General features: G+C 60.0%; 200 protein-coding genes, 1 tRNA gene, 1 pseudogene and 1 riboswitch (1 of these 203 cut by a window edge). Of the genes and pseudogenes, 86 read left to right on the top strand and 116 right to left on the bottom strand.

The features are described from left to right. Window positions 1–15: 15 nt before the first annotated feature. Window positions 16–1,215, bottom strand: a complete 1,200-nt coding sequence (gene tyrS / locus L4G42_RS05755) for a tyrosine--tRNA ligase (protein ID WP_237259602.1) — start codon at window positions 1,213–1,215, stop codon at window positions 16–18. Between the two features lie 211 nt (window positions 1,216–1,426). On the opposite strand from tyrS, the gene L4G42_RS05760 reads away from it, so the two are divergent. Together L4G42_RS05760 and L4G42_RS05765 are read left to right on the top strand one after the other, a co-directional pair. Further along, complete coding sequence (locus tag L4G42_RS05760; RefSeq protein WP_237251819.1) at window positions 1,427–2,860, top strand: peptidoglycan DD-metalloendopeptidase family protein; 1,434 nt, start codon at window positions 1,427–1,429, stop codon at window positions 2,858–2,860. A gap of 3 nt (window positions 2,861–2,863) precedes the next feature. Further along, window positions 2,864–3,955 carry an anhydro-N-acetylmuramic acid kinase gene (locus tag L4G42_RS05765; RefSeq protein ID WP_237251496.1) on the top strand — a complete coding sequence of 364 codons (1,092 nt, stop codon included), beginning with the start codon at window positions 2,864–2,866 and terminating at the stop codon, window positions 3,953–3,955. Window positions 3,956–4,018: 63 nt separating this feature from the next. Here the strand turns inward: L4G42_RS05765 and erpA are convergent, their stop codons facing one another. Both erpA and argC read right to left on the bottom strand, forming a co-directional pair. After that, window positions 4,019–4,369 (bottom strand): iron-sulfur cluster insertion protein ErpA, encoded by a 351-nt coding sequence (gene erpA, locus L4G42_RS05770; protein ID WP_237251497.1) that lies wholly within the window; start codon window positions 4,367–4,369, stop codon window positions 4,019–4,021. Between the two features lie 206 nt (window positions 4,370–4,575). Then, window positions 4,576–5,610 (bottom strand): N-acetyl-gamma-glutamyl-phosphate reductase, encoded by a 1,035-nt coding sequence (argC, locus tag L4G42_RS05775; protein ID WP_237251498.1) that lies wholly within the window; start codon window positions 5,608–5,610, stop codon window positions 4,576–4,578. 133 nt (window positions 5,611–5,743) lie between these two features. Here argC and hemJ point away from each other — a divergent pair, with 133 nt between their 5' ends. The 5 genes from hemJ to coq7 all read left to right on the top strand — a co-directional run bounded on the left by hemJ (window position 5,744) and on the right by coq7 (window position 9,186). Next, window positions 5,744–6,169 carry a protoporphyrinogen oxidase HemJ gene (gene hemJ, locus L4G42_RS05780; protein ID WP_133775438.1) on the top strand — a complete coding sequence of 142 codons (426 nt, stop codon included), beginning with the start codon at window positions 5,744–5,746 and terminating at the stop codon, window positions 6,167–6,169. 44 nt (window positions 6,170–6,213) lie between these two features. After that, the gene (locus L4G42_RS05785) at window positions 6,214–7,146 is read left to right on the top strand and encodes a DUF805 domain-containing protein (protein WP_237251499.1); all 933 of its coding nucleotides are present in this window, start codon (window positions 6,214–6,216) and stop codon (window positions 7,144–7,146) included. 55 nt (window positions 7,147–7,201) lie between these two features. Next, on the top strand, window positions 7,202–7,987 hold the full coding sequence (locus L4G42_RS05790) for an SDR family NAD(P)-dependent oxidoreductase (protein ID WP_237251500.1): 786 nt from the start codon (window positions 7,202–7,204) through the stop codon (window positions 7,985–7,987). 86 nt (window positions 7,988–8,073) lie between these two features. Next, entirely contained in the window at window positions 8,074–8,412 is a 339-nt protein-coding gene (locus L4G42_RS05795; RefSeq protein ID WP_065991361.1) for a histidine triad nucleotide-binding protein, read from the top strand. 126 nt (window positions 8,413–8,538) lie between these two features. Next, on the top strand, window positions 8,539–9,186 hold the full coding sequence (coq7, locus tag L4G42_RS05800; protein WP_237251501.1) for a 2-polyprenyl-3-methyl-6-methoxy-1,4-benzoquinone monooxygenase: 648 nt from the start codon (window positions 8,539–8,541) through the stop codon (window positions 9,184–9,186). 105 nt (window positions 9,187–9,291) lie between these two features. On the opposite strand, the gene speD is transcribed toward coq7, so the two are convergent. Continuing rightward, window positions 9,292–10,086 carry an adenosylmethionine decarboxylase gene (gene speD / locus L4G42_RS05805; RefSeq protein WP_037019204.1) on the bottom strand — a complete coding sequence of 265 codons (795 nt, stop codon included), beginning with the start codon at window positions 10,084–10,086 and terminating at the stop codon, window positions 9,292–9,294. 235 nt (window positions 10,087–10,321) lie between these two features. Continuing rightward, the gene (locus L4G42_RS05810; RefSeq protein ID WP_237251502.1) at window positions 10,322–10,744 is read right to left on the bottom strand and encodes an OsmC family protein; all 423 of its coding nucleotides are present in this window, start codon (window positions 10,742–10,744) and stop codon (window positions 10,322–10,324) included. A gap of 206 nt (window positions 10,745–10,950) precedes the next feature. On the opposite strand from L4G42_RS05810, the gene crp reads away from it, so the two are divergent. Further along, entirely contained in the window at window positions 10,951–11,595 is a 645-nt protein-coding gene (gene crp, locus L4G42_RS05815; RefSeq protein ID WP_237251503.1) for a cAMP-activated global transcriptional regulator CRP, read from the top strand. A 26-nt stretch (window positions 11,596–11,621) separates the two neighbouring features. Here crp and L4G42_RS05820 read toward each other — a convergent pair whose 3' ends face one another. The 4 genes from L4G42_RS05820 to L4G42_RS05835 are packed head-to-tail and all read right to left on the bottom strand — an operon-like array spanning window position 11,622 to window position 14,867. Beyond that, window positions 11,622–12,317, bottom strand: a complete 696-nt coding sequence (locus L4G42_RS05820) for a lipoate--protein ligase family protein (protein WP_237251504.1) — start codon at window positions 12,315–12,317, stop codon at window positions 11,622–11,624. Between the two features lie 49 nt (window positions 12,318–12,366). Beyond that, the gene (trpC, locus tag L4G42_RS05825; RefSeq protein ID WP_237251505.1) at window positions 12,367–13,203 is read right to left on the bottom strand and encodes an indole-3-glycerol phosphate synthase TrpC; all 837 of its coding nucleotides are present in this window, start codon (window positions 13,201–13,203) and stop codon (window positions 12,367–12,369) included. Next, window positions 13,200–14,249 (bottom strand): anthranilate phosphoribosyltransferase, encoded by a 1,050-nt coding sequence (gene trpD / locus L4G42_RS05830; RefSeq protein ID WP_237251821.1) that lies wholly within the window; start codon window positions 14,247–14,249, stop codon window positions 13,200–13,202. Before trpD ends, trpC begins: the two co-directional genes overlap by 4 nt. Window positions 14,250–14,267: 18 nt before the next feature. Beyond that, entirely contained in the window at window positions 14,268–14,867 is a 600-nt protein-coding gene (locus tag L4G42_RS05835; protein ID WP_122536584.1) for an aminodeoxychorismate/anthranilate synthase component II, read from the bottom strand. Between the two features lie 469 nt (window positions 14,868–15,336). Here L4G42_RS05835 and estP point away from each other — a divergent pair, with 469 nt between their 5' ends. Beyond that, the gene (gene estP / locus L4G42_RS05840) at window positions 15,337–17,277 is read left to right on the top strand and encodes an esterase EstP (protein WP_237251506.1); all 1,941 of its coding nucleotides are present in this window, start codon (window positions 15,337–15,339) and stop codon (window positions 17,275–17,277) included. Between the two features lie 78 nt (window positions 17,278–17,355). On the opposite strand, the gene trpE is transcribed toward estP, so the two are convergent. From trpE to L4G42_RS05890, 10 genes are all read right to left on the bottom strand, one after another. Next, a complete protein-coding gene (gene trpE, locus L4G42_RS05845; RefSeq protein WP_237260632.1) occupies window positions 17,356–18,837 on the bottom strand; it encodes an anthranilate synthase component I in 1,482 nt (493 codons plus the stop codon). A gap of 68 nt (window positions 18,838–18,905) precedes the next feature. Then, window positions 18,906–19,688 (bottom strand): phosphoglycolate phosphatase, encoded by a 783-nt coding sequence (locus L4G42_RS05850; protein WP_237251823.1) that lies wholly within the window; start codon window positions 19,686–19,688, stop codon window positions 18,906–18,908. Window positions 19,689–19,735: 47 nt separating this feature from the next. After that, entirely contained in the window at window positions 19,736–20,407 is a 672-nt protein-coding gene (gene rpe, locus L4G42_RS05855; protein ID WP_237259604.1) for a ribulose-phosphate 3-epimerase, read from the bottom strand. Between the two features lie 196 nt (window positions 20,408–20,603). Then, window positions 20,604–21,752: an iron-containing alcohol dehydrogenase gene (locus L4G42_RS05860; protein ID WP_237260634.1), complete on the bottom strand. Its 1,149-nt coding sequence runs from the start codon at window positions 21,750–21,752 to the stop codon at window positions 20,604–20,606. 318 nt (window positions 21,753–22,070) lie between these two features. Next, on the bottom strand, window positions 22,071–22,895 hold the full coding sequence (locus L4G42_RS05865) for an ABC transporter permease (RefSeq protein WP_065991348.1): 825 nt from the start codon (window positions 22,893–22,895) through the stop codon (window positions 22,071–22,073). A gap of 11 nt (window positions 22,896–22,906) precedes the next feature. Then, a complete protein-coding gene (locus tag L4G42_RS05870; RefSeq protein ID WP_237251510.1) occupies window positions 22,907–24,154 on the bottom strand; it encodes an ABC transporter permease in 1,248 nt (415 codons plus the stop codon). Window positions 24,155–24,265: 111 nt separating this feature from the next. After that, a complete protein-coding gene (locus tag L4G42_RS05875) occupies window positions 24,266–25,297 on the bottom strand; it encodes a polyamine ABC transporter substrate-binding protein (RefSeq protein WP_237251511.1) in 1,032 nt (343 codons plus the stop codon). Between the two features lie 90 nt (window positions 25,298–25,387). Next, on the bottom strand, window positions 25,388–26,512 hold the full coding sequence (locus L4G42_RS05880) for an ABC transporter ATP-binding protein (protein WP_237251512.1): 1,125 nt from the start codon (window positions 26,510–26,512) through the stop codon (window positions 25,388–25,390). A gap of 293 nt (window positions 26,513–26,805) precedes the next feature. Then, entirely contained in the window at window positions 26,806–27,435 is a 630-nt protein-coding gene (locus L4G42_RS05885) for a response regulator (protein WP_237251513.1), read from the bottom strand. After that, window positions 27,432–29,420 (bottom strand): PAS domain-containing sensor histidine kinase, encoded by a 1,989-nt coding sequence (locus L4G42_RS05890; protein WP_237259638.1) that lies wholly within the window; start codon window positions 29,418–29,420, stop codon window positions 27,432–27,434. Before L4G42_RS05890 ends, L4G42_RS05885 begins: the two co-directional genes overlap by 4 nt. A 222-nt stretch (window positions 29,421–29,642) precedes the next feature. Between L4G42_RS05890 and L4G42_RS05895 the strand changes: the two genes are divergently transcribed. Beyond that, complete coding sequence (locus L4G42_RS05895) at window positions 29,643–30,626, top strand: alpha/beta hydrolase family protein (RefSeq protein ID WP_237251514.1); 984 nt, start codon at window positions 29,643–29,645, stop codon at window positions 30,624–30,626. 55 nt (window positions 30,627–30,681) lie between these two features. Here the strand turns inward: L4G42_RS05895 and L4G42_RS05900 are convergent, their stop codons facing one another. The 3 genes from L4G42_RS05900 to L4G42_RS05910 are packed head-to-tail and all read right to left on the bottom strand — an operon-like array spanning window position 30,682 to window position 33,226. After that, window positions 30,682–31,455: a DnaJ domain-containing protein gene (locus tag L4G42_RS05900; protein ID WP_237251515.1), complete on the bottom strand. Its 774-nt coding sequence runs from the start codon at window positions 31,453–31,455 to the stop codon at window positions 30,682–30,684. Then, the gene (gene murU, locus L4G42_RS05905) at window positions 31,456–32,124 is read right to left on the bottom strand and encodes an N-acetylmuramate alpha-1-phosphate uridylyltransferase MurU (RefSeq protein ID WP_237251516.1); all 669 of its coding nucleotides are present in this window, start codon (window positions 32,122–32,124) and stop codon (window positions 31,456–31,458) included. A gap of 58 nt (window positions 32,125–32,182) precedes the next feature. After that, window positions 32,183–33,226, bottom strand: a complete 1,044-nt coding sequence (locus tag L4G42_RS05910; RefSeq protein ID WP_237260636.1) for an aminoglycoside phosphotransferase family protein — start codon at window positions 33,224–33,226, stop codon at window positions 32,183–32,185. A 129-nt stretch (window positions 33,227–33,355) separates the two neighbouring features. Between L4G42_RS05910 and L4G42_RS05915 the strand changes: the two genes are divergently transcribed. From L4G42_RS05915 to L4G42_RS05965, 11 genes are all read left to right on the top strand, one after another. Further along, entirely contained in the window at window positions 33,356–36,139 is a 2,784-nt protein-coding gene (locus L4G42_RS05915) for an LPS-assembly protein LptD (protein ID WP_237251518.1), read from the top strand. Beyond that, window positions 36,120–37,442 (top strand): peptidylprolyl isomerase, encoded by a 1,323-nt coding sequence (locus L4G42_RS05920; protein ID WP_237251519.1) that lies wholly within the window; start codon window positions 36,120–36,122, stop codon window positions 37,440–37,442. The genes L4G42_RS05915 and L4G42_RS05920 overlap by 20 nt, the downstream gene beginning before the upstream one ends. After that, window positions 37,439–38,428, top strand: a complete 990-nt coding sequence (pdxA, locus tag L4G42_RS05925; RefSeq protein WP_237251520.1) for a 4-hydroxythreonine-4-phosphate dehydrogenase PdxA — start codon at window positions 37,439–37,441, stop codon at window positions 38,426–38,428. The genes L4G42_RS05920 and pdxA overlap by 4 nt, the downstream gene beginning before the upstream one ends. Beyond that, entirely contained in the window at window positions 38,425–39,231 is an 807-nt protein-coding gene (gene rsmA / locus L4G42_RS05930; protein ID WP_237251521.1) for a 16S rRNA (adenine(1518)-N(6)/adenine(1519)-N(6))-dimethyltransferase RsmA, read from the top strand. The genes pdxA and rsmA overlap by 4 nt, the downstream gene beginning before the upstream one ends. Before the next feature lie 118 nt (window positions 39,232–39,349). Then, on the top strand, window positions 39,350–39,730 hold the full coding sequence (gene apaG / locus L4G42_RS05935; protein ID WP_237251522.1) for a Co2+/Mg2+ efflux protein ApaG: 381 nt from the start codon (window positions 39,350–39,352) through the stop codon (window positions 39,728–39,730). After that, a complete protein-coding gene (locus tag L4G42_RS05940) occupies window positions 39,730–40,611 on the top strand; it encodes a symmetrical bis(5'-nucleosyl)-tetraphosphatase (RefSeq protein WP_237260638.1) in 882 nt (293 codons plus the stop codon). The genes apaG and L4G42_RS05940 overlap by 1 nt, the downstream gene beginning before the upstream one ends. 54 nt (window positions 40,612–40,665) lie before the next feature. Beyond that, window positions 40,666–40,986, top strand: coding sequence for a thiosulfate sulfurtransferase GlpE (gene glpE, locus L4G42_RS05945; protein ID WP_237251524.1), 321 nt, complete (start codon window positions 40,666–40,668; stop codon window positions 40,984–40,986). A gap of 287 nt (window positions 40,987–41,273) precedes the next feature. Next, the gene (locus L4G42_RS05950) at window positions 41,274–43,196 is read left to right on the top strand and encodes a PrkA family serine protein kinase (RefSeq protein ID WP_192173109.1); all 1,923 of its coding nucleotides are present in this window, start codon (window positions 41,274–41,276) and stop codon (window positions 43,194–43,196) included. Window positions 43,197–43,314: 118 nt separating this feature from the next. Beyond that, window positions 43,315–44,586 (top strand): YeaH/YhbH family protein, encoded by a 1,272-nt coding sequence (locus L4G42_RS05955; protein ID WP_237251525.1) that lies wholly within the window; start codon window positions 43,315–43,317, stop codon window positions 44,584–44,586. After that, window positions 44,583–46,145: a SpoVR family protein gene (locus L4G42_RS05960; protein ID WP_237260640.1), complete on the top strand. Its 1,563-nt coding sequence runs from the start codon at window positions 44,583–44,585 to the stop codon at window positions 46,143–46,145. Before L4G42_RS05955 ends, L4G42_RS05960 begins: the two co-directional genes overlap by 4 nt. 70 nt (window positions 46,146–46,215) lie before the next feature. Beyond that, on the top strand, window positions 46,216–47,445 hold the full coding sequence (locus tag L4G42_RS05965) for a multifunctional CCA addition/repair protein (RefSeq protein WP_237251527.1): 1,230 nt from the start codon (window positions 46,216–46,218) through the stop codon (window positions 47,443–47,445). 47 nt (window positions 47,446–47,492) lie between these two features. On the opposite strand, the gene folK is transcribed toward L4G42_RS05965, so the two are convergent. Together folK and folB are read right to left on the bottom strand one after the other, a co-directional pair. Beyond that, window positions 47,493–48,020, bottom strand: a complete 528-nt coding sequence (gene folK, locus L4G42_RS05970; protein WP_237251528.1) for a 2-amino-4-hydroxy-6-hydroxymethyldihydropteridine diphosphokinase — start codon at window positions 48,018–48,020, stop codon at window positions 47,493–47,495. Next, window positions 48,011–48,364, bottom strand: coding sequence for a dihydroneopterin aldolase (folB, locus tag L4G42_RS05975; protein WP_237251529.1), 354 nt, complete (start codon window positions 48,362–48,364; stop codon window positions 48,011–48,013). The genes folK and folB overlap by 10 nt, the downstream gene beginning before the upstream one ends. 74 nt (window positions 48,365–48,438) lie before the next feature. Between folB and plsY the strand changes: the two genes are divergently transcribed. Further along, complete coding sequence (gene plsY / locus L4G42_RS05980; RefSeq protein WP_237251530.1) at window positions 48,439–49,008, top strand: glycerol-3-phosphate 1-O-acyltransferase PlsY; 570 nt, start codon at window positions 48,439–48,441, stop codon at window positions 49,006–49,008. A 47-nt stretch (window positions 49,009–49,055) separates the two neighbouring features. Here the strand turns inward: plsY and tsaD are convergent, their stop codons facing one another. After that, window positions 49,056–50,081 carry a tRNA (adenosine(37)-N6)-threonylcarbamoyltransferase complex transferase subunit TsaD gene (tsaD, locus tag L4G42_RS05985; RefSeq protein WP_237251531.1) on the bottom strand — a complete coding sequence of 342 codons (1,026 nt, stop codon included), beginning with the start codon at window positions 50,079–50,081 and terminating at the stop codon, window positions 49,056–49,058. 196 nt (window positions 50,082–50,277) lie between these two features. Here tsaD and rpsU point away from each other — a divergent pair, with 196 nt between their 5' ends. The 5 genes and pseudogenes from rpsU to L4G42_RS06010 all read left to right on the top strand — a co-directional run bounded on the left by rpsU (window position 50,278) and on the right by L4G42_RS06010 (window position 58,110). Further along, complete coding sequence (rpsU, locus tag L4G42_RS05990) at window positions 50,278–50,493, top strand: 30S ribosomal protein S21 (protein ID WP_002551877.1); 216 nt, start codon at window positions 50,278–50,280, stop codon at window positions 50,491–50,493. Window positions 50,494–50,755: 262 nt separating this feature from the next. After that, window positions 50,756–52,723, top strand: coding sequence for a DNA primase (gene dnaG, locus L4G42_RS05995; protein WP_237251532.1), 1,968 nt, complete (start codon window positions 50,756–50,758; stop codon window positions 52,721–52,723). A 67-nt stretch (window positions 52,724–52,790) separates the two neighbouring features. Further along, window positions 52,791–54,635, top strand: coding sequence for an RNA polymerase sigma factor RpoD (rpoD, locus tag L4G42_RS06000; RefSeq protein WP_237251533.1), 1,845 nt, complete (start codon window positions 52,791–52,793; stop codon window positions 54,633–54,635). Window positions 54,636–55,075: 440 nt separating this feature from the next. Continuing rightward, window positions 55,076–58,018 (top strand): annotated as a pseudogene (locus L4G42_RS06005) (EAL domain-containing protein); the annotation flags it as partial. A gap of 15 nt (window positions 58,019–58,033) precedes the next feature. Then, a tRNA-Ile gene (locus tag L4G42_RS06010) sits at window positions 58,034–58,110 on the top strand. Between the two features lie 499 nt (window positions 58,111–58,609). On the opposite strand, the gene L4G42_RS06015 is transcribed toward L4G42_RS06010, so the two are convergent. The 17 genes from L4G42_RS06015 to L4G42_RS06095 form a co-directional block, all read right to left on the bottom strand. Continuing rightward, window positions 58,610–59,200, bottom strand: coding sequence for a tail assembly protein (locus L4G42_RS06015; RefSeq protein WP_237260727.1), 591 nt, complete (start codon window positions 59,198–59,200; stop codon window positions 58,610–58,612). Window positions 59,201–59,553: 353 nt separating this feature from the next. Continuing rightward, on the bottom strand, window positions 59,554–60,681 hold the full coding sequence (locus L4G42_RS06020) for a phage major capsid protein (protein ID WP_237260642.1): 1,128 nt from the start codon (window positions 60,679–60,681) through the stop codon (window positions 59,554–59,556). 8 nt (window positions 60,682–60,689) lie between these two features. Beyond that, on the bottom strand, window positions 60,690–61,310 hold the full coding sequence (locus tag L4G42_RS06025) for an HK97 family phage prohead protease (protein WP_237260644.1): 621 nt from the start codon (window positions 61,308–61,310) through the stop codon (window positions 60,690–60,692). 189 nt (window positions 61,311–61,499) lie between these two features. Continuing rightward, the gene (locus L4G42_RS06030) at window positions 61,500–61,790 is read right to left on the bottom strand and encodes a hypothetical protein (protein WP_237260646.1); all 291 of its coding nucleotides are present in this window, start codon (window positions 61,788–61,790) and stop codon (window positions 61,500–61,502) included. Then, a complete protein-coding gene (locus L4G42_RS06035) occupies window positions 61,790–64,174 on the bottom strand; it encodes a hypothetical protein (RefSeq protein WP_237260648.1) in 2,385 nt (794 codons plus the stop codon). The genes L4G42_RS06030 and L4G42_RS06035 overlap by 1 nt, the downstream gene beginning before the upstream one ends. Window positions 64,175–64,178: 4 nt before the next feature. Next, window positions 64,179–64,430: a hypothetical protein gene (locus L4G42_RS06040; RefSeq protein WP_237260649.1), complete on the bottom strand. Its 252-nt coding sequence runs from the start codon at window positions 64,428–64,430 to the stop codon at window positions 64,179–64,181. Next, window positions 64,427–64,663 (bottom strand): hypothetical protein, encoded by a 237-nt coding sequence (locus tag L4G42_RS06045; RefSeq protein WP_237260651.1) that lies wholly within the window; start codon window positions 64,661–64,663, stop codon window positions 64,427–64,429. Before L4G42_RS06045 ends, L4G42_RS06040 begins: the two co-directional genes overlap by 4 nt. Continuing rightward, window positions 64,660–65,163, bottom strand: a complete 504-nt coding sequence (locus L4G42_RS06050) for a hypothetical protein (RefSeq protein WP_237260734.1) — start codon at window positions 65,161–65,163, stop codon at window positions 64,660–64,662. The genes L4G42_RS06045 and L4G42_RS06050 overlap by 4 nt, the downstream gene beginning before the upstream one ends. A gap of 3 nt (window positions 65,164–65,166) precedes the next feature. After that, the gene (locus tag L4G42_RS06055; protein ID WP_237260653.1) at window positions 65,167–65,385 is read right to left on the bottom strand and encodes a helix-turn-helix transcriptional regulator; all 219 of its coding nucleotides are present in this window, start codon (window positions 65,383–65,385) and stop codon (window positions 65,167–65,169) included. 1,084 nt (window positions 65,386–66,469) lie between these two features. Then, window positions 66,470–67,900, bottom strand: a complete 1,431-nt coding sequence (locus L4G42_RS06060; protein ID WP_237260655.1) for a tyrosine-type recombinase/integrase — start codon at window positions 67,898–67,900, stop codon at window positions 66,470–66,472. Window positions 67,901–68,167: 267 nt separating this feature from the next. Further along, a complete protein-coding gene (locus L4G42_RS06065; protein WP_237259608.1) occupies window positions 68,168–69,325 on the bottom strand; it encodes a glutathionylspermidine synthase family protein in 1,158 nt (385 codons plus the stop codon). Window positions 69,326–69,339: 14 nt separating this feature from the next. After that, on the bottom strand, window positions 69,340–70,068 hold the full coding sequence (locus L4G42_RS06070) for a DUF1190 domain-containing protein (protein WP_237251537.1): 729 nt from the start codon (window positions 70,066–70,068) through the stop codon (window positions 69,340–69,342). A gap of 26 nt (window positions 70,069–70,094) precedes the next feature. Beyond that, a complete protein-coding gene (locus tag L4G42_RS06075; protein WP_122536533.1) occupies window positions 70,095–70,520 on the bottom strand; it encodes a DUF350 domain-containing protein in 426 nt (141 codons plus the stop codon). A 13-nt stretch (window positions 70,521–70,533) separates the two neighbouring features. Beyond that, window positions 70,534–71,202, bottom strand: a complete 669-nt coding sequence (locus L4G42_RS06080; RefSeq protein WP_237251538.1) for a DUF2491 family protein — start codon at window positions 71,200–71,202, stop codon at window positions 70,534–70,536. Between the two features lie 49 nt (window positions 71,203–71,251). After that, the gene (locus L4G42_RS06085; RefSeq protein ID WP_237251539.1) at window positions 71,252–71,815 is read right to left on the bottom strand and encodes a rhomboid family intramembrane serine protease; all 564 of its coding nucleotides are present in this window, start codon (window positions 71,813–71,815) and stop codon (window positions 71,252–71,254) included. 89 nt (window positions 71,816–71,904) lie between these two features. Next, on the bottom strand, window positions 71,905–72,612 hold the full coding sequence (locus tag L4G42_RS06090; RefSeq protein WP_237251540.1) for a PspA/IM30 family protein: 708 nt from the start codon (window positions 72,610–72,612) through the stop codon (window positions 71,905–71,907). A gap of 15 nt (window positions 72,613–72,627) precedes the next feature. Next, window positions 72,628–73,248, bottom strand: a complete 621-nt coding sequence (locus L4G42_RS06095) for a YjfI family protein (RefSeq protein WP_419789346.1) — start codon at window positions 73,246–73,248, stop codon at window positions 72,628–72,630. Window positions 73,249–73,415: 167 nt separating this feature from the next. Here L4G42_RS06095 and L4G42_RS06100 point away from each other — a divergent pair, with 167 nt between their 5' ends. Then, window positions 73,416–74,462, top strand: a complete 1,047-nt coding sequence (locus L4G42_RS06100; RefSeq protein WP_237251542.1) for an FUSC family protein — start codon at window positions 73,416–73,418, stop codon at window positions 74,460–74,462. Between the two features lie 38 nt (window positions 74,463–74,500). Here L4G42_RS06100 and ppk2 read toward each other — a convergent pair whose 3' ends face one another. Further along, entirely contained in the window at window positions 74,501–75,412 is a 912-nt protein-coding gene (gene ppk2 / locus L4G42_RS06105; protein WP_419789347.1) for a polyphosphate kinase 2, read from the bottom strand. Between the two features lie 248 nt (window positions 75,413–75,660). On the opposite strand from ppk2, the gene L4G42_RS06110 reads away from it, so the two are divergent. The 10 genes from L4G42_RS06110 to L4G42_RS06155 all read left to right on the top strand — a co-directional run bounded on the left by L4G42_RS06110 (window position 75,661) and on the right by L4G42_RS06155 (window position 86,530). After that, window positions 75,661–76,122, top strand: coding sequence for an Lrp/AsnC family transcriptional regulator (locus L4G42_RS06110; protein ID WP_237251543.1), 462 nt, complete (start codon window positions 75,661–75,663; stop codon window positions 76,120–76,122). 142 nt (window positions 76,123–76,264) lie between these two features. Then, window positions 76,265–77,959 carry a flavin monoamine oxidase family protein gene (locus tag L4G42_RS06115; RefSeq protein ID WP_237251544.1) on the top strand — a complete coding sequence of 565 codons (1,695 nt, stop codon included), beginning with the start codon at window positions 76,265–76,267 and terminating at the stop codon, window positions 77,957–77,959. A gap of 10 nt (window positions 77,960–77,969) precedes the next feature. Then, window positions 77,970–78,770 carry a carbon-nitrogen hydrolase family protein gene (locus L4G42_RS06120; protein WP_237251545.1) on the top strand — a complete coding sequence of 267 codons (801 nt, stop codon included), beginning with the start codon at window positions 77,970–77,972 and terminating at the stop codon, window positions 78,768–78,770. Between the two features lie 94 nt (window positions 78,771–78,864). Next, entirely contained in the window at window positions 78,865–81,228 is a 2,364-nt protein-coding gene (pqqF, locus tag L4G42_RS06125) for a pyrroloquinoline quinone biosynthesis protein PqqF (RefSeq protein WP_237251546.1), read from the top strand. Between the two features lie 188 nt (window positions 81,229–81,416). Next, window positions 81,417–81,488, top strand: coding sequence for a pyrroloquinoline quinone precursor peptide PqqA (gene pqqA / locus L4G42_RS06130; protein WP_008365141.1), 72 nt, complete (start codon window positions 81,417–81,419; stop codon window positions 81,486–81,488). Window positions 81,489–81,582: 94 nt separating this feature from the next. Continuing rightward, a complete protein-coding gene (gene pqqB / locus L4G42_RS06135) occupies window positions 81,583–82,494 on the top strand; it encodes a pyrroloquinoline quinone biosynthesis protein PqqB (protein WP_237251547.1) in 912 nt (303 codons plus the stop codon). A gap of 57 nt (window positions 82,495–82,551) precedes the next feature. Beyond that, window positions 82,552–83,307 (top strand): pyrroloquinoline-quinone synthase PqqC, encoded by a 756-nt coding sequence (gene pqqC, locus L4G42_RS06140; protein ID WP_237259610.1) that lies wholly within the window; start codon window positions 82,552–82,554, stop codon window positions 83,305–83,307. Continuing rightward, window positions 83,304–83,579: a pyrroloquinoline quinone biosynthesis peptide chaperone PqqD gene (gene pqqD / locus L4G42_RS06145; protein ID WP_237251549.1), complete on the top strand. Its 276-nt coding sequence runs from the start codon at window positions 83,304–83,306 to the stop codon at window positions 83,577–83,579. The genes pqqC and pqqD overlap by 4 nt, the downstream gene beginning before the upstream one ends. After that, the gene (gene pqqE, locus L4G42_RS06150) at window positions 83,551–84,738 is read left to right on the top strand and encodes a pyrroloquinoline quinone biosynthesis protein PqqE (RefSeq protein ID WP_237251550.1); all 1,188 of its coding nucleotides are present in this window, start codon (window positions 83,551–83,553) and stop codon (window positions 84,736–84,738) included. The genes pqqD and pqqE overlap by 29 nt, the downstream gene beginning before the upstream one ends. Continuing rightward, on the top strand, window positions 84,704–86,530 hold the full coding sequence (locus tag L4G42_RS06155; RefSeq protein ID WP_237259611.1) for a S9 family peptidase: 1,827 nt from the start codon (window positions 84,704–84,706) through the stop codon (window positions 86,528–86,530). The genes pqqE and L4G42_RS06155 overlap by 35 nt, the downstream gene beginning before the upstream one ends. 225 nt (window positions 86,531–86,755) lie before the next feature. Here L4G42_RS06155 and L4G42_RS06160 read toward each other — a convergent pair whose 3' ends face one another. The 11 genes from L4G42_RS06160 to bioB form a co-directional block, all read right to left on the bottom strand. Then, entirely contained in the window at window positions 86,756–87,622 is an 867-nt protein-coding gene (locus L4G42_RS06160) for a DMT family transporter (protein WP_237251552.1), read from the bottom strand. Window positions 87,623–87,707: 85 nt separating this feature from the next. Continuing rightward, a complete protein-coding gene (locus tag L4G42_RS06165) occupies window positions 87,708–87,869 on the bottom strand; it encodes a YqaE/Pmp3 family membrane protein (RefSeq protein WP_037019089.1) in 162 nt (53 codons plus the stop codon). Window positions 87,870–88,242: 373 nt separating this feature from the next. Continuing rightward, complete coding sequence (locus L4G42_RS06170; RefSeq protein WP_237260657.1) at window positions 88,243–90,021, bottom strand: acyl-CoA dehydrogenase C-terminal domain-containing protein; 1,779 nt, start codon at window positions 90,019–90,021, stop codon at window positions 88,243–88,245. 222 nt (window positions 90,022–90,243) lie between these two features. Next, window positions 90,244–91,539, bottom strand: a complete 1,296-nt coding sequence (locus tag L4G42_RS06175) for a GGDEF domain-containing protein (protein ID WP_237251554.1) — start codon at window positions 91,537–91,539, stop codon at window positions 90,244–90,246. A gap of 178 nt (window positions 91,540–91,717) precedes the next feature. After that, window positions 91,718–93,523, bottom strand: coding sequence for a phenylacyl-CoA dehydrogenase (locus L4G42_RS06180; protein WP_237251555.1), 1,806 nt, complete (start codon window positions 93,521–93,523; stop codon window positions 91,718–91,720). Between the two features lie 346 nt (window positions 93,524–93,869). Next, window positions 93,870–94,166 carry a pyrroloquinoline quinone biosynthesis protein PqqE gene (locus L4G42_RS06185; protein ID WP_237251556.1) on the bottom strand — a complete coding sequence of 99 codons (297 nt, stop codon included), beginning with the start codon at window positions 94,164–94,166 and terminating at the stop codon, window positions 93,870–93,872. 125 nt (window positions 94,167–94,291) lie between these two features. Beyond that, window positions 94,292–94,972, bottom strand: a complete 681-nt coding sequence (bioD, locus tag L4G42_RS06190; protein ID WP_074886878.1) for a dethiobiotin synthase — start codon at window positions 94,970–94,972, stop codon at window positions 94,292–94,294. 87 nt (window positions 94,973–95,059) lie between these two features. Next, window positions 95,060–95,908 carry a malonyl-ACP O-methyltransferase BioC gene (gene bioC, locus L4G42_RS06195; protein WP_237251557.1) on the bottom strand — a complete coding sequence of 283 codons (849 nt, stop codon included), beginning with the start codon at window positions 95,906–95,908 and terminating at the stop codon, window positions 95,060–95,062. After that, a complete protein-coding gene (locus L4G42_RS06200) occupies window positions 95,901–96,632 on the bottom strand; it encodes an alpha/beta fold hydrolase (RefSeq protein ID WP_237251558.1) in 732 nt (243 codons plus the stop codon). The genes bioC and L4G42_RS06200 overlap by 8 nt, the downstream gene beginning before the upstream one ends. After that, entirely contained in the window at window positions 96,625–97,815 is a 1,191-nt protein-coding gene (gene bioF / locus L4G42_RS06205; protein ID WP_237251559.1) for an 8-amino-7-oxononanoate synthase, read from the bottom strand. The genes L4G42_RS06200 and bioF overlap by 8 nt, the downstream gene beginning before the upstream one ends. A 31-nt stretch (window positions 97,816–97,846) precedes the next feature. Further along, window positions 97,847–98,902, bottom strand: a complete 1,056-nt coding sequence (gene bioB, locus L4G42_RS06210; RefSeq protein ID WP_237251560.1) for a biotin synthase BioB — start codon at window positions 98,900–98,902, stop codon at window positions 97,847–97,849. A 110-nt stretch (window positions 98,903–99,012) separates the two neighbouring features. Here bioB and L4G42_RS06215 point away from each other — a divergent pair, with 110 nt between their 5' ends. From L4G42_RS06215 to rarD, 5 genes are all read left to right on the top strand, one after another. Continuing rightward, window positions 99,013–99,747 (top strand): ComF family protein, encoded by a 735-nt coding sequence (locus tag L4G42_RS06215; protein ID WP_237251561.1) that lies wholly within the window; start codon window positions 99,013–99,015, stop codon window positions 99,745–99,747. Window positions 99,748–99,838: 91 nt separating this feature from the next. Next, window positions 99,839–100,606, top strand: coding sequence for a TOBE domain-containing protein (locus L4G42_RS06220; RefSeq protein ID WP_237251562.1), 768 nt, complete (start codon window positions 99,839–99,841; stop codon window positions 100,604–100,606). A 103-nt stretch (window positions 100,607–100,709) separates the two neighbouring features. Beyond that, entirely contained in the window at window positions 100,710–102,623 is a 1,914-nt protein-coding gene (locus tag L4G42_RS06225; RefSeq protein WP_237251563.1) for a PhoX family protein, read from the top strand. 153 nt (window positions 102,624–102,776) lie between these two features. Continuing rightward, window positions 102,777–103,751 (top strand): serine/threonine protein kinase, encoded by a 975-nt coding sequence (locus L4G42_RS06230; RefSeq protein ID WP_237251564.1) that lies wholly within the window; start codon window positions 102,777–102,779, stop codon window positions 103,749–103,751. Between the two features lie 152 nt (window positions 103,752–103,903). Continuing rightward, window positions 103,904–104,797 (top strand): EamA family transporter RarD, encoded by an 894-nt coding sequence (gene rarD / locus L4G42_RS06235; protein ID WP_237251565.1) that lies wholly within the window; start codon window positions 103,904–103,906, stop codon window positions 104,795–104,797. A gap of 59 nt (window positions 104,798–104,856) precedes the next feature. Here the strand turns inward: rarD and L4G42_RS06240 are convergent, their stop codons facing one another. Continuing rightward, window positions 104,857–105,375: a glycine cleavage system transcriptional repressor gene (locus L4G42_RS06240; protein ID WP_237251566.1), complete on the bottom strand. Its 519-nt coding sequence runs from the start codon at window positions 105,373–105,375 to the stop codon at window positions 104,857–104,859. A 480-nt stretch (window positions 105,376–105,855) separates the two neighbouring features. Here L4G42_RS06240 and L4G42_RS06245 point away from each other — a divergent pair, with 480 nt between their 5' ends. Next, window positions 105,856–108,033 (top strand): malate synthase G, encoded by a 2,178-nt coding sequence (locus L4G42_RS06245; RefSeq protein ID WP_237260659.1) that lies wholly within the window; start codon window positions 105,856–105,858, stop codon window positions 108,031–108,033. Between the two features lie 75 nt (window positions 108,034–108,108). On the opposite strand, the gene L4G42_RS06250 is transcribed toward L4G42_RS06245, so the two are convergent. After that, a complete protein-coding gene (locus L4G42_RS06250) occupies window positions 108,109–108,555 on the bottom strand; it encodes a response regulator (RefSeq protein WP_237251568.1) in 447 nt (148 codons plus the stop codon). A gap of 233 nt (window positions 108,556–108,788) precedes the next feature. Between L4G42_RS06250 and L4G42_RS06255 the strand changes: the two genes are divergently transcribed. The 9 genes from L4G42_RS06255 to L4G42_RS06295 all read left to right on the top strand — a co-directional run bounded on the left by L4G42_RS06255 (window position 108,789) and on the right by L4G42_RS06295 (window position 119,710). After that, complete coding sequence (locus L4G42_RS06255) at window positions 108,789–110,723, top strand: putative nucleotidyltransferase substrate binding domain-containing protein (protein WP_237251569.1); 1,935 nt, start codon at window positions 108,789–108,791, stop codon at window positions 110,721–110,723. Between the two features lie 10 nt (window positions 110,724–110,733). Next, a complete protein-coding gene (locus L4G42_RS06260) occupies window positions 110,734–111,453 on the top strand; it encodes a 3'-5' exonuclease (protein WP_237251570.1) in 720 nt (239 codons plus the stop codon). Between the two features lie 169 nt (window positions 111,454–111,622). After that, window positions 111,623–112,141 carry an RNA polymerase sigma factor gene (locus L4G42_RS06265; RefSeq protein WP_237251571.1) on the top strand — a complete coding sequence of 173 codons (519 nt, stop codon included), beginning with the start codon at window positions 111,623–111,625 and terminating at the stop codon, window positions 112,139–112,141. Beyond that, on the top strand, window positions 112,138–113,130 hold the full coding sequence (locus L4G42_RS06270) for a FecR family protein (RefSeq protein ID WP_237251572.1): 993 nt from the start codon (window positions 112,138–112,140) through the stop codon (window positions 113,128–113,130). The genes L4G42_RS06265 and L4G42_RS06270 overlap by 4 nt, the downstream gene beginning before the upstream one ends. Before the next feature lie 371 nt (window positions 113,131–113,501). Continuing rightward, window positions 113,502–115,937: a TonB-dependent siderophore receptor gene (locus L4G42_RS06275; RefSeq protein WP_237259615.1), complete on the top strand. Its 2,436-nt coding sequence runs from the start codon at window positions 113,502–113,504 to the stop codon at window positions 115,935–115,937. A gap of 80 nt (window positions 115,938–116,017) precedes the next feature. After that, the gene (locus tag L4G42_RS06280) at window positions 116,018–117,157 is read left to right on the top strand and encodes a PepSY-associated TM helix domain-containing protein (RefSeq protein ID WP_237251574.1); all 1,140 of its coding nucleotides are present in this window, start codon (window positions 116,018–116,020) and stop codon (window positions 117,155–117,157) included. Further along, on the top strand, window positions 117,154–117,345 hold the full coding sequence (locus L4G42_RS06285) for a hypothetical protein (RefSeq protein ID WP_237251575.1): 192 nt from the start codon (window positions 117,154–117,156) through the stop codon (window positions 117,343–117,345). The genes L4G42_RS06280 and L4G42_RS06285 overlap by 4 nt, the downstream gene beginning before the upstream one ends. 315 nt (window positions 117,346–117,660) lie before the next feature. Next, on the top strand, window positions 117,661–118,974 hold the full coding sequence (locus tag L4G42_RS06290) for an MFS transporter (RefSeq protein WP_237251576.1): 1,314 nt from the start codon (window positions 117,661–117,663) through the stop codon (window positions 118,972–118,974). A 106-nt stretch (window positions 118,975–119,080) separates the two neighbouring features. Continuing rightward, window positions 119,081–119,710 (top strand): glutathione S-transferase family protein, encoded by a 630-nt coding sequence (locus tag L4G42_RS06295; protein ID WP_237259616.1) that lies wholly within the window; start codon window positions 119,081–119,083, stop codon window positions 119,708–119,710. 182 nt (window positions 119,711–119,892) lie between these two features. Here the strand turns inward: L4G42_RS06295 and creD are convergent, their stop codons facing one another. From creD to rloA2, 4 genes are all read right to left on the bottom strand, one after another. Next, window positions 119,893–121,269: a cell envelope integrity protein CreD gene (gene creD, locus L4G42_RS06300; protein WP_237251578.1), complete on the bottom strand. Its 1,377-nt coding sequence runs from the start codon at window positions 121,267–121,269 to the stop codon at window positions 119,893–119,895. Between the two features lie 142 nt (window positions 121,270–121,411). Continuing rightward, complete coding sequence (creC, locus tag L4G42_RS06305) at window positions 121,412–122,842, bottom strand: two-component system sensor histidine kinase CreC (protein WP_237260661.1); 1,431 nt, start codon at window positions 122,840–122,842, stop codon at window positions 121,412–121,414. After that, window positions 122,842–123,522, bottom strand: a complete 681-nt coding sequence (gene creB / locus L4G42_RS06310) for a two-component system response regulator CreB (RefSeq protein WP_237251580.1) — start codon at window positions 123,520–123,522, stop codon at window positions 122,842–122,844. The genes creC and creB overlap by 1 nt, the downstream gene beginning before the upstream one ends. Window positions 123,523–123,581: 59 nt before the next feature. Further along, window positions 123,582–124,082, bottom strand: a complete 501-nt coding sequence (gene rloA2, locus L4G42_RS06315; protein WP_237251581.1) for a retropepsin-like aspartic peptidase RloA2 — start codon at window positions 124,080–124,082, stop codon at window positions 123,582–123,584. A 221-nt stretch (window positions 124,083–124,303) separates the two neighbouring features. On the opposite strand from rloA2, the gene L4G42_RS06320 reads away from it, so the two are divergent. Continuing rightward, window positions 124,304–125,191 carry an acyltransferase gene (locus L4G42_RS06320; protein WP_237251582.1) on the top strand — a complete coding sequence of 296 codons (888 nt, stop codon included), beginning with the start codon at window positions 124,304–124,306 and terminating at the stop codon, window positions 125,189–125,191. 105 nt (window positions 125,192–125,296) lie between these two features. On the opposite strand, the gene L4G42_RS06325 is transcribed toward L4G42_RS06320, so the two are convergent. The 11 genes from L4G42_RS06325 to L4G42_RS06375 all read right to left on the bottom strand — a co-directional run bounded on the left by L4G42_RS06325 (window position 125,297) and on the right by L4G42_RS06375 (window position 138,419). Further along, entirely contained in the window at window positions 125,297–125,860 is a 564-nt protein-coding gene (locus L4G42_RS06325; protein ID WP_237251583.1) for a DUF2780 domain-containing protein, read from the bottom strand. Window positions 125,861–125,947: 87 nt separating this feature from the next. After that, on the bottom strand, window positions 125,948–126,415 hold the full coding sequence (locus tag L4G42_RS06330; RefSeq protein ID WP_237251584.1) for a DUF1190 domain-containing protein: 468 nt from the start codon (window positions 126,413–126,415) through the stop codon (window positions 125,948–125,950). A 309-nt stretch (window positions 126,416–126,724) separates the two neighbouring features. Next, complete coding sequence (gene fdhA / locus L4G42_RS06335; protein WP_237251585.1) at window positions 126,725–127,924, bottom strand: formaldehyde dehydrogenase, glutathione-independent; 1,200 nt, start codon at window positions 127,922–127,924, stop codon at window positions 126,725–126,727. 230 nt (window positions 127,925–128,154) lie between these two features. Next, window positions 128,155–129,012 (bottom strand): formyltetrahydrofolate deformylase, encoded by an 858-nt coding sequence (gene purU, locus L4G42_RS06340; RefSeq protein ID WP_237251586.1) that lies wholly within the window; start codon window positions 129,010–129,012, stop codon window positions 128,155–128,157. A 150-nt stretch (window positions 129,013–129,162) separates the two neighbouring features. Next, complete coding sequence (locus L4G42_RS06345; RefSeq protein WP_237251587.1) at window positions 129,163–129,795, bottom strand: sarcosine oxidase subunit gamma; 633 nt, start codon at window positions 129,793–129,795, stop codon at window positions 129,163–129,165. A 242-nt stretch (window positions 129,796–130,037) separates the two neighbouring features. Beyond that, window positions 130,038–133,058, bottom strand: coding sequence for a sarcosine oxidase subunit alpha (locus L4G42_RS06350; RefSeq protein WP_237251588.1), 3,021 nt, complete (start codon window positions 133,056–133,058; stop codon window positions 130,038–130,040). Continuing rightward, entirely contained in the window at window positions 133,055–133,369 is a 315-nt protein-coding gene (locus L4G42_RS06355) for a sarcosine oxidase subunit delta (RefSeq protein ID WP_237259620.1), read from the bottom strand. Before L4G42_RS06355 ends, L4G42_RS06350 begins: the two co-directional genes overlap by 4 nt. Window positions 133,370–133,390: 21 nt before the next feature. Beyond that, entirely contained in the window at window positions 133,391–134,641 is a 1,251-nt protein-coding gene (locus tag L4G42_RS06360) for a sarcosine oxidase subunit beta family protein (protein WP_065991270.1), read from the bottom strand. Window positions 134,642–134,656: 15 nt separating this feature from the next. Beyond that, window positions 134,657–135,910 (bottom strand): serine hydroxymethyltransferase, encoded by a 1,254-nt coding sequence (gene glyA, locus L4G42_RS06365; RefSeq protein ID WP_237251589.1) that lies wholly within the window; start codon window positions 135,908–135,910, stop codon window positions 134,657–134,659. Window positions 135,911–136,137: 227 nt separating this feature from the next. Then, on the bottom strand, window positions 136,138–137,355 hold the full coding sequence (gene alaC / locus L4G42_RS06370; protein WP_237251590.1) for an alanine transaminase: 1,218 nt from the start codon (window positions 137,353–137,355) through the stop codon (window positions 136,138–136,140). Between the two features lie 320 nt (window positions 137,356–137,675). After that, entirely contained in the window at window positions 137,676–138,419 is a 744-nt protein-coding gene (locus L4G42_RS06375; protein ID WP_237251591.1) for a TraX family protein, read from the bottom strand. 99 nt (window positions 138,420–138,518) lie between these two features. Between L4G42_RS06375 and L4G42_RS06380 the strand changes: the two genes are divergently transcribed. Continuing rightward, on the top strand, window positions 138,519–139,559 hold the full coding sequence (locus L4G42_RS06380) for a threonine aldolase family protein (RefSeq protein WP_237251592.1): 1,041 nt from the start codon (window positions 138,519–138,521) through the stop codon (window positions 139,557–139,559). A 105-nt stretch (window positions 139,560–139,664) separates the two neighbouring features. Here L4G42_RS06380 and L4G42_RS06385 read toward each other — a convergent pair whose 3' ends face one another. Continuing rightward, window positions 139,665–139,967, bottom strand: a complete 303-nt coding sequence (locus L4G42_RS06385; RefSeq protein ID WP_237251593.1) for a cell division protein ZapA — start codon at window positions 139,965–139,967, stop codon at window positions 139,665–139,667. Then, window positions 139,964–140,197 carry a hypothetical protein gene (locus tag L4G42_RS06390; protein ID WP_237251594.1) on the bottom strand — a complete coding sequence of 78 codons (234 nt, stop codon included), beginning with the start codon at window positions 140,195–140,197 and terminating at the stop codon, window positions 139,964–139,966. The genes L4G42_RS06385 and L4G42_RS06390 overlap by 4 nt, the downstream gene beginning before the upstream one ends. A gap of 316 nt (window positions 140,198–140,513) precedes the next feature. Between L4G42_RS06390 and L4G42_RS26505 the strand changes: the two genes are divergently transcribed. After that, window positions 140,514–142,139 (top strand): methyl-accepting chemotaxis protein, encoded by a 1,626-nt coding sequence (locus L4G42_RS26505; RefSeq protein WP_237251595.1) that lies wholly within the window; start codon window positions 140,514–140,516, stop codon window positions 142,137–142,139. Window positions 142,140–142,253: 114 nt separating this feature from the next. Here the strand turns inward: L4G42_RS26505 and gbcB are convergent, their stop codons facing one another. Continuing rightward, window positions 142,254–143,354: a glycine-betaine demethylase subunit GbcB gene (gbcB, locus tag L4G42_RS06400; protein WP_237251596.1), complete on the bottom strand. Its 1,101-nt coding sequence runs from the start codon at window positions 143,352–143,354 to the stop codon at window positions 142,254–142,256. A 329-nt stretch (window positions 143,355–143,683) separates the two neighbouring features. Here gbcB and gbcA point away from each other — a divergent pair, with 329 nt between their 5' ends. The 4 genes from gbcA (at window position 143,684) to L4G42_RS06420 (ending at window position 148,149) form a co-directional block, all read left to right on the top strand. Beyond that, complete coding sequence (gbcA, locus tag L4G42_RS06405; protein WP_237251597.1) at window positions 143,684–144,982, top strand: glycine-betaine demethylase subunit GbcA; 1,299 nt, start codon at window positions 143,684–143,686, stop codon at window positions 144,980–144,982. 362 nt (window positions 144,983–145,344) lie between these two features. Next, on the top strand, window positions 145,345–145,950 hold the full coding sequence (locus L4G42_RS06410; RefSeq protein ID WP_237259621.1) for an ABC transporter ATP-binding protein: 606 nt from the start codon (window positions 145,345–145,347) through the stop codon (window positions 145,948–145,950). After that, window positions 145,941–146,741, top strand: coding sequence for an ATP-binding cassette domain-containing protein (locus tag L4G42_RS06415; RefSeq protein WP_237251599.1), 801 nt, complete (start codon window positions 145,941–145,943; stop codon window positions 146,739–146,741). Before L4G42_RS06410 ends, L4G42_RS06415 begins: the two co-directional genes overlap by 10 nt. A gap of 856 nt (window positions 146,742–147,597) precedes the next feature. Next, entirely contained in the window at window positions 147,598–148,149 is a 552-nt protein-coding gene (locus tag L4G42_RS06420) for a hypothetical protein (RefSeq protein ID WP_237251600.1), read from the top strand. 27 nt (window positions 148,150–148,176) lie between these two features. Here L4G42_RS06420 and etfB read toward each other — a convergent pair whose 3' ends face one another. From etfB to L4G42_RS06450, 6 genes are all read right to left on the bottom strand, one after another. Next, on the bottom strand, window positions 148,177–148,980 hold the full coding sequence (gene etfB / locus L4G42_RS06425; RefSeq protein WP_237251601.1) for an electron transfer flavoprotein subunit beta: 804 nt from the start codon (window positions 148,978–148,980) through the stop codon (window positions 148,177–148,179). Beyond that, window positions 148,970–150,190 (bottom strand): electron transfer flavoprotein subunit alpha, encoded by a 1,221-nt coding sequence (gene etfA / locus L4G42_RS06430; protein WP_237251602.1) that lies wholly within the window; start codon window positions 150,188–150,190, stop codon window positions 148,970–148,972. The genes etfB and etfA overlap by 11 nt, the downstream gene beginning before the upstream one ends. Then, complete coding sequence (dgcB, locus tag L4G42_RS06435; RefSeq protein WP_237260663.1) at window positions 150,190–152,151, bottom strand: dimethylglycine demethylation protein DgcB; 1,962 nt, start codon at window positions 152,149–152,151, stop codon at window positions 150,190–150,192. Before dgcB ends, etfA begins: the two co-directional genes overlap by 1 nt. A gap of 161 nt (window positions 152,152–152,312) precedes the next feature. Beyond that, complete coding sequence (gene dgcA, locus L4G42_RS06440; protein ID WP_237259623.1) at window positions 152,313–154,373, bottom strand: dimethylglycine demethylation protein DgcA; 2,061 nt, start codon at window positions 154,371–154,373, stop codon at window positions 152,313–152,315. A 15-nt stretch (window positions 154,374–154,388) separates the two neighbouring features. Beyond that, complete coding sequence (locus tag L4G42_RS06445) at window positions 154,389–154,919, bottom strand: 4-vinyl reductase (protein ID WP_237251605.1); 531 nt, start codon at window positions 154,917–154,919, stop codon at window positions 154,389–154,391. 89 nt (window positions 154,920–155,008) lie between these two features. Then, window positions 155,009–155,986, bottom strand: coding sequence for a dipeptidase (locus L4G42_RS06450; protein ID WP_074886739.1), 978 nt, complete (start codon window positions 155,984–155,986; stop codon window positions 155,009–155,011). A 227-nt stretch (window positions 155,987–156,213) separates the two neighbouring features. On the opposite strand from L4G42_RS06450, the gene L4G42_RS06455 reads away from it, so the two are divergent. Both L4G42_RS06455 and L4G42_RS06460 read left to right on the top strand, forming a co-directional pair. Then, the gene (locus L4G42_RS06455; RefSeq protein ID WP_237251606.1) at window positions 156,214–156,618 is read left to right on the top strand and encodes a lysozyme inhibitor LprI family protein; all 405 of its coding nucleotides are present in this window, start codon (window positions 156,214–156,216) and stop codon (window positions 156,616–156,618) included. 48 nt (window positions 156,619–156,666) lie between these two features. Then, a complete protein-coding gene (locus L4G42_RS06460; RefSeq protein ID WP_237251607.1) occupies window positions 156,667–157,086 on the top strand; it encodes a DUF3010 family protein in 420 nt (139 codons plus the stop codon). A 9-nt stretch (window positions 157,087–157,095) separates the two neighbouring features. Here the strand turns inward: L4G42_RS06460 and L4G42_RS06465 are convergent, their stop codons facing one another. Further along, window positions 157,096–158,271, bottom strand: coding sequence for an ATP-binding protein (locus L4G42_RS06465; RefSeq protein ID WP_237251608.1), 1,176 nt, complete (start codon window positions 158,269–158,271; stop codon window positions 157,096–157,098). 67 nt (window positions 158,272–158,338) lie between these two features. After that, window positions 158,339–159,295, bottom strand: a complete 957-nt coding sequence (locus tag L4G42_RS06470) for a GlxA family transcriptional regulator (protein ID WP_237251609.1) — start codon at window positions 159,293–159,295, stop codon at window positions 158,339–158,341. Between the two features lie 239 nt (window positions 159,296–159,534). On the opposite strand from L4G42_RS06470, the gene cdhC reads away from it, so the two are divergent. The 3 genes from cdhC (at window position 159,535) to L4G42_RS06485 (ending at window position 162,175) form a co-directional block, all read left to right on the top strand. Next, complete coding sequence (gene cdhC, locus L4G42_RS06475) at window positions 159,535–160,422, top strand: 3-dehydrocarnitine:acetyl-CoA trimethylamine transferase CdhC (protein WP_237251610.1); 888 nt, start codon at window positions 159,535–159,537, stop codon at window positions 160,420–160,422. Between the two features lie 139 nt (window positions 160,423–160,561). Next, window positions 160,562–161,527, top strand: a complete 966-nt coding sequence (locus tag L4G42_RS06480; protein ID WP_237251611.1) for an L-carnitine dehydrogenase — start codon at window positions 160,562–160,564, stop codon at window positions 161,525–161,527. A gap of 159 nt (window positions 161,528–161,686) precedes the next feature. Then, window positions 161,687–162,175, top strand: coding sequence for a thioesterase family protein (locus tag L4G42_RS06485; protein ID WP_237251612.1), 489 nt, complete (start codon window positions 161,687–161,689; stop codon window positions 162,173–162,175). Between the two features lie 75 nt (window positions 162,176–162,250). Here the strand turns inward: L4G42_RS06485 and fba are convergent, their stop codons facing one another. The 6 genes from fba to tkt all read right to left on the bottom strand — a co-directional run bounded on the left by fba (window position 162,251) and on the right by tkt (window position 168,483). Beyond that, window positions 162,251–163,315 carry a class II fructose-bisphosphate aldolase gene (fba, locus tag L4G42_RS06490; RefSeq protein ID WP_065991242.1) on the bottom strand — a complete coding sequence of 355 codons (1,065 nt, stop codon included), beginning with the start codon at window positions 163,313–163,315 and terminating at the stop codon, window positions 162,251–162,253. Window positions 163,316–163,435: 120 nt separating this feature from the next. Next, window positions 163,436–163,759 (bottom strand): MliC family protein, encoded by a 324-nt coding sequence (locus L4G42_RS06495; RefSeq protein WP_065991241.1) that lies wholly within the window; start codon window positions 163,757–163,759, stop codon window positions 163,436–163,438. Between the two features lie 110 nt (window positions 163,760–163,869). Further along, window positions 163,870–164,097 carry a putative periplasmic lipoprotein gene (locus L4G42_RS06500; protein WP_237251613.1) on the bottom strand — a complete coding sequence of 76 codons (228 nt, stop codon included), beginning with the start codon at window positions 164,095–164,097 and terminating at the stop codon, window positions 163,870–163,872. Window positions 164,098–164,121: 24 nt separating this feature from the next. Then, a complete protein-coding gene (locus tag L4G42_RS06505; protein ID WP_237251614.1) occupies window positions 164,122–165,285 on the bottom strand; it encodes a phosphoglycerate kinase in 1,164 nt (387 codons plus the stop codon). A 19-nt stretch (window positions 165,286–165,304) separates the two neighbouring features. Then, a complete protein-coding gene (gene epd / locus L4G42_RS06510; protein WP_237251615.1) occupies window positions 165,305–166,351 on the bottom strand; it encodes an erythrose-4-phosphate dehydrogenase in 1,047 nt (348 codons plus the stop codon). A gap of 134 nt (window positions 166,352–166,485) precedes the next feature. Next, window positions 166,486–168,483: a transketolase gene (gene tkt / locus L4G42_RS06515; protein ID WP_237251616.1), complete on the bottom strand. Its 1,998-nt coding sequence runs from the start codon at window positions 168,481–168,483 to the stop codon at window positions 166,486–166,488. Window positions 168,484–168,741: 258 nt separating this feature from the next. Between tkt and L4G42_RS06520 the strand changes: the two genes are divergently transcribed. The 3 genes from L4G42_RS06520 to L4G42_RS06530 all read left to right on the top strand — a co-directional run bounded on the left by L4G42_RS06520 (window position 168,742) and on the right by L4G42_RS06530 (window position 179,109). After that, window positions 168,742–169,737, top strand: coding sequence for an ArsR/SmtB family transcription factor (locus tag L4G42_RS06520; protein ID WP_237251617.1), 996 nt, complete (start codon window positions 168,742–168,744; stop codon window positions 169,735–169,737). Between the two features lie 20 nt (window positions 169,738–169,757). After that, window positions 169,758–170,948, top strand: coding sequence for a methionine adenosyltransferase (metK, locus tag L4G42_RS06525; RefSeq protein ID WP_237251618.1), 1,191 nt, complete (start codon window positions 169,758–169,760; stop codon window positions 170,946–170,948). A gap of 319 nt (window positions 170,949–171,267) precedes the next feature. Further along, complete coding sequence (locus L4G42_RS06530) at window positions 171,268–179,109, top strand: Tc toxin subunit A-related protein (RefSeq protein WP_237260666.1); 7,842 nt, start codon at window positions 171,268–171,270, stop codon at window positions 179,107–179,109. An 88-nt stretch (window positions 179,110–179,197) separates the two neighbouring features. Here the strand turns inward: L4G42_RS06530 and L4G42_RS06535 are convergent, their stop codons facing one another. Continuing rightward, window positions 179,198–179,818, bottom strand: coding sequence for a LysE family translocator (locus L4G42_RS06535; protein WP_237259626.1), 621 nt, complete (start codon window positions 179,816–179,818; stop codon window positions 179,198–179,200). 190 nt (window positions 179,819–180,008) lie between these two features. On the opposite strand from L4G42_RS06535, the gene ligB reads away from it, so the two are divergent. Together ligB and L4G42_RS06545 are read left to right on the top strand one after the other, a co-directional pair. Next, complete coding sequence (gene ligB / locus L4G42_RS06540; RefSeq protein WP_237260667.1) at window positions 180,009–181,694, top strand: NAD-dependent DNA ligase LigB; 1,686 nt, start codon at window positions 180,009–180,011, stop codon at window positions 181,692–181,694. Between the two features lie 59 nt (window positions 181,695–181,753). Further along, window positions 181,754–182,173: a DUF1090 domain-containing protein gene (locus L4G42_RS06545; RefSeq protein WP_237251652.1), complete on the top strand. Its 420-nt coding sequence runs from the start codon at window positions 181,754–181,756 to the stop codon at window positions 182,171–182,173. Between the two features lie 185 nt (window positions 182,174–182,358). Here the strand turns inward: L4G42_RS06545 and L4G42_RS06550 are convergent, their stop codons facing one another. Next, a complete protein-coding gene (locus L4G42_RS06550; protein ID WP_237251660.1) occupies window positions 182,359–182,745 on the bottom strand; it encodes an MAPEG family protein in 387 nt (128 codons plus the stop codon). A gap of 576 nt (window positions 182,746–183,321) precedes the next feature. On the opposite strand from L4G42_RS06550, the gene L4G42_RS06555 reads away from it, so the two are divergent. Next, window positions 183,322–184,137, top strand: a complete 816-nt coding sequence (locus L4G42_RS06555) for a DeoR/GlpR family DNA-binding transcription regulator (RefSeq protein ID WP_237251662.1) — start codon at window positions 183,322–183,324, stop codon at window positions 184,135–184,137. 170 nt (window positions 184,138–184,307) lie between these two features. Here the strand turns inward: L4G42_RS06555 and L4G42_RS06560 are convergent, their stop codons facing one another. Then, on the bottom strand, window positions 184,308–185,033 hold the full coding sequence (locus L4G42_RS06560) for a hypothetical protein (RefSeq protein ID WP_237259627.1): 726 nt from the start codon (window positions 185,031–185,033) through the stop codon (window positions 184,308–184,310). Window positions 185,034–185,778: 745 nt separating this feature from the next. Here L4G42_RS06560 and ltnD point away from each other — a divergent pair. From ltnD to otnI, 5 genes are all read left to right on the top strand, one after another. Further along, a complete protein-coding gene (ltnD, locus tag L4G42_RS06565) occupies window positions 185,779–186,810 on the top strand; it encodes an L-threonate dehydrogenase (RefSeq protein ID WP_272903975.1) in 1,032 nt (343 codons plus the stop codon). Between the two features lie 10 nt (window positions 186,811–186,820). Then, window positions 186,821–188,113 (top strand): 3-oxo-tetronate kinase, encoded by a 1,293-nt coding sequence (gene otnK, locus L4G42_RS06570; RefSeq protein ID WP_237251668.1) that lies wholly within the window; start codon window positions 186,821–186,823, stop codon window positions 188,111–188,113. Next, a complete protein-coding gene (gene otnC / locus L4G42_RS06575) occupies window positions 188,110–188,772 on the top strand; it encodes a 3-oxo-tetronate 4-phosphate decarboxylase (protein ID WP_237251670.1) in 663 nt (220 codons plus the stop codon). Before otnK ends, otnC begins: the two co-directional genes overlap by 4 nt. An 84-nt stretch (window positions 188,773–188,856) precedes the next feature. Further along, window positions 188,857–190,314 carry a GntT/GntP/DsdX family permease gene (locus L4G42_RS06580; protein WP_237259628.1) on the top strand — a complete coding sequence of 486 codons (1,458 nt, stop codon included), beginning with the start codon at window positions 188,857–188,859 and terminating at the stop codon, window positions 190,312–190,314. Window positions 190,315–190,336: 22 nt separating this feature from the next. Next, entirely contained in the window at window positions 190,337–191,128 is a 792-nt protein-coding gene (gene otnI, locus L4G42_RS06585; protein ID WP_237260670.1) for a 2-oxo-tetronate isomerase, read from the top strand. 151 nt (window positions 191,129–191,279) lie between these two features. On the opposite strand, the gene L4G42_RS06590 is transcribed toward otnI, so the two are convergent. Beyond that, window positions 191,280–191,684 carry an acyl-CoA thioesterase gene (locus L4G42_RS06590; protein ID WP_133775566.1) on the bottom strand — a complete coding sequence of 135 codons (405 nt, stop codon included), beginning with the start codon at window positions 191,682–191,684 and terminating at the stop codon, window positions 191,280–191,282. A 196-nt stretch (window positions 191,685–191,880) separates the two neighbouring features. After that, a riboswitch (S-adenosyl-L-homocysteine riboswitch) is annotated at window positions 191,881–191,989 on the top strand. A gap of 21 nt (window positions 191,990–192,010) precedes the next feature. Between L4G42_RS06590 and ahcY the strand changes: the two genes are divergently transcribed. From ahcY to L4G42_RS06610, 4 genes are all read left to right on the top strand, one after another. Further along, a complete protein-coding gene (gene ahcY, locus L4G42_RS06595; protein WP_237251677.1) occupies window positions 192,011–193,420 on the top strand; it encodes an adenosylhomocysteinase in 1,410 nt (469 codons plus the stop codon). Between the two features lie 152 nt (window positions 193,421–193,572). Next, a complete protein-coding gene (gene metF, locus L4G42_RS06600; RefSeq protein WP_237251683.1) occupies window positions 193,573–194,418 on the top strand; it encodes a methylenetetrahydrofolate reductase [NAD(P)H] in 846 nt (281 codons plus the stop codon). A 154-nt stretch (window positions 194,419–194,572) separates the two neighbouring features. Next, the gene (locus tag L4G42_RS06605) at window positions 194,573–195,382 is read left to right on the top strand and encodes a substrate-binding periplasmic protein (RefSeq protein WP_237251691.1); all 810 of its coding nucleotides are present in this window, start codon (window positions 194,573–194,575) and stop codon (window positions 195,380–195,382) included. Window positions 195,383–195,659: 277 nt separating this feature from the next. Continuing rightward, on the top strand, window positions 195,660–197,588 hold the full coding sequence (locus L4G42_RS06610; RefSeq protein WP_237260672.1) for an RNA helicase RhlE2: 1,929 nt from the start codon (window positions 195,660–195,662) through the stop codon (window positions 197,586–197,588). Window positions 197,589–197,818: 230 nt separating this feature from the next. Here the strand turns inward: L4G42_RS06610 and L4G42_RS06615 are convergent, their stop codons facing one another. The 3 genes from L4G42_RS06615 to L4G42_RS06625 all read right to left on the bottom strand — a co-directional run bounded on the left by L4G42_RS06615 (window position 197,819) and on the right by L4G42_RS06625 (window position 201,014). Beyond that, window positions 197,819–198,415, bottom strand: a complete 597-nt coding sequence (locus tag L4G42_RS06615; protein ID WP_192173215.1) for a YceI family protein — start codon at window positions 198,413–198,415, stop codon at window positions 197,819–197,821. A 31-nt stretch (window positions 198,416–198,446) separates the two neighbouring features. Beyond that, entirely contained in the window at window positions 198,447–198,998 is a 552-nt protein-coding gene (locus L4G42_RS06620) for a cytochrome b (protein ID WP_065991217.1), read from the bottom strand. Window positions 198,999–199,202: 204 nt separating this feature from the next. Further along, on the bottom strand, window positions 199,203–201,014 hold the full coding sequence (locus L4G42_RS06625; protein ID WP_237260674.1) for a flavin monoamine oxidase family protein: 1,812 nt from the start codon (window positions 201,012–201,014) through the stop codon (window positions 199,203–199,205). Between the two features lie 235 nt (window positions 201,015–201,249). Between L4G42_RS06625 and L4G42_RS06630 the strand changes: the two genes are divergently transcribed. Both L4G42_RS06630 and L4G42_RS06635 read left to right on the top strand, forming a co-directional pair. Next, entirely contained in the window at window positions 201,250–202,656 is a 1,407-nt protein-coding gene (locus tag L4G42_RS06630) for an adenosylmethionine--8-amino-7-oxononanoate transaminase (RefSeq protein ID WP_074893502.1), read from the top strand. 148 nt (window positions 202,657–202,804) lie between these two features. Continuing rightward, complete coding sequence (locus L4G42_RS06635; protein ID WP_237251716.1) at window positions 202,805–203,524, top strand: 16S rRNA (uracil(1498)-N(3))-methyltransferase; 720 nt, start codon at window positions 202,805–202,807, stop codon at window positions 203,522–203,524. A 178-nt stretch (window positions 203,525–203,702) separates the two neighbouring features. Here the strand turns inward: L4G42_RS06635 and hydA are convergent, their stop codons facing one another. The 8 genes from hydA to trhA form a co-directional block, all read right to left on the bottom strand. After that, the gene (gene hydA / locus L4G42_RS06640; protein ID WP_237259631.1) at window positions 203,703–205,139 is read right to left on the bottom strand and encodes a dihydropyrimidinase; all 1,437 of its coding nucleotides are present in this window, start codon (window positions 205,137–205,139) and stop codon (window positions 203,703–203,705) included. 13 nt (window positions 205,140–205,152) lie between these two features. Then, complete coding sequence (locus tag L4G42_RS06645) at window positions 205,153–206,049, bottom strand: allantoinase PuuE (protein WP_237251740.1); 897 nt, start codon at window positions 206,047–206,049, stop codon at window positions 205,153–205,155. Between the two features lie 52 nt (window positions 206,050–206,101). Then, the gene (locus L4G42_RS06650; protein ID WP_065991210.1) at window positions 206,102–206,974 is read right to left on the bottom strand and encodes a MurR/RpiR family transcriptional regulator; all 873 of its coding nucleotides are present in this window, start codon (window positions 206,972–206,974) and stop codon (window positions 206,102–206,104) included. Between the two features lie 18 nt (window positions 206,975–206,992). Then, the gene (locus L4G42_RS06655) at window positions 206,993–208,240 is read right to left on the bottom strand and encodes a cysteine desulfurase-like protein (protein ID WP_237251742.1); all 1,248 of its coding nucleotides are present in this window, start codon (window positions 208,238–208,240) and stop codon (window positions 206,993–206,995) included. 21 nt (window positions 208,241–208,261) lie between these two features. Further along, the gene (locus L4G42_RS06660) at window positions 208,262–208,996 is read right to left on the bottom strand and encodes an amino acid ABC transporter ATP-binding protein (protein WP_237251744.1); all 735 of its coding nucleotides are present in this window, start codon (window positions 208,994–208,996) and stop codon (window positions 208,262–208,264) included. Further along, on the bottom strand, window positions 208,993–209,670 hold the full coding sequence (locus L4G42_RS06665) for an amino acid ABC transporter permease (RefSeq protein ID WP_237251746.1): 678 nt from the start codon (window positions 209,668–209,670) through the stop codon (window positions 208,993–208,995). Before L4G42_RS06665 ends, L4G42_RS06660 begins: the two co-directional genes overlap by 4 nt. A 52-nt stretch (window positions 209,671–209,722) precedes the next feature. Then, window positions 209,723–210,499, bottom strand: a complete 777-nt coding sequence (locus L4G42_RS06670) for a transporter substrate-binding domain-containing protein (protein WP_237251748.1) — start codon at window positions 210,497–210,499, stop codon at window positions 209,723–209,725. A 516-nt stretch (window positions 210,500–211,015) separates the two neighbouring features. Beyond that, entirely contained in the window at window positions 211,016–211,633 is a 618-nt protein-coding gene (gene trhA / locus L4G42_RS06675) for a PAQR family membrane homeostasis protein TrhA (RefSeq protein ID WP_237251757.1), read from the bottom strand. A 165-nt stretch (window positions 211,634–211,798) separates the two neighbouring features. Between trhA and L4G42_RS06680 the strand changes: the two genes are divergently transcribed. Both L4G42_RS06680 and L4G42_RS06685 read left to right on the top strand, forming a co-directional pair. Continuing rightward, the gene (locus L4G42_RS06680) at window positions 211,799–212,719 is read left to right on the top strand and encodes a LysR family transcriptional regulator (RefSeq protein ID WP_237251848.1); all 921 of its coding nucleotides are present in this window, start codon (window positions 211,799–211,801) and stop codon (window positions 212,717–212,719) included. 643 nt (window positions 212,720–213,362) lie between these two features. Beyond that, on the top strand, window positions 213,363–213,821 hold the full coding sequence (locus L4G42_RS06685; RefSeq protein ID WP_237251774.1) for an REP-associated tyrosine transposase: 459 nt from the start codon (window positions 213,363–213,365) through the stop codon (window positions 213,819–213,821). 251 nt (window positions 213,822–214,072) lie between these two features. On the opposite strand, the gene madM is transcribed toward L4G42_RS06685, so the two are convergent. The 10 genes from madM to L4G42_RS06735 form a co-directional block, all read right to left on the bottom strand. Then, a complete protein-coding gene (gene madM / locus L4G42_RS06690; protein WP_237251776.1) occupies window positions 214,073–214,837 on the bottom strand; it encodes a malonate transporter subunit MadM in 765 nt (254 codons plus the stop codon). A gap of 1 nt (window position 214,838) precedes the next feature. Continuing rightward, complete coding sequence (gene madL, locus L4G42_RS06695) at window positions 214,839–215,273, bottom strand: malonate transporter subunit MadL (RefSeq protein ID WP_065991198.1); 435 nt, start codon at window positions 215,271–215,273, stop codon at window positions 214,839–214,841. Between the two features lie 67 nt (window positions 215,274–215,340). Beyond that, window positions 215,341–216,276 carry a malonate decarboxylase subunit epsilon gene (gene mdcH / locus L4G42_RS06700; RefSeq protein ID WP_237251778.1) on the bottom strand — a complete coding sequence of 312 codons (936 nt, stop codon included), beginning with the start codon at window positions 216,274–216,276 and terminating at the stop codon, window positions 215,341–215,343. After that, complete coding sequence (locus L4G42_RS06705; RefSeq protein WP_237251780.1) at window positions 216,273–216,899, bottom strand: malonate decarboxylase holo-ACP synthase; 627 nt, start codon at window positions 216,897–216,899, stop codon at window positions 216,273–216,275. The genes mdcH and L4G42_RS06705 overlap by 4 nt, the downstream gene beginning before the upstream one ends. Further along, window positions 216,899–217,702: a biotin-independent malonate decarboxylase subunit gamma gene (gene mdcE / locus L4G42_RS06710; RefSeq protein ID WP_237251782.1), complete on the bottom strand. Its 804-nt coding sequence runs from the start codon at window positions 217,700–217,702 to the stop codon at window positions 216,899–216,901. The genes L4G42_RS06705 and mdcE overlap by 1 nt, the downstream gene beginning before the upstream one ends. Beyond that, window positions 217,699–218,550, bottom strand: a complete 852-nt coding sequence (locus tag L4G42_RS06715) for a biotin-independent malonate decarboxylase subunit beta (protein ID WP_237251784.1) — start codon at window positions 218,548–218,550, stop codon at window positions 217,699–217,701. Before L4G42_RS06715 ends, mdcE begins: the two co-directional genes overlap by 4 nt. Next, window positions 218,543–218,842 (bottom strand): malonate decarboxylase subunit delta, encoded by a 300-nt coding sequence (locus L4G42_RS06720; protein WP_065991186.1) that lies wholly within the window; start codon window positions 218,840–218,842, stop codon window positions 218,543–218,545. The genes L4G42_RS06715 and L4G42_RS06720 overlap by 8 nt, the downstream gene beginning before the upstream one ends. Window positions 218,843–218,844: 2 nt before the next feature. Continuing rightward, the gene (locus L4G42_RS06725; protein ID WP_237251791.1) at window positions 218,845–219,741 is read right to left on the bottom strand and encodes a triphosphoribosyl-dephospho-CoA synthase; all 897 of its coding nucleotides are present in this window, start codon (window positions 219,739–219,741) and stop codon (window positions 218,845–218,847) included. Beyond that, window positions 219,741–221,417, bottom strand: a complete 1,677-nt coding sequence (gene mdcA, locus L4G42_RS06730; protein WP_237251799.1) for a malonate decarboxylase subunit alpha — start codon at window positions 221,415–221,417, stop codon at window positions 219,741–219,743. Before mdcA ends, L4G42_RS06725 begins: the two co-directional genes overlap by 1 nt. Before the next feature lie 98 nt (window positions 221,418–221,515). Then, entirely contained in the window at window positions 221,516–222,664 is a 1,149-nt protein-coding gene (locus L4G42_RS06735; protein ID WP_237251816.1) for a Fic family protein, read from the bottom strand. A 184-nt stretch (window positions 222,665–222,848) separates the two neighbouring features. Between L4G42_RS06735 and L4G42_RS06740 the strand changes: the two genes are divergently transcribed. Continuing rightward, on the top strand, window positions 222,849–223,184 hold the full coding sequence (locus L4G42_RS06740) for a CopG family ribbon-helix-helix protein (RefSeq protein WP_419789348.1): 336 nt from the start codon (window positions 222,849–222,851) through the stop codon (window positions 223,182–223,184). A gap of 25 nt (window positions 223,185–223,209) precedes the next feature. Further along, window positions 223,210–223,440 carry a type II toxin-antitoxin system RelE/ParE family toxin gene (locus L4G42_RS06745; RefSeq protein WP_237251817.1) on the top strand — a complete coding sequence of 77 codons (231 nt, stop codon included), beginning with the start codon at window positions 223,210–223,212 and terminating at the stop codon, window positions 223,438–223,440. A 173-nt stretch (window positions 223,441–223,613) separates the two neighbouring features. Here L4G42_RS06745 and L4G42_RS06750 read toward each other — a convergent pair whose 3' ends face one another. The 3 genes from L4G42_RS06750 to L4G42_RS06760 all read right to left on the bottom strand — a co-directional run. Next, window positions 223,614–224,102, bottom strand: coding sequence for a chemotaxis protein CheW (locus tag L4G42_RS06750; protein WP_237254521.1), 489 nt, complete (start codon window positions 224,100–224,102; stop codon window positions 223,614–223,616). After that, window positions 224,095–230,085 carry an Hpt domain-containing protein gene (locus L4G42_RS06755; RefSeq protein ID WP_237259633.1) on the bottom strand — a complete coding sequence of 1,997 codons (5,991 nt, stop codon included), beginning with the start codon at window positions 230,083–230,085 and terminating at the stop codon, window positions 224,095–224,097. Before L4G42_RS06755 ends, L4G42_RS06750 begins: the two co-directional genes overlap by 8 nt. A gap of 102 nt (window positions 230,086–230,187) precedes the next feature. Then, on the bottom strand, window positions 230,188–230,686 hold the final stretch of the coding sequence (locus L4G42_RS06760) for a methyl-accepting chemotaxis protein (protein WP_237254519.1). Its footprint extends 1,538 nt past the window's final position; 499 of the gene's 2,037 nt are visible here — the last part of the coding sequence; the start codon falls outside the window, past its right edge; the stop codon is at window positions 230,188–230,190.

The following is a 230,686-nucleotide window of genomic DNA, read 5'->3' on the forward strand; positions in this document are numbered from 1 at the left end:
GCACTTATTTGAACATTACTCCAAACGAAGTGTAATCCGCCCGAATGCCTTCTTGCCGGCCTGGCAAACATGGGTCGCGCCCAGCTTGAATACAAACCCGCGATCCACTACCTCACCATCTAAACGCACGCCGCCGGATGCCAGCAGGTCGCGAGCTACTGCAGAGTTCTTTACCAGGCCCGCCTTATTAAGGACGGCAGCAATCGGCATATCTTCGGCCGCAGCCAGGTCGATCTCCGGAAGATCTGCCGGAAGCTCCCCATCCTTCATACGATTACCGGCAGAACGATGGGCAGAAGTCGCAGCCTCTTCACCATGGAAGCGCGCAACAATCTCCTCCGCCAGCTTGATCTTGATGTCGCGTGGATTCGCACCCGCTTCGCAGTCCGCTTTAAAAGCGGCGATCTCTTCCATGGTGCGGAAGCTCAGCAGCTCAAAGTAACGCCACATCAATGCATCGGGGATGGAGACGAGCTTGCTGTACATAATGCCGGGCGCCTCCTGGATACCTACATAGTTACCCAGCGACTTGGACATTTTCTTGACGCCGTCCAACCCCTCCAGCAACGGCATCGTCAGAACACACTGGGCTTCCTGACCATAGGCGCGCTGCAGCTCACGCCCCATCAGCAAGTTGAATTTCTGATCGGTACCGCCCAGCTCGACGTCAGCGCGCAAAGCAACCGAGTCGTAGCCCTGCACCAGCGGATAAAGAAATTCGTGAATGGCGATCGACTGGTTCGACTTGTAGCGCTTATCGAAGTCATCACGCTCGAGCATGCGGGCCACGGTGTACTGGGAGGAGAGCCGGATGAAGTCTGCAGGACTCAGTTGATCCATCCAGGTGGAATTGAATGCCACCTCGGTCTTGGCCGGATCCAGAATCTTGAAGACCTGAGCCTTATACGTCTCGGCGTAATCGAGCACTTGCTCGCGCGTAAGCGGGGGACGGGTAGCACTCTTGCCACTCGGATCGCCAATCATCCCGGTGAAATCGCCGATCAGGAAAATCACCTGATGCCCGAGATCATGGAATTGACGCAGCTTATTAATAAGCACCGTGTGTCCGAGGTGCAGATCGGGCGCGGTTGGATCAAAACCGGCCTTGATGCGAAGTGGCTGCCCACGCTTGAGCTTTGTGATCAGCTCGGCCTCGACCAGGAGTTCATCTGCACCGCGTTTGATCAGCGCTAGCTGCTCTTCAACCGACTTCATAACCGCCCCGTAATGCCTTATTTCAAAGGGAAACAACCATACAAGATCAGCGCCCAAATACAAGTTCTGACAATAGGTGCGCGACGAATCGCGGAGCGAGCCGATCGCAAGCTTGCCTCAGGCGAGATTTGGTTATATTTTATACAGTTATTTCATCTTCATCATGTCATTCATCTTTTCCAATTCATCTTTTTCAAAGTCAAAATTACCTATGACCGACACTCCGCCTAAAGCGCCACCGCTTTATCCGAAGAGCCACCTGCTCGCAGCCAGCGGTATCGCCGCACTGCTTAGCCTGGCTCTCCTTGTATTCCCATCCAGCGACGTCGAAGCCAAACGAACAAACCTTGCTCTAGAACTGGACACGCCAGCTGATCAGATCAAGCAAGAACAAGACGCTCAAGAACAGACTCAAGCTACAGAGGCGCCCGTAGATTCTCCTTTCGCCCAGATCGAAGGTGATGCCGCTGAACCGGCTGATACAGCGAAGACCTCCAACGACACCAAGGCCGCGCCGAAAGAGGTTGCTGCTGCCAAAGGCCCGACGCACCGGGAAGTAGTGGTATCGAAGGGCGATACGCTGTCGACGTTGTTCGGCAAAGTCGGCCTGCCTGCGACGGCCGTGCACGACTTGATTGCCAGCGACAAACAAGCCAAGCAGTTCAGCCAGCTGAAAAATGGCCAGGTGCTGCAATTCGAACTCTCGCCTGAAGGCAATCTCAAGCAGTTGCACAGCAAGCTGAGCGAGACAGAAAGCATCAGCTTGTCCCGGACAGACAAGGGCTACACATTTACCCGTGACGTGAGCAAACCCAATGTTCGCACTGCCTACGTGCACGGCATGATAAATAACTCGCTGTCACAATCCGCCCAGCGTGCAGGCCTCAGCCATACCATGACCATGGAGATGGCAAACATCTTCGGCTACGACGTCGACTTCACCCAGGATATCCGCAAGGGCGACGAGTTCGATGTGATCTACGAACAGAAGGTCGTCAACGGCAAGACCGTCAGTACGGGCAATATTCTTTCGGCGCGCTTCGTAAATCGCGGCAAGACTTACACCGCAGTGCGTTACACGAACAAGCAAGGCAACACCAATTATTACACCGCAGACGGCAACAGCATGCGTAAGGCATTCATCCGCACGCCGGTCGAATTCGCCCGCATCAGCTCGCTGTTTTCATCCGGTCGCAAACACCCGATCCTGAACAAGATTCGCGCCCACCAAGGCATCGACTACGCTGCACCTCGTGGCACGCCAATCAAGGCGACCGGCGATGGCAAAGTCATTCTGGCCGGTCGGCGCGGGGGCTACGGCAATACCGTGATCATTCAGCACGGTGAAACCTACCGGACGCTATACGGCCACATGCAAGGTTTTGCCAAGGGCATTCAGTCCGGATCCAGCGTCAAGCAGGGTCAAGTCATTGGCTATATTGGAACCACCGGCCTGTCCACGGGTCCTCATGTTCATTACGAGTTCCAGGTAAACGGCGTTCATGTCGACCCATTGGGGCAGAAGCTGCCGATGGCTGATCCGATCGCCAAGTCCGAAAAACAGCGGTTCATGCAGGAGAGCCAACCTTTGATGGCTCGCATGGACCAGGAAAAGGCCACCATGCTGGCCTCGAGTAAGCGCTGAGCCATGACTTTATATGTAGGTGTAATGTCCGGAAGCAGTCTGGATGGACTCGACTTCGCGCTGGTAGAACAGGATGACCGACCACGTTTGCTCGGCACCTACTACATTCCCATGCCCGACGATCTTCGCGCCGAATTGCTGGGGCTCTGTGCCAGCGGCCCGGACGAGCTGGCGCGTGCCGGCATCGCCGAGCAAAAATGGGTTCACCTCGCGGCTCAAGGCGTACTGGCCCTGCTGGACCAGCAGAATGTGTCAGCCGGTGAAATCCGCGCGATCGGCAGTCACGGTCAGACGATTCGTCACGAGCCGGCCCGCGGTTTTACTATTCAGATTGGCAACCCTGCCCTGCTCGCCGAGCTAACAGGCATCACCGTGGTCAGCGACTTCCGCAAGCGCGACATCGCTGCAGGTGGCCAGGGCGCGCCGCTGGTTCCCGCATTCCACGAAGCACTGTTCGACGATAACAAGGACTACCGCGCCGTGCTCAACGTCGGTGGTTTCAGCAACCTCAGCCTGATCGAGATCGACAAACCGGTTTCCGGTTTCGACTCAGGTCCAGGCAATGTATTGCTCGACGCCTGGATTCAGGCACAGCGCGGCGTGAGCTATGACCGAGATGGCGCGTGGGGCGCTAGCGGAACAGTCAATGATGCGCTGCTAAAGTCCATGCTCAGTGATCAGTTCTTTCAAACGAAGGGGCCGAAGAGCACGGGCCGTGAAGTGTTCAACCTTGGCTGGGTTCACCACCATTTGTTCCAGATGCCAACGCTGAGACCCGAAGACGTGCAGGCGACACTGCTGGAAGTCACCGCATTGAGCATTACAGAGTCGCTGCAATCGGCACAGGCGCAGACCAAAGAACTGCTGGTCTGCGGCGGCGGCGCTCACAACAAGGCGTTGATGGATCGACTAGCGGCGCTGCTGCCGGCAACAAAGGTCACGAGCACTGCGGAATTCGGCGTTGATCCTGATTGGGTCGAAGCAATGGCGTTCGCCTGGCTTGCGCACTGCGCGCTGGAAAGCGTACCCGCCAACCGTCCGAGCGTGACTGGGGCCAAAGGGTTGCGAGTTCTGGGCGCAATCTACCCGGCCTAAGCGCAACGCTCGCCATGCAAAACGCCGCGCAAATGCGCGGCGTTTTTATGTGTAACGGTTGAGTCAGATCGAGAAGGAAGAGCCACAGCCGCAGGTAGTCGAGGCGTTAGGGTTCTTGATCACGAAGCGAGAGCCTTCCAGACCCTCCTGATAATCCACTTCGGCACCTGCCAGGTACTGGAAGCTCATGGGGTCGACCACCAGGCTGACACCCTCGCGCTCAACGATGGTGTCATCGTCGGCGACGTCTTCATCAAAGGTGAAACCGTACTGAAAACCTGAACAACCGCCACCCGTCACGAAGACGCGGAGCTTAAGGCGGTCATTGCCCTCTTCATCAACCAGAGTTTTCACCTTGTGCGCGGCACCGTGGGTGAATTCCAAAGCCACAGGGGTAAAGGATTCAACGCTCATGCTCAAAATCTCCCGGCGCTAAGCCGTCATAATGCGTAATGACGCGCATTATCCGCTTCTCCCAGAAAAATGGTCAACTATTCTCACGGCAGCCACAAGTCGCAAGCGACAAGCTGCAAGAAACAGCCCGCTATCAGCAATCGAGTTGAGACTTGCCGCTTGAAGCTTGAAGCTTGAAGCTTGAAGCTTGAAGCTTGAAGCTGCTGTTACGGCAACATCCCCGCATGGGACAGACCCAGACGCTCATCCAGACCAAACATGATGTTCATGTTCTGCACAGCTTGGCCCGAAGCACCTTTTACCAGATTGTCGATGACCGACAGCACCACCACCAGATCGCCATCCTGCGGACGATGCACCGCCATGCGGCATACGTTAGCTCCGCGAACGCTGCGAGTTTCCGGATGGCTGCCTGCGGGCATCACGTCGACGAAGGGCTCGTTGGCATAGCGTTTCTCAAACAACGCCTGCAAATCCACCGACCTGTCGACGACGGTTGCGTACAAAGTGGCGTGAATACCACGAATCATTGGCGTCAGGTGCGGCACGAACGTCAGCCCGATATCACCGCCTGCAGCACGACGCAGCCCCTGGGTTATTTCGGGAAGATGGCGATGACCTTTAACGGCATAGGCCTTGAAACTCTCGCTGGTTTCGGAATACAGCGAGCCCACACTGGCGCCGCGACCTGCACCACTGACGCCCGATTTGCAGTCGGCGATCAGGCGCGACGGATCGGCAAGGCCCGTTTCGAGCAGTGGTAGAAAACCCAGCTGGGTCGCGGTCGGATAGCAACCCGGCACCGCGATCAGGCGTGCGCCCTTGATGTGCTCGCGATTGACTTCCGGCAGGCCGTACACCGCTTCGTCGAGCAATTCGGGCGCGCCGTGGGGCTGGTTGTACCACTTGGCCCACTCGACCGGGTCTTGCAGACGGAAGTCGGCAGAGAGGTCGATGACCTTGGTGCCAGCGGCGAGTAGTTCGCCTGCCAAAGCATGTGCGACACCGTGAGGCGTGGCGAAGAACACCACATCACATGCGCCGAGCACTTTGACGTCCGGCACGCTGAACGCCAGGCCGTCATAGTGACCGCGCAGGTTTGGATACATGTCAGCGACAGGCAGACCTGCCTCGGAACGCGAGGTGATCGCAACCACTTCAGCTTCCGGGTGTTGCGCCAGAAGACGCAGCAACTCGACGCCGGTGTAACCCGTACCGCCGACGATACCGACCTTGACCATAACCTGCCCCTCAACGAAACCAGTGGAAAGCCGCTGATCATATGGGTCGATTGCCAATGGGACAACCGCGAACGTGACGTACGGGCGCGGAAGCCACTACTATTTGGCACCGTGTTCCTGGAAACAAACCAAAATGCTCTATCTCTGGATTAAAGCGCTGCATATCGTTGCGATGGTGTGCTGGTTCGCCGCCTTGTTCTATCTGCCGCGATTGTTCGTCTATCACGCCATGAGTGAGGACTCGGTAAGCCGCGAGCGTTTCTGCACCATGGAGCGCAAGTTATACCGGGGCATCATGATGCCCGCGATGATCGCCACCCTGGTGTTCGGTATCTGGCTAATCGTCCTCGCACCGGGGTTCCTGCAGCAAGGCTGGTTGCATGCCAAGCTCACCCTGGTCGTATTGCTGATTGGCTATCACCACGTATGCGGCGCGCAGGTCAAACGCTTCGCGCGCGGAGAGCCAGGCCGCAGCCATGTGTTCTATCGCTGGTTCAACGAGATACCCGTGTTGATCCTGCTGGCCGTGGTCATTCTGGTCGTCGTCAAACCGTTCTGACGCACATTGCTCACATCGTATGAACTCAAGACAAGGAAGCCAGCATGGCGGAGCACTTCAAGATCGTTTTCGAAGGACAGTTGCGAACAGGCGTTGAGCTGGAAACAGCGCGCCTGAACCTGGCGCAGTTGTTCAAGACCGACGTGTCCGGCGTTGATCGTCTCTTCACCGGCAATCCCGTGACCATCAAGCGCAGCCTGACGCGGGACGACGCGCAGCGCTATCTCGCGGCGTTGAACGATGCAGGTGTCGAGGGCCGCATCGAGCCTGAGCAGCCAGTGACACTGAGCCTTGATGAAGTGGCTGAGAACGCTCCCCAGCGTCCGGCTTTCGACCCCACGACTTCTCCTTACGCACCGCCGCGCACGCCAGTAGCACAAGACTGGCCCGCCGTCGGCGAGCTGAAGGTATTTTCCATTCAGGGACGCATAGGCCGTCTGCGCTATCTGGCGTGGAGCCTGGCGCTGGTAGGGGTCGCGATGCTGGTCGCTGCCTTGTGTGTCGGCGTTCTCAGCGTTTCACTCGTGGCGGGAGGGCTATTGGGAACTGTCGCGTTCGTCGCGTTTGTCGTCGTCAGTGTCCAGATCGGCGCCCAGCGTCTGCATGACGCTGGTATGTCTGCCTGGTTGCTGCTGCTGAATCTTGTGCCGGTGGTAGGCAGCTTCTTTCCGATCGTGATGATGGCCGTCCCCGGCAGCACGGGCCCTAATGAATACGGTCCGCCGCCGCCCAGCAACACGCCGCGCGTCAAAGTCCTTGCGGTGCTCTGGCTTGTGGTACTTGTGCTGGCGTTAGTGGCTGGGGTAATGGGCGGACTGGAATCCATTCAGGAAGAGGTTGAAGCCACCACCAGCGCATACGAACAAGCACTGCCCTACGACGATGACGCCAGTGACACCAATGACACGGAACAACCGACCGTCCCCGTTGATCCTGTAGATAGTGGTGACTCCTCCGACAGCAACGACGACCAATAACTATCTGGCAGCAAGGATGCTGTCTCAATACGAGCTGCAAACACTGGAGAATTGCATGACCCGTTACGCCATGGTCACAGGTGCATCCAGCGGTATTGGCCTGGCGATGGCCGAAGCCCTCGCCCGCCGGGGTCGCAACCTTATTCTGGTGGCCAGGCACCGGGAGATGATCGAAAGCATCGCCATCGAGTTCACCCAACGCTTTGGTGTCGAGGTGCTGTTCCGCGCCTGCGATCTGGGTGAACCGCTGCGCCTCTCGGGCTTTCTGCTTGAACTCGAGGAGGGCTCGCGAAGTATCGATTTGCTGGTCAACTGCGCCGGCATCGGCAACAGCGGGCCGTTTCTGGCTCAAGAGTGGGCGCAAGAGCAAGACCTGCTCGACCTTAATGTGCTCGCGTTGACGCGCCTCTGTCACACGGTTGGCAACCTGATGGCGGTGCAAGGCGGCGGCCAGATCCTCAACGTTGCGTCGATCATGGGCTTTCAACCCGGGCCGTGGATGAGCACTTACGCCGCAAGCAAAGCCTACGTTCTGCATTTTTCCGAAGGGCTGCGCGAGGAGCTGCACAAAACCGGTGTGAAGATTTCGGTGTTGTGCCCGGGCCCTACGCGCACCGCGTTTTTCCGGACCGCTCAGCTGGATGCTGGCAAGTTTACCCATGACAAACACATGACCGCCGAGGAAGTCGCGCTGTACACCGTTCGCGCGCTGGACAAGAACTGTGCGGTGATCATCCCGGGTTGGCGTAACAGGCTACTGACGCGCCTGCCGCGCTTTGCCAGTCGCTGGATGACGCGAAAGCTCTGGGGCTCGATTCTCAAATCTCGTACGTCAGTCTGACGCGGCCCATCGCAACAAACGTCTGGGCGTGACCCGGGACGCTCAGTACACTGCCTTCATCCCCCTCGAAACGGAGCAAGAAGGCTGTGGATACTTTGTTCACCAAGATCATCAACCGGGAAATCCCGGCGAAGATCATCTACGAAGATGATCAAGTGCTGGCCTTTCACGACATCGCCCCACAGGCGCCAGTGCACTTTCTGGTCATCCCGAAAAAACCGATCGCCACCCTCAACGACGTGACTGAAGACGATAAAGGCCTGCTGGGCCATATCCTGTTCACGGCGCAGCGCCTGGCGAAAGAGTTGGGTTGCGAGGACGGCTTCCGCGTGGTCATGAATACCAATGAGAAAGGCGGCCAGACCGTCTATCACATTCACATGCACGTGTTGGGTCAGCGCCAGATGAACTGGCCGCCGGGCTGAGTCAACACTGTAAAGCCTGATCTACCCGCCGGTCGCGTGCCCCACGCCTCGGCGGGCTCACGCCGGACAAGCCCAGTTACACCGTTTGAGGTAGACTGGCCACCGTGGATTTACCCGGAGGCGCCCATGGCTACCGAACGTCACTACTCCCCTATCGACCGTTTTCTGCTTCAGGCCGACGCAGCGATGAAGACGCTGCTGCCCGTCAGCGCGCACGCACATCGTCCCTCGCCTGCCATCGTTCAACCAGAAACCAAGATGAATGAGCCAGACACCCGACATGTCGCCGGGCTCATGCGCATCAACCACACCGGCGAAGTCTGCGCTCAGGCGTTGTACCAGGGGCAGGCGCTCACCGCGAAGCTGCCTCAGGTGCGCAAAGCCATGGAACACGCCGCCGAGGAAGAAATCGACCATCTGGTGTGGTGCGAGCAACGCATTCATCAGCTGGGCAGTCATACCAGTGTGCTCAACCCGCTGTTCTACGGTGCTTCGTTTGGCATCGGCGCAGTGGCTGGCTTGATCAGTGATCGAATCAGCCTGGGCTTTGTTGCGGCGACGGAAGATCAGGTGTGCAAACACTTGAACGAGCACCTGGAGCAATTGCCGGTCGAGGACGAGAAGTCCCGAGCGATTCTCAAACAGATGCGCGCCGACGAGGAACAACACGCCGAAAGCGCGATCGAGGCAGGCGGGTTCCGCTTTCCGGCGCCGGTGAAATTCGGCATGAGCCTGATCGCCAAAGTCATGACCAAGACCGCTTACCGGATCTGATCGGATCTGCGGTCGGCCGGCTTCTATCAAGGAGCAAGGCTGCCACTAAAGGCTGGAAACAAAGAAGGCGCCTGAAGAGGCGCCTTTTTTTGTACCGCTGAAACCTTAGACCGGCATATTGCGACCGTAGAAGATTTCGAGCATTTCGTGCTTCACGCGGCCAGTGACCTGCTCGCGCTGTTCAGCGGAGAGATTGCTGGTGGCGTCGCCGAACAGGTAGTTGTCCAGCTCGAACTGCTTGAGCAGCATTTTGGTGTGGAACAGGTTTTCCTGGTACACGTTCACGTCAGTCATCTGGTAGCTGTCGCGCGTGTCATCGGAAAGGTAATTCTGGATCGAGTTGATCTCGTGGTCGATGAAGTGCTTCTTGCCTTCGACGTCACGAGTGAAACCGCGCACGCGATAGTCGACGGTCACGATGTCGGACTCGAACTTGTGGATCAGGTAATTCAGCGCTTTCAACGGCGAGATCACGCCGCAGGTCGACACGTCGATGTCCACACGAAAGGTGGCGATGCCGTCAACGGGGTGAATTTCAGGATAGGTGTGGACCGTGATGTGGCTCTTGTCCAGATGCGCGAGGATGGTTTCCGGCAGCGGACCCGGGGATTCTTCGATCTGGCTGTCGGTCGGCGTGACCGGCTGCTCGGAGATCAGAATGGTCACACTCGCGCCTTGTGGGTCGTAGTCCTGACGCGCGATATTCAGGATGTTCGCGCCAATGATATCGACGACATCGGTGAGAATCCGCGTCAGGCGTTCGGCGTCGTACACACTGTTGATGTACTCGACGTAGGCCTGCTGGTCCTGCGGGGTTTCCGCATAGCAGATGTCATAGATGTTGAAGCTCAAGGTCTTGGTCAGGTTATTGAACCCGTGGAGCTTGAGTTTGCTTTTCACCGTTAAAAACTCTCTATATGGGTGCGGCGCTGGCCGCGTGATCAAGCATGCCCGTCAACTGAGCCCGGCTCAGCTGCGTAGGACGGTTAACACCTCTTCGCGTTGGCGATTTTGGTTGTCTGGTCGGAGGCGAGCCGGCTATCCGGCGGTCGCGCCCTGAAAAAGGGGCGCATTATGCAGACGTCAGAAGTCGCATGCCATAGCCTGCACCGCTTTTGTGAAAATTGAGCGTTGCTCAGCCCAGTTCGATGATCTCGTAGTCGTGGGTGATTTCGACGCCGGCATTACCCAGCATGATCGACGCCGAGCAGTACTTCTCGGCGGACAGCTCGATCGCACGCTTGACCTGCGTCTCTTTCAGACCGCGCCCTTTAACCACGAAGTGCAAATGGATCTTGGTGAACACCTTGGGATCTTCGCTGGCGCGCTCGGCTTCCAGAAACGCCTCGCAGCTTTCGATGGGCTGACGGGCTTTCTTGAGGATGCTGACCACGTCGTAGTTGCTGCAGCCACCCAGGCCAATCAGCACCATTTCCATCGGGCGGACACCCAGGTTGCGACCGCCGCTTTCTGGCGGGCCATCCATCACAACCACATGGCCGCTGCCGGACTCACCGAGGAACATCGCCTCACCCGCCCATTGAATACGCGCCTTCATCACCGGACTCCAATGCTTGAAAAATGGCGGCCAGCTTAGCACAGGGCCCTACCGTCGCTGAGTGAACCGGACATGCCCGAAAACGACCGAAATGTAGGAAGTGTCTGAAAAAATGGCTAATTGCCGCTGTTGAACTGCGTCAAATCGGAAATACTGCCGATACCTTTAGGAATGCCTCAGGGCGCAGTTTTTTACGGGATACAGCCATGCTTGCCGTGCCGCCTCCGAACAAGATGAAAATCGCCGACAAACTGCTGCCACACGCCCAGCGACGACGATGCCCCGCGAAGAGCAACATCCTCTGCGCAGGCGAAGAATCGGACTCGCTGTACCTGATCATCAAGGGCTCGGTGACGATCCTGATCGAGGACAACGAAGGCCGCGAGATGATCGTGGCCTACCTCAATACCGGGGATTTCTTTGGCGAACTGGGGCTTTTTCAACAGACGGCCGCCGGTGCCCAGCGCAGCGCCTGGGTGCGCGCGAAAACTGAATGTGAAGTGGCCGAGATCAGTTACGCCAAGTTCCGCGAGCTCAGTCAGCATGATCCCGAATTGATGTACGCCATCGGTGCGCAGATCGCCGAACGGCTGCGCAATACCACGCGCAAGGTCGGCGATCTGGCCTTTCTGGACGTCACCGGCCGCGTTGCCCGTAGCCTGCTCGATCTGTGCAAACAGCCTGACGCGATGACGCACCCTGATGGCATGCAGATCAAGATCACCCGCCAGGAGATTGGTCGTATCGTGGGGTGTTCACGGGAGATGGTCGGTCGTGTGCTCAAATCGCTCGAAGAGCAGAACCTGGTGCATGTCCGGGGCAAAACCATGGTGGTTTTCGGCACCCGTTAACGGACTGACCGGTATCTGCAGGTGAATCAGATCCCGGCAAGCAGACGTGTGTAGCGTTCGCTCAAGCGGCCAAGAAAATCCGGCGCTTCGAACAGCTCATGCAAAGCGATATGGCTTTCAGCGTTGCAACGTGGATCGAGTTCACAGGTTTCATTGAAGCGATTGACGGCATTGACCATTTCGACGCGCTCGTCATCCAGCAGCATCGCGGCATGGGCTAACACCACCGGCCGCTTGCCACCCTGACTCTGCCGCCAGCGCTGCGCGGTACCGACCATCTTGCGAGCATTGAGGTTGACGTTGAAGCGGCCATCGCAGAAGGCACCTTCGACTTCGCCCAGGGATGCAGCGCCGCCCAGCTCACCCAGCGTATCGAGGATCGGCTGACACAGGCGCATGTAGGCGTTTTCGATGCGGTCGCGATCCAGATCGGTGTCCGGCTGCACATACACAAGCGCCACATTGACCGTCGAGGGCGATTGCGGAACGGGCTCGCCGCCACTTTCACGCAACAGCACAGGCCAACCGCTGTCGGCGAGCGTTTCGCTGGCTTCAGTGAAGCCGGGAAGACGGCTCAACCGCCGCGGCATGACCAACGCGCGGTCGGTAGGCCGCCAGAACAGCAAGCCGCTGTCGGCGTGGCCATCACACACCGACGCCAGCAGGTCTTGCTCGGCCTTGAGCCCGGCTTCAACGCAGGTTTCCAAGAGCTGAAGGTTCATGCTGCCTCCTAACGCGACTGGCGATGGCTTTGTGGTCTACAACGGTGGATCAGTCCAAGCCGCCGGATTTGATCGCGGTGCCTTTCTCCGGGAAAAACAGCCGCTGCAACTCCACACCCGGCTTCTCGGCGCGCATGAACGCCTCACCCACCAGGAAAGAGTAGACGTCGCTGATTTCCATGAGCTCAACGTCGGCGCGATGGAAAATGCCGCTTTCGGTGATGACCAACCGATCACGCGGAATACGTGGCAGCAAGTCGAGTGTGGTTTCCAGACTGACGTCGAACGTGTGCAGGTTGCGGTTGTTGACGCCCACCAGCGGGGTGTCGAGGGTTTTCAATGCCCGCTCCAGCTCGTCGCCATCGTGGACTTCAACCAGCACGTCGAGGCCGACACCTTTGGCGACTGAGGCCAACTCGGCCATCTTCACATCATCCAGCGCCGACACGATCAGCAGGATGCAATCAGCGCCCAACGCCCGCGCTTCGACGATCTGATACGGGTCGATCATGAAGTCTTTGCGGATCACTGGCAGCGAGCACGCCGCCCGGGCTTGCTTCAGATACTCGTCAGCGCCTTGAAAGAAATCGATGTCGGTCAGCACAGAAAGACACGTGGCCCCACCCGCTTCGTAGCTCTTGGCGATTTCCGCCGGCTGGAAGTTTTCGCGGATCACGCCTTTGCTCGGCGAAGCCTTCTTGATTTCTGCAATGACGGCCGGCTGCTTGCGCTTGGCCTGGGCAATCATCGCTTTGGCGAACCCACGCGGCGCATCGGCTGCGGCCGCCAGGGTCTCCAATTCGGCCAGGCTGACACTGGCTCGACGCGCAGCGACTTCCTCAACCTTTCGGGCCAGAATCTTTTCCAATACCGTCGGCACGCTCATCCTTCATTCTCCTGCTTGAATACCGCGGTAAAGGCACCCAGTTCTTCCAGCTTTTCGCGGGCAAGGCCCGTGTGTAGTGCGTCGTGTGCCAGAGCCACGCCTTCTTTCAATGACGACGCATGGTCAGCCGCGTAAAGCGCAGCGCCGGCATTGAGCACGATCATTTCGGCGGCTTTCTGGCCGTGTTCGGATTTGCGTCGACCCAGCGCGTCGCGAATCAATTCCAGCGATTGCGCCGGGCTGTCGACCACCAAGCCGAACAGGCTCTGGCTTTTCATGCCCAGATCTTCGGGCTGCACCCAGTATTCGGTCACTTCGCCGTTCTTCAGTTCCGCGACGAACGTCGGCGCGGCGATGCTGAATTCGTCCAGGCCATCCTGGGAGTGCACCACCAACACATGTTTGCTGCCCATCCGCAGCAGCACTTCGGCCAAAGGCCGGCACAGCGCCTGGCTGAACACGCCGACCACCTGATGCTTGACGCCGGCCGGGTTGGTCAGTGGGCCGAGCATGTTGAAGAGGGTCCGCAGGCCCAGTTCCTTGCGTGGTCCGGCGGCGTGTTTCATCGCGCCATGATGGGTTTGCGCGAACATGAAACCGATGCCGACGCTGTCGATGCAGCGTGCCACTTGTACCGGGGTCAGGTTCAGGTAAACGCCTGCGGCTTCCAGTAAATCGGCGCTGCCGCTCTTGCCGGAGACCGCGCGATTGCCGTGCTTGGCGACCGTGCAACCGGCTGCCGCAATCACGAACGAGGCGGCAGTCGAGACGTTGAAGATGTTCGCGCCATCGCCACCGGTGCCGACGATGTCGACCACGCCGTCGAGGGTTTTGAGTTGGACCTGATCCGCCAGCTCGCGCATGACAGACACCGCACCAACGATTTCGTCGATACTCTCGCTCTTCATGCGCATGCCCATCAGAAATGCGCCGATCTGCGCCTGGGTGCACTGGCCGGTCATGATCTCGCGCATGACGTCGCGCATTTCATCGGTGCTCAGGTCCAGTTGATTCACAACCCGGCCCAGCGCCGTTTTGATATCCATTGCCATGTCGAAGTGTCCTTAACCCTGACGGGTGCCGCCGGTCTGCTTGAGGAAGTTGGCGAACAGCTCGTGGCCCTGCTCGGAAAGAATCGATTCAGGGTGAAACTGCACGCCCTCGACGTTCAGGGTCTTGTGGCGCAGGCCCATGATTTCATCGACGGAGCCGTCTTCGCGTTGGGTCCAGGCGGTCAATTCCAGACAGTCCGGAAGTGTCTCGCGCTTGACCACCAGCGAGTGATAGCGGGTCACGGTCAACGGATGCTTCAGGCCTTCGAACACGCCTTTGTCTTCGTGAATCAGCTCGCTGGTCTTGCCGTGCATGACCTGGCGCGCACGCACCACGTCGCCGCCAAACGCCTGGCCAATCGACTGATGGCCCAGGCAGACGCCGAGCACAGGCAGCTTGCCGGCAAAATGCTTGATCACGTCAATGGACACGCCCGCTTCGTTCGGCGTGCACGGGCCGGGGGAAACGACGATGCGCTCGGGGTTCAGGGCTTCGATTTCGGCGACGGTCATTTCGTCATTGCGAATCACTTTGACGTCGGCACCCAGCTCGCCCAGGTACTGCACGACGTTGTAGGTGAAGGAGTCGTAGTTATCGATCATCAGCAGCATGGTGCTTAACCTTTTGAATTACTGACTTCTAACGTGGCCTTCTGTTTTCTGACCGCAGTTGCACGCAGAGGGGTCGCAGGGGGGGTTCCGGCGAGGCACTGCAAAACCGAGGCATCAGAAGGCATATCAATACAGATCCGGCGGGGCCGGCGGGGGAAATAGTCAGGCGCGCCAACGCCAGCGGGCGTGGCCCTTGATAACGCGCATCAAGAAGCTGCTGACAATCGACACAGGAAAGGTCTCGTTCATACGTTGCCGCACAGTAGCGTACCGCCGCAGGGCGCGCAATATCGCAGTGCCCGGATGGCGCGGGCCAGCGGCCGATTGGCAGGATTTGGACGCCCGCAAGGTGCAGATCGCAGCATGGAGGCCAGTACAGAATATTTGCCGTGATTGCCGCAGAACGTGGCGAGTTGTGTCGCGGCTGCTACCTTCTCGTACAGCACTGAAAACAATAAGGGATGCCCCCATGCTCAAAGCAACACTGCGCTGGCCGTTTGCGGCCTGCCTGCTATCGCTCGCCTGCTCCTCGACCTTGGCCGCCTCTTCACCCTATTCAACGATGATCGTGTTCGGCGACAGCCTCGCCGACGCCGGGCAGTTCCCCGATGCGGGCGGACCACCGGGCGCAACCTTGCGCTTCACCAACCGCACCGGCCCGACGTACCTGAACGGCAGCGGAGAGGCATTCGGCCTGAACTCGTCGACGCTGCTGGGCGGAATGCTTGGCGTGGCGCCCGGGGATTTGCAGGCGTCGACCTCCCCCGTTCGCGCCGCGCAAGGGTTGGCGGATGGCAACAATTGGGCGGTGGGCGGCGACCGGACGGATCAGATCCTCGCGGCGATCACCACCCAATCACAGATTGCCAACACCGACGCCACCACCGGCGTCACCACGGTGTTCCGGACGCGACCCGGTTATCTCCTTGAAAACAGCTCGCGGGCTGACCCGAACGCCCTTTACTACCTGACCGGGGGAGGTAATGACTTCCTTCAGGGCCGGGTGCTGAGTCCGGGACAGGCAGTCAACGCCGCGAACAACCTGGCCAATGGCGCACAAATCCTGTCCCAGGCCGGGGCGCGTTACATTATGGTCTGGCTGCTGCCTGACATCGGCCGCACGCCTGCAGTGTTCGGGACGCCATTGCAGGTGCCGTCGACGTTGCTGAGTGGGGTGTTCAACCAGCAGTTGGTCAACCGTCTGGGGCAAATCGATGCCGAGGTCATTCCGCTCAACGTGCCGGGCCTTGTACGGGATGTACTGACCGATCCGGCGCGCTACGGACTGGCAGCCGATCAGAACCTGGTGGGCACTTGTTTCAGCGGCAACAGCTGCACCGCCAACAGCGTTTACGGAATTGGCGGCCTGACCCCTGATCCGACCAAACTGCTGTTCAACGACGGCGTGCACCCGACCGTCGCGGGTCAGCGCCTGATCGCCGACTACGGGTATTCGATTCTGTCCGCACCGTGGGAAATTACGCTGCTGCCGGAAATGGCAAACGGTACGTTGCGGGCGCAGCAGGATGAACTGCGCAGTCAGTGGCTAGCGGACTGGGGCAATTGGCAGAACGTTGGTGAATGGCGCGCCATCGTCGCCGGTGGCGGTCAGAAAATGGATTTCGACGCGCAAAGCAATTCCGCGAGCGGCGACGGTCATGGCTACAACCTCACGGTGGGCGGCAGCTATCGTTTTGCTGAAGACTGGAGAGCCGGCCTGGTTGCGGGCGCTTACCGGCAAACACTCGAAGCCGGCGCCAAGGATTCGGACTACAAACTCAACAGCTATATCGCGACCGCGTTCGTGCAGTATCAGGCGCAACACTGGTGGGCAGACCTGGCAGCCTCGGGTGGAAAACTCGACTACGACAACCTCAAGCGCAAGTTCGCACTGGGCATCAGCGAAGGTGCCGAGAAAGGCGACACCAACGGCGATCTTTGGGCGGTCAGTGGCCGTTTAGGCTTTGATCTGGCCGATCAAACCAGTCGCTGGCATTTCTCGCCGTTCATCAGCGCCGACTATTCCCACGTCAACGTCGACAGCTATTCGGAAAACAGCGCCCGCGCGACAGCGCTGAATTACGACGACCAGACGCGCAAGTCGAAGCGGCTTGGCGCGGGGCTGCAAGGCAAGTTCGACATTACGCCGCAGACCCAGCTGTTTGGCGAAGTGGCCCATGAGCGTGAGTTCGATACCGATCAGCAGGACGTGACCATCGCGCTGAACAGTGTGCCGGGCGTGAACTTTGATCTGCAGGGGTATGACCCGCAGCGCAGTTTGAATCGCGCAAGCGTGGGCCTGAGCCAGAAGCTGGCGCCCGACCTGACGCTGCGTGCCGGCTATAACTGGCGCAAGAATGATGACGTGACGCAGCAAGGGGTGAATCTGGCGGTGAGCCTGGACTTCTGAAGCCATCCCCCCAGTGGGATTTGTGATCGGCATAAAAAAACGGCGCCACTGGCGCCGTTTTGATGTGCAGAACAACCTTCAGGCCTCGGGCGTCTGCTGCGCCAGCGCCACGGCGCGGAACATCGCGCGGCGCTTGTTGAGGGTTTCTTCCCACTCCAGCGCTGGCACAGAATCCGCGACAATGCCGCCACCGGCCTGCACGTGCAGCTCACCGTTCTTGATTACCGCTGTACGGATGGCGATCGCGGTGTCCATATTGCCGTTCCAGGCGAAGTAGCCCACTGCGCCGCCGTACACACCACGCTTGACCGGCTCCAGCTCGTCGATGATCTCCATCGCGCGAATCTTCGGCGCTCCCGACAGCGTGCCTGCTGGCAAGATAGCCCGCAGCGCATCCATCGCCGTCAGGCCGCTTTTCAGCTGACCGGTGACGTTCGACACGATGTGCATGACGTTCGAATAACGCTCGATGACCATCTTCTCGGTGAGCTTCACTGAACCGATTTCCGAGACACGTCCGGTGTCGTTGCGGCCCAGATCAATGAGCATCAGGTGCTCGGCGATCTCTTTGTCGTCAGACAGCAAGTCGACTTCCAGCGCGTAATCTTCTTCTTCGGTGGCGCCACGGGGACGCGTCCCGGCAATCGGGCGCACGGTGATCAGATTGTCCTCCACCCGCACCAGCACTTCCGGCGAACTGCCGACGACGTGGAAGTCGCCGAAGTTGAAGAAGTACATGTAAGGCGTGGGATTGAAACACCGCAGCGCGCGGTACAGGTCGATCGGCGCGGCTTTGAAGTCGATGGACATGCGCTGGGACGGCACGACCTGCATGCAGTCGCCCGCGAGGATGTATTCCTTGATCGTGTCGACGGCTTTTTCATAATCCGACTGGGTGAAGCTGGAACGGAACACCGGATCCGCCGCCTGCGGACGGGTCAGGTCCAGACCACGACGGGGCGTGATCGGCTGACGCAGTTTCTCCATCAGCGCTTCGAGTCGCGCCAGGCCGCCTTCATAGGCTTCAGGCTGAGCCGGATCGACCAGCACGATCGCGTGCATCTTGCCGGCCAGGTTATCGAACACCACGACGGCATCGGACACCATCAGCAGAATATCCGGCACGCCCAGCGGGTCAGGATTCGGGCATGCGCCCAGACGCGGTTCTACATAACGCACGCAGTCATAACCGAAATAGCCCACCAGACCGCCGTTGAAGCGTGGCAGACCGGCGATGGTCGGGACGTTGTAGCGAGCCTTGAAAGTCTCGACGAAGTCCAGCGGGTCTTTGACTTCCAGGCGCTCGATCTCGACACCGTCGCGGGTCACGCTGACGGTGTGGTCATGCACGCGCATGACCGTGCGGCACGGCAGCCCGATGATCGAATAACGCCCCCACTTCTCCCCGCCTTGCACCGACTCAAGCAGGTAGGAGTTCGGCTCGTCAGCGAGCTTTAGATAGATCGACAACGGGGTGTCGAAGTCAGCCAGGGTTTCGTAGGCAAGGGGGATGCGGTTGTAGCCTTCAGCGGCCGAACGCAGGAATTCTTCGCGGGTCATATCAGCCTCGTGGTCTGAGGGAAAACGGTCAGGGATGCAAACGCGCCGGGGCTCCGGCCAGATTCAAGTCAGGCGCGCCAACGCCAGCGGGCCAGGGCCTTGATGACTTTCATCCAGAGTTTGCGAGTGACCACCACGATGGATTCTCTAAAAGAGGGGGATTTGATGTCGGGCAACGTTATCTCAGCGCCCTGCGCTAAGCAACCGGCAGAACTGCCCGGAATCAGCTTGCGCAAATCGTCGATGACCAGCGCCGGTGACTCTTCCGCGATCGGGCGTCCGTGGTTGTAGCCATAACTCAATGCCACACAGGCGACACCCGCCGCTTTTGCTGCCAGCACGTCGTTGCGCGAGTCACCCACGAACAGCGACTGCGAACCCGGTATGCCGGCCATTTTCATGACAAAGAACAGCGCCGCCGGGTCGGGCTTCTGCTGCGGCAGCGTGTCGCCACCCACGATCCAGCGAAAGAACCGTCCGAGCTTCAGGTCATCCAGCAAGGGCGCAACAAAGCGCTCCGGTTTGTTGGTGATCAGCGCCATCTCGACGCCCATCTTCTGCAGCCATTTCAGGGTTTCGCGCACGCCGGGGTAGACCTTGGTCAGGGCATGGCTGCCGCTGTAAGCCTCCATGAAAATCGCCAGCGCAGCCTCCGTGGATTCCTCATCCACAGCCGCGTGGTCCATCCCGTTCGCCAACGCGCGGCGTACCAGCACGCGCACGCCGTTGCCGATCCAGTCACGCACCCGCTCGATGCCCGCCGGCGGCCGGCCGAGCTGGATCAGGGTTTTGTCCACCGCCGCAGCCAGATCCGGCACGGAGTCGACCAGTGTGCCGTCGAGGTCGAACATGACCAGCTTGGGCAGACGGCCCGGAAACAGCTGCTCGAAGCCGCTGGTCAACGGGCCAACGCCAGTTCTGCGTGCATCTTCGCAATGACTTCGCGGTAATCAGGCGCGTTGAAAATGGCCGAGCCTGCGACGAAGGTGTCGGCACCGGCTGCGGCGATCTCGCGGATGTTATTGACGTTGACGCCGCCGTCGATCTCCAGACGGATGTCGCGACCGGACGCGTCAATGAGCGCACGGGCCTCGCGCAGCTTGTTGATCGTGCCGGGGATGAATTTCTGACCGCCGAAGCCCGGGTTGACGCTCATGAGCAGGATCATGTCGACCTTGTCCATGACGTATTCGAGCAGGTTCAGCGGGGTCGCCGGGTTGAACACCAGACCCGCCTTGCAGCCGCCTTCGCGAATCAGTTGCAGGGAGCGGTCGATGTGCTGGGTCGCTTCCGGGTGGAAGGTGATGAAGGTTGCGCCGGCTTCGATGAAATCGCCGATGATGCGATCCACCGGGCTAACCATCAGATGAACGTCGATGGGCGCGGTGATGCCGTATTTGCGCAATGCCGCGCAGACCATCGGTCCGATCGTCAGGTTGGGGACGTAGTGGTTGTCCATGACGTCGAAGTGGACGATGTCGGCGCCAGCGGCCAGGACGTTGTCGACTTCTTGCCCCAGACGGGCGAAATCGGCGGACAGAATCGAAGGAGCAATAGCGAAGGGCTGCATGACGCACCTTTTATGAGCGAAATCACGGTGGCGCGCATTGTACTCCAAGAGTTTGAAACATGCGTTGGGCCGCAAGTGAGTGGGCCGAGAGGCTTGGATCAGGTGGCGTGAACGGCACAAGGCCTGGCGCGACAGAATCTGTGAAGACCGCCAGATCCGCCGCAGTGCGGCCGGACACCCAGGCCACCTGAGACGATCAATACGCAGCGCGGTAGATTTTCTCGATGTCGGCGGCGGTCAGTTTCCGTGGGTTGTTGCGCATCAGGCGCTCGATCTTGCTGGCCTCTTCGGCCATCGCGGGAATGGCGTCTTCGGGCACATTGAAGCTGCGCAGGCCAGACGGGATTTCCACCACTGCGCACAAGTCGGCCATGGCTTTCACCGCCAGGTCGGCGGCGTCCTTGTCGCTCAGGTGCGCGACGCGGACGCCCATCGCTTCGGCGATGTCGCGCATCCGCTCAACGCACGCCAGCTTGTTCCACTCCATCACGTACGGCAGCAACAGCGCATTGCTGACGCCGTGGGCAATGTTGAAACGCCCTCCCAGCGGATACGCCAACGCATGCACCGCGCCAACCCCGGCATTGCCGAACGCCATGCCGGCCATAAGGCTGGCGGTGGCCATGTCTTCTCGCGCTTGCAAACTCGACGGATTGGCGTAGGCCTTGGGCAGCGCCTTGACGATCAGCTTGATGGCACCCAGCGCAATGGCGTCGGTGATCGGCGAGGCATTCACCGAAAGGTAAGCCTCGATGGCGTGCACCAGCGCATCGACCCCGCTGGCTGCCGTGACACTGCGCGGACAGGTCAGGGTCATCAACGGGCTGACCAGCGCGACGTCGGGCAACAGGTAATCGCTGACGATGCCTTTTTTCAACTGAGCCTGCTTGTCCGAAAAGATCGCCACGTTGGTGACTTCCGAACCGGTACCGGCGGTCGTCGGGATGGCGATCAGCGGAGGGCCTTTGCGCTTGACCAGATCGACCCCGAACAGCTCGGCCAGCGGCCCTTCGTGGCTGGCGAACGCTGCGACGCCCTTTGCGATATCGATTGCACTGCCGCCGCCCACGCCGATCAGGCCGTCGTGACCGCCCTCCCGGTAGGTCCGGGTGCAGTCCTCAACGATAGAAATTTCTGGCTCGGGTTTGACCTGATCAAACAGGCCATAACGACGACCGCCCAATTGCGCCAGCGCGAGGTCGACCGTTCCGGATTTGACCAATATCGCGTCGGTGACAATCAGCGGATTTTGAACGTTGAGCCGGGTCAGCTCGGCCGACAACTGCTCAATCGCGGCGGGTCCGGTGATCAGTTTTTTGGCGATTTTGAAGGCAGAAACACTCATCGGGCTCGTCCTTTACGTTGTTTTTGGAGACGTGGCTCTTTTACAAGGCAGGGTGGCATGCGCTGAGTCAAACATAGACTGGATCGTGCCGGGCGTCAGTTTTGTGGTGTGGCGAGGCAACGCGGAGATTCCAAATCGGCAACGGCATCTGGATTCCCCACGGATCATTGTAGGAGCGCGCTTGCCCGCGATTGCGTAGTGTCTGAGATGAAAATGCTCACTGACACAACATTTCGCGGGCAAGCGCGCTCCTACATTTCGGATCGGGCCAGCCACACAATCTGCGGCGTACACCAATCCGGCAAACGAATCGCAGGATCACTCCACCGCCGTGCGCAGTTTCTCGCTGCGACCACGCAGCCATTCCAGCACCAGCAACAGCACGACCGAGAAGCCGATGAGCAACGTCGCAGCAGCGGCAATCGTCGGGCTGAGGTTTTCGCGGATGCCGCTGAACATCTGCCGCGGCAGCGTCGCCTGGCCCGGGCCTGCGAGGAACAGCGTGACCACCACTTCATCGAACGAGGTCGCGAAAGCAAACAGCGCCCCGGAGATCACGCCCGGCGCAATCAGCGGCAGGGTCACACGCCGAAACGCCGTCGTTGGCGAAGCGCCCAGACTCGCCGCCGCACGCACCAGGTTGTAATTGAAACCCTGCAACGTGGCCGACACGGTGATGATCACGAATGGCACACCCAACACGGCGTGCACCAGGATCAGCGAGATATAGCTGTTGCCCAGACCCAGCGGCGCAAAAAACAGGTAGCTCGCCACCCCGACAATCACCACCGGCACCACCATCGGCGAAATCACCAGCGCCATCACCAGCGCCTTGCCGGGGAAGTTGCTGCGGGTCAGACCGATGGCCGCCAACGTCCCGAAACCCATCGCCAGCACCGTGGCAGCAGGCGCGACGATCAGGCTGTTTTTCAGCGCGCGCATCCACTCGGCCGAGCCGAAAAAGTCCTGATACCAGTGCAGCGAAAAGCCCTGCAGCGGGTAGACCAGAAAACTCCCGGAGTTGAAGGACAGCGGCACGATCACCAGCACTGGCAGCACCAGAAACAACAGAATCAACCCGCACAGCGTGCGCAGCGTGTAATGCCAGACCCGCTCGATGGGCGAGGAATAAGGGCTCAACATGATCGTTCTCCTCAGCTCAGACGCAGGCGGCTGGCGCCGACCAGCCAGTTATAGATCAGGTACAGCACGACAGTCGCCAGCAGCAGCAGACCGCCCAGCGCCGTCGCCATGCCCCAGTTGATGCTGGTATTGGTGTAGAACGCCACGAAATAACTGACCATCTGATCGTTCGGGCTGCCGAGCAGCGCCGGGGTGATGTAGTAGCCGATGGCAAGGATGAACACCAACAGACAGCCCGCGCCCACACCGGCGTAAGTCTGCGGGAAGTACACGCGCCAGAAACTGGCGAACGGGTTGCAGCCCAGGGAAATCGCCGCGCGCATGTAGGTCGGCGAGATGCCTTTCATCACGCTGTAGATGGGCAGAATCATGAACGGCAACATGATGTGCACCATCGAGATGTAAACGCCGACCCGGTTGAACACCAGCTCCAGCGGTTTATCGATGATGCCCATGGCCATCAGCGCGCCATTGATCAGGCCACTCGATTGCAGCAACACGATCCAGGCGGCGACGCGCACCAGGATCGACGTCCAGAACGGCAGCAAGACCAAAATCATCAGTAGGTTGCTCTGCCGTGCAGGCAGATTGGCCAACAGGTACGCCAGCGGATACGCCAGCAGCAGACAGATGACGGTGATCACCAGGCCCATCCAGAAGGTGCGGGCGAAGATGTCGATGTAAATCGCCTGATCGGGTGTCGCGGGCGCCACTTCACCGAGGTCATCGATGCGGTGGTCGACAGCGGCCAGCAAATAATAGGGGGTGAAACTTGAGGTATTGCGGCGGATCGCCTGCCAATACGCCGGATCGCCCCAGCGCTCATCGACGGCTTCCAGCGCTTCTTTATAAGAAGCCGGCTCTTCCTTGAATGGCATGGCGCGGGCAGTTTTCGCCAACAGGCTACGGTAGCCCGCCAACTCCTGGTTCAAGCGTTTGGACAGATCGCCCAGCGTCTGATTCTTGCGCGCTTCGGCCAGGTCCTGGCTCGCGGCTTTGTACACCGCGTCAGGCGGCAGCCCCTTGCCGTCCCATTTCGCCACCTCGACCACAGTGAGCGGCATGCCACCCACCACTTCCGGGTTGCTGACGCTTTTGTAGAGCAGCGCCGCAATCGGCACCAGAAACACCAGCAGCAGGAAAATCACCAATGGCGCGATCAACGCCTGAGCCTTCCAGCGATTGACGCGCTCGGCACGGGCCAGGCGTTGCTTCAGGGTCGGGCTGGCGCCTTCAGTCAGGGGCACGGCGGTGGCCATAGTGAACTCCGAAATCTCTCAACAAAGAGCGCGTCCCCTGCCCTGCTTTCAGACAGTTCAGACGACGCACCCGGATCTAACTCACAACGAAGCGCTTACAGGACTGCGATCTTATTTAGCCGCCCAGGAGTTGAAGCGCTGTTCCAGCGACTCACCGAAGTCGGCCCAGAATTTCACGTCGATCTGCACCTGATCCTTGATGTTCTCAGGGGTGGTCGGCATGTTTTTCAGGGTTTCAGCGCTCAGCAAAGGGACCGCGCCAGTATTGGCCGGGCCGTAAGCGATGTTTTCGGAATAGGTCTTCTGCTGCTCTGGCTTGAGGGAGTAAGCGATGAACTTCTTCGCTTCTTCGGCGTTTTTTGCACCCTTCGGAATTGCCCACGCGTCGAAGTCATACACGCCGCCGGTCCAGACCACTTTCAGGTTGCTTTCCTTCTGCACGGCAGCGATACGACCGTTGTAGGCCGAGCTCATCACGACGTCGCCCGATTGCAGATACTGAGGCGGCTGTGCGCCCGCTTCCCACCACTGAATGCTTGGCTTGAGCTTGTCGAGCATCTTGAAGGCGCGGTCCTGGCCTTCCTTGGTCCCCAGCACTTTGTAGACGTCTTTCGGCGCAACGCCGTCAGCCATCAGCGCGAATTCCAGGGTGTATTTGGCGCCCTTGCGCAGGCCACGCTTGCCCGGGAATTTCTCGGTGTCCCAGAAATCAGCCCAACCGGTCGGTGCGGATTTCAGCTTGTCGGCGTTGTAGGCCAGCACGGTGGACCATACGAAGAAGCCTACGCCGCACTCAGAAATCGCGCCCTTGACGTAGCTGTCTTTGTTGCCGAGATCGACCGACGCCAGCGACTCGAACATGTCTTCGTCACAGCCACGGGACAGCTCTGGCGATTCCACTTCCACCAGGTCCCAGGTCACGCTCTTGGTGTCGACCATGGCTTTGACCTTGGCCATCTCACCGTTGTATTCGCCGGCGATGATCTTGCCGTTGCCGGCTTTTTCCCACGGCGCGTAGAAGGCCTTTTCCTGGGCCGCCTTGTTCGCGCCGCCGAAGGAAATGACCGTCAGGTCCGCTGCCATGGCTTGCGCCGCGCACATCATGCCGACCGATAAGGCGGTGAGCTTCAATGTCTTGAGCATCAGTTTTTCTCTCCACGAACAATGTTGGTTAAGCGATGGGGCGATTTGGCTCGCCTCTGGGTTCTTCGGTTGACGCGTCACGCAGGTGTATCAATGTGCATCCAGCAATGGGTCCAGCGCGCGGGCGTGCTCGACCTGCCATCCAATGGGCACGACGTCGCCAACGCTCAGGGCCGGATCCAGCTCGGCGATGGGCTGTTTGACGAAGAAATCGGTTTTACCGGCCACTTCCAGGCGCACCCGCACGTGATCGCCCAGGTAGATGAATTCGGCGACGCGGCCGGAGAAGCGGTTGACGCAACTCTCGCTGCGGCCGTTGAGGTTCACGCGCTCGGGACGAATAGAAAGCGTCACCGGGCTCCCGGTGGCAGCGACGTTGATCGCCAGCGCCTCGACTTTTTCGCCGCGCGCCAGGCCCACCACACAACGGTCGCCGCTCTGGCTGAGCAAGGTGCCATTGATGCGGTTGTTCTCGCCGATGAAGTTGGCGACAAAGGTGTTTTTCGGCTCTTCGTAGAGAGTCCGCGGTGGAGCGATCTGCTGGATTTCGCCCTGATGGAACACCGCGACGCGGTCGGACATGGTCAGCGCTTCGCCCTGATCGTGGGTGACGTAAACAACGGTCACGCCCAGGCGCTGGTGCAGATGCTTGATTTCCATCTGCATGTGTTCGCGCAGTTGTTTGTCGAGCGCACCGAGGGGTTCGTCCATCAGCACCAACTGCGGCTCGAACACCAACGCGCGGGCCAGCGCGACACGTTGTTGCTGACCACCCGACAACTGCGCGGGGTAGCGATGGGCGAAGGTGCCGAGCTGCACCATGTCGAGGGCGCGTTTGACCTTTTCGGCGACGTCGGTCTTGCTCATGCCGCGCACCGACAGCGGAAACGCGAGGTTTTCAGCGACGGTCATGTGCGGGAACAGCGCGTAGTTCTGGAACACCATGCCGATGTCGCGCTTGTGCGGCGGTACGTTATTGATCGAACGGCCGGCCAGCAGGATCTCGCCAGCGGTCGGCGTCTCGAAGCCGGCGAGCATCATCAGGCTGGTGGTTTTGCCGGAGCCGGACGGCCCGAGCAGGGTGAGGAATTCGCCTTTGCAAATATCCAGGTTGAGGTCTTTGACGATCAGGGCTTCGCCGTCGTAGCTCTTTTGCACACCGCGAAAGCTGACCAGAACATCACTCGCCCCAGCGCTTGAATCGACGTTGCTCATTGCCCACACCTATGTTTGATCCACCGTAGGAACCAAGCCTAGATGACCCTGAAGGCCGCGCAAATCGGGGCGTGAGAGAGAATGACATAGGTGGGCCGGAAGGTTTCGGGTAGGGATTGCCCTACAGAGATGGCGGGGATAGGCATGACTTTTCCGAGGGATTTTTTGCTTTCACCGACGCTTTCGCGAGCAAGCTCACTCCTACAAGGGATTGCGGTCATTCTGCAGGAGCGCGCTTGCCCGCGAAGACATCAGCACAAGCGCCAGAGGAGGTCGCTTTTAGACTCAAGACTTCAGACCAGCTTATGCTCCATCGCATACTTCACCAGCTCGGCCAGCGAATTGATTTTCAGCTTCTGCATCAGGCGCGCCTTGTGGGTACTGATGGTCTTGCTGCTCAGCGCCAGTTGCTGCGCGATGTCGTTGACGTTGGCGCCCTGAGCCAGGCGCTCGAACACTGAAAACTCGCGCTCGGACAACAATGAGTGCAAAGGCCGGCTATCCGTCAGCCCGACTTCAAACACCATGCGATCGGCCAGGTCCGGGTCGATATAACGCCCGCCCGCGGCCACTCGCCGGATCGCCGTCAGCAGCAACGCGGGGTCGCTGTCTTTGGTCGCGTACCCGGCGGCACCGACCTTCAAGGCCCGCGCGGCCATTTGCGCTTCATCGTGCATCGACAGCACCAGAATCGCAGGCGGATTGGTCAGCGCGCGAATTCGCGGGATCGCCTCCAGGCCGTTCACCCCCGGCATGGAAATATCCAGCAGCACGACCTCGCACGGGATGTGGCGCAAAGCCTCCAGCAACTGCTCGCCATTGCTGGCCTCTCCGACCACGTGCAGATCCTTCGCCAGGCCGATCAGCTGTTTGATGCCCTCGCGGACAATCGTGTGGTCTTCGGCAACCAATACGCGAATCAATGCACGTGCTCCTCAGCGACCGGGTCCAGCGGAATGTGGATGCGCAAGGTTGTGCCTTCTCCGGGCAAGGTGTCCAGATGCAATTGCCCGCCCATGATCAGAACCCGCTCGCGCATGCCTACCAGCCCGAACGACGCCGGACGTTCGGCGCGCAGATCGAAGCCCTTGCCGTCATCGGCGATGCGCATGCACAGAAGGCCATCGCTCAGCGTCAGGCTCAGCTCGACCGTGTGCGCCTCGGCATGGCGCATGACGTTGGTCAGCGACTCCTGAAGGATGCGAAACAGCCCGATGGCCTTTGCGTCCGGCAGGCTGGGCAGGTTGTCCGGCACCTGCACCAGGCACGGAATCTGGGTGCGCGCTTCGAAGCGCCGGGCCTGCCACTCAATGGCCGAGGCGATGCCTGCGTCGAGAATCGGTGGCCGCAAGGCAGTCGCGACGTCCCGCACCAACTGGAATAACTGCGCAATCAGGCGCTTCATGCTGTTCAACCGATCACGCAGGCCAGGGTCGAGATCGGCGTAGGCCAGTTCGCACATGGACGTTTCCAGCTTGAGCACGGTCAGCATCTGACCCAGCTCGTCGTGAACTTCCCGGGCGATTCGGGCCTTTTCTTCTTCGCGCACGGTTTCCAGGTGCGCCGATAGCTCGCGCAGCTGCTCGGCCAGCACCTGCAAGCGCGCTTCACTTTCTTGCAGCGCGGCGAGGGATCGACGCCGTTCGGTCACGTCGGTGATGAACACCACCAGGTACTCGGCATCACGAAAGCGCAAAAAACTCAGCGACACATCGGCAGGAAGGATGCTGCCATCGGCGCGCACGCAATTGCTTTCGTAGTTCTGCGGCCCTTCCTCGCTGGAGCGCGCGGTTTTCCACAGATTGAGCCAGCGATCCATGTCCAGCCCCGGCTCGAAATCAATCAGCGGCCGGTCCACCACTCCACCGGGCGCATAACCCAGCATGGTCTCGGCGGCCTGATTGGCGTAGCGCACATGGCTGTCCCAATTGACCCAGAGAATGCCGACGGTGCTCTGATCGATGGAAAACTGCGCCAACCTCAATGCCTCTTCGCCGGCCAGGCGCCTGGCAATGTCATCCCGGGCGGCGAGTAATTGTTTCTCCAGTTGCTGCTGTTGTTTGCGCTGCCAGTAGACAATCGCCGCGCTGGCCATGAGCAGGACCAACAGCAGCAGCGCGATGTTCTTCCACAGCCCCGGCGACTCGCTGATCTGCGGGTATTTGGGCTGCAGCCACTGCGTATGCAACTGTTCGAGATCGCGGGCCGGAATGGCGCTTAATGCCTGGCTGATAATCTCGGCGAGCTGCGGCGTGTCACGGCGAGAAGCCACGCGCAGCAACTGCGGGAAGCCGATGTCGCCAACCACGGCGAGCCCCGCAAACTCGGCCTCGCGGGACAGACGGCTGAGCTGCGCTTCATCGATCACGGCGTATCGCGCCTGCTGACTGAGCAGCAGCTGCAGAGCCTGACGCTCAAGCGGTACGCCTTGCAGATTGAGGTGGGTGTAGTTACTGCGCAGGTAGTCAGCCGTGGCACTGGGCATGCGCACGGCGACGCGCACCTGGCTGTCGAGCTTTTCCAGATCCACCGCGCCGGCGCCATCACGTTCGCCGACGATCAGTTGTGGCACACGCATGTACGGATCGGAATACAGCCACAGGCGCAACCCGGCGGGCGTCTGGGTCAGGCCCGGCGCGAAGTCGATTTGTCCATCGGCAAGGGCTTTTTCGAGCTCGGCCTGATCGGCATAACTGCGCCACAGCAGCTCCACCTGAAGGGTCTTTGCCATGAGGTTGATGAGGTCGACGTTCGCGCCGGACAACTGCTGCGCACGACGATCGAGCTGGGCGTAAGGCGTTTGGAGGACAAGCCCGACGCGCAATTGCCAGCGCTGGGTCAGCCAGTCCCGCTGCTCGCGGCCCAAGGGGTCGGCCTGGGTGGGCGAGGCGGCGGCATAGTGCGACATCGGCAACGCGATCAGCATCAGGCCGATCAAGAGCGCGCCGGTATCGCCGATAACCCGAAGGCACAGCGCACGGATTCTCAAACTGTCGTCTCCCTTTCCCTGAAGTCCATGCCGATCATGCTCTGTGCCTGTCGCTCGCTGAGGCGCGGCGATTGCCTGGCCTGACAAACAGCCGTCAACCCATTAGTCTGCCGGAATTGTTTCCGGCCTTTGGAATATTCGATGTCCTACACCCTTCGCGCACTATTTCCTGCGCTGTGCCTGACGCTGATACTACCTTGCTCGCAGCTCGTAATGGCCGCAGACCCGGCGTCGGATAAAGACGCCAAGCCTGCTGAGGCGCCGGTCGAGCGGGCCGCACTGCCGTCGCGCACTCAGGAAGACACCCTGGCGCTGGAGCGTCAGGTGCCGCAAGCCGAGCAACAGCAGTTGCAGGCGGGCGACGAGAGTTTTCTGGCGTTATGGAAACCGGCGAACGTCGACGAGCCCAAAGGCGCAGTGATCATTGTGCCGGGCGCCGACGAATCCGCGGACTGGCCGACTGCGGTAGCACCGTTGCGGCGCAAGTTGCCGGACGTCGGGTGGTCGAGCCTCAGCCTGAGCATGCCGGACGCTCACAACGATGGTGTTTTCGCGCGCGCGGTGGATGCTCCGACAGCGGCGGGTGCTGGTGATAAAGCCAAGGACGCAGCGGTTAAAGCGCCTGATCCTGCGGCCACAGCTGAAGCAGAAGCGGCGGCGGCGGCCGAACAGGCCGCTACACAAGCCGAGCAGGCCAAGGCCAACGCTGAGAAAATCTTCGCCCGGATCGACAGTGCCGTGGCGTTCGCCCAGCAGAACAAGGCCCGTAGCATCGCCCTCCTCGGCCACGGTAGCGGCGCTTATTGGGCGGCGCGGTACATGAGCGAGCGGCCCTCGCCGGCAGTTCAACGCCTGGTAATGGTCACGGCCGTGGACACCGGCAAGGAAACGCCGTCGCTGATGGAGCTGCTGCCCACGCTGAAAGTCACGACAGCAGACTTCGTCAACAAGGACCGTTCGGTGCCTCGGCAGCAGGCACAAGACCGTCTGGACGCCAGTAAACGAAACAAAAACGCCAGGTTCACACAGGTGACGCTGAGCGCCATTCCCGGCAACCCGGCGATGGAGCAGGATCAATTGTTTCGCCGCGTTCGGGGTTGGTTGGAGGGGGACGCAGCGAAGTAACCGCCACCGCCTTTTGACGCTGCCCGCGCTACGGGCAGCATCCAAGACCAGGTCGTCAGCGAAACCCGCGCCGATCGCGAATGACCGCGTAGGCGTGATGCAGCTCACGGGTTTTCTCGGTGGCATCACGAACTTGTATCTGATTGGCGCCACTGCCGGCGATCTTGTCCGGGTGGTGACGACTCAGCAATCGACGATACGCGCGCTTGATCTGCGCAGGCTCGGCATCCGCTTTCACGCCCAGCAAACGGAGCGCATCCTGAAACTCGCCGCCACTGCTGGCGGGAGCGCCCCGCGAACGTTGCTCGTCTTCGGTCGATGACAACCCTTCGACCTTGTCCGCCGCCCAGCCCAGCCATTTACCCCACAGCACAATCAATTCGCGCTCGGTCCGTGATGCCCTGCCATCCGCCCACGCCATGCGCCAACAGGCACGCAACAAACCTTCAGCGGCGTGGGGCTGGGTTTTCAGGCGCGTGAGGTGGACGCGCAAATTGTCGCGCCCGTCCTTGCCCCGGTTGAACGCCTGAATCGCCCGACGCTGCGCCGCCTCGCTGAGGTCCAGTCGGCGCATTTCGACGCGCGCCTGTTGAATATGCCCGTCGACCACACGGCCATCGCTCTTCGCCAGGCGCCCCAGCATAATGAAAATAAGCTCGTCATCGCGCGGCACGGTGCGGCCATTGGCACGCTCGCGCATCTCCGCCCAGCTGCGGAAATGCAGCCGCCGATCAAGCGCCTGTCCCAGAAGCGCGCCGAGCATGGCGCCGGGAATGCTGGCAATCAGATACCCGACGCCACCGCCGACCACCGTGAATGGCCACAGCATCTAGGGCTTCACCGCAAGCATCTGCTCGACTTCGGCCAGTCGCTCATGGGTACCGACATCCACCCAGCGCCCGACAAAACGTTCGCCGGTCACCAGGCCTTTCGCCATGGCGTCACGCAACAGGGGCGCCAGCTTGAACGGGCCTTCGGTGCAACCCGCGAAGAGTTGCGGATGCAGCACCGCGATGCCGCTGTAGGTCAGGCGCGGCTGAGCCGCGTCGTCATGCACCTGCCCGTCGACCAGCGCAAAATCGCCACCGGGGTGATGCGGCGGATTATCCACCAGCACCAGATGGGCAAGCCCCTTGAGCGGTTTCATCAATGAGCTGAAATCGAAGTCGACCCAGATATCACCGTTGACCACCAGAAACGGCTCGTCGCCCAGCAGCGGCAGCGCACGAAGGATCCCACCGCCCGTCTCCAGCGGCTCGCCCTCAGGCGAGTAGCGGATATTCAGGCCCCACGGGCGGCCGTCGCCCAGATAATCTTCGATCTGCTGGCCCAACCACGCATGGTTGATCACAACGTCCTCAACGCCGGCCGATTTGATCGCGCGCAGGTGATACTCAATCAGTGGAACGCCGCCGGCACGCACCAGCGGTTTGGGCGTGTGCAGGGTCAACGGGCGCAGGCGCTCGCCTTTACCCGCCGCCAGAATCATCGCTTTCATGCGGCCCTCATCAAGACAATCTTCAAGTGCAGTCCCTCTTCAATTGCAGTCCATTCCATCACACAACAGATGCTGGTTTTGCCTGTGTCGGTTTTGTATGGCCAAGGCTGGTCAACAGATTACTTAACTCAACCAGCTCCGGGCGTCGCGCCAGCACCGCTTCTATATAAGAGAAGAAGCGCGGCACGTCGGCGACGTAGCGCGGCTTGCCGTCACGGTGGCAGATTCGGGCGAAAATACCGATCACCTTCAAGTGCCGCTGTACGCCCATCAAATCACTGGCACGACGGAATTCGTCGAATTCGTCCTGCACCGGGATGCCCGCCGCGACGGCCTTGTTCCAATACAGCTCGAGCCAGCCCGCTACGCGCTCCTCCGGCCAACTCAGGAATGCATCCTTGAACAGGCAAGTGATGTCGTAGGTGACCGGGCCGTACACCGCGTCCTGAAAATCCAGCACGCCAGGGTTCGGTTCACTGAGCATCAGGTTGCGCGGCATGTAATCGCGGTGCACCAGCACCTTTGGCTGGGCCAGCGCGCTCTCGATCAGCAGATCGCTGACAGCCTGCCAACTGGCCTGCTGCGCCTGATCGAACTCCACGCCCAGATGACGCTTCACGTACCACTCGGGAAACAGCTCCAGCTCGCGGCGCAGGAGTGCCACGTCATAACTCGGCAACGGCGCGTCCATCGGCAGTTGCTGGTAGGCCAGCAGTGCGTCGATTACGTCAATGAACAGCTTATCGGCGTTTTGCCCGTCGATGACATCCAGGTAGGTCTGACGGCCCAGGTCATTCAACAAAAGGAAGCCCTGATTCAGGTCTTCGGCATAAATTTTCGGAACATTAATGCCCGACCCGCTCAATAAATGAGCGATATCCACGAAGGGTTTGCAGTTTTCCTGGGGCGGCGGCGCGTCCATGACAATAAAAGTTCGGCCCTCCCCCTCCCAGCGAAAGTATCGCCGAAAACTGGCGTCGCTACTGGCGGCAGTCAACGTGGCCGGGGGTATTGGCCCCCAGCCCTGGGCCTCAAATAAACGCGGGAGCTGCTCATCGAGCCAAACTTTCAGGTGTTGCAGGCGTACATCTTGATCTGGCATTGCAAGGGTCTCCGACGGCGCTAGCCGTCAAGCGGGTCATGCTTTATTATCCGACATCTTTTTCAGCCCATCGAGAGGCGTGCGGCCCCCCCGCGGGCAGATGGCGCGCAGGAAGCCCGGACTAATAAGATGGCATTGAAATCCCCCGCGTTTCGTAAAAAATTTCCGTTGCTCGTAACCGGCAGTTTGCTGGCGATGCAACCCCTGGCCGTCCCGTACGTGGTTGCCGCCGAACAGTATGACTGCTCGGTGTCTGCAACAGGTGCATGGGATTGCTCTCCGAAAACCAACGCAGCCCAGTTGCCTCCGCGCCCCGTGCACGACGCCAACAGTGTTTCGTCCAACAGCAGCACGGCAGATGGCGCTCAGACGACCACCACCTCCGATGGCGAAGTCGTGCCCAAAACGATGCTGGTCACCGAGGCCAAGGGCCGTGGCCTGAAATCGCGCAGCGCCGATTACAGCCACCTGGACTGGGTTCCGCGCGAGAAGCTGACCGCAGCCCAACTGGCTGAGACCGGTCCGTACTGCTCGGGCGCCTACATCGAACCGATCCGTCCGGGCATGGACGACAAGACGCCGAAGAGCGATGCACCGACTTTCATCGGCGCCAAGGCTTCGCGTTATCAGCAGGAAGAGCAGGTTGCGACCCTGGCCGGCGACGTCGTGCTGCGTCAGGGCAGCATGCAGGTCGAGGCTGACGAAGCCAGCCTGCATCAGGCCGAGAACCGTGGCGAGCTGAACGGCGATGTCCGTCTGCGCGACAACGGCGCCCTGATCGTCGGCGACCACGCTGAAGTACAGCTCGATACCGGTGAAGCCAAAGTCGACAACGCCGAGTACGTGCTGCACAAAAACAACGTTCGCGGTAACGCCCTGTACGCTCGTCGTGCCGAGAACGCGATCATCCGCCTGAAGGACGGCACGTACACCACGTGCGAACCGAACAGCAACGCGTGGACCGTGAAGGGCAACAACATCACCCTAAACCCGGCCACCGGTTTCGGTACTGCCACCAACGCCACACTGCGCGTTCATGACATTCCGATCCTTTACACGCCTTACATCTATTTCCCGATCGACGACCGTCGCCAGTCCGGCTTCCTGCCACCGACCATCGGTACCGGCAGCGACACCGGCTTCTCGTTGCTCACTCCGTACTACTTCAACCTGGCGCCGAACTACGACGCCACGTTGTACCCGACCTATATGGCCAAGCGTGGCATGTTGCTGGAAGGCGAGTTCCGTTACCTGACCAAAAGCAGCGAAGGTCAGTTCGGTGCGGCTTACCTGAATGACGACAACGACGATCGCAAAGATCAGTCGGACTACAAAGACACCCGATGGTTGATCAACTGGCAGGATCGCAGTGGTCTGGATTCGCGGCTGACCACCAAAATCGACTACACCAAGGTCAGCGATCCTTACTACTTCAAAGACCTTAAAAGCGGCCAGGAAGGCGTAAGCACACACGACTACCTGAATCAGCAGGGCGCTGTTTATTACCGTGGTGACAACTACACCGCGACGCTGAACGCCCAGCAGTATCAGCTGACCACCGTCACCCAGATCACGCCTTATGGCCGCTTGCCTCAGCTCACGCTGAACGGCACGCTGCCGTTTCAGCCTGCCGGCTTCAAGTTCGATTACGAGACTGAGTTGGTTCGCTTTGATCGCGATTTGAGAACGGGCGGCTACACCAATGAGGACGACGTTACTCGACCTCGACTGGATACGAACGTCGCAGGTCTTGCTCGTGCAAACGGCGATCGTCTGAATCTGGCGCCGTCGGTCAGCCTGCCGCTGACTGCCAGCTACGGTTATGTAACGCCCAAGTTGAAGTACGTTTACACCCAGTACGACCTGGACCTGGACTCACAGGGCAAGAGCACTTTGCTGGCGGATGAGACTTATCACAGCAGCGAAAACCGCAGTGTTCCGATCTTCAGCGTTGACAGCGGCCTTTACTTTGATCGCAACACCAACTGGTTCGGCAAAGACTACCGCCAAACTCTCGAACCGCGCCTTTACTATCTCTATGTACCTGAGAAAGACCAAACCGACATCCCGGTATTCGACAGTGCCGAAACCACGTTCAACTATGCCTCGCTGTTCCGCGACAACCGTTTCGTCGGTTCGGACCGGATTGGTGACGAGAACAAACTGTCCCTCGGCGTGACCAATCGCTGGATCGAAGACAACGGTTTTGAACGTCAGCACTTCAGCATTGGTCAGGCGGTGTACTTCGCCGACCGCAAGGTGCAACTGCCAGGTATTGCTTTCGAAGACCGCAAGGACGCTCAGTCCGACGTGTCGCCGTATGCACTGGAATACGAGTACCGCTTCAACCGCGACTGGCGTGCCACGTCGGATTTCAACTGGGACCCGGACAGCCGCAGCACTCGCTCCGGCAGCGCAATGGTTCACTACCAGCCTGAGGACGAGCCGGGCAAGATCGTCAACGCCGGCTATCGCTATCGTAACGACCAGGTTCGCTACGATCAGACGACTGGGCGCTGGACAGTCGGCGGCGGCGACGCGGTGCTTCCGGACGGTTCAGTCATCAAGGATTACTACAAAATCCAGCAGCATGACTTCTCGGTCATCTGGCCAGTTGTGCCGCAGTGGAGCGCCATTGCGCGCTGGCAGTTCGACTACAACCGTGACCGCACCCTCGAAGCCTTCGGTGGTTTTGAATATGACAACTGCTGCTGGAAGTTGCGTCTGATCAACCGTTACTGGGTCGATTACGACGAAACGACCCAAGAGGTTGCTCAGAACGAAAAAGGCGACCACGGCGTCTTCCTACAAATCGTGTTGAAGGGACTTGGCGGCGTTGTTGGTCAAAAAGTTGAAAGCTTCCTCGACAAAGGCATCCAAGGTTATCGTGAACGTGAAGACCAAGCTTTCTGATTGTCTGCGCCCGCTGATGCTGGGCGCGCTGCTTATCGGTACTGTTGCGCACGCTGAAGTGCGCACCATCGACAAGGTAGTTGCCATCGTTGACAACGACGTGGTCATGCAAAGCCAGCTCGACCAGCGCACCCGCGAGGTTCAGCAAACCATCGCCAAGCGCGGGCAGGGTGTTCCGCCTGCCAGCGCACTGGAGTCTCAGGTCCTGGATCGTCTGATCCTGGAAAACCTGCAGATCCAGATCGGCGAACGCTCCGGCATTCGCATCAGCGATGAAGAGCTGAACCAGGCGGTTGCCACCATCGCTCAACGCAACAACATGAGCGTCGACCAGTTCAAGGCTGCACTGACCCACGACGGGCTGTCCTACACCAGCGCACGTGAGCAGATCCGCCGGGAAATGATCATCAGCCGTGTGCGTCAGCGCCGGGTTGCCGAGCGAATCCAAGTCTCGGATCAGGAAGTGAAGAACTTCCTGGCTTCCGATTTGGGCAAAGCTCAGTTCTCCGAAGAATTCCACCTGGCCAACATCTTGATCCCGACGCCGGACAGCGCGACGTCGGATCAGATCCAGGCCGCTGCAGCCAAAGCCAAAGACCTCTACGGCAAGCTGCAACAGGGTGCGAACTTCGAGCAGATGGCGATTGCGTCATCGGCCAGTGAAAGTGCTCTGGACGGTGGTGACATGGGCTGGCGTAAAGCCGCTCAGCTACCGCCTCCGTTCGGCGACATGCTGTCGTCGATGCGTCCGGGCGAGGTCACCCCTCCTGCACGCACACCGGGTGGCTTCATCATTCTCAAGCTGGTGGAAAAACGCGGCGGCGAGACTCAGACCCAGATGCGCGACGAGGTTCACGTCCGTCACATCCTGATCAAGCCAAGCGAAATCCGTAGCGCAGCCGAGACCAAGCTGCTGGCGCAACGTATCTACGATCGCATCCAGAATGGCGAAGATTTCGGCGAACTGGCGAAGAGCTTTTCCGAAGACCCGGGTTCGGCACTCAACGGCGGCGACATGAACTGGGTTGACCCGCGTTCGCTAGTTCCAGAGTTCCGCGACGTCATGAACGAGACACCTCAGGGCGTCGTGTCCAAGCCGTTCGAAACTCAATTCGGCTGGCACGTTCTGGAAGTCCTCGGCCGTCGCTCGACTGACAGCACCAGTCAGGCGCGTGAGCAACAGGCGATGACCGTGCTGCGTAACCGCAAGTACGACGAAGAACTGCAAACCTGGCTGCGTCAGATCCGTGATGAAGCTTACGTCGAGATCAAGCTCCCCGGAGCTGATCAGGCGGCCAAGTGAAGCCCCAGCGTTTCGCCCTGACACCCGGCGAGCCGGCCGGCATCGGTCCTGACCTTTGCCTGCTCCTCGCCGCGCAGTCCCAGCCCCATCCCCTGATTGCCATTACCAGCTGCGACCTGCTCACCGAGCGGGCCGCCCAGTTGGGCGTGGCTGTCAGTCTGATTCCCGTTACGCCCGCTGCCTGGCCTGACGTGCCCGCCCCCGCTGGCAGTCTGTATGTCTGGGACACGCCGGTTCAGGCGTCGGTCATTGCTGGCCAGCTCGACAAAGCCAACGGCAGTTTCGTGCTCGAGACCCTGACCCGCGCCGGCCAAGGCTGCATGGACGGCCACTTCGCGGGCATGATCACAGCGCCCGTGCACAAGGGCGTGATCAACGACAGCGGCATCGCGTTCTCCGGCCACACTGAATTCCTTGCCGAGCTGACCCACACCGAGCAAGTGGTGATGATGCTGGCAACCGGTGATCTGCGGGTGGCGCTGGTGACCACTCACCTGCCCTTGCGTGACGTCGCCGACGCGATCACTGCCGATCGGCTGGAACGCGTGACGCGCATCCTGCACGCGGATCTGGTCAACAAGTTCGGCATCGCCCGCCCGCGGATTCTGGTCTGTGGCCTAAACCCGCATGCCGGCGAGAACGGTCACCTGGGCCGCGAGGAAATCGACATCATCGAACCTACTCTGGCGCGTCTGCGCAGCGAGGGCCTGGATTTATATGGCCCGCTGCCAGCCGACACGCTCTTTACCCCCAAATATCTGGAGCACTGCGATGCAGTGCTGGCGATGTACCACGACCAGGGCCTGCCCGTGCTGAAGTACAAAGGCTTCGGCGCCGCCGTCAACATCACGCTGGGCCTGCCGATCATTCGCACCTCCGTGGATCACGGCACGGCGCTGGATCTGGCGGGCACCGGCAAGATCGACACCGGCAGCCTCAGGGTCGCTCTGGAAACCGCCTATCAGATGGCCGAGACCCATTCATGAATGAGCAATACCAACACAAGGCGCGCAAGCGTTTTGGCCAGAACTTCCTGCACGATGCCGGCGTGATCGACAAGATTCTGCGCTCCATTCGTGCCAAGGCTGAAGACCGCATGCTGGAAATCGGCCCGGGGCAAGGCGCCCTGACCGAGGGCCTGCTGAACAGCGGCGCACAACTGGACGTCGTCGAGCTCGACAAAGACCTCGTGCCTATCCTCATGCATCAGTTCGGCAACAAGCCGAATTTCAGTCTGCATCAGGGTGACGCGCTGAAGTTCGACTTCACCAGCCTGAATGCCGCACCCAATAGTCTGCGAGTCGTCGGCAACCTGCCGTACAACATTTCCACGCCGCTGATTTTCCATCTGCTGCAGAACGCCTACCTGATCCGCGACATGCACTTCATGCTGCAGAAAGAGGTGGTCGAGCGTCTGGCGGCAGGTCCGGGTGGCGGTGATTGGGGCCGCCTGTCGATCATGGTTCAGTACCACTGTCGCGTGGAGCATCTGTTCAACGTCGGCCCCGGCGCGTTCAATCCGCCGCCGAAAGTGGATTCAGCCATCGTTCGTCTGGTGCCGCACGAAACCTTGCCGCACCCGGCCAAGGATCACCGCGTACTTGAGCGCGTCGTGCGCGAGGCGTTCAACCAGCGCCGCAAGACACTGCGCAACACGTTGAAAGCCCTGCTGACCAGCGAAGAGATCACCGAAGCCGGTGTCGATGGCAGCTTGCGTCCGGAGCAGCTGGACCTGGCGGCGTTTGTGCGCCTGGCCGACACGCTCAGCGAAAAGCCTGTCGTCGCCTGACTTTCTGGGGACATGTCCGGTCAAAGCCTCATCGGTCCTTTATCCGTGACATGTCCTAGACTGATTTCCAACCGGACGACTTCCGGCTATTTCCGCTTTCGCTTCTAAGGCCTCTTGCATGTCTGATTCTCGTTACCAGGTCGACGTCAGCGTCGAGACCCGATTCCTAGCCGAACAGTCTCAGCCTGAACAAAACCGCTTCGCCTTCGCCTACACCATTACCGTGCAGAATAACGGCGATGTGCCAGCCAAGTTGCTGTCACGCCATTGGGTGATCACCGACGGCGACGGTCAGGTTGAAGAGGTGCGCGGCGACGGCGTTGTGGGCCAGCAACCGCTGATCCAGCCGGGACAAAGCCACACCTACACCAGCGGCACCGTGATGACCACCAAGGTGGGCAACATGCAGGGCACCTATCAAATGCTCGCGGAAGACGGCAAGCGCTTCGACGCTGTCATCGCTCCGTTCCGCCTGGCCGTCCCGGGGGCGCTTCACTGATGGCGGTCTACGCAGTCGGTGACCTGCAGGGCTGCCTTGAACCGATGAAGTGCCTGCTCGAACGCGTTGCATTCGAGCCCGGCAAAGACAAGCTCTGGCTGGTCGGCGACCTCGTCAACCGAGGCCCGCAGTCACTGGAAACCCTGCGTTATCTCTACGCCATGCGCGACTCGATCGTCTGCGTGCTGGGCAATCACGACCTGCACCTGCTGGCGGCCGGCCGCAATATCGAGCGTTTGAAGAAAGGCGACACGCTGCGGGAAATCCTGGAAGCGCCAGACGCCGTCGTGCTGCTCGACTGGCTGCGCCAACAGAAGCTGATGCATTACGACGCCGAACGCGACATCGTCTTGCTACACGCAGGGATTCCGCCGCAATGGACGCTGAAGAAAGCGCTGCGCTGCGCTGAAGAAGTGGAACAGGCGTTACGCGATGACAATCGGTTCGAACTCTTTCTCGACGGTATGTACGGCAACGAGCCTGCCCAATGGGACAAGCATTTGCAGGGCGTCACCCGGCTGCGCGTCATCACCAACTACTTCACGCGCATGCGCTTTTGCACCAGCGACGGCAAGCTTGATCTCAAAAGCAAGGAAGGCCTCGACAGTGCGCCGGCGGGTTACGCGCCGTGGTTCACGCACAAGGAGCGCAAGACCAAGGGCGTGAGTATCATTTTCGGCCACTGGGCCGCACTTGAAGGCCGATGTGACGAGCCCGGGGTGTTTGCGCTGGACACAGGCTGTGTCTGGGGCGGCGCAATGACGCTGCTCAACGTCGACACGCGCACGCTGATTCGTTGCGAATGCGACGAGCGTGGCAGCGCAAAGGCATCCGCCGCTGAGCCAACCCCTGTCAGCGAGCCGATTCCGCTGCAGCAGTAAATTCTCCCTACGTTCTCGACCGTTCGAGGACCCGACGGCCCAGGAGCCCGAGCCATGACCGACTTCAAACGCATTTCACCCGAACAAGTCCATGCCCTGCGCGAACAAGGCGCCGTGCTGGTGGACGTACGTGACGCGCAGACCTACGCGACCCAGCATATTCCGGATTCCCATCATCTCGACAACCACTCCATCGCCGACTTCATCCGTCAGGCCGATCTGGACAAACCGTTGGTCGTCCTCTGCTATCACGGCAACTCCAGCCAGAGCGCAGCAGCCTATCTTGTAGGTCAGGGCTTCTCCGAGGTCTACAGCATGGATGGCGGTTTCGAGTTGTGGAAAACCAAATTTCCCACAGAAACCGCACAAGGCTGATCAAAAAATATTTTTGCTGCCCGCTACCCCGCGTCCTACGCGGGCTCGCGGCCTCATCTGACGAACGGGTATGCCCTGTTCATCCCCATTGCTTCTTTCTGTGCCCGAATCCGAACTACTCTTAGGCTCAGGCCATCCGAATCAGGGGAGAGCCGGTACACCGGCGCGCGGGTCATCGGTAGTTACTTTTATGGTGTTTGGGGGGTAATGGCAGCCGCTTGATCGGCTTCCATCCAGCATCGACTGACGATCCGCCGCCGGCTCCACGTATCGAGCGAGGTGACGTCATGAGTATTTTTAGCCACTTCCAACAACGCTTTGAATCGACACGGCAGGAAGAGCTCTCGCTACAGGAGTATCTCGAGCTCTGCAAAACCGACCGCAGCGCATACGCTTCCGCTGCAGAACGCCTGCTGATGGCCATCGGTGAGCCTGAGCTGTTCGACACGTCGACCAATTCCAGGCTGTCCAGAATCTTCTCCAACAAGGTCATTCGGCGCTATCCGGCGTTCGAGGATTTTCACGGCATGGAGGATTGCATCGAGCAAATCGTCTCGTACTTCCGCCACGCCGCGCAGGGTCTGGAAGAGAAGAAACAGATCCTTTACCTGCTCGGCCCGGTAGGCGGCGGCAAGTCGTCCCTGGCTGAAAAACTCAAAACGCTGGTCGAAAAAGTACCGTTCTACGCCATCAAAGGGTCGCCGGTCTTCGAATCCCCTTTGGGCCTCTTCAAACCCACCGAAGACGGGACGATCCTCGAAGAGGACTACGGCATCCCGCGCCGATACCTGAACACCATCATGTCGCCGTGGGCGACGAAACGACTGGCCGAGTTCGGTGGCGACATCAGTCAGTTCAAAGTGGTGAAGCTCTACCCTTCCATCCTCAACCAGATCGCCGTCGCCAAGACCGAGCCGGGTGACGAAAACAACCAAGACATTTCGGCGCTGGTGGGTAAGGTCGATATCCGCAAGCTCGAGGAATACCCACAGAACGACGCCGACGCTTACAGCTATTCGGGCGCGCTGTGCCGGGCCAACCAGGGCCTGATGGAATTCGTGGAAATGTTCAAGGCGCCGATCAAGGTGCTCCACCCGCTGCTGACCGCCACCCAGGAAGGTAACTACAACAGTACCGAAGGCCTGGGCGCGATTCCGTTCACCGGTATTTTGCTGGCCCACTCCAACGAATCGGAATGGCACAGCTTCCGCAACAACAAGAACAACGAAGCCTTCATCGACCGGATTTACATCGTGAAGGTGCCGTACTGCCTGCGGGTCAGTGACGAGATCAAGATTTACGACAAGTTGCTGTTCAACAGCTCGCTCGCCAAAGCCCATTGCGCGCCGGACACCCTGAAAATGCTCGCGCAGTTCACCGTCCTGTCGCGCCTTAAAGAGCCAGACAACTCCAACATCTATTCGAAGATGAGGGTCTACGACGGCGAGAATCTCAAGGACACCGACCCGAAAGCCAAGTCGATTCAGGAATACCGCGACAGCGCAGGTGTCGACGAAGGCATGAACGGTCTCTCCACACGGTTTGCGTTCAAGATCCTGTCGAAGGTATTCAACTTCGATCCGCACGAGATCGCCGCCAACCCGGTTCACTTGCTCTACGTGCTGGAACAGCAGATCGAGCAGGAGCAGTTTCAGGCTGAGACCCGCGAGCGGTATCTGCGCTTCATCAAGGAATACCTGGCGCCGCGCTACATTGAGTTCATCGGCAAGGAAATCCAGACCGCCTACCTCGAGTCTTACAGCGAATACGGTCAGAACATATTTGACCGCTACGTGCTGTACGCGGACTTCTGGATTCAGGATCAGGAATATCGCGATCCGGAGACCGGCGAGATCCTCAATCGCGTGGCGTTGAACGAGGAACTGGAGAAGATCGAAAAACCGGCTGGCATCAGCAACCCCAAAGACTTCCGCAACGAGATCGTCAACTTCGTGCTGCGAGCCCGCGCCAACAACAACGGCAAGAACCCGACCTGGCTGAGTTACGAGAAGCTGCGGGTGGTGATCGAGAAGAAAATGTTCTCGAACACCGAAGACCTGCTGCCGGTCATCAGTTTCAACGCCAAGGCCAGCAAAGAGGATCAGCAGAAGCACAACGACTTTGTCACACGAATGGTCGAGCGGGGCTACACCGATAAACAGGTAAGGCTTCTTTCCGAATGGTACCTACGGGTCCGGAAATCGCAGTAAGGCAGCTGCAAGCGTCAAGCTACAAGTTGCAAGAAGAAAGCTCGTCAAATCTGATATCCGGATACTTGCTTCTACTTGCAGCTTGCAGCTCACAACTTGAAGCTCCCCGGAGGGGCCTATGAGCTATGTGATCGACCGACGTCTCAATGGCAAGAACAAGAGCACGGTAAATCGGCAGCGCTTTCTTCGCCGTTATCGTGACCACATCAAGAAGGCAGTTGAAGAAGCCGTCAGCCGGCGCTCCATTACCGACATGGAGCACGGCGAACAGATCAGCATTCCGGGGCGGGATATCGACGAACCGGTGCTGCACCACGGTCGCGGCGGCAAGCAAACGGTGGTTCATCCGGGTAACAAAGAGTTCACCACCGGTGAGCATATCGCACGTCCTCAGGGTGGCGGCGGTGGCAAAGGGCCTGGCAAGGCGGGCAATTCCGGCGAAGGCATGGATGAGTTCGTGTTCCAGATCACCCAGGAAGAATTTCTCGAATTCATGTTCGAGGACCTGGAGCTGCCCAATCTGGTCAAGCGCAACCTGAGCGGCACTGACACTTTCAAGACCGTCCGCGCGGGCATCAGCAATGAAGGCAACCCTTCACGCATCAACATCATCCGCACGCTGCGCTCGGCACATGCGCGGCGTATCGCGCTGTCCGGCAGCAGCCGGGCCAAACTGCGGCAGGTGCAGGCTGAACTCGAACGCCTGAAGATCGAGGAGCCGGATAACTTCGGTGACATTCAGGAACTGGAAATCGAGGCCGCGAAACTTCAGGCGCGCATCCGCCGCGTCCCGTATCTGGACACCTTCGACCTCAAATACAACCTGCTGGTCAAACAGCCGAACCCCAGCTCCAAAGCCGTGATGTTCTGTCTGATGGACGTTTCCGGGTCGATGACCCAGGCGACCAAGGACATTGCCAAGCGATTCTTCATCCTGCTGTACCTGTTCCTCAAGCGTAACTACGACAAGATCGAAGTCGTCTTCATCCGCCACCACACCAGCGCGCGGGAAGTCGACGAGGAAGAGTTTTTCTATTCGCGGGAAACGGGCGGCACCATCGTTTCGAGCGCATTGAAGCTGATGCAGGAGATCATGGCCGAGCGCTACCCAACCAATGAATGGAATATCTACGCAGCGCAAGCCTCGGACGGCGACAACTGGAACGATGACTCGCCTATTTGCCGCGACATTCTGATCAAACAGATCATGCCGTTCGTGCAGTACTACACCTACGTCGAAATCACCCCGCGCGAACACCAGGCGCTGTGGTTCGAATACGAGCGCATTGGCGAAGCCTTCGCCGACACGTTCGCCCAGCAGCAGCTGGTCTCTGCCGGTGATATTTATCCGGTGTTCCGTGAACTCTTCCAGCGCAGGTTAGTGACATGACCGCTAGAGAGCAGAAGCGCCAACCCCTCTCCACGGGTTCAGAGTGGACGTTCGAACTGATCCAGGCCTATGACCGGGAGATCAGCCGCATCGCCGAACGTTACGCGCTGGACACATACCCCAACCAGATCGAGGTGATCACCGCCGAGCAAATGATGGACGCCTACGCGTCCGTCGGCATGCCGCTGGGTTATCACCATTGGTCCTACGGCAAGCACTTCCTCAGCACGGAGAAATCCTACTCGCGCGGGCAGATGGGTCTGGCGTACGAGATCGTCATCAACTCCGACCCGTGCATCGCCTATCTGATGGAAGAGAACACCATCTGCATGCAGGCGCTCGTCGTGGCCCACGCCTGCTATGGGCATAACAGCTTTTTCAAGGGCAACTACCTGTTCCGCACCTGGACCGACGCCAGTTCGATCATCGACTACCTCGTGTTCGCCAAGCAGTACATCATGCAGTGCGAAGAGCGCCATGGGATCGATGCGGTCGAGGACCTGCTCGATTCCTGCCACGCGCTGATGAACTACGGCGTCGATCGCTACAAGCGGCCCTACCCGATTTCGGCGGAAGAAGAACGCCGCCGCATGAAGGACCGGGAGGAGCACCTGCAAAAGCAGATCAACGACCTGTGGCGCACGATTCCGAAAAGTGCGAGCAAGAACGGCAAAGAGGATTACTCACGTTTCCCCGCCGAGCCTCAGGAAAACATCCTCTACTTCATCGAAAAGCACGCCCCATTGCTGGAGCCCTGGCAGCGTGAAGTGGTGCGTATCGTGCGCAAGATCGCCCAGTATTTTTACCCGCAGCGTCAGACCCAGGTGATGAACGAGGGTTGGGCCACGTTCTGGCACTACACGCTGATGAACGATCTGTATGACGAAGGTCTGGTAACTGACGGCTTCATGCTCGAGTTTCTGACATCCCACACCAGCGTCGTCTATCAGCCGGGGTTCGACAGCCCCTACTACAGCGGTATCAATCCCTACACGCTGGGGTTTGCGATGTATCAGGACATCCGGCGGATGTGCGAGCACCCGACTGAAGAAGACCATCACTGGTTCCCAGATCTGGCGGGGACCGACTGGCTCACGGCGGTGAAGTTTGCGATGAGCAGCTTCAAGGACGAGAGCTTCATCCTGCAGTACCTGTCGCCCAAGGTGATTCGTGACCTGAAGCTGTTCAGCATTCTGGACGATGATCAGAAGGACGATCTCCTCGTGCCCGCCATCCACGATGAAACCGGCTACAAGGTGATTCGTGAAACCCTCGCCGCGCAATACAACCTCGGCAACCGCGAACCCAACGTGCAGATCTACAGCATTGACCGTCGCGGCGATCGCTCCCTGACCCTGCGTCATCAACAGCACGACCGCAAACGCTTGGGCGATTCAACGGATGAAGTGCTGAAACACCTGCACCGGTTGTGGGGTTTTGATATCCACCTGGAAACGCTGCAAGGCGACCAGATAATGAAAGTCCACCATGTGCCGCCGAGAAGCGAACACGCTGAAAGTGAATATCCCCGGCTGGACCTGGCGGTCGTCCACTTATAAACCCTGAGTGTTTCCAGCCTCCGCGATCGCGACTTAAGGTTTATCCTGTCGCCCTCACGGAGGCTTTTTTATGCAGATTTATAAAGTCGGCGGCGCTGTACGCGATCGCCTGCTTGGCAAACCAGTCACTGACATCGACTGGGTAGTGGTGGGTGCGTCGACCGAGGAAATGCTAGTCAAGGGCTACCGGCCAGTGGGAACGGATTTTCCCGTCTTTTTGCACCCGCTGACCGGTGAGGAATACGCGCTGGCCCGCACCGAACGCAAGACCGGCAAAGGCTACGGCGGCTTTGTTTTTCACGCCCACCCGGACGTCACGCTGGAGCAAGACCTGATCCGCCGCGACCTGACCATCAATGCAATTGCCGAAGACAAGAACGGCCAGCTGACTGATCCTTATCACGGCCAGCAGGACCTCGAAGCCCGAGTATTACGTCACGTTTCCCCCGCGTTCGCCGAAGATCCCCTTCGTGTCTTGCGCGTGGCCCGCTTCGCCGCGCGCTACGCCCCCGACGGTTTTACCATCGCCCCGGAAACCCTGGAACTCATGCGTCAGCTGAGCGGGTCAGGTGAACTGGAAGCGCTGACACCGGAACGCAGCTGGAAGGAAATCTCCCGCGCGCTGATGGAAAAAGAGCCACAGGTGTTCATCGAGGTCCTGCGTGAATGCGGCGCCCTGAAAGTGCTGATGCCAGAAGTCGACGCGCTGTTTGGCGTTCCACAGCCGGAAGCGCACCACCCCGAAATCGACACGGGTTTGCACGTGCTCAGCGTGCTGCATCAGGCCGCCCTGCACCGCCAGCCGCTAAGCGTGCGCTGGGCGTGCCTGCTACACGACTTGGGCAAGGGGCTCACGCCGCAAGAGGAATGGCCGCGCCATATCGCCCACGAGCACAAAGGACTCAAAGCGATCAAGGCGATGAACCAGCGTTTCAAGGTGCCAAGGGACTGCCAGGAACTGGCGCTGCTGGTGGGCGAATATCACACCCACGGCCATCGCGCGCTGGAATTGAAGCCGTCGACATTGCTGGATGTGCTGCAGAGCTTTGACGTGTATCGCCGACCGCAACGCTTCGAGGAGTTCATCGCCGCCTGCGAAATGGACGCCCGAGGCCGCAAGGGGCTCGAGGAGCGCACGTATCCGCAAGCCGAATATTTGCGCGGCGCTGCCCAAGCGGCACGGCAAGTGGCGGTACAGCCGTTGCTGGAAAAAGGTTTTCAGGGCCAGCAATTAGGCGAAGCGCTCAAGCGAGAGCGGCTGGATACGCTGAAGGTGTACAAGGCGTCGTATCAGCTCTAAGCCGCTGAATTGGCTGCGGCTCAGTCGGGCTGCCTGTCGGACGCCTGTTACACCGCAGCCAGCAGGGTGGCCGGGGTGAGTGGCTCGCCGCGCCATCCGAAGGCAACCGGCCAGAGCTTCTGATCGATTTTCGCTTCAGCCCACAGCCGGGCAAACGACACGCCGGCCACAGGGTGCAGGCGCTGCGGCGCTATCAGCGACAACGGCCACAGCACGAACGCGTTTTTGAGGATTTCGGCGCGGGGCAGAATCAGGCCGTCGAAGTTGCCGACCTGTTCGTCATACAGCAAGACGTCGATGTCCAGCGGTAGACCCTTGCGATCAGGAGCATAACGACCGTTGTCGGCTTCAATGAATTTGAGCCGGCGGTGCAGTTCAGTCAGCGGAAGGTCGGTCAGCGCCGAGACCACCAGATTGAAAAACGGTCCGCTCTTGATCCCTACCGGATGACTTTCGAACACCGGCGAGCAGGTCAGGTCGGTGAGAAAGGCGGCAAGGGCGTCGAGGCCTGCGCACAGATGGCGCTCCCGCTCGATATTGCTGCCCAGTCCCAGAAAAATCCGTGTCAGCGACATCCGCGCTCGATCTCCACCCCAACGCCCTTCGCCGCAGGCACGGCTCCCGGCTTGGTCAATTTGAGGTGCAGCCAGGGAATATTGAACTCGCTCATCAGTACTTCGGCCAGGCGCTCGGCGAAGGTTTCGACCAGTTGGAATTGAGAGGCTTCGGCGAACGCCTGAATCCGCGCGGACACACTGGCGTAATCGAGCGCTTTGCTCAGGTCATCGCCTGCGGCTGCAGGCCGATTATCCCAGGCAAAACTCAGGTCCAGAAGCAGGCACTGGCGAATGCCACGCTCCCAGTCGTAGGCGCCGATGACGGTATCGACCTCCAGACCTTCAATGAAAACTCTGTCCAAGCCTATCTCTCCGCTGCACGACAAGGGCGCGATGCGCCGTTAGAATCAAGGCATCCTCGCCCGGAATGGTTAGCATGTTTTGGTTACTGGCGGTCCTCGCCTACCTGCTCGGCTCACTGTCCTTCGCCATCCTGATCAGCCGCATAACCGGTCGCCCGGACCCGCGCGCCAATGGCTCGGGCAACGCCGGCGCTACCAACATGCTGCGTGTGGCTGGCAAAAAACTCGCGGTGCTGACCCTGATTGGCGACGTCTGCAAAGGCATGATCCCGGTGCTGATCGCCAGAGGGTTGGACCTCGACCCACGCCTGCAAGCCTGGATCGGACTGTGCGCAGTCCTGGGGCATCTGTTCCCGCTGTACTTCCGCTTTCGTGGCGGCAAGGGCGTGGCCACTGCCGCCGGAATGTTGCTGGCCTTGTACCCGCCAGCCGCCCTGCTCGCCATCGGCGCCTGGCTGCTGACGTTCTACCTCACCCGCACCAGTTCACTGGCCTCGTTGATCGCCACGCCGCTGACTCTGCCGCTGCTCGCATGGCAGCAACCCCACGCCTTACTGCCGATGAGCGTGTTAACGCTGCTCATCGTCTGGCGCCATCGGGGCAATCTACGCGACCTGTTTGCCGGGCGCGAACGGCACTTCTGAAGCGACACCCCGTCACAGCCCAATCGGGCGCTTGCACCGCTTTGCCATCAAAGACCTGGCAACTGCTCCATCGGCCAGCGCGCCTGAACCGTAATGCTCAGACTTTCCCTCTGCCCCGCCTGCAAACGCTGGCAGCCGGCAAACGCGATCATCGCGCCGTTGTCGGTGCAGAACTCAGGCCGCGCGTAGTACACGTTCCCGCCCAAGCCATCGAGCATCTGCTCCAGCGACAGGCGCAACGCCTTGTTCGCGCTCACGCCGCCGGCAATGACCAGACGCTTGAGCCCGGTCTGCTTCAGCGCGCGTTTGCACTTGATGGTCAAAGTGTCCACCACGGCCTGCTGGAAGGCCAGCGAGATGTCGCAACGAGTTTGCTCGCTGTCGTCCCCGGCGCTTTGGCACTGCTGCCAGGTGTTCAGGGAGAAGGTTTTCAAGCCGCTGAAGCTGAAATCCAGCCCGGGGCGGTCCGTCATCGGACGCGGAAAGACAAAACGCCCGGCCACACCGGATTGCGCCAGACGGGAAATTTCCGGACCGCCAGGGTAATTCAGGCCCATCATCTTCGCGGTTTTGTCGAAGGCTTCGCCCGCAGCGTCGTCCAGGGTCTCGCCCAGCAGCTCGTAAAGGCCAATGCCATCGACGCGAACCAGCTGCGTATGGCCGCCGGAAACCAACAAAGCGACGAACGGAAACTCGGGGGGATTTTCCTCCAGCATCGGTGCGAGCAAATGCCCTTCCATGTGGTGAACACCCAGTGCCGGGATGTCCCACGCGAACGCCAGAGCCTGTGCGCATGAGGCCCCTACCAGGAGGGCCCCGACCAGCCCGGGGCCAGCGGTATAAGCGATGGCATCGATCTCGGTAACGGTGCAGTCGGCCTCGGCCAACACCTGACGAATCAAGGGCAGCATGCGTTTTACATGATCACGCGAGGCAAGCTCCGGGACCACGCCGCCATAGACGCGGTGCAGGTCGATCTGGCTGAATAATGCATCGGCAAGCAGCCCGCGTTCGCTGTCGTACAGCGCGACACCGGTCTCATCGCAGGAAGTTTCCATTCCCAGTACTAGCATGGGGTACGCCTTGTGGAGGCTGAATTCGAAGGCGCGCATAATAGTCGCCGCTCATGCCTGCGACCAGTGCTTTTCGATCAGAGGCTTTGCATTCCGCGAAGCAAGGGGTTAACATCCGCAACCCTTAAAAACCGACGTACTTAGTGCAAGCGTTGCATTAAGCGTTGACCCCGGTAATGAATGAAGGTAGCTCTGGATGCCAGCCGTCAAAGTTAAAGAGAACGAACCCTTCGACGTAGCTCTGCGTCGTTTCAAGCGCTCCTGCGAAAAAGCCGGTGTTCTGGCTGAAGTTCGTAGCCGCGAATTTTACGAGAAGCCGACTTCTGAGCGTAAGCGTAAGGCAGCCGCTGCTGTTAAGCGTCACGCCAAGAAAGTACAGCGCGAACAGCGCCGCGCCGTTCGTCTGTATTAATACAGACGTCTGACGCAAGCTTCTGCCTTGCCCGGCCTTCAAAGCCGGGCTGTCGGCAGTTGCAGTTCTAGCCTCAAGCAACACCGATCGAGCAACATCAGACAGAGGCTGTTGACGCCGCAGATGCGACCGAGACAAACGCCTTCGATTTCTTCCAGCCTGATTCAGGCCGCGTTGACCCGTCTACACTGACCAAGCAACCGTCGTTACGGTTTGGATTCGCCACGATCTTTCTGGCGGGGCGCCTGATGATGAGAACGCCATGGCCGGACTGATTCCCCAAGGTTTTATTGACGACCTGCTGAACCGCACCGACATTGTCGATGTTGTCAGCTCACGCGTTCAATTAAAAAAAACCGGCAAGAACTTCAGCGCCTGTTGTCCTTTCCATAAAGAGAAGACACCGTCGTTTAGCGTCAGCCCGGATAAACAGTTCTATTACTGCTTCGGTTGTGGAGCGGGTGGCAATGCCCTCGGCTTCATCATGGACCACGACAACCTGGATTTCCCCCAGGCCGTCGAAGACCTGGCCAAAGCCGCCGGGATGGAAGTCCCACGCGAACAAGGCGTCAAAGGGCAAAAGCCCCGACAGCCTACCGATTCGCCGCTCTACCCCCTATTAACAGCCGCCGCCGATTTTTACCGGGCTGCGCTGAAAAGCCATCCAACGCGAAAATCTGCGGTGGAATACCTGAAAGGCCGCGGCCTGTCAGGCGAGATTGCCCGCGACTTCGGGCTGGGCTTCGCCCCGCCGGGCTGGGACAACCTCTATAAGCACTTAAGCAGCGACACCCTTCAACAGAAGGCGATGATCGATGCCGGCCTGCTGATCGAAAACGCCGAAACCGGCAAACGCTACGACCGCTTTCGCGACCGGGTGATGTTCCCCATTCGCGACAGTCGCGGCCGTGTGATCGCATTTGGCGGGCGAGTGCTGGGCGACGACAAGCCCAAATACCTGAACTCTCCTGAAACCCCGGTGTTTCATAAGGGTCAGGAGTTGTACGGTTTATTCGAAGCTCGCAAATTTAACCGTAACCTGGACGAGATTATCGTCGTCGAAGGCTACATGGACGTTATTGCACTTGCCCAACAGGGCTTGCGCAATGCCGTTGCGACGCTGGGTACGGCGACCAGCGAAGAGCACTTGAAGCGGCTGTTTCGTGTGGTACCGAACGTGCTGTTCTGCTTCGACGGTGACCAGGCTGGCCGAAACGCCGCCTGGCGCGCACTGGAAGCCACGATTCCCGGCTTGCAGGACGGCCGGCGTGCGAGGTTTCTGTTTCTGCCCGAAGGGGAAGACCCCGACACCCTGGTGCGCGCCGAAGGCACTGACGCGTTCAAGGCGAGAATCAACCAGCACGCACAACCGCTGGCTGACTATTTTTTCGAGCAACTGACCAAGGAGGCCGATCCGCGCTCCCTGGAAGGCAAGGCGCACATGGTGACGCTGGCCGCGCCGCTGATCGAAAAAGTGCCGGGCGCCAATTTGCGGGAGCTGATGCGTCGACGCCTGAAAGAGATCACCGGGCTGGACACCGCTGCAGTCAATCAGTTGATGCAGTCCGCTCCGGCGGACGCTCAGCCCAGCTACGATCCGGGCTTCGATTACGAGGCCGTGCCCGATTACGGCGATTACCAGCAGCACGATTACCAGGCGCAGCAGGAATGGACACCGAGCGCGCCGGGCGGTCAGCAGAAGAAATGGGACAAGAAGCCGTGGGACAAAGGCAAGAAATGGGACAAGAACGGCAAGCGTCCTGATTTCGAACCTCGCGGGCCACGTACACCGGCAACGGTCGAGCCGCCGGCGTTGACAGCACTCAGAACGTTACTGCATCACCCTGAACTGTCAGCGCAGGTCGCCAACGCCAGTACGTTCGCCGATGAAGAGAATGTGTATTCACAGCTTCTGGTGGCCCTGATCGACGCCACACAGAAAAACCCGAAGCTGCGCACGATGCAGTTGATTGCCCGCTGGCATGGCACCGATCAAGGACGATTGTTGCGTCAACTGGCGGAAAAGGAATGGCTGATCTCGGCCGATAACCTTGAACAACAGTTTTTCGACACTATAACTAGCTTGTCTGCCCGCCAACGCGAGCGACATCTGGAGCAATTGATCAGGAAGGAACGGCAGTCAGGCCTGAGCGCAGAAGAAAAAGTTCAGCTGCTCAACCTGTTAAATCGCAAAGTTCCTGCACAAACCCCGACCTCAACTGGCGTGTGAGGTCATAGCTCGGGTATAATCCCCGGCTTGTTTTTTGCCCGCCAAGACCTTCAGTGGATAGGGTGTTATGTCCGGAAAAGCGCAACAGCAGTCTCGTATCAAAGAGTTGATCACCCTGGGTCGTGAGCAGAAGTATCTGACTTACGCAGAGGTCAACGACCACCTGCCTGAGGATATTTCAGATCCAGAGCAGGTGGAAGACATCATCCGCATGATCAACGACATGGGGATCCCCGTACACGAGAGTGCTCCGGATGCGGACGCCCTTATGTTGGCCGACGCCGATACCGACGAGGCAGCCGCTGAAGAAGCCGCTGCTGCGTTGGCTGCGGTAGAGACCGACATCGGTCGCACGACTGACCCAGTGCGCATGTATATGCGTGAAATGGGTACCGTCGAGCTTCTGACACGTGAAGGCGAAATCGAAATCGCCAAGCGTATCGAAGAAGGCATCCGTGAAGTGATGGGCGCCATCGCGCACTTCCCTGGCACGGTTGAGCACATTCTCTCCGAGTACACCCGCGTCACTACCGAAGGCGGTCGCCTGTCCGACGTCCTGAGCGGCTATATCGACCCGGACGACGGCATCGCGCCGCCAGCCGAAGTCCCGCCGCCGGTCGATCCGAAGGCCGAGAAGGTCGAAGGTGCTGACGACGAAGAGGATGACGCTTCCGATGACGAAGAGGACGAGGTCGAAAGCGGCCCGGACCCAGTCATCGCCGCCCAGCGCTTCGGTGCCGTTTCAGACCAGATGGCAATTGCCCTCAAGGCGCTGAAAAAGCACGGTCGCGGCAGCAAGCAGGCCAACGCTGAACTGCTGGCTCTGGCCGAGCTGTTCATGCCGATCAAGCTGGTTCCGAAACAGTTTGAAGGTCTGGTTGAGCGTGTCCGCGGTGCCCTTGAGCGTCTGCGTGCACAAGAGCGCGCCATCATGCAGCTGTGTGTTCGTGATGCACGCATGCCGCGTGCCGACTTCCTGCGCCAGTTCCCGGGCAATGAAGTTGACCAGAGCTGGACCGATGGACTGGCCAAAGGCAAAAGCAAATACGCTGAAGCCATTGGTCGTCTTCAAGCCGACATTCAGCGGTGCCAGCAGAAGCTGACCGTGCTGGAAGAAGAAACCGGCCTGACCATTCTGGAAATCAAGGACATCAACCGTCGGATGTCGATCGGGGAGGCCAAAGCCCGCCGCGCGAAGAAAGAAATGGTTGAAGCCAACCTGCGTCTGGTGATCTCGATCGCCAAGAAGTACACCAACCGTGGCCTGCAATTCCTCGATCTGATCCAGGAAGGCAACATCGGTTTGATGAAGGCGGTGGACAAGTTCGAATACCGTCGTGGTTACAAGTTCTCGACGTACGCCACTTGGTGGATTCGTCAGGCGATCACTCGCTCGATCGCTGACCAGGCACGCACCATCCGTATCCCGGTGCACATGATCGAGACGATCAACAAGCTCAACCGCATTTCCCGTCAGATGTTGCAGGAAATGGGTCGCGAACCGACGCCGGAAGAGCTGGGCGAACGCATGGAAATGCCTGAGGACAAGATCCGCAAGGTATTGAAGATCGCTAAAGAGCCGATCTCCATGGAAACCCCGATCGGCGATGACGAAGACTCGCACTTGGGTGACTTCATCGAAGACTCGACCATGCAGTCGCCAATCGATGTCGCCACGGTAGAGAGCTTGAAAGAAGCGACGCGCGAAGTGCTGTCGGGCCTCACCGCCCGTGAAGCCAAGGTACTGCGTATGCGTTTCGGTATCGACATGAACACTGACCACACCCTCGAGGAAGTCGGTAAACAGTTCGATGTTACCCGTGAACGTATCCGTCAGATCGAAGCCAAAGCGTTGCGCAAGCTGCGTCACCCGACGCGAAGCGAGCACCTGCGTTCGTTCCTCGACGAGTAAACGACGCGTCATACCAAAACCCCCGGCATTGCTGGGGGTTTTGCGTTTTAAGGAATAAATTTCCGGCAGAGTGCCACTGTTGTCCAGCCCGGCTACACTCGATTGATTCTTACCAATGAATCACCGAGGCTGCCATGATGTGGATGCCGGCCATTGCTCTCTTATGCTTGCTCGCCCCTGCTGCTGTCGCTGCCCAGGCATCGCTTCACGACGGGGAAAACGAGGAAGCGATGCATCAAGAGTGGCTGCCCGGCGAGGATACCGAGTCCAGCAACGCAGCCGGAATAAGCCGCCACCTTCCCTCTGACGTGATCAGCGACCGATTCGCAGGCGTCGATCAAGGTCGCCAACCCGAACAATTTAGCGAACTGGACGATCCGCCATCCGCCTTGCAGGCGGTCACTCAGTCCAGTGAGCGCAGCAAGCTCTGGCACGAATTTCTCCTCATCGGACTTCCCGGATTGCTTTTCCTTACAACGGTGCTGGCCATCGTGGTGCGGATCAACCGTCGTCTCAGTTCGGAAATTTCCCGCCGAATCGCCCTGGAGCAAGAGCTGCGCAGCAGCGAACACCACTATCGCGGGATGATCGAGAGCCTTTCGGCCATCGCGTGGGAAGCCAACATCCACGACTATTCTTACAACTATGTCTCGCCCCAAGCGCAGGACTTGCTGGGGTATCCGCTGCACCAATGGCGCAGGCCCGGATTCTGGAGAAGCATCGTTCATCCGGAGGACATCGACTACGCCCAGGCCTATTGCGACCGCGAGGTGGCGGAAGGCAATGATCACAGCGTCGATTATCGAGTCCTGAGCGCCGACGGCAGGGTGGTCTGGATTCGAGACATCGTGAGCATGATCGGCTATGGCCGAGAGCCCGTGATGCGCGGGCTGATGATCGACATCAGCGAAGCCAGGAAAACCGAAGAAGCGCTGCGCCTCTCGGAAGGAAAGTTCGCCTCGGTGTTCGCGCAATGCCCTGACATGCTGGTCATCGCGCGCCTTTCGGACGGCTGTTTTCTGGAGGCCAATCCGGCATTCGTAGAGCAGATCGGCGTCAGCCCGGCCGATGTTGTCGGGCGCGTGCCCTCCGAGCTGAATATCTGGGGCATACCGGACATCGGGCACAGTCTGCTGCAACGCCTTCAGAAGGGCAGCATCCGCAATCTGGAAATGCCGTTTCGGCGCAGTGATGGCCGGCTGTTCACCGGGCTTCTGTCAGCCGAGCCCTTTGATCTGGACTCCACCGCGGCAGTGGTGTTGGTGGTGAGGGATATCACGCCGCTCAAGGAAGCCCAGCAACAGCTGCAGATGTCCGAAGAGAAATTTGCCAAAGCGTTCCACTCCTCTCCCGACGGCCTGCTGATTACACGGCAATACGACGGACTGCTGGTGGAAGTGAACGACGGTTTCAGCCGCATCACCGGTTATCACAGCTCGCTGTCGCTTGACCGTACCACCCTTGACCTGGGCATCTGGGTAGACCTGAACGAGCGACAGCAACTGCTTGAGCAATTGAGCCGCGACGGCTTCGTGAAGGACTTCACCAGCCACATTCGTCGCAGGGATGGTCAGATCCGCCTGTGCGAAATTTCTGCGAGGCCGCTGCCGATTGCCGGTGAAGACTGCATGCTCACCATTGCGCGCGACATCACCGACCGCCACCAGATGCAGGAAAAGCTGCAACTGGCCGCGACGGTATTCGAGAGCACGGCGGAGGGTGTGTTGATCACCGACACCCGACAACGGATCAATGCCGTCAACCGCGCCTTCACTGAGATCACCGGGTACAGCGAACTGGAAGCCCTCGGCGAGACGCCACGTCTCCTGGCGTCTGGACTCCACGACAGCGCGTTCTACGCCGCCATGTGGTACCAACTGACGGCAGAGGGTCACTGGCAGGGCGAGATCAGCAACCGGCGCAAAAATGGCGAGATCTACCCAAGCTGGCTGACCATCAGTGCCGTGCGCAACCGCGATAAACTCATCACCCACTTCGTCGCGGTGTTCGCTGATATTTCCAGCCTGAAACAGGCCCAGGCCCGGTTGGATTATCAGGCACATCACGACCCGCTAACCGGTCTGCCAAACCGGACGCTGTTCGAAAGCCGATTGCACGCCGCGCTGATTCACTCAAGAGCGGCTTACAGCCTCGGCGCGGTGTTGTTTCTGGACCTGGACCGCTTCAAGCACATCAACGACAGCCTCGGCCACCCGGTCGGTGATCTGCTGCTGAAGAGCATTGCGGTGCGCCTGAAAGAGAACCTGCGCGACATAGACACCGTCGCCCGACTCGGTGGTGATGAATTCATCATCCTGTTGCCGGGCCTGCAGAACCCAGGTGACGCCGAAGTCGTGGCAACCAAGCTGCTCAATAGCTTTTCGGCACCGTTTCAGGCGGGCGAACATGAATTCTTCATAAGCACCAGCATCGGCAGCGCGCTGTTTCCCACTGATGGCGCAGATGTCGCCACGCTGATCAAAAATGCTGACGCGGCGATGTATCGCTCGAAGGCCAAGGGGCGCAACCGCGTCGAGCACTACACGTGCGATCTGACCGCTCAGGCCAGCGAGCGGATTGCCCTGGAGCACGCGCTGCGGCGCGCCATCGAGCGTAATGAGTTCACCCTTTCCTACCAACCCAAAATCAGCTTGCTGACACACCGGTTGGTCGGCGCCGAAGCGTTGATACGCTGGTTCCACCCCACCTTCGGCGATGTCGCACCCGAGCGGTTCATCCCGCTGGCAGAAGAAAACGGCATGATCCTGCAGATCGGCGAGTGGGTGCTCGATACGGCCTGCCAGCAATTGCATGAATGGAACCAGCGCTACGACGTGTTTGGCCCGTTGTCAGTGAACCTTGCCGGCGCGCAGCTGCGTCAGACCAATCTCGTCAACAAGGTCGAACGACTGCTGCTCCAGCACCAGCTCCAGCCAGGGTGTCTGCAACTGGAGATCACCGAGAACTTCATCATGTCGCAGACCGAGGAAGCGCTTTCAGTGCTGCATCGCCTGAAAAAACTCGGCGTGCAACTGGCAATCGACGACTTCGGTACGGGCTACTCATCCCTCAGTTACCTCAAGCGCCTGCCGCTGGACATCCTCAAGATCGACCAATCGTTCGTGCGCGGCCTGCCTGATGACCCCCATGATGCGGCGATTGTCCGCGCCATTATCGCGCTGGGGCGCAGCATGCAACTGACGGTCATCGCAGAAGGCGTCGAGACGCTTGAGCAACAGCAATTCCTGGCAGACGAAGGTTGTGAACAAATCCAGGGCTACCTCGTCAGCCTGCCCCTGCGCGCGGAGGAATTCTGCACGACGTTTCTTCGTGCAACCGTTTCAGACTTTTCGGATAGCACAGCGCGTAAACCGTCGTTATAATCCGCCGCCTACTGAGGGCCTATAGCTCAGTTGGTTAGAGCAGGGGACTCATAATCCCTTGGTCCACGGTTCGAGTCCGTGTGGGCCCACCATATAAAACAATGGCTTACGTCTTAAATGCGTAGGCCATTTGTTTTTTCAGTACAGCATTTTCCCCGTTCGTTCCCCGTTTCCTACAGGCACCTTTTCCGGCAGTTAGCGATTACCTTGCAGATCGGGGGCGGTATGTACATCACCAGTTCCTAGTGATCTTTCGCGGTAAGGGGGTCGTGATCCGCTACCCACTTTTTTTGCGTCGACGGAATTCGTCGGCACTGGCGACGGCGTTCGTCGTCAGTGGTGGCCGGAGACTTCCTTCGTCACGGGGAGTTGGCCAAGGGCGCGATTTGAAATCGACCCCTTTAACCAATTGAAACCTATGAATTATGCCAGCCTGACAGAATTGACCGTCTCCTCAATTTTCAGGAGTCGTCCGGCCTGCAACGCAGGATGGGGGTCAGATCGGATCTGACTCCCTGGGTGTGCAATCTTTTTGCAGACCCTCACCCGTCGAATCAACGGGGCAGGTCACTGCACTTTTCGGGTAGTGGGCTACACCTTGTCCTCGGCGTAAATGCTGGCGCTGATGATCGCGCCGCCCCAGCGCCGATGACCGATACAGATCGGCACCGGGTTGCCGCTGGCCGTAGTGTTCTTGGCGCTGCCGAACGCATAGCTCGGCAAATTATCCGGGGAACCGCTCTGCCGCAGGCCAGACGCCTGAGGGCTTAGCATCTGAATAACGCCGCCGGCGGTCATCGCGACGCCTGCAGCGATCAGGTTCGGATTCTTTGAGTAGGCGCCAACCACGATCAGGACTATCCCCAACACCGTCTGAAGAACCCCGGCACGCTTGGCGCCCGCGATGACCGGGACGATCCGAATCTCGCGCGCGCCGCTCATCCCGAAACCATCCTCGCCGATGTTCCTCCGATTTCGATAAATGGCGAAACGCATCCCCAGGCGGGCCAGCCTGGCCACTTCTGCAGCGAATCCGTCGACCGTGTTTTTCAGAGCTTTGAACCCCTCATTCGCGCAACCGCTGTCGAGCTGGTAATCCTTGAAGCGGAAGAACTTGCGCGCCAGCGATCCAGAAAGATATATCCGGGTTTTCGGCGTGTAATGAGCTGCTGTGGCTGACATGTTATTGTCCTCGGCGAAGCGTTCTCGGTGATTCATGTGGGATTCCCATTTTCAAAATCTAATTTTGACGGTGCGAAAAAAAGCCTCGGGCGCGGTCTGGGAGCGAAAAAGGCCAAACTTCTGCCCCTCCCCCTCCCTGATAGGGAAAACCTATCAAAATCGGTCAATTTTCGATCAAATCGCCCGATCTGGCAGAAAAAAGGCCCGATCTGAATCCCTCAGATGGGCCTGTGACGCTGTGCCTACCACCAGGCCGGTGCAAGCTGTGGAGTGGCCTGCGTATGCAGTCGGGGTTCGTTCCGAATCAGGGCACTCACCGACTAACCCCTGTCCTAAAGCCCCTTGCGGGCCGCTTAGGCTGCGGGTTTGAGAGACAGCTTGAGCACGGCGGCGGCGGCAAACACTGCCACGCCTGCACGCGCCTCGCCCAGGATAGTGACCATATTGGTGACGAAGTTGTTGCCGTCATGCTGGCTGACCTGCACGGTGGCTTGCTCACGGTCCAACAGCGCTACTTGCGCGGTGTCCATCACCAGAGCTGTGCCCTGTGGCATACCGGCCGACAGCACAACTGGCGTGCCCCACAGGTTCAGCGGGCCAGGATCACGCGGCGAGCCGATCACATAGTTACCGTCGACGTCCTTGATGTTGGTCATGGTGAACCAGTCAGTGTGATTGAGCACGATGGCGGACGCGATCCAGCCAGCGGCACCCAGCGACGTCACGGCCTCGCCGATACGATCCACGGCGGTGTTGCCAGTGGTAGTGCTGGGCACGAACACAGTGGCTTGGGGCAAGATGCCTTCCATGTGGCCGATGGCGCCGGTACCGTTCAGCGTCTCTTTCTCGACCTTTGCACTCACGCCATAGGTGAGCAGGTTGGCGAGCTGGTTTTCCAGGGCTGGCGCGTCGGCCAGCACTTGGTTACTGGCGCGGAGCCAATGGGCGACTGTGCTGATGTTTGCCTTCTTGAGAACGAACTCAGGAGCCGCTTCGGCTTTCAAGTCTCCCTCTTTTTCCTGCACTGCCGCAGTGTTCACATATTGCAGTTGCATGTATTCGAACGATCCGCTTGTCACCGGGATCGATGGAAGCAGATCCAGCAGGGTCAGGGTCGGTTGGGGGTTGTTGTACAGCCCTGGGTCACGCTGCGCCGGGATGCTGATCGAGCCGGTCGTAAGCGCTGCTTTGCGCAGAACCTTGATTCCAGCGCCTTTCAGTTCGACACGCCCGGAGGTATTGGCACCGTTGCGCACGCTGGCCAACTGATCCGACTTCATGAAATCGGAAATAGCACCGGCACCCTTGCCAAACGTCTTCGTGTCCAGGTGCTCAACGCCGCCAGCGGCTTTGGATTCGAGGTCGAACATGCGGGTGCTCAATTGCTTGATTTCTGCCTGTGTGTCGTCGATCTTGCCGCCGATTGCTGCAACAGCAGCGCCGTGGTCGGTAACGGCTTTGGTCAATAGCTCAAGGCTCATAAGTTCTCTCAGCGCCCTTGAAGGGCTGCGGTGATGTTTTGGAGTTTGGCCGCGATTCGGGCCAATTCTTCGCTGTCATCAGGCTGTTCATCGCGAACAAGTCCGTTCCAGCCGCTCGACATAAGCCGCTTGGCTTCGCGAGCAGAGAGCCCCAGCACATCACGTGCGGCGCGTTCAAAATCCCGAGGGTTCGGGTTGCTTGGATCGAAAGCACTTTTGATGCTGACGATCCGTGCGCTTGGGTTGGCGGCAATGGCCACAAGGCTCACCTCCACCAAGTCGATCTGTTTCAGCAGGCGAGCACCATTCACCAGCTCGGCACCACCGGGCGGGATCGTGTATCCGATGCTCAGTGCCAGCGCGCCATCCTTTGCCAGGGCATGAGCTGCTTTGGCTTGAGGCACGTCTAGAGTGAACCGACCAGACGACAGCAAGCCTTGGGCGTCCTCGTCGAAGGAATCCCAAACACCTACAGGGTTGGCCTGATCGTGTTGCCAAAGGAGTGCAGGGCGGGTGCCGGCGGCGGCGTGCTTGGCCAGGCTCTTGGTGAATGCACCAGGGGCGATGATGTCGCCGTGAAAGTCGGGCTCGCCACCGAATGTGCTGGCGTAACCTTTGAAGCTGCCCACCGAGTCATCGGCGGCGAACTTGAATTGCAGCGGGGCGCTTTGAAATGGGCGCATATGGTTGTTCTCACATAAGGAGCAAATGGTTTCATTTGCCGCTCAGGGAACGCATCACGCGCAACTGGACGGGATACAGCACATCACGCGCTGTATGAGTGTCCAGTATACGGCGAGGCGTCCAGAGCGCCAAGGTTATTTCAAATCAGCGTCCGGCCAGCGGCCACGAACATCAGCCAGAGCTTCGGCGCGGGTGATCGGTTCGCCCGCCATCGTGAAGGGTGGATAACCTGGGACTAAAACCGTCCAGGCACACCGCCTTTCAAGCCCGTCATCCGCTGTCAACTCGGCCAGTAACGTCAGCCGGTTTTGCTTCACATACCGGCTGACTTCTTCCGTGACCTTTACCCGTGGCGAGATACGAACGCGCATCCCGACTCGTTTGGCGCTCAGTCCGCGATCAATGAGATAGTCCAGGGCGGCCATCAGATATCCACCCCGTCATCGTCGTCTGAAAAAGATACTTCCGGTTCCGAAGTCCCAAATGTCCCAAGTCCCAACTTTTCACCGCCAGGTTTTGGGACTTGGGACTTCTGGGACTTTGAAACCACAACTTTCTTTTTAACCTCCCAACGAACGACACCGCCGCTCCCCTTGCCAAGGCACTTACACTCAATGCCGATCTGGCGAAGCGCCGGTGCAGCTCGACGTAGTGCGTCCCCCAAACCCTTTGGCGAGCGCGGCCAGGAATCACAACCGGTCGGGCGATACTGCTCCAGGGTCAGCAGGATCTCTTTGGCTGTAGCGGTCAGGCCAAGCGGGCGCGACTCGATCATGTCCACCACTGCGGCGGCTACCGGACTGGCATCGATGGTCCTTGAGAGGCTTTCCTGTCGGCAGGCGTTGAATTCCGCCATGAAGTCTTCCGGCAGTTGGCCAACCGCCTTGGCGACAGCCATACCAAAGCGGGCGAACTCGACCAGGCGTGGACGCTCATCGGCGGGAATGCTCATTTGAGGCAGAAGTTCCAGTGCCCTGGACGTAATGTCGAGCAACGCACCCAGCAGCTTGGGCCGCTCAATCTCATACGCCCGCCACAGATCGGTGACTTCCAGACGATCCGTGATGACCGGCGTCTCTACAGTGATGGCGCGGTCCACCAGATCCTGCGCGGTGACTGCAGCACTGATACCGTTGATGATGATTGGCCGTTTGACGTTGACGACCGATTCCTCGGTGTCGCTGTACAACTTGCGCTTGGCGAACCCACCCCCCGTTGCCAGCACACACAACGCATCCTGCATCGGACCGGGCAAGTGACTGACGTTTTCGTAACTGACCAGGCAGCAGGCGCCAGCAGAAACGAAAATGTCCTCGACCGACTTCGGCGCGCCTCGAAGGTCGCAAGCGTTCGGGTCGATCAGCCGGCGCAGTGCAATCTGGGTCGTACTCTTTGCGCTGCCCTGCTCCCCCAGTAGCTCCAGCAATGGATAGGGCGTGTCCGGGCGCAGACATTCGATCAGCCAGGACAGCACCAGCAAGCGAGAGCCGTGCGGGATGTTGGCCACACGCCAAAGCGGTTCGATTGAACCACCGGTCAAGGGTTCGGGTAGTGGCTGGGTCGATTCCTGCCGGACAAACATCGCCGCGGGCGAGTCGACAATCTCCCAAGCCGCCGACGTGATCCGAACAGCGCGGCTGCTGCCAGGCACGGCCAGGTCGAGGAAGTATTCTCCGTTCGCGCCAGCGGTTCGCAGATGAATGTCCAGGCACTCACCGTGGAATCGCCCCAGTCCGGCCAAGGTACCAAGCGCCTCCCTTATCGACTGATCCCGAGGCGCTTTACCGGTGTCCTGATAGAAACCCGCCAGCAGGCAGTCACGGAACTGACGCGAGGCCAGGTTGCGCACCTCGCCAGACTTCATGTCACGGGTGTACACGTCTTTGTTTTGGTCGTGGAACAGCTCAAACCTTTGCTCGACATACTTCACCAGCAGCGAGGCCTGGCTCTGACGCTCGTCGTCCTCATCAGGGTCAGCCAGGGGCGTATCGTCATCGGCAGCGCTTTCTGGCAGTTCGAGGAGCGCCTGAAGTTTCTCGACCGTTCCACCAGCGCCCAGCCAGTCCGAAACGTCACCCTTGTCTGGAAGGCCTGGCAGGTGAATGACCCGCACCATCGCGCCAACAGAACTTAACGCTGCGGATACCTTCACCGCGTGCTTGCGCCCCGGCTCATCGTTGTCCGGCAGAATGACCACTCGCCGACCCCGGAAGAACTCCGACAGCTCGGCAGACCACTTACCGGCACCACCTGCATTGCAGGTCGCCAGCAGCCCCATGGTCATCAGTCGATCAACGTCCTTCTCGCCCTCTACGACATAGATAGTCGCGTTCGGCGCAGCCAGCAGATCGGGCAGACGATACGGAACCTTGCGAATACCTTTGACTGACCATGACCAGCCATCACCAGCGGGGCATCGCTGGCGAAAGTCCTTCGGCTCGAAGCGAACCACCTGGAACAGCAGCACGCCGTTTTCATCGACGTAGCTGTACTGGGCAACCTCTACCCGCCTGACGGGCTCGACTTTGAAACCATGGTTTTCAAGCCATGCCATTTGCGCGGTGCGGCCACTGATCCCGGTTTCCCGCTGGATCAGATCAAGCACACCGCCGCCCTCGCCAACCTCATGCGAATGCCATGCACCCTTATCGAGGTCCACCGACAACGATCCGTTAGTGCCGAATCGCAGCTCGTTCGCTTTGCTCAAGCCGGCGTTCGGCTCACCCAGTAAGTGACGAGCAACGGGCTCCATCACTTTCTCCAAGCCGAACGATCCCGGCGACGCCAATGCGCCGTTTTGAATAGTCATCGGGTTAGTTCCTCAGTTCGAGCGTTTGGAGCTTTGCGTTGAGCTCGCCGATCTGGCAATCAAGCATGTCGTGATAATCGCCGGCCAGATATTGCGCGACACTTGCCAGACGCTCAGCGTGGTGACCGTGCCCCTTCTTGAGCGAGTCGCTGATTGCATAACTCAGAGAATCGAACCAGGCCATGTAGTCGCGCGCGCACTGCAGCTGGTCAATTGCGTCATTGGCAACGCTGGTGACTTCGGTAGACGCGCTCATTTCCGCACCTCCGACTCAGCCTTGGTGCAGAGCTCGAGGCCCGATTCGCGTACAGCGGTGCCGATGGCGTGGACTGCACAGGCGAGGCCATGCATCTGAGTGTCGGAAAGGTGATGCTCGCCGTCGTCATGGCCCAGCAGGTTTGCGAGGGTTTCGAGCGCCAACCCAGAGGTGGAAAGACGGTTGCCGTGATCGTAGGCAGCGTGGGCGAGTGTTCCGTAGTGGAAAGTCATTTGGTCACCGCCTGAGCTTCGAGGCGACGGGCGATTTCGATGTGATGGCTGTAGCGCTTCGCTCGCACACTGAGGCTGGAGTTTGCGCGGAGGGCGGCCATTGCCATTGCGCGGTGGGCATTGGCTTTGCCGATGAGGACGGACGGATCTTGGGTAAGCATGGGCGTAGCTCCTGTATGTGAGGAGCTGCCACGGTTCGCCGTCAAACGAATTAGGGTGGCAGCTGTGCGCAGGTTGACGGACCGGGCATACAGGACCCCGGCAGACCTTTCGGTCTCCCACGCACAGCCACCATAAAGCAGGAATGCGGGCACAAAAAAAACGCCTGCATTCGAAATGGGGGCGCTTGTTGTGCGCCTGCATGTAGTCGGGCCGTCAAACCCGTTCGCTGATTTTGCAGCGATTGGCGGACGATACATCTCGGCCACAGATGAGACAAGGGCTTTTTTCAGGCCACGCGATCCCGTGCCTGCATCGAGGCAGGTTTGATTGATCATCATGGGTTAAGCCTCCTGGCTGATCAGGAAGGCGTCGACAGTCTCTGGTTCCCAACGAACGGAACGACCGAAACGGATCGGCTCAGGGAAGCCAGGAGTTTTAGACCAGCGCCACCAGGTGGAGCGACTGACCTGATAGCGGGCGCAGAGCTGGGCTGCGGTAGCGCGGGTGCCAGGGATCGGCAGGTTGGGTACATCGGCACTGCGGGTGGCGGTTTGAGCCATTGCGGTATCTCCGAACATGGATATGTCCGAGAGGGCGATCTGTAATCCACTACACCCAGCGAAGGGGTCAGGTTTCCGGCCGTCGGGAGCAATCTACTGGACAAGTCCTCAGGTTGCGTATTATTCCCTCTGGTACTACAGTCCGCCGCGAAGCCCGTCAAAATGCTTCTCCCTCGGGGTTGCGTGCTGGCCTAGCTGGTATGCAAAGAGACGTTTGCCGCGTCTCATCCCGATAGCCCCCCTTCATTTGCCGTGTTGGGGGGCTTTTCTTTGTCTGCAATTCCCATTGTCAGCCATTCTAACAGCAAACTCTAACCAGAAAGGTTCCAGGCGTTTCATGTGCTGTCATGGGTCGCATGGTAATGCGCTCTTTCTGCAAACACCTAATAGTTTTTGAACATCAATGTGCGGACTTCTCCGAGTGTTTCACATGGAACACTTCCACAGAGTTGTCTCATACAGTCTCATACAGCCCCATACGCACCCACACGTACCGTGGCGTACCTGGAAATATGCACCCGACCGCTCATCGGATGATACAAGAAGCCCTGAGGTCGGGGGTTCCAGGGGCCTAATGAGGGCCTCAACAGTCTCCACCCATGATCACGCATAGATTTGACGGTGATATTTTGACTTTCATTTCGCTACTGTTTCGCGTGCGCGCCACGAAACGCGAATAACGAAAACGTGGCGCGCAAGATAATTAGGCGTGACGCTTTACCGTGACGCGAAACCAAGTTTGCGTAATTTGCAAATAATACACTTCAACCCAAGCCACCCCATCCAAACCCAACTTGCCAGGCACGGTAGTACTACACGCTGCTTATATACGGTTATCCGCTGTTATTCATCGTTATGCATGCTTATTGATGCTTTCGCGGGGTTCCGCCACGGTCCGCCATAGGCCGCACACGTCCAGTTTGGGACATGGGACATATGGGACTTTGAAACGGGATCTTTCTTTTTTAGGCGCGCTTGGAAGGTGCCAATCTGATCAAAAAACGATCAATTAGCAGGACATTAGGACTTGCAGGACTTCGAGTCGGGATCTTTCTTTTTGGCATCATCACGACATTGACGACATTCACGACTTCGAGTCGGCTTCTTTCTTTTTCCGGCGCGACAGTAGCACCACGTTATCGACCTGCTCTTTGCCGCTGGCTAGGCCATCCAGGTAACGTCCCCACTTCTCAAGCGCGGCCTGTTTTTCAGGTAGGTAGCTGTATCGATCGTAATGCTTGGCCTGCACTCCACTGCGCCCGTGGGACAGCAGCCAGGCGCGAACCTCGGCGCTCACACCCTGATGCGCCAGCAGCGTCTCAGCGGTCACGCGTACATTCTTCCAGGTGAAGGACTGCGCCTTGCCATCAGCCAGCAGTGACCGACCTGCATTTATATAGATGTTGCTCAGCGTGTTGGGGTTAGCGAACGATCCAGGCGTCAGAGAGAAAGGACCCGGGCCAATGCGATCATTGAGCAATGGTTGGATGACCTCTTTGATTCGCTCGGTGATCGGCAACAGATGCTCCCATGCCTGGGCTTTGCGTCCTTTGCTATCTAACAGGCTGATCGTGGTGTCACTGACTGCCTCCCACGGTACCGCGCAGAACTGGGTAAGCCTCTGGCCGCCAAAATAGATCAGGGCCTTGGCAATGGCGGCGTGACGCACCGGCAAGGTATCAAGGTGCCTCAGTAACTCACCCAGCTCAGTCGGTGTCAGCGATTCGGTATGCCCTTGACCGGTGCCTAGCGTTACAGGGATGTCACGAACCGGGTTCGCGCTGACAGCAAAGACCTTTCCGTCTTCTGCCAGGCGTTCGGGCGCCAGGTGTGCCCTGGCTGCATAACTGAATGCTGCTCGAAGGTAGCGGCGCAACTTGTCGCAAGTGGTCCGCATCCCGTTAAACGAGCTACCCGGCGCCTTGTGGCCGATCCCCCTTCCCTTTGGTTTGCGGCCAAGCACACCAGCAAGGATCAGCTGGATATCCTCGGGCTGAATATCGGCGGCAGGCCGGGATACCAGGTCAGGGTGATAGTCCTTCACGTGGAGCTGGAACATACGGCTGATCTCTTTGGCACTCACCTTGCCGGCTGCGACCATCCCGTTCGAATAGCTGTCCATCAGATCGCCAAATGAACCGCGCCTGGCTGCGACTTCTGCAGCACGATGGGCGCGGGTTTCCGATTCAGCCAGATGTGCCTTCTGCCGTTCGATCTCAGCAAGGTAGCCAGCTATTCCGCCAGCGGCCTCCACCCCATTTGCCAAGGTCGCTGCCTTGTCACGTAGCGAACTGAGGGAATACTCATTGGCGTCGAGCCTGGGCCTTTTGGCGAGGATGCCAAGCGACAGACGCTGATCAGTCGTCAAAGTCCGTTCGCGGTAGTAAGCGAGGATGACACCCGAAGCCTTGCGCTCGAGCAGCAGCGTACCCTTTCCGCGGGAGCCCACCGGCTCAGACTTTCGAGTCTTGACTGCGTGCGCTTCCAGATCAGTCAGCCGAGTGCGCTTCACCATAATTTTCCCCGTTCGTTCCCCGTTTCGAGTGCGAACTCAAGATATCCAGTGAAACGTAGAAACACAACGAAGAGCTATAAGTACCTGATTTGCATATCTTTAATGGCAACTCCCGACATTTAATGAAACCTGCCGAAACAGCTCCAAAGCTCACTCATAATCCCTTGGTCCACGGTTCGAGTCCGTGTGGGCCCACCAAATAGAAAGCCGCGCATTGCGCGGCTTTTTTCGTTCTTGCGCGGTACCCACACCGGGCTCATCACAACCTCAATCAATCACCACATGCGGCAAAAACCGGCTGCTGTCTTTGGTGATCAGACTGTCGTCCTCGCGAATGCCAATCCCCGAAGCCGTATCACCCACCACCCACGATCCGATCAGCGTGTAGCTGTCGCCAAAACGAGGCAATGGTGCGAACGCCTGGAGGATGTAGGGCGCATCGTTGTAGGGGCCGTCTTCGAAAATGACCTGGTCGGTCGGGGTGCGAATTTCGATATTGGCGCCTTCGCGGGAAAAGTAAGGCTTGCGCACCCAGCCTTTTGGCACCGCAGATTGCGGGTGCTTATCCACAAAGGACGGCAGCAGATTGGGATGTCCTTCGTTGAATTCCCAAAGCAACGGCAGGATGCCTTTGTTCGAAATGATCGCCTTCCAGGCAGGCTCGATGAACTGCGTGTCGCACTGCGGGATGGCCTGGCCGTGGGGCTCGTGGAAGACATGCTCCCAAGCGTGCAGCTTGAAGATGCGTTCGATCCAGCGGCCTTCAAGATCGACAAATCGGCCGTTGGCGTTCAGGCCAATGTCTTCGATGTCGATGTGGCGGGTTTCGATGCCGACATGTTCAGCCATTTTGCGCAGGAATTCGGTCGTGCCCCTGTCTTCGATGGAGCCTGACATGCACGAAAAGTAGAAAGGCCCGCCTTCCCTGATCGCCGCAAAAGCCCGGACCAGATCCTCCGCCATCGAGTTGAACTGCGAAGCGTGAGCCGGTAACGCGCCGCGCTGGATCTGCTCTTCAAGCCAAATGAGCTGAAACGCGCCCGCTTCATACGCTGACGTAGGCGTGTCCATGTTGGCTTCCAGCAGCTTGGCCGGGTTTACTCCGTCATAGCTGAAGTCAAAGCGGCCATACAGATGCGGGTGGCCTTCCTTCCACGAGGTGCGGACCAGATCGAAGAACGCCGGCGGAATGGCCAGCCGGGTCAGCAGCTCTTCGCTCTCGACGACCTTTTCCACGACGTCCAGGCACATGGCATGAAGCTCCTGGGTCGGCGCTTCGATGTCGCGAGTGATCTGAGCTTCGGTGAACTGGTAGTAGGCCCGCTCATCCCAGTAGCGCTCGCCATCGATGGTGTGAAAGTTGAACCCTTCACGCTCGGCCGTCTGGCGCCAGTCAGGACGTTCCTGGATGCTGATCCTTTTCATAAGTAACGTCCCTGTTATCCGCCGAAGCTTGAGCCGCTGCTTTTGCCACCCCAACCGCTGCGAGCGGTGGCTTGGCTGCCGAAACCGCCACGGGAAACAGACGACGAGACGGAGGAGTTACGGCCAAGGGTGCTTTTGCTGTAAGTGCCGGTCGAGCTGCTTCGCGCCTGGGTGGAGTTGCCGAAGGTTTTGCCCTGCTCGATCTGGCGCGACAGTGTGGAATACCCATATCCACCCCGCGAGTCTCGCTCCTGGTAGATGGGTTGAGCATAGTAACGACCGCCACCGCCGGTGAATCCGTTGACCATGTTGCTGACGAGCATGCCCATCAGGAATCCGTTCACCCCAGAAGAACCGAAGCCACCACCGCCGCCACCGGACTGGTCGGCCTGTGCCTTCGCTGCATCGACCTGGGACTTGGGAAGCTCACCGGAAACTTCCAGCTGGAAACCGCCGAGCTTGGGCGTGAACTTGCCATCGGCATTCTGCTGGCAGTAATCAGGGACAAAATCCGCGTCGCACGACGCCTTGTCGTCGTAGGACGGTGCAATGCGGCGGTGCTCCGCCAGCGCGCTCATGTAAGCGTCCGAGCAGATGTCGACCGGGACTTTCTGATCCACACAGGCCTGGACCGATGGATAGGTCTGCTGCGCGGAAACCTCTACGGTGTCGGATTTGCTGCACGCACTGATCGCCAGCGGCAGGGTGCTGGCCAGGACCAGCTTGAGGGAACTACGTCTCATCGATAACTCCTTTCGATAACGGGCGATCAGGTCGACGGCGTCATGCAGGCCGAGTTGAGAAAACCGACACTGATCGAGACGCTGGCGGCATAGATCGCCGCAGCAAGCTCGCCTCGGGTAATGCGTGCGGAAAGATCCTTGAGGACCATGCTGGTGGCGGTAAAGGCCAGCAGCTGTACGACTGCCGCAATGACTGCCCAGATCACCACGTCCAATACGCTGATGCTGTAGGTGATCACGTTGCTGGCCGGCAGTGCGAAGCCAATCAGCGCACCGCCAAGGGCAACAGCGGCGGCAACATTGCCCTCACGAATCTGGGCGAATTCCTTGTGCGGCGTCAAACGCGTGTAGGCCATTTGAAACAACGCGAATAACCCGCCGGCCACAATGATGTAGACCACAAAACTCAGCAACGACTGGAAGCTGACGGACATACGAAGCGCTTCAAGCATTTTTTACTTCCTTTTAAATGACAGTGAAATCAGTGGACTGCAGGGTCACGCCGACCGAGGTGGTGAAGGAGACAATGCCCTCCTCATCTTCCTCGACAGACAACAACAGAAACTCGCGGCGGTCTACCAGACCCGTGTCCCGCGCGTACAACATGCTCAGGTGCTTGATGCGATAAGCACCGTCGGGACTGACGACCTGCTCGTCCATGGGCGTGAGCTCGGTCTGGCCTTCTTCCGTCCCCCACTGACGCCCATACTCCCAGCCGTCATGCTCAAACACCGGCAGCCCGACTTTGGAGGCAGGCCCAACCAGACGTTTGAGCTCCGCCTCACTGTTGATCGTAACGGCGCTGCTGTAACCGAACAGGATGATGTCCTGGACGTCTTCAGCGGCAAGTCCGTTCATCATGACCTGCAGCCAGTAATCCTCGTCCTCGAAGTAGAAGCGCACCAGACGTACCGATTGGCCCAGATCGACCTGTCCCACTGACCAGACCACTTCTTCGTTGGGGACCACCAACTCCGAATGGCCGTCGAGCATCAGCTTGAGCGAGTCATCGAGGTCCAGCATACGACCGGTAGCCAGCCCGAACGGATTAGCCAGTCCCGCATTGGCGAGGGGGTTGGAGCCGCCCGGTGGATTGGGTGATTCCAGGCCTAAAGCGCGTTTGATCCAGCTCATGTTTCATCTCCTTGAATTCGCGCCGAGGCGAGGTAAAAAGTTCTGCCACTCATTTCGCCGGAACACGCTCGACAAGCCGCCGTGAGTGCATCAACCAGGCCGTTACAATACCGGCAAGCGCGCCACACAGGTGTGACTCAATCGATACGCCCGGCACTGGAATGAAGCCGAAAATCAATCCGCTGTAGCCCAGCAGGGTCACCAGTGCAATCGCGAAACTCGCCAGGCTGCGTTGATACCACGCGCGCGCCAGCAGATACGCCCACAAGCCAAAGATCAGACCGCTTGCGCCCACATGGATGACCGGCCGGCCAACCACCCAGACCATCATCCCGCCGAGCACAACGATGAGCAGCACCACTCGGACGTAACGTTGAAGCCCCTCGGTCGCAACCAGCCAGCTCAGCACCACAAAAGGCAGCAGATTGCTCAGCAGGTGACGGACCGAGCCATGCAGAAACGGGGAGAAAACGACGCCCTGGAGTCCGGATAACGTTCTGGGCACCAGGCCGTGGGACAGCAGGCTGTTGGCGGTCAGGGAGTTAACCATCTGCACAACGATCATCAAAGCGGCAAGGCAGAGTATCGTTCGTAGTCCATTTCCGATATTCATCTGCGCACCGATTGAACCAAAAATCAAAACCGAAAAACTGAAACCGAAAAAAGGCAGACGGAAATCCGGCTGCCTCTGTTTAACGGTGCTTATTGCCCAGCGTTACCGCTCTGGTTTTGTGCTTTCAAGCGGGCCAGCACGTCGGCCGCGCCCCCTGATTTTGCGCCGATACCTGCATCTTGAAGACGACGCTCCAGATCGCCGCCATTGGCAGCCTCGGTCAGCTCATCGGCCGCTTCAAGCCTCGCGTCCTGTTCATCCTGACGCTGCTTGATACGTGCCAGCGAACCCACTGCGGTTTCGAGTCGGCCATTGGCACCGCCCGTTGCAGCAGCCGCATTGATCTGCGCCTTTTGCACGCTGTCGCGAGCCTTGGCCATATCGGTTTGCTGACGCAGGCCTTTGATCTGGCTTTCGGCCTTGATGACCTGTGCGGTCAGCTTGGCCACGTGAACACCAAACTGGTCTGCAGCAAGTTTCTCTTGATCGCGCAGGGCCGTCAGTTCAGCCACTTTCTCGGCACACTCAAGTGCGAGAGCTTCTTCGCCTTTGTTCATCGCAGCGAGCGCTTTCTGCTCCCAGTTGGCGATGTTCTTGTCGTGCTCTTCGACGCGCTGGAGCGAGAGCTTGCGCTTGGCTTTGATCTGAATCAGCTGGTTGCGCGCCGCGAGCATGGAAGCATCGGCGTCACGGATTTCCTGATCGAGGATTCGCAGTGCCTGAGCGTCGACGATGGCTTCACCCACCTCGGAAGCACCACCACGCAGCGCTGTGACCATTTTTTTCCAAAGGCTCATTGATGTGTCTCCCGATTACTGTGAATCAACTGTTAGAAGATCTTCGTAGGCATCAGCTGCCCGAATCACGTTGTCTGCCAGCGTAAGGACTTCGTGGACGATGACGGTCAGCGAAGAGGCGGCACTCAGGGCGCCGAACATGCTGTACACGGTTTCGCCGTTTGGCATGGTCTCGATGCCGATCGACGACAGCGGGAAGAGGTCCCGACTGCGCAACACCGTCTCGTTGAAAGCCTTTGGGTCTTTGACCTGAGAGGCGTAGACCAGGACGGAATCAACCAGGATCTGGTCGCCCGCGATGGCAATAATGATGGGCAAGCCGCCGAACTGATTCATCACCAGGCTCAGACTCGGCTCGGCGCCTTGAATGAGGTTCAGCTTGATGTCGTTGTTCTTCACCACGTCCAGTTCGGCGAACGCCGAGTGAAGTGTGTCGATCGTCCAATTGGTAGTTTCAGTCATGAATCCCTCCAGTTTGATCCGGTTACCCAAGTAGGGCTGGCGTAGAACTTTTTCGATGTCTCTCAACGCTTCCGCGTTTTCCGGAAGCACATACAACTCTCGTTTCACGTACCCGGCAGCCGTCAGCCGAGCGCGCATTTCGCGCATGTAGTCGGTTGAAGTTTTCCGAGCCATTGAGTTATTCCCGAACATCACATGTGATAGCAACGCACCCTACGCGCATGCAAGCAGATGCGCAACATCTCACATGTGATGATTTTGTGAATGAGGCTATGCCGATGGTGACCCGCCGCATTTGCCGGGCTTCGGATATATTCATCTTCCCCATGGTCTGTAACCCCATGAACTCAGCCGCTCTCCCCTCCTGGCTTCGCCGCGCACTGCGTCCTCTTCTGGACCCGTACCGCCGCTATCGCCATGCCCGCTACATTCACGCCGGCCGCATCGTGGTCGGGTTACTGGTGTCGATTCTCCTGACGACAGGCATTAATTTGCCCCACGGTGAGTGGGCGTCGGTGACGATGCTGATCGTGATTGGAGGGTTGCAGCACCACGGCAATATCGGCAAAAAGTCGGTGGAGCGGGCGTACGGGACATTGATTGGTGCAGCGTTGGGCCTGGCGATCGTGGCGCAGGAAAGCTACCTGGGCATGCCGTTGCTGACGTACGTGGTCATGTCGCTGATCTGTGGCTTCTTTGCGTATCACGCCATTGGCAAAGGCGGTTACACGGCGCTGCTGTCGGCGATCACGCTGTTTATCGTGGCGGGCCACGGTGATAACCCGATCACGGACGGGCTGTGGCGGACCGTGGACATCCTGATCGGCATCGCCCTCGCTTTGGCGTTTTCGTTCGCGCTGCCGCTGTACGCCGTGTATTCGTGGCGCTACAACCTGGCGAGTGGTTTGCGGGACTGTGCCCTGGCTTACGACCGCATCGCCAGCGGGCAGTCGATCACTGCGGATGAGCATGTGAAGCTGACGGCTCGGATGGGCGCGACGCTGTTGCAACTCCGTTCACTGATGCCGTCGGTGTCCAAGGAAGTGAAGATTTCGATCGTTGAGCTGGACGCCATTCAGCGTCACTTCCGCATGTGCCTGAGTATCCTAGAAATCCTTTCGAACCTGCGTCCGGCGGATGCTGGCAGCACGGGGGTCACTGCTGAGCAACGCCGCATCCGTCGCATGTTGATCGGCATGGCCCGCGCGCTGCAGACCGGTGCAACTGAGCGTTTGCAGCGGCCGACCGAGAGCTTGACTGTCGGGCCTGACGTTCCGACCGCCTCGACCGAGGTGCTGGGTTACCAACTGATGACCCGCCAGTTCACCCAGAATCTTGAAAGCCTGCAACAGCGTCTGGCGAAAACAGCGCCGGCGTGGAAGATCTGAACCACGCCACCGCTGTGATCAATAAACCGGCGGGGAGATCAATACACCGACGGGACAACCATCTCACGTGGTACCGGCGCGCGCAGGTAATTGGCGTTGTACTCGCGCTCCGGCAGCACCACTTGCGGTGTCTCGGTATCGCCGCGCGGGATCTGCTCCAGCAGGTGATGAATGCAGTTCAGGCGCGCACGCTTCTTGTCGTCTGCTTCTACGATCCACCACGGCGCGACGTCGGTGTGGGAGCGGGTAAGCATCTCTTCCTTCGCGTTGGTGTAGTCCTCCCAGCGACGACGTGACTCAAGGTCCATCGGCGAGAGCTTCCACTGTTTCAGCGGGTCATGAATGCGCATCAGGAAGCGCCGGTATTGCTCATCGTCTGTGATGGAGAACCAGTACTTGATCAGGATGATGCCCGAGCGCACCAGCATTTTTTCGAACTCTGGGACGGTGCGGAAAAACTCCTCGTACTCCTCGTCATTACAGAACCCCATGACCCGCTCGACCCCGGCCCGGTTGTACCAGCTGCGGTCGAACAGCACCATTTCGCCAGCGGCTGGGAGGTGCGCGACGTAGCGCTGGAAGTACCACTGCGTGCGCTCGCGTTCACTCGGCGCAGTCAGTGCGGCGACGCGACAAACACGCGGGTTGAGCCGCTGAGTGATGCGCTTGATCGCACCGCCCTTGCCCGCAGCATCCCGGCCTTCGAACAGCACGACCACCTTGAGCTTCTGGCTCACCACCCAATCCTGCAACTTGACCAGCTCGCCCTGCAGGCGCAGCAACTCACGGAAATACACGCGGCGATCAATCCCTTTGGGCACCTCCTCGCCCAGATCGGCCAGCAAGCCATCCAGGCGCGCGTCGTCGTACTCCATTTCCAGTTCTTCGTCGAAGCTGTCGAGGATGTCGGCCTGGATGTAGCGGGCGGTTTCGGAGAAATCCAGAGTCATGACGAGGCTCCCGGCGTGGATTCAAAGGGGTGGGAAGAGAATTTAGGCACGCCGGGGGTGACAGAAGAATGACAAAAGCCTTACAGCAGAGAAAAGTCCTACATAATCGACGCAAGTTCTCTGACGCCCATCCGTGATGGACGAACAGCGCAAAAAGCTTCGGTAGTCGCCTTGGGCTCCTGTTCGAATATCACCCACGCCCCAACGGAATCTCCTAACATGCCTCGCTTGCTTAAGGAGATCCGCCCTTGCCTGACACTCGTCCCCCAGCGCTCGACGACATCGACCGCAAACTGATCGCCGCGCTGCAAATCAATGCCCGGGAACCGGTCGCTAATCTGGCTCGGCAATTGGGCATCGCGCGCACGACCGTGACCTCACGACTGGCGCGCCTGGAAAAAGCCAAAGTCATTACCGGTTATGGCGTGCGTCTGGGTCAGCGGCTGGTGGATGGCGGTTTGCAGGCCTATGTCGGGATTACCGTGCAGCCTCGCTCTGGCAAGGAAGTGTTGCGGCGGCTGAGTGCGCTCGCGCAGGTGCAACAGTTGTGTGCAGTGAGTGGCGAATTCGATTACGTCGCGTGGCTGCGCACGGATTCGCCGGAGCAGCTGGATCAGATGCTCGATCTGATCGGCAGTGTCGATGGTGTCGAGAAGACCACCACGTCGATCATCCTGAGCAGCAAGATCGACCGCGGCCAGCCGTCCTGACATTCCGTTTCTGACAATGTGACGAACCGCTCCGTCACTTTGCCTCCATTCTCGACACAACGACGGCACTCTGCGTCTTATTAACGTCCCAACTGTTATCTAGACTTGTCCACTTTCGCGCCACAGTCGAACAAGGTCAGTCATGAAGAACAACCGCCATCCCGCCAACGGAAAGAAACCGATCACGATTTTCGGCCCGGACTTCCCGTTCGCGTTCGATGACTGGATTGAACACCCGGCGGGCCTCGGCAGCATTCCAACCGAAAACCTCGGCAAAGAGGTGGCGATTGTCGGCGCAGGCATCGCGGGGCTGGTTGCGGCCTATGAGCTGATGAAGCTGGGCCTCAAACCCGTCGTTTATGAAGCCTCCAAAATGGGCGGTCGTCTGCGTTCGCAACAGTTCGAAGGCGCTGAAGGCATCATCGCCGAGCTGGGCGGCATGCGCTTCCCGGTCTCCTCCACAGCCTTTTATCACTACGTCGACAAGCTCGGGCTGGAATCCAAACCCTTCCCCAACCCGCTGACGGCTGCATCGGGCAGCACAGTGATTGATCTGGAAGGCAGCACTCACTACGCACAGAAACTGTCTGACTTGCCTGCGCTGTTTCAGGAAGTTGCCGACGCCTGGGCCGACGCGCTGGAGGACGGCTCGCAGTTCGCCGACATTCAGCAAGCCATCCGCGACCGCGATGTGCCTCGGCTCAAGGAGCTGTGGGACAAGCTGGTGCCGTTGTGGGACGACCGCACGTTCTATGACTTTGTCGCCACGTCCAAAGCCTTCGCTAAACTGTCGTTCTATCACCGCGAAGTGTTTGGTCAGGTCGGTTTTGGCACCGGTGGCTGGGACTCGGACTTCCCAAACTCGATGCTGGAGATCTTCCGCGTGGTCATGACCAACTGCGACGATCACCAACACCTGATTGTCGGCGGCGTCGGGCAAGTGCCAATCGGCATCTGGCGCCACGCCCCCGAGCGATGCGCGCATTGGCCCGAGGGCACCAGCCTGTCGACGCTGCACCGGGGCGCCCCGCGCACGGGGGTCAAAGGCATCAGCCGCGCGGCCAACGGCCAGTTCGCGGTCACCGACAACTTGGGCGATGTCCGGCACTACGATGCGGTTCTGGCCACGTGCCAGAGCTGGTTGCTGACCACGCAAATCGAGTGCGAAGAGTCGCTGTTCTCGCAGAAAATGTGGATGGCGCTGGACCGCACGCGCTACATGCAGTCGTCGAAAACCTTCGTCATGGTCGACCGGCCGTTCTGGAAGGACAAAGACCCGGAAACCGGCCGCGACCTGATGAGCATGACCCTCACCGACCGCCTGACCCGTGGCACTTACCTGTTCGACAACGGCACCTATTCCAACGGCGTCGAGAAGCCGGGCGTGATTTGCCTGTCGTACTCGTGGATGAGCGACGCACTGAAAATGCTCCCTCACCCCGTGGAAAAGCGCGTCAGCCTGGCGCTTGGGGCGCTGAAAAAGATCTACCCGAAGGTCGATATCGCCGCGCGCATCATCGGAGACCCGATCACCGTGTCGTGGGAATCCGACCCGCACTTCCTCGGCGCTTTCAAAGGCGCGCTGCCTGGCCATTACCGCTATAACCAGCGGATGTACGCGCACTTCATGCAGAAGGAAATGCCTGACGAGCAACGCGGCATTTTCATCGCCGGTGACGATGTGTCCTGGACGCCCGCCTGGGTCGAGGGCGCAGTGCAGACTTCGCTGAACGCGGTGTGGGGCATCATGACCCACTTCGGCGGCAAGACTCACGCCGAGAACCCGGGGCCCGGCGACGTGTTTCACGAGATCGGCCCGATCGTTTTGCCGGAATAAGGAAGCCTCTATGCGCGTCGCTCTCTACCAATGCCCGCCGCTGCCCCTGAACGTCAGCGCCAACCTTCTGCGCCTGAAAGCTCGGGCGATCGAAGCATCGGCGCAGGGGGCGAAGTTGCTGGTCTTCCCGGAGATGTTTCTCAGCGGGTACAACATCGGTGCCCAGGCGGCGCGGGAGTTGGCGCAAGCGAGCGACGGCCCCGCTGCGCTGAAGATTGCCGAAATAGCCCAAGCTGCGGGGATCGCGATTCTGTACGGCTACCCGGAGTTGAGCGGCGACGATCAGGTTTACAACGCCGTGCAGCTGATCGACGCGCAAGGTGTTCGGCTCTGCAATTACCGTAAGACCCATCTGTATGGCGACCTGGACAACGCGATGTTCAGCGCAGGGGATGAGCACTTTCCGGTGGTGGAATTCGGAGGCTGGAAGCTCGGCTTCTTGATCTGCTACGACGTCGAGTTTCCCGAAAATACGCGGCGTCTGGCCTTGGCGGGCGCGGACCTGATTCTCGTACCCACCGCGAACATGGCGCCCTACGATTTCGTCGCGGAAGTCACCGTGCGGGCCCGCGCCTTCGAGAACCAGTGCTACCTGGTTTACGCCAATTACTGCGGCAGTGAGGGCGAGATCCATTACTGCGGTTTGAGCAGCATCTGCGCGCCTGACGGCCGGCAAATCGGGCTCGCCGGTCTGGATGAGACGTTGGTGATTGCGGATCTGGATCGTGAATCGATGGGCGAGTCTCAGGCGATCAATACGTATTTCAAGGATCGCCGGCCGGGGTTTTATTCCAGTCTGGGCAAACCGTAGGGTAATCATCCTACGTCGCCACTGCGCACGTCCCACACTTGCACGCCCGTTATCCGCTAGCATGGCCGCTCAGTCATCAAACATCACAAGCGCTATGCCCAACCCCATCAGCCAACGATCCCTGACCCTGCCCAATGGCTTGAACGTGGTGCTTATTTCGGCCCCACGTTTGAAGCGTTGCGCTGCGGCATTGCGGGTGGCGGCAGGCAGTCATGATGTTTCGGCCCGCTGGCCGGGGCTGGCGCATTTCCTTGAGCATCTGTTTTTTCTCGGCACCGAGCGCTTTACGGCCGACGAAAAGCTGATGGCGTTCGTGCAGCGTTGCGGCGGACAAGTGAACGCCAGCACACGCGAGCGCACCACCGACTTTTTCTTCGAACTGCCCCGCGCCGTGTTCCCCGACGGTCTTGAGCGTCTTTGCGAAATGCTCGCCCATCCGCGTATGACGATTTCCGATCAGCTGCGAGAACGAGAGGTGTTGCACGCGGAATTCATCGCCTGGTCGCGGGACGATGCCTCCCGTGACCTGCTGAAACGCCTGCAGCCTTTGTCGGCTTTGCATCCGCTACGCGGGTTTCATGCGGGGAATCGCTTCAGCCTCCCGGTTCCGCGTCAGGCGTTTCAGCATGCGCTGCAGGATTTCTATCGACGGTTTTATCAGGCCGGACAGATGACGTTAAGCCTCGCGGGGCCTCAATCGCTGGATGAACTGGAGAAGCTGGCGGCGCAGTTTGGCGCGTATTTCGCTCAAGGCAGCCGGGTTGACCAGCAGAGACCGCCTGCGCTGCTCACTGATGCACCGAAGCCAATCGCCGAACCTGACCAGCGTCGGGTGCATCTGACTTTCGCGTGCGAAGGCTTACCGGCCGGGCAGGAACAGGCTACGGCCTTTCTCTGCATCTGGATGAATGACGCGCGAGCGGGTGGTCTGGTGGCGGAGCTGCGTGGACGCGGGCGGACTGAGTCGCTGCAGGCCGAAGTCATGTATGAGTTTGCTGGCCAGGCAGTCATCGACATTGAGGTCGCATTGGCCGCGAAGACACCCGACGCGTCATCGCACGTGTCAGCAATGGTGTTCAGCTGGATCGCCTTCTTCAAATCCCATTACCGTCAGTTGCTCGAAGAATACGCGCGGCTGGAACAGGGGCGCCTGGCCGTCAGCGGTGCGCTGTCGCTGGCGCGGTATTTCAGTGCTGAGCCTGATGAGGCGGGTCTGTCGATAGACGCGGTCGATGCGCTGCTGAACCAACTTACGCCATTGACGCTGTTGCAGGCAGAAGCCCAGTCCCTGCCGTACGACACCTCAAGCGTCGATTGGCGCCTGCCCGAACCCAATCCATTTGTGAAGCAGGCAGCGCCAGCCGCTGCGCCGACCTCGCACTTGCCTGCGCTGATATTCAGCGACGCGCTGCCAGCAAACGGTGAGGCTGCGCTGTACCTGCGATGGACGCTTGCCACGGCGCAACCAAAGCTTGCACGGCTGCTGGAACAAAGCTTGAAACCACTGGCTGCTCAAGCCAACCAAGCGGGGGTAACGGTGGCATTCAGTTCCTACGGCAGGTTCTGGCAGTTGAAAGTCTCCGGTTTGGCGGAACCGTTGCCCGCAGTGCTGGAACAGGCGCTGCGTCTGCTCGTCCGACCGGATGAGCAAACCCTGACGCGCTACGGTGCGCCAGCCAATGAACCGGCCCTGATCCCCATACGTCAGCTGTTGAAAACCTTGCCTGATCATTATTTGAACAACTCAGTCACCGAGCAGACTGACAATCTGCAGCGCGTCTGGGCAGGGGCCCTCTGGACGGGGTTTGCCACGGGCTTCACACGCTCAGCGCGAAACGTATTGAGCCACGCCGCTCGGCTCATCCCCGGTCTCCCCGAGCTTCCAGCACACGCAACACCCCCGGCTACGGGCATACGGTGGGAAATCGAACCGTCGGAATCTGCCGAAGTTGCGCTGTTGATGTTCTATCCGACGCCATCCGATTCTCTCCACGATGAAGCCACGTGGCGACTGTTCGCACAGCTGATGCAGGCGCCGTTCTACCAGTGCCTACGGGTCGAGTTGCAGTTGGGTTACGCCGTTTTTAGCGGTTTCCGACAGATCGCAGGGCATGGCGGTCTGTTGTTTGGCGTGCAATCGCCCAGTGCGAGCGCGGAACAACTCGTTACGCATGTAGAGACGTTCATCGAGGGTCTGCCGATATTGATCAACGCCGCAGACTTACCCGCGCAGGTAAAAATCCTGCAGGATCAACTCGAAACGGCTGACATGGAGCACCCGCAGGCGGCCGAGCTGCTCTGGCACGCGCATCTGGCAGGCCACGGCAGCGACTACATCGCCCGCCTGCAACATTCGCTTGCACATCTTCAGCTAGCCGCCTTGCTCGACGCCGCTCATCGGCTGGCATATCCGGACAGCGCCCGGCTCTGCCTGTCGAACCGCCCTGGCCCGTTCTAGCCCGCCCCGGCCGCAGGCCGCAAACAGCTGATCTTTGCCCGTTCTGCAAGGATCTTTATCGGATATTTCATCACTGGCCTTCCGATAATTTTAGTAACATAGCCCCCTAAGCATTTGAACGTCTCCGCTCGCAGGAGCACTAACGAATGTAGTCACCCACCGCTGCACTAACCCAGAAGGAGTCAATTATGTGGACTAAACCTGCTTACACTGATCTGCGTATCGGCTTTGAAGTCACCATGTACTTCGCAAGCCGTTGATTATTGCGCGGTGAGAAGCCTCGGTTCGCCGGGGCTTTTTTATTAACGCGATTCTGAATTCAGGGCCGGACTGGCCCGTCGCTATGGGGCTTACATGCACATCCAGATTCTCGGTTCCGCCGCCGGCGGTGGTTTCCCTCAGTGGAACTGTAACTGCGCCAATTGCGCAGGCTTTCGCGACGGCAGCTTGCGGGCGCACGCGCGCACCCAGTCGTCCATCGCGCTGTCGGACGACGGTGTGAACTGGATCTTGTGCAACGCCTCTCCCGACATCCGCGCCCAGCTCCAGGGTTTTGCCCCGATGCAGCCCAATCGCGACCTGCGCGATACCGGGATCAGCGCGATCATTCTGATGGACAGCCAGATCGACCACACCACCGGTTTGCTGAGCCTGCGTGAGGGCTGCCCGCATCAAGTCTGGTGCACGGACATGGTTCACGAGGACCTGAGCACGGGTTTCCCGCTGTTCGACATGCTCAAACACTGGAACGGCGGTCTGGCCTGGAATCGCATCGAGCTGGAAGGCAGTTTTGTCATTCCGGCCTGCCCGAACCTGCGCTTTACGCCATTTCCACTGCGCAGTGCGGCACCGCCCTACTCGCCACACCGATTCGACCCACACCCGGGCGATAACATCGGCTTGATGGTCGAGGACCTGAGCACGGGCGGCAAGTTGTTCTACGCGCCGGGCCTGGGAAAAGTCGACGATGCCCTCATGCAAAAAATGAGCGGCGCCGACTGCCTGTTGGTCGACGGCACAATGTGGGACGACGATGAAATGCAGCGTCGTGGCGTCGGCACCCGCACCGGGACAGAAATGGGTCATCTGGCGCAAAACGGTCCCGGCGGCATGCTCGAAGTGCTGGAAAAGCTGCCGCAACAGCGCAAGGTGCTTATCCACATCAACAACACCAACCCGATACTCGACGAAGACTCGCCCGAGCGCGCTGAACTGGCGCGGCGGAACGTCGAAGTGGCGTTTGATGGCATGAGCATCGAGCTGTAGGAAAGCGCTTTCAGAAGATGTAAACCGCGCCTCACATTCGTTAGGAAGAGTCCCGAAATGAGCGATGCAACGCCGCTGTCCCTCGCTGAATTCGAACAGGCCCTGCGCGCCAAGGGCGCGTATTACCACATCTATCACCCTTACCATGTGGCGATGTACGAAGGGCGCGCGACCCGGGAGCAGATTCAGGGCTGGGTCGCCAACCGGTTCTACTATCAGGTGAATATCCCGCTGAAAGACGCCGCGATCCTGGCCAACTGCCCGGACCGTGAGATTCGCCGCGAGTGGATTCAGCGCTTGCTTGATCACGACGGCGCGCCCGGTGAAGACGGCGGCATCGAAGCGTGGCTGCGTCTGGGTCAAGCCGTGGGCCTGGATCCTGACCAGTTGCGCTCGCAGGAGCTCGTTCTGCCAGGCGTACGATTTGCCGTCGATGCCTACGTCAATTTCGCCCGTCGCGCCAATTGGCAGGAAGCGGCGAGCAGTTCGCTGACCGAGCTGTTTGCGCCGCAGATCCATCAGTCGCGTCTAGACAGCTGGCCGCAGCACTATCCGTGGATCGACCCGACCGGCTACGAGTACTTCCGCACCCGCTTGGGTCAGGCGCGCCGCGACGTTGAGCATGGTCTGGCGATCACGCTTCAGCACTACACCACGCGGGAAGGCCAGCAGCGCATGCTGGAAATTCTGCAGTTCAAACTCGACATTTTGTGGAGCATGCTCGATGCCATGAGCATGGCGTACGAGCTGAACCGCCCGCCCTATCACAGCGTGACCGACCAACGCGTCTGGCACAAAGGAATCGCCCTATGAGCTTCAATCGCGAGCAGGTGCCCAGCTGGCGCCGCGGTTATCGTTTCCAGTTCGAGCCCGCGCAAGACGGCCACGTGCTGCTCTACCCCGAGGGTATGATCAAGCTCAATGACAGCGCGAGTGCAATCGGCGGCCTGATTGACGGTCAGCGCAGCGTCGGCGCCATCATTACGCTGCTTGACGAAAAATTCCCCGGCGTTCCCGAGCTCGGCACTGACGTCGAGCAATTCATGGAGGTCGCCCGTGCAGAACTCTGGATCGAATTTGCCTGACTCAGTGAACACTCCGTCCGATGTCTACATTCCGCCCACGCCCCCGGTCGGGCTGCCGCTGTGGCTGCTCGCCGAGCTGACCTATCGCTGCCCGCTGCAATGCCCGTATTGCTCCAACCCGCTGGATTTTGCCAAGCAGGGGCAAGAGTTGAGCACCGAGCAGTGGTTCAAAGTCATGGCCGAAGCCCGGCAAATGGGCGCGGCGCAGATCGGCTTCTCGGGTGGCGAGCCACTGGTGCGTCAGGATCTGGCCGAGCTGATTGCCGAAGCGCGGCGGCTGGGCTTCTACACCAACCTGATCACCTCCGGCATCGGCCTGACCGAGCAGAAGATTATCGACTTCAAGGAAGCCGGGCTGGACCACATCCAGATCAGTTTCCAGGCCAGCGACGAGCAAGTGAACAACATGCTCGCCGGCTCGAAAAAAGCCTTCGCACAAAAGCTGGAAATGGCTCGCGCCGTGAAAAAGCATGGCTACCCGATGGTGCTCAACTTCGTGACCCATCGGCATAACATCGACAAGATCGACAAGATCATCGAGCTCTGCGTGGCGCTGGAAGCTGACTTCGTGGAGCTGGCGACCTGTCAGTTCTACGGCTGGGCGCATCTGAACCGTGTTGGCCTGCTGCCAACCAAAGACCAACTCGTGCGCGCCGAGCGCATCACCAACGAGTATCGGGTCAAGCTCGCCGCTGAAAACCACCCGGTGAAGCTGATTTTCGTCACCCCCGATTACTACGAAGAGCGCCCAAAAGCCTGCATGAACGGCTGGGGCAACCTGTTCCTGACCGTGACGCCGGATGGCACCGCGCTGCCGTGCCATGGCGCGCGGCAGATGCCGATCCAGTTCCCCAACGTGCGCGACCACACGATGCAGCACATCTGGTATGAGTCGTTCGGTTTCAATCGCTTTCGCGGTTACGAGTGGATGCCAGAGCCTTGCCGCTCCTGCGACGAGAAGGAAAAGGACTTCGGTGGCTGCCGCTGTCAGGCGTTCATGCTCACCGGCGACGCGAGTAACACTGATCCGGTGTGTAGCAAGTCGCCGCTGCACCACTTGATCACCCAGGCCCGTGATGAAGCCGAGTATGCTAGCCAGACCATCGAGCAACTGGCCTTCCGCAATGAACGAAACTCACGCCTCATCGCCAAGTCCTGACCTTCTTTCTGCCGCCCAGGCTGTGGCGGCAGGCACCGATTTCGCCGAACTTTGCGCCAGCCCTGCGGGGCTTTTCTGGAGTGAATTCCGCCCTCAGGATGCCGCGACGCGCATCTGGCGCTGGCACGACGGCGCGGCCGCTTGCCTGACCCCCGAGGGTTTCAGCGTGCGCAGCCGGGTTTATGAATATGGCGGCGGGTCGTTCTGCCTGACCGACGATGCCGTGGTGTTCGTCAACGAAGCGGACCAGCAGATTTACCTCCAGCCCTTCGACGCTCAAACCCCTCACCCCCTGACCCAGGGCGACAAACTCTTCGGAGATGTCCGCTACGCGCGTGGGCAGATTCTGGCGGTTGAGGAGGATAAAGATACTCATCGGTTGGTCGCGATCGATGTCGCCGACGGCCGCCGCCATGTGCTGGCCGAAGGCGCCGATTTTTACGCATCGCCCACCGTCAGTCCGGATGGCAATCGCCTGGTGTGGATTGAGTGGTGGCGGCCCCATCAGCCGTGGACGTCCACGCGACTGATGAGCGTCGAACGCCAGGCCGATCTCGCGTGGGGCCGACCCCACTGCCTCGCGGGCGGGTTGGGGCTGGAATCGCTGCAGCAACCCCGCTTTGATGAAGCCGGCCACTTGTACTGCCTGACCGACCGCGCCGGATTCTGGCAGCCGTGGCTTGAAACGCTGGACGGTTTTGAAGCGCTGCCCGCCGCCCCTGCCGATCATGCCTCGGCGCCGTGGCAACTCGGAGCGTCGACTTGGGCGCCGCTCAGCGACGGCGCGTACCTCGCCGCCTGGTTCGAAGACGGTAAAGGCCTGCTCGGCGTGCGCTCGGCGCAGGGTTCAGTTGAAGATTTCAGTGGCGATTACAGCCGCTTCAGAAGCCTCGCGGTGGACGCGGACTACATCTATTGCATCGCGGCGTCGCCCGTCTGCCCCTCTGCGGTGATTGCCATCGGTCGTGCTGACAAGCGCGTTCAGGTATTGGCCGGCGGCGTGAGCCCGCTTCCCGTCGAGCGCATCAGCCAGCCGCAAACCTTGCGTTATCCAAGTGGGACCAGCGAGGCGCACGGGTATTTCTATCCGGCCATGAATGGCGACGACAAGCCGCCGCTGGTGGTGTTTATCCACGGCGGCCCAACTTCCGCCTGCTACCCCGCGCTGGACCCGCGCATTCAGTTCTGGACGCAGCGGGGCTTCGCCGTCGCCGACCTCAACTATCGCGGCAGCACCGGCTATGGCCGTGCCTATCGCCAGGCACTGTTTCTGGAATGGGGCGTTGTCGATGTCGAAGACGCCTGCGCCGTGGTTGAATACCTGGGCAATCAGGGCCTGATCGATCCGGCAAATGCGTTCATCCGAGGCGGCAGTGCAGGCGGTTATACGACGCTGTGCGCACTGGCGTTCCAGGATGTTTTCCGCGCTGGGGCAAGCCTGTATGGGGTGAGTGACCCGCTCGCGCTGGCGGAAGCCACGCACAAGTTCGAAGCGGATTATCTGGACTGGCTCATCGGCGACCCCGACGTCGACATGGCGCGCTACCGGGAACGCACGCCGTTGCTGCATGCCGACCAGATCAAGGTCCCGGTGATCTTCTTCCAGGGCGAACTCGACGCCGTGGTTGTCCCCGCCCAGACCCGCGACATGCTCAATGCGTTAATGGAAAACGGCATCCCGGCTGAAGGGCATTTCTATCCTGACGAACGCCACGGCTTCCGCAAAGCCGCCAACCTGGCCCATGCACTGGAAACCGAGTGGGCGTTTTACCGAAAGGTGATTGATGGTTGAGGTGTCAGGCATTTGCTGCCCCAAGTGTTGATTGCGGCCCGAAATCCGTAGGAGCCGGCTTGCTGGCGAACCGCGTGTCCAGGCGACACTGCGGCGTCTTAAATGACGCATTCGCCAGCAAGCCGGCTGCTACACATCGCATTTGGCCCGGGAATTACCAGCGACCAAAGATGCTGCCCTTTTTGATTTGAACCTGCGGGCCCACGAAACAACGAACACATTCAGTCAGCCATACACGTGCAGCGCCACGGCGCCGATCAATACCAGCCCCACCCCGCAGACCTGAATGGCGCTGAGCCGCTCTTTGAAGAACAGGAAGCCAAGCACTGCGGCTATCCCGCCTGACAAGGTGCTGATCACGGTGACCACGGAAATCGATCCCACCATCGCGCCATACGAGAACGCAGAAAACCCACCCAGGTTGAGCAGGCTTGCCGCCACAAGCGTTGCGCCGGCGCGTGCAGGGGGCAGCTTCATGGCGTCTTTCATCCGCAAAATCATCGGCGACAAAACGGCGAGGCCGACCAGATACCCCAGCCAGAGCATCGTGACGGGGCCCAGCGCTGGCAACGCGTAACGGCCCTGCATCCAGAAGCTCGACCCGTACAGCAAGGCGGCGCCCAGTGCATAGACAATCGCTTCCCGGTTGTGCTTTTTCGCCGTGGAATCGTCACCTGACGTGATGCTCGACAGAACAACTCCCAGCACACACAACGCGATCAACAACAGCTGTGTCAGCGAGATGTGCTCGCCGCTCGCCCACGAGAACAGCGTGGTGAATACGCCATACGACGTCACCAGTGGAGCCACAATTGAAGCTTTGCCGAGCGCGAACGCTTTGGACAGGGCCAGCGCGCCGCAGACTGTCAAAACCGAGGCAAGCACACCCAGCAGCCACACGTGCCAAGGCGCAGAGAATGATTTGGAGATGAAGGCCGGGTAGCACAGCAAGAGCATGCACATGATCAGAAAGCCAAGCGCCTGACCGAAATAAACCGCTCGCTTAACCCCTACTGCACGGGCATTTAGCCCTACCAGAAAATCTGTGCCGCCCCAGAATAGAGCGGCGAGTAATCCCAAAACAACGTCCATCCCTGACCTTCCTGATCATAAAGTCCGATGTCGGACTCTATGTCAGCTGACCTGAGACAGGAAGGGCGCTGTTTACCGGATCGGGTTACTTGCGACTGACGATGATGTAGATCGCGTGGATGATCCCCGGGATGTAGCCCAACAGGGTCAGCAGGATGTTCAGCCAGAAGGCGCCGGCGAAACCGACTTGCAGGAACACGCCCAGGGGTGGAAGCAGAATGGCGATGATGATGCGAATGATGTCCATGGGTGGAGCTCCTGATTAATGGCCCAATGGGGGCCGCACAGCTAATCGACCTTGGACCATTACAGGGGTTCCGCGACACATATCATCAAGCCATTACCTTCCCGCAGGCACCTCAAGCGAAGCGGCCGGCGGCGTTGCACTTTTCCCGAATGCAGAAAAAAGAAAACCCCGCCTAAGCGAGGTTTTCCAGACTGTTTCCCATGACTTCCATTTCTTCCCGCCGTCCTGGCAGGCGATCCCTTACGTGTCCGTGTTATCTGTTTGCGCATCCTGCGCGACGTCCATGTGTGTAGATTAAACTTGGATCCACTGAAGAGATAGAGCCGAATGCCATCACGTTATGTAAGCAAATGCTTACACGCTTTCCACGGTGTCAGAACTGTGACGCCTCCAACAAGTACAGCGACTCGCTGCCCGCCTTAACAGAGGCCGAAAGGGACTGAATCCGCGGCAGCAGACGCGCGAAATAGAAACGCGCGGTGCCCAGCTTGCTGGCGTAGAAATCTTCCTGACCTTCCTTGCCCCACGCCGCTTTTGCCATCATCGCCCACATGTAGGCGTAGGCCGTGTATCCGAACGCATGCAGATACTCGACGGACGCGGCACCGATTTCATTAGGGTTGCTACGGGCCCGGTCCAGTACCCAGTCGGTCAATTCGTCCAGCGTGGTAAGCGATACGGCCAACGGCTTGGTGAACTCGGCCTGCGAGCTGTCAGACGAAGCGATGAATTGACGGACTTCGTCGGAGAACAGCTTGTAATACGCCCCGCCACTGGCAACGACCTTCCGGCCCATCAGGTCCAGTGCCTGAATGCCGTTGGTGCCTTCGTAGATCTGGGTGATGCGCACGTCACGCACCAGTTGTTCCTGACCCCATTCGCGAATGTAGCCGTGACCGCCGAACACCTGCTGACCGTGCACGGTGGTGTCCAGGCCCATGTCGGTAAGGAAAGCTTTGGCGACCGGGGTCAGCAGCGCAACCAACGCATCGGCGCGCTGACGCACATCGGCGTCTTCGCTGTACTTGGCGGTGTCCAGTTGCATGGCCACGTACGTGGAGAACGCGCGACCGCCTTCGTTCAGCGCCTTCATGGTCAACAGCATGCGACGCACATCGGGGTGAACGATGATCGGGTCAGCGAGGGTGTCCTTGGACTGCGCACCTGTCGGGGCCCGGCTTTGCAGACGATCGCGGGCGTACTCGATCGCGTTTTGATACGAGCGCTCGCCGGACGCCAGGCCTTGGATACCGACACCCAGACGCTCGTAATTCATCATGGTGAACATCGCCGCGAGGCCTTTATTAGGCTCGCCGATCAGATAGCCTTCGGCTTGATCGAAATTCATAACGCAGGTGGCCGACGCTTGAATGCCCATCTTGTGTTCGATGGACCCGCAGAACACCGTGTTGCGCTCACCGAGGCTGCCATCGTCATTGACCATGATCTTCGGCACGAGGAACAGCGAAATGCCCTTCGGCCCTGCCGGTGCGTCAGGCAGCTTGGCCAGTACGAGATGAATGATGTTCTCGGTGAGGTCGTGCTCGCCGCCGGTGATGAAGATTTTCGTGCCGCTGATCTTGTAGGAACCGTCGGTCTGGGGCTCCGCTTTCGTGCGGATAATCCCGAGGTCGGTGCCGGCGTGGGCTTCGGTCAGGCACATCGAACCGGCCCATACCCCGGCGTACATGTTCGGCAGGTATTTGGTCTTCAACGCTTCGCTGGCGTGGTTGTTGATCGAAACGCAGGCGCCGGACGTCAACATCGGGTACAGCCCGAACGCGAGGCTTGCGGAGTTGACCATCTCCTCGACCTGGGCAGACACCGCTTTGGGCATGCCCATGCCGCCGAGTTCAGGGTTACCGCCGACGCCAACCCAGCCACCTTCAGCGTACGTTTTGTAGGCCTGAACGAAGCCTGCCGGGGTGGTGACAACGGTGTCTTTCCAGTGACAGCCTTCTTCATCGGCCGCGCGACTCAGGGGTGCGACGGATCTGCCAGTGACTTTGCCCGCTTCTTCGAGAATCGCCTCGACGGTCTCGGCGTCCACAGTTTCAGACAATTCGGGCAGCGTGGTCCAAAGTCGGGAGACTTCGAACACTTCATTGAGGACGAAGCGCATATCGCGCAAGGGCGCTTTGTAGTCAGCCATGGCAAACCTCGTTTCAGCGGCAGAGAACTCGGGGAGGAGCGGCACAGCAGGGATGTCGCGGCGCCGATGTGTCAGTGGAACGAGTGTACATGAACACCATTTGCGACACATAGGGTCAACGCGTGACTATTAATAGATATCTGGTCACGATTGAAGAACAGTCATGCGTATGCCCGCTTACGACCGCAAGAGCGCTTGCCTACAGATTAAAAAGAGTACATCTCAGCCAGCGGCGGCCATCCGCACGGCACCGCGTTTGCTGGTCTGCGCGTGACTGATGACGCAGTTACGGCCAGCGCCTTTGGCGGCATACAGCGCCTGATCGGCGGATTTGAGGACTTCTTCCGGATTGCGGTGCTCCGGCAGACGCTCGGCTACGCCGATGCTGACGGTCACCGAAACCGTGGATGCCTTAGAGCCCGCCCGACGCTGGCGCCCCTGCAGGTCATCGTTTGGACGGTTGTCCTGATTGCGCAGGTGAATCTGATAGCTGGCGATGGTTTCGCGAATGACTTCGAGGTGCGGCATGCACTCTTCCAGGGTTTTGCCGGCAAACACGATGGCGAACTCTTCACCGCCATAGCGATAGGCGCGCCCGCCGCCATTGGTGATCTTCGACAATTTGCTCGCCACCAGACGCAGCACCTGATCGCCGACATCGTGGCCGTGGGTGTCGTTGAATTTCTTGAAATGATCGACGTCGCTCATCGCCAGCACGTAATTGCGGCCCAGTCGCTGCATCCGCTCATTGAGCGCCCGTCGGCCTGGCAGCCCTGTCAGCTCGTCGCGGAAGGCCATTTGATAAGCCTCGTGCGCGACCGCTGCGGCAATCATCAACATCACCTGACTGCACATGATGTTCAGGGTGAACGGCAGGATGAAGGTTTTCGGTAACGCCCAGAACATCCCGAGCAACCCCACCAGTTGAGCCGCATGCAGGGGCCGCGGCTTATAGACGTACTGCGTGATGAGCACGCCGAATGCGATGAGAAAGGTCACGTAGGACAGCTGGATCAGGCTCATCCAGTCTCCGTGCAGCGCCGGCCAGCGTATGTCGGCAAGCCAGGCCAGCAGCCCGGCGGGGAAGCGCTGTTCGAGACCCAGCGCCACGCTGCCTATGGCGACCAGGACGGCCAACCGTGCAACCAGGTCCTGAAACAGATGGGTCCGCTCTTCCCAGGCCGCGTACAGCCCGAACATGACCGGTAGCAACAGGCAACACAGATGAAACACCACGGCGGCGTCCTCTCGGACCTTGCCGTTATCGCGGTAGTAGTCGGTCTGTGTGTCGAGCAGGAAATAGGCAATGTACACCGTGATCATCAGGAACAGCTCACGCTGTCGCTTGTACACGCCGCAATACGCGCCGCCCAGCAACAGCACCAGGGTGGGCAGTACGTTGAAAAGTGAGGTGAAGAAGACGTTGAGGTCTTTCACGTACGCGGCTGCCAGTCCGGCAATCAGCAAGGCCAGAGAAGGTAAAAAATGACTGAGCCGTGCGGCAGAGGGGCGCAGCAAAAGGACTATCTCCTCACCGAATGATGCGAGTGCTGATTAAATGGCATTGTGCCTGTATCGGCCGCGTCATGCATAGGATGAGAAAGAATGTACGTGGCGTTGGGGCGAAAATCGGCCAGACACAAAAAAGCCGCCTGTCCCTGGGGACAAGCGGCTTTTAGTGAAGCCCTGCGGTGAGTTAGTAAGCCAGGCCGAAGTGTTCTTCGTTCATGTCCATCAGGTTGCTCGCGCCCGACAGCATGGTCGCCACGTGAGTGCGGGTGCGCGGCAGGATGCGCTGGAAGTAGAAGCGCGCCGTCTGCAGCTTGGCGGTGTAGAAGGCTTCTTCGCCGGTGCCGGCCGCCAGTTTCTCGGCTGCCACACGGGCCATGTCAGCCCAGAAGTACGCCAGGCAGGCATAACCGGAATACATCAGGTAATCCACCGAAGCGGCACCGACTTCTTCACGATCTTTCATAGCCGCCATGCCGACCTTCATGGTCAGTTCGCCCCATTCTTTGTTCAGCGCAGCGAGCGGCGCAACGAATTCGCCAATCGCTTCGTTGCCTTCCTGGGACTGACAGAACTTGTGGACGATCTTGGTGAAGCCCTTGAGCGCCTCGCCCTGAGTCATCAGCACTTTACGACCCAGAAGGTCGAGCGCCTGAATACCCGTGGTACCTTCGTACAGCATGGCAATACGGGCGTCGCGAACGTTCTGCTCCATGCCCCACTCAGCGATGAAGCCGTGGCCGCCGTAGACCTGCACGCCGTGGTTAGCGGATTCGAAACCGACTTCGGTCATGAACGCCTTGGCGATCGGGGTCATGAACGCCAGCAGGGCATCGGCTTGCTTCTTGGCTTCGGCGTCGTCGCTGTACTTGGCGATGTCGACCTGCTTGGCGGTGAAGTACACCATCGCGCGAGTGCCCTCGGCGAAAGCCTTCATGGTCAGCAGCATGCGACGTACGTCCGGGTGAACGATGATCGGGTCAGCGGCTTTCTCCGGCGCCTTCGGGCCAGTCAGCGAACGCATCTGCAGACGCTCACGTGCGTATTTCAGGCCGCCCTGGAAACCGATCTCGGCGTGGGCCAGACCTTGCAGCGCAGTGCCCAGACGTGCGGTGTTCATGAACGTGAACATGCAGTTCAGGCCCTTGTTCGGCGGGCCGATCAGGAAACCGGTCGCGCCGTCGAAGTTCATCACGCAGGTGGCGTTGCCGTGGATGCCCATCTTGTGTTCCAGCGAACCGCAATTCACAGCGTTGCGCTCGCCGACGCTACCGTCAGCGGCCGGCACGAATTTCGGCACGATGAACAGGGAAATGCCTTTGGTGCCGGCAGGCGCGTCGGGCAGGCGGGCCAGCACGATGTGGACGATGTTATCGGCCATGTCGTGTTCGCCAGCGGAAATGAAGATCTTGGTGCCGGACACTTTGTACGAACCGTCAGCCTGAGGCTCGGCCTTGGTGCGCAGCATGCCCAGGTCGGTGCCGCAGTGCGGTTCGGTAAGGCACATGGTGCCGGTCCACTCGCCCGAGACCAGCTTGGTCAGGTAAGCGTCCTGCTGTTCAGGGGTGCCGTGCTCGGAGATGGTGTTCATCGCGCCATGGGACAGGCCCGGGTACATGCCCCACGACCAGTTGGCTTCGCCGACCATTTCACTGACCGCCAGACCCAGCGACTCAGGCAGACCCTGACCGCCATGAGCGACGTCGTGCGCCAGGCTCGGCCAGCCGCCTTCAACGAACTGTTTGTAGGCTTCCTTGAAACCGGTCGGCGTTTTTACGCCGGACTCGCTCCAGGTGCAGCCTTCGGTGTCACCCACACGGTTCAGCGGGGCCAGGACCTGCTCACAAAACTTGGCGCCTTCCTCGAGAATGGCGTCAACCATGTCAGGCGTGGCGTCCTGGCATGCTGGCAGACTCTGATAGTGCGCTTCGTAGCCGAGCAGCTCGTCACGGACGAAGCGAATATCACGCAAGGGGGCCTTGTAGTCAGGCATAGCGATAAACCTCTGCTGGTGAATCCTGGAATTGGATGACCGTGTGGTCACTGTGAGGCGTTGCCCCGGCGCCGGCGCTTGGGATCACGTGGCGATCAAACAGGTGTTTGAAACATACGTTTACGCCTATACCTTGTCAAGCGACGCCCTGCACCTTTCATCACCTGATGCGGGCAACGCGCAGGCGTGCGTATACGACGCCAGGCGGTTCAGACCGGTGCGTTGAGTTTAGAAAGCGTTGGGACAAAAAACGCGAAAGTGCCCGCAGGATGGGCGCGTGAATGAGGCGTTATTCAGGAGGGGGAGCATCCAGCGACGTGCGCCGCAGCGCACGAAGGGAGGAGAGTCAGGCGAAGGTGTCGATCAGCGTGCCGAGCATTTCATCGCTGGCCTTTTCAACTTTGACGCCAGCCTGGACTTGAATCCGGCCTTGGGTCAGTTCAACCACATTGGTGGCCATGTCGGAGCTTTGCGGGCGATCAACGGAGCGAAGGCGCTCAAGCTGGAAATCCGAAGACTGACTGCGTCCGGACACTTCGGTCGCGGGGCTGGCCAGTTGGGTGGCAGCCTGATCGACACGGCTCTGCCCGACCTGCATTGCGCTAAGGCCCGGGTACAGCGTGTTGTTCAGTGAGATTTGCATGAGCACGATCCTCCTGTTCATAGCGAACACAGCGATTAAAGCAGCAAAACGCATGGATTACTCCGCAATGCGACTAGTGGCATTGCGCCTTGTGACGGGCCTCACACTCGGCGACTTTGTAACGATTAATCCAGCAACTCCAAATGCAAATGCTCGGCAATCATTTCCGCAGTCGCCTTCTTCATGAACGGCACTCGACCAAGGCACGGCGCCGGCAGACGCTCTGCAAGCGTGGCGAGGTTTTCTTCAAGCCGTGACGTTTTGGGATCGATGATATTCGCCACCCAGCCCGCCAGTTGCAGACCGTCGTTGGCGATCGCTTCAGCTGACAGCAATGCATGGCTGATACAGCCCAGCCGCACGCCCACCACCAGAATCACCGGCAGCTTGAGCGCGATGGCCAGGTCGGACAGATTGGCCTGATCGGCCAGCGGGACGCGCCAGCCGCCGGCGCCTTCGATGAGCGTGAAGTCAGCCTGCTTGTCGAGGATATGCTGCATCGGCCCGAGCAAGGACTGCACCGTCAGGGCGACTCCCGCTTCCCGCGCCGCCAGATGGGGCGCGATCGCCGGCTCGAAGGCCACCGGATTGACCTCGTTGTAGGTCAGCTGAATCGAACATTCGGCACGCAAGGCGACGGCGTCCGAGTTGCGCAACCCCTTGGGTTTGACGTCGCAGCCTGAAGCCACCGGCTTGCCCGCCGCCGTGCTCAACCCCGACTGCCGCGCCGCGTACAGAAGCCCCGTGGCGATGGTGGTCTTGCCAACGTCGGTATCGGTTCCAGTGATGAAATACGCAGCGCTCATCGTGGCGACCATCCGTTCAGATATTTCAAACTATTGCCTGCTTACTATAGCGCCCGTGTGACGGACGCCGACTAAATAGATCATTCTTTAATCAATGCCGGGTTTCGCCAGGATGGCGTACACCACCTGATACGTGGCGGGCAGGCCTTTTTCCTGACGAAACCTTTCGTACGCCTCCATCAGCGCGTGAATTCGCGCGCGGCCGGTCAGGCCTCCCGGACGACCCGGATTGATGTTGTGCGCGCCCAGTGCCTTGAGTTCGTGGGTCAGGCTGCGCACGTCGGGATAGTGCAACACGTGCGGCAGGACTTCGAGGCTGCGCACGTTCAAACCGCTGGCGGTGCAGAGGCGTTGATACGCCTCGCGCTCGCGGAAGCGGTTGACGTGGACCATGCCGTCCACCGCCTGCCAGCTGTCGCGCAGTTCAAACAGCGTCCCGACGCAGAGGCTGGCAAAAGCGAACACGCCGCCCGGTTTCAGCACGCGACCCGCTTCGCTGAGCACCGCGGAAAAGTCCGGGCACCATTGCACTGCCAGGCTGGAGAACATCAGATCAACACTCGCGTCGCGCAGCGGAAGATTCTCCGCGTCGCCTGCCACGTAATGAGTGGCACCGCCCAATGGCCGTGCATAACGCAGCATGCCTTCGGCGAGGTCGAGCGCAACACCTTCGCTTTGCGGAAACGTCTGCGCCAGCGCGCGGCTGAAACAGCCGGTGCCGCTGCCCAGGTCCAGCCAGAGCGACGGCGCCAGATCAGGCAGTCGCGTCATCAATTCGGTGCCAACAGCGCGCTGCAAGTCGGCCACGCTGTCGTAGCTGGCCGCCGCCTTCGAGAAGGACGCCGCCACTTGGCGCTTGTCCGGCAGCACGTGTTGTCCGGATGCCTGTTGCTGTTTCACGGCCTTCAGCACCGCGCAGTGGGAAAGATCAGTCATCACCGGACTCGTGTAAAAACGCATGAACTGCAGCGGCGACGCCGTGCGGGTTTTCCAGAATGAAGGCGTGACTGGCCTGCTCGATCACGCCGACTTCGATGTCAGGCTGGAGGGTCAGAAGATCCGCCGATGCTTCTGCCGGCACCAGCGCGTCGAGACCGCCGAACAGGTGCAATTGAGGGCCGCGAAACGCTTGCAGCGCTTTGCGCGTGTCCATTTGCTCGAGCAGCTTCAGGCCTTCGATCAAGCCGTCACTGGTGCCATGGGGCGCGCAGGCTTTCAGTTGTCTCGACAGCGCCCGTGGCTCTTCGGCCCCTCGCACACACAACAGAGTGAAGCGCTTGAGCGTTGCGTCCAGGTCGGCTTTGCAACCGGCAATGAACGCGTCGAAATCCGTTTGTGGCATCGCGTTGGGCCACTCGCTGCGGGCCACAAAGCAGACGTTGCTGGCGAACGTCGCCAGACCACAGCAGCGCTCGCCCCTGCGCGCGGCCAGTTCGGTGGCCAGCATGCCGCCCAGCGACCAACCGCCCAGCCAGACGTTGTCGGGTAATGTCGAATCCAGCTCATCGAGCCAGTCGTCGAGGTTGTCGTTGTCCATCTCAGGCAACGGCTCGATCACGACCCGCAAATGTTCGTCGAGCCCTCGCAGCGCTGCGGCCAGCGGTTCAAGCGGCGAGACGCCAAGGCCCCAGCCCGGCAACAGGATCAACTGATCACGCATGGTCCAGCTCCGAAGATTCGTCTACGCCCAGCAGCGGATAACACTGCTCCAGTGCCTGCAACAATAGCTGCACCTGCGCTTCGCTGTGGGCGGCGGACAATGTCACGCGTAAACGCGCGCTGCCCGCAGGCACTGTCGGCGGTCGAATGGCGGTGACCATCACGCCGCGCTCTCGCAGCAACTGCGACAGCCGCAAGGCGCGACCGCTGTCGCCGATCAGGATGGGCTGAATGGGCGTGAAACTGTCCATCAGCTCCAGGCCGAGGGCTTGAGCGCCGACGCGAAACTGCTTGATGAGTGCCGTGAGGTGCTCACGCCGCCAGTGTTCGGTGCGCAGCAGTTCGAGGCTTTTCAGCGTCGCGCACGCAAGCGCCGGCGGCTGACTGGTGGTGTAGATGTACGGGCGGGCGAACTGGATCAGCGTTTCGATCAACTCTTCGCTGCCCGCAACGAACGCGCCGGCCGTGCCGAAGGATTTACCCAGCGTGCCGATCAGCACAGGGACATCATCGATGCCCAGGCCGAAGTGTTCGACGATGCCTGCGCCATTCGCCCCCAGCGGGCCGAAGCCATGAGCGTCGTCGACCATCAGCCACGCGTTTTTGGCTTTCGCCGCCTTGGCCAGCCCGGGGAGATCAGCGACGTCGCCGTCCATGCTGAACACACCGTCGGTCACCACCAGGGTGTCTCCGACCGCTTTGTCCAACCGGCTGGCGAGGCTTTCGCAGTCGTTGTGCAGATAGCGGGAAAAACGCGCGCCGCTGAGCAGGCCGGCGTCGAGCAACGAAGCATGATTGAGGCGATCTTCCAGCACCGTGTCGCCCTGGCCCACCAACGCAGTGACGGTGCCGAGGTTGGCCATGTAGCCATTGGAAAACAACAGCGCGCGGGGCCGACCGGTGAACTCGGCGAGGGCTTCTTCGAGCGCGTGATGGGGCGTGCTGTGGCCAATCACCAAATGCGAGGCGCCACCGCCGACGCCCCAACGCTCGGCGCCCGCTTGCCACGCAGCGATGACCTCGGGATGACTGGCCAGCCCCATGTAATCGTTGTTGCAGAACGCCAGCAGCGGCTTGCCGTCCACCACCACTTCAGGGCCCTGCGGGCTTTGCAGCAAGGGCCTCTGGCGATAAAGGTGCTCGGCACGACGGGCAGCGAGACGTGCGTTCAGATCAAAAGACATGCAGGCCTCGGGTCAAGCCACTTATGAAGAATCAAACAGCCGCGTCGTAAAACAGCTCGCTGCTTTTCTGCTCGATCAGCGCCTGCTCGATAGCTGCCTGATGGACCTCGTCCGAGTGCTCTTCGCGTGCTTCAGGCTGAATGCCCAGACGCGAGAACAGCAGCATGTCCTTGTCGGACTGCGGGTTGGCGGTGGTCAGCAGTTTGTCGCCGTAGAAGATCGAGTTGGCGCCGGCGAAGAACGCCAGGGCCTGCATCTGGTCGTTCATGGCTTCGCGGCCTGCGGACAGGCGCACGTGGGATTGAGGCATCAGGATGCGCGCGACGGCCAGCATGCGGATGAAATCGAACGGATCGATATCCTCGGCATTTTCCAGCGGCGTGCCGGCCACTTTCACCAGCATGTTGATCGGCACAGACTCAGGATGCTCCGGCAGGTTGGCCAGCTGGATCAGCAGATTGGCGCGGTCGTCCAGGGATTCGCCCATGCCCAGGATGCCGCCGGAGCAGATTTTCATCCCCGAATCACGCACGTACGCCAGCGTCTGCAGGCGATCGCTGTAGGTGCGGGTGGTGATGATGCTGGTGTAGAAATCCGGGGACGTGTCGAGGTTGTGGTTGTAGTAATCGAGGCCAGCGGCGGCCAGCGCCTGGGTCTGGTCCTGATCCAGCTTGCCAAGGGTCATGCAGGTTTCCAGCCCCAAGGCCTTGACGCCTTTGACCATCTCCAGCACGTAGGGCATGTCTTTGGCCGACGGGTGTTTCCACGCCGCACCCATGCAGAAACGGGTCGAACCAATGGCCTTGGCACGTGCGGCTTCTTCCAGCACTTGCTGGACCTGCATCAGCTTTTCTTTTTCCAGACCGGTGTTGTAGTGGCCCGATTGCGGGCAGTACTTGCAGTCTTCCGGGCAGGCGCCGGTTTTGATCGACAGCAGAGTCGAGACTTGTACGCGGTTGGCGTCGAAGTGAGCGCGGTGCACGGTTTGCGCCTGAAACAGCAGGTCATTGAATGGCTGTGTGAACAGCGCCTTGACCTCGGCTAGATTCCAGTCGTGACGCAGGTTGGCATTGATGCTGGCGCTCATGGGCGGCTCCTTGATGTTTTCTGGACGATGACCCGGGCGGCTTCGCCCAGCGGCAAAACCGGAAAGCCCACAGGCGCAACACGGATGTTCGGCATATTTAAGGAAGCGACATGCGCTGTCAACCGTATAACGGGCACGAGGTTTACATCTGGTTAAAAAACGTACAGTCTTGTTTGTTGTGCGACGAAGCGACTGATTCAAGCACCCCGATCTGTATGCCTTGTGAGCGCGAACTCCCGTGGCTGATTGACCAGTGCGACCGTTGCGCGCTGCCCATGCCGATGTCCGGCCTCACCTGCGGCGCCTGCAATCGCCACCCTCCCGCCTTTAATGACGTCGTCGCTCCGTGGCTTTACGACTTCCCGATCGACGCGCTGGTCACACGCTTCAAGCATCAGGGCAAATGGCCGCTCGGCCGGCTGCTGGCGGAGCTGTTAGGAGAGACCCTGCAGCATCGCTTCAATGACGGCCTGCGCCGACCCGACTTTCTTATCCCGGTGCCACTCGCCAAAAAACGGCTGCGCCAGCGAGGCTTCAATCAGGCGGCGATGTTGGCGAACTGGCTCGGCGCTCGACTGGGACTGCCTGTTGATGAGCGCGTGATCCGCCGTGTGAAAGAAACACCTTCGCAGCAGGGTCTGGATGCAAAGGCCAGAAAGCGCAATCTGGCGTCCGCCTTCGCGCTGAGGGACGCCACGGCGATTACTGGCAAGCACCTCGCACTGATTGATGACGTCCTCACCACCGGCTCGACGGCGAATGCGTTGGCCGGCCTGTTGCGCCAAGCCGGCGCCCGATCGGTGGACGTGTATTGCCTGGCGAGGACGCCGAAGCCTGGGGACTAAGAGGCCGAGAGATTAAGAAATCCGCAGCATTTGGGTGCAAGGCGTTTTGGCTTACACTCCGGCGTCATCACTTCCAGCGCATCCGACCCTTATGTCACTACCGCCTTCCCTCACCCAGCACATGGTTCGTCGTCCGCACCGTATCGCGCTGTTGCAGCACATTGCCGAGCAGGGTTCGATCACCCGTGCGGCGAAGAGCGCCGGGCTGAGTTACAAGGCGACGTGGGACGCCATCGATGAGCTGAACAATCTGGCGCACAAACCGCTGGTCGAGCGCAGCGTCGGCGGTCGTGGTGGCGGCGGCGCGAAATTGTCGGCCGAAGGCGAGCGCGTGCTGCGGCTTTATCAGCGCCTGCAAGCGTTGCAAACCCAGTTGCTGGAAACTTCCTCGGAGGAATCCAATGACCTCGCCCTGCTCAGCCGCTTGATGCTGCGCACCAGCGCGCGAAATCAGCTGCATGGCCAGGTCAGCGGCGTTCGTTCTCAGGGTCGCAACGACATGATCACGTTGCAGCTCGCGGGCGGTTTGTCGATCGAGGCCCAGATCACCCACGACAGCACCTTGCGACTGGGGCTTGAGATCGGCACGGATGTGTTCGCCCTGATCAAGGCCGGCTGGCTGGAGTTACTGGCGTCCGATCAGTCTGAAACAACCGGACACAATTGCCTTGCGGGGAATATTGAGAAAATTCTCGATGCCGACGATGGCCCGAGCGAGGTCCGAATCGTCCTTCCCAGTCACCAGATCCTTTGCGCAGTGGTCGACGCGGACCGGCTGCACACCTTGCAGATCAAGGTCGGCGGCTCCGTGAAGGTCCAGTTTGCGCCCTCCAACATTTTGATCGGCACGCCGCTTTAAGCCGTGCGTGTACCCGCGGTCTGCGCCCTATTCGTCGTCTGACCGACACAATAATGTCATCCGCACTGCATAGGGTTTTGCCCTAAACCGCAGGGAGCCCGTGATGACGCTATTAAAAGATAACCAATCCACCGACCTCGAAAACATGGTTGGCCTGACCCGACGCGGATTCATCAGCGCGGGCGCCCTGTGCGGCGCGGCGATGTTTCTGGGCGGCAACCTGCTCAGCCGCAGCGTAATGGCCGCCAGTGTCAGCGCCGCCAACGGCACGCTGCTTGGCTTCGACAGCATCCCCTCCTCCACCGCCGACAGCATCAGTCTGCCGCCCGGTTATCGTTCCTCGGTCCTGATCAGTTGGGGCCAGCCACTGCAAACCAGCGGCCCGGCTTTTGACCCCAGCGGCAAAGGCACCGCGAAGATGCAGGAGCTGCAGTTCGGCGACAACAATGACGGCATGAGCCTGTTCACCTTCCCCGGCGACAAGCCGGAGACCGCCAGCCGCGCGCTGATGGCGATCAACAACGAATACACCAATTACCGCTACCTCTTCGATCACGGCAAAGACCCGCAATCCGCCGAAGACGTGCACAAGGCTCAGGCCAGCGAAGGTGTTTCGGTGATTGAGGTCAAGCGCGAAGGTGAGCAGTGGGCGTTTGTGCAAGGCTCCAAATACAACCGGCGCATCCACGGCAACACGCCTATTCACGTCACTGGCCCGGCCGCCGGGCACGAATGGTTGAAGACCGCCGCCGACAAGACCGGCAAGAATGTGCTCGGTACTTTCCAGAACTGCGCCAACGGCAAGACGCCGTGGGGCACCTATCTGACGTGCGAAGAGAACTTCACTGACTGCTTTGGCAGCAGCAATCCCACCCAGACCTTCGATGCCGCGACCAAGCGTTATGGCGTGACAGCCGCCAGCAAGGAAGTGAACTGGCACCTGCACGACCCGCGCTTCGACGTCGCCAAAAACCCCAACGAACCCAATCGCCATGGCTGGGTGGTGGAGATCGACCCGTTCGATCCGAAATCCACGCCAGTCAAACGCACCGCCCTGGGCCGCTTCAAGCACGAAAACGCTGCGCTGACCGAGACCAAAGACGGCCGCGTCGTGGTGTACATGGGCGACGATGAGCGCGGCGAGTTCATCTACAAATTCATCAGCCGCGACAAGGTCGATCACAAGAACCGCAAGGCCAACCGCGACATCCTTGACCACGGCACGCTGTACGTCGCGCAATTCGACGCTGGCGACAGCAACCCCGATCATCCGAAAGGCCAGGGCAAATGGATTGAGCTGAGCCACGGCAAGAACGGCATCGACGCGGCCAGCGGGTTCGCCAATCAGGCTGAAGTGCTAATTCATGCGCGCCTGGCGGCAAGCCAGGTCAAGGCCACGCGCATGGACCGGCCTGAATGGATCGTTGTCAGCCCCAAGGACGGCCAGGTCTATTGCACGCTGACCAACAACATCAAGCGTGGCGATGAAGGGCAGCCAGTGGGCGGGCCGAATCCGCGGGCGAAAAACCAGTACGGGCAGATTCTGCGCTGGCAGGAAACCGGGTCAGATGCAGCCGCCATGGATTTTGCGTGGGACTTGTTTGTGGTCGCGGGCAACCCGAGCGTGCATGCGGGAACGCCGCAGGGTGGATCAAGCAACATCAACCCGCAGAACATGTTCAACAGCCCGGACGGCTTGGGTTTCGATGCGGCTGGCCGATTGTGGATTCTGACTGACGGCGACGCCACCAATGCGGGCGACTTCGCCGGCATGGGCAATAACCAGATGCTGTGCGCTGACCCTGCAAGCGGAGAGATTCGCCGGTTCATGGTCGGGCCGGTGGGTTGTGAAGTCACCGGCATCAGCTTCGCGCCCGACCAGAAAGCGCTGTTCGTCGGCATTCAACACCCCGGCGAAAACGGCGGTTCGACCTTCCCCGAGCACTTGCCGAATGGCAAGCCGAGATCATCGGTGATGGTCATCACGCGGGAGGATGGCGGCGTGATCGGCGCATAACGCGAGCGCGTCCCCATCTCGAAAAGTACGCAATCGAAGGGATGGGGATTGCAGTGAATCAAGGCAACGGGTGTAACGCGCTGTGTCAGGTGTAACACGCCTGAGTTACCATGACTGGCCCGACGCGGCAGCCTGCTGCGCGCAGGAGTTAGCATGGCCCACCCGTTCGCAACACTTACACCTGACCTGGTGCTGGACGCCGTCGAGAGCATCGGCTTTGTCACCGACGCCCGTATTCTCGCGCTCAACAGCTATGAGAACCGCGTCTATCAGGTCGGCATCGATGAACAGCAGCCACTGATTGCCAAGTTCTACCGGCCCGATCGCTGGACCAACGACGCCATTCTCGAAGAACACAGTTTCACCGCTGAACTCGCCGACGTCGAAATCCCCGTCGTCGCGCCCCTCTTGCACAACGGCGAGACTTTATTCGAGCACGCCGGCTTTCGTTTCACCCTTTTTCCCCGCCGTGGCGGCCGCGCGCCAGAGCCCGGCAATCTCGATCAGCTCTACCGTCTCGGCCAGTTGCTGGGCCGCATTCATGCTGTCGGCGCCACGCGCCCGTTCAAGCACCGCGAAGCCCTTGGCGTGCAGAACTTCGGACACAACTCGCTGAACTACCTGCTGGACAACAACGTGATTCCGCGCAGCCTGCTGCCAGCCTATGAATCCGTTGCCAAAGACTTGCTCAAGCGCGTGGAAGACGTCTACGCTGCCACGCCCCATCAGAACATCCGCATGCACGGCGATTGCCACCCCGGCAACATGATGACCCGCGACGACATCTTCCACATCGTCGATCTTGACGACTGCCGCATGGGCCCGGCGGTGCAGGATGTCTGGATGATGCTCGCGGGTGATCGTCAGGATTGCCTGAGTCAGCTGTCGGAATTGATGGACGGCTACAACGAGTTTCACGATTTCGATCCCCGTGAACTGGCACTCATCGAACCGCTGCGCGCACTGCGCCTGTTGCATTACAGCGCCTGGCTGGCGCGTCGTTGGGACGATCCGGCGTTCCCCCACAGCTTTTCCTGGTTCGGCACCGAACGCTATTGGGGCGATCAGGTGCTGGCGCTGCGCGAGCAGCTGTCCGCGTTGAACGAGGAACCGCTGAAGCTGTTTTAACAACGATGAACCCCTGTAGGAGCGCGCTTGCCCGCGAATGGATTTCTCCAGCACCTGCCACGCCATTGATCCACCGCGATCGCGGGCAAGCGCGCTCCTACACCCGCTCATTAGCCTGACACCACAACAAAAAACACTCCGAAGGACCACTCATGCAAGCTGCCAACCCGCGTCGCGGGTACATTCTGGGCCTGAGCGCCTACATCATCTGGGGACTGTTTCCGATCTACTTCAAGGTGCTTGCCAGCGTTCCCTCACTGGAAATCATCGTCAATCGGGCGATCTGGTCGGCCATCTTCGGCTCGCTTCTGCTGCTGGTCTGGAAGCATCCCGGCTGGTGGCAAGAGCTGCGGGATAATCCCAAACGCCTCGCCATTCTCGCCTGCAGCGGCACGCTGATCGCCGCCAACTGGCTGATCTACGTCTGGGCCGTGAACAACAACCACATGGTCGAAGCCAGCCTGGGTTACTTCATCAACCCGCTGATCAACGTGATGCTCGGCATGGTGCTGCTGCGTGAAAGACTGCGCCCCTTGCAATGGGTGGCGGTGATGCTGGCGTTGATCGGTGTGCTTCAGCAGGTCTGGCAAGTGGGCAGCCTGCCGTGGGTGTCGCTCGCGTTGGCGTTCACCTTCGGCTTCTACGGCCTGATTCGGAAAAAAGCGCCGGTGGCTGCATTGCCCGGACTGGTGGTAGAGACCTGGATTCTGGTGCCGCTGGCCGTGGGCTGGTTGATTTTCAACCCGCTGGCCCACAGCGCACAACCGGAGTTCTGGACAACATCCGAGGCGCTCTGGCTGGCGGCGGCCGGGCCCGTGACGCTCGTGCCGCTGGTGTGTTTCAACGCTGCAGCAAGGCATTTGCCCTACGCGACATTGGGCTTTTTGCAGTACATCGCGCCAACGCTCGTGCTTGCATTGGCGGTTGTGCTGTACGACGAACACATGCCTTCGGCCACCTTGGTGACCTTCGCCTTCATCTGGTCCGGGTTGATCATCTACAGCTTCGACGCCTGGCGCTCGCTGCGCAAACGGTCCCAAGCCTGATCGAAGCGGATGGATCGCTGTAGACCCGTTGAAAAGCGGGTCTACAGCGACGGTTTCATTTACTCGTCCGTCGGCAGATGCAGCTCCACCATCAGGTCATCCGCCAGGGTTTCCAGCCGCTGTTGCAGCACATCCAGTGAAAGGTCCATTGGCAGTCCTAATACCGCGTGGGCGCGAAACAGCGTTTCGCTGCTCATGGGCGCAGGTTCGACGTTGGTCACCAATTGCTCCAGGTTGACGCCTTGCTCGGTCAGCACGCGGGTGACGTCACGCACGATCCCGGGACGATCATTGCCCACCAGCTCCATGGTGATGGGCTTCCACTCAGGTGTGGTTTCAGGGACGACTTCGGCGAACAGGACGCGGATGCCTTTTGCCGAGAGCCCTTGCAGCGCGCTGCGCAGGGGCTGATGAGCGTCGGCAGGCGCGCTGACCCGCAGGATCCCGGCGAACTGCCCGGCCATGTGTGACATACGGCTTTCCAGCCAATTGCCACCGTGATCGGCAATGCATGCCGCGAGCTGCTCGACCACGCCTGGCTTGTCCGGCGCAGACACCGTGACGATAAGATGATCCACAAACGACTCCTTTTAGCTGCAGCGAGTGAGGCCTGTTTAATAACACGCCTCTTGGGTTCCGGGGTGGTTGTGGGGAGTATAGGCACGTCTGCCCGGCCCGCAGCAGCGTCAGCACGTCAGGATTTTTTGTGTACGATCCTTATAATTATCTGGAACAATCCGCACGTTCTTTGAGAACATCCGACACCGCCGCGTGACCGAATGCCCACGTCCGGTCGCTCGGTGCACATTCAGTCTGATTTTCATGCCGCAACTCATCATGTAGTATCGCTTCGCGTTCACTACATAGATGTCGAATCCAGGCCTGATCCGATGTTCCTGCAAGGCCAAAACCTGTTTCAAGCGCTTCCTCAGGTGCCCGCCGCCCCGCCCAGCCGCCCGCAACGGCATGTTCTGGAAGGGCACGCAGCGACGTCGATGGCTTTAACAAGAAAGCGCTCGTGATTGAAGCGCAGATAGCTGAGCAGAGTGAGGCAAGCAATGACTGAACACGTTCAAGTCGGTGGCCTGCGGGTCGCCAACGTCCTGCTGGATTTTGTGAACAACGAAGCCATTCCCGGAACCGGCCTCGACGCCGCTGCATTCTGGGCCGGTGCCGATACGCTCATCCATGAGCTCGCGCCGAAGAACAAAGCCCTGCTCGCCAAACGCGACGAATTCCAGGCGCGTATCGACGCCTGGCATCAGTCCAATGCCGGCAACGCCCACGACGCAGCCGCCTACAAGGCGTTCCTGCTGGAAATCGGCTACCTGCTGCCAGAAGCGGCAGACTTCCAGATCACCACACAAAACGTCGACGAAGAAATCGCCCGCATGGCCGGCCCGCAATTGGTGGTGCCGGTAATGAACGCACGCTTCGCGCTTAATGCATCGAATGCTCGCTGGGGCTCGCTGTATGACGCGCTGTACGGCACCGACGCCATCAGCGAAGCCGGCGGCGCGGAAAAGGGCAAAGGCTACAACCGGGTCCGCGGCGACAAAGTCATCGCCTTCGCCCGCGCCTTTCTGGACGAAGCCGCCCCCCTGTCGGCGGGTTCCCACGTCGACTCCACCGGCTACAAACTGGCTGATGGCATGTTGATCGTCAGCCTCAAGGGCGGCAGCAACACCGGCCTGCGCGATGATGCTCAACTGATCGGTTTCCAGGGCGACGCATCGGCGCCGACCGCGCTGCTGTTCAAGCAAAACGGTCTGCACTTCGAACTCCAGATCGACGCCACGAGCCCGGTCGGCCAGACCGATCCGGCCGGCGTCAAAGACGTGCTGATGGAAGCGGCCCTGACCACCATCATGGATTGCGAAGACTCCATCGCTGCCGTTGATGCCGACGACAAGGTCGTCGTGTACCGCAACTGGCTGGGATTGATGAAGGGCGATCTGTCCGAAGAAGTCTCCAAGGGTGGTACCCGCTTCACCCGCACGATGAATGCCGACCGCGTCTACACCTCACCCACCGGCGAACCCGTCACGCTGCATGGCCGCTCGCTGCTGTTCGTGCGCAACGTCGGTCACCTGATGACCATCGATGCGATCCTCGACAATCAAGGCAACGAAGTGCCGGAAGGTATTCTTGACGGCCTGCTGACCAGCCTTGCGGCGATCCACAATCTCAAGGGCAATACCTCCCGCGCCAACAGCCGCACAGGCTCGATGTACATCGTCAAACCGAAGATGCACGGCCCGGAAGAAGTGGCATTCACCAACGAGTTGTTCGGGCGTATCGAAGGGGTGCTGAACCTGCCGCGCAACACGTTGAAAGTCGGGATCATGGACGAGGAGCGTCGCACCACGATCAACCTCAAGGCCTGCATTCAGGCGGCGAGCGAGCGTGTGGTGTTTATCAACACGGGCTTCCTGGACCGCACCGGCGACGAGATTCACACGTCGATGGAAGCAGGGCCTGTCGTACGCAAGGCGCAGATGAAGGCGGAAAAGTGGATTGCCGCGTATGAAAATTCCAACGTCGATATAGGTTTGAAATGCGGCTTGCAAGGGCGTGCGCAGATCGGCAAAGGCATGTGGGCGATGCCTGACTTGATGGCTGCGATGCTCGAACAGAAAATCGCCCACCCGCTGGCCGGCGCCAACACCGCCTGGGTCCCATCCCCTACCGCCGCTGCGCTGCACGCGCTGCATTACCACAAGGTCGATGTGTTCGCGCGTCAGGCTGAACTCGCCCAGCGCACGCCGGCCTCGGTCGATGACATCCTGACCATCCCCCTGGCGCCGAACACTGACTGGACAGCCGAGGAGATTCAGAACGAGCTGGACAACAACGCCCAGGGCATCCTCGGGTATGTGGTGCGCTGGATCGATCAGGGCGTTGGCTGTTCGAAGGTGCCGGACATCAACGACATCGGCCTGATGGAGGACCGCGCCACGCTGCGAATTTCCAGCCAGCACATTGCCAACTGGCTGCGCCATGGCGTGGTCAGCGAGCAGCAGGTGATGGAAAGTCTGAAGCGCATGGCGCCGGTAGTGGACCGTCAGAACGCAGGTGATGCGCTGTATCGCCCGCTCGCGCCGGACTTCGACAGCAACATCGCGTTTCAGGCAGCGGTCGAGTTGGTCATCGAAGGCACGCGGCAGCCCAATGGCTACACCGAGCCGGTACTGCACCGCCGCCGTCGGGAGTTCAAGGCGAAAAACGGCGCGTAATCAGCGCCCAAACAAAAGGCGGTGCTCCTGAAAGGGACACCGCCTTTTTATTGCCACCAAAAACTGGCGGCGTTCTTACGCTATCCCCAATTCCCGCTTCACCAGCCGCAACAGTTGCTTGGTATTGATCGGCTTGAGCAGAAAATCCACCACGCTCAAATGCATCGCATCGATGGCGTCGCGGACGTTGGCGTCGCCGGACACGATAATGATCGGCAGCTCCGCGCGGTCCGATTCGCGCACGCGACGGATCAGATCCAGCCCGTCGCACGGCGCCATGCGCAGATCCGTGATCAGCAGCGCAATGGACGGCCGGGTCTGCAGCAAATGCATGGCGCTGGTGCCGCCGGCGGCGGTGATGCAGCTGATGTCATTGAGACTGAGAATTTCGGCCAGAACTTCCCGAGCATCCTTGTCGTCATCGACGATCAACACCCGTTGTGGCGATTGGGACGCAGGCGCGAGCATCACCTCATTGAGGGCTTCGCGCTCTTCATCACTCAAAATACTGTGATCGAACATACCCGTCTCATCTTCCTGTCGACTCCAATTCTGACAGCGCAAGCGATTGATACGCTGCACATCCTGTCGGCTTCATGCCGGGCTCTAGAGCCTCGCGCTAACTGCATCGCTGCGGTTTTACACCTAAGTTCGATGCGATCCAACGCCCTTGTAGTCACCTAAGACTTACGTCCAATGGGCACTGCCCGATAAGCGGTCGACCATGGGGCCAATAAAAACAGGCGGTATCGGTCATGAGCAAAGCGGACGCTTTTACCCAGGCAGGCAAAACAGCCGTACTGCAGAACATCCACGGCACGATGCAGTTCCTGCAAAAATTCCCGCCGTTCAACCAGATGGAAAACGCCCATCTGGCCTACCTTGTCGAACAGTGTCACCTGCGTTTCTACGCTACAGGCGAGAGCATCATCAAGCCTAGCGATGGGCCAGTAGAACATTTTTACATCGTCAAACAAGGCCGCGTAGTGGGTGAGCGCCCCCATTCGGCAAAAGGCGGCACCGAGACCACGTTCGAAATCACCACGGGCGAGTGCTTTCCCCTCGCCGCGCTACTCGGCGAACGCGCCACGCGAACCGAGCATCTGGCGGCCGAAGACACCTTCTGCCTGCAGCTGAACAAGCAAGCCTTCATCAAGCTGTTCGCACTCTCCAATGAGTTCCGCGACTTCGCCCTGCGCGGCGTCAGCAGCCTGCTTGACCAAGTCAATCAGCAAGTAAAGCAGAAGGCGGTGGAAACACTCGGCACCCAATATTCGCTGAACACGCGACTGGGTGAACTGGCGATGCGTCATCCGGTGACGTGCTCCCCCGACACGCCGCTGCGTGAGGCCGTGCGGCAGATGGACGAGCAGCAAGTCGGCAGTATCGTGATCGTAGACGAGGCCAAGGCGCCACTGGGTATTTTCACGCTGCGCGATCTGCGCCAGGTCGTCGCAAACATCAACGCCGACTTCGGCGCGCCCATCGAATGCAGCATGATTCAGGCACCGTTCTACCTGAGCCCGGACGCCAGCGCCTTCGATGCCGCCATTGCCATGACTCAGCGGCATATCGCCCACGTCTGCCTGGTGAAAGATCAGCGTCTGTGCGGCGTGGTCTCCGAGCGCGACCTGTTTTCGCTTCAGCGCGTCGATCTGGTGCACCTGGCGCGAACCATCCGCAGCGCGCCGCGCATCGATTCGCTGGCCAACCTGCGCGGCGACATCGTCCAGTTGGTGGACCGAATGCTCGCCCACGGCGCCTCGTCCACGCAGATCACCCAGATCATCACGCTGCTCAACGACCACATGGTCTGCCGCGTCATCGAACTCACGCTCGAAGAAAAAGGCGATCCCGGCATCGCTTTCAGCTGGCTGTGTTTCGGCAGCGAGGGCCGACGCGAGCAGACGCTGTACACCGATCAGGACAACGGCATTTTGTTCGAAGCCAAGGACGCCGCCGAGGCCGCTGAAATTCGCGGGCGGTTGTTGCCCATCGCCGAGCGGATCAATCAAAGCCTGGCGGTGTGCGGATTCGCGCTGTGCAAAGGCGGGATCATGGCGAGCAATCCGCAGCTGTGCCTGTCGCGGATCGAGTGGGCGCAGCGATTCGGCTCGTTCATTCGCGAGGCTACGCCGGAAAACTTGCTGTCGTCTTCCATCTATTTCGATCTGCGCGTGGTGTGGGGCGATGAAAGCGGCGGCGATCAATTGCGTCAGATTATTCTCGCGCAGGTGGCAGACAACGCATTGTTCCAGCGCATGATGGCCGACAATGCCCTGCGTCAACGCCCACCGGTGGGCCGCTTCAAGGACTTCGTGGTCGCCCGCAAAGGCAGCGAGAAGGACACCCTGGACCTGAAAACTCAAGGCCTGACGCCATTCGTCGACGGGGCGAGGTTGCTGGCGCTGGCCAACGGCGTCGAGGCCAGCAACACGCTGGACAGGCTGCGTCAGCTGGTGACCAAAGAGGTGATCGACCCGCTTGACGGTGCGGCGTATGAAGAGGCTTATCACTTCATCCAGCAAACCCGCATGCAGCAACATCAGCAGCAAAACCGGCAAAACCTGCCGTACTCCAACCGCATCGACCCGGATGTGCTCAATCATCTGGACCGGCGCATTCTGCGTGAGTCGTTCCGTCAGGCGCAGCGGCTGCAGACCAGCCTCACCGTGCGCTACCAACTGTAAGCGACTGATCATGAATTTGTTCCGCTGGCTCAAGCCACCCAAACGCGCCGTCGCCCCTGAACTCACGCCTGAACAGCAACTGCGCCTGCGCGCCCTGCCCGGCCCCTGTGCGCTGGATCAGAAGACACTGCGCCAGCAACGCTGGGTCGTGGTCGATCTTGAAACCAGCGGGCTGAATCTGCAGCGGGACGAAGTGCTGTCGATCGGCGCAGTGGTCATCGAAGATGGCGCGATCGATCTGGGGCAGCAGTTCGAGCGCACGCTGATGCGCGCAGATCACAAACTCAGCCCGAGCGTATTGATTCACGGGCTGGGACCCAACGCGATTGCGGCAGGCAGCGAGCCGGTGGAAGCGCTGCTGGATTTCATGGCGTTCGTAGGTGACAGCCCGCTGTTGGCGTTCCACGCGGCGTTCGACGAGCACATGCTGGGGCGTGCATTAAAGGAAAGCCTGGGCTATCGCCTGCTGCACCCTTTCATTGATGTCGCTCACATCGCGCCCTTCATTTGCCCGAACGCGAATTTGCGTCAGGCAGGTCTGGACGACTGGACGCGATTCTTCGGGCTTCACGCCGAAGAGCGTCATCACGCCAGCGCCGATGCGCTGGTGACCGCCGAACTCGCGATGATCCTGTTCAGCCACGCCAGGCGGCAGGGAATTGAAAGCCCCGCACAGCTGGAGCATGGCGTGGCGAAATGGCGACGGCAGCAGCAATCGCATTCGTTTTAGCGTTCAAACGTGTATATCCGCAGCTAAATCCCTCGCCCTACAAAACGAATGGTCGATTCTTACGCCAACCGTTCGGCCTGTTCCTGCAAGCAGCAATTGCCAGCATTAGGTGGCTCTGACACAATCGCGAACAATTCTCGTTAGCCCCTTTGTTCTCCTCGGTGCGCTTGTGTCGTCACTCCAAAGTCCCCAGCAGCAGCTCGTCGGAACGCTCTATCGCGACCATCGCGGCTGGCTGCTGGGCTGGCTCAGACGCAACGTGGCGTGTCCCCATCGAGCCGAGGACCTGAGCCAGGACACGTTCATTCGCCTGCTGGGCCGCGAGCAATTGCTTGAACCCCGCGAGCCCCGGGCATTTCTGGTCTCGATCGCGAAGGGCTTGTTGTTCGACCACTTCCGTCGGGCCGCGCTGGAACAGGCGTATCTGGACGAGCTGATGCTGATTCCCGAGGGCGAACAACCTTCCCTGGAAGAGCAGCAGCTGATTCTCGAAGACCTCAAAGCCATCGACCGTCTGCTGGGCAAGCTGTCCAGCAGGGCGCGCGCCGCCTTTTTGTACAACCGCCTGGACGGCATGCCCCACGTAGAGATCGCCACAAAGCTCGGCGTCTCGGTGCCCCGCGTGCGTCAGTACCTGGCGCAGGGTTTGCGCCAGTGCTACATCGCACTGTATGGCGAGCCAACATGAGCCGTATCTCCACACGACCTGTTTCTTCCCACGTGCTGGACGCCGCCATCGCCTGGCAACTGTGCCTGGACTGCGGCCGGGGCAGTGAGGTCGAGCGCGAAGAGTTTGCCAAGTGGTACGCCGCCAGCGACGAGCATGCGCGCGCCTGGATGCAGTTGGGCATGGTCGATCAGCGTTTCGCCGGCACCACCGGCCCGGCACGTTCGGCGCTTTTGCGGTCCCGTGATGGAGTGGGCTTGCGTCTGCGCAGGCTCGGCCGCGGGGTTGCAGGGGTCGCGTTGGCGCTGGGCTTGACGGTATTCATGGGGGATCGTCTGCTACCGGTGGATTACTGGCTCGCAGATCTGCGCACCGCCACCGGCGAGCAACGCACGATTCGCCTGACGGATAACACCCTGATCCGGCTCAACACCCACAGCGCGCTGGACGTGCGATTCGACGACAAAGAGCGACGGATCGTGCTTCAGGAAGGCGAGATCTTCGTGGAAACCGGGAGCCACAACGATGCGCGTCCGTTCATCGTTGAAACCCCCGAAGGCCAGATGCGCGCGCTGGGCACGCAGTTTCTGGTCAAGCGGCAGGCCGACGGCACGCTGCTGAGCGTGCTGCAATCAGCCGTCGCCGTGCACCCGCAAGCTTCGAATCATGAAAAGGTGCTGAACGAAGGGCAGCAGATGTTGATTCATCGCAACAGCCTCGGCCCCATGCTCGCCCTTGCGCCCGGCACCGGCGCCTGGATGCGGGGCATGCTGGTGGTCGATAACGCCCGTCTGGCAGACGTGGTCGCGGAGCTTGCCCGTTATCGTCAGGGCCATCTCGGCGTAGCGAAAGACATTGCGGACCTTCGCATCACCGGCAGCTTCCCGTTGACCAACACGGATCTGGCGCTCAAGGCACTGACGCCCACACTGCCCGTGCAGATCGAAGCGCGTACGCAGTGGTGGGTGACGGTGGTCGGCAGCGAGAAGAAGCCGGCCACTGCCCTGTAAATCAAGGTTCGCCAGCAAGCCGGCGCCTACAGGTAATGGACTGTCGTAGCCTACGGATTCAACGCAGCTCACTTGTAGGAGCGCGCTTGCCCGCGAACGGGGATTATCAGCCACTGGATAAGTTGGCTGGCCCACCGCAATCGCGGGCAAGCGCGCTCCTACAGTGTTTTGCGCCTGGCGCCGGAGATCTCAAGCTGTAGCCGGTTTGCTGGCGAATGCGTCGGGTCGCTCAGCGTAGATATTTCTGGTCTGTGATCAGCCAAGAAGATCCTTGCGCTCGCCAATCGAAATTATTTTCGCCCGGGCCTATCACTTTTCAGATCTCGTTCGGCACATAGGCATTGAGAACCATTTTCATCGAGGTGCCGTTCATGTCCCGCACGCTTCAAACCCTTCTGCGACCGAGCCTGCTGGCTATCGCCGTCGCCATTGCCGCGCCGATGCTCAGTGCGCCGCTGATGGCCGCTTCCCAGGCGTCCAGCGTCCGTGCCTACGATCTGCCCACCGCGCCGTTGTCCACAACGCTGACGCAGATTGCCAGTCAGGCAGGCCTGGCCTTGTCGCTGGATCCGGCACTCGCAGCGGGCCGCACGTCTGCGCCGGTTCAGGGGCAGTTCGACGCGCCAGGCGCCATGGGACAAGCGCTGCGCGGCACCGGCTTGCAATTGAACCTGACCACGGCGGGGACCTACACACTGGTGGCTGCGCCTGAAGGTGCGATGGCATTGCCGGCCACCAGCATTCAAGGCAGTCAGGAAAGTTTCGAAAGCGCGTGGGGCCCGGCGCAGGGATACGCCGCGAGTCGCACCGCAGCGGGCACCAAAACCGACACCGCGCTGGTCGAAGCGCCGCGCTCGATCTCGGTCGCGACCCGCCAGCAGATGCAGGATCGCGCAGTACAGAACATCGACGACGCGGTTCGCTACATGCCAGGCGTGGTTGCCAGCAGTTACGGCAGCGACAGCCGGGCCGAATGGCTGAAGGTCCGCGGCTTCGAACCCACCCAGTTCCTCGACGGCCTGCCGCTGCCCAAAGGCGCCTACGTGATGCCGAAGATGGAGACCTGGGACCTGGAGCGCGTCGCCCTCCTGCGTGGCCCGGCATCCTCGGTGTACGGTCAGACTCCGCCGGGCGGCATGCTCGACATGGTCAGTCGTCGCCCCGAAGCCGAAGCCAGCCACGAAGTGCAGGTTCAGGTCGGCACTTACAACCGCAAGCAGATCAGCTTCGACAGCACCGGCAAGATCGACGACGCCGACAATTTCGAGTACCGCGTCAGCGGCGTCGTGCGTGACAGCGGCACCTCGGTGGACCACATCGACGACAAGCGTTACAACATCGCGCCGAGCCTGACCTGGAACATCGACCCGGACACCAAGCTGACCTTCCTCAGCCAGTTCAATCGCGACGATACCGGGATCACCAGTCAGTTCCTGCCGATTCAGGGCACCAAATACCCGTCGGCCGTGGGGCGCGTGAAGTACCACGAAAACCTGGGCGATCCGGACTGGGAGTTCTACGACAAAACTTACTACGCGCTGGGCTATGCCTTCGAGCATCGTCTGAACGACGTCTGGCAGTTCAAGCAAAACGTCCGCTACACCAAAAGCGATCTGTCCTTTCAGGGGATCACGGCAGGCGGTTATTTCGGCTCGGTGTCCGACGATGGCACCGTTGCTCGCGGCGCCAACGTCGTGAACGAGGACATTTCCCAGTTCGCGCTGGACAACAACCTGCAGGCCGACTTCGACACCGGCGCACTCAAACACACCGTGTTGCTGGGGCTCGACTATCAGCGCCTGAATCACAACTACAAATGGCAGTACGGCAACGCGCCAACCAGCAACATCGCCAACCCGATCTACGGACAGGACTTCAGCAACGTCGCCTACAGCGCGTTTCAGGACTACAACCAGAAAACCCAGGACGTCGGCGTTTACATTCAGGACCAACTGGCCCTGGATAACTGGCGTCTGACCCTGGGCGGGCGCCAGGATCTGCTCAAGACCGAATCGAAGTTCTACAACAGCGACCAGTCCGACGACCGCACCGACAGCGCGTTCACCGGCAACGCCGCGCTCAGCTACGTCTTCGATTCCGGCTTCACGCCGTACATTTCCTACGCCGAGTCATTCCAGGCCGAACAAGGCGGCGCCAATGGCGTGGCGTTCCAGCCGGGGACGGGCAAGCAGTACGAAGTGGGCCTCAAATACCAGCCGCCGGGCAGCAACATCATCTTCACCGCAGCCGCTTACGACCTGACCCGCCGCGACATCGTGCTCAGCGACACGCTGGGTGTGCAGCGTCCTCTGGGCGAGGCGAAGGTGCGCGGCTTCGAGCTGGAAGCGGTGGGCAATGTCACCGACAACCTGAAAGTGACAGCCTCCTACACGTACGCCAACAGCAAGATGACCAAAGTCACCGACCCGCTGGACAAGAATCGTCCGCTGCCACTCACGCCCGAAAACCAGGCGGCAATCTGGGGTGATTACACCTGGCACAACGGCGTGCTCGACGGTTTCGGCCTGGGCTTCGGCGCGCGGTACATTGGCGAGACGGACAACATTGCGATCGGCAGTTACGGTTTCGTCGCCGATTCCAACTACGGCCACAGCAATGCCTACACCGTCTACGACGCTGCCGTTCATTACGACCTCGGCCGCCTGAACAACTCGCTCAAGGGCGTGAGCGTGTCGGTCAACGCCAACAACGTCTTCGACAAGGAATACATTTCTACCTGCGACGGCTTCTATTGCTACTACGGCGACCGTCGTACCGTGCTCGCGAGCGTGGACTACAAATGGTAATCGTTTAAACTCTCATTACCTGAAACAAGGGCCGCTCCACACAGCGGCCTTTGTTGCTTTCGCTTACTCCGGATTTCCACATGAAGAGCCAAACCATCCGCCGCTGGTCTTTCATCCACACGTGGACCAGCCTGATTTGCACGGCATTCCTGCTGATGCTGGCGATCACTGGCTTGCCGCTGATCTTCAGTCACGAGATCGCTCACCTGACGGGCGATGCGCCGGAATTCAAGGAGATGCCCGCCGGCACACCGCATCTGGACCTCGAGCAACTCGTTCGCTCAGCCGAAGCCCACCGCCCCGGCGACGTGATGCAGTATTTCGGCTGGGACGACGATGATCCCAACGGCGTCTACGCCATCATGGGCAAGACCGCTGGCGGCGACCCCAACGAATCCCACACTTTCATGCTCGATGCGCGCACCGGCGAGGCGATGGAAACGCCGAGCGCCAATGGCGGCTTCATGATGATCATGCTGCGCCTGCACGTGGACATGTACGCCGGGCTGCCGGGCAAGCTGTTGCTGGCGTTCATGGGCTTGCTGTTTGTCATGGCGATCGTGTCCGGCGTCGTGCTGTACGCACCCTTCATGCGTCGGCTGGATTTCGCCACGGTGCGGCCGAATAAATCTACCCGGGTGCGCTGGCTCGACCTGCACAACCTGATCGGCGTCGTGACACTGACCTGGGCCATCGTCGTTGGCCTGACTGGCGTGCTCAACGCCTGCGCCGATCTGGTGATCGCGCAATGGCGCACCGACGCGCTGATGACCATGATCGCGCCGTACACGGACGCCCCGCCTTTGGCAGAACGCGCACCGGCGACCCGGCTGATCGACATTTCCAAAGCCACCGTCCCCAGCGCCGAGCCGAGCTTCATTGCCTTTCCCGGCTCGCGCTTTTCCAGCGAGCATCATTACGCCGTGTTCATGAAAGGCGACACGCACCTGACCTCCCACTTGCTCACTCCCGTCCTGGTCGACGCCCAGGACCTTCACGTGACCGCAACGCTGGGACGCCCGTGGTACATGGACGCGTTGCTGTTGTCGCAACCGCTGCACTTCGGCGACTACGGCGGCATGCCGATGAAAATCCTCTGGGCCGCGCTGGATGTACTGACGATCGTCGTCCTCGGCAGTGGCTTGTACCTGTGGTGGGTCCGCCGTCGTGCCGCCGTCGCCGTGGCGAAAGCGGTCGCCGTAGAGGCGGAAGTGGCATGACCCGACACAAAAAACACGCCGCGTTCTGGAAGACATTCGCCAAACCAGGCTGGATCGCGCTGCTGACAGCGATCGGCCTGTTCGCGGCGCTGCTCGGCGACGGCGCATGGGACGTGCTGGCCTGGATCGGCATGGCGATTCCGGCGGGGCTTAGCTGCAAGGGGTTGATGGCGCGTAAGCAGGTGTAAACCGTACCATTCAAATTCCAGCGACATCTGGCGGGATCCTGCTCCCGCCACCCAGTGTCATCATACAACCCGTGGATATCCTTCCCTCCAGCGCCACAGGCGGTCTACACGCCTGGCGCTCCCGAAAACGCCTCACAATCGCTCACTCCCGCCCGTAGAGCCAACCCCCGCTGTGACAAGCTCGTTACATTAAGAAATATAATGAGCGCTCCGCCGTATTTCAATTGACAAGAAATCGTGTGTTTGACTAAATCCAGTCATACGACGACGTATAACGATCGCCGCCAAATAAAAACAATACCCAGAGTGGACTCGATGAAAATCAAAGGCATCCGTTGGTGGATGGTCGCGCTGATAACCGGCGGCCTGATCGTCAACTATCTCGCACGCAACACCCTCTCCGTCGCCGCTCCTACCATGATGAGCGAGCTGAACATTTCCACCGAACAGTACTCGCACGTCGTTATCGCGTGGCAGATGGGCTATGCCTTCATGCAGCCGGTTGCCGGCTACGTGATCGATGCCATCGGCACCAAGATCGGCTTTGCAGTGTTCGCCATCGCTTGGTCAGTCGCATGCGCATCGGCGGCCATGGCCACCGGCTGGCAGAGTCTGGCGTTCCTGCGCAGCTTGCTGGGCATCACAGAAGCGGCAGGTTTTCCTGCAGCGATCAAAGCGACCACTGAGTGGTTTCCGGCCAAAGAGCGCTCGGTCGCCATCGGCTGGTTCAACATCGGTTCGTCGATCGGGGCATTGCTGGCCCCTCCCCTCGTGGTCTGGGCGATTCTGCACAGCGGCTGGCAGATCGCGTTCATCATTGTCGGCGGGCTGGGCCTGCTGTGGAGCGCGGGCTGGCTGTTCTTCTACAAGCACCCGCGCAATCAGCGTCTGCTGGGCGATGAGGAGCGCGATTACATTCTTGCAGGTCAGGAATCCCACCTGAAGGATGCGCCGACCAAGCACGCCAGCTGGAAGAAGATCGTCGGCACCCGCAATTTCTACGCAATCGCTTCGGCACGCATGCTTTCGGAGCCGGCCTGGCAGACGTTCAACGCCTGGATTCCGCTGTACCTGATGACCGAGCGACACATGAACATCAAGGAAATCGCGATGTTTGCCTGGCTGCCTTTTCTCGCCGCCGACATCGGCTGCGTGTTGGGCGGTTACCTGAGCCCGTTCTTCTACAAGCACTTCAACGTGTCGCTGCTGACCTCGCGCAAGATGGTGATGGTGTTGGGCTCGCTGTGCATGATCGGCCCTGGCTGCATCGGTCTGGTGGACAGCCCTTATGTCGCCATCGCGCTGCTATGCGCTGGCGGTTTCGCGCACCAGACGCTGTCGGGCGCCTTGTACGCAATCACTTCGGACTCCTTCGGCAAGAACGAAGTGGGCACCGCAACCGGGCTGGGCGGGATGTTCGGATTTCTGGGCGCGGCGTTGTTCACGCTGGTGCTCGGGATCATGGTCACCAAAGTCGGCTACAGCCCGCTGTTTGTGGCGCTGGCCGCTTTCGATCTCATCGCCGCCACAATCATCTGGTTTGTCGCCAAGCCGCTGTTGACCGGCACACCTTCGGCGCAATCCGGAAGTGCATCGGCTGATTCGGCTGAAGGGGTCCCGACGGTCTGACATCCAGGTCCGGGCCGTCGCAAATCGGCCCGGCATTGCATCAGGATATTGCACAGCGTCCTGGCCCTGACTAGTCTGGAGGGCCAGGCCGATCAGAGGAATGTCCATGTCTGCGCCCAGCATGACGCTGTATTACAACGCCGCTTCGCCCTTCGCGCGTAAGGTGCTGATCTTGCTTCATGAAACCGGACAGGCAAGCCGGGTCAGTCTCAAAGCGGTAGCGGTTACCCCCGTCAGCCCCAACGTTGAAGTCTGCCGCGATAATCCGTGCGGGAAGATTCCGGCGCTGTGTCTGGCCGACGACAACGTGATCCATGACAGCCGGGTGATTCTCGACTACCTGGATCAACAGCATGTCGGCAACCCCCTCATTCCCAAGGAAGGCTCGGCGCGCTGGCGGCGATTGACGCTCGCGTCACTGGCCGATGCCCTTATGGACGCTGCGCTGCTCATCCGTTACGAGACCTTCCTGCGGCCAGAGGAGAAACATTGGTCGGAATGGCTCGACGCCCAGCAAGAAAAAATCGCTCGCACGCTGGCCTACTTCGAAGCCGAAGCCGTCACCGAATTGAGTTCGCACTTCGACGTCGCGTCGATCAGCGTGGCATGTGCGGTGGGCTATCTGGATTTCCGTCAGCCGAATCTGGGCTGGCGCAGCAGCTACCCGCGATTGGCGAACTGGTATTACGAAGTCAGTCAGCGGCCGTCGATGCTGGAGACTCAACCGCCCGCCTGACTGTTTTCAAATCACAGGTATCAAAGAAGCCGGATTCATTCGTGGGACGCGAGTCGATCCGCTTCGATGAGCGCTGGGCTGTTGGACCGCGAGGGCATCTGCCTTCGTCAGTCTGCAGCCAGTTCGCTATCTCCACTGCAAGCCCGTGCCCTATCTGCTGGTCTTCGCGCAGTCCCACCCAACTACTCATGACTCACCTCTACCACCAGCGCGTCAGGTTTTGCGGGACGTTGCGCCAGCGCATACCAGTCCAGTTTGCGCGTCAGCACCATGAACACGCCGAGCACACCGAACAGTAACAAAGCGCCCATCAGCAAGGCGTAATCTTCGGCACCGAGCAGGCCGTAAAGCAATGCGTACAGGATTCCCAGCGCCACGCCGAAAGACAGTCCGTGACGAACGCTGCCAAGCACATGACAGACGTAGAACCCGATCAGCGCCACACAGGCAGTGGCCGACACCAGATACGCCAGCGTGAAGCCCAGGTGTTCGGACAGAGACAACAACAGCAGATAGAACAATGCCAGCGACGCACCGACCAGAGCGTATTGCACCGGGTGGACCGCCAGCCCTTTGAGCACTTCGAACAGCACGAAGCCGGCGAAGGTGAGCGTGATGAAAAGCAGCGCATATTTGATCGAACGATCACTCTTGAGGTACTGGTCGACCGGCGATATGAAGCTCACACCGAAACTGCGGCCGGCGAACTCGGTACACACTTCGCTCGATGGACATTGGTTGAGAATTTCCTGCAGATTGGTGGAGAAGAAAGACGTCTGCCAATTGGCGGTGAAACCTTGCTCGGAAACGTCGCGACTGGCGGGCAGGTAGTTGCCGATGAAGCTTGGATGCGGCCAGTCAGCTGCGACGCGTACAACACTCGACTTGCCCACCGGCGTGATCTGCAACTGTCCAGTGCCCTGCAGACGCAGATCGAACGCGAAATTCAGGCGCTTCTGCTCGACGCCTGTTTCCAGCGGCAGCACGACGCTGACGCCCTCCCCCAACAGCGCCACATCCGTACCTGGAACGAAGTCCAGTTGTTCGCCATTGAGATCGAGCTTCAGCGCACTTTCGATGCCACGAACATCAGTAATCCCGACTGCCAGAAAAGGTGCATCGAACCGGTAGTTCTCGAAATCATTGCCCAGGCCAAAGTGCTCGGGCAGCACGAACTGGCCGCTCAGCGTGTTATCGGCGTGATAAAGGCGAGCCTCGTAAATGCCGCGCGAACGAACTTCGGTCTGGACCTTGCCGTCCAGTTCAAAGCGCTCGGGAAGGAAGTACAAGCGGCCGTTTTCCTCAACCGTTTCCTGATATCGCTCGCGAGACTCTGCGTTGAGCTTCCAGATCCGGGTCAACTTGCGATACGGCACGACCAACAGCGGCCCGCTGATGTGCTGGCTATAAGTGGAGCTGCGCGCGATGTCTTCGACCACTTCGTCGCGTCTGCTCTGTCGATCCTGGATAAGGCCATTGATCATCATCAACGGGATTATCAGCGCCAGTATCAACAGACCGATCATTCCCACCTTGTAAAACGACATGCCCTTGTTCATCGCACTCTCCCGGTTTTTGATGGGGAGAGTCTGAAATGTCTGTGTGGAGCAATCGTGGGGGAAATGTGGAGATTGTGTGGGGTGTTACGGACGATGAAACCTCTGCCTCCCGAGATCTAAAACCTTATCGGGCCTGCGTCTCCTATCGCAGCGATACTCGCAGCTGCAACCCAACCATCACCCCGCCCACAACATTCCGAATCTGCATTTCCCCACCATGCAACTGCATCACTTCTTCAACGAAATTGAGCCCAAGTCCCGTGCTTTTTCGGCCGCTGTCGGGCCGGGGCAGGGAGTAGAAGCGCTCGCTCAGACGAGGCAGCGCGTATTCGGGAATGGGGTCGGCGCTGTTGAAAAACAGCACGTTCACGTGCTCGCCCTCCCGCTCGGCGCTGAAGCGCAACGTGCCTCCGTCTGGCGTGAAGTCCAGCGCATTGTCGAGCAAATTGGAGAACGCCTGGCGCAACAGAAAGCGCTCCCCGGTCACGACCAGTTGGGCTGTAATCAGCCGTTCGACGATCAAACCCTTGCGCTCGATGCGCGCGGTCTGCGCCGCCAGCGTGTCCTCGATCAGCACGGCAAGTGGCACCAGGACGTGCTCTTCCAGTCCCTGGCGTTGTTCGACCATGGCCAGATTCAGCAGCCGTTCGATCAACTGCTGGACACGCGCGCTTTCGTTATCGATGTTGCTGACGAAGCGCTGCCGCTGATCGGCGGGCATGTCGCCCTGCAACAGCTCGGCAGCGCCGCGAATCGCAGCCAGCGGGCTTTTCAGTTCATGGGTCAGGGTGTGCACATAGCGCTCGACGTAATCCTTGCCTTCCAGCTGTGTGCGCATGTGCTCGACGGCTGCAGACAACTGCGCCAGTTCGCCGCCTCGATAGCGGGGCAGCTCGACCCGGCGCCCTTCGCTCACGGCCTGGGCGTATTCGGTCAAGCGACGCAGCGCGCTGCTCACCCACCACGACAGCAACGCAGCGAACATCAACCCCAGGACGATCAGTCCTGCGCCGTAATACAGCAGACGCCGCTCTGTCCGGTCCACGTAAGGCTGCAGCGAGCTATTGGGTTTGGCCACGGTCACGACACCGATAATGCGGTCACCGTCGCGAATCGGCGCGCCAACGTGCATGACCGATGAGTTAGGGTCCTGAGGATCGCTGCGAGTCGAGCGCGCGCCATATTCGCCACGCAATGTGAGAAAAACATCATTCCAGCGTGAATAATCCTGCCCCACGGCCTCGCCGCTGGAGTCGAGCAAAACAATGCCGTGGGCGTCGGTCACATACACGCGGTTGTTGACCTGATTCTTTGGCATGCCCCAGATCTTCGCGTCCGGCCGCCGCAACCCATAGGCCGTGAGCACTTGCGGGAAGCGACTCTGGCTCAGGGTCCCCGCTTTAACGTCGGCCTGCAGCACCTCGGCAAGGAGGTTCGCGGTGTCCACCAACGTCTCTTCGGTAGATTGCCGAACGCCGGGGCGCACTTCCTTCATCACTGTGTTGAGGACGAAATACCCCGTCAGGCCAATGAACAGCGCATAGACCAGAAAAATCCGCAGGCCCAGCCGCATCAGCTGTGATCCGGGCTGTAGCTGTAGCCGAGACCGCGATGGGTCTGAATCGGCTCGGCCTCGGCCGCGATCGCACGCAGCTTGGCGCGTACGCTTTTGATATGGCTGTCGATGCTGCGCTCGTAGCCGGCATCGCTGGCAACGCCGACCGCATCGAGCAACTGCTCTCGGCTAAACACCCGCCGTGGTTGCTCCAGCAGACAGTGCAACAGGCGAAATTCGTGCCGCGTCAGGCTCATGGGCTGGCCGCGATAGCTGATCAGCACGCGCTCAGCATCAACCGAAAAATGGCCGCCGGGGGGATTTGCGTCGACTCGGGGCGCGATTCGTTTGAGGATCGCCTTGACCCGTGCAGTGACTTCACGCGGGCTGAACGGCTTGACGACGTAGTCATCTGCGCCAATTTCCAACCCCACCACGCGATCGATCTCACCGTCACGGGCGCTCAGAAACATCACCGGCACCTCGGTAAACCGACGCAGTTGTTTGCAGGCTTCGAAGCCGCTGATATCGGGCAGGCCGATGTCGAGGATGATGAGGTCGGCGGGCGTCTCGCGTTGCAAGGCGACGGCCGCCTGTCCCAGCGTCAGCCATGCGGTGGTGAAACCCTCGCCCTGCAGGGCATAGATGAGGGTATCGGCGATGGCGGCTTCGTCTTCGACAATGAGAATGTGGGGCATGGCATCCGAGCACGTGGCGTAAAGCCGGAACGGTGCCGGATATCAGTCCCGCGCGTCAATCAGCACTCAGGCTTATCCGCCGTATAACGACGGGCCGGGTTAACTGCCGCGCCGAATTCGCGCAGGGCCTTGGCGCCGATCAGCAAGGGGTAATTGAAGTGGCTGCGGTCGACGAGGTTGACCTCCACGGTGCGTTTCACGTTGCCCAGGCACAATTCGAGGTCAACGACCGGGCGCTTGGTCGGGTCAGCCGGTTCTTCTTCATCCTCGCCTTCGGAACGGCCCTTGATCCGGCTGATGCGTGAAACCTTGTGCTCGTACACTTTGCTGTCAGCGTCCTTGGTCGCCAGACGGAAGCGCACCCAGTCATCGCCATCGCGCTTGAACAGTTCGATGTCCTTGGCCGACAGCGATGCGGTCAACGCGCCGGTGTCCATCTTGGCCTTGAACGTCTCGCCGATCTCCGAGACCTGAATGTATTCGTAACGGCCATACAACGTCGGTTCGGCAGCCATGACAGGCAACGCCAGCAAAGACATAAGCGCCAGAAGGGATTTCACGGATCTGATTCCTCGTGATGAATGGGCGGGGCATGTGATCGGTTTAGACCGTAACTTTGCCGATGGTTCGCGCCAGGCTTCGCGCTGAGGGCCAAGCGAGCCAGGCAATCCGGAGCCTACTGACAAACGCGTGAAACATTCGTCGGTGTCGCCAGGGATTTTTGCGCCAGGCGCCCGGCCTGCTTATCATTGCGCGCCACCCTGTCGACCGCGAGTGTCTTATGCGTCACCTGCTCACCGGAATTGCCGTCACGCTGCTGCTTCTGCTCAATACGCTGGTGCTGATCGGCCCGCTGATGGTCTTTGCGCTGCTCAAGTTGGTGTTCCAGAGCGAGATGCGCGACAACTGCTCGGCGGCAGTGATGTGGATCGCCGAGACCTGGTGTGAAATCAACAAGCTGATTTTCAAAGTTTGCCTGCCGACCCGGTGGGAAATTCGGGGCGACGAAGGCCTGCGTGGCGATACTTCCTACCTGGTCATCAGCAACCATCAGTCGTGGGTAGACATCCCGGCGCTGGTGCAGGCGTTGAATCGACGTACGCCCTTCTTCAAATTCTTCCTCAAGAAAGAACTGATCTGGGTGCCGTTCCTGGGGCTGGCGTGGTGGGCGCTCGATTACCCGTTCATGAAGCGCTACACGAAAGCGTTTCTGGCCAGGCATCCCGAGCTGAAGGGCAAGGATCTGGAGATCACCCGGGAAGCGTGCGAACTGTTCAAACGTCAGCCGGTGACGGTGGTGAATTACCTTGAGGGCACGCGCTTCACGCCGGCGAAGAAAGCTCATCAGGCTTCGCCCTACCGCTATCTGCTCAAGCCCAAGGCAGGCGGCGTCGCATTTGTGCTGGCAGCGATGGGTGAGCAACTGGACGCGGTGCTCGACGTGACGGTCGTCTATCCAGGCGAGCGCATTCCGGGGTTCTGGGACCTGATTTCAGGACGGGTGCCGCGGGTGATCGTCGACATCAAGACCCGCGAACTCGACCCTGCGCTGTGGCAGGGCGATTACGAGAACGACCCGGCGTTCCGCGTGTATGTGCAGGACTGGGTCAACAGGCTTTGGGAAGAGAAGGATGCGCGGATCGCCGAGTTGCGCGGCGCTATTCATTAGCACTGTAGGAGCGCGCTTGCCCGCGAAGGCGGCGCGTCAGGCACCCGATCCGTCACAGGCAGAATGCATTCGCGGGCAAGCGCGCTCCTACAAAATACCTGAGGCTTACTTAGCGCCCCAGACGCCACTCAACGCCTGCAACGCTGAACCACCGGCGCCTTGCTGACCGAGGTATTGCAGAATCACCGGCACGAACTGGCTGACCATGCTGCTGTTCATGCCCAGCGCGCCGAACGCCTTGTTCACGTCGCCCATGCTCTGCACGTTGCCCAGCGCGCTATCCAGGGCAGAGTTGCTGCTACCGGAGTTGCCCAACAGACCACCCAGTCCGCTGAGGCTGCCGAGAGCCGATGTGCCGGCCAGTTGGTCGAGGCCTGGCACTGATTTGCTCAGTTGCGAATAGTCATTGCCGGCGAGTTTGTTTTTGGCCAGCCCCAACAAAGCGCCGGTGCCGCCAACCGCTTGCTCCGGCGTGACGTTCAATTGCGTGCCTAGCGTATTCAACAGCCCGGCTGCCTCAGGCGCAGCAGTTGCCTTTTGCTGGCCGCCGGTGGCATTGGAAACCGCATTGGCCGCATCATTCAGATTGAAAGCGAAGACCGGCGTGGCTGCCAGCGCCATCAGGCTCGCCAGCGCAGCACCGCGTACGTTTTTCAGTGAAACTTTCATCGCAACAACCTCGTTTGCCGGGAGACCGGCCGTGGCCGGGTAAACACGCGTTGGACCGCCCCTCGAATGGAAGTTCCACGCAGGGCCTCAGGGTTTGCTGACATAAAACAACCGCTGCGGCTCGAAGGTCCTCGCCAGCCGTTGATCCGCAGCCGTCGAGCCCGCCTGCAGGAGCCGGTGGCGAATGAACGCCTTATCGAAATGCTCTCCGTTGCGAAGCTTCTCGCGCAGGCTGATCAACCGAGTGCCACCCTGATGATCGGCGCCGCGATAAAGCGGTTCACTGGAGAGGCGCACTTGGGAGTCGGGACCGCCTCCGATGGATGTCAGCTGAACCTGGGTGATGATCGCGAAACCGGAGAGCCAGGGCGACCAGAGCCGGGAAACGTCGGCAGCGAAACACTCACCCGGGGTGAAGTCAGCCTCGCAGTCCGCCAGCTCGCGGTAGATCGGTGCGACGCGCACATGCTGGCGGTAAGCCGCGCGGTACCCGGCCTGGCATACCGGCGGCGCAACCCCGGCCCAGATGCAGGCGTTGGGGTTTTCAAAGAACATCTCCGACGATGCCCAGCCCGACGAAACGGGCTCAAGGTGAGCGCTCGTCAGCGTGGCAGGCAAAACAATGAGCGGCATTGCGACGAGGAAATGAATCGATGTTCTAACCCACTCGACAAACATGCATGACCCGCCACCTGAAAAACCGGCCGGACAAATAACACGGCGATAAGGCAGCTGAAACAAGCAGGAATGGAATTCAAAGGCTCCTCAACTATTTTCAGAAACGCCCTACAAATGTCGGGTTAGAGCCCTACGTCAGGCATAAAAAAAGCGACCCGTAGGTCGCCTTTTGTGAGCGTCAGAAGATCACGCGGCGCTGAACAGCTTGTGTGGGTCGATGACGAATTTCTTCGGCACACCGGCATCGAACTCGCCGTAACCGCGCGGGGCGTCGTCGAGGCTGATAACTTCCACGCCCACCACATCGGCGATGTTGATGCGGTCCCACATGATGGCCTGCATCAGTTGACGGTTGTACTTCATGACCGGCGTCTGCCCGGTGTGGAAGCTGTGGGATTTCGCCCAGCCCAGGCCGAAACGAATGCTCAGCGCGCCGACCTTGGCGGCAGCGTCCACGGCGCCTGGGTCTTCTGTCACGTATAGGCCAGGGATGCCGATCTTGCCGGCGACGCGAACCACACCCATCAGCGAGTTGAGTACAGTGGCCGGTGCCTCGGCCTTGGCGCCAGCGTGTCCATGGCCGCGCGCTTCGAAGCCCACGGCGTCGACAGCGCAGTCCACCTCAGGCTCACCCAGCAGATCGGCAATCTGCTCGTGCAGCGGGGTGTCCTTGGACAGGTCGGCGATTTCGAAACCCTGGGCCTTGGCGTGTGCCAGACGCACTGGATTGACGTCACCGACGATCACGACTGCCGCGCCGAGCAAGCGTGCTGATGCGGCAGCGGCAAGACCCACCGGACCGGCACCGGCGATGTACACCGAGCTGCCCGGGCCAACACCGGCAGTGACCGCGCCGTGGTAGCCGGTTGGCAGGATGTCAGAGAGGCACGTCAGGTCGCGGATCTTCGACATCGCCTTGTCGCGATCGGGAAGCTTGAGAAGGTTGAAGTCGGCGTACGGCACGAGCACGTATTCGGCCTGACCGCCGGTCCAGTCGCCCATGTCGACATAACCGTAGGCACCGCCGGCACGGGCCGGGTTGACGGTCAGGCAGACGCCGGTGTGTTGTTCTTTGCAGGAGCGGCAACGGCCGCAGGCGACGTTGAATGGCACGGACACCAGATCACCGATCTTGAGGTTTTCGACGTCGCTGCCCTTCTCGATCACTTCACCAGTGATTTCGTGACCCAGTACGAGGCCGACCTGGGCAGTCGTTCGGCCACGCACCATGTGTTGATCGGAACCACAAATGTTGGTGGAAACCACGCGCAAGATCACCCCGTGCTCGATCTTCTTGCCGCGCGGGTCCTGCATCTTGGGATAGTCGATTTTCTGCACTTCGACTTTGCCTGAGCCGAGATACACCACACCACGATTACCAGACATGCTTTCACCTCGCTGATTGTTGTTATGAATACAGCTGTATAGCGGAGTTATGCGTTGCCAGTATTCTGCGGCAACGCACTGATTGCTCTGGGGTGTTGCGTTGTGTTGCGCTAAATCTTGTGTCGTTTTTTATTACGTCATCGCGAGCAAGCTCACTCCTACAGTTGATCGCGTTCGATTGTAGGAGTGAGCTTGCTCGCGATGCCGCGAAGCGGCGAAGCGGCGGGTGCTTACAGCACCACCGTCCTGTTGGCATTGAGAAACACGCGCCGCTCAATGTGGTATCCCACTGCGCGTGCCAGGGTCAGGCCTTCGATGTCGCGGCCCTTGGCGATCAGGTCTTCGGGGTAGTGACTGTGGTCTACCACTTCGACGCCCTGGGCGATGATCGGCCCTTCGTCGAGGTCGTTGTTTATGTAATGGGCTGTCGCGCCGACCAGTTTCACGCCCTTGTTGTAAGCCTGGTGATAGGGCTTGGCACCCTTGAAGCCCGGCAGCAACGAGTGATGAATGTTGATCGCCTTGCCATCGAGCTTGCGGCACAGCTCCGGCGACAGCACTTGCATGTAGCGGGCAAGCACCACCAATTCGGCGCCGGTGTCTTCGATCACTTTCATCACCCTGGCTTCCTGCGCCGGTTTGTCGTTCGGGTCGAGGGGGAAATGGTAGTAGGGAATCTCGTGCCAGCGCGCCAGCGGTTCGAGGTCCGGGTGATTGGAGACGACGGCGACCACGTCCATGGACAGCTGATTGATGCGCTGGCGGTAGAGCAGATCGTTGAGGCAGTGGTCGGCCTTGGAGACCATGATCACCACTTTTGGACGATAGTTCGGCGCGGTAAGCTCGAAGATCATGCCGAACGATTCGCCGCGCTCAGCCAGGCCTGAACGGAAGGATGCTTCGTCAAATCCCTCCGGCTGACGGAACTCGACGCGAATGAAAAAGCGGCTGGACAGCCGATCATCGAACGAATGGTGCTCGGTGACGTAACAGCCCTGCTCGAAGAGGTAACGCGTCACCGCGTCCACCGTGCCCAGCACGCTGGGGCAGTCGGCGGTCAGAATCCAGGTATCGGGGGCGCGGCTCATAGGTATTCCTTGATCGTTCCCACGCTCCGCGTGGGAATGCAGTTCAGAACGCTCTGCGTCCATCTTCGAGTGACGCGGAGCTTCGCGGGCGGCGTTACCACGCGGCGCGTGGGAACGGTCAGCATGCTCCACTGTGGGGTAAACCCGGAATCAGGCAGCAACGCCCAAACCATACTCCGCGCTCGCGTCCTGCAACCACAGCCACCAGTAATCGGCGAAGCTGCGGCGGATAACCAGTTCCCAGGTCTCTTCACCGGTTCGGCGGATCACCAGCTGCGATTTGGCGAACACCGTGCCGATGGCCTTGCCCACCGGAAAATTGTTCGGGTGCACGTCGTAGCTGGTGGACTTCATCAGCACTTCGCGGACCTTCGGGCCGGTCAGCTCCAGCAGCGATTGCCCGCCGCTGACGTTGACGATAGCGATGTGCGAACCGGCGAGCGCCTCGCGCAGCTTCTGCTCGACGGCGAATTCTTCACCGGTCGGCACGATCAGCAGCCACTCATCCGGGCCAAGCCACTGGATCGAACTGTCGCCGCTGGACACCAGCGCCAGCGCACCCGGCAACTCCATGCCCAATGCCTTGTGCACGCCGGCCGCGAACGCCGGATCGTGACCATTGCCACGGATGGTCAGGTGGCCGAGCAGTTTTTTCTCCCGCAGCACGACGCCCGGATTGCTGCGGCCCTTGCCGATCAGGTTCTGAAGGTCAGCATGAAACAGCGGCGACTCGGCTTTGGCCTCGGTCGCTGGCCGCTGTTGGTAAACGTTGGCTGTGGTCATAGAGCACCTGTGTTGAATTCTGTTGTTTCAGTGAGCGCGAACCTTGTAGGAGCGCGCTTGCCCGCGAATGGTATTTCTGACGACCGAGCTTTATCGGATGTACGTATTTTCGCGGGCAAGCGCGCCCCTACAATTGATCTCGTTCCGGGTTGGGACATTGAGCGCATTCTTTAGGAGCCGGCTTGCTGGCGAACCGATCAGGCGATCGCGACGTGTCAGACACACCGCGCGCGCCCACCCGATCACTCCACGTTCTGCTGATCACCCTTCGGATCGAAGAACACCGAGGACACGATCTCCGCCTCGATCACCGACCCATCCGCCAATGGCGCAAACACCCGCTCACCCATGCGCTTCAGCCCGCCCTTCACCACACCCATGGCGAACGAATAGCCCAGCGAGTTCGCCGCGTAACTCGACGTCACGTGGCCAACCATCTTCATCGGGATCGACTGCTTCGGATCGAACACCAATTGCGCGCCTTCCGGCAGCCATTTGTTCGGATCAATCGGCTTCAGGCCGACGAGCTGCTTGCGATCTTCCCGCACGCAGTCCTCACGGTTCATGCCGCGCTGGCCGATCCACGAGAATGGCTTGGTACGGCCGACACACCAGCCCATGTTCAAATCGTCCGGGGTCATCGAGCCGTCGGTGTCCTGGCCCACGATGATGAACCCCTTCTCGGCGCGCAGGACGTGCATGGTTTCAGTGCCGTACGGGGTCAGGTTGTACGGCTTGCCCGCTTCGGCGATTTTTTCCAGAACGCCCATGGCGTAGTCGGCCTGGATGTTCACTTCGTAGGAAAGCTCACCGGTAAACGAAATCCGGAACACCCGCGCCGGCACACCACCCACCAGACCTTCTTTCCAGGTCATGAACGGGAACGCTTCACGGCCCAGGTCGATATCGGTCACTTCGCTGAGCAGCTTGCGACTGTTCGGGCCCGACAGGGTCAGGGTCGCGTAGTGGTCGGTGACCGAGGTGAAGTACACCTGCAGGTCGGGCCATTCGGTCTGTTGATAGATTTCCAGCCACTGCAGCACGCGTGCGGCGCCACCGGTGGTGGTGGTCATGATGAAGTGGTTGTCGGCGATGCAAGCGGTCACACCGTCGTCGAAGACCATGCCGTCTTCCTTGCACATCAGGCCGTAACGCGCCTTGCCCACATCAAGCTTGGTCCAGGCGTTGGTGTAGATGCGGTTCAGAAACTCCCGTGCATCCGGTCCTTGAATGTCGATCTTGCCCAGCGTCGATGCGTCCAGAAGACCAACGCTGTCGCGCACGGCCTTGCATTCGCGGCGCACGGCGGTGTGGATGTCTTCACCGGCTTTCGGGAAATACCAAGGACGTTTCCACTGCCCGACGTCTTCGAATTCGGCGCCGTTCTTCACGTGCCAGGCATGCAGCGCGGTGAAGCGCACAGGCTCGAAGATGTGACCGCAGTGACGTCCGGCAATGGCGCCGAAGGTCACCGGCGTGTAGTTCGGGCGGAACATGGTGGTACCCATTTCCGGGATCGACACGTTCAGCGAACGGGCGGCAATCGCCAGCCCGTTGACGTTGCCGAGCTTGCCCTGATCGGTACCGAAACCCAGCGCGGTGTAGCGTTTGACGTGCTCGACGGACTCGAAACCCTCGCGGGTCGCCAGTTCGATGGCCGCTGCGGTGACGTCGTTCTGCAGGTCGACGAACTGCTTCGGCGCACGGGCGGTGCCCTTCTCGTGCGGGACTTGAAACAGCGCCAGTGTCGGTTCTTCCACGCGGCTCAAGGCTTTGGGCAGTACGCCTTCGACCGGTTTGAACCCGGCTTCGCTGGCGGCACGAACACCACCTTCAAAGCCGTCGGCCAGCGAGTCGCCCAAGGCGTAGACGCCATTGACACCGCCGACGCAGACGCGTTTCTGCGGCGCGTCGCCCGGCACGAAACCGAGGATATCTTCGCGCCAGACCGGCTTGCCGCCGAGGTGCGAAGCCAGGTGAACGATCGGGCTGTAGCCACCGGAGCTGGCAACCAGATCGCAGTCCAGCCACTCGCCCGGGCTGGTGACTTTGTGTGCTTTGACGTCGATGGCTGCTACGCGGGCGGCACTGACGCGCTTGCTGCCACGGGCTTCCACGACGGCGCTGCCGGTCAGGATCCGAATGCCTTTGGCGCGGGCTTCTTCGACCAACGCGCCGCGCGGGTTGTGACGCGCATCGGCGACGGCCACCACGTGCAAGCCGGCATCGAGCCAGTCCAGCGCCACGCGGTAGGCGTAATCGTTGTTGGTCGACAGCACCAGTTTCTTGCCCGGCGCCACGCCATAACGGCGCACGTAAGTGGAGACGGCGCCGGCCAGCATATTGCCCGGCACATCGTTGTTGCCGTAAACCAGTGGACGCTCGTGGGTGCCGCTCGCCAGAACCACGCGCTTGGCGCGAACCCGGTGCATGCGCTGACGCACCTGACCGATCGGCGCGCGATCACCGAGGTGATCGGTCAGCCGCTCGTGAATGGTCAGGAAATTGTGGTCGTGATAGCCGTTCACCGTGGCCCGGGGAAGCAGCGTGACGTTGGGCAGGCCTTTGAGTTCGCCCACTACCGTCGCCACCCAGTCCGCCGCCGGTTTGCCGTCCAGACTTTCGCGGCTGTCCAACAGGCTGCCGCCGAATTCTTCCTGCTCGTCCGCCACGATCACTCGCGCACCGCTGCGTGCGGCAGCCAGTGCAGCGGCCAGACCTGCAGGCCCGGCGCCGACCACCAGCACGTCGCAGTGCTGGTTCATGTTGTCGTAGGTGTCCGGATCCAGCTCGGTCGGCGAACGCCCCAGGCCCGCGGCCTTGCGGATGTACTTCTCGTAAGTCATCCAGAACGATTGCGGGTACATGAAGGTTTTGTAGTAGAAACCCGGCGGCATCAGCTTGCCACCGACCTTGCCGAGAATGCCCATCATGTCGGTGTTTACGCTCGGCCAGCCGTTGGTGCTGGTGGCGACGAGGCCCGAGTACAACGCCTGTTGCGTGGCGCGCACGTTGGGGATCTGCGTGGCTTCGGTGGCGCCGATCTGCAGAACGGCGTTCGGCTCTTCGGAACCTGCCGCGAAGATGCCGCGAGGTCGGGAGTACTTGAAGCTGCGGCCGATGATGTCGACACCGTTGGCGAGCAAGGCTGCGGCCAGTGTGTCGCCTTCGAAGCCCTGATAGGTCTGGCCGTTGAAGTTGAAATTCAGGACCTTGCTGCGATCGATGCGGCCGCCGTTGGGCAGGCGATTGGACTGGCTCATACCTGATCTCCCTTTCTGATCGCAGGTGCCGGATTGACGAACTGCGGCTGCGTGCCGATCGGATAGGTTTCGAGAATTTCGTAGGTCACGGTGTCACGCGTCGTGTTGAAGTACTGACGGCAGCCCGCTGCGTGAATCCACAACTCGTGGTGCAGACCGCGCGGGTTGTCGCGGAAGAACATGTAGTCGCCCCACTCCTCGTCGGTGCAGGGCGCCGGGTCCAGCGGACGCGGGATGTGGGCCTGACCGGAGACGTGAAATTCCTCTTCGGAGCGCAGTTCGCCACAGTGAGGACAGAAGATGTGCAGCATGGGATTTCTCCTGTGAGTGGGTTAGTGCGCAACCGCAGCGGCGCCATGCTCATCGATGAGCGCGCCGTTGTGGAACCGGTCGATTGAGAAGGGTTTGGCCAGCGGGTGCATTTCGCCTTTCGCCAGACTGGCGGCAAACACGTTGCCCGAGCCCGGGGTGGCCTTGAAGCCACCGGTGCCCCAACCGCAGTTGAAGAACATGTTCGGCACAGGCGTCTTGGAAATGATCGGGCAGGCGTCCGGCGTGGTGTCGACGATGCCGCCCCACTGGCGGTTCATGCGCACCCGCGACAGCACAGGGAACATCTCGACGATGGCTTGAATGGTGTGCTCGATCACCGGGTACGAGCCGCGCTGGCCGTAGCCGATCCAGCTGTCGATACCGGCACCGATCACCAGATCGCCCTTGTCGGACTGGCTGATGTAGCCGTGTACGGCGTTGGACATGATCACGCTGTCGATGATGGGCTTGATCGGCTCGGACACCAGCGCTTGCAGCGGATGGGATTCCACCGGCAGACGGAAGCCGGCGAGCTTGGCCATGTGGCCGGAGTTGCCGGCCGTCACCACACCGACGCGTTTGGCACCGATGAAGCCCTTGTTGGTTTCGACGCCAATGCACACGCCGTTTTCCTTGCGAAAGCCGGTCACTTCGGTCTGCTGAATCAGGTCCACGCCCAACGCATCGGCGGCGCGGGCGTAGCCCCAGGCCACGGCGTCATGACGCGCCACACCGCCGCGACGTTGCACGGTGGCGCCGATGATCGGGTAACGGGTGTTTTTCGAGCAGTCGAGGTACGGAATCTCTTCCGCCACTTGCTTGCCGTTGAGCAGCTCGCCGTCGACGCCGTTCAAGCGATTGGCGCTGACCCGGCGCTCGGAATCACGCATGTCCTGCAGGGTGTGGCACAGGTTGTAAACGCCGCGCTGAGAGAACATGACGTTGTAGTTGATGTCCTGAGACAGGCCTTCCCACAGTTTCATCGCGTGTTCGTACAAGTGCGCCGATTCGTCCCACAGGTAGTTGGAACGCACGATGGTGGTGTTGCGCGCGGTATTACCGCCGCCCAGCCAGCCTTTCTCGACCACGGCCACGTTGGTGATGCCGTGCTCTTTGGCCAGGTAATACGCCGTTGCCAGACCGTGGCCGCCGCCGCCTACGATGACCACGTCGTAGACCTTTTTTGGGGTCGGCGTGCGCCACATGCGCTGCCAGTTTTCGTGGTGGCTGAGGGAGTGTTTGAAGAGGCCGAAGCCCGAGTAATGCTGCATGGTGCGACTCCTGACTCAGCGGTAAACCGGGAAATCGGCGCACAGCGCAGAGACCTGCTCGGCAACATTGGCCTCGACATCGGCGTCGCCGAGGTTGTCGAGAATGTCGCAGATCCAGCCTGCCAGCGTGATGCACTGGGTAACTTTGAAACCGCGCGTGGTCACGGCGGGGGTGCCGATGCGCAGGCCCGACGTCACGAACGGCGATTGCGGATCGTTTGGCACGGCGTTCTTGTTGACGGTGATGTGCGCTCGACCGAGCGCAGCGTCGGCATCTTTCCCGGTCAGGCCCTGACGAATCAGGCTGACGAGGAACAGATGGTTATCCGTCCCGCCCGAAACAACGTCGTAACCGCGATCGATGAACACCTGCGCCATGGCCTGGGCGTTGTCGATCACTTGCTGTTGATAGGCTTTGAATCCGGGCTCCATGGCCTCTTTAAAGCACACGGCCTTGCCGGCAATCACGTGCATCAGCGGGCCGCCCTGGGAACCTGGGAATACGGCGGAATTGAGCTTCTTCTCGATCTCTTCGTTGGCCTTGGCCAGGATCAAGCCGCCACGGGGACCGCGCAGGGTTTTGTGGGTGGTGGTCGTCACTACATCGGCGTACGGCAGCGGGTTCGGGTACAGACCGGCAGCGACCAGACCGGCGACGTGGGCCATGTCAACAAACAGCAGCGCGCCCACTTTGTCGGCGATCTCACGAAAGCGCGGGAAATCCAGGGTTTTGGAGTAAGCCGAGAAACCGGCAACGATCATCTTCGGTTTGTGCTCGACGGCCAGTCGTTCGACTTCGTCGTAATCGATCAGGCCGGTGGCAACGTCGATGCCGTATTGAACGGCGTTGTACAGCTTGCCCGAGGACGACACTTTGGCGCCGTGGGTCAGGTGACCGCCATGGGCCAGGCTCATGCCCAGCAAGGTGTCGCCCGCTTGCAGCAGCGCCAGGTAAACTGCGCTGTTGGCCGACGAACCGGAGTGCGGCTGAACGTTGGCGTAGTCGGCGCCAAACAGCAGCTTGGCGCGATCGATCGCCAGTTGCTCGACCTTGTCGACGTGCTCGCAGCCGCCGTAGTAGCGCTTGCCGGGATAACCCTCGGCGTATTTGTTGGTCAGGCCACTGCCCTGGGCCTGCATCACGCGCTTGCTGGTGTAGTTCTCCGAGGCGATCAGCTCAATGTGGTCTTCCTGACGCTGCTCCTCGGCACCGATCGCCGCCAACAGTGCATCGTCATAACCCTGGATCTGGTCTTGCTTGCTGAACATCGCGGTTCTCCCAGCGGCGGCGCGGCGCCTGAATGATCGACAGGGCCTTGAACTGCCCTTTGGCCACGATGGTATGGCTGACACTGACAGCCCAGATGCCTACGCACGCCACACAAAGGCGCGTTTACGACATGGGGGGATGAGGAGCGGGATTTGCGCGATTCTGCGGGGCGTGAAAACAAAAATCCCCGGACGAGGCCGGGGATCTGGGTGGAGCGATGTCGCTATCAGACCAGTTTTACAGGCAACTGCCCATCCGCCCTGAACATCCCGCGAATACCCCGCACGGCCTGACGAATCCGGTCCTGGTTCTCGATCAGAGCGAAGCGCACGTGGTCGTCGCCGTATTCACCAAAACCGACACCGGGCGACACGCAGACCTTGGCTTCGGCCAGCAGTTTTTTCGCAAACTCCAGCGACCCCAAATGCGCGTAAGCCTCAGGAATCTTGGCCCAGACATACATTGAGGCTTTCGGGTTCTCGACCATCCAGCCCAGCTCATGCAGCCCTTTGACCAGCACGTTACGGCGCTGGCGATACTGCTCGGCGATGTCGAGCACGCACTGTTGATCGCCTTCCAGCGCGGCAATGGCGGCCACTTGCAGCGGCGTGAACGTGCCGTAGTCGTGGTAGCTCTTGATCCGGGCCAGCGCGTTGACCAGCTCGGGGTTGCCGACCATGAAGCCGATGCGCCAGCCTGCCATGTTGTAGCTCTTGGACAGGGTGAAGAATTCGACGGCGATGTCTTTGGCGCCGGGCACCTGCATGATCGAGGGGGCTTTCCAGCCGTCGTAGACGATGTCGGCATAGGCCAGGTCATGAACCACCAGCACGTCGTACTGTTTGGCCAGCGCAACGACGCGCTCGAAGAAGTCCAGCTCGACGCATTGAGCAGTCGGGTTGGACGGGAAGCCCAAGATCATCATCTTCGGTTTGGGGATCGAGCCGCGAATGGCTTTTTCCAGCTCGGCGAAGAAGTCCACGCCCGGCACCAGCGGCACGGAACGCACCTGGGCGCCAGCGATAACGGCGCCATAAATGTGAATCGGGTAACTGGGGTTAGGGACCAGAACGGTGTCGCCCTGATCCAGCGTGGCGAGCATCAGATGCGCCAGGCCTTCTTTGGAGCCAATGGTGACGATGGCTTCATCTTCAGGGTCGATGTCGACGTCGTAGCGTTTTTTGTACCAGGTGGAAATCGCCCGACGCAGACGCGGGATGCCACGCGAAGTCGAGTAGCCGTGAGTGTCTTCACGTTGGGCGACGGTGACCAGTTTCTCGACGATGTGCGGCGGCGTTGCCCCATCGGGGTTGCCCATGCTCAGGTCGATGATGTCCTCACCACGGCGACGAGCAGCCATTTTGAGCTCGGCGGTGATGTTGAACACGTAAGGGGGGAGTCGATCGATGCGCGCGAAACGGCGCGGCGAACCTTGGTCTGCCATGGAAACCTCTGAAGACGTAAGCGCCCGGAACCGTCCGAGCGACGCTGGCCACTGCGGTGGCCTGAGGCGGAAGATACGGGCGGGGACGGCGGTTTGTCTAGAGCGATACTGCGAAATTGAGGGTGCTCACACGGGCCTCTTCCCGGCTGAAGCCGGTCCCACTGAGTCACCGCGATTAAATAGTGGGACTGGCTTGATCGTCCCCACGCTCTGCGTGGGAATGCCGCCCGAGACGCTCTGCGTCCATCGCTGTGACGCGGAGCGTCAGTGGATGCATTCCCACGCAGAGCGAGGGAACGATCATGTCCGCGACATCGCCGTCATTCGATGATCTGCCGCAGCCCAAACAACAGCAAAAAATGCATCGGATAAATCAGGTACGCCCACCGCCGCATAGGCCACACACTAAATGCCGGGCGCCAGCGCAGAATCGCTAATCCCATCAGCGGTGCCAGCAGACAAGCCGCCAGCGCCCCGACGGAAATCGGATCGCCCCAAAGCATGCCGTCGATGATTTTCGGCCACTCGTTGCTCAATAAACAGACAATCCCCGGCACGACCGCCAGCCACAAAGACGTGCGCAGCACGAGCACAAACGCCAGCGGCAGCAACACCCCATACATCCCGAACATCAACTGCGGCCCAAACAGAACACCAACAGCCAAGGCAGCGATACCCAGCAGCCTCGCCGGCCATGACCGACTCAACCCTCCCTGCGCCACCAGCAAACCCAGCGCCAGCGTCGGCAGCACATTGAGCGTAGTGACCTCACCCGCCATGTAAATCCTGTACGGCAGCTCGGCGACCACAGAAAACACCGCCAGCCATGTCAGATACTTCCACTTAACCGGAGACTCAACATCACGCCGGCCAGTGCGCACTAAGTTGACCGCAATGGCCAGACAAAACCACGGAAACGCCAGTCGTCCCGGCACATAGAGCCAATTGGCGTGCCAGCCGACATAGCGCAGGTGGTCCATCACCATGCTCAGCATCGCCAGCCACTTGAGCAGGTCCAGCGCGCGATCCCGCACAGGTGTGGTCATTGATTTCGGTTCGGTCATATCACTTCGCTGTCTGGCTGAATTTTCTGACGCAAGAATGCATGACCAAACCGGTCAACTTTGGTTACAGTCGCAGCCTTCGATTACAGGGAACCGGCCATGTCAGACCAAAGCCAGCAGTTTGCCAGCGACAACTATTCGGGAATCTGCCCGGAGGCGTGGGCGGCCATGGAGCAAGCCAACCACGGGCACCAGCGTGCCTACGGCGACGACCAGTGGACAGCGCGCGCGGCCGATCAATTCCGTCAGTTGTTCGAAACAGACTGCGAGGTGTTTTTCGCCTTCAACGGCACCGCGGCCAACTCCCTGGCGCTGTCCTCGCTCTGCCAGAGTTACCACAGCGTCATTTGCTCGGAAACCGCCCACGTCGAAACGGACGAATGCGGCGCGCCGGAGTTCTTCTCCAACGGCTCGAAGCTGCTGACCGCACGCAGCGAGAACGGCAAGCTGACACCCGATTCCATCCGGGAAGTTGCGCTCAAACGCGCCGATATCCACTATCCGAAACCCCGCGTTGTCACGCTGACCCAGGCCACAGAAGTGGGCAGTGTCTATCAGCCGGAAGAGCTCAAAGCCATCAGCGAGACCTGCAAAGAGCTGGGCTTGAACCTGCACATGGACGGCGCCCGCTTCGCCAATGCCTGCGCCTTCCTCGGTTGCTCGCCTGCCGAGCTGACCTGGAAAGCGGGGGTTGATGTGCTGTGCTTCGGTGGCACCAAAAACGGCATGGCGGTGGGCGAGGCGATCCTGTTCTTTAACCACAAGCTCGCCGAAGACTTCGACTATCGCTGCAAACAGGCCGGTCAACTCGCCTCAAAAATGCGTTTCCTGTCAGCGCCGTGGGTGGGTTTGCTGGAAAACCACGCCTGGCTCAAACACGCACGCCACGCGAATAGCTGCGCGCAGTTGCTGGCTGATCTGGTGAAAGATATTCCGGGCGTTGAATTGATGTTCCCGGTGCAGGCCAATGGCGTTTTCCTGCAATTGTCGGAAGCGGCCATTGCCGCGCTTACTGCGCGAGGCTGGCGCTTCTACACCTTTATCGGCGTCGGCGGAGCGCGCTTCATGTGCTCGTGGGACACCGAAGAAGCCCGCGTGCGGGAACTGGCAGCGGACATTCGGTTGGTGATGGGCGCCTAGTCAGGCAGTGCATGGCGTGTAGGAGCGCGCTTGCCCGCGATCAACGATGACGCGGATCTAAGTGCGGCGGCAGCCGCGCCCCTTAACGCCAGTCGGAAGAGCCCTTCACCCCTTAGCGATCACCTTCTCGATCACTTCAACCGTTGCGCTGACCTTATCTTCGTAACGGCTCAGCGCTTGGGCGTGTTGCTGCTTGAGTTCGATCTGCTTTGAACACAGGTTCAGCGCCGCCAGCACTAGCAAACGGTCGCCGATCAGCGTCGGGTAACTTCGCTTGGTTTCAAACAGCGCCGATTTCAGCATTGATACCGCGTCCATCAAGGTCTGCTCTTGCCCGGCAGGTGCCTTGATCGTGTAGTCGTTGCCAAGGATGGAAATAACCTTGGCGCCGTCCTGATCCGTGATCATGCGTCGACCGCACTGACGCTGGTGGCGCGATCAACCAGCGCCTGAATGCGCGCAGCCGTCGCACCCTGTTTCTCTTCCTGCTCCATCAGGCTCAACTGCAGACTGTCGTTGTCATCCCTGGCTTGTTTCAACTCTTCGGCGAGTCGCGCGTTCGTGTTCTGCAGCTCCTGGTTGTGCTGTACCAGGTCACTGACGAGCTTTTCCAACTGGCTTAGGGATGCTTCCAACATTTTGATATCTCAGGCAAATTTCAAAGGGCGCGTACGATAAAGAAAAGTCACTTTAGCTACCAGTGAAATCAGGGCATTCACGCCACTACACCGACCAACAAGCATCTCTGCAACTCAATTCCGCAAACGCATAACGGCCCTGATTGACTCCATTTTTGCGATCTTGTTCCTGCTGTTCGTCAGATCAAACGGCTGCGACATAACCGCACAGCGCAGACCAGTGGCATCAAGTCCCCATGGGACCGACCGATAACCCGTGCATCTCTGACCCTTCTATCTTTCGCCTCGCATGGATCGCGGCCTCCCTGGAACCGTAATGTCCCTACGTAATTTGAATATCGCGCCCCGCGCCTTTCTCGGTTTTTCCGTCATCGGCCTGCTGATGCTGATTCTGGGCATCTTTGCCCTGTCGCAAATGAACAAGATCAACAACGCCAACGTTGTCATGGCCACTAACAGCATGCCGAGCATCAAGGCGCTGGACAAACTGATCGAAGGCAGCATTCGTCTGCGCGTTCTGTCCTATCGCCTGATGCTCAACCGCGATCCCGACACGCTTCAGAAGACCAGTGAATTGCTTGCCATGCGCAACAAGCAGATCGACGACGCCCGGGCAATCTACGTCAAGCTGATCTCCGCGCCGGAAGAACAGTCGACCTACGACCAGTACGTCCAACTGCTCAACGACTACCGGCAGCTGGAAAGCCGGATGAAGACGCTGAGTCAGGCCAACGACATGACCGAGCTGACCCGCCTGCTCAGCGCGGATCTGCAGACCAATTCGGACCAGATGAACGTGGTGCTCGCCAAGCTGGTCGAGATGAACACCCAACAGCTCAATGAAGCCAGTGCGACTGCCACTCAACAGTATTCGACCGCGTTCACGATGGTCGTCACGCTGCTGATCATTGCCACTGCGCTGACCTTGTTGTTCGCCTGGCTGCTGACCAACAGCATCACCCGCCCCATCGCTTCGGCACTGAATGCCGCTGAAGACATTGCCGAAGGCGACCTGACGCGCACCATCACGGTGGACGGTAGTGACGAAGCGGGCCGCTTGCTGGCCGCGATGTTGAAAATGCAGTCCAGGCTGCGTGACACCCTGCAGCGCATTTCCGGTTCGGCGACCCAGCTCGCTTCGGCAGCGGAAGAGCTGAACGCTGTCACCGACGAAAGCGCGCGTGGCCTGTCCCAGCAGAACAACGAAATCGAACAGGCCGCTACTGCGGTCAACCAGATGACCAGCGCCGTGGAAGAAGTCGCACGCAACGCTGTGAGCACTTCGGAAGCGTCGAAAAACGCTACGACGTCGGCCAGCGATGGCCGTGATCTGGTGCAGGAAACGGTCAGCGCCATCGAACGCATGAGCACCGACGTGCAGAGCACGTCCACGTTAATCGGCAATCTGGCGGACGAGTCCCGTGACATCGGCAAGGTGCTGGATGTGATTCGCGGCCTGGCGGATCAGACCAACCTGCTGGCCCTCAACGCCGCCATCGAAGCTGCCCGCGCGGGTGAAGCCGGTCGCGGGTTCGCTGTGGTCGCCGACGAAGTTCGCGCCCTCGCCCACCGCACTCAGCAATCGACCAGCGAAATCGAACGCATGATCGGCAGCATCCAGGGCGGTACCGAGCAGGCTGTGAACTCCATGCGCAGCAGCACCGAGCGTGCGGAATCGACCCTGAACATCGCCAAGGGCGCAGGCCTCGCGCTGGACACCATTAACAGCGCTGTCGTGGAAATCAATGAACGCAACCTGGTCATCGCCAGCGCGGCGGAAGAGCAGGCCCAAGTCGCTCGGGAAGTGGACCGCAACCTGGTCAACATCCGGGATCTGTCGACTCAGTCCGCCACCGGCGCCAATCAGACCAGCGCAGCGAGCAACGAGCTGTCGCGTCTGGCCGTGGATTTGAACGGGATGGTTGCGCGCTTCAAGGTGTAAGCAACCCGTTGATCACAGTGTAGGAGCGCGCTTGCCCGCGAAAAAAACAACGCGGTCTCTCAGGTAGACCGCGTCATCGTTCATCGCGGGCAAGCGCGCTCCTACACAGGTTGATCAATACTCAATCCGCACGTCACCCTTCGGCACGCTGCAGCACGACAGGATGTACCCCTCCTCCACGTCGTCGTCGGTAATGCCGCCGTTGTGTTCCATCTCGACCTCCCCGCTCAGTTTCATCACCTTGCAGGTGCCGCAGATGCCCATGCCACAAGCCTTGGGAATCATCAGGCCCAGCTTGGCAGCGGCGGCGTGGACGGTTTCGCCCGGCGCGACGCGGATGCTCTTGCCGGTGTCGGTGAACTCCACCTGATGCAATTCAGCGACATCCAGATCGGGCGCGTCGGCGGCCTGTTCGGCATGTTCGACGGCGTCGGCGCGAGCTTCCGGCGGCGTCGCACCAAAGGACTCTTCGTGGTACTGCGCCATGTTGAAACCGTTGGCTTCGAGCAACCGCTTGACCGCACTCATGTACGGCGTCGGTCCGCAGCAGAACACCTCGCGCTCCATGAAATCCGGGGCCATCAGTTCGAGCATCTTCTGATTTAGATAACCGCGATATCCCGCCCAAGGCTCACCCAACCCGTGCTTTTCACAGACGATGTGCAGGGCGAAGTTGTTGATCCGCGACGCCATCTGTTCTAGCTCGCGGTGGTAGATGATGTCTTTGGGCGAGCGTGAACTGTGGACGAAGACCATGTCGACGTTGGCGTTGGTGTCGTAGTACCAGCGCGCCATGGACATGACCGGCGTGATGCCGACGCCGCCGCTGAGGTAGAGGATTTTCGGGTTCGGGAAGTCGATGGCGTTGAACAGCCCCACCGGCCCGTGCACCGCCAGCTCCTGCCCTTCGTGCAGCGTGTCGTGCAGCCAGTTCGATACCTTGCCGCCGGGCACGCGCTTGATGGTGATCGAGAAGCTGTACGGCACCGAGGGCGAACTGGAGATGGTGTACGAGCGCATGATCGGCACGCCGTCGATTTCCAGCTCCAGGGTGACGAACTGGCCGGGCTTGAAGAAGAACAGAATCGGCTGGTCGGCCATGAAGCAGAACGTGCGCACGTCCCAGGTTTCCTGGATCACTTTGACGACCCGTACCAGGTGGCGGCCGTTGGCCCACGTCTGGGTGTTGACCGGGCTGAGGAAACTCTGCGACATACTCACTCTCCACGGCCGACGGTCGGCCTCATATGATGGCGATTCTGCGTAACGCACGAGCCGCCTATTTACCTATCAGCGACATTCACATACTTATGGCGACCAGCCCCGGTCTATAGGGGTCGGGCCGTCGGAAACGGATTCGGCCATGTCGCCCATGGATAAGGTTCAGGTCGCGCCCGGCTCCACACTCGCCATCAATTCATTACAGATTCTTTATCCATCGGCCTGAGCGTCAGAAATCACTGCCGCCTCGCGTGCTTCGCTACACACCCACCGTATCAGCCACATTCGTAGACTGCGCAAAGCGCGGCCTGAGGACTTGAAAGATGGACGTCACCGCAACTCTGAGCTTGGGCGATCCGCTGGAACCTGCGCGCAAGGCGACTGCCGAGATGCTGCATACCCGCGAGCGCACCTACTCGCTGCCGCAGCCTTTCTACAGCGATGAGCGGCTGTTTGAAATCGACATGCAGGAAATCTTTCAGAAAGAGTGGCTGATCGCGGGCATGAGCTGCGAAGTGCCGGCCAAGGGCAACTTCCTCACCCTTCAGATCGGCAAGAACCCGATCCTGGTGGTGCGCGGACCGGACGGCTCGATCAATGCGTTCCACAACGTCTGCCGTCACCGTGGCTCACGCCTGTGCACCAAGGAAAAAGGCAAGGTCGCCAAGCTGGTTTGTCCTTACCACCAGTGGACGTACGAACTCGACGGTCGCCTGCTGTACGCGGGCACAGAAATGGGTGCTGACTTCGACATGAAGCAGTTCGGGCTCAAGCCGGTGCATTGCAAGGTCGCGGGCGGGTACATTTTCATCAGCATGGCGAGCAACCCGCCCGCCATCGACGCGTTCCTGCAGACGCTGAACCACTACATGGAACCGTACGACATGGAGAATACCAAGGTGGCGGTGCAAACCACCTTGATCGAAAAAGCCAACTGGAAGCTGGTGCTGGAAAACAACCGCGAGTGCTACCACTGCAATGCGTCGCACCCCGAACTGCTGAACACCTTGCTGGAGTGGGACGACGTCACCGACCCGCGTGCCGACCAGGCCTTCAAGGACCACGTCGCAGCGTCCGCGGCCGCCTGGGAAGCCGAAAAAATCCCCTTCGCCCACGCCAGCTTTGGCCTGCGCAACCGCATCGTGCGCATGCCGCTGCTCAAAGGCACCGTCTCGATGACGATGGATGGCAAGCAAGGCAGCAAAAAACTGATGGGGCGCATCCAGAACCCGGAGCTGGGCTCAATGCGCATCCTGCACCTGCCCCACTCGTGGAACCACTGCATGGGCGACCACGTGATCGTGTTCACCGTGTGGCCGATCAGCGCGCAGGAAACCATGGTCACCACCAAATGGCTGGTGCACAAGGATGCTGTCGAGGGCGTGGACTACGACGTTGCGCGCCTGCGCGAAGTCTGGGACGCCACCAATGACCAGGACCGTCGACTGGCCGAAGAAAACCAGCGCGGCATCAACTCCATCGCTTACCAGCCGGGGCCGTATTCGAAGACGTACGAGTTCGGGGTGGTGAATTTCATCGACTGGTACAGCGCCAAGTTGCTGGAGAACATGGGCGCCGAGCCTGCTTCGTATTTGAAGGGCGTGGCGGTTAATCACGAATAAGCTTCTGCCTGTCGCTTTAGCACCGACACCCTTGCGGGCAACCGCGCTTCTACAGACATCCACCTGTAGGAGCGCGCTTGCCCGCGATGGGTTCTGATCAGTCACCGAAACCATGATTAGGACCTCGCTAGCACAACCACATCAATTGTGACTTCGACCCCTGTTCCTACAAAGAAACCCGGTACAACTCAAAGAGTTATTAGCGTCGGCCTACATCACCACTGAAACGGCCTACAACAAGACCAGAAGTTTCGCGCCGGTAACAAATTTGAATCAGGTTCAGTGACTGTTATTAATGCAGCACTCGCGGCAAGTGACGCGACCTCTTAAAAGCTCAAGCGCTATCTGAGGTAGCTAAGCGGATGATCGATTTTATCAGCGAGACACTGAGCTCCAAAAAAAGACTGTTCATAAGTGCCACCGCGATTACCGTTCTATTGAAGCTGTCCACCCTAGCGCCAGCACTGTTGCTGGGGAAGATTATTGATAACCTCTCTGTCGCAGAAGATGTCGCTTCACTCACCCTTAGCGATTTACTGATTGTTCTTTGTGGCGCTGTGCTGCTGCAGTCCGTGTTGCACCCGCTTCAGACTTATCAACTTGTGAAGCTCGTGCAGACAACCCTGGCAGACCTCTCCACCGAATGGTCTGAAAAAATACTGGGCAAAGAGTTTGAGCAATTTTCGTCCCTTCGGATTGGCGGCCTCATCAAGTCTGTAGAAAGGGGAATAACTGCGCACGAGAAGTTTCTGATTTTTTTCATCACTTCAGGCTTCCCGCTACTGATAGAACTGGCTTTGATCGCGATCATCTTTGCCTCCCTGGGCGGAGTACTGATGTTCACGACCCTGCTGGGAGTTTCCATTGGCTATATCCTGCTTTACCACCGGCTTATCAGGCTTCCATATCTCCACGCTTGTCTGTTGGGGAGCTGGTCGCCATATTTTCGCTGGCGGGCATGTTTCTGAGTAACTGCAGCGCTTTGGCAGAGGCCTATCGGGCACTGGATCAATTCTCGGTAGACCGACAGAGGCTCCAGGAAACCTTGTTACTGGAGGATCTTGTAGAGGTACCGCAAGAGCCTTTACCTGAACCACTGTCGAGCCTGGTATTGGTCGCAATGAATCGGGTGACGAACCGTAAGCTGCATTTCACGCCTGAGCAATCCGTTGCGATCATCGGACCGAGTGGTGCCGGCAAAAGCACGCTTTTAGAGACCATGGCAGGGACGCTGAAAACACTCCGCCACGGTATTTCCATAAATGGGAGGGCATTACGAGGGTGCAACATTCAGACGTATCTGGACCGGGTTCGCTACTGCCCTCAAGACCCGGTGTTTCTTGAGGGCACATTCAACCACTCTGTGCTTTTCGATCAACCCATGTCCGACCATCTCCCTCGAATCCTCGAAGATCTTGGCGTGGCACAGCTGGCCGCCAACCGATCAATAGCTGAAGGCGCAATAAACATTTCAGGAGGCGAAGCAAAACGACTGTCTCTGCTTCGGCTTATCAATCGCCCTGGTGATTTCAACTTGTTCGACGAGCCTACATCGGCTCTGGATCAGGAGACCGCCCTGGGTGTGTGGAACACTCTGTTCGAGCAGTTCCATAAAAGGGGACTGGTGTGTGCTACCCACGACTTGACTGCGCTGTCCCGTTTCGATCGTGTGATTGTGTTGAAAAACGGTGAGGTCATCGCAGACGGTCCCTGGAGCGAATTGCAAAACGACGGAATCGTTGCACAGGCGCTGGCGTAGACACGAGGGTGAACCGAACGGCGAGGCTCCTTACCTCCGTTCCGATTGAGGAGATTTACAAAGCTATCAGGTTTAGAAATGTGGAAGTGTTGATGCGATTGAATACCGCTTGGACTCTGTCAGCACAAATTTCTGATCATTTTTTGAGCACATCGCTCAACCTGCCGGATTTAGGGGCTCAAGCCTGACCGCGAACATGTTATCCACAGAAGCGCCAACAGCATATGTGTGTAAGTCTCACGGGCGCCGTGGAAAAGCGCGGAATGCGCTCAATCAGGATGGCCAGAGACGCAAATCGGCGCACAAGAGCTGTTATTGGTTAAAATTTGACCATAGCTCTACAAGCCACGGATCAAAAGGGCTACAGAGGATCACGAACATCTTATCCACACCACCGCTCACAGAGAATGTGGGTAAGAACGCGCGCTTCAAATCCTGGATTGTGGAAAAACCCATAGGAATCCGTGAGATAGAGTGATCAAAAATCATCCATCCTTCTCAAAGCCATGGCGGCAAAGGCCTGTAGCAATAGGCGAACAGTTTATCCACAGGCGGATCAACAGCGATTGTGGGTAATAGGGTCGTTTTACACGCCGAATCAGACGCGTCTGACATTCATACCTTTTTATGAGCGGTAGACTCCCGCCCATATCGATTCGGAGTGGCTAACAATGACATCAAGAGTACGGTTTTCTGAGCAGGTGGTTCTGCGGGCAAACGCTCAACTCATACAACAACGCGGGCGGCCTACCAGCCTCCCGCGTGAGCTGCTGGGTATCGTGACCTACAGACCCAGAACGCTTCAGGAGATTAAAAGCGCATTCGCCTCCGCCTACGCAAAAATGCAGCGGACCTGATGACCATGGCGGGAGGAGGCTACAACTACATCTATGAGGAACTGGTCGCGGACGAGAGCGACATTCTGGGCAAGCTTGCTTATTCGAGCTACAAGCGGCAGAAAATCGAGTACATCCAGGCGTTCATCGCGAAGCACGGAGAGGATCCGACAGACTCCGATCTCACGGCTTTCCATGACATCAGCAACAACGCGTCGCAGCTGGATGTTTACAGAAACCAGGCGGCCCAGTTGGCATTGAGTTTTCTGGAAACATCACTTGCGAATGAAGCTAAGGAGCTTGAGGAGCTGTACTTGGCCAAAGCGAATAACGAGATTCGATCGTTCAGGCCCGGATTTTGGTCAGGCGTATCTCAAAGCGTCGTTGGCTCAGGATGTTTCGTTCTGCTGGTTGGGTGTTTGGTGTTCTTCACATGGAGCCTCAAACAAGGACCTAGACAGGTCATCGAGCAAGTCTTCGATGTAGCGATCGTTGATGTCCCATTGGCGGAGCAAGCAGTTGAAAGCCGGTTGCCCGATCAATCACCTACAAGTGAAGAAGGCGCCATTTAGGACGCCTTCCTCAATGCTGAAACGCACTCAGCGAACCACCCCCTCCTCCACCAGCAACTTCAAAATCGCCGCAGCACCCTCCTGAGCAGTCACCCCCTTGAGAACCTGCCCACCGCCTCCGCTCGCTTTCGCCGTTGCGGCCTTCATACGATCAGCGCCGCTTTTGGCTTTGATGACCTTCAAACGTTTTGGCCGTGGTTTCGCGGGCGTCAGCTCTGCGCCGGCAAACACTTCGTCGATGACCACGTCGATCTCTTCTACATCCAGTAGACCCCGTTGCGCCGGGCCGTAAGCGCTTTGCCGGGGTTTCGGTGCCGAGTTATCCACAGTCGCCAGGAACGGCAATCGGACCTTGAGTCGGCGGCGCTGACCTCGAGGGAGCGCCTGCAGCACCTGGGCGGTGCCGTTGCTCATGGATTCGACCTCGGCCATGCCCACCACCAGCGGCCAGCCGAGCTTTTCGGCTAGCAAATACGGGAGCATGCCCGACCCTTCGCCCGTCTCGGCCTGACTGCCGGTCAGCACCAGCTGCACACCGGACTCGCGAATGTAATCCGCCAACCCAGGCAACGCGTCCGCGCCCGGCGGCTGAGCCAGCACGTGGAGTTCGTCCACGCCCATGCCCAGATAGCCACGTAATGCGGGCTCTTCGGCATCACCCGCATGCAACACGTGCAAGTTATCCCCAGCCAGTTGCAAACCCAGCTCAACGGCACGGGCATCCTGCTCGGCGCGACGCGGACGTCCTGACGTCGGGTGCGCGCCGACCGAGACGAGGCTGATCACGTGCAGCGCACTTTTATCCACAGAGCCTCCCATTTCAGGCTGCATCGCGCTTCGCCCCATTTCGGTAAGTGTCGACCGCTTCAATCAGCGCTTCGAGAATGGCAGCGCTCTCGCCGATCACTGACAGATCTGCACGCTTGATCATGTCGCAGGTCGGATCGAGGTTGATGGCAACCACCTTGTCGCAGGCGCCAATGCCCTGTAAATGCTGGATCGCGCCGGAAATGCCGACCGCCACGTACACCCGGGCAGTGACCCAGGTGCCGGACGCGCCAACCTGGCGATCACGGCCCATGAAGCCATCGTCGACGGCCACACGGGAGGCGCCTTCTGTTGCGCCCAATGCGACGGCGGTACGGTGAAACAGCGGCCAGTCCTTGACCCCGTTGCCACCCGAAAATATGAATTCAGCTTCGGACATGGGGATAAGTGCCGGATCGACCGCCACAGCGCCGAGGTCTTCAATGCGCGGCAAGCTGCGCGCGACAGCTGTGGATAACTCCACAGGCAGCGCTTCGTGCCGGGTCTCACTGACGGGTTCGGCGCATTCCGCTTGAGCGAGAATCAGGCGTGACACCGGCCGAGACAGGTCTGCGGTTCCGGCGCCCGCGCGGCCCACACACTGTTCGCCAGCCACTTGCCAGACGCGTGTGGACGGTCGCTCACCCAGGCTGGCCGCAAAGCGGCGCCCCAACTCTCCCCCGCCGTTTCGGCTGTCGGGCAGCAACCAGTGATGCGGGTCGAACTGGTTATCCACAGCCCGCAAACCTTGCACACGTTGCTCAGGCGAATAACCACTGAACGCGCTGCCTTCCAGTATCAACAGACGATCGACGCCAGCGGTGTCGAACGCCGTCTCTTTGTGCTCGCCGAAAATCACCGCCAGGACAGCGCCCTCGTTGCCAGCCAGCCCATGGGCCAAGCCCAGCAGGTCGCGGTCATGGCTGCTCAAACGGCCGCCGACCATGTCGGGAACGACAGCGATATAAAAGGCCGGCGTTGCAATCCGATGCAACGGCAATTGCACGTCCACCGATACGGACCGTTTGATCGCGCCGCCTTGCTGCGCACCGCTTCGGTCGATGCGCTTAACGCCGTTGGGACCGATAAAGCCGATGCCATGCACGTTTTTACGCAGCACCCCATTGGGGCCCATCCAGCGGGTTTGCGCCGGTTGCATGGCAGCGTGCAGGGGATGCAGGCGGTTTCGTGCAATCCATTCAGCGCGCGGGTCGCGGCGAATAATGTCACTCATCAATGCGCCTCCGCAGGTTCACGTCGGGCCGCTGCCGGTTTTGCAGGCGCGGTTTCTTCAAACAGCGCGTCAGCCACCAATTCGGCGATGTCCTTGATCATCGGCCGCGGCTCGACCACGCCTTCAAGCATCGCGGTGCACTGTGGACAACCCACAGCCACCAGCTCGGCGCCCGTCTCGCGAATGTCATCCATGCGCATGTCAGGGATCCGTTGCTTGCCCGGAATGTCGGTGATCGGCGCACCGCCACCGCCGCCGCAGCAACGTGAGCGGAATCCGGACCGCACCATTTCCTTGACCTCGATGCCCAGCGCACGCAGCACATCGCGCGGCGCCTGATACTCGCCGTTGTAGCGCCCGAGGTAGCACGGATCGTGATAGGTGACGCTGGTGCCTTTGTGCTGACCCACGTTCAACGCACCGTCGGCGATCAATTCGGCCAGATACGTGCTGTGGTGCTGTACGACGTAGTGACCCTCGAACGCACCGTATTCGTTTTTCAGCACATGGAAGCTGTGCGGGTCGCAGGTGACGATGCGCTTGAAGTCGTACTGCGCCAACGTCTGGATATTGCGTCTGGCAAGCATCTGGAACGTCGCTTCATCGCCCAGACGTCTCGCGACATCACCGCTGTCGCGCTCTTCAAGCCCCAGCACGGCAAAGTCGACCCTGGCGGCTTTCAGCACTTTGACGAAGGCGCGCAAGGTGCGTTGATTGCGCATGTCGAACGCGCCATCGCCGACCCAGAACAGCACGTCCACGGTTTTCTTGTGGCTCATGACCTCAAGGTTGAGGTCTGCCGCCCAATTCATGCGCCCGCCCGGCGCGAAGCCGCCCGGGTTGTCGGTCGCGATGAGGTTTTCCAGGACCTCCGCGCCCTTGTTGGGGGTCGCGCCTTTTTCGAGGGTCAGATGACGGCGCATGTCGACGATCGCGTCCACGTGCTCGATCATCATCGGGCACTCTTCCACGCAAGCACGGCAGGTCGTGCACGACCACAGGGTGTCGGCGTCGACCAGCCCGTTGACGATGGGTTGATGGGGGTTGCCGCCATGTTCGCCGATTGGCTTGCCCATCCCGTCGAGGGATGGATAGGGGCTGCCGGCAAAGTTCGCATCGGTGCCGCCAGCCAAGCCGACGACCATATCTTGAATCAGTTTTTTCGGGTTCAGCGGCTGGCCTGCGGCGAAGGCCGGGCACGCAGCCTCGCATTTGCCGCACTGCACGCACGCATCGAAACCGAGCAGCTGATTCCAGGTGAAATCCTTGGGTTTTTCCACACCCAGCGGCGCGGTCCTGTCTGTCAGATCTAGGGGTTTCAGCCCCGTAGAGCGGCCACCACCGAAGCGCTCGGGGCGACGGTGCCACGCCAGGTGCAGCGCCCCGGCGAAGGCGTGCTTCATCGGTCCGCCCCAGGTCATGCCGAGGAACAATTCGCAGACGCCCCACAGTAAGCCGATGCCCAGAATGATTGCCAACAACCAGCCACCAAAGTTTGCCGGCAGAACGCCCGCGACGGGCAGCGTGACCACAAAGAACGAGCCCGAGAACGCCAGCAGGCTTTTCGGCAGGCGCATCCACGGGCCTTTCGACAAGCGGCTCGGCGGGTGACGACGACGCAGGTACATGAAGATTGCGCCGACGAACATCACGGCCGACATCAGCAGCAGCGCGTAGCCGAGGACCCGGTTATGCAAGCCGAAGCCGTGCACCAGAATCGCAAGGATGATCGACGCCACCGCGCCGCCCGCCGTAGCGACGTGGGTGTTGGCGATGTATTTGTCCCGCGCGACGACGTGGTGCAGGTCGACCATGTAGCGCTTGGGCATGGCCAGCAGTCCGCCGAGCAGATCGACCTTGGCGGCACGCCCGTTGCGCCACAGGCTCACCCGCCGCAGCACGCCAATGAGCGCGAGGCCCAGGGCAGCGAAAAGCAGGATGGGAAGAAGGGTGTTCAACATGTGGAGCTCCCAAAGACTCAGGGTCTTGCAGGTCGGGATGCCTTACTCGATTCCTGTAGGAGTGAGCTTGCTCGCGAAGCCGGACTGACATTCAACATGGATGTCGACAGACCCGCCGCTTTCGCGAGCAAGCTCACTCCTACAGGGTTGTGTGCCGGCCGCTAGAAATCTTTGCAGAGCCGCAACGCGTCATAGATCGCCGCATGGGTATTGCGCTGTGCCACGCAATCGCCAATGCGGAACAACAGATACCCTTCACCCGGCTTACTCAACGATGGCTGCGGCTGAATCGCGAACAGGGCGTCGATATCGATCTGGCCTTTGTTGCGCGAACCTTCCTTCATCCCGTAATAGAGCGCTTCGTCAGGACGCACGCCGTTCTCGACCACCACTTGATCGACTACCCGCTCCTCTTTGGCACCGGTGTATTCGTTCTCCAGCACTGCTACCAGCTTGTCGCCCTCGCGGTAGACCTTTTCCAGCATCATGTCGCCGGTCATGATCACTTCCTTGGGGTACATGCTGCGGTAGTAGGTCGGGAACGACGTACCACCGATGGCAACGCCGGGCTTGATGTCGTCAGTAACGATCTCGACCTGGCAGCCTTTGTCGGCGAGAAAGTCAGCCGTGGACATGCCGGTGAACTCGCAAATGGTGTCGTAGACCAGCACGTTCTTACCCGGCGCAACGTTGCCGTCGAGGATGTCCCAACTGCTGACGACCAAGCCTTCAGCGGCGCCCCAATGCTCGTTCTGCTCAATGAACGGATGACCGCCCACCGCCAGCACCACCACGTCAGGCCGCAGATCCATGATGGTCGCGATGTCTGCCGCCGTGCCCAAACGCAGATCGACTTTCAAGCGCGCCAGCTCCAGCTGAAACCAGCGCGTGATGCCGGCGATCTGATCGCGTTGCGGCGCTTTCGAGGCCGTTGTGATCTGCCCACCGATGGCGTCTTTTTTCTCGATCAACGTCACGTCATGGCCACGCTCAGCCGAAACACGCGCCGCTTCCATCCCGGCAGGGCCCGCACCCACGATCACCACTTTGCGTTTCACGCCGGTGGTCTTTTCGATGATGTGCGGCACACCCATGTATTCCCGCGAGGTCGCAGCGTTCTGGATGCACAGCACGTCCAGGCCTTGATACTGGCGGTCGATGCAGTAGTTGGCACCGACGCACTGACGGATCTGATCGACCTGGCCCATTTTGATCTTGGTGATCAGGTGCGGGTCGGCGATGTGCGCGCGGGTCATGCCGACCATGTCGACGTAGCCGCCTTCGAGGATGCGCGTCGCCTGATTCGGGTCCTTGATGTTCTGCGCGTGCAGCACTGGCGCCTTGACCACTTCCTTGATACCGGCAGCCAGGTGCAGGAACGGCTCCGGTGGATAACTCATGTTCGGGATGACGTTAGCGAGGGTGTTGTGGGTATCACAACCCGAACCCACGACGCCGAGGAAATCGATCATGCCGGTCTGGTCGTAGTACTTAGCGATCTCTTTCATGTCCTCGTGACTGAGGCCGTCCGGGTGAAACTCGTCACCGCAGATACGCAGGCCGACGCAGAAATCCGGTCCGACTTCCTTGCGCACAGCCTTGATCACTTCCAGGCCGAATCGCATGCGGTTTTCGAAGCTGCCGCCCCATTCATCGGTGCGCTTGTTGACCCGCGGGCTCCAGAACTGATCGATCATGTGCTGGTGCACCGCTGACAACTCAACGCCGTCCAGACCACCGGCCTTGGCCCGTGCCGCTGCGCTGGCGTAGTTGCCGATGACCCGCCAGATTTCTTCCGGCTCGATGGTCTTGCACGTTGCGCGGTGTACCGGCTCGCGGATGCCCGAAGGCGACAGCAGCGTTGGCCAATGATCGCCGTCCCAACGCGAGCGACGGCCCATGTGGGTAATCTGGATCATGATCTTGGCGCCGTGCTTGTGCATGGCGTCAGCGAGGTTCTGGAAGTGCGGAATGATCTTGTCAGTCGCCAGGTTGACCGATTTCCACCAGCCTTGCGGGCTGTCGATGGCCACGCTGGACGACCCACCGCAAATGGCCAGACCGATGCCGCCCTTGGCTTTCTCCTCGTAGTACTTGACGTAACGGTCGGTGGTCATGCCGCCGTCGGTGGCGTAGACCTCGGCGTGCGCGGTACTCAATACGCGGTTGCGTATGGTCAATTTACCGATCTGAATCGGTTGAAACATCGCTTCGAAAGCCATGACGGAAACCTCGACTTACAACGGCTTGACGACAAACAGGCCGTCGTCGTGGCCTTCTTCCGATCCGCCGTAAACCTGCTCGGCCACGGTGCGGAGTTTGCTGCCGCTGGCTTCCAGGACCTGGTCCATGGCCCCGGCAAACCAGCCGGTGAACATGTAATCGACCTTGCGCCCTACTTTGCCGTAGACGTAAACGAAGGCCGAGTGCTCGAGCTTGACGCTGGCAGTGCCTTTTTCCAGATCGATGTCCTGAATCTTGAACAGGCCCCAACCGCGCTGGGACAGACGATTCATGTAGTGCTCGAACACCGCAACGCCCTCGATGCCGTGGCATTCGGCTTCTTTCTCGCACCAATGCCAAGCGGACTTGTAGCCGGCCTTGTAGAGGATTTCGGCGTACGCCTCGGCGCCCAGCACTTCTTCGATGCCCATGTGGTTGTTGACGAAGAAATGGCGCGGCACGTACAGCATCGGCAGGGCGTCGGAGGTCCAGACACCGGTCTCGCTGTCGACTTCGATTGGCAATTGCGGGGCGATCTTGGCCATGGAAACTTAACTCCGGAAAATTCGAGTGGATGCCCTCTCCGCGAGGGGGAGAGGGAAAAATTCAGTGCTCGGCGCGTAGGTCCGAAGGCTTATTCGCCCCAGACGTCGCCCAGGATACGAACCCAGTTTTCGCCCATGATCTTGCGCACCACGCGCTCGGAGTGGCCGCGTTTGAGCAGGGTTTCGGTGAGGTTCGGGAATTCGCCGACGGTGCGGATGCCCAGCGGATTGATAATCTTGCCGAAGTTAGTCAGACGCCGGGCGTAGCCTTTGTCGTGGGTCAGGTATTCGAAAAATTCCTGGCCGTGACCCTGGGTAAAGTCAGTGCCGATGCCGATGGCGTCTTCGCCGACAATGTTCATCACGTACTCAATGGCTTCGGCGTAATCGTCGATGGTCGAATCGATGCCCTTGGCCAGAAACGGCGCGAACATGGTCACGCCGACAAAGCCGCCGTGATCGGCGATGAACTTAAGCTCCGCGTCGGATTTGTTGCGAGGGTGTTCTTTCAAGCCCGAAGGCAGACAGTGGGAGTAGGTCACTGGTTTCTTCGATTCGAGGATGACTTCCTCGGAGGTCTTCGAGCCTACGTGGGAGAGGTCGCACATGACGCCGACGCGGTTCATCTCCGCGACGATTTCACGACCGAAACCCGACAGGCCGCCGTCGCGCTCGTAGCAGCCGGTGCCCACCAGATTCTGGGTGTTGTAGCACATCTGCACGATGCCAACGCCCAGCTGTTTGAAGATCTCGACGTAGCCGATCTGGTCTTCGTAGGCATGGGCATTCTGGAAGCCGAACAGGATGCCGGTCTTGCCCAGCTCCTTGGCCTTGCGGATGTCGGCCGTGTTGCGCACCTGAATCACCAGGTCGCTGTTTTCACGAATCAGTTTCTGGCTGGAGGCAATGCTGTTGACGGTCTGCTGAAAACCTTCCCACACCGAGACTGTGCAGTTGGCCATGGTCAGGCCGCCTTTGCGCATGTCCTCGAACAGTTCACGGTTCCATTTGGCAATGATCAACCCGTCAATGACGATGCTGTCGGCGTGTAATTCGGCTGGGCTCATCAGGCGGTCCCCTGGGGTTCTTTAATGGCCGGAAGGTCTGCCGGCGCTTTGGGGTCAGCATATGCCTGAGGGTCGGAGGAGCCGGGTGCAAAAACGACAGGGGAATTGCCGAAAGCGTCAAGAAACGACAAAGGCGGGGCGTGGTCTTTTGCCGCCCGCATTTGATACCTGTTCTTTGCCTCGCGCTTGGGCGAGAATCCATTTCATCTCTGACTCGGAAAGCCCTAATGAAAACCATGTTTCTGGCTCTGGCTCTATTCGCGACAGGTGCACACGCAGCGGGAAATCCGGCCGCCAATCCTTGTGACGGCGTTGAAGAAGATCAGCAGACGCTTGAGTGCTCGGTGTACAGCCGCGACACGGCGGAGAAGTTGCTGACAGAGAATGTTCAGAACGTGCTTGAGCGCGTGCAGACGCAGTTCGGTGCGAACAAGGCCCAGGCCGAGGAGTTCGCCACCAAGCTCAAGGCGGCCCAGGAAGCCTGGAAAAAACTGCGTGACGCGGACTGCGCCGTTGAAGTGTTCCCGGCCAAGCCCGGTACCAAAGAATTCAACATCGACCAGAACGATTGCCTGACCCGCGCCAGCGACGAACGATCGGAGTATCTGGATACCGTCGCGCAGTCTGAATAACTGCTTAATGCGCTACCCTGACGCCCTTCCCAAGCTCAAGGTAGGCACATGAACATCTGCGGCGTAGAAATCAAAGGCAGCGAGGCCATCTTCGCTGTCGCCACTCGCGCGTCCGGCGCGCTCGAACACGTTCCATTGCCGACCAAGAAGATCGCACTCGAAGACGACGATGAAGCCGTCAACGTCAAAGCGTTCGCCCGCCAGATCGAGGCATTCGTGCGTGACAATGGCATTGGTCATATCGCAATCAAAAAACGCAGCAAGAAGGGCGAGTTCGCCGGCGGCCCGACGACGTTCAAGATCGAGACCCTCTTTCAGCTGCTGGAAGACTGTGACGTCATCCTGCTGTCGCCTCAAACAATCAACGCACAGATGAAAAAGCACAGCTTTGAGCTGCCGGCAGCGCTGAACAAGTATCAGCATGAGGCTTACAAGGCGGCGTGTTCGGCGTTGATGAAGACCAGGTAAGCAATACGCTTACTTAGGTTCTCTTCGTTGCAGCAGCCATTCGCCGAGTGCCTTGTCTTCCAAGGCATACGCGCCGCGACTGGATTTCCACACCAGCTCTTTGTCACGGAGTGCATCGATCGCCGCCTGAATGGTCTGAGTGCCAGGCACCACTTCGCTGTTAAGCGCCTCCAACGCCTTGCTCACTGCAAGTAAGGTCGCATCGGCGAAGGGTGCGAATGGCTGGTTATCGCGCGCCCGGTCAGCCATCACCTCCAGCACTGCGCGCTGCGGCAAAGTCAGGGCGTTGTAGGCGCTTTCGAACTCCTCCCACACGCCCGCCCGCAGCAACCGCGCACTGTCATGCAGCAGTTGGCCGAGATTCTCGGCGTCGCCCAACTCAAGTGCCACATCGCCGATGATTGAACGCAGCATTTCGGGGCGGCGCCCGACCAGCTCGAAGGCGGCATCGATATCGGCAGCGGAAAACTGATTGGTAATCGCCAAGTGGCTGTTGAGATGGGCCGTATAAGCCTTGGTGAAGTCTTTGCCTAACAGCGGAAAGGGCGTGATGCTCGAGCCATAGAACGGTTGATTTTTGTTCAGCACCAAATGGGCCAGCTTGTCCCGGTTCGAGCCCGTCAACACCAGCCGCAAGGCGCCGTTGCCTTGCTCATGACCTTGATTTAACTCGTCCCGTGCGGCCTTTAACGCAAACATCGCGTTGACCCCGGCTTCACTGGTCAAGGCGTGCTGAGCTTCATCGATGATCAACACGATCATCTTCTGTGACGCACTGTGCAACAGCTGCAAGGCCTGCGTTAATGTCGAGCCCACTGGCAATTGCGGCGTGGTGAAATCCCACGACAACGTGCGCAGGAAATTGAGTTTGTCTATCCCGGCTGATTTAGCGAGCTTGCGAATGCCTTTTTCGTACGGCACAAGGGCAACCGCGATCGCCGAGCTGATCAGGTCGGCGGGGTCCTGTTCCCGATCAGCCCACAGGTCAACGTAAACCGGCAGCCAACCCTGGCCGAGACACTGCGGAACCAGGTCTTCGCGCAGGAAGGTGCTCTTGCCCGTGCGACGCGGCGCCGCGAGGAACAGTCCGGATGAATAATCGTGCAGTCCTTCGCCGGTCAAACCTTCTGCGACGGTAGACGCGAGGCTACTGCGCTTGAACACAAAACCAGTGCGTTTGGTCATGATTTATACCCAATTATTGCTCGAACTATAATTTATAGTCGCGAGTATAATTGACAATAATCAGGAGTCAAACATCCCTCACCTCGCGCGTACGTCCTCGATCCTCCCTCGGGCACACCACAAATCTCGCCCGGTAACTGCGGGTGAAATACGACGGCGATTCAAACCCGCAGGCGATGCTGACTTCCAGCACGCTCATGTCACTCTGACGCAGCAGTTGCCTGGCTTTCTCCAGCCGCAGGCCGAGATAGAAATTGCTCGGTGTGTCGTTCAGGTGCAGGCGAAAGAGCCGTTCCAACTGACGCCGCGTCACTTGAATCCCTTCGGCCAGTTCCAGCGTGCTCAGCGGCGGCTCGGTGTGCTGCTCCATGACGCCGATGACCTGCACCAGTTTCTTGTTGTTGATGCCGTAGCGCGTGGCGATCTGCATGCGCTGGTGGTCTTTGCGCTGGCGTATGCGTCCGAGTACGAATTGCTCGGACACTTTGATCGCCATGTCCGGGCCATGCGCCTGCCCGATCAGGTCGAGCATCATGTCAATGGAGGCGGTGCCGCCGGCCGAAGTAATGCGGCGTCGGTCGATCTCGAACAATTCCTGCGTTGCTTGCAGCCGGGGATAGGTTTCCTTGAAGGCGTCGAGCGCTTCCCAATGCAGGGTCAGCCGATAACCCTCCAACAGACCGGCTTGGGCGAGGACGAAGCTGCCGGTGTCGATCGCCCCAAGAACCACGCCTTCCAGGTCCAGCCGGCGCAGCCAGTGTTCCAGCGTGCTGGTGTAAAACTTCAGTGGATCGACGCTGCCCATTACCCACAATGTTGCGCCTTTTCTAAGTGGCTCAAGCGCGGCATCGGCGTTCACTGACATGCCGTTGCTGGCAATCACAGGACCGCCGTCGACGCTCAGGATGTGCCAGCGAAACAGCTCGCCACCAAAGCGATTGGCGACGCGCAACGGCTCCAGCGCCGACACGAAGCCCATCATCGAAAAGCCGGGCATGAGCAGAAAGTAGAAATCCTGGGACATCGTTGGCGCATTCCTTGGGATTTGAGCATTTGGGCGATACGTGGCCATAAGCGATCGGGCTTCCTGGGCCCGATCATCAAATACACCTCTTGCCGATTGGCAGCAACAGCACAGGTCGCTGCTGTGCAAAACCGTGTCGCCGCTGTGCGTTTTGAGGGGCTCGCCGCTGCGTAGCGTTGCACCTCAAAAGCGGGCCACAAACGTCCGCGTCACCGCCTGGCCTGTAAGGAACCTCACCCATGAATCACGACGTCATCATCACCTGCGCCCTGACCGGTGCTGGCGACACGACCGGGAAAAGCCACTTGGTCCCGATCACGCCCAAGCAGATCGCCGCAGCCGCGGTCGAGGCCGCCAGGGCCGGGGCGACGGTCGTGCACTGCCATGTGCGCGATCCCGAGACCGGCAGGTTCAGCCGTGACGTCGAGCTGTACCGCGAAACCATGGACCGCATCCGTGAAGCCGACATCGACATCATCGTCAACCTGACTGCAGGCATGGGCGGTGATCTGGAGATTGGCCCGGGCGAGCGTCCGACCGATTTCGGCCCCGGCACCGATCTGGTCGGTCCGCTGACCCGGCTCGCGCACGTTGAAGCGCTGCTGCCAGAAATCTGCACACTGGATTGCGGCACCCTCAACTTTGGCGATGGCGACACGATTTATGTGTCCACGCCCGCGCAACTGCGGGCCGGGGCCAAGCGAATCCAGGAGCTGGGGGTGAAAGCCGAGCTGGAGATTTTTGACACCGGCCACCTGTGGTTTGCCAAGCAGATGATGAAAGAAGGCTTGCTGGACAACCCCCTGTTTCAGCTGTGCCTGGGCATTCCGTGGGGCGCGCCGGCGGACACCACCACCATGAAAGCCATGGTCGACAACTTGCCCGCCGATGCGGTGTGGGCCGCCTTTGGCATCGGCCGCATGCAAATGCCGATGGCTGCGCAGGCGGTATTGCTCGGCGGCAACGTGCGGGTCGGTCTGGAGGACAACATCTGGCTCGACAAAGGCGTGCTCGCCAGCAACGGCGCGCTGGTCGAGCGGGCCAGCGAAATCCTCAGCCGCCTGGGCGCCCGGGTTCTGACCCCGGCCGAGGGCCGCGTGAAGATGGGGCTGAAAAAGCGATTTTGATCCCGCGCACAAATTCTACCGTGTAGGAGTGAGCTTGCTCGCGATGACGGTGTGTCAGTCACACATCTGGCGCAGATAAATAGCTATCGCGAGCAAGCTCACTCCTACAAGGTCCTCGACACTTTTTCGAGTAACCGACATGACCTTCATCACACAGATTAAAACCTTCGCCGCCTTGGGCAGCGGTGTCATCGGCAGCGGCTGGGTGGCGCGCGCGCTGGCTCACGGCCTGGATGTCGTGGCCTGGGACCCGGCGCCGGGAGCCGAAGCAGCGCTGCGCAAACGCGTCGCCAACGCCTGGCCAGCGCTCGAGCAAAAAGGCCTGGCGTCGGGCGCCTCGCAGGAACGCCTGCGCTTTGTCGACACCATTGCGGAGTGCGTTCGCGACGCCGACTTCATCCAGGAAAGCGCCCCGGAGCGCCTTGACCTCAAACTGGATCTGCACAGCAAGATCAGCGCGGCGGCCAAGCCTGACGCAATTATTGGTTCCAGCACCTCCGGTCTGCTGCCGTCGGAGTTTTACGAGAGCGCCACGCACCCGGAACGCTGCGTGGTGGGCCATCCGTTTAATCCGGTTTATCTGCTGCCGCTGGTGGAAGTGGTCGGCGGTAAAAACACCGCGCCGGAAGCGGTGCAGGCGGCGATCAAGGTCTATGAATCACTGGGCATGCGCCCGCTGCATGTGCGCAAAGAGGTCCCCGGTTTCATTGCGGATCGCTTGCTCGAGGCGCTGTGGCGTGAGGCGCTGCACCTGGTGAACGATGGGGTGGCGACCACCGGCGAAATCGATGACGCGATCCGTTTCGGCGCCGGCCTGCGCTGGTCGTTCATGGGCACCTTTCTGACCTACACCCTGGCCGGCGGCGATGCGGGCATGCGTCACTTCATGGCGCAATTCGGCCCGGCGCTGCAATTGCCGTGGACTTATCTTCCGGCGCCGGAGCTGACCGACAAGCTGATTGACGATGTGGTCGATGGCACCTCCGATCAGTTGGGTAGCCACAGCATTGCGGCGCTGGAGCGATATCGCGACGACTGCCTGCTGGCGGTGCTTGAAGCGGTGAAAACCACTAAGGCAAAGCATGGAATGGCGTTTGAGGAGTGAGCCAAAATTTTCATCGCCCACACCGGCCTCATCGCGGGCAAGCGCGCTCCTACAAGGGATCGGGGAAATACTGTTCTTCGTTCACGCAAGACCTGTGGGAGTGAGCTTGCTCACGAAGAGGCCCGTTCAGCTCACCAAGATTTCAGCCCTGGGAATCCTATGCCCGCGCTCGTTACTTATAAAACCCCGGTCCTCGCCGATTGGGTCGACTACAACGGCCACCTCCGCGATGCCTTTTATTTGCTGATTTTCAGCTTCGCCACCGACGCCTTCATGGACCGCATCGGCCTCGGCATTGACGATCGGGATGCAAGCGAACACTCGCTCTTCACGCTCGAGGCGCATATCAACTTCCTGCACGAAGTGAAACTCGGGGAAGCGGTGGAAGTGCGCACGCAAATCATCGGACACGATCGCAAGCGGGTGCAGCTTTATCACGGGCTGTACAAAGCAGACGGGGATGTCGAGTTGGCAGCGAGTGAGCAGATGCTGCTGCACGTGGATCTGGCGGCCGGCCCGAAATCGGCGCCGTTCAGCGAAGCGTCGCTGGAGGCGTTGCAATTGCTGAGCGAGGCCCGACATGACCAGCCGGCTCCAGCCTATGTCGGACGGATCATCGCCCTACCCGGTAAACAAACCACCCTGTAAAAGCGCGGATCACAGCCACAAAAAAGCCCGCATCGCTGCGGGCTTCTTCATTTCTGCAAGTTGCTCAGAAAATGATCAATTCACTTTGGCGTTCAGCTCGCCTTTGGCATAACGCTCGAACATCTTCTCCAGAGAGATCGGCTTGATCTTGGAGGCGTTGCCGGCAGTGCCGAATGCTTCGTAACGGGCGATACACACGTCGCGCATGGCCGATACGGTTTTCGCCAGGTATTTACGCGGGTCGAACTCGCTCGGGTTTTTCGCCATGAATTCGCGGATGGCACCGGTGGAGGCCAGACGCAGGTCGGTGTCGATGTTGACCTTGCGCACGCCGTGCTTAATGCCTTCAACGATTTCTTCGACCGGCACGCCATAGGTTTCCTTGATGTCGCCGCCGTACTGGTTGATGATTTTCAGCCATTCCTGGGGAACGGAAGAAGAACCGTGCATCACCAGGTGGGTGTTCGGGATGCGCTTGTGGATCTCTTTGATCCGCTCGATCGCCAGAATGTCGCCGGTAGGCGGCTTGGTGAACTTGTAAGCGCCGTGGCTGGTACCAATGGCGATGGCCAACGCATCGACCTGGGTTCTTTTGACGAAATCGGCCGCTTCTTCCGGATCGGTCAGCATCTGGCTGTGATCCAGCATGCCTTCTGCGCCGACGCCGTCTTCTTCACCCGCCATGCCGGTTTCCAGGGAGCCCAGAACACCCAGCTCACCCTCAACCGAAACACCGCAGGCGTGAGCCATGGCGACGGTTTCCTGGGTGACGCGTACGTTGTAGTCGTAGTCCGCAGGGCTTTTGCCATCTTCGCGCAGCGAACCGTCCATCATGACCGAGCTGAAGCCCAGCTGGATGGAACGTTGGCAGATGGCCGGGCTGGTGCCGTGGTCTTGGTGCATGACCACCGGGATGTGCGGGAACTCTTCGATTGCCGCCAGGATCAGGTGGCGCAGGAACGGGGCGCCAGCATACTTGCGCGCACCGGCCGAAGCCTGAACGATCACCGGAGAATCGGTCTTGTCGGCCGCTTCCATAATGGCGCGCATTTGTTCCAGGTTGTTCACGTTGAATGCAGGGACGCCGTAACCGAATTCGGCTGCGTGGTCCAACATCTGGCGCATGCTGATAAGTGCCATTGTCTGTCTCTCTCCCGGTGGGGTCGTTAATCGTGCGTGCCGTATTGGCGGCTATTCAAATTATAGGGGCGGATTGCTCGAACGCCGCCCGGTGTTGCATCGCTCGAACCACTCGGCCCTTTAAGGCGCCTTGCAGCCACGACCGATCAAATCGTTGGTAGCGTCCCAGTAGACCAGGCCTTCGCTGCCTTTGTTGTCGAACGCCAGCACGCCGTTACTGTAGAGCGCGCCGGAAGCTCCGGGCGACGCTTGCAGACGGAATACCTGCTCGCTCTGATTGAGGCGTACATCAACCTCCTTCTTCGCGGCATCGGCGTACTTCCAGAAAATCTCGGCTTTGCTGTCGCAGACCCAATGGGTCCAGGGGGCTGCCGGTTCCGAAGCTTTCATGCTGGCGCAACCGCTCAGCAGCATCAGTGTCGCAAGGGCTAACAAGCCTTTCATTACCACTCCTGGATCCCCTGCCCGGCGTGACGGATGTCGATCACGGCAGGGGCAATGCTGTTCCTGTATTCCGGCACACCGTCAACTGACACTCAGTGGTCAACTGAAAATCAGTGACAGGGGACTGGTCCCACGGCAGGCATGAATTCGTATCTTTCCCAGACTTCAGGCCCGCCACGCTTGTAAACGATCGGTACGGTTTCCGCCTGCCAGCCCGCCTGATAGCAGCTGACCTGAAGCAATCCCGGCGCCGCGCTCGACGCCGTTTCCGCTTCAGGCTTGCTTGCGCAGCCGACCAGCAAACCCGCCATGATCAACAGCGGTAATGGCTTGACCATTTCACTCCCCTTCACCATGGCCGGTCAGGCCTTGGCGCGTTGTTCCAGAACTTCCACGGCAGGCAGAACCTTGCCCTCGACGAACTCGAGGAACGCACCGCCGCCTGTAGAGATATAGGAGATCTTGTCCCCTACACCGTATTTGTCGATGGCGGCCAAGGTGTCGCCCCCGCCAGCGATGGAAAACGCAGAGCTCTCGGCGATTGCGTGAGCCAGCGTCTTGGTGCCTTCGCCGAACTGATCGAACTCGAATACGCCGACCGGTCCGTTCCAGAGAATAGTCTTGGAAGATTTCAGCAGTTCGGCAAAGTGAGCAGCGGTTTGAGGACCGATGTCGAGGATCATGTCGTCCTCGGCCACATCGACGATCAGTTTGACGGTCGCTTCGGCATCGGCGGCGAATTGCTTGGCAACCACCACGTCGACCGGCAACGGCACGCTGACCTTGGCCGCGATGGCTTTGGCAGTCTCAAGCAGATCTGGCTCGTACAAAGATTTGCCAACTGGATGACCCGCCGCTGCCAGGAAGGTATTGGCGATGCCACCCCCGACAATCAGCTGATTGCACTTCTCGCTGAGGCTGTTGAGCACGTCCAGTTTGGTGGAGACTTTGGAGCCGGCAACGATGGCCGCCATTGGCTGGGCCGGATTGCCGAGGGCCTTGCCCAAGGCGTCAAGTTCAGCGGCCAGCAGCGGACCGGCGGCGGCGACTTTGGCGAATTTGGCCACGCCGTGGGTCGAGCCCTCTGCACGGTGGGCGGTGCCGAAAGCGTCCATCACGAACACATCACACAAAGCGGCATACTTCTGCGCCAGCTCGTCAGCGTTCTTCTTTTCGCCCTTGTTGAAGCGCACGTTCTCGAACAGCACGATATCGCCCGCCTTGACGTCGACACCGTCCAGGTATTCCGCGACCAGCGGTACTTCACGCCCGAGCGCCTTGCTCAGGTAGTCAGCGACCGGCTTGAGGCTGTTCTCGGCGGAAAACTCGCCCTCGGTGGGGCGACCCAGGTGCGAGCAGACCATAACGGCTGCGCCTTTCTCCAGCGCCAGCTTGATGGTGGGCAGCGACGCGAGAATGCGGGCATCGCTGGTCACCACGCCGTCTTTGACCGGAACGTTGAGGTCTTCGCGGATCAGTACACGCTTACCTTGCAGATCGAGGTCGGTCATCTTCAACACGGTCATGAGGCATTCCCTGTTTTTACTATTGTTTATGAATGGTGTGCAGGTAGTGATCGGCGACATCCAGCATGCGATTGGCAAAACCCCACTCGTTGTCGAACCAGGCCAGGATGTTCACCAGCCGAGGGCCCGAGACCCGCGTCTGGCTGGCATCAATAATGGCCGAGTGCGGGTCGTGGTTGAAATCGCAACTGGCATGCGGCAATTCGGTATACGCCAGCAGCCCCTTCAGGGGGCCGCGGGTGGCGGCCTCGCGCAGGATGCGGTTGATCTCGACGGCATCGGTATCACGGGCGACCTGCAGCGTGATGTCCAGGCACGAGACGTTCACCGTCGGCACACGAACTGCTTTGGCCTGAATTCGGCCGGCAAGTTCCGGAAGCAGCCGCTCGATGCCGCGCGCCAGACCAGTGGACACCGGGATAATCGACTGAAAGGCCGAGCGCGTACGGCGCAGGTCCTCATGATGGTAGGCATCGATGACTGGCTGATCGTTCATCGCCGAGTGAATCGTGGTGATGGTCACGTATTCGAGACCCAACTCGCGGTTCAGCAAGTCGAGCAACGGCACGCTGCAATTGGTGGTGCACGATGCGGCAGACACCAGCCGCTCATCGCCCGTCAGGGTTTCCTGATTGATGCCGTAGACGATGGTGGCGTCGACGTCGGCTTCGCTGGCCATGGGCTGGGAGAACAACACCCGTGGTGCACGGGCCGAAAGAAAGCGCTCGCCGTCAGCGCGCGTGTTGTAGACGCCGGAGCATTCGAGCAGCAGATCCACGTCGAGCGAGCCCCAGTCGATGCCTTCCGGCGTCGCGCTGCGAAACACTTTGATGACGTGATCGTTGATGTGCAGAAAATCGCCTTCGACCCGCACGTCGCCGGGAAACCGGCCATGTGTGGAATCAAAGCGCGTGAGGTATTCGAGACTGGCCATGTCGGCCAGATCATTGATTGCCACCACTTCAAAGCCAGCCTTCGCACCTCGCTCGCACAGCGCGCGCAGCACGCAGCGGCCAATACGACCGTAACCATTGAGGGCGACTTTATAAGGGCGTGGCTGAGGCATGGGGTTCTCGCAGGCATTCATCAAAACCTGTAGGAGCGCGCTTGCCCGCGATTGCGGTCTGTCAGCCCGATCTCAGGCGACTGAGAGAATGCATTCGCGGGCAAGCGCGCTCCTACACGGCAACGCAGTGGTGCTTAGTCTTCCAGCAGCTCTTCAGCCGTGGAAAGAACGTTCTCCAGCGTGAAGCCGAACTCTTCGAACAGCAGGTTGGCAGGGGCCGACTCGCCGAAGGTGGTCATGCCGATCACGCGACCTTCCAGGCCCACGTATTTGTACCAGTAGTCGGCGTGAGCAGCTTCGATGGCGATGCGTGCGCTGACTTCCAGCGGCAGAACCGATTGCTTGTACTCAGCGCTCTGGGTTTCGAAAACGCTGGTGCACGGCATGGAAACCACACGCACGTTCTTGCCGTCTGCGGTCAGCTTGTCGTAGGCCTGAACAGCCAGACCGACTTCGGAACCGGTGGCGATGAGGATCAGATCCGGCTCGCCGCTGCAGTCGCGCAGCACGTAGCCACCGCGGTTGATGTTTTCCAGCTGCTCGGCATCACGCGCCTGATGTTGCAGGTTCTGACGAGAGAAGATCAGCGCCGATGGGCCGTCATCACGTTCGATCGCGTGTTTCCAGGCGATGGCGGATTCGACGGCATCGGCCGGGCGCCAGCAGTCCAGGTTCGGCGTGGTGCGCAGGCTGGTCAGTTGCTCGATCGGCTGGTGCGTCGGGCCGTCTTCGCCCAGACCGATGGAGTCGTGGGTGAATACATAGATGATGCGTTTCTTCATCAGCGAGGACATGCGCACGGCGTTGCGGGCGTATTCCATGAAAATCAGGAAGGTGGCGCCGTATGGCACGAAACCGCCGTGCAGGGCGATGCCGTTCATGATTGCGCCCATGCCGAACTCACGGACACCGTAGTGCAGGTAGTTGCCGGTGGCGTCTTCGCCAGTGATGCTGCGGCAGCCTTTCCAGATGGTCAGGTTGGAACCTGCCAGGTCAGCGGAACCGCCGAGGAATTCAGGCAGCAGCGGACCGAAGGCGCTCAAGGCGTTCTGGCTGGCCTTGCGGCTGGCGATGGTCTCGCCCTTGGCGTTGACTTCAGCCACGTACGCGGCGGATTTTTCAGCGAAGTCCGCAGGCAATTCACCGCTCATGCGGCGGATCAGCTCGTTGGCTTCGGTTGGGAACGCAGCGGAGTAGGCAGCGAAACGCTGATCCCATTCGGCTTCAACGGCCAGGCCTTTTTCCTTGCCATTCCACTCGCTGTAGATGTCGGCCGGGATTTCGAACGGGCCGTGGGTCCACTTCAGCGCAGCGCGGGTCAGGGCGATTTCTTCAGTGCCCAGCGGAGCGCCGTGGCAGTCTTCCTTACCCTGCTTGTTAGGCGAACCGAAACCGATGGTGGTCTTGCAGCAGATCAGCGTCGGCTTGTCGCTCTTGTGAGCGGTGTCGATGGCAGTTTTAATTTCGTCGGCGTCATGGCCGTCGACGTTGCGGATGACCAGCCAGCCGTAGGATTCGAAACGCTTCGGAGTGTCGTCGGTGAACCAGCCTTCGACTTCGCCATCGATGGAAATCCCGTTATCGTCATAGAACGCGACCAGCTTGTTCAGGCGCAGGGTACCGGCCAGCGAAGCGACTTCGTGGGAGATACCTTCCATCATGCAGCCATCACCCATGAACACGTAGGTATGGTGGTCGACGATGTTGTGGCCTGGGCGGTTGAACTGGGCAGCGAGAGTCTTCTCGGCAACCGCGAAACCGACGGCGTTGGCGAAACCCTGACCCAGCGGGCCGGTGGTGGTTTCAACGCCCGGGGTGTAGCCGTATTCGGGGTGGCCCGGCGTGCGGCTGTGCAACTGACGGAAGTTTTTCAGGTCTTCGATGGGCAGGTCGTAGCCGGTCAGGTGCAGCAGCGAGTAGATCAGCATCGAGCCGTGACCGTTGGACAGGATGAACCGGTCGCGGTCAGCAAACATCGGATTGGCTGGGTTGTGCTTCAGATAATCGCGCCAAAGGACTTCAGCGATATCCGCCATGCCCATCGGGGCACCCGGGTGGCCGCTATTGGCCTTTTGCACGGCATCCATGCTGAGGGCACGAATGGCATTGGCTCGCTCACGACGGCTTGGCATCGCTGATCTCCTGGGGCAGATAAAAGTGGGACCGGAAAAAGGCGGCCATTTTCCCTCAGGCACCCTCCGGGGGCAATGACAGATCACACACCATCGGTGTTTTCCTCTGCTGCTGGCGTGTTTTCGTACACCGCACCCAACGCACGAGGGTAAACGGCAGAATCACGGCGCCGGGGGGCCGCCACTGATCGACCAATATCAAAACTTTTTGATATTGGCCTTGCGACCCGCCCGGACGGTAACTAGACTGCCTGCCTTATGAATCTTCGCGTGCCTGCCATTAGCCATGATGAATGCGACGAGCTGGCTGCCTTGTGCAAAGCCGGCGGCGATCCGTTGCGGCTGAATGTCCTGCGCGCACTGTCGAACGACTCATTCGGCGTGCTGGAGCTGGCGCAGATTTTCGCCATTGGCCAATCCGGCATGAGCCATCACCTCAAGGTATTGGCCCAGGCCGATCTGGTGGCGACGCGGCGTGAAGGCAACGCGATCTTCTATCGACGCGCCCTGCCCCATACCGAACACACCGGCGGCAAGCTGCACGCGGCGATGCTTGAAGAAGCCGACAACCTGCGCCTGCCCGATGATGTACAGACCCGGATCGGGCTGGTGCATCGCCAGCGGGCCAATGCCAGTCAGGACTTCTTCGCACGCACTGCCGAGAAATTTCGGGCTCAGCAAGACCTGATCGCAGGGCTGCCGCAATACCGCGACAGCCTGCTGTCGTTACTGGACAAGCTGAGCTTTCCGGCCGATGCCACGGCGATAGAAGTCGGGCCTGGCGATGGCGGTTTTCTGCCAGATCTGGCGCGGCGTTTTCGGCACGTCACGGGGCTGGACAACAGCCCGGAAATGCTCGATCTGGCACGCAAGATCTGCACACAAAAGGCGTTGGCTAACGTCGAGCTGAAACTGGCCGATGCACTGACCAACGCTAATATCTCCGGCAACTGCGTGGTGTTGAATATGGTGTTGCACCATTTCGCCGCGCCTGCCGAAGCGCTCAAACAATTGGCCAACCTGTTGCAACCGGGCGGTAGCCTGCTGGTGACAGAGTTGTGCAGTCATGACCAGAGCTGGGCCAAGGAGGCCTGTGGCGATCTCTGGTTAGGCTTTGAACAGGAAGATCTGGCCCGTTGGGCCATCGCTGCGGGGCTGGTCCCCGGGGAAAGCCTGTACATAGGCTTACGTAATGGTTTCCAGATCCAGGTCCGCCATTTTCAGCGACCGGCTGGCAACACTCACCATCGGTAATAATCAGGAAAACCGTCGAGATGAGCGAATACTCCCTTTTCACCTCCGAGTCCGTGTCTGAAGGACATCCGGACAAAATCGCCGACCAGATCTCCGATGCGGTGCTGGACGCCATCATTGCCCAGGACAAGCAGGCTCGCGTCGCCGTGGAAACTCTGGTCAAGACCGGTGTGGCCATTGTTGCCGGCGAAGTCACCACCACCGCGTGGGTCGACCTGGAGCAGATCGTTCGTGACGTGATCTGCGAGATCGGCTACACCAGCTCCAACGTCGGTTTTGACGGTGCGACCTGCAGCGTCATGAACATCATCGGCAAGCAGTCCCCTGACATCAACCAGGGCGTCGACCGCGCAAAACCTGAAGATCAGGGCGCTGGCGACCAGGGCCTGATGTTCGGCTACGCCAGCAACGAAACTGCCGAGCTGATGCCTGCGCCAATCGCGTTCTCACACCAGCTGGTGCACCGTCAGGCCGAAGCCCGCAAATCCGGCCTGCTGCCGTGGTTGCGCCCGGACGCCAAATCCCAAGTCACTTGCCGCTATGAAAACGGCATCGTGGTGGGCATCGACGCCGTTGTTCTGTCGACTCAGCACAACCCGGAAGTGTCGTACAAAGATTTGCGCGAAGGCGTGATGGAGCTGATCGTCAAGCACGTGCTGCCAGCTGAACTGCTGCACAAAGACACTCAGTTCCACATCAACCCGACCGGCCAGTTCATCATCGGCGGCCCGGTGGGCGACTGCGGCCTGACTGGTCGCAAGATCATCGTCGACAGCTACGGCGGCATGGCCCGTCACGGCGGCGGCGCGTTCTCCGGTAAAGATCCATCGAAGGTCGACCGCTCGGCCGCGTACGCTGGCCGTTACGTGGCCAAGAACATCGTCGCTGCCGGCCTGGCCGAGCGCTGCGAGATTCAGGTCTCCTACGCCATCGGCGTTGCACAGCCGACGTCGATCTCGCTGAACACCTTCGGCACCGGCAAGATCAGCGACGACAAGATCGTCCAGCTGGTTCGCGAGCACTTTGACCTGCGTCCGTACGCGATCACCACCATGCTCGACCTGCTGCACCCGATGTACCAGGAAACCGCAGCTTACGGCCACTTCGGTCGCACGCCGCAAACCAAGACCGTGGGCGACGATACGTTCACCACGTTCACTTGGGAAAAAACCGACCGCGCCGACACGTTGCGCTCTGCTGCCGGTTTGTAGTACGCGCTTGTTTTATTGCGCTTAGCGGCACCCTGTAAAGAAAAGCCTCTGTCGATGTGAGTCGTCAGGGGCTTTTTATTGCCTGCCTTAAAGAAAATCAGGCCGTATAACGGGCCAAAATAATTAAGGTGGGTGATTAAACCGATTGGCGATGGGTGTTATCGCGACTGGCGATTAAAACCAACAACCCTTTGATTTCATTAAATTTTAGCTCCAATGCATCTCATCTGTAATGTTTGTCCATGCCTGCAACTGTCCCTACGCTGAATATTAATTGCCACTTTGCGCAATCCACCCAGCGACCAACAGGAAATGCATCATGGACGACACCACCACCTCTGCAGTCTTTGCCAAATTATTCCCGGAACAAGTGGCTGATAAATGCGCCTCCGATGCCTTGGAGTCCAACAACGGACCCATCGCCTATCTGCACGCGCTTCATCAGTTGGCGTTGAGCCTTGAAGCAAAGGGCGACACTGACGGTAAAATCCCCCTCGCCACGCGACGGCCAGACATTGGCGAGCGGGTGCTCGATCAAAGCAGCCTCGATACGCCGGTGTCCGCACTGTCGCTGGTCATTGATGCCATGACGCGTCAGGCCAGGGCTCACGTGGGGGACACGAAAAATCTGGAAGAGGAAATTGCTCTCGCGCAGTATCCCGGCCAACTGCCCTTTCACCGACCGCTTGAGCAGATCAAGGCAGTGCTAAAGCAAAAGAAAACGTCACTGTTCGATGTGCTGCAACGAAGCCGTTACAACTACCCCAACTTCACTTCAGACAACCTTCGCACCGAAGAACTCAGAGAGGTGATGCTGACCGCCAGCGAATTCAGCCCTGCCCTGCAATCCCTGTTGATCGATAGCAGCGCTGCCACTGACAGCGACTTTCTGCAGAAGCGGTATGGCGTCTCCGGCGACGCATCCAAGGCCCTTGAGCAACTGACCGGTGTCGAGTTCTTGTCCCGGCAAACCGGACTGAAGCCCGAAAGCATTCTGGACCTACTGGCCACGTCGGGCGTTCCGGACGACGGCACAGAGGCCATCACCACGGTCAAACGCTCAAGCGCATACGCTCCGGACGACGAAAACACCGGGGCAGCGCTTGCCGGCCATCTCTACGGCGCCGTGTTCATCAACAACGCAACCGCTCCGGCGTTATCTCTGGAAGACACCTACGCAGGACCCGGTATCAGCCTTCGCATCAAAGGTGCAAATGCTGACCACTTTGGTCGCATCCACAAAATCATCCACCTGCAACACGCGCTGCAACTGCCCTTCGCTCACGTTGATCTGCTGGTGATGGCTGCCCTGCGTGCGGAGGGCCAGACTCAGGATTTCCACATCACGGAAAACACGCTCCGGGCGCTCGGCGTTTTCTGCTACATGCGCAATAAATACGATGTGACTGCCGAGCAGTTCGCGGCCCTGATCAATGGCGTAACGCCCTACGCCGCAGGGGAAGAATCCTCCTTCCTGGACCGCGTTCTCGATGGCCCTGGCGCAGGTCAACAAGCGGACACCGAGGATCGCCTGACGCTTGATGGTCGCGAGTTCGACATCAGCGGCGCAATGCAGAGCAGCGATAGCGCCTCTAAATCCCCCATTGGCGGTATCTGCCGCGCGTTCGCCTTGGAGGAGCGGGTGGCGAACCTCTATCTGAAGCAGATAGCCGAAGCCTTGAAACTCCAAAAACCGACAATGTCCCTCCCGGTGTTCTCATCGCTTTACCGCCTGAGCAGATTGCCCCGCCTTTTAGGGCTCGGCATGAACGAAGGCAACTGCCTTGTCGCTTTGCTGGCTAAAACAAATCCGCAAGTGTTGACGCAACTGGCGGGTACGCCGCAGATAACTGAAGACGATTACTTCAACGACGGGGAAGATGAGGTTGATGTCGAGCTGGGGGAAGCCGACATTCTCGACATATTGATCGGCGTGATCAATCTGGACACCTGGCTGCGGCGCCAAAAAATTTCCGCGAAGGCGCTGCTGAGCTGGCTCACCCCCCTGCCCGCTGACATCCCCGCCGAACTCAAATCTCTGTACCGCGTGGATGCACACATCCAGCGCACGTTGGTCGATGCACTCCCGCGGATCAAGGCCACCCTGTTAAGCGAGACGCAGATTGCACAAGAAGTTGGCCTGGATGTGGAACCCGCATCAGGCTCATGGATCAGCACGTTGCAAACATTCCTGGATGCTCGCGGTTTGGTTAAAACGGTAGTCCTGTCCACGGGTCAAAGCCTTGCGGATTTGTTGAAAGTTGAACTCACGGGCAAAGTGAAAAGTGCCAACGGGGTGTTTCGGGCAGACGCAGACGTGGACATCGACCCAGTGATAGACAGGTTGGGGCGGCTTATTACTGATGCAACCGTCGCGCAGGAAGATGCAGCCAAACACATCATCAGCAACGTCTTCGGCAAGGACGACGACGGTCGCGCACTCAACCCAGGGCACGCGCTTGAGTTATTACGCTGGATAGAGGAAAGCCGTTTCAATCTACTGACTGACGTATTGACGGCTGACGAAAAAACGTCCGCAAGCGCGGGTATGGCGCTTGACGGGCTGTCCCTTGAGCTGTGGGACGAGCTTGCCCGGCATGCGCAGGTGGTCAAATACCTGCAATTGAGCCCTACGGGACTTAAAGCCCTGCTTGATCACCCCGCCTGGTTCGACTTGGCAGGAGAGACGGACAGTGCGGGGCAGACAACTTCAAATGCGCCTGCGCTCACCCTCGACCTGTGCTATCAGGTTGGCTGCTATCGAGAATGGATCGACAGATGTCAGCGCAACGGCTTCGAGGAAGCCGACGCGCTGGATTATTTCACCAAACTGCCCTCCAGCGACCAGGCAGATGCACCGACCCAAGCCGCACAACAACTTGGCAAACTCATCGGCTGGCCCGAGAGCGAGACAACCCTGGCATTGCCGTACGCGAGGATAGCTAAAACCACATTGAAGGAAACGAAGGCGCCCAAGACGTTTGATGACTTTGTCAGCGCAATGACGCCTCAGGAACTTGGGTGGTACAACTATATGGAACGTACGTATCACCTTGGAGGCATGGGCCAATTAATCGCATCATTTCTGTGGGGGCGAGAGGAAAAATTCGCACAATTCCTAGAAGACAACCCAGGCCCCCTAAAGGTCAGAAAAGATCAATATATGCCAACAACCAGACCTAAAGACTGGAAATATATTACTGACATAAAACCAGTCAAATCGCGCTCCCTGACACTTGAAATCTATGTGCCAGATGGCCGGACCACGAAGACGGTAGACAATTACGAACCGTGTGTGCCCAGTGTCATTAGCGATATCGACTTCATCCTTCAACAGCAGTCACTGTGCGAGATCACCGGACTGTCCTGCAGTTCTGTACTGGGTCTGGCCCGGCTGAACAGCGAATCTTCCTTTGACGATGTGCGCACCAGCTCGCAAATGCTGTTGGGCGCCTGCAGCGATGAAGAGGTGCAGGCGATCCAGCCGGCTCTTCAAGAGCATTGGCGAGATGCGCTGGCGGCTTATCTGCTGGGCCATTGGGCAGTGTCGAGCACTTCGCTGCAAAACCTCATCGTGAACAAGGACGAACTTTCGAGTTATTTTCTGACGGACGTCTGGGTCAGCTCGGCAGTGCAAAGAAGCCCGGTCGTTCAAGCCACCGCCAGCCTGCAGCACTACCTGCACAGGCTGTTTGCTCGCCTCGACCCAGGCTACACAACCACCAGTATTGAGGAAGAAACATCAGATGCCTGGCATCGGTACATGAGTGAGTTCGGCACCTGGAGAGTATGGCGCACGCAACTCAATCATCCGGAAAACCTGATTTATTACGCTAACCGGCCGAACAAGAGCGATGCATTTCAGTCGTTGGAAGTCGAACTCAACCAGGGCAAACTGGATCCCGACTTGTTGCAAACAGCGATCACCAGTTATCTGACCAAATTCGAACAGACCAGCAATCTGCAGATTGTCAGCGGTTACCTGGATGGCATTGATCCCAAAAATGATACGTATCACTTCATAGGGAAAAGCAACACATTCCCCCCTGAGTATTATTGGCGGTCGGTAGACATGGGGCTGCGCGATGACAAAGAGCGTTTGAGCCCGCTGGCCTGGACAGAGTGGGAAAAGATTGCCGTTACACCCAGCGGCAAGATTACGGAAAGCAGCTACACCGACGCAAACGGCGTGAAATACAAATGTGACACGATCCGCCCCGTCATGATCGAAGGCCGGCCTTATGTGTTTTGGGTAGAGCGCGGCACTGTAGGGCTGCCCAGTTCCGATGAGAAAAACCAGACACCCACCAAGTTCAAGAAGCTGAGCGTTCAGTATATTTACAGGCAAAGTGACGGTTTCTGGTCACCGCCGAATGAGTTGATGAGTCTGGATGGGACAAAAGATGGCAAGCGGCTTGATGACATGGTTAACGACGAATCGGCGCGCCAAGCGATGCTCAATGATCCGAATATGGCCGTGCCGATTGCCTTAGTGAAACAATCGGGTGGTTCGCTGCTGGATACCGTACCAAAAATCCCGAACCCCTACCTCAAAGACGATACCTACGAACCTGGACTCATTGCGCTGGTGAATGTGGAAGGGGTTCGTGCTCAAGATCCATGGTTGACGGTCATGTTGTACGACTGCGCCAAGACCACTGCATCAGCCCCAAACCCTGGGAAGGTTGATAGCGACTACTTTCTACACTCGCGCGACCTATTACTCATCGATAAAAAAACACTGCTCGCCACAGAATCAGAAAAGATCAGCCTTAATATTTATACGTCTAATCGCGATATCAGGACAGTCCAATATCTATATGGCGTAGAGAGCGTGGTCATGAAGTACACCACGCTCGGTGAAGACGATAGAGTAGCCGACTTGGAAGATGAACTGGAAAGCATCGAAGACCTTCCAAAATCTGCACGGGAAAATACGGGATTAGAGAGTGAAATGGAAGAATTACGCCATATCGTTAATGATCTGATTTATCCAGTGTGCAAACCCAACGCTTTTAATGCGCGAATTACTGGAAATACAAACAAAACCGCGCATATTGAATGCCACTACAGAAAAAGAATACTCAACAAAAGGGTCACTCCAACATTGTTCTCATCCAATCTAGCATGGCAGGGGACTATAAACGGAAAAAGTGTATCGATCACTTACAATGAAACCGACATTTCACCACTTTCCGCCCCCTCACACACCTTAGAACTGAATATCGTCTCGGCCGGGGATACCCCTCCAAAGCTGGGATATTCCGTACTAGACAAGGGAATAGAATCGAACTCACCTTTAATGGAAGCAAAAATAGGCAGCAATCCCAACTTATGGACATGCGCCTTGAAAATCGAAAAATCTGAAAGTTTAATTGACGAAAGCTTTAAGATAGTCTGCACTTTTCCAGATCAGAGCATTTCAGCCCCCTTGCTACTGACATATAATCCCGACGCGTATGAAGAAGTAACTCTCAGCATTGAGGATTATTCGGCTGACCATCTTGACAACTCCTTATCGGTCCCAGTTAAAAAACAGGTTGTCCGCGCCAATGGAAAAGCTGTTGTTGCATTCGACTACAAGTGCCAAAATCTGGGCCAGATATCTTTCAAACTTATAACTCGCGTGGTTAACCACTCGATTGCCGCCTCCGCTTTTCGTTTCTCATTGGAGAAGATGACGACAGCCGAAAAATGGAACATCTCGATCAAGCGCAATGAACAACAGGCCCAATACCTTGATCTGGACGACGTTGCCGATCAACCCCCTACATTTCCTACAAATACCATTCGCCTCAACACACTGTTCGGCAAGCAACTCGTTGCCCGTGCGTCACGCAGCGTGGAACGGGCTTTGGATTGGGACGCGCAGTTGATCAAGGAGCCCACTATTGATCCCGCTATCCCCAACCCGCCAGTTGATTTTCACGGCGCCAATGGCATGTATTTCCGGGAGTTGTTTCTCCACCTGCCGAATCTGGTAGCGACTCGCCTGAGCGAACAACAGCAATTCGACGAAGCAGAACGCTGGTTCACCGAGTACCTGTTCGACCCGTTCCGAACCCTGCAGGACGAAAAACAACGTCCGCCTTTTTGGAACACCCGCCCATTGGCTGAAGTGGGGTTGGGCACCTCAGAACTGCAGAAGGTGGTGAACCCGACAACCAGAGCCTTCATTCTGTCGCGGTATAACCGGCAGGCGGTTTTCCTTTCGATGGTGGAAAACTGGCAGCGTCAGGGCGACCATTTTTACCGGCAGCTCACCCCCAGCACGCTCAATCACGCCTGGCTGAGCTATCAAAAAGCGCTGAAGCTGATCGGGCCGTTGCCAGAGCGCACCGCCGTGTCGCGTTGGGTTCCTGTCGCGTTGAATAGCCTGCAAGACTCGGCATTCCGTGCGCCAATCAACGAGCGCCTCACTCAGGTGCGAAAAACCGTTGAACATCGCCTGTTCAATCTTCGTCATGGCTTGACGCTTGACGGCAAGCTGCTGCCGATCATGGACTGGCGCACAGAAGGCGCAGACCCATTCGGGTTCGGCCAACGCGGAATCGGGCATCTCATCAGCAGCTACAACAGCGACCGCATGCAAGTCCCGGCCTACCGGTTCAGGCAGTTGATCCCCATGGCCCGCGCCACGGTGCAGCAACTCCAGGACATGGGCCGCTATTACATGAAGCTGATGGAAGATGAGTTCAACACCACGTTATCAGTGCTGCTCAAACAACAGGAAATCAGGATCTCCGACTTCACCTTGAAGCTTCAGCAGGAAGCGATCAACTCCGTCAAAGCCAAAAAAAATACCCTGCTGCTGGGCAGACAAGCCGCGGTGTTCAGGAGTGATTACTACACGAACCTGATTGATGTCGGCCGCTCACCGATGGAGGAAGCCGCCACCGGACTCATCTATACGGCCGCAGTTCTTAAAGGTTTAACAGCCCCCTTTTCCGTCGGCAAAGGCATCGCAGATTCGTTCCCGTGCATATTCGGGTTTTCAGTCGGCGGTCAGGAAAACGCTGCAGGCTTAAGTGCTGCGATTGGAGTCCTTCATGGTTTAAGTGATATCAGCAAATTTGCTTCAGAGCAGTTGCTGATGGAAAGTGGCTACGAGCGCCGCGCCAACGAATGGAAGTTCGAACTCAAACAGGCCGAACTGGACATCCAGTCCATTGACCTGCAGGTCGCAGAAACCAACGTCGAGCTGAACGCTGCCACGATCTCCCTCGACTCGGCTCGAGCCGACCGTCTGAATCTCGAGGAAGCGCACGTCGCCATGACCACCGGCTTCACGATCATCCCCGTCTACAACTGGCTGGTCGCCCGTCAGGAGTTGCTATACGGCCCAGCCTATGACGCCGTGCTTTCCCTGTGCCTGAGCGCAGAGGCAGCCTGGCGCTACGAAATCGGCGACTACAACCGCCCGGCCTTTATCAAGACCAGCGCCTGGGTTGATTCGTACAAGGGGATGTTGGCGGGCGAGTCCTTGCTGGTTGATCTGCAAGAAATGGAAAACGCTCATATGCAGTGCAACGAGCGACGCCTGACTATCAAAAAAACGGTTGATGTGAAGGGTACCCAAACCGACGAAGCCTGGCTTGCCACCCTCAAGGGGCTGACGAATAGTCCTCTCGTCTTCGACCTCAAGTCCGCAGACTTCGACAAGAACTACCCAGGCCATTACTTGCGTCAGCTCAAACACGTATCGGTTTCGTTTGTCATGGCTTCGGAGGCGAGCGACACCATGAAAGAGGTCAGCGCGATTCTTACCCAGACTGACAGTACGACGCTGGTTGAGCCTGCCGAAGACGGCGCTGAGTATCTTTACGCGCCAGCCACTAAACCGCCCGCCAGCGTCAAACGTAATTTGCGACCCCAGCAGCAGATCGCCCTGTCGTCAGGGGCCGCCGATGACGGATTGGGTTTTGGGCCGGGGGACTGGGTGTATGAGCTGATGTTCCACGATGGCCGATATTTGCCATTCGAAGGCACAGGGGCGTTATCGCGCTGGCAACTGAGCTTTCCTGACGGGGAGTTCGTCAAGTCGTTGGTCGACGGGGATAAGGCACTCGTTAAAAGCATCCAGCTTCATATGGTCTACACCGCAGTAGACGGCGGCAAGGACTTCACTGACAAAGTGAAAACACTGCGAGACAAGGCGTAACCGCAACAGGGAAACGTCGGGGGTCATGATCATCTCATGGCCTCCGACGCTTACTTGAATCCAGCACATTCCCGCTTTCTGATGCCCCTCACCCCCGCCGCGCCACTAACAAAAACGACGCCGCCCCCGCCAGCAACCCCGCACACACCCGATTAAACAGCCGCTTGCCACTTGGCTTGGCAAACAGCCGGCGCGCATGCACGCCCATCCAGCTGTAGAGCCCGATAGCGATGCATTCCAGCGCCAGAAACATCGCGCCCAATTGTGCGAACTGAGTGACGACCACGCCGGAGCGGTCGACAAATTGCGGCAGAAACGCCGTGAACAACAGGATGGCTTTGGGGTTGCCGATGGCGACCAGAAACTCTTGTCGTGCCAGCCTTGTCACTCCAGCCTGCGCGCCAGCTTCGATATCGTGCGCCTCGCATGGCGCCCGCCACAGCTGCCACGCCAGGAAAGCCAGATACGCAGCCCCCACAATCTTGATCGTATGAAACAGCCACTCGGACGTATGCAGCACCGCGGTAAGCCCGACTGCGGCGAGCGCAATCATGATCGCGAATGCCAGCAGCCGCCCTAGCCCGCCGGTGCAGGCGCGGCCGAATCCATAACGTGAGGCGTTGGTGATGGAGAGCAGGTTATTCGGGCCTGGCGCCATGTTCAGGGCGAAACAGGCGGGGATGAAAACGGCGAGTGTCGACAGGTCCATGGCGGCGTTTCTTCCTTGGGCTGGGATGAAACATCATTTTGCACTCGTGACGAGCCGACTCAAGACACAGCTGGGCCGGGAAACAGGGCCTGGCTGTACCGGTGCGAGACAAACGCGGTAACCAAGGCGTGATGAAACACCCATCGGGAAAACCTAGCCTTGGGGTCCCTTCCCTGGCAAGGACGCTCCGATGCTGCCCCTTTTCCGCGCGATGATTTGCGCTTTGATCGCCCTTGTTCCCACCGCTGCAAATGCCTTTTCCTGCCCAGACTGGCCACCGGCCAAAGCCCGAAGCGAGATCCTTGCGCTGCAACATCAGATCGCCCAGTGGGACGACAGTTATCACCGCCAAGGCGTGTCTCTGGTCGCCGATGAGCTCTACGACCAGTCCGTTCAGCGCATTGCCGATCTGCGCGGTTGTTTCGCCGCCACTTCGGCGTCGCCCTCCCATCCGCTAAAAACCGCGCGCGGCGCTGTCGCACATCCCATCCCTCACACAGGCCTGACGAAATTGCCGAGCGAGGCTGCCGTTCAGGCGTGGCTTGAAGGCCGAAGCGATCTGTGGATCCAGCCGAAGGTGGACGGCGTGGCGGTCACGTTGGTTTATGTCGACGGGAAACTGGTGAGCGCCATCAGCCGGGGCGATGGGATGTTCGGGCAAGACTGGACGGGACATGCTCACCAGATAGCAGCAATTCCTCGCCATCTCGCGTGGGAAAAGACTGTGATCCTTCAGGGCGAGCTGTATTGGAAGCTGACAGATCACGTTCAGGCCGACGCCGGCAGTCTTAACGCTCGAAGCAAAGTCGCCGGGCTGCTGGCCCGTTACGCCATCAGTGAGGAGGAAGGTGCGCAGGTTGGCTTGTTCGTCTGGGACTGGCCAGAGGGTCCGTCGGACATGACCGCGCGACTGGCCGGACTCAGAGCCATGGGTTTCGAGGACAGCGCGCGCTTCAGCGAGCCGCTGGAGGGCTTTACCCAGGCGAAGAACTGGCGAGAGCATTGGTATCGCTCGCCGTTGCCGTTTGCCACCGATGGCGTGGTTATACGGCAGGGCGATCGTCCATCGGCCGAGCGCTGGCAGGCGAAAGCGCCCTACTGGATTGCGGCGTGGAAATACCCGTTTGCGCAGGCGCTGGCGGAAGTGCGCAAGGTCCATTTCAACGTCGGGCGCAGCGGCAAGATCACGCCCGTGCTGGACATCGAGCCGGTGCGACTGGATGACCGGATGATCGCCCGGATCAGCGTCGGCTCGCTGAAGCGTTGGCAGGAGATGGATATTCGGCCTGGGGATCAGGTGGCGATCAGCCTCGCCGGGCTGACGATTCCGCGTCTGGATGAGGTGGTGTCGCGCAGCGTCGAGCGCGCACCGCTGAGTGTTCCGCGGGCCGAGGATTTTCATTCGCTGAGTTGCTGGCAGCCGGTGGAGGGCTGCGAAAGCCAGTTCCGCGAACGGCTGAAATGGCTGAGCGGGAAGAAGGGATTGGCACTCAGCGGCGTAGGGCCGGGCACGTGGGACAAGTTGATTCAGGCCGGGCAAATCAAAGGTTTGTTGGACTGGATGACCCTCGACGTTGCACAGCTTGCTAACATTCCCGGTCTGGGTCAGCGCAGCAGCGGTAAACTGCGGGCAAGTTTTCAGGCCGCGCATGAGAAGCCATTTGTCGTGTGGCTCAAAGCCATCGGTTTGCCGCCGGCTACGGGCGTTGATCTGGGTGAATCCTGGGCGGCGCTGGCCTCGCGCAGCGTTGATGAATGGCAGGCCGAGCCCGGCATTGGCTCAGGACGCGCGAAGCAGTTACATGCATTTTTTCAAGACTCCCAGGTGCAGGCCTTAAGCAGGCAGCTGAAGGACGAAGGCATCAACGGTTTTTAATATTTTTAGGGCCGCATGATTGTGTCGAGCGTGCGGCTATGTGTTTTCAAGGAGTATTCATGAAATTCCTGTCATCCCTTTTTGCATTCACCGCGTGCGGTTTTTTGGCGGCGCCCGTGTTTGCAGCCGAGCAGGCGCCGGAACCGTCCGGATGCGCCGCAAAGCGCCAGGACATCACCACTCAGATTGAGAACGCCAAGGCCGCAGGCAACACCGAGCAGCAGGCCGGGCTGCAAAAAGCCCTGAGCGAGTTGAACGCCAACTGCAACGACGTTGACTTGGTCAAGCAGCAGGAACAGAAAGTGCTGGATGCCAAGCGTGAGGTCAGCCGTCGCCAAGCGGATTTGAACAAGGCCATGAGCAAGGGCGACCCGGAGAAAATCGACAAGCGCAAAGACAAGCTGGCCGAATCGCGCAAAGAACTGCAGGACGAGCAGGAAAAGCTGGAGAAGGTTCAGCCCGACGAGGATGACGAGTGAGGTCGTCCGCGGGCTTTTGTCTTTTTCGGTAGGAGCGACCGGGGTGGCGCTCCACCTTGCTCGCGAAGACGGCATTTCCGCCGATGAAGATTTGGCGGATGTACTGGCCTCTTCGTGAGCAAGCTCACTCCCACACGTTTTTTTTCGCGGCAAGATCGAAGGGTGTCAGAGCTGCCGTTGAGCGATCAGACCGAAACGCCAAACAACGCGATCACTAGACCCAGCCCGACGATCCACGCCAGCGAGCGCAACGCCGCGAGATCCGCCAGATAAAAGATGATGTAGAGCAGGCGACTGGTCACGAACAGCACGGCGAGTACGTCGATTGTCACCAACTGGGCGATGCCGGCAACGTGGGCGATAATCACGCCAGCGGCAAACCCGGGAATCGCTTCAAAACTATTGAGCTGCGCATTGTGGGCGCGGCGCGGGAGACCTTCGAGGCGGTCGAGAAAGTCCCGGGGATCATGATTGTGCCGTGCACTGAATTTGCCGCTGCTGAACTTGGCAATGCCAGCGCACCCTATCGGCAACAGAATCACGATCAACACGCACCAAAAAGCAACGGTCATAACCCCATCCTTTTTTAGAATTTGAGCTTCATTAGAACGATGCCCATCTAAAGCCTAAGAACTGCAGCCTGGCGAAAGGTTCTTACGGGTAACGCATGCCGAACAGGACCACAACAGCCACGCGCCACCAGTGGGACACCGCGCAACTGCTGTAGGACCGGCTTTAGCCGGGAAAGCGTCACCCGTCCCACCACAAATTTGATGGCGTACACACCGGCCACTTCCCGGCTAAAGCCGGTCCTACAAAAACATCGCATTCAGTCAGTTGACCTGGGCGTAACTCCGCACTGTAGGACCGGCTTTAGCCGGGAAGGCGTCACCCGTCACACCGCAAATTTGATGGCGTACACACCGGCCACTTCCCGGCTAAAGCCGGTCCTACAAAAACATCGCATTCAGTCAGTTGACCTGGGCGTAACTCCGCACTGTAGGACCGGCTTTAGCCGGGAAGGCATCAGCACCACTCTGAAGCAATCCGCGCGCTGATTGCTCGTCGTTACTGCCACAGACAGCCCGATTGGCTAAGATGCCAGCCACTCAGCCACCCACGGCTGTATCTCGTTGCCAGGAGCCTGCATGTCCAGCGAAGAAGACGCCACCCTCAGTGGTGCTGCGCCGATGATTCCCGATCAGCGCCGGGAGTTGATGCTGCGTCAGTTGCGCAAGCATCAGGTGCTGAGCGTGCATCAGCTCATGGAGATGTTCGACTGCTCGCACATGACCGTTCGCCGCGACATCGCGCTGCTTGAGCAAAGCGGCCGTGCCTATTCGGTGACCGGCGGCGTGCGTATCGCCAGCCAGGTTCACAGCGAGCCCAGTCACCAGTCCAAAGCGGTGGTCGAGTTGCCGCACAAACAGGCGATGGCGAAACTGGCCGCCAGCCTGCTGCACCCCGAGATGACCGTGTACCTGGACGCTGGCACCAGCACGCTGGAAATCGTCCCGCACATCGTCGCGCTGGCAGGCATGACGGTGGTGACCAACGACTTCGGCGTGGTCAATGCACTCGCTGACGCAGCCCACGTAGATGTGATTCACACCGGCGGCTTGCTGGACCACCCGAACAGATCCTGTGTTGGCGGACTGGCAGCGGCGACGTTGCGGCAATTGGCGACCGACGTGGCGTTCATGTCGACCAGCTCGTGGGACCTGCAACGAGGCACCACCACGCCTTCGGCGCTGAAGGTTGAGGTCAAACAAGCAGCGATGCAGTCAGCGTCGCGCACGGTGTTGCTGACCACCAGCACGAAATACGGCACGTTCGGCATGTACAAGGTCGCCGGTCTGGAGCAGTTCGACACGATCATCAGCGACGACCGCCTCGCCCACGGCGCAGCCGACAGCATTCGCGCGCTGGGGGTTGAGTTGATGTTCGCCTCGATAGACAAATGACACTAAAGATATTCCGCATATAAGCTACTGTGAGGAACCTTACGAGCACTCCCAACGTCAAGCTCTGGCCCCAGAAGCCCCAGAGCCCACTCTTGTGAGTGGGCTCGTTCGTTAGAAAAAATTGCGCACTGCGCACATTCGAATTGGCCCAGTTGCACTATTTATTGACATCAGAACAAGTCGGGAACTTCAACCGTCACCGCATTTCCGTAGCCATACAGATTAGCAACTTCGCTAGTAGCGCCTACGACGACCATGATTTTTTCACCGACCTTGCGGGTACCGAAAACCTTAACGCTCTGTGGAGTGTCATTACTAGAGTAAGTAACGTAGTGCCAACTCCCACTTGAAGATCCATGGCCGATGGTAACGTACTGAGTTGTTAATGCTCCGTCCATAATGTAAGCGTCGAGCGAGCCCTCAACAACATAGTTTTTAGGCCCATCGGCGCGAGCGGTGCCATCGAAACGCACGTCGTAAGCTATGTTACCAAAAGCGTCTTTGGTTGTGTAAGACGCCAATACTTTTTGGGACGGGCCACCTACCTCACTCATGACCCTATCTGCGTAGTTAAACTTACCAGTTACCCCCTCATTGAAACCCAAATGGAAATCCACTGTTTCATTGGGTGCCCTTACCCCTTCTCCTTTAACCGAAAAGGAATGCGAGGCCCAATCAACTAACTCTTGCTCGATATACGAGTATGTTCCAGAAGTACCACCATGACCAAGCCGAACCGCATTATCAAATTCCTCCGCAATCCTATTAAGTTTACAGGTGGCGGTGAGCGTGCCAGAAAATGCGTATCCAGTCGCACCTGAAGGCTCAATCATGCCATCGAATGATGCTTCCGACCCCCATTCACTTCTTGGAAAAGTTACCTTGATGGCTGGCATAGCGACAATCTCCTTATCGGTCTCTTGCAGGAATTGGCCGAAATGAACGGCCGAATTTCATACTTACTATTATTCCAGATATCAAAAAGGTCAAGTTCAAATACAACTCTAAAAACACAATGGCGAACCCTAACCTCTTATTCACGGGCCTGCTCATCCTGTGAAAAAAGGCATGACCCGCACCTAACCTAAACGCATAGCCAACTACGCCGTTTACTAAATATGATTCAGATCATAGAGTTAATTAACCCAGCTCGAAAAACAATTATCAACGCAAACTCAACAAGCAAAATGACAATTTCTTCTTATCCAAAAAACCGCCAAACTTTCCGCAATCAAAAAGCAGACGCTTACTTCGATAAAAAATAAACAGACCAAAAAAACCACGTCTTCAATCACCGCAGTGCCCGTCTGTACGCAGCGCCGGGGCAACAACTCCAGGTTGGCGGAGATAACAAGACACGGTATTTTCGTGTACTGACTTTTTAGCGCGGCGGATAGCATTCGCGCCTTTGGGGTTGAGCTGATGTTGGCGTCGGTGGACACGCCTCGCTGACCGGCATTGCCCTCAATCCGTAGAAGCCGGCTTGCTGGCGAATGCGTGGGACCAGGCGATGCACCCATGATGGATCAACCGGGTTCGCCAGCAAGCCGGCTCCTACAGATTCAATCGTCCCATCCCAGATCAACAGTCCTGTTAAAGCCCCGGCAGCCCACCGGGGCTTTTTTATGCCCGACCGCACCAATGTTAATTTTTGTTAACTCAAAAAGCACTTCACATTATCTGATCACAGGTTCACTATCTTTAACAGATCAGAACAAACACCGTTCGAGTGCTGATGAACTTCGGCGCTCACCCGAGGAGAGATTCATGGATAACAAGAATGTCGGCGTCATTGGTCTGGGTGCGATGGGCCTGGGCATTGCGCGCTCCCTGCTGCGCAGCGGCTTCAACGTTCATGCCTGTGACGTGCGCGCGGCCGTGACCGAGCAATTTGCTAGTGAAGGCGGCGTTGCCTGTGAATCTCCCGCGAGCATGGCCGCTGCCTGCGACCTGATCATCACTGTCGTGGTCAATGCCGAGCAGACCGAAACCGTATTGTTCGGTGACAACGGCGCAGTCGCCGCCCTGCGCCCTGGCAGCCTGATCATCGGTTGCGCCACGGTCGCACCGACCTTCGCCATCGAACTGGGTCAGCGCCTCACCGAAAAAGGCCTGCTCTACCTCGACGCGCCAATCTCTGGCGGTGCTGCCAAAGCAGCCGCGGGTGAAATGACCATGATGACCTCCGGCCCGGCTGATTCCTACGCCAAGGCCGACGCAATCCTCAACGGCATGGCGGGCAAGGTGTATCGCCTGGGCGACGTTCATGGCCTGGGTTCGAAAGTCAAAATCATCAATCAGCTGCTGGCCGGCGTACACATCGCCGCAAGCGCCGAAGCCATGGCTCTGGGGCTGCGCGAAGGCGTGGATGCCGACGCGCTGTACGAAGTGATCACCAACAGCGCCGGTAACTCCTGGATGTTCGAGAACCGCGTGCCGCACATCCTCAAGGCCGATTACACACCGCTGTCGGCCGTGGACATCTTCGTCAAAGACCTGGGCCTGGTGCTGGATACCGCCCGCGCCAGCAAATTCCCGCTGCCGTTGTCGTCCACCGCCCACCAGATGTTCATGCAAGCCTCCACCGCAGGCTTTGGCCGCGAGGATGACTCCGCCGTGATCAAGATTTTCCCGGGCATCGAACTGCCGACCGCCAAGCCTGACAACAACTGAGATGACGCTGATGAGCACCACGACTCCGCGCCCTCTGCTGGGCTGCATTGCCGATGACTTCACCGGCGCCACCGACCTGGCCAACATGCTGGTGCGGGGCGGCATGCGCACCGTGCAGAGCATTGGCATCCCGAGCGCCGAAAGCCTGGCCGAACTGGATGCCGATGCCATCGTCATCGCGCTGAAATCCCGTACCACGCCGGCTGCCGAAGCGGTTAAGGAATCCCTCGCGGCGCTGCAGTGGCTGCGTGATCGCGGCTGTGAGCAGATCTTCTTCAAATACTGCTCGACGTTCGATTCCACGGCCAAAGGCAACATCGGCCAGGTCAGTGAAGCGCTGCTCAAGGCGCTGAACAGCGACTTCACCCTGGCCTGCCCGGCGTTCCCGGAGAACGGTCGCACGATTTTCCGCGGCCACTTGTTCGTGCAGGACCAACTGCTCAGCGAATCTGGCATGCAAAACCACCCGCTGACGCCGATGACCGACGCCAATCTGGTGCGCGTGCTGCAATCACAGACCACGCAGAAAGTCGGCCTGTTGCGTTACGACAGCATCGCCAAAGGCGTCGACGGCGTACGGGCGCGTATCAATGAGCTACGTGCGAACGGGATTGTCATGGCGATTGCCGACGCATTGTCGGACGCGGACCTGTACACACTGGGCGAGGCCTGCGCCGACCTGCCGCTGCTCACTGGTGGCTCGGGTCTGGCGCTGGGGCTGCCGGGTAATTTCCGTAAAGCGGGCAAGTTGCGTGACATCGATGCCGCGAAGCCTGAGCACGTCGACGGCGGCGAAGTGGTGCTGGCAGGCAGCGCGTCGGTTGCCACCAACGGCCAGGTTGCCGCATGGCTTGAGACCAAACGGCCTGCCCTGCGCATCGATCCGTTGGCATTGGCTGAAGGCAAACCGGTGGTGGCAGACGCATTGGCCTTTGCCCGCGATGCAGGTCAAACGGTGTTGATCTACGCCACCAGCAGCCCGGAAGAAGTCAAAGCCGTGCAGCAAAAGCTCGGCGTCGAACGTGCCGGTGCGCTGGTCGAGGACGCGCTGGGGCAGATCGCTCGCGGCCTGCTGGACGCGGGCGTGAAACGCTTTGTCGTCGCCGGCGGCGAAACCTCCGGTGCCGTGGTTCAGGCGCTGGGCGTGAGCCTGCTGAAGATCGGCGCGCAGATCGACCCGGGGGTTCCGGCGACTATCAGCAGCGGCGCAATGCCTCTGGCTCTGGCGCTGAAGTCCGGGAATTTCGGTGGTCGCGACTTCTTCGACAAAGCCCTCAAGCGATTGGCGGGGGGTGCCCAATGAGCAACGTAACCAGCCGTTCAGTGAGCGCCGAAAACAAGCAGCGTGAGGAAATCTGCACCATCGGCCGTCTGCTGTTCGGACGCGGCTACACCGTCGGCAGCGCGGGCAACATCAGCGCGCGCCTCGACGACGGCTGGCTGATCACGCCAACCGACGCGTGCCTGGGGCGTCTCGATCCTGATGCCATCGCCAAGGTCAATCTGGCCGGCGAATGGGTCTCGGGCGACAAGCCGTCGAAGACCCTGGCGCTGCATCGTCAGGTCTACGACCGAAATCCCGGCGTCGGCGGTGTGGTGCACACCCACTCGACGCACCTGGTTGCGCTGACCCTTGCCGGCGTGTGGAAACCGGACGACATCCTCCCGCCGATCACGCCGTATCAAGTGATGAAAGTCGGACACATTCCGTTGATTGCCTACGAACGCCCCGGCTCGCCGAACGTCGCCGATCAGGTGGCCAAACTGGCGAACAGCGTGCGCGGCGTAATGCTCGAACGACTCGGCCCGGTGATCTGGGAAAGCTCGGTCGCCAAGGCTTCTTATGCGCTGGAAGAGCTGGAGGAGACGGCTCGCCTCTGGCTGATGAGCAACCCCAAACCTGAACCGCTGGACGCAGCGGCTCTGGAAGAACTGCGCCAGACGTTCGGCGTGAACTGGTAACCCCAACGGCGTTTAGATCGAAAACCGGACTCCCGGTTTTCGGCGGACCGGCCTCGCCGGAAAACAATAACAACGGGACACAACATGACTCCTCTATTGCTCATGATCATCGCCGGAGCCGGCATTGCGCTGTTGCTGCTTCTGGTCCTGAAATACAAATTCCAACCGTTCGTGGCGCTGATGCTGGTCAGCATTATCGTGGCGCTGGTGGCCGGGGTTAAACCGGGCGATCTGGTGGCAACCATCGAAGGCGGCATGGGCAAAACCCTCGGCCACATCGCGATCATCATTGCCCTTGGCGCCATGATCGGCCGCATCATCGAACTGTCCGGCGGCGCCGAAGCGCTGGCGAAAACCCTAATAAACCGCTTCGGCAACCGGCGCACGCCGCTGGCCCTGACCGTCGCGGGTTTCATGGTCGGTATTCCGGTGTTCTTCGAAGTGGGCGTGATCATCCTCATACCGCTGGCCTACGGCGTCGCCCGGGCTGCTCGCAAGCCGTTGCTGGTTTATGCGCTGCCGATGTGCGCTGCGTTGCTGTCGGTGCACGCCTTCCTGCCGCCACATCCGGGCGCCGTCGCAGCGGCCGGTCAGCTGGGTGCAGACCTGGGTCGCGTGTTGATGTTCGGGCTGCCGATGGTGGGTATTTTGTGCCTGATCGGTTACCTGATTGCCGGGCGGATGACCCGCAAGGTCTACCCGATGACCGACGATATCCGCAGCGAAGTGTATGGCTCCCACGTCACCAACGAAGACTTGGTGGCATGGGCCAACAACGATTACTCGCGGGTGTCTGAAGCGACCCACACCAAGGAACTAGGCCTGGAAGAAAACGCCAGCAGCCTGGCGGCACGTCTGCCGAAGGCTCCGGCGCCGGGCGCAGGGATCATCATCGCGCTGATTCTGCTGCCGATCATTCTGATCCTGCTGGGCACGCTGGCGACCACGATGTTGCCGGCCGACTCAATGCTGCGCAGCGTGCTGACCGTTCTCGGTGCGCCGCTGGTGGCCCTGCTGATCGACACGCTGCTGTGCGCGTGGCTGCTGGGTTCGCGCCGTGGCTGGAGTCGCAGTCAGGTGTCCGATGTCGTGGGCTCGGCACTGCCCGGCGTGGCGATGGTGATTTTGATTGCAGGCGCCGGCGGCGTGTTCGGCAAAGTGCTGGTCGATACCGGTATTGGCGCGGTGGTCTCCGAAGCGCTGCGCAACACCGGGCTGCCGGTTCTCGCACTGGGCTTTCTGCTGACGCTGCTGTTGCGCGCCGTGCAGGGCTCGACCACAGTGGCGCTGGTGACCACGGCTGGCATTCTCAGCCCGCTGATCGCGACGCTGAACCTGAGTGCCAACCACATGGCCCTGCTCTGTCTGGCCATGGGCGGTGGCGGTCTGGCCATGTCCCACATCAACGACGCCGGTTACTGGATGTTCACCAAACTCGCTGGCCTGAACGTGGCTGACGGTCTGCGCACCTGGACCTTTCTGGTGACCATTCTGGGCACCCTCGGTTTCTTGATGACGCTGCTGCTCTGGCCTTTCGTCTAACGGCTTCAACCAGGAGATAACCATGCCTCGCTTCGCTGCCAACCTCAGCATGATGTATCCGCAACACGACTTTCTGGCGCGTTTCTCGGCGGCGGCGAGTGACGGTTTCAAGGGCGTGGAGTACCTGTTTCCGTATGACTTCAAGGCCGAGGAAATCAAGCTGCGTCTGGACGACTTCGGCCTGACCCAGGCGCTGTTCAACGCTCCGCCCGGCGACTTCACCAAGGGCGAGCGCGGCATTGCTTCGCTGCCTGGCCGGGAGAGTGAATTTCGCGACGGCTTCCAGAAGGCGCTGGACTACGCGGCAGTGCTGGGCAACGACCGCATTCACGTCATGGCCGGTTTGCTGCCCAGTGAAGACCTGCGCCAGAAGCATCACGCGGTGTACCTGGAAAACCTGAGCTTCGCCGCGCAGCAAGCGGCCAAGGTCGGGCTGACGGTATTGGTCGAGCCGATCAACACCCGCGACATTCCGGGGTTCTTCCTAAACCGTCAGGACCAAGGCCAGGCTGTGCTTAAAGAAGTCGGCGCCGACAATCTACTCGTGCAGTTCGACTGCTATCACTGTCAGATCGTCGAGGGCGACGTCACCAGCAAACTGCGCCGCGACTTCGCCGGCATCGGTCACATCCAGATCGCTGGCGTGCCGGACCGCCATGAGCCGAGCGTGGGGGAAGTGAATTACCCGTGGCTGTTCGAAGAAATCGACCGCCTGGGCTACACCGGCTGGGTCGGCTGCGAGTATCGGCCGAAGGGCGATACCAGCGAAGGGTTGCAGTGGCTGCGAGACTGGCAGGCGCGTCATCCCGCGTAACGTGTTGCAGGGCCTGATCCCCTGGGGGCGGGCATACGCAGATCATTGTAGGAGCGCGCTTGCCCGCGATTACAGAGTGTCAGTCGCCAGTGATGTCACTGACCCATCGCATTCGCGGGCAAGCGCGCTCCTACAGACATGCTTTGCCATATCACTCGTTGATCACGTCTTCCTTGAACTGATCCTTCACGTAGGTGATTTCGGTCTTGCCGTGTGGCGCCGGCAGGCCGTCTTCGCCCAGGTTCACGAAGACCATTTTCTCGACCGTGAGAATGCTCTTGCGGGTGATCTTGTTGCGGACCTGGCACGTCAGCGTGATGGAAGTGCGGCCGAACTCGGTGGCCGTGATGCCCAGCTCGATGATGTCGCCCTGACGCGAGGCGCTGACGAAGTTGATCTCGGAAATGTACTTGGTCACGACGCGCTGATTGCCCAACTGAACAATGGCGTAGATGGCCGCCTCTTCGTCGATCCAGCGCAGCAGGCTGCCGCCGAACAACGTGCCGTTGGGGTTGAGGTCTTCGGGTTTTACCCATTTGCGTGTGTGGAAGTTCATGGGGGCTCCGGGGCGTTTGGGAGACGGTGGTGGATGTGCCCCAGCTTCAAGCTTCAAGCCTGAAGCTGCAAGTTAAAAGCAGGTCCGCTGTTGTTTACCGCTTGCCGCTTGCGGCTTGCCACTTGCAGCTCAAAGAAAGATAATCGCCACCGCTTCAAAAAACGGTCATCACACCTTGTTACCGTTTTCCCGCCACCTGTCCGAGGGGCGCTGCAGCAGGTCAGACCTGTCAGGCTCGGAGAGGGCGTTGTTTGACCAGGCTTCCCGCCGGTCAAGCTTTAAACGCACAACGGCGCCCATTCGCACCCTACGAATGGAGACTCTTTATGAGTGCTGTACTGACGCCCAACGATTTCAACGACTACAAAGTCGCCGACATGTCCCTGGCTGCCTGGGGCCGTCGCGAAACCATCATCGCCGAATCCGAAATGCCTGCCCTGATGGGCCTGCGTCGCAAGTACGCTGGCGAACAACCGCTCAAGGGCGCGAAGATTCTCGGCTGCATCCACATGACCATTCAGACTGCCGTGCTGATCGAAACCCTGGTTGCCCTGGGTGCCGAAGTACGCTGGTCGTCCTGCAATATCTTCTCGACTCAGGATCAGGCCGCTGCCGCTATCGCTGCTGCCGGCATCGCCGTGTACGCGTGGAAAGGCGAAACCGAAGCCGAGTACGAGTGGTGCCTGGAGCAGACCATCCTCAAGGACGGTCAGCCATGGGACGCCAACATGATCCTCGACGACGGCGGCGACCTGACCGAGCTGCTGCACAAGAAATACCCGGCCATCCTGGACCGCGTTCACGGCGTGACCGAAGAGACCACCACTGGCGTTCACCGCCTGCTGGACATGCTGGCCAAGGGCGAACTGAAGATCCCTGCGATCAACGTCAACGACTCCGTCACCAAGAGCAAGAACGACAACAAGTACGGTTGCCGTCACAGCCTGAACGACGCCATCAAGCGCGGCACCGACCACCTGTTGTCCGGCAAGCAAGCGCTGGTCATCGGCTACGGCGACGTGGGCAAGGGTTCGGCTCAGTCGCTGCGTCAGGAAGGCATGATCGTCAAAGTCACCGAAGTCGACCCGATCTGCGCCATGCAAGCGTGCATGGACGGTTTCGAACTGGTTTCGCCATTCATCGACGGCGAGAACGACGGCACCGAAGCGAGCATCGACAAAGCACTGCTGGGCAAGATCGACCTGATCGTCACCACTACCGGTAACGTCAACGTCTGCGACGCCAACATGCTCAAAGCGCTGAAGAAACGCGCAGTGGTCTGCAACATCGGTCACTTCGACAACGAAATCGACACCGCTTTCATGCGCAAGAACTGGGCATGGGAAGAAGTGAAGCCGCAAGTGCACAAGATTCACCGTACCGGTGCTGGCGCGTTCGATCCTCAGAACGACGACTACCTGATCCTGCTGGCCGAAGGCCGTCTGGTGAACCTGGGCAACGCCACCGGTCACCCGAGCCGCATCATGGACGGCTCGTTCGCCAACCAGGTGCTGGCGCAGATCTTCCTGTTTGGCCAGAAGTACGCTGACCTGAGCCCCGCTCAGAAAGCCGAGCGTCTGACCGTTGAAGTGTTGCCGAAGAAGCTGGACGAAGAAGTGGCGCTGGAAATGGTACGCGGCTTCGGCGGCGTCGTGACCAAGCTGACCAAGACCCAGGCCGACTACATCGGCGTGACCGTCGAAGGTCCGTTCAAGCCGCACGCTTACCGCTACTGATGGTTTAGCCCGCAGCGCCTCCCTGTAGGAGCGCGCTTGCCCGCGAATACGGTGTGTCAGTCGCAACATTTTCGGCTGACACACTGCATTCGCGGGCAAGCGCGCTCCTACAAGGGACGGCGTGCGTTGTCTGCGCTTCCAAGGATTTCTCCATGTCCCAAGACCGTAGCTACAGTTTCGAATTCTTCCCGACGAAGACCGACGCTGGTCATGAAAAACTGCTTGCCACGGCGCGCACGCTGGCCAGCTACAACCCCAGTTTCTTCTCCTGCACTTACGGTGCCGGGGGTTCCACCCGCGACCGCACGATCAACACCGTGCTGCAGCTGGAAAAAGAAGTGCACGTCCCGGCCGCACCGCACCTGTCGTGTGTCGGTGACAGCAAGGCCGACCTGCGCAGCTTGCTGACGCAGTACCGGCAAGCCGGCATCAAACGCATCGTTGCCCTGCGCGGTGACCTGCCCTCCGGCATGGGCATGGCAAGCGGGGAGCTGCGTTACGCCAATGACCTGGTGAGCTTCATTCGCGAGGAAACCGGCGATCATTTCCACATCGAAGTCGCGGCCTACCCCGAGATGCACCCGCAGGCGCGCAACTTCGAAGACGATCTGAAGAACTTCGTGCGCAAGGCCAACGCCGGCGCCAACAGCGCGATCACCCAGTACTTCTTCAACGCCGACAGCTACTTCCACTTCGTCGAGCGCGTGCAGAAGCTGGGCGTTGATATTCCGATCGTGCCGGGCATCATGCCGATCACCAACTACAGCAAACTGGCGCGCTTTTCGGACGCGTGCGGTGCGGAGATCCCGCGCTGGGTTCGCAAGCAGCTGGAAGCGTACGGCGACGACACGGCAAGCATTCAGGCGTTCGGCGAGCAGGTCATCACCGACATGTGCGAACGACTGCTGCACGGCGGCGCTCCCGGTCTGCATTTCTACACCCTGAATCAGGCCGAACCGAGCCTGGCGGTCTGGAATAATCTGAAGCTTTCTGCGTGATAACGGTTTCAACTCAAACGGATTGAACCGCGGCAGCTTCATCGGCAGGCTTCGTCACCCCGAGGCCTGCCGGCCCCGTCTTTGAGCCCTGCTTTCTGTTTTTGTTGAGAATCATTGCTTCTATTTAGTTAGCTCGCGTCGTAATCTCGCGCGCATGCCGTACATCCTCCCCCTATCCTTTGCTGCCGTCCTCGCCTGCCTGAGCTTCAACGCGCTGGGCGAGAAACTGCGGATCGTCACCGAACCCTGGTCACCCTACGTGATCGTGGAGGACAACCACCCCTCTGGCCTGGATTACGACGCCACGGCGATTGTGTTCGAGCGCCTGGGCATCGACGTCGAGTGGCAGTTTCTCCCCTGGAAGCGCTGCCTGATGATGCTCAGTGAAGGCGAGGCGGACGGCATTCTCGATATAAACAAGGACGAGGCGCGCGCCGATCTGTTGTATCCGGACGAACCGTTGTCGAGCATCGACTGGGTGCTGTTTCAGGCCAATGCCAGGCCGCATGCTTTCAATGGCGTGGAAGACCTGCACGGGCTGACCGTCGGCGTCTCTCCCGGCTATCGATACAGCCCGGCGTTCGACAGCTCAACGGCGTTCATCCGTGAGCCTGCGCCAAGCCATGAAGCGAACTTCGGCAAACTGATTCGCGGCCGCATCGATTTGATGGTGACCGATCGCCTGCTGGGCCGGCAGATGATCGAGCGGATGAAGCTGGAAGGCCAGGTCAGTCAGTTGCCGACCGTGCTCAATCATCGGGGGCAGTACCTGGCGCTGCGCCGCAATGCCGGCATGGACTTGCTGGCCCAGCGGTTCAGCGCAGAATTGAAGCGTTTCAAGCGCGAACCCGCGTACGCGAAACTGATGGAGCGGTACACCGGCGAAATGCCGACGACGATCCCTGCAGAATCGGGCAATGGTGTCGATAAAACCGTTGAGCAGCAGGAAAGCAGCGCGTTGTGATTGCTCTGTTATACTCCGGCGTCCCCGCCAGGCTTGCGCCCGGGTGCACGGTCTCACAGAAGACTTCTCGAACACGTCAGCAGCGCACTTTTTGCGCCCCTGCCCCGAGTTGAACTTACAGACCTCCACAGGACCGGACGCCATTGCACAGTCCAGGGATTGTGCGATGACCGCAGCAGGGTCGAGCGCATTCACGTTACGTGCAGAACCTTAGTCTGCGCCTGGAAGATCATCCCTATTTGGGCCTCTATGGCCCCAACTCAAGACAGGATTACTCATGTCCTTTGCTTCCCTCGGTCTCTCCGAGGCTTTAGTCAGCGCCATCGAGGCTGCTGGCTACACCCAGCCTACCCCAGTGCAACAGCGGGCCATTCCCGCCGTGTTGCAAGGCCGCGATCTGATGGTCGCCGCCCAGACAGGTACTGGTAAAACCGGTGGTTTCGCCCTCCCTATTCTGGAGCGGTTGTTTCCCAACGGTCATCCGGACAAATCCCAGCGTCACGGCCCGCGCCAACCGCGTGTTCTGGTCCTGACCCCGACTCGTGAACTGGCCGCTCAAGTCCACGACAGCTTCAAGATCTACGCCAAGAACCTCAAGTTCGTCAGCACCTGCATCTTCGGCGGTGTCGGCATGAACCCGCAGGTTCAGGCCATGGCGCGCGGCGTTGACGTACTGGTCGCCTGCCCGGGTCGTTTGCTCGATCTGGCCGGTCAGGGCAGCGTCGATCTGTCCCACGTTGAAATCCTCGTGCTGGACGAAGCCGACCGCATGCTCGACATGGGCTTCGTTCACGACGTGAAGAAAGTCCTCGCGCGCCTGCCGTCCAAGCGTCAGAACCTGCTGTTCTCGGCAACGTTCTCGTCGGACATCACCGCGCTGGCCGGCAAACTGCTGCACAACCCGGAACGCATCGAAGTCACGCCGCCGAACACCACGGTCGAGCGCATCGAACAGCGCGTCTTCCGCCTGCCGGCCAACCACAAACGCTCGCTCCTGGCGCATTTGATCACTCAAGGTGCGTGGGAACAGGTGCTGGTGTTTACTCGCACCAAGCACGGCGCCAACCGATTGGCAGAGTACCTGGATAAACACGGCCTCAGCGCTGTGGCGATCCACGGCAACAAGAGCCAGAACGCGCGCACCAAAGCGCTGGCTGATTTCAAGGCCGGCTCCGTTCGCATCATGGTCGCCACCGACATCGCTGCCCGCGGCCTGGACATCGACCAGTTGCCCCACGTGGTCAACTTCGAACTGCCTAACGTCGACGAAGACTACGTGCACCGCATCGGTCGTACCGGTCGCGCTGGCCGTAGCGGCGAGGCGATCTCGCTGGTTGCACCGGACGAAGAAAAGCTGCTGAAAAGCATCGAGCGCATGACCAAGCAGAAGATTGCCGACGGCGATCTGATGGGCTTCGACATCACGGCCGTTGAAGCCGAGAAGCCGGAAGTCCGCGAGCGTCCGGACGTGCGTAACCCGCGCAATGCCCGTGGCCCGCGTGGCGATGGTCCGAATGGCGGCGGTGGTGGTGGCGGTCGCAAGGACAAAGGCAAAGACAAGGGCAAGGAAAAGCCGGCAGCGGCCGCGGCAGCACCCTCGGGCGAGCGCCCGGCACGTCCGGCGCGCCCTCAAAAGCCGCGTCAGGGCACCGCGTCGAGCGAGTCACGCCAGTCGCAGCCAGCGGCAGCAAACGCGAATCGCGCACCTGACGAGTTCCTGGATGACGAAGTGGACAATTTCGGCAACCGCGCCGACTACGTCAGCCCTTATCCGAACAAGACCCAGAGCCGCGGCCGTCGTCCGGGCGCTCCGGCCACAGGTGCCGCACCGGCACCGCGTGGTCAGGCGCCAGGCCGTAGCGGTCCGCGCGGTGGTTCAGGCAGCGGTTCGACCACTGGCGCTCCCGCCAGCACCGACACCGCCGGCGCACCAGCCAAACGCAGCGGGCCTCGCAACGGTTCCGGCCGTGACGGTCAGGCTCGTCGCGAAGACCAGCCACGTGCCCGTCGTCCGGCCCGCGAAGAGCAGCAGCCAGCGCGTCAGGAGCCAGCGGTTCGCGGGCCTCGCGACGGTCAGCCAGCACCGAAGATCATGCACAAAGAGTCCAAGGGCGATCGTTTCCCTTCGGCTGAACAACTTGATCAGCTGCCAAGCCGCCCACGCGGTGAAAAACCAGCCCTGCTGACCCGCAACCGCGAAGGTTAAGCAGCGCCGGTTGTTCGCAGCACATAAAAACGCCCCGACTGGTTCGGGGCGTTTTTGTTTCTGCCTGGAGATCGCCTGCACCAGTAGGACTGGCTTTAGCCGGGAAGACGTCAATCGTCTCACTGTAAAAGTGATCGCGCATGCACCGGCCTCTTCCCGGCTGAAGCCGGTCCCACTGACACAAAAACGCCGACCCAAAGGTCGGCGCTTTATCACCACAACAACTCGTCTTACTTGGCTTTGACGCCTTCGAACGAGATGATCAGGTCCAGGGTGTCGGACTGTGGACCCAGGTCCATCATCTTGCCGAAATCAGAACGCTTGATCGAGGTAGTGCCCTCGAAGCCGGCACGGTAGCCGCCCCATGGATCCTTGCCTTCACCCAGGAACGTAGTCTTGACGGTGACCGGCTTGGTCACGCCGTGCAGGGTCAGGTCGCCGATCACGTCAGCAGTGGTCTTGCCATCAGCATTCTTGCCGACGTTGGTGACCTTGGTGGACACGAACTTGGCGTCAGGATAGGTCGCGACGTCGAGGAAGTCCTTGCTGCTGATGTGCTTGTCACGTTCAGCGTGGTTGGTGAAGACGCTGGCGGTCTTCAGGTCGATGCTGATCTTGCTGTCTTCAGGCTTGGCGGCGTCGAAGCTGAACGTGCCGGTCCAGTCCTTGAACGTGCCGTAGATGAAGCTGTAGCCCAAGTGGCTGATCTTGAAGTTGATGAAGGCGTGCTGGCCTTCCTTGTCGATCGTGTAATCAGCGGCCATTGCCTGACCGGCAGTCAGCAGGGCGGTACCAAGGGCCAGTGCAGCAAGTGTCTTTTTCAACATACGTCATCTTCCTTTCTAGTTGAATTGAGTATCAGGCCTTGCGGCCAAGCATACGTACAAGCGTGGCATCACGATCAACGAAGTGATGCTTCAAAGCGGCCAGCCCGTGGAGTCCTGCGAAAATCACCAGGGTCCAGGCCAGGTACAAGTGCACGGTGCCTGCGACGTCTGCCTGGTCGGGCAGTCCGCTGATCAATGCAGGCACTTCGAACAATCCAAACACCGGAATCCCGACACCGTCTGCGGTGGAAATCAGGTAACCGGCGAACATCACCAAAAACAGGTCCAGGTACAGAAACGCATGTCCCAGTTTCGCAGCCGTTTTCACAAACCGGCTGTGTGTGGCAGGCGCTGCTGGCGGCGGGCTGACGAAGCGCCAGATTACCCGGATCAGCATGAACAGGAACAGCGTGATGCCGATGCTCTTGTGCAGGTCCGGGCCAGCCTTGCGCCACGTGTCGTAATAGCCCAGCCCTACCATCCACAACCCTAGCGCAAACATGCCAAACACCGTCAGCGCGACACCCCAATGCAAGACGATGCTGACCCAGCCATAGCGGGAAGAAGAGTTGCGTAGCTGCATGCTGAATATCCTGTGAGGGCCGAGGGAGAGACTAGCGCTTTACCTATCGAAAGAAAGCGCAAAATGTTGCTTTGAAGAATCAGGAAATCCGATTGAAATCTCCTGACATATTTCGTCCGAGGGAGATTAACCCAGCGTTATGCACCGTCCAGACGAAAAAAAGGCGCGGTATCAAGCCGCGCCTTTGTTTTCAGGCGTTACCGATCAGTTTTTGCTGTCGGCTGCGGGTGCTGCCGGCGTCGCTGCCGGGGCGGCCGGAGTTGCCGGTGCCGCCTTGTCACCCGAGGCCTTGGCCGGCGCTTTTTTCACAGCGTCGGTTTTCGCAGGGGTTTTGTGGGTGACGGCTGGTTTGGCCGGGGCTTTTTTGACAGGCTCCTTCTTCGCCGGATCTTTTTTGGCCGGTGCCTTTTTCGCAGGTTCCACGACCGCAGGCTTGGCCGGTTCAACCACTGGTGCTGGCGGCGTCACTGGCGCAGGGGCTGGCGCGGGGGCAGGAGCCGGCTCTGGCGCTTTCTCGGCCGGTTTTGGCTCCGGCTTGGAGCCGCCGAACAGGTTGGAGAAGAAACCGCCAATGCCGCCGCTGCTTTCTTTGGCCGGTTCAGGGGCCTTCGGTGGCGGCGCTTTGACCGGTTCGTACGACTTGCCTTCAGACAGACCCTGCACCTGAATGGCCGCGCGCTGACCTGAACGCAATGCGCCTTCCAGGGTGCCCGGGTACAAGGTGTCGGTGTGTTCGCCGGCAAAGGCTACGCGCTGCAGCGGTCGTTCCCACAAGCGCCAGTATTTGCTGATCTGGCCCGGGCCGAACGCCAGGTACGCACCGCCAGTGGAGGGATCGATGCTGGAGCGACGCAGTTCATAACCGGTGAACGCGCCGCGCGCCTGTGGATAGAACGCCTGCATGCGAATCAGCACCTGATCCACCAACTGTTTGTCGCCGAACGCCTGCATGATGCGAGCGTTGTCGCCGGACAGGTTGATCACGACGTTGGCGCCGCCCTTCAACGCAGGCTCGATCCACAACATGCCGAGGCCGGTATTGCTATAGATCTCGCCGGACATGCGCGCCTTGCTGTCCCAGACCGGGGTCTTGAACTTGAGCATGATCTGGTCATGCCAGCCGTAGTTGGTGCTCTTGATCGCGCCCACACGCTGGGCGTCCAGCGCCGGGGTCATCTGGATCTTGCTCAGCGCGCGCAACGGCACTGCCAACACCACGTACTCGGCTTCGTAGCCCACCGAACCGACTTTAACGGTCACGCCGTCCTTGTCCTGGTTGATGGCCGACACGGGCGAATTGGTCTTGATGACTTTCAGCTGTTTGACGAACTCCTCGGCCAACACCGCGCTGCCACCCGGCAAGCGAGCGGCGCGACGGTCGCGGTCGTCGATGTTGCGATTGACCCGCGTTTGTTGTGCGAGGTACAGCAGCGACAGACGCGAAGGTTCGTCGTAACGCGTACGAATCTGCTGATTGGTCAGTTGGCGCGCGGTCGGTGGCAGGCTCAGACGGTCCAGCCAGTTGGCCACGGTGATCTGGTCCAGCGCAAACAGCGTGCTGTTGGCAGCCGGGTTGTCCGGGTCGGTGATCGAGCGGGCCAGGTCATCCACCGCTGCTTCGTAGCGCTTGATGGCTTCGGCGGTTGCCGGTTGCTTGGTCGCCAGGTCGGCGCCGGTGAAGTACTCGCCTTCGATCAGGTAGCTCGGGGTCCGCACGAATTCCGGCGCGGGTACCGCCTTGATCTTGAAGCGATCGATGTATTGGTTCAGGACCGGCTGGGCCTTGGCGTTGCCGATCCACTCGCTGCCGGCCAGACCGGAGCGGCCGCCGACGGTCGGCTTGGCTTCCAGCAAGGTGACTTGCCAGCCTTTGCTCTGCAGCTCGTAAGCCGTCGTGAGTCCCGCCAGACCACCGCCGACAACGATCACCGTATGCGGTTTATCCACGGCAAGCGCTGAAGCGCTGACCAGCCCAACCATCACCAGCGCACAGGCGCGCAGCCAACCAGAAAGCATTCAGCGAACTCCGGAGAAAAACGGGGGGAATTGTCGGATTTTGTTGTCCGATTTTTCGAAGAGCGCGAAGGATACGCGAGCCGCGAAACGCCCGCCAGCAATGTCCGTCAGGCTTGAAAACGACGCTCGCGGCGATTTAAAGAACGCGCTAAAGGTTGTCCCGCTGGCATGCATTGCATAGGCTTGCGCGATTGTTTGCCCTCGCGTCATGCGAGCCGCTATGTGGAGAAGAGTAATGGGCCTTAACGACCAGTGGATGCAGCGCGACCTGAAGGTCCTCTGGCACCCCTGCACCCAGATGAAAGACCACGAAAAACTGCCGCTGATTCCGATCAAGCGCGGCGAAGGGGTCTGGCTGGAGGACTTCGAAGGCAAGCGCTACCTCGACGCGGTCAGCTCGTGGTGGGTCAACGTATTCGGCCACGCCAACCCGCGCATCAATCAGCGCATCAAGGATCAGGTCGATCAGCTGGAGCACGTGATCCTGGCGGGCTTCAGCCATCAGCCGGTCATCGAACTGTCCGAGCGTCTGGTAGCGATGACGCCCGAAGGCCTGACGCGCTGCTTCTACGCCGACAACGGTTCGTCCTGCATCGAAGTCGCGCTGAAGATGAGCTTTCATTACTGGCTCAATCGCGGCAAGCCGGACAAGAAACGCTTCGTCACCCTGACCAACAGCTACCACGGCGAGACCATGGCGGCGATGGCGGTCGGTGACGTGCCGCTGTTCACCGAAACCTACAAAGCGCTGCTGATGGACACCATCAAGGTGCCGAGCCCGGACTGCTATCACCGGCCTGAAGGCGTGAGCTGGGAAGAGCACACCCGCACGATGTTCGCGGTGATGGAGCAGACCCTCGCCGAGCATCACGACAGCGTCGCGGCGGTGATCATCGAGCCGCTGATTCAAGGCGCGGGCGGCATGCGCATGTACGACCCGATTTACCTCAAGCTGCTGCGCGAGGCCTGCGACCGGTATGGCGTGCACCTGATCCATGACGAGATCGCCGTGGGCTTCGGCCGCACCGGGACCATGTTTGCCTGCGAGCAAGCCGGCATCCGTCCGGATTTCCTGTGCCTGTCCAAAGCGCTGACCGGGGGCTACCTGCCGTTGGCGGCGTGCATCACCACCGATGACGTGTACGACGCGTTTTACGATGATTACCCGACCCTGCGCGCGTTTCTGCACTCCCACAGTTACACCGGCAACCCCCTGGCGTGCGCGGCGGCGTTGGCCACGCTGGATATTTTCGAGCAGGACAACGTCATCGAAAACAACAAGGCGCTGGCCCAGCGCATGAAGACCGCAACGGCGCATCTGGTCGATCACCCGAACGTCGCTGAAGTGCGGCAGACCGGGATGGCGATTGCCATCGAGATGGTGCAGGACAAGGCCAGCAAAACGCCGTATCCGTGGCAGGAACGGCGCGGGCTGAAGGTGTTCGAGCACGCGCTGACCCGAGGCGCACTGCTGCGTCCGCTGGGCAGCGTGGTGTACTTCCTGCCGCCCTACGTGATCACGCCAGAGCAGATCGACTTCCTGGCCGACGTGGCGACCGAAGGGATCGACATCGCGACGCGAAGCAGCGTGAGTGTGGCGGTGAGAGAGAACTTCCATCCGGATTTTCGTGATCCGGGTTAGCAGCGACGACTTTGTAAATTGTAGGAGCGCGCTTGCCCGCGAATGCATACCGTCAGACAACCTGATGCTGTCTGACAAAACGCAATCGCGGGCAAGCGCGCTCCTACACGAGACCGCGCGGATCAACACAATATTTAGAGAAACAACCATGAGACTGTCCCGCTTTTTCGTCGATGCCACCCTCAGCGTCGGTGAGCACGAACTGCCAGAGGCCCAGGCCCATTACATCAGCCGCGTGCTGCGCATGTCCGAAGGCGACGTGGTGCAGTTGTTCGATGGCTCGGGCAATGAGTTCCGCGCCACGCTGGCGGAAGTCGGCAAAAAGCAGGTGCGGGTGCAGGTGACCGAAAGCTTCGCCGGTCAGCCGGAGTCTCCGTTGAACATCCATCTCGGCCAGGGCCTCTCCCGGGGTGAGCGGATGGATTGGGCGATTCAGAAAGCCACCGAGCTGGGTGTGACGCAGATTACCCCGATCATCAGCGAGCGCTGCGAAGTGCGTCTGAAAGATGAGCGTGCGGAAAAGCGTCAGGCGCACTGGCAGCAGATCGCGATCAGCGCCTGCGAGCAATGTGGACGTTCGGTGGTACCGGTGATTCATGCGCCGGTGATCCTGGCCGACTGGCTCAAGCAGACGCAAGCAGACCTGAAGCTGGTGCTGCACCCGGTCGCGGCGCCGCTGACCAGCCATGAGAAGCCCGGCAATCTGGCGTTTCTGATCGGCCCGGAAGGCGGGCTGAATGATGCGGAAATCGCTCAGGCGCAGGACGCCGGTTTCCACGCCGCCCGCCTCGGCCCCCGCGTGCTGCGGACCGAAACCGCGCCAGTGGTGGCGCTGAGCATCGCGCAGCAGTTGTGGGGGGATTTCTAGGTTAGAAACGGCACTGACGACTAGACACTTGTAGGACCGGCTTTAGCCGGGAAAGCGTCAGGCGTCGCGCCGCGAGATTGATGGTGCACACACCGGCCCCTTCCCGGCTGAAGCCGGTCCTACAGGGATCGCGTACATACCTTTTCGCGAGCAAGCTCCCACAAAGATAGCGTTGTCCTCACTCCGGTAATTCCGACGCCCGTCGCCGTGCTTTCGCAGGTTCCGGCCGGGCGCAGGGCAGAAACTCTCCGCGTCCAGGTTCACCCAACGGACTGCCGTCCCACACCTGCTCCCCTCTGGCAAACGTCATCGCCGGCCATGCACTCAAGCGCATACCCTCATACGGGGTGTAATCGACGTTGTGGTGCAGCATTTCATTGGTTAGCTCGATGTCCAGATCTTCATCCCAGATCACCAGATCCGCATCCGACCCAATGGCGATGCTGCCCTTGCGCGGATACAAACCGTACAGCCGCGCCGCGTTAGTCGCCGTTAGCGCGACAAATGCCTGCGGCGTGATTCGCCCCTTGCGCACACCTTCCGACCAGAGCAGCGCCATGCGCGTCTCGACGCCCGGAATACCATTGGCCACTTCGGAAAACGGCGCCGTCTCGCCATGGGCACGTTTGCCGTCCGGGCCGCCGTAGCGAAACGGCGCGTGATCCGACGAGAACACTTCGAACGAGCCATTCTGCAGGCCGTCCCAGACCACTTGCTGATTGCCGGCGTCTCTCGGCGGCGGGCTGCAGATGCATTTCGCGCCTTCGAAGCTGTCATCGCAGCCCAGCGAATCCGCCGTCAGAAACAGATACTGCGGGCAGGTTTCGCCGTAGACCTTCAAGCCGTGGCTCTGCGCCCAGCGGATCTGCTCGATGGCCTCGCGGCCGGACACATGCACGATGAGAATCGGCACATCGACCAGCTCGGCCAGCGCAATGGCCCGGTGCGTGGCTTCGCGCTCGACCAGCATCGGCCGGGACGTGGCGTGATAACGCGGCGCGCTGAGGCCAGCGGCAAGCAGGCGCTCGGTCAGCCAGGCGATGCAGTCGCTGTTTTCGGCGTGGAGCATCACCATCGCGCCTTCGGCCCGCGCCACCGACAGGGTTTCCAGAATCTCGCGGTCGTTGAGCTTTAGGGCGTCATAGGTCATGTAGATCTTGAACGAGGTGTAGCCCTCGGCAATCAGCTCGGGCAGCTCGCGGCACAGCACGTCTTCGGTGGGGTCGGTGACGATGAGGTGAAACGCGTAATCAATCAGTGCCCGACCGTCAGCGCGCCGATGGTAATCCTCCACCGCCGCGCGCAGGCTTTGTCCCTTCTGCTGGCAGGCAAAGGGAATCACCGTTGTAGTCCCGCCACAAGCCGCCGAGCGGGTGCCGCTTTCGAAGTCGTCGGCCATGACCGAGCCGTCGCCGGTCGGCTGATCCAGATGCACGTGGCTGTCGATCCCGCCGGGCGTCACGGTTCGCCCTCGCGCATCGACTTCCTCTGCGGCACCTTGCAGGCCAAGGCCGAGCGCGACGATTCGACCGTCGCGCACGCCGATGTCGCACAGAAACCCATCCGCCGCCGTCACCACGTTGGCATTGCGGATGATCAGATCAAAAGCCTGCATGTCGTTCACTCCGTCAGGCGCGGGTCAGCCAGGCCTTGGCGATCTCTTCGCGGGTGGTGAACCAGACGCCTTCGCGGGCCTGGGCGTACTCGATGAAATGCTTGATCGCGCGGACCCGACCCGGACGTCCGACCATCCGTGGGTGCAGCCCGATGGACATCATTCGCAAGCCGTCGGCGGACTCTTCGTACAGCACATCGAAGCTTTCCTTCATGTACTCAAGGAAATCGGACGCCTGGGACAAGCCCGGGGAGTTCCAGTAGCGGAAGTCGTTGACGTCGCTGGTGTACGGCACCACCAAGTGTTGCTTGCCCTCGACGTCGACGAAATACGGCACGTCATCGTTGTAAGCGTCCGAGTCATAGAGAAACCCGCCCTCTTCCGCCACCAGCCGACGCGTATGAACGCTGGCGCCGTAGCGGCAATACCAGCCCACCGGACGCTTGCCACACGTGCGCTCGAACGACTCGATCGCCAGACGAATGTGCTCGCGCTCCTCGGCTTCGGTCAGGCGGAACACTTCCTCCCAGCGATAACCGTGGCTGCAGATTTCATGACCCAGCTCGACCGCCGCTCTGGCGACATCCGGGTTTTGCTCGAAGGCCACTGCGCAGGCATGAAACGTCGCCGGGACGTTGGCCTGTTGCAGGATGTCGAGGATCCGCCAGATGCCGACGCGGGCGCCGTATTCGTACATCGATTCCATCGCCAGGTTGCGCACGCCATCGGGAAACTGATAGCTGCCCCATTCGGTCATGCTCTCCTGGTCAGGATCGCCCATGGCCAGGGAACGCTCCGAGCCTTCTTCGTAATTGATGACAAAGTTGACCGCCAGACGCGCGCCGTTAGGCCAGGTGCCCTGGGGACGCTGCCGGCCGTAGCCGACCAGATCTCTAATGGGTGATGCCATAAAAGCCTACTCCTGCAACGTTCGAACAGTCGGCAGACCGCCAAGCCAGGGCTCAGCAGTCGATGGTTTTCAGTGCATCGTGGTCGGGCCCATCGAGGTTCTGACCGGTGCGAAAGGCCAGACCCATAGCCAGGGTCTGCGCGATACAGAACGCGGCGGTCAGCGAGCGAAAGCCCAGCAATTCGGCATCGTTGACCTCGATCATCACCGACGCGGTTTGTCCGATGGGGCTGAGAATGCTGTCAGTGATCGCCACGATGGGTGTCCCCGCGGCGACGGCTTGCTGACAGGCGTCGATGGTTTCCTGCGCGTACGGCGGAAAACTCACCGCCACCAGCACGTCATCGCCGTGCAGTGCGCCGACCTGCTCCCGCAAGCTGCCGCCCAGACCGCTGATGTGAACGGCGCGACGACCGACACGGCTGAGCGCGTAACTCAGGTAGGAGGCCATGGGAAACGAGCGCCGCATGCCGACCACGAAGGTGGTGCGCGCCTGTTCCAACAGCTCGATGGCGCGCTCGATGGCCTCGACTTGCTCGCCTTCGGCCAGGTGCTCGAGCGACACGATGTTCGCGCGGCTGAACGCCGAGAGCATGGCGCCGACGTCGGTGGGGTCATCGAGCAATTGCTCGCCGCGATAGTGCCGGATGCGCTCTTTGAAACTGCCCTGCCCGGCCTGCTGCAACGGTTGTTTGAACAAGCGCTGCAGATCGCTGAACCCGCCGAAGCCCAACGCCTGTGCCAGCCGTATGAACGCGGACGACGGGATGCCGGAGATTTTCGCCAGCGCCGCGACCGTGTTCAGCGCCACGTCGTGGGGGTGCTCGTTCAGGTAATGCGCGGCGTCCCGCTGCCGCGCGGTCAGGCGTTCCTGATGTTCGACGATGGCTGCACGCAGCTCGGCCAGGGTTTGGGGTACAGGCATAAAAAGGCTCGATAGAAGTCAGGAGGGACGCAGTTCTGTGATCGCCTGGGCCAGATGCTCAACCAGACGATTCAGCTCATCGACGCTGTTGTAGTGCGCGATCGACACACGGACCACGCCGCCGTAAGGGGTCAGACCCAACTGTTCGATCAGGCGGCGAGCATAGAAGTCACCAAAGCGGATGCCCATGCGGTGATTGTCCACGCGGCGCACGATGGCTTCTGACTGAATGCCCTCCACCACAAAGCTGATGGTCGGCACGCGATCGCCGTCGGTCACACGGGATTTTCCGATGATTCGTACGCCCGGCGTCTCCCGCAGAAACGCCAGCAGTGTTTCGGCCAACAGGTCTTCCTGGACTTCGAAGGCATCGAACGCAGCCTGCATCAACTGGCGTTCGCTGCCGCTGGCGCCGAGGCGTCGGCCGATGTCGATCAGGTAATCGCTGATGCCGATGCAGCCGTAGGACAGCTCGTAGTTCAAGTTGCCTGGCTGCAGCTTGTAGGGAATGACCTCCTGACCGATGAAAAAGTGGTTCAGGCTCGGCAGCTCCAGCAAGGCCTCGCGCTGGCCCCACAACACGGCGAAGTGCGGGCCGAAGGTCTTGTAGAAACTGAACACGTAATAATCGGCGCCGCTGGCTTGCACATCGACCAGCCGATGGGGCGCGTAGGCCACAGCATCGACGCACACCTTGCCGCCGACCGCGTGCACCCGGCGCGCGACTTCGGCGACCGGGTTGACGCTGCCGAGGATGTTCGACGCATGGGTCATGGCCAGGTAGCGGGTCTTGTCGCTGAGCAGCGCATCCAGATCAGCCAGTTCCAGATCCATGCTCTGCGCGTTGACCGCCCAGACGCGCAACGTCGCGCCGCGGTCTTCGCACAGCCGCACCCACGGCCCGATGTTGGCTTCGTGGTCGCAGTTGGTGACGATGATTTCGTCGCCGGGATTGATCGACGGAGCGATGGCGCGGCAGAGGATTTGCAGCAAATGGGTGGTCGAGCCGCCCATCACGCACTCTTCCGGGTAGCGCGCGTTGATCAGTTGCGCGACCGATTCCCGCGCCTTCATCACACGTGCGCCAGCGTCCACCGACTCGCTGTAGGACGCGCCCAGTTGCACGGCGCTGTTGAGCAAGTAATCGGTGATGCGCTCCGCGACCGGCTTGAGCACGGCCGAGCCGCCGGCGTTGTCCAGGTAGGCATAGCCGCTGCTGAGCGCGGGAAACTGGCTGCGTACGTAAGCGATGTCCAAGGCATTCAAGGGATGAGCTCCAGAGTCTGATCAGTGATGCAGGATGGCCTGCAAAAACGCGCGGGTTCTCGGCTCTTGCGGGGCCGTGAAGAAATCGTGCGGGTTGTTCTGTTCGATGATTCGGCCGTTTTCCATGAAGATCACCCGGTCGGCGACCTTGCGCGCAAAGCCCATTTCGTGGGTCACGACGACCATGGTCACGCCGGAGCGGGCGAGGTTCTGCATGACGTCCAACACTTCGCCGACCATCTCCGGGTCGAGTGCCGATGTGGGCTCGTCAAACAGAATCACCCGTGGCTCCATCGCCATGGTTCGGGCGATAGCCACGCGTTGCTGCTGGCCGCCGGACAACTGGCTCGGGTATTTCGCCGCGTGGGCGCCCATGCCGACTTTTTCAAGCAACAGGCGCGCGCGCTCATTGGCGTCACGGCGCGACATGCCTCGCACCCGGACCGGCGCCAGCGCAACGTTGGCGAGCACGGTGAGGTGCGGGTACAAATTGAAATTCTGGAAGACCATGCCGACTTCGCAACGGATGCCGGCCAGCTTCGGGCCCGTTTCAACGCGTTGGCTGCCGACGCGGATGTCGCCCTGCTGATATTCCTCCAGCAGATTGATGCAGCGGATCAGTGTCGATTTCCCGGAGCCCGACGGCCCGAGGATGACCACCACTTCGCCTTGATCGACGGTCAGGTTGATGTCGGTCAGCGCCTGGAATGGCCCGTAGAATTTGGCCACGCCTTCCATTTCGATGACGGCGCTCATGTGCTTTTCCTCCGGACGCCGTTACGCCGCTCGATCCAGCTCACTAGCTGCACCAGCGGCAAAAGCAGCAACAGGTACATGACCGCCGCGCCCACCAGCGGTGTCGGGTTAGCCGCCAGCGCCTGGGCCTGTGTGGCTTGCTTGAGCAGGTCAGGCATCGCCACGACCGACGCCAACGCGGTGTCTTTCATGACGTTGATGCAGTTGCTGGTCATCGGCGGCATGACGATGCGCATGGCCTGGGGCAGGATGATGTCGCGCATGGTGTTGAAAAAGCTCATGCCCTGGGACGCCGAGGCTTCGAATTGTCCGCGCGGGATGGCTTCTATACCGGAGCGGAAAATCTCCGCCGAATACGCGCAGGACACCAGTGACAGCGCCGCAGTCGCCGCCGCGAACGACGACAGGCGAATGCCCACGAATGGCAGCGCGTAATAGATCAGCACCAATAGCACCAGCAATGGAATCGAGCGCAGCACGTCGATGTACACCCGCGCCAGAAACCGCACCGGCGCGTAACCGTACAACCGCAGCATCGCCAGCACCAGCCCGCCCACCAGGCCGAGAATGATGCTGACCACGCCGAGCATCACGGTCACGCCCAGGCCGCGGAGCATCAGTGGCAGCGCATCGACGAACACGCTCCAGTTGAAGAACGTTTCTAACAACTCCATTGCGATTCCTTGGTGGCGAGCAGCGACGGGCGCGGGCGTGAGCGGTCAGGGATTACTTGAGTACGTCGACCACTTTGACGGTGCTGGACTCCGGATCAGCGTCGGCACCGAACCACTTCTTGTGCAAGTCGGCAATCACGCCTTCTTTCTTCATCGTGGTGATGATGTCGTTGACCTGGCCGGCCGATGCCCAGCCCTTGGCGTGCATCAACGAGTACTTCTCACCGGTAGGAATTTTCGCGACGACTTTGTATTGCGGCTTGTCCTTGATGTAGTACAGGACCGCCGGGATATCGCTGATATAGCCGTCCATGCGGCCGGACGCGAGATCGAGCATCGCAGGCGACAGCCCTTCGTAGCGTGAGACTTCCTTGAATTTGTATTCGGCCTGATGGGCATTGACCCACATGTCGCCGGTGGAGCCGGTGTCGACGCCGACCACCTTGCCGTCCATGTCTTTCAGGCCAGTGATGCCGGATTTGGCGAGCACGGAGAGGGATTGGTCGCTGTCGTAATACGGCTGGGCGAATCCGACCGATTCAAGGCGCTTGGGCGTGATGGTGATCGAGGAGATGGCGATGTCAGCACGCTTGGACTGCACGGCGCTGAACAGACCGTTGAAGGGGATGTTGACGAATTCCACGGTCTTGCCGGCGCGCTTGGCGACTTCCTTCACCACGTCGACTTCAAAGCCGACGATTTCGCCTTTGGCGTCCTGAAACTCCCACGGCACGTTGCCCACGTTGGCGCCGACGGTCCAGTCAGCGGCCCAGGTGGAGGCGGAAAAGGCGGTTGCCACGGCCATGCTCAAGAGTACTTTCACATTCATGTCTTGCTCCCCGATTGATCAGTCAGTTCAAGAAGGCCGCCTTACCCGAGTGGGGGCGTTTCGAGGATCAGACTAGGATGACGAATCAAATAATTCAACAAATAAAATAAATGAATTAAATGCTTCAATCGGGTGCGAAAGTTATCCGCATTGGTGCAGGTAGCAAAGCGCGCAAGGCTGTGGGGTGTACAGAAAATGATCAGTGATTTGAAGGACGCCATGCACCGAAGCAGCGCATGGATTGCTCTAATACATAATCTGCGGCATATCCCATTCGTAGGAGCAGGCTTGCTGGCGAACCGCACCGGATTTACGTACGCGCCGATTTTGTGTCTGGCGCAATCCGAGTGTAGGAGCGCGCTTGCCCGCGAATGCAATTTGTCTGCACCGTCAATGTTGGCTGACCCGCCGCCTTCGCGGGCAAGCGCGCTCCTACACGTTCTTCGTCGAATCCAGATGCAATGGCTGGCGTGTAATCCCTAGGAAACGGGCCTTCAGCGGCCTACCGCTTGAGTCTCACAACACATAACGCGTGATCGCGACAAAGTGCAGCAGGCTGCCGGCGATGACGAACAGGTGCCAGACGCCGTGGAAGTGTCGGACGCGGGTGTCGAACGCGAAGAAAATGATCCCCACGGTGTAAAACACGCCACCCAGCGCCAGCCAGATGAATCCGGCCATCCCCAGCGCGGCGATCAGCGGCTTGACCGCGACCAGCACAATCCAGCCCATGACCGCGTAAATGACGATGGACATCACCCGCGCTTCGGAACGAGGCTTGATCTCCTGGAGGATGCCGATGATCGCCAGCGCCCAGACGATGCCGAACAATGTCCAGCCCCACGCCCCGTGCAGCGTCACCAGACAAAACGGCGTGTAGCTGCCGGCGATAAGCAGATAGATCGAAAAGTGATCAACCTTTTGCATGATCACTTTCGCCCGGCCGCGAACGCTGTGATAGACCGTCGAAGCGCTGTACAACAACACCAGCGCCACGCCGTAGACCGCGACGCTGATGATCTTCCAGATGTCCCCCGTCATCGTGGCGACAACCAGCATCCACACCGCGCCGATCGTCGCCAGAATCGCGCCCACCAAATGGGTCCAGGCGTTGAATTTTTCTCCGTAGTACATCCGCAAACTACCTCTCTCAATTGCATGACACGCGCCAAGCGTCCTGCTTCTGAACCGCGATGACAACGTCTAGTGTCACGTTATCGAGAATTTATGCAGTCAGCCGCCGATCTCTTCGGCACAATCGGGCGCTCTCAAAACAAGAACCCGACGCGGGCCCACACGATGCAGATCGACGAAGAGCTCACCCTCAAGAAGCTGGAAATCTTTCTGGCGTTCATGCGCACCGGCAATCTGGCCCGGGCGGCGGCCGAGTTGCAGACGAGTACGGTCAGTGTGCATCGGGCGATTCATTCGCTGGAAAGCGCCTTGCGGTGTCCGCTGTTCAAGCACGAAGGCCGCAACCTTACGCCCCTCGAAGGCGCTTATGTGCTGGAGGAGCGCGCGCAGAAGCTGGTGCAGGACGTGCTCAGCACCATCGAACAGACGCGGCAGGCAGCGGGGTTTTCGGCGGCGCGGTTCAAGCTGGGGGCGTTGTATTCCCTGACGGTCAAAACCGTGCCCCAGCTGATCATGGGCCTGAAGATCCGCCGCAGCGAGCTCAACATCGACCTGATTCTGGGCTCGAACATTGACCTCTTCTACAAGCTGAAGAACATGGAAGTGGACGCTGCGCTGGTGTCGCTCAACGAGAGCGTAAGTGATCCGGATTGTGAGCAGCTGCCGCTGTTCTCCGACGATATTTTTCTCGCCACACCAGCCGATTCGCCCTTCGCGCTACAGAGCGAGGTGGACCTGAGCGACCTTCGGGAGATGACCTTCATTACCCTGACCCAGGGCTTCGCCACCCACCGCGACGGCGCGCGGGTGTTTGAACAGGCCGGATTTGAACCGAAGATCGCCATGCAAGTGAACGACATCTTCACGCTGCTGAGCATGGTCAGCTCGGGTGTGGGCTACGCCTTGCTGCCGGGGCGAATCGCCGCCGTCTACGAAAACCGCGTCCGTCTGGTGCCGCTGCAAGCGCGATACCGCATGCAGCAGCACATCGGTCTGGTGTTCCTCAAAGCCCGCGAACGCGACCCGAACCTCTTGGCATTGCTGGCGGAATGCCGGATGTACTCGAACCGGCTGGCCCAGGCCTGAGCCGTCCCCCTGTGGGATCGCGCTTGCCCGCGAAGAGGCCAGTGCAGCCGACACATCTATGTCGTCCGAACCAAAGCCTTCGCGGGCAAGCGCGCTCCTACACGTGCGCAGCAAACGCCAAATCCACGTCTGCCCGCGAGAACCACGTCGCATCCACATTTGCTCGTGAGGTCCGCCGCCAAGGCCGCGCCGAACCCGCTTCTGCCGAAGGCGTAGGAGCAGCAAACGCCAAATCCACGTCTGACCGCGAGAATCACGTCGCATCCACATTTGCTCGTGAGGTCCGCCGCCAAAGCCGCGCCGCACCCGCTTCTGCCGAAGGCGTAGGAGCGCGCTTGCCCGCGAACAGGTCGGTACAGGCGACACATCTCTGTCGTCCGAACTCAAGTCTTCGCGGGCAAGCGCGCTCCTACACGTTCGCAGCGAACGCCAAATCCACGTCTGCCCGTGAGAACCACGTCGCATCCACATTTGCTCGTTGAGGTCCGCCGCCAAGGCCGCGCCGCACTCGCTTCTGCCGAAGGCGTAGGAGCGCGCTTGCCCGCGAATGCGTCATCACGGACACATCCGGAATATCTGTTTGCCGCAGAACTGATTGCCTGTGCACTAGCCTGATCGCGCACATCTCACAACGCGCAAAGGAATGCCAATGTCACAAAGAAGCGCTGATCTGCGGCTGGGCCGATATTCGGGAATAGGGCAGATATACCTTCTGAACTCCGTGGTGCATGGCCGACAACCTCTGTTCGCCAACTGGCGCACCGGGCGGCTGGTGGTCGAGGAGTTTCGCCGGGCCCAGCAGGCTGGCATTGCAGACTCTCTGGCGTGGGTCGTAATGCCGGACCATTTTCACTGGCTTGTCGTATTAAGAGAGGGGACGTTGGGAATGCTGGTGCGCCGGGTTAAATCCGGCAGCGCGCTGGCGATCATGCGGGCGGGTTACACACCGCTTCGGGTATGGCAGAAGGGTTATCACGACCGGGCGGTCAGGCGGGAGGAAGATTTGCAGGCCGTTGCGCGTTACATCGTAGCTAACCCTTTGCGGGCCGGGCTGGTGAAACGCGTGGGGGATTATCCGCTGTGGGATGCTGTGTGGCTGTGAGATTTTTTCGCGGGCAAGCGCGCTCCTACAGTTGACCACGTCGTCTGCTGGCAACATTGTCTAGCGGACAACGCGGGCTTGCGCGGTCAGTGTAGGAGCGCGCTTGCCCGCGAACAGGTCGGTACAGGCGACACATCTCTGTCGTCCGAACTCAAGTCTTCGCGGGCAAGCGCGCTCCTACAGGTTTTGCGGCAGACAATCGCCCGGGCTTGGCCTTGGGAATTCCGCTGAAAACATGCTGCCACCTAGCCTCAGCCCAAAATCCCCCGCACGATGAAGTACAACAGCGACGGCCCCAGCAAACAGCCGAGGCCGGTGTGGAACGTCGCCGTCAGCGCGCCATAGGGCACAAGCCGCCGATCCGTCGCCGCCAACCCGGCCGTCACGCCGCTCACGGTGCCGGCCAGACCGCCGAAGACCATTGCCGAACGCGGGTTATCCAGCCCCATCCAGCGCGCAGCCATCGGGGTGCCGACCATCACCAGAATGGCTTTGATCAGACCGGTCGCGATCGACAGCGCCATCACATCCGAGCTCGCGCCCAACGCCGCACCGGTGACCGGCCCGACGATGTACGTCACTGCGCCCGCGCCAATGGTGGTGATGCTCACGGCGTCGCGATAGCCGAAGGCATATGCCACACAGCAACCGACGATGAACGGCAGCAACGTGCCGAGCAGCAGCGAGAACGCGCCAATCCAGCCGGCCTTTTTCGCTTCGGTGGCCTGCACTTCGAACGCCGTTGCGACGATGGCGAAATCACGCAGCATCGCCCCGCCCATCAAACCGATGCCGGAGAACAGCGCCAAGTCCGCCAGCCCTTTCTGCCCGCCAGTCATAACGCCGCCCACCCACGCCAGCACCAGGCCGATGACGATCGCAATGGCCGAACCATGAATGCGCCCGAACGTCAGGCGCTTGGACAGCACCACCGAAATCCACATCACCACACCCACGACGGCGAACGCGGTGACCAGGCCCTGGCTGATCAGGTCTTTCTGAATAAGCTCCCACATATCAGCGGCCTCCTGCTGGCGAAACGGTCGGCGCAATCACCGGCAGCGGATTCGCGAGTTCGTCTTCTTTGGGCAGTGGCTCGCCCTTGTTGATGCGGCTAATGACTGCAATCGTGCAGCCACAGACCACCACCGACACCACTGCAGCGATGACCGCGATCGGCCCGCCCTTAAGCGCCGTGACGACGTTTTGCTGAGCGGCCATGGCCACAACGACCGGGATGTACATGGCGCCCCAGAAGCCGACGCCCATTTCGCAGCCTTCGCTCATGCCGCCGCGCTTTTGCATGAACAGCCGCGCGCAGATCAGCAGGATCATCGCGATCCCCACGCCACCCACGTTGGATTTGACGCCCAGCAAAACGCCGAGCAGATCACCGAGAATCACCCCCGCGAGGGTGCATATTGCGAGTAACGCCACGCCATAAATCACCATTGTTCTTATCCTCAAATCGCATCGTCGAAGTTGTTGTTTTTGTGTTCCTTCGAAAGCAGCAGTCGGTTTATGGGTGGCGGCGTTCCTCCTCTCGCGACAGCGCGCTGAGCGTGTCCAGCCGGGCGCCCTGGAAAGCGACAACCGATCCTTGTTCGAAGACGCGGCGCGCCAGGCCCGTGAGCACGGTGCCCGGCGGCAGCTCAATGTGCAGACGCGCGCCGCGCTCGTAAGCGGTTTGCACCGTACTGCGCCAGTCGATGACCCGGCACATGTTGAACGCCAGGTCGTCGCGCACCTTGTCGGCGCTGAGCATCGGCCGCGCAGTACTGCCGCTGAGGTATTTCAGCGTCGGTGCCTTCAGAGAAACGTTGGCAAACCCATCAGCGAGCGCCTGTGCAGGTTCTGCCAGCAGTTCGCAATGGGACGGCACGCTGACGGCCAATCGCTTGGCCGCGGCTGCACCCTGTTCTTTTGCCAGCGTGGTGACGGCCGCCATGGCCTCGTCGCGACCGGCAATGACGAACTGGTTATCCGCGTTGATGTTGGCCAGATAGACCGGCGTCTCAACGCTGTGAATTCGAGCGATCAACGCTTCGACCGTGGGTTGATCCAGCCCGATGAGCGCGGTCATGCCGTAGCCCTGTGGATAAGCGCTTTGCATCAGCTCACCCCGCAGCGCCACCAGACGCACGGCATCCGAAAAATCCAGAGCCCCCGCGATCACCGCCGCCGGATAAGCACCGATGGACAAACCCGCGACCATATCGGGAGCGTTTTCATCGGCGATCAACACCCGCGCACAGGCGACGCCGGCGATCAGCAAACAGAGCTGAACGGCTCGCGTCGATTGCAGGGCGGCGGCCGTATCCAGCGTCAGGACGTCCTCGTTCAATGCAGCGCTCGCTTCTGCCAGGCACTGCGCGACCAAGGGGTGCTCCGGCAGCCCGTGGAGCATGCCCGGCTGTTGCGCGCCCTGGCCGGGAAACGCCCAGAAGCTGCTCATGCCGCAACCGCCTGCGCCAGCCAAGGGTTATCCACAAGCCGCGCGCCGTCTTCGGCTTTGAGCAGCACCTGGCGAGACGATCCTGCCCACTCACGCAGCGCCACGGCACCAAACGGTGTTTGAAGCTGAAGGTCGATGCGGCAGGCCGCGCTGGCTAGCTGCTCAAGCAAACGGGCGGCATGCTGGCGATCAAGATAATCCGGGGTGCGCAGGATGAGATCCAGGTCGCTGCCCGCGTGCAGCACCGGCACGCCACTCGCCAGCTCGAAACCGGCGCCACCCGCCACGCCCCACGGCTGGCCGAGCGCGTCCATCACTGAACGGATCTGCTCTAAGGCGCGCAGCGCCGGCCAATCAGCGTCAGCCGTGATGGCGATCAACCCCTCAGGCCGCACGCACCGTTGCACATCGTCGAGCCTCATGTGGGTGGCGTAGCGCTGATCCCGCGAGCGACCCCGCACGCCCACCGCCACTAGGCCCGCCGCGACACGGGCGCGGCGAACCACCACTGGATGACCGAGGCCAACGGCTTCAAACACCCATGCCGGCGCGTCGATCGGCAACGCAGCCGCCGGCAGACCCCACAACAGATCGTGGGGCAGCACCGGCTGAAAAGTGCTCATTACCACTGCGCCCGCAACAACTCGCGCACTTTCGACGACGCCGCACGGTTTGGCGCGCCGAGGCGTGAACTCAAATCATTACAGCCGGCCAGGGTGTCTTTGATCGCTGCAATCAAACAGTCCTGCACCAGCGTGACATCCGAAGCGCTGGGCTCCTCGATCTGACTGACCGACAGGGTTTCCCAGAGCAGGCCGAGGCTGGCGTAGCTGTCGATGTCGTAGGCCATCGGCGGCACGCTGGCGGCGAGTTTTTCCAGTTCTTCCACGCTGCGGAGTGTCACCCGCGCTGCAGATGCCTTGCCCATGGCGTGAACCATGACGCCCGGGTCGCGCAGGGCGATCAGCCGATTGGCCTGATAACCGTGGGCGAGAAACGCGCCGGACATCGCCTTGCCGACCAATAGGCCAATCACCGGATGCCCGGCCAGACGCGCCCGGGCGTAAGCGTCAACCGCACCGGCCAGCGCTTGATGGATGCCCAGCGCTTCCTCGCGGCGGCCATAGGCCTGACTCGGCACGTCGATGATCGCAATCAGCGTGCGCTTGTTGTCGCTGTGGCGATCCAGCTCGATGGCACCGTCGACCGCGTGGGCCAGCCCCCATCCTTCGAGCAGTCCGACTTCGCCGTTCTGCGCGCGGGGAAAACGGTTATCTGGATCGGCGACCACGGCCAGGAACCGTGCCGGGCGATTGCCCGAGGTGCCGTCCGCTGCTTTCACCGACGCCGGCAGCCCCGCCACTTCAGCGGCGTTTGCGGCCAGCGCATTGAACCAGCTCAATCCACGAAGCGAGTAAGTACTCATGACCGGTCTCCTTGATACGCGCTGCGCACGGCAGCGGGCTCTATCTGCTGGGCCGTGTCCACTTGCGACAAACGCTCGAGGAACCAGGCGTATCGACTGCTGCGCTCCTGCTCGGGCTTGCCCTTGTGCAACAACGCGTGCACCTGTTGCTGAATGGCGCTGATGTCATCGGCGACAAACGCATCCACCAGACCGCTGGCAAAACGTTGCTCGCCCCCCGTCAGGCTCCAGATGAAGGGCCGGTCGCGGGAATCGTATTCTTCGATGCCGGCTTCCTGTTCGATGACTTGCGGGCCGTTCAGGCCCAGACGCGCTTCCTGGGTAACGACCAGATAACTGCACAGCGCCGCCGCAATCGACATGCCGCCGAAGCAGCCGACGCTGCCCGCCACCACGCCGATCACCGGCTGATAGCGACGCAGATCAACGATCGCCGCGTGAATGTCGGCGATGGCGGCCAGCCCGAGGTTGGCTTCCTGCAAACGCACGCCCCCGGTTTCCAGCAGCAGAACGGCTGCCGTGGGAATGCCCTTGCGGTTGTCTTCGGCGGCCAGTTCCAGCGCGCCGGCCATTTTGGCGCCGCCGACTTCGCCCATGCTGCCGCCTTGAAAGCCGCCTTCGATGGCGCAAATCACCACCGGTTTGCCCTCGATCGTGCCCTTGGCGATCACCACGCCATCGTCGGCCTGTGGCACGACGCCTTGCTTGGCCAGCCAAGGGGAAACCAGACGCTCGAAGGGATCGATCAGCTCACGAAAACTGCCATCGTCCAGCAGTGCGCGGGCGCGTTGGCGGGCGCCGAGTTCTACGAAACTGTGCTGCTGCAGAAGCCGCGTGCTGTCAGTCATGACCGACCTCCTCGAAACCTTGCTCCAGACGCAGCCGGACCACGCCCGGTGTGGCGCCGAAATCGTGGATGTCGATGCTCATGGCCGGTGGCGTCTGGCCGTCGAACATGCGCTGGAAGAGGTTTTCCCAGCGCGCCGAACTGCCGTTGACCGACGTCAGCACCTGGATCGTCAGCTTGCCCGGCTGACCCGGCTCAAGCAGCACTTCCAGATCACCTGAACCGACACAACCCACCAGCGCGCGACCCAATGGCGGCTGCCCGGCGGGGAATTCAAAAGACAGGGTTTCCATGATCAGATGTACCTCGTTTCATCGCCGAGCGCAGGCTCCAGGCGATCAATAAACAGGCAAGCGGCGAGCAAATCGGCAGCGCCGCCAGGAGAGGCGTTCAGGCTCAACAGTTGTTGATCCAGCTGATTCAGCGCGCGACGGCCGCTGAGGGTCGCGCTGCCGCCGGCGTCCAGCACCCGCTGCGCACCGTGTTGCATGGCGTGCAGGCCTTCTTCACCCGCGCGATACAGCACGCAGGTATCGGACAGCGTGGTCATGATCGCCAGCAGTGCATCGAGTCGCGCGTTTTGCTCGCCATGCCCGGCGGCCCGGCTGCGGATAAGTTGCGGCAAGCCGGTTTGAGTGACGGCAGGGAAACCCGCTTGCGCTTGTTCTCGGGCACCCTTTGCACCGTATTTCTGCGCAACAGCTTGCCCATGGCTGTGGTTGGAGGGCTGATGACGATCCTCGATCAATGCCAGCTGGCCTGCGCGTCGGCTCACCCCTTCTGGAAAAAGATCACGCCGATCAAGCGCCGCAGCCGTCACCAGCAAACCCAGTGCCCAGATCGCGCCACGGTGGGTGTTGACTCCGTTGGTGGTGCGCATCATCGCGGCTTCGCCCTCGCGACCGAGACGGCCAATAGTTAGCCGCAACAGCGGGTTGATCTCGCCGATGGCCATGGCGGCGTCGGCCATTTGCTTGAACGCGGGCCACAGCGACAGCGCTGATGCGTGCATCAGACCCAGGTGCAGGTCCGTGTGGGCGCCACTGCTGCGACGATCGACCAGCGCCGGTTTTGGCGACAGGTCGGCTTCGTCGATCAGCGCATCCACCGCCAGATCGGCCAAACGCTCTGCCAGTGATGCCGGGTTCGGCGCTGCATCGAAAGTGTCGAAAGCTACGTTGAATGCGCGCATCACCAGCTCCTGAATTTCGCAGGCGGGTTGTACAAACCGCCGGACCATTCCACCAGTTCGGCGACGCTCTTGGCGGCCAGCAGTTCACGGCTCGCGTCCGTGCGACGAATGCCCAGGTCCTCAGGCAGCGCGATCAGCCCTTCGCGGCGCATGCGGGCGGTGTCTTTCGGGTTGTGGCGCAGGCCGATGGAGGTCACGCCCGCGACGGCGGCGATCATGGCCTGACGCTCTTCCAGCGTTCGCGCCTTGTACAGATAGGCGACGCCTTCTTCGGTCAGCAGATGGGTCACGTCATCGCCATAGATCATGATCGGCGCCAGGGGCATACCGCTCTTTTTCGCGACTTCCACGGCGTCCAGGGTCTCGACGAAGGTCGGTTTGCCGCCTTCCTGGAAGGTCTCGACCATCTGCACGACGAGCTTCTTGCCGCGTTCAAGATAGGCGTCCGGCCCGTCACCGCTCTGCTGGCGCATGTCCAGCCAGGCGGGCGTGGCGTGACGTCGGCCGTGCGGGTCGTGCCCCATGTTTGGCGCGCCGCCGAAGCCGGCAAGGCGCCCGCGCGTAACGGTGGAAGAATGGCCGTCACCGTCGACTTGCAGCGTGGCGCCGATGAACAGGTCAACGGCGTATTGCCCGGCCAGTTGGCACATCATCCGGTTGGAACGCATGGAGCCATCGTGACCGGTGAAGAACACATCAGGCCGTGCGGCGATGTAATTCTCCATGCCCAGTTCGGTGCCGAAACAATGCACGCTTTCGACCCATCCGCTTTCGATGGCGGGGATCAGCGTCGGGTGTGGGTTGAGCGTCCAGTTGCGGCAGATCTTGCCCTTCAGGCCCAGGGATTCGCCGTAGGTCGGGAGGATCAGCTCGATGGCAGCGGTATTAAAACCAATGCCGTGGTTGAGGGACTGGACGTTGTGTTTTTCGTAGATCCCGCGAATCGCCATCATCGCCATCAGCACATGCACCGGCTTGATGTGGCGCGGGTCGCGGGTGAACAGCGGCTCGATGTAGAACGGCTTGTCGGCGACGACCACGAAGTCGACCCATGACGCCGGGATGTCCACACGCGGCAGGTCGCTGACGTCATCCACCAACTGGTTGACCTGCACGATGACGATGCCGTCGCTGAAGGCGGCCGGTTCGATCAGGGCGGGGGTGTCTTCGGTGCTGGCGCCGGTGTAGATGTTGCCGGCCCGGTCAGCCATGAAACCGGCCGAGAGCACGACATTGGGAATCAGGTCGACCAGGAGGCGGGAATACAGCTCGATGTAGGTGTGAATCGCGCCGATTTCCAGCAGGCCATCTTCCAGCAACTGGCTGATGCGCAGGCTTTGCGTACCGGCGAAAGAGAAGTCCAGCTTGCGGGCGATGCCGCGTTCGAACAGGTCCAGATGCTCGGCCCGCCCAACGCTGGGCATGATCATGTGCAGGTCGTGGAGTTTGCCGGGATCGGCCTTCACCAGTGAGCGCGAAAGGAAATCCGCCTGCTTCTGGTTGTTGCCTTCCAGCACCACGCGATCGCCCGGCGCAATCAGCGCCTCAAGCGCCGCAACAATCTTGTCGGTCGGCAGTACAACGCCATCGGCGAAGGAACGCACCAGGTCGAGCCGCCGCAGCTTTTCAGTGCGGCGACGCGACCAGCGCGGGTCAAGTTTAGTTGTTGTGGTCATGCTGACTCCACGAGTTCGCTGTCGTGGGGCAGATTAGGAGGGGTTCAGGTGCGGCATCAATCAAGCAAATGCGAGAATCATTACCGTGAGAGTAATGATCAGTCCGGCCAGTTGATTTGATAGCGGGTGCTGCGCCCTCCGCCCGGGAGTTTAAGCAGGCAGTCCTTTTCCAACAGGTCCGCGAGATGCCGGGTTGCGGTGGCTTTACTGACTTTGGCGACCCCTTGGTATTGAGCGGCGCTGATGCCGGCGGCGAAGCCCGCCTCCGGCATCTCCGGCAGCAGGTTGCCATTCAACAACCGATTGAGCACCTTGGTCTGCTCGGGAGATAGCCCGTCATCCCGATGGGCTTGCCAGAACCTTGCCTTCGCCAAATCCCGGTCGATGCGCTGGATGGCCTGCTCAAACGTATGGAGCAGCGTCTGTAAAAACCAGACGAGCCATTCGGTGATGTTCAGGCCACCACGTTGGGTTGCTTCCAGAATACGGTAGTAGTCCTGACGGCGGGCGAGGATGCTCGCGGACATGGCATAAAAGCGTATTGCCTGATGTTCGCCTTGGGCCATGGCCAGATCAGTGATTGCGCGGGTCAAACGTCCGTTGCCATCGTCGAACGGGTGCAGCGTCACGAACCAGAAATGCGCGATGCCCGCGCGGATCAGCGGGTCGAGGGTTGGATCGGCGCGGCTGCTGTTGAACCAGTAGAAAAAGTCATCAAGCTTTTGCTCCAGGCCTTCGCGCGCAGGCGCCTCGAAATGCACCACGGGCCTGTCGATGCGACCGGACACGACCTGCATGGGCTCAGGCCCCCTGAGCGTCCCAACCTGGATGGGGTATGCCGTCAGCGCGCTCGGTTCGGGGAATAACAACCGATGCCAATGCATCAGCCGTTCAGACGTCAGCGGCGCGTCGTATTGTTGAGTGGCATCCAGCATCAGCTCCGCCAGACCTTCACTGCGCGCAGTCATGCGTTCATCGCTGGCGAGCCCGAGCCGCTTTGCCAGAGAAGAACGCACTGACTCCACATTCAGCTGCTCACCTTCAATGGCCGATGAGGTGATGACGTTCTGCAGCAGGGCGTCCAGTTCGCGCTCGACATTCGCGTCGGGGCCTGACGCGCCAATCATCCCCAATAACTGACCCTGCGCCTGAGTGCAGGACCGCAACAGCGGCGCCAACGGCTCCACGTACCAGGAAAAGGACGGCCATTTGGGGTGTTGCCAAATCCACTTTTTTGACTGTTCCACGTAACGCCTCGGAGGTACATGAGCCGATTAGCGACATTATTCGGCTCACGGAATGAGCCGAATATGCGGTTTATTCGGCTCATCGTCTAGGAGGGATTTGGGAGGAAAGCGATATATATGTACCGCAATCGATCCTTCTCGACTGATTAAACTGTCCACTTCACAAATCTGATATCCGAGCGCCATGTCGCAGTTGCCTGAATTGCCTTTTCCGACCCAGACTCCTACCTTTGAGAGCGACATATATGCCTTTCAAGCGCCCGGAGAACTCATGTCATCGACTGTTCTGTCATTTCAAGCCGATGAAGAAACAGTACAAACACTCGATCAGTTGGCCGGCGCCACTGGGCGTGATCGGCAATATCACCTTCAGCAAGCACTGAGCCGCTACCTGGAATCCGAGATGCGCCAGATGCTGGCAATCTCGGACGGCATAGCGGATGCCGACGCAGGAAAGCTTACCGACATCGAATCTGTGAAAGCGAGATGGGTGAAGCGTGCTGACAATAGCCCTGACTGACAAAGCGCAGAGTGATCTAGAAGGCATGCATGAATACTACGCAGCAATATGCGGCTCGGAAGTAGCGAACCGAATCGTGATTGACGTGCTTGGTCAGTTGGAGTCATTGAGGACGTTCAGTGGGCTAGGCCGGCCATCACAATCCCCGGGCGTCAGGGAGCTGGTGTTGACTGGATACCCGTATGTGACACCGTATCGGGTGAAGGATGACCAAGTGCAGATCCTGAGAGTTCTGCATCACCGAATGGATCGATGACAGCGCGCTATCACAAAGCTAACGCTGCTCACGTGGGAGCGAGCTTGCTCGCGAATAGGCCGAGACAGCCGCTAAATCTTCAGCGACTGATACACCGTATTCGTGAGCAAGCTCACTCCCACATGGGCTGTGTCCGCTATGCAACCTGCGGCGTTTGAGAGCCGGGGATTCTCTTACAAGCTCGGCGTCATCTGCACCAACCCCGCCTCCACCAACCACTCTTCCAGCGCCACAAGGTCCGGGATCTTTGCCACGGTCTCGCCCACTTGCACCGCGGCCAGCTCCAGCTCGGCCAGCGGCACGTCGACGTAGCTGAGCTGGCTGTCGAGCTTGCAGGAACGCGGAATGCCTTGGGTCAGCAGGGCGATGAATTTGAGGTCAGGCCGGCCGCCGAGGGCATTGAGTACGACGATGCGGGCGCGGCCTCCGACACGGGCGCGGCTGCCGCAAGCGGCTTCGAAGCTGAGCAGCGGCAGACTGCGGTTGCGCCAGTTGATCGGGCCCAGGTACCACTGCGGTGCGGCGGGGTCGGCGACGCTGTCTTGATAGTCGATCAGCTCGGCGACCGCCACGTTGGGCAACAGCAGGTGCCGGTCACTCAGGGGGATGAGCAATCCGGTCAGGCTGGTCAGCCGCGCCGTTTGCGTGGTGGTGTCAGACATGGGCGTGGCTCCAGTGGGCGATGCTTTCCAGCAGTGCGGCTTCCTGATAGGGCTTGCTCATGTATTCGTTCACCCCCAGCCCCATGGCGTGGTCGCGGTGCTTCTGCCCTGATCGCGACGTGATCATGATGATCGGCAGGTGCTTCAGCGCGTCGTCTCCGCGAATCTTGCTGACGACTTCGAAGCCGTCCATGCGCGGCATTTCGATGTCCAGCAGCATGATGTCCGGGGTGTGCTCCTGCAGCAGCGCCATGGCATCGACGCCGTCTTTGGCCGTCAGTACGTTCATGCCGTTGCGTTCCAGCAAGCGGCTGGTGACCTTGCGCACCGTCACCGAATCATCCACCACCATCACCAGCAACGGCCGAGCCTGTTCGGGTTCGACGTAACGCACCGGCGCGTGACCGGCGACTTGCAGCGCGAGCAGCTTGGCGTGAAAGCGCCTTATGTGCGCAAACAGGTCGAGAATCAGCACGACGCGGCCGTCCCCCAGAATGGTTGCGCCGGCAATGCCGGGTATCGCGGAAAACTGCGGCCCCAGGTTCTTCACCACGATTTCCCGCGAGCCGGCCAGCGCATCCACCTGCACCGCAACCCATTGATCGTGTACGTGCACGAGGAGCACTGGCAGCGGCTGGGTCTGCGTCTGGCCACTCAGTTTCGGCGGATGACCGTTATTGAGCAGCTCGCCCAGATAACGCAGCTCGTAGGTCCGCCCGCTGTACTCATAGCGCGGCGGCGCCGACTGATAACACGTCTCCAGCTCGCTCGGCATCACGCGCACGATGCCCTCGATGCTGTTAAGCGGCACGGCGTACTGTTCTTCGCCGCACTGCACCATCAGCGCCCGATTGACCGACACCGAAAACGGCAGGCGGACGCGGAAACGCGCGCCCTCACCCGCCTTGGAATCAATGACCATCGAGCCGCCCAAGTCCTTGACCTCGGCATGCACCACGTCCATGCCGACGCCGCGCCCGGAAATCTGTGTGATGGTCTCGGCGGTGGAAAAGCCTGCGCGCAGGATGAACTGCAGAATGTCGTGTTCGCTCAGCTCGGCGTCGGGGCTGATCATGCCGCGCTTGATCGCCTTGCGTCGCACGGCCTCGAAGTCGACACCGGCGCCGTCGTCGCGCATCTCGATGACGATGTCGCCACCTTCGTGGGCCAGACTCAGCGTGATATGCCCCCACTCGGATTTGCCGGCGGCCAGGCGTTCCTCGACGCTCTCCAGGCCATGATCGACGGCATTGCGCAGCATGTGCTCCAAGGGCGCGACCATGCGCTCGAGCACGTTGCGGTCCATCTCGCCCTCGGCGTTGATCACGTCGAACTTGACCTTCTTGTTCAGCTCGCCCGACACCTGACGGACGATCCGGCGCAGGCGCGGCACCATGCGCTCGAACGGCACCATGCGCGTGCGCATCAGGCTTTCCTGAAGCTCGGTGTTCACGCGCGCCTGTTGCAGCAGCAGGGTTTCGGCCTCATGGGCGCGGGTGTCGAGGGTTTCCTTGAGGTCCATCAGGTCGGACGCGGACTCGAACAGCGCGCGGGACAATTGCTGCAGCTGCGAATGCCGGTCCATTTCCAGCGGGTCAAATGCTTCATACCCGAGCCGATCGACGTGATGATCACGGCTGAGAATGCGGCCTTGGGTCTCGATGTCGAGTCGGCGCAGTTGATCGCGCATCCGCTCGATGGTGGTTTCCATTTCGACCAGGGTGATCTGCGCGTCGCTGACCTGCTGCTCGACACGGCCCCGGAATATCGAGGTTTCCCCCGCCAGATTTGCCAGGTCTTCCAGCTGCTCGGCCGGGACCTTGATCATCTCCGGGCCGGTGCGCTCGCCGTCGCCCTCGGCCTGTGCGGCCGCCGAATCAACAACAGGCGCTGGCAGCGGAGCCGGCACCTCCTCAGGTTTTTCGACAGGCTCGCGGGCGGCCCCGGACGAGGTGTAGTGACCGATGCTCTCGATCAGCAGCGCCGGGTTGGGCAACGGCTCGTAACCCCGAACGGCATCGACCATGTCGGCGAGCATGTCGTGGCCGCTTTGCAGCAGGCCGTTGAGCAGCGCGCTGTTTTTCAGCGCACCCGTCGACACCCCTTCATACAGCGACTCCAGCTCATGGGCCAGATCGCCGATCGGCGCGATCTCCACCATGCGTGCACCGCCCTTGAGCGTGTGCAGGTCGCGCAGCAGGTTTTCGACTTCCAGCGTGTTGTGCGGATCGGCTTGCCAACGCACCAACGCCGCGCTGCTGCTCTCGATGATGTCGTCGGCTTCTTCGAGGAAGATCTCCAGCAGTTCCGGGTCGCGCTCGTCCAGCGAGTGAATCATCGCGCTGACGTTGCGAGTCACGCCGTCATTGGGCAGCAGGTAGCAGTTGCGCTGGCGAAACTCGCGAATCTTTTCGATCAACGAGGCAGGACTGGTCAGCGCCGAGCGGTGCTGCAACTGCTCAAGCATCAGCGACAGGTGATCGTGGCTGTGCACCAGCAGCTCGGCCAGTTGCGGCGAGTAACCGCAACGTCGGTCGAGCAGACCTTCATAGAGCGATTCCAGCTCGTGACCGAGATCGCCCACCGGGCCGATTTCGGCCATGCGCGCGCCCCCTTTGAGGGTGTGCAGATCACGCTGCAACGATGACAACGGCAGCGGGTTTTCCGGGTCGTCGAGCCAGCGTTGCAGCGCAGGACCGGCGATGTCGAGAATGTCCACCGCCTCTTCGAGGAAGATCTCGACGATTTCCTGATCGAAATCATCTCGGACAGGTTGAGCGGGTTGAGCGGGTTGAGCGACACGCTCGGTGATCTCCTCCATGTTCGTGATGCTTGTCGCCCCACCGCCATCACTTTTGATAACGCCCATCGCGCCGGGGTCCAGCGCTTCGGCGAGCAGCCCGCGCAAGGCGCTCACCCGTTCGGGGCACGGCTGAACTTCCTGTCCGGCGGCGACCTGATCAAGCATGTTTATCAGCGCTTCGTGGGCCTTTTCGGCTTCGTCGAAAAACCGCTCGCTGACGGCAAGGCTGCTTTCTTCCACCGCGCCATACAGGTCGAGCAGCGCTTCGCAGAGCTCATCAACCTGAGGCAGGTCGGCCATGTGCGCGCCGTGGCCAAGCATGGTCAGTTCATCGAGCAGCGCGTTTAACTCCTGGCGGTGGCCGGGGTGCTGGCGCCAGTCTTTGAGCAGGTTGTCAGCGTCCAGCAGGATGTCCATGCCTTCAGCCAGAAAGCTGGCAATCAGTTGCGGATTGCGCCGCGTGCGCAGGCCATTGCTGTCGTCGCTCAAGGCATCGGCCAAGCGCGCGTCGAGCAGCTCGTGGGCCTGTTGAATCAGTGCGGCGGCGCCTTCAATGGGCATCAGCGGGTCGACATTCAGCTGGGACAGGCCTTGATGAAACAATGGCTCGGCCGCACGCAGGAGGTCGATTTCGTCCTGCCCGACCGCGATCAGGTTGGTCTTGAACTCGCGGACCAGTTGATCCAGCGGGCTCGCCAGCTCGGCGATCGGCAAGACGCCCGCCATGTACGCGCTGCCTTTGAGGGTGTGCAGCGCGCGCAGCAAATCGTTGCTGAACACCGGCGCGTCAGTATCCTGCGCAGTGTCGAGGTAGCGGCTCACCGTGTTCAGGTGGGTGTGGGCTTCCTGACGGAAGATCTCCAGCAACTGCGGATCGAAACCCTCTTCGTCCTCCAGCCGTTGCGCAGGCTCGATGTCATCCGCCTCGCCCTGAGCCAGCGCGTGGGCCTGGGCTGCCAGTTGGTCAACATCGTCACGCTGACGCTGAACGTCCTCGGCGAAATCGCGAATCACGTCCGGCAGCAAGTCTTGGACGTCCGTGAGCAGCTGCTGCACCCGCGCGTCTGGCTCGACGCTGTGCTCCAGCACGCGGTTCAGCAGATTTTCCACCGACCACGCCAGTTCGCCCAGAATCAGCGCGCGCACCATCCGGCCGCTGCCCTTTAGCGTATGAAACGCACGACGAATCTCGCCCAGCGCCGAGAGATTGCCGGGGTCGGCACGCCAGCGCGGCACGTACTCGCGCAGTGCTTCGAGCATCTCGTCGGTTTCTTCGAGGAAGACTTCACGCAGCTCGTCATCGATCGCCTGCTCGCCCTTCGGCGGCGGCAACAGGCTGGCCGGCATGTTGCGCGCGGGCGGGTTGACCGCCGACAACGGGCTGGCCAGCACTTCGGCGAGGGTCCGACTCGGGCTGACCAATGCCTGGCGTTCGTGCAGGTCTTGCAGCTCTTCTTCGCTGATGACTTCTTCTAGCACCGGCACATCCAGCGCGTCGGGGACCGGGGAATAACCGAGTCTGGCGAGACTCTCCTGGGCCAGATCCAGCACGTGTTCACCCGGCGCTTCCGGGTCTTCGGCCGTGCGTTCGAGGTAATACTCGACGCCGATGATGACGTCGGCCAAGTGATCGAGCTGCGAGCCGGCCGGGCTTTCGGTGTCGACCAGCAAGTGCTCGGTGATGTAGTCGTTACAGGCCGCCAGGAGGCCGGATGCCCGCGCCAGCGGGATCATCGCCAGCGCGCCGCGCACCTGAACCAATTGCTCCGACAGTGGCTGCAGACGTGCCCGGTCCAGCTCGCCGTCGACGTAGGCGTCGATCACGTCCTTGGCCTGCTGCAGGACGATGCGCGCTTCCTTGATGACCAGTTGGTGAATCTGGCTGAGATCCGTGGTCGGCAGACGGCTCTCTTCAGGGCTGCTCTGGTTGACCGTTCCGGCCATGCCCGCCAGGGTCGATTCGACGTACAGCAGCGCGCCGGCGACGTCCATCAAGGTGGCATCGTCGGGTGCGCGCTGCCCCTGGGCCATGCCTTGCACCACGGTCATCTGATCAATGATGACTTTGCGCGGCTGACCAAAGCCCAGCACCGCCAGGGTGTCGGCGATCTGCCTCAGCGGCGGCAGTAACGCACTCAGCTCACTGACGTGCTGGCGATCGCCGCGCACGAAGACGTCAAGCCGCTCCTTGGTGCGCACCAGTTCATCGCACAGGGCGATGATCACCGAGCGCATGGCGTCGCGATCCGGCCCGGCCATGCGCGCACGTTCTTCATCCACCAGGGCGCTGTGCGGCAGTGCATCGGCCAGCGCGTACTGGTCCTTCAAGTCCGTCATTTTCTGCGCCTCGCTGTCGGACTTGGCGATGTAAAACAACAGGCTTTTCAGGAGTTCGTCGGGCGCAGGCTGATTGATGCCCTCGATGCCTTGATCCAGCAGACGCTTGAGTTCTTTGTCGGCGTCCTTGAACAGGCTGCGCAGCGCCGGGCTGTTGGTGAAGTTGCCGCTGACCATGGTTTCGACCAGCGCCGACGCGATGCGCCACAGCGGTTCGAGGGGCGCGTCGGCGCATAACACCTCAAGCCGTGCGAACACTTTGCCCATGTAACCGAGTTGGGTCTGCACATCCTGATCGCGAAGCAGCCCGACCAGCGCGGTTTGCAGCGTCTGCCGCAGCTTGCGCAGTTTCGCGGGCAGTTCGGGGCTGTCGCGCTCGGCCAATCTGTCGGCATCCAGGGCGGGGATGGACAGCAATTGCGGCGAGAACAGGCTGGTTTCCGACAGCAGACTTTCGCCCCGTGCGCTGCGCAGATCATTGAGCAGCGGCAGCACCACCAGCGGCAGATCACGGCGAGCGGAATGCACACGCTCCAGATAGACCGGCAGCTGGGTCATCGCCAGATTCAGCAGTTGAACCGCTTCGCTTTCCTGGGCGACATGGCCCTGTTTCAGCGCCAGGGCCAGCTGTTCTATTTCCTCGGCGAACAGCGCGGCGCCATAGAACTCGATCATCTGCAGGCTGCCGTGAACCTGGTGGATGAAGTCAAGGCACACGTCCATCGCCGCTGCGTCGTGGGGTCGGGCGACAAAGGTGTCCAGTGCCTGTCGGGCGTGTGTGAGGGTTTCGGCTATTTCGCCTTTGACCCACTCCAGGGCCACGTAATCGTGACGGTCAGCCATGGTGACTCCGGTTGCCTGTGCCTTGACGCTGCTTCATTTGCATTAACGGGTGCATTAACGGTGCTATCAAACGGACTTTCAAAAAAGCTTTCAAACCGGCCATCAATGCCGCGAGGCCGGCAGCGTGAAGCCGGACACCGAGCGGCGCATTTCGCTGGCCATCTTCGCCAGATTGCCCATGCTCCGGGCGGTCGCCGCCGTGCCTGATGTGGTCTGCGTGGTGGTCTGCTGAATGACCAGCATGGTCGAGGAAATCTGCTGACCCAATGCAGCCTGCTGCTGCGCCGCGTTGGTGATGCTTTCGACCAGTGCGGCGAGGATCTTCGATACGCCTTCGATTTCTTCGAGCGCGACACCCGCATCCTGCGCCAGCCGCGCACCGCGCACGACTTCGGCTGTGGTCTGCTCCATGGAGATCACCGCTTCGTTGGTGTCGTTCTGAATCGCACGTACCAGCGTCTCGATCTGCTTGGTCGCTGACGACGAACGCTCGGCCAGCCGCTGCACTTCGTCGGCCACCACCGCAAAGCCGCGCCCCGCATCACCGGCCATGGAGGCCTGGATCGCGGCGTTGAGCGCAAGAATGTTGGTCTGGTCGGCG

Source organism: Pseudomonas petrae, from assembly GCF_021728295.1.
GTDB lineage: Bacteria > Pseudomonadota > Gammaproteobacteria > Pseudomonadales > Pseudomonadaceae > Aquipseudomonas > Aquipseudomonas petrae.

Bases quoted from the DNA above. Each gene is read 5' to 3' on its own strand.
- L4G42_RS05940 (WP_237260638.1), top strand. From the start codon at position 39,730: ATGGCGGTCTACGCAGTCGGTGACCTGCAGGGCTGCCTTGAACCGATG.
- L4G42_RS06740 (WP_419789348.1), top strand. From the start codon at position 222,849: ATGTCGCAGTTGCCTGAATTGCCTTTTCCGACCCAGACTCCTACCTTT.
- purU (WP_237251586.1), bottom strand. From the start codon at position 129,012: ATGAGCCGCGCCCCCGATACCTGGATTCTGACCGCCGACTGCCCCAGC.
- creB (WP_237251580.1), bottom strand. From the start codon at position 123,522: ATGCCCCACATTCTCATTGTCGAAGACGAAGCCGCCATCGCCGATACC.
- L4G42_RS06385 (WP_237251593.1), bottom strand. From the start codon at position 139,967: ATGATCACGGATCAGGACGGCGCCAAGGTTATTTCCATCCTTGGCAAC.
- L4G42_RS06460 (WP_237251607.1), top strand. From the start codon at position 156,667: ATGAACATCTGCGGCGTAGAAATCAAAGGCAGCGAGGCCATCTTCGCT.
- L4G42_RS06520 (WP_237251617.1), top strand. From the start codon at position 168,742: ATGAATCTTCGCGTGCCTGCCATTAGCCATGATGAATGCGACGAGCTG.
- L4G42_RS06155 (WP_237259611.1), top strand. From the start codon at position 84,704: ATGAACGAAACTCACGCCTCATCGCCAAGTCCTGACCTTCTTTCTGCC.
- alaC (WP_237251590.1), bottom strand. From the start codon at position 137,355: ATGGCAGACCAAGGTTCGCCGCGCCGTTTCGCGCGCATCGATCGACTC.
- L4G42_RS06020 (WP_237260642.1), bottom strand. From the start codon at position 60,681: ATGAGCCTTGAGCTATTGACCAAAGCCGTTACCGACCACGGCGCTGCT.
- L4G42_RS06165 (WP_037019089.1), bottom strand. From the start codon at position 87,869: ATGGACATCATTCGCATCATCATCGCCATTCTGCTTCCACCCCTGGGC.
- L4G42_RS06555 (WP_237251662.1), top strand. From the start codon at position 183,322: ATGTCCAGCGAAGAAGACGCCACCCTCAGTGGTGCTGCGCCGATGATT.
- pqqF (WP_237251546.1), top strand. From the start codon at position 78,865: ATGCCCAACCCCATCAGCCAACGATCCCTGACCCTGCCCAATGGCTTG.
- L4G42_RS06160 (WP_237251552.1), bottom strand. From the start codon at position 87,622: ATGGACGTTGTTTTGGGATTACTCGCCGCTCTATTCTGGGGCGGCACA.
- L4G42_RS06170 (WP_237260657.1), bottom strand. From the start codon at position 90,021: ATGGCTGACTACAAAGCGCCCTTGCGCGATATGCGCTTCGTCCTCAAT.
- L4G42_RS06085 (WP_237251539.1), bottom strand. From the start codon at position 71,815: ATGAATATCGGAAATGGACTACGAACGATACTCTGCCTTGCCGCTTTG.
- L4G42_RS06275 (WP_237259615.1), top strand. From the start codon at position 113,502: ATGTCCCGCACGCTTCAAACCCTTCTGCGACCGAGCCTGCTGGCTATC.
- L4G42_RS06420 (WP_237251600.1), top strand. From the start codon at position 147,598: ATGACCATGGCGGGAGGAGGCTACAACTACATCTATGAGGAACTGGTC.
- metF (WP_237251683.1), top strand. From the start codon at position 193,573: ATGTCCCAAGACCGTAGCTACAGTTTCGAATTCTTCCCGACGAAGACC.
- L4G42_RS06270 (WP_237251572.1), top strand. From the start codon at position 112,138: ATGAGCCGTATCTCCACACGACCTGTTTCTTCCCACGTGCTGGACGCC.
- L4G42_RS06500 (WP_237251613.1), bottom strand. From the start codon at position 164,097: ATGGTCAAGCCATTACCGCTGTTGATCATGGCGGGTTTGCTGGTCGGC.
- L4G42_RS06295 (WP_237259616.1), top strand. From the start codon at position 119,081: ATGTCTGCGCCCAGCATGACGCTGTATTACAACGCCGCTTCGCCCTTC.
- rpsU (WP_002551877.1), top strand. From the start codon at position 50,278: ATGCCAGCCGTCAAAGTTAAAGAGAACGAACCCTTCGACGTAGCTCTG.
- L4G42_RS06750 (WP_237254521.1), bottom strand. From the start codon at position 224,102: ATGTCTGACACCACCACGCAAACGGCGCGGCTGACCAGCCTGACCGGA.
- metK (WP_237251618.1), top strand. From the start codon at position 169,758: ATGAGCGAATACTCCCTTTTCACCTCCGAGTCCGTGTCTGAAGGACAT.
- bioC (WP_237251557.1), bottom strand. From the start codon at position 95,908: ATGACTGATCTTTCCCACTGCGCGGTGCTGAAGGCCGTGAAACAGCAA.
- fba (WP_065991242.1), bottom strand. From the start codon at position 163,315: ATGGCACTTATCAGCATGCGCCAGATGTTGGACCACGCAGCCGAATTC.
- tkt (WP_237251616.1), bottom strand. From the start codon at position 168,483: ATGCCAAGCCGTCGTGAGCGAGCCAATGCCATTCGTGCCCTCAGCATG.
- L4G42_RS06605 (WP_237251691.1), top strand. From the start codon at position 194,573: ATGCCGTACATCCTCCCCCTATCCTTTGCTGCCGTCCTCGCCTGCCTG.
- plsY (WP_237251530.1), top strand. From the start codon at position 48,439: ATGTTTTGGTTACTGGCGGTCCTCGCCTACCTGCTCGGCTCACTGTCC.
- ltnD (WP_272903975.1), top strand. From the start codon at position 185,779: ATGTTAATTTTTGTTAACTCAAAAAGCACTTCACATTATCTGATCACA.
- L4G42_RS06485 (WP_237251612.1), top strand. From the start codon at position 161,687: ATGCCCGCGCTCGTTACTTATAAAACCCCGGTCCTCGCCGATTGGGTC.
- L4G42_RS06645 (WP_237251740.1), bottom strand. From the start codon at position 206,049: ATGGCATCACCCATTAGAGATCTGGTCGGCTACGGCCGGCAGCGTCCC.
- fdhA (WP_237251585.1), bottom strand. From the start codon at position 127,924: ATGTCTGGTAATCGTGGTGTGGTGTATCTCGGCTCAGGCAAAGTCGAA.
- L4G42_RS05860 (WP_237260634.1), bottom strand. From the start codon at position 21,752: ATGAGTGTTTCTGCCTTCAAAATCGCCAAAAAACTGATCACCGGACCC.
- L4G42_RS05875 (WP_237251511.1), bottom strand. From the start codon at position 25,297: ATGCTCAAGACATTGAAGCTCACCGCCTTATCGGTCGGCATGATGTGC.
- L4G42_RS06040 (WP_237260649.1), bottom strand. From the start codon at position 64,430: ATGAGCGCGTCTACCGAAGTCACCAGCGTTGCCAATGACGCAATTGAC.
- L4G42_RS05810 (WP_237251502.1), bottom strand. From the start codon at position 10,744: ATGAAGGCGCGTATTCAATGGGCGGGTGAGGCGATGTTCCTCGGTGAG.
- L4G42_RS06285 (WP_237251575.1), top strand. From the start codon at position 117,154: ATGACCCGACACAAAAAACACGCCGCGTTCTGGAAGACATTCGCCAAA.
- L4G42_RS05900 (WP_237251515.1), bottom strand. From the start codon at position 31,455: ATGCTGTGGCCATTCACGGTGGTCGGCGGTGGCGTCGGGTATCTGATT.
- L4G42_RS06545 (WP_237251652.1), top strand. From the start codon at position 181,754: ATGAAATTCCTGTCATCCCTTTTTGCATTCACCGCGTGCGGTTTTTTG.
- rsmA (WP_237251521.1), top strand. From the start codon at position 38,425: ATGAATGAGCAATACCAACACAAGGCGCGCAAGCGTTTTGGCCAGAAC.
- L4G42_RS06415 (WP_237251599.1), top strand. From the start codon at position 145,941: ATGTTTCTGAGTAACTGCAGCGCTTTGGCAGAGGCCTATCGGGCACTG.
- estP (WP_237251506.1), top strand. From the start codon at position 15,337: ATGCTCAAAGCAACACTGCGCTGGCCGTTTGCGGCCTGCCTGCTATCG.
- L4G42_RS06450 (WP_074886739.1), bottom strand. From the start codon at position 155,986: ATGAGCCCAGCCGAATTACACGCCGACAGCATCGTCATTGACGGGTTG.
- L4G42_RS06505 (WP_237251614.1), bottom strand. From the start codon at position 165,285: ATGACCGTGTTGAAGATGACCGACCTCGATCTGCAAGGTAAGCGTGTA.
- otnC (WP_237251670.1), top strand. From the start codon at position 188,110: ATGAGCAACGTAACCAGCCGTTCAGTGAGCGCCGAAAACAAGCAGCGT.
- L4G42_RS05820 (WP_237251504.1), bottom strand. From the start codon at position 12,317: ATGAACCTTCAGCTCTTGGAAACCTGCGTTGAAGCCGGGCTCAAGGCC.
- L4G42_RS06325 (WP_237251583.1), bottom strand. From the start codon at position 125,860: ATGAAAGTTTCACTGAAAAACGTACGCGGTGCTGCGCTGGCGAGCCTG.
- L4G42_RS06050 (WP_237260734.1), bottom strand. From the start codon at position 65,163: ATGATGATCAATCAAACCTGCCTCGATGCAGGCACGGGATCGCGTGGC.
- L4G42_RS06705 (WP_237251780.1), bottom strand. From the start codon at position 216,899: ATGAGCACTTTTCAGCCGGTGCTGCCCCACGATCTGTTGTGGGGTCTG.
- L4G42_RS06650 (WP_065991210.1), bottom strand. From the start codon at position 206,974: ATGCCTGTACCCCAAACCCTGGCCGAGCTGCGTGCAGCCATCGTCGAA.
- L4G42_RS06620 (WP_065991217.1), bottom strand. From the start codon at position 198,998: ATGCAGCTACGCAACTCTTCTTCCCGCTATGGCTGGGTCAGCATCGTC.
- L4G42_RS05790 (WP_237251500.1), top strand. From the start codon at position 7,202: ATGACCCGTTACGCCATGGTCACAGGTGCATCCAGCGGTATTGGCCTG.
- L4G42_RS06355 (WP_237259620.1), bottom strand. From the start codon at position 133,369: ATGCTGCACATCTTCTGTCCTCACTGTGGCGAACTGCGCTCCGAAGAG.
- L4G42_RS06330 (WP_237251584.1), bottom strand. From the start codon at position 126,415: ATGTTCTTTGAAAACCCCAACGCCTGCATCTGGGCCGGGGTTGCGCCG.
- L4G42_RS06320 (WP_237251582.1), top strand. From the start codon at position 124,304: ATGCGTCACCTGCTCACCGGAATTGCCGTCACGCTGCTGCTTCTGCTC.
- L4G42_RS06060 (WP_237260655.1), bottom strand. From the start codon at position 67,900: ATGGTGAAGCGCACTCGGCTGACTGATCTGGAAGCGCACGCAGTCAAG.
- pqqC (WP_237259610.1), top strand. From the start codon at position 82,552: ATGAGCGATGCAACGCCGCTGTCCCTCGCTGAATTCGAACAGGCCCTG.
- creC (WP_237260661.1), bottom strand. From the start codon at position 122,842: ATGCGGCTGGGCCTGCGGATTTTTCTGGTCTATGCGCTGTTCATTGGC.
- argC (WP_237251498.1), bottom strand. From the start codon at position 5,610: ATGGTCAAGGTCGGTATCGTCGGCGGTACGGGTTACACCGGCGTCGAG.
- coq7 (WP_237251501.1), top strand. From the start codon at position 8,539: ATGGCTACCGAACGTCACTACTCCCCTATCGACCGTTTTCTGCTTCAG.
- murU (WP_237251516.1), bottom strand. From the start codon at position 32,124: ATGAAAGCGATGATTCTGGCGGCGGGTAAAGGCGAGCGCCTGCGCCCG.
- L4G42_RS06720 (WP_065991186.1), bottom strand. From the start codon at position 218,842: ATGGAAACCCTGTCTTTTGAATTCCCCGCCGGGCAGCCGCCATTGGGT.
- L4G42_RS06480 (WP_237251611.1), top strand. From the start codon at position 160,562: ATGACCTTCATCACACAGATTAAAACCTTCGCCGCCTTGGGCAGCGGT.
- dgcB (WP_237260663.1), bottom strand. From the start codon at position 152,151: ATGTTGAACACCCTTCTTCCCATCCTGCTTTTCGCTGCCCTGGGCCTC.
- L4G42_RS06090 (WP_237251540.1), bottom strand. From the start codon at position 72,612: ATGAGCCTTTGGAAAAAAATGGTCACAGCGCTGCGTGGTGGTGCTTCC.
- L4G42_RS06755 (WP_237259633.1), bottom strand. From the start codon at position 230,085: ATGGCTGACCGTCACGATTACGTGGCCCTGGAGTGGGTCAAAGGCGAA.
- L4G42_RS06200 (WP_237251558.1), bottom strand. From the start codon at position 96,632: ATGCGTGATCAGTTGATCCTGTTGCCGGGCTGGGGCCTTGGCGTCTCG.
- L4G42_RS06745 (WP_237251817.1), top strand. From the start codon at position 223,210: ATGCATGAATACTACGCAGCAATATGCGGCTCGGAAGTAGCGAACCGA.
- glyA (WP_237251589.1), bottom strand. From the start codon at position 135,910: ATGTTCAGCAAGCAAGACCAGATCCAGGGTTATGACGATGCACTGTTG.
- L4G42_RS06220 (WP_237251562.1), top strand. From the start codon at position 99,839: ATGTCACTACCGCCTTCCCTCACCCAGCACATGGTTCGTCGTCCGCAC.
- L4G42_RS06225 (WP_237251563.1), top strand. From the start codon at position 100,710: ATGACGCTATTAAAAGATAACCAATCCACCGACCTCGAAAACATGGTT.
- L4G42_RS06630 (WP_074893502.1), top strand. From the start codon at position 201,250: ATGGGCCTTAACGACCAGTGGATGCAGCGCGACCTGAAGGTCCTCTGG.
- pqqB (WP_237251547.1), top strand. From the start codon at position 81,583: ATGCACATCCAGATTCTCGGTTCCGCCGCCGGCGGTGGTTTCCCTCAG.
- gbcA (WP_237251597.1), top strand. From the start codon at position 143,684: ATGGACGTCACCGCAACTCTGAGCTTGGGCGATCCGCTGGAACCTGCG.
- epd (WP_237251615.1), bottom strand. From the start codon at position 166,351: ATGCCTCAGCCACGCCCTTATAAAGTCGCCCTCAATGGTTACGGTCGT.
- L4G42_RS06250 (WP_237251568.1), bottom strand. From the start codon at position 108,555: ATGTTCGATCACAGTATTTTGAGTGATGAAGAGCGCGAAGCCCTCAAT.
- L4G42_RS06245 (WP_237260659.1), top strand. From the start codon at position 105,856: ATGACTGAACACGTTCAAGTCGGTGGCCTGCGGGTCGCCAACGTCCTG.
- L4G42_RS06465 (WP_237251608.1), bottom strand. From the start codon at position 158,271: ATGACCAAACGCACTGGTTTTGTGTTCAAGCGCAGTAGCCTCGCGTCT.
- erpA (WP_237251497.1), bottom strand. From the start codon at position 4,369: ATGAGCGTTGAATCCTTTACCCCTGTGGCTTTGGAATTCACCCACGGT.
- L4G42_RS05895 (WP_237251514.1), top strand. From the start codon at position 29,643: ATGTCCTACACCCTTCGCGCACTATTTCCTGCGCTGTGCCTGACGCTG.
- L4G42_RS06180 (WP_237251555.1), bottom strand. From the start codon at position 93,523: ATGCCTGACTACAAGGCCCCCTTGCGTGATATTCGCTTCGTCCGTGAC.
- rpoD (WP_237251533.1), top strand. From the start codon at position 52,791: ATGTCCGGAAAAGCGCAACAGCAGTCTCGTATCAAAGAGTTGATCACC.
- L4G42_RS06255 (WP_237251569.1), top strand. From the start codon at position 108,789: ATGAGCAAAGCGGACGCTTTTACCCAGGCAGGCAAAACAGCCGTACTG.
- gbcB (WP_237251596.1), bottom strand. From the start codon at position 143,354: ATGTCGCAGAGTTTCCTCAGCCCGGTCAACACCCAGACGTGGGCCAAC.
- L4G42_RS06625 (WP_237260674.1), bottom strand. From the start codon at position 201,014: ATGCTTTCTGGTTGGCTGCGCGCCTGTGCGCTGGTGATGGTTGGGCTG.
- ligB (WP_237260667.1), top strand. From the start codon at position 180,009: ATGCTGCCCCTTTTCCGCGCGATGATTTGCGCTTTGATCGCCCTTGTT.
- L4G42_RS06115 (WP_237251544.1), top strand. From the start codon at position 76,265: ATGAAGAACAACCGCCATCCCGCCAACGGAAAGAAACCGATCACGATT.
- L4G42_RS05960 (WP_237260640.1), top strand. From the start codon at position 44,583: ATGACCGCTAGAGAGCAGAAGCGCCAACCCCTCTCCACGGGTTCAGAG.
- L4G42_RS05760 (WP_237251819.1), top strand. From the start codon at position 1,427: ATGACCGACACTCCGCCTAAAGCGCCACCGCTTTATCCGAAGAGCCAC.
- etfB (WP_237251601.1), bottom strand. From the start codon at position 148,980: ATGCAGCCTGAAATGGGAGGCTCTGTGGATAAAAGTGCGCTGCACGTG.
- L4G42_RS06095 (WP_419789346.1), bottom strand. From the start codon at position 73,248: ATGGCTCGGAAAACTTCAACCGACTACATGCGCGAAATGCGCGCTCGG.
- L4G42_RS05965 (WP_237251527.1), top strand. From the start codon at position 46,216: ATGCAGATTTATAAAGTCGGCGGCGCTGTACGCGATCGCCTGCTTGGC.
- bioD (WP_074886878.1), bottom strand. From the start codon at position 94,972: ATGAGCGCTGCGTATTTCATCACTGGAACCGATACCGACGTTGGCAAG.
- L4G42_RS06685 (WP_237251774.1), top strand. From the start codon at position 213,363: ATGCCAATGTCACAAAGAAGCGCTGATCTGCGGCTGGGCCGATATTCG.
- L4G42_RS06580 (WP_237259628.1), top strand. From the start codon at position 188,857: ATGACTCCTCTATTGCTCATGATCATCGCCGGAGCCGGCATTGCGCTG.
- L4G42_RS06590 (WP_133775566.1), bottom strand. From the start codon at position 191,684: ATGAACTTCCACACACGCAAATGGGTAAAACCCGAAGACCTCAACCCC.
- L4G42_RS06230 (WP_237251564.1), top strand. From the start codon at position 102,777: ATGGCCCACCCGTTCGCAACACTTACACCTGACCTGGTGCTGGACGCC.
- L4G42_RS05950 (WP_192173109.1), top strand. From the start codon at position 41,274: ATGAGTATTTTTAGCCACTTCCAACAACGCTTTGAATCGACACGGCAG.
- L4G42_RS06185 (WP_237251556.1), bottom strand. From the start codon at position 94,166: ATGCAAATCTCACTGAACAACACGCTGTACCCGGGCCTTAGCGCAATG.
- L4G42_RS05880 (WP_237251512.1), bottom strand. From the start codon at position 26,512: ATGAGCAACGTCGATTCAAGCGCTGGGGCGAGTGATGTTCTGGTCAGC.
- L4G42_RS05955 (WP_237251525.1), top strand. From the start codon at position 43,315: ATGAGCTATGTGATCGACCGACGTCTCAATGGCAAGAACAAGAGCACG.
- ppk2 (WP_419789347.1), bottom strand. From the start codon at position 75,412: ATGACTCTGGATTTCTCCGAAACCGCCCGCTACATCCAGGCCGACATC.
- L4G42_RS06345 (WP_237251587.1), bottom strand. From the start codon at position 129,795: ATGACCACAGCCAACGTTTACCAACAGCGGCCAGCGACCGAGGCCAAA.
- L4G42_RS06045 (WP_237260651.1), bottom strand. From the start codon at position 64,663: ATGACTTTCCACTACGGAACACTCGCCCACGCTGCCTACGATCACGGC.
- trpD (WP_237251821.1), bottom strand. From the start codon at position 14,249: ATGGATATCAAAACGGCGCTGGGCCGGGTTGTGAATCAACTGGACCTG.
- L4G42_RS05865 (WP_065991348.1), bottom strand. From the start codon at position 22,895: ATGTTGAGCCCTTATTCCTCGCCCATCGAGCGGGTCTGGCATTACACG.
- L4G42_RS06215 (WP_237251561.1), top strand. From the start codon at position 99,013: ATGCGCTGTCAACCGTATAACGGGCACGAGGTTTACATCTGGTTAAAA.
- L4G42_RS06680 (WP_237251848.1), top strand. From the start codon at position 211,799: ATGCAGATCGACGAAGAGCTCACCCTCAAGAAGCTGGAAATCTTTCTG.
- L4G42_RS06635 (WP_237251716.1), top strand. From the start codon at position 202,805: ATGAGACTGTCCCGCTTTTTCGTCGATGCCACCCTCAGCGTCGGTGAG.
- cdhC (WP_237251610.1), top strand. From the start codon at position 159,535: ATGAATCACGACGTCATCATCACCTGCGCCCTGACCGGTGCTGGCGAC.
- L4G42_RS05870 (WP_237251510.1), bottom strand. From the start codon at position 24,154: ATGGCCACCGCCGTGCCCCTGACTGAAGGCGCCAGCCCGACCCTGAAG.
- L4G42_RS06280 (WP_237251574.1), top strand. From the start codon at position 116,018: ATGAAGAGCCAAACCATCCGCCGCTGGTCTTTCATCCACACGTGGACC.
- folK (WP_237251528.1), bottom strand. From the start codon at position 48,020: ATGTCGCTGACACGGATTTTTCTGGGACTGGGCAGCAATATCGAGCGG.
- rarD (WP_237251565.1), top strand. From the start codon at position 103,904: ATGCAAGCTGCCAACCCGCGTCGCGGGTACATTCTGGGCCTGAGCGCC.
- bioF (WP_237251559.1), bottom strand. From the start codon at position 97,815: ATGTCTTTTGATCTGAACGCACGTCTCGCTGCCCGTCGTGCCGAGCAC.
- L4G42_RS06015 (WP_237260727.1), bottom strand. From the start codon at position 59,200: ATGTCAGCCACAGCAGCTCATTACACGCCGAAAACCCGGATATATCTT.
- L4G42_RS06560 (WP_237259627.1), bottom strand. From the start codon at position 185,033: ATGCCAGCCATCAAGGTAACTTTTCCAAGAAGTGAATGGGGGTCGGAA.
- L4G42_RS06610 (WP_237260672.1), top strand. From the start codon at position 195,660: ATGTCCTTTGCTTCCCTCGGTCTCTCCGAGGCTTTAGTCAGCGCCATC.
- hydA (WP_237259631.1), bottom strand. From the start codon at position 205,139: ATGCAGGCTTTTGATCTGATCATCCGCAATGCCAACGTGGTGACGGCG.
- otnK (WP_237251668.1), top strand. From the start codon at position 186,821: ATGAGCACCACGACTCCGCGCCCTCTGCTGGGCTGCATTGCCGATGAC.
- L4G42_RS06725 (WP_237251791.1), bottom strand. From the start codon at position 219,741: ATGCGCGCATTCAACGTAGCTTTCGACACTTTCGATGCAGCGCCGAAC.
- ahcY (WP_237251677.1), top strand. From the start codon at position 192,011: ATGAGTGCTGTACTGACGCCCAACGATTTCAACGACTACAAAGTCGCC.
- L4G42_RS06100 (WP_237251542.1), top strand. From the start codon at position 73,416: ATGAACTCAGCCGCTCTCCCCTCCTGGCTTCGCCGCGCACTGCGTCCT.
- L4G42_RS06445 (WP_237251605.1), bottom strand. From the start codon at position 154,919: ATGGCCAAGATCGCCCCGCAATTGCCAATCGAAGTCGACAGCGAGACC.
- creD (WP_237251578.1), bottom strand. From the start codon at position 121,269: ATGAACAAGGGCATGTCGTTTTACAAGGTGGGAATGATCGGTCTGTTG.
- L4G42_RS06455 (WP_237251606.1), top strand. From the start codon at position 156,214: ATGAAAACCATGTTTCTGGCTCTGGCTCTATTCGCGACAGGTGCACAC.
- L4G42_RS06535 (WP_237259626.1), bottom strand. From the start codon at position 179,818: ATGGACCTGTCGACACTCGCCGTTTTCATCCCCGCCTGTTTCGCCCTG.
- L4G42_RS06665 (WP_237251746.1), bottom strand. From the start codon at position 209,670: ATGGAGTTGTTAGAAACGTTCTTCAACTGGAGCGTGTTCGTCGATGCG.
- L4G42_RS06410 (WP_237259621.1), top strand. From the start codon at position 145,345: ATGATCGATTTTATCAGCGAGACACTGAGCTCCAAAAAAAGACTGTTC.
- L4G42_RS05835 (WP_122536584.1), bottom strand. From the start codon at position 14,867: ATGCTGCTGATGATCGATAACTACGACTCCTTCACCTACAACGTCGTG.
- L4G42_RS06380 (WP_237251592.1), top strand. From the start codon at position 138,519: ATGTCAGACCAAAGCCAGCAGTTTGCCAGCGACAACTATTCGGGAATC.
- pqqD (WP_237251549.1), top strand. From the start codon at position 83,304: ATGAGCTTCAATCGCGAGCAGGTGCCCAGCTGGCGCCGCGGTTATCGT.
- L4G42_RS06615 (WP_192173215.1), bottom strand. From the start codon at position 198,415: ATGTTGAAAAAGACACTTGCTGCACTGGCCCTTGGTACCGCCCTGCTG.
- L4G42_RS06030 (WP_237260646.1), bottom strand. From the start codon at position 61,790: ATGGCCGCCCTGGACTATCTCATTGATCGCGGACTGAGCGCCAAACGA.
- L4G42_RS06550 (WP_237251660.1), bottom strand. From the start codon at position 182,745: ATGACCGTTGCTTTTTGGTGCGTGTTGATCGTGATTCTGTTGCCGATA.
- dnaG (WP_237251532.1), top strand. From the start codon at position 50,756: ATGGCCGGACTGATTCCCCAAGGTTTTATTGACGACCTGCTGAACCGC.
- madL (WP_065991198.1), bottom strand. From the start codon at position 215,273: ATGGTGATTTATGGCGTGGCGTTACTCGCAATATGCACCCTCGCGGGG.
- L4G42_RS06350 (WP_237251588.1), bottom strand. From the start codon at position 133,058: ATGAGCCAGTCCAATCGCCTGCCCAACGGCGGCCGCATCGATCGCAGC.
- crp (WP_237251503.1), top strand. From the start codon at position 10,951: ATGCTTGCCGTGCCGCCTCCGAACAAGATGAAAATCGCCGACAAACTG.
- mdcA (WP_237251799.1), bottom strand. From the start codon at position 221,417: ATGACCACAACAACTAAACTTGACCCGCGCTGGTCGCGTCGCCGCACT.
- L4G42_RS06035 (WP_237260648.1), bottom strand. From the start codon at position 64,174: ATGACTATTCAAAACGGCGCATTGGCGTCGCCGGGATCGTTCGGCTTG.
- L4G42_RS05910 (WP_237260636.1), bottom strand. From the start codon at position 33,226: ATGCCAGATCAAGATGTACGCCTGCAACACCTGAAAGTTTGGCTCGAT.
- L4G42_RS06470 (WP_237251609.1), bottom strand. From the start codon at position 159,295: ATGTCCCAGGATTTCTACTTTCTGCTCATGCCCGGCTTTTCGATGATG.
- trpE (WP_237260632.1), bottom strand. From the start codon at position 18,837: ATGACCCGCGAAGAATTCCTGCGTTCGGCCGCTGAAGGCTACAACCGC.
- apaG (WP_237251522.1), top strand. From the start codon at position 39,350: ATGTCTGATTCTCGTTACCAGGTCGACGTCAGCGTCGAGACCCGATTC.
- L4G42_RS05915 (WP_237251518.1), top strand. From the start codon at position 33,356: ATGGCATTGAAATCCCCCGCGTTTCGTAAAAAATTTCCGTTGCTCGTA.
- L4G42_RS06290 (WP_237251576.1), top strand. From the start codon at position 117,661: ATGAAAATCAAAGGCATCCGTTGGTGGATGGTCGCGCTGATAACCGGC.
- etfA (WP_237251602.1), bottom strand. From the start codon at position 150,190: ATGAGTGACATTATTCGCCGCGACCCGCGCGCTGAATGGATTGCACGA.
- L4G42_RS05890 (WP_237259638.1), bottom strand. From the start codon at position 29,420: ATGTCGCACTATGCCGCCGCCTCGCCCACCCAGGCCGACCCCTTGGGC.
- L4G42_RS26505 (WP_237251595.1), top strand. From the start codon at position 140,514: ATGTCCCTACGTAATTTGAATATCGCGCCCCGCGCCTTTCTCGGTTTT.
- L4G42_RS06495 (WP_065991241.1), bottom strand. From the start codon at position 163,759: ATGAAAGGCTTGTTAGCCCTTGCGACACTGATGCTGCTGAGCGGTTGC.
- bioB (WP_237251560.1), bottom strand. From the start codon at position 98,902: ATGAGCGCCAGCATCAATGCCAACCTGCGTCACGACTGGAATCTAGCC.
- L4G42_RS06670 (WP_237251748.1), bottom strand. From the start codon at position 210,499: ATGAATGTGAAAGTACTCTTGAGCATGGCCGTGGCAACCGCCTTTTCC.
- L4G42_RS05850 (WP_237251823.1), bottom strand. From the start codon at position 19,688: ATGTTCGACCTCGACGGCACACTGGTCGACTCCGTGCCGGATCTGGCT.
- mdcE (WP_237251782.1), bottom strand. From the start codon at position 217,702: ATGAGTACTTACTCGCTTCGTGGATTGAGCTGGTTCAATGCGCTGGCC.
- mdcH (WP_237251778.1), bottom strand. From the start codon at position 216,276: ATGAGCAGCTTCTGGGCGTTTCCCGGCCAGGGCGCGCAACAGCCGGGC.
- tsaD (WP_237251531.1), bottom strand. From the start codon at position 50,081: ATGCTAGTACTGGGAATGGAAACTTCCTGCGATGAGACCGGTGTCGCG.
- otnI (WP_237260670.1), top strand. From the start codon at position 190,337: ATGCCTCGCTTCGCTGCCAACCTCAGCATGATGTATCCGCAACACGAC.
- L4G42_RS06055 (WP_237260653.1), bottom strand. From the start codon at position 65,385: ATGGCTCAAACCGCCACCCGCAGTGCCGATGTACCCAACCTGCCGATC.
- trhA (WP_237251757.1), bottom strand. From the start codon at position 211,633: ATGTACTACGGAGAAAAATTCAACGCCTGGACCCATTTGGTGGGCGCG.
- L4G42_RS06260 (WP_237251570.1), top strand. From the start codon at position 110,734: ATGAATTTGTTCCGCTGGCTCAAGCCACCCAAACGCGCCGTCGCCCCT.
- L4G42_RS06530 (WP_237260666.1), top strand. From the start codon at position 171,268: ATGGACGACACCACCACCTCTGCAGTCTTTGCCAAATTATTCCCGGAA.
- L4G42_RS06120 (WP_237251545.1), top strand. From the start codon at position 77,970: ATGCGCGTCGCTCTCTACCAATGCCCGCCGCTGCCCCTGAACGTCAGC.
- L4G42_RS06080 (WP_237251538.1), bottom strand. From the start codon at position 71,202: ATGAGCTGGATCAAACGCGCTTTAGGCCTGGAATCACCCAATCCACCG.
- tyrS (WP_237259602.1), bottom strand. From the start codon at position 1,215: ATGAAGTCGGTTGAAGAGCAGCTAGCGCTGATCAAACGCGGTGCAGAT.
- trpC (WP_237251505.1), bottom strand. From the start codon at position 13,203: ATGAGCGTGCCGACGGTATTGGAAAAGATTCTGGCCCGAAAGGTTGAG.
- L4G42_RS06360 (WP_065991270.1), bottom strand. From the start codon at position 134,641: ATGCAGCATTACTCGGGCTTCGGCCTCTTCAAACACTCCCTCAGCCAC.
- L4G42_RS06075 (WP_122536533.1), bottom strand. From the start codon at position 70,520: ATGCTTGAAGCGCTTCGTATGTCCGTCAGCTTCCAGTCGTTGCTGAGT.
- dgcA (WP_237259623.1), bottom strand. From the start codon at position 154,373: ATGGCTTTCGAAGCGATGTTTCAACCGATTCAGATCGGTAAATTGACC.
- rpe (WP_237259604.1), bottom strand. From the start codon at position 20,407: ATGCAGCCCTTCGCTATTGCTCCTTCGATTCTGTCCGCCGATTTCGCC.
- L4G42_RS06375 (WP_237251591.1), bottom strand. From the start codon at position 138,419: ATGACCGAACCGAAATCAATGACCACACCTGTGCGGGATCGCGCGCTG.
- L4G42_RS06715 (WP_237251784.1), bottom strand. From the start codon at position 218,550: ATGACTGACAGCACGCGGCTTCTGCAGCAGCACAGTTTCGTAGAACTC.
- madM (WP_237251776.1), bottom strand. From the start codon at position 214,837: ATGTGGGAGCTTATTCAGAAAGACCTGATCAGCCAGGGCCTGGTCACC.
- L4G42_RS05765 (WP_237251496.1), top strand. From the start codon at position 2,864: ATGACTTTATATGTAGGTGTAATGTCCGGAAGCAGTCTGGATGGACTC.
- L4G42_RS06070 (WP_237251537.1), bottom strand. From the start codon at position 70,068: ATGAGACGTAGTTCCCTCAAGCTGGTCCTGGCCAGCACCCTGCCGCTG.
- L4G42_RS06390 (WP_237251594.1), bottom strand. From the start codon at position 140,197: ATGTTGGAAGCATCCCTAAGCCAGTTGGAAAAGCTCGTCAGTGACCTG.
- L4G42_RS06065 (WP_237259608.1), bottom strand. From the start codon at position 69,325: ATGAAAAGGATCAGCATCCAGGAACGTCCTGACTGGCGCCAGACGGCC.
- hemJ (WP_133775438.1), top strand. From the start codon at position 5,744: ATGCTCTATCTCTGGATTAAAGCGCTGCATATCGTTGCGATGGTGTGC.
- L4G42_RS05785 (WP_237251499.1), top strand. From the start codon at position 6,214: ATGGCGGAGCACTTCAAGATCGTTTTCGAAGGACAGTTGCGAACAGGC.
- L4G42_RS06660 (WP_237251744.1), bottom strand. From the start codon at position 208,996: ATGAGCGCCGTCATCGAAATGGAAGGCGTGGCCAAATTCTACGGGCCA.
- glpE (WP_237251524.1), top strand. From the start codon at position 40,666: ATGACCGACTTCAAACGCATTTCACCCGAACAAGTCCATGCCCTGCGC.